A 228549-nucleotide genomic window follows, 5' to 3' on the forward strand; every position below is an offset into this window, starting at 1 on the left:
GATCTCCGGCTCCTGACCGGGGCGGATGCCGCGGGGCGCCGCCGCACGGACGGCGGCCCCGCGGCATCCGAGACACGACCGGCGCCGGCGTCAGGGCACGCGTCCGTTCTCCGCTCACGAGGGAGGTGCCGAGCATGACCCCCGACGAGGCGGCGCGCGTGCTCGGCGTCGAGCCCGACGCCGGGCAGGCGGAGCTCGACCGGGCGTACCGCCGCCTGGCTCGCGAGTTGCACCCCGACCGCTACGTCGGAGCGCCCGAGTCCGACCTGCGCGATGCGAGCGCACGCTTCATCGAGGTGGCGCGCGCGTACCGGTTGCTCTCGGAGGCGCGGACCGGCACGGGCGCGGGCGCGGGCGCGGATCGCACCGGGCGCATCGTCGTGGAGCATCCGGCGGGCGGGTTACGCCGCCCCGTCCCGTTCCGTCCGTTCAGCCGGCGCCTGTTCGCGACCTGGGCCCTCCTGCTCGTGGTCGGCGCGCTCCTGTCGACGTCCACGTCGCCGGTCCTCACCCCGCTCGACCTCTGGGGGCGGCTCGCCCTGCTCGTCGCGGCAGCCCTCGCGACCGGGCTCACCCGCAAGCGGTGGGTGTGGTGGGCGACGCTCGCGCTGCTCGGCCTCAGCGCCATCGCGGTCGTCGCCTCGACCACCGTCGCCTCGCTCCTCGGGCTCGGCTTCATGGCCGTGGCCTCCGTCGGCATCGCCGTCCAGGCCGGCCTCGTGCGGTTTCCCGACCAGGACTGACGGCGTCCGCCACGTGACGAGGCGCCGGCGGCTGTTCGTCGACTGGCAGGGCGCTCGCGCGGGGATGCCGCGAGGCACATACTGGGAACCATGCCGGCCGCCTTCGTCGTCGTCCCCGAATGGCAGGGCTCCGTCTCCGCGCGCGCGATGAGCCACGCCGACGGTGCGCACGCCATCAGCGGAGACCTGCCCTCAGCCGCGACCGTCGTGGTCGACGTGCCCGTCGAGGCCGGAGACGCGCTCGGCACGGGGGTGCACCGCTACAGCGCCCTGCGCCGGGTCGGCGACCGCATGCGCGAGGCGATGCAGGGGCTCGGGCGCACGCCGATCGCGATCGGGGGCGACTGCGGCATCGCACTGGCGTCCGTCGCGACCGCGACCGCCGGTGACCCCGGATCGCTCTCGGTCCTCTGGCTGGACGCCCACCCCGACCTCAACTCCCCGGAGACGAGCCCCTCGGGCGCGTTCAACGGCATGGTGCTGCGGGCCATCACGGGCGAGGGCGCCGACGGGCTCGCGCTCGCGGAGGACGAGCGGATCGCGCCGACACGGCTCGTACTCGGCGGCGTGCGGGCGCTCGACCCCGGTGAGCAGGAGTTCATCGACGAGCACGGGATCGCGATCGTCGGCGTCGACCGGTTCGGCGAGCCCGAGGCGGTCGTCGACGCGATCGTCGCCACCGGCGCCTCGCGGGTGTACGTCCACGTCGACCTCGACGTGCTTGATCCGTCTGCGCTCGCCGGGCTGTCGTATCCTCTGCCGTTCGGCGCCGACCCTGACGAGCTGGTCGCGCTGGTGCGGACCGTCGTCGCCCGGATCCCGCTCGCGGGAGCGTCGATCGCGGGCTTCGCGCCGTCCTCCGCCGAGACGGCCCTCGACGACCTGCCCACGATCCTCCGACTGATCGGGGCCCTCTCGTCCGGCGCATCCTGAACGGTCGCCCCTGATCCTCGCCTCCACGGCGTCCGCTCCCTAGGCTGGCGTGGTGGCCGGTCGGCGCGTCCTCCGGCCCGAGGAGGGAGCGCGCATGGCCAGGGAGTTCGACCTCGTCGTCCTCGGTGCGGGGCCGGTCGGAGAGAACGTCGTGGATCGGGCCCGCGCCGCGGGCCTCGAGGTGGCCGTCGTCGAGCACGAGCTCGTCGGCGGCGAATGCTCGTACTGGGCGTGCGTGCCGTCGAAGACGCTGCTCCGCAGCGGTGCGGCGCTCCGGGCGGCGCGTCGGGTCCGCGGTGCGTCCGGCGCGGTCACGGGCGACGTCGACGTCGCCGAGGCGCTCGCTCGCCGCGACTACTGGGTGTCGGACTGGGACGACCGCAACGCGGTCTCATGGCTGGAGAGCGTCGGAGCCGTCCTCGTCCGCGGGCACGGACGACTCGACGGCGAGCGCCGGGTCGTCGTCACGCCGCCCGACGGCGGCGCCGACGAGGTGCTCTTCGCACGCCATGCGGTCGCCGTGTGCACCGGGTCGGAGCCGGTGGTCCCCGACGTGCCCGGTCTCGCGGACGCGCGGCCGTGGATCAGCCGGGACGCGACCGGGGCGAGGAGCGTGCCCGACCGCCTCGCGATCATCGGCGGCGGCGTCGTCGCGGTGGAGATGGCGACCCTCTACGCGGGATTCGGCTCGCGGACCACGATGATCGTGCGCCACGGACTCCTCGGCGGCATGGAGCCCTTCGCCGGCGAGGCCGTCGCCGACGGCCTGCGTGCGCTCGGCGTCGAGATCCGACCGGGCGCGAGCCCGACGCGGGTGAGCCGGGACGGGTCGGGTGCCGTCGTGATCGAACTCGACGACGGCGGGACGGTCACGGCCGACGAGGTCCTCGTCGCGACCGGCCGCCGCCCGCGGTCGACGGGGATCGGCGTCGAGACGGTCGGCCTCGAGCCCGGGTCGCCGATCCGGGTCGACGACACGCTCGCCGTGGTCCGCCCAGATGAGGCATCCGCCCCCGACCGCGGCGTCGGCGACGGCGACGATCCCGCCGATGGCGCACGCGCGCCGTGGCTGTACGCCGTCGGCGACGTGACGGGGCGCGCCTCGTTCACGCACCAGGGCAAGTACCAGGGCCGCGCGGCCGGCGACGTGATCGCGGCTCGCGCCCTCGACCGACCCGTGGATGCGGGCCGATACGGAGTGCACACCGCGACCGCCGACTCCGTCGCCGTGCCGAGCGTCGTCTTCGCCGACCCCGAGGTCGGCTCGGTGGGCCTCACCGCGGCCCGGGCCGCCGCACGCGGGATCACGGTGCGCACGCCCGAGGTCGCGTTCTCCAGCGTGAGCGGCGCGGGCATCCTCGCCGACGACTACGAGGGCCGCGCGCGACTGGTGATCGACGACGAGCGAGATGTCGTGATCGGCGCGACGTTCGTGGGGCAGGATGTCGCGGAGCTCGTGCACCAGGCGACGATCGCGATCGTCGGCGAGGTGCCCGTCCGGCGGCTGTGGCACGCCGTCCCGGCGTTCCCGACCCTGAGCGAGGTCTGGCTGCGGCTGCTCGAGGCCGACGGCCGCCCGGAGGTGTCGGCGTGAGTCGGATGGTGCGCGTGCGCCTCACCGACTCCCCCATCAGCCTCGCAGGCTACTGGTGGGCGACCACGGTCGGCGTCGTGTGGGGCTTCCTGTGGAGCCGGGGGCGCATCGAGGTGCGCCGCGGGCTCATCGTCTTCAGCGGGATGCCGCGCTGGACGTTCGGGCGCGGCGGCTCCTGCGTCGGCGGCTGCTACCTGACCGACCGGAACCACTCCGACACCGTGCTCGGCCACGAGGTCGTCCACCGGGAGCAGTGGCGGAAGTACGGACTGCTCTTCCCGATCCTGTACTGGATGTCGGGGCGGAACCCGCTGACCAACCGGTTCGAGATCGAGGCCGGGCTCGAGGCGGGCGGGTACCTGCCCCGCCGGCGAACCCGGTCGCGAGCGGACTGAGACGGCGTCGCCCCTCGGTCGCTCGGTCCCGGCGGACCCTCGACCGTCCGGCACGGCTCCGGTCGACACGGCTCCGAACGGCGGCTCGTCGACGACGACGGAGGGCCGAGCCCCCTGCGGGAACCCGGCCCTCTCGAGACGATCAGCGCTCGATCACGGCTCGACGACGTCCGGTGAATCGCGCGGATGGGGCATCCGTCACCACACCGGCGGGCGACGCCGACCGCGCCGCGCCGCCCGCTCGAGCTGCGCCGCCAGCGCGAAGAGCGTCGCCTCGCCGCCGGGCCGGCCGATGAGCTGCACGCCGACGGGCAGTCCGGCGTCGGTGTCGTGCACCGGCAGCGTGAGCGCGGGAAGCCCCGCGACGTTCACGAACGAGGTGTACGGCGTGAACCGCACCTGCTGGGCGAAGTTCTCCTCCGCGTCGTCGGCGTCGTACCAGCCGACCGGGCGCGGGGTCATGGCGAGCGCCGGCGTGAGCACCGCGTCGTAGGCCGCGAAGCGGGCGATGGTCCTGCGTTCGAAGCCCGTGAGCCAGCCCAGCGCCTCGGCGAGCTCGCCCGCGGTCCGCTCCCGACCGCGTCCGACGAGCCACCGGGTGAGCGGCTCGAGCAGCTCCTCCGCCTCGGACGGCACCGCGATCCCCGCTGCGCCCGCCTGCCAGATCGTGCGGAACGCCCCCGGATACCCGGGCTCGGGCGACGGCGGCAGCTCCTCGACGCCGTGGCCCATCCCGTCCAGGAGCGCGATCGCACGCTCGAGCGCCGCGCGCGACTCGGCGTCGACGCCGATGTCGGTGAAGTCGTCCCACGGCGTGTCGGGCAGCACGCCCACCTGGAACCGGCCCTCGCCGCGGATCGCGGCACCGAGGTACGGACCGTCGGAACCCGGGGCCCGCAGCGCGAACGGATGCCGCGCCGGGTAGCCCCGCGGCGCGATGAGGCCGTCGAGCAGCAGGGCCGCGTCGGCGACCGTGCGCGCCAACGGGCCCACCACGCCGAGGCCGGCGAGCCGGTCGATGCCCGACCCCGACGGGACTCGCCCGCGCGACGGCTTCACGCCGACGAGCCCGCACGACGCGGCGGGGATGCGCACCGATCCCCCGCCGTCGCTTCCGGGTGCGAACGGCAGCAGCCCGGCGGCGACCGCCGCCGCGGCGCCGCCGCTCGAGCCGCCCGCCCCGAGCGAGAGGTCCCACGGGTTGCGAGCGGCCCGGCCCGCGAGCGGCTCGGTGTACGACGGCAGGCCGAACTCCGGCGTCGCGGTCTTGCCGAGGCTCACGGCCCCGGCATCGTCGACGTCCCTGACGAGGTCGTCGGACTCGTCGGGCACGTCGCCCGCGAACGCACGCGAGCCGAACGCCGTGACCACGCCCGCGCGCGGATGCAGGTCCTTGTCGGCGAGCGGCATGCCCCAGAGCGGCGCAGCGCGGGCGATGTCGCGCTGCACGAGCCCGGCCCGCTCGCGCGCCGCATCGGGCGTCACCAGCGCGAACGCGCCGACCTCGGGATCGAGGCGCTCGATCCGGGCGAGGTAGTGCTCGGTCGCCTCGAGCGGCGTCACCTCGCCGCGCTGCAGGAGCTGGTGGAGCTCCAGCGCGGTGTACTCGTGCAGGTCCTCGTGCAGGTCGGCCACCACCCGAGCCTACGCACCGCGGCCGCGGGGCGGCAGCCGGGTAGAGTGGCGCCCGTGGCGGGGGTGGCGGACGCGCGCATCGTCGGTGCCGTGGCGCGGCATCCGCTCGCATGGGGCGCCGCCTGGAGCACCGCGCTCGGCATCGCGACGGTGGCCGGAATCGCCGCCGGCTGGCCGGGCTGGCTGCTCGGAGCCCTGCTCACGCTCCTCGTCGCGCCGTCGCTCGCCGCGACCGTGACCGTGCTGCATGCCACGCCCCGTCGCCGCTTCGACGAGATGTCGTCGGTGTTCGGCCACTTCCTCGTCAGGTACCTCGCGCTCGTCGTCGGGGTCGTCGCCTGGGGACTCTCCGTGGTCGTCGGCGCCGCGATCTCGGCGGTCATCCAGCTCGCCGCCGAGGGCCGCGAGGACGACATCGTCGGCGTGGGCCTCGACATCATGCTCGTCATCGTCCCGGCCGTGGTCGGGCTGCTCTGGGCGGCGTTCGTGATCCGCTGCGCGTGGTTCGTGGCACGCGTGCGCGGCTGGCGCGCGGCACCGCCCGCCGGCGCCCCCGAGGGCATGCTCGCCGGTCGCCCCGCGCTGCGCAGGCTGGTGGTCGGACTCTCGCACCCGGCGCTGTTCGGCGCGGCCGGGCTGTTCGTCGCGTGTGCGCTGCCGGCCCTGTACGGCGGGGTCGAGCTGCTGCTGCAGTGACGCCGCCCGAGGCATCCGCTACTTGAGGGTCTTCTGCAGGAGCACGGTGCCGAGCCAGCGGTCGAACTTGAAGCCGACCCGGCCCATGCGCCCGATCTCGTGGAACCCGAACTTCTCGTGCAGCCGGATCGACGCATCGGCGCCCTGGTCGGCGATGACGGCGATCATCTCCTTCAGCCCGGCCTCCTTCGACGCGTCGATGAGTGCGCCGAGCAGCGCCCTCCCGAGCCCCTTCCCGGATGCCGCAGGACCGAGGTAGATCGAGTTCTCCACCGTGTACCGGTAGGCGCGCTTCTGCTTCCACGGCGACACGAGCGCGTAGCCCAGCAGTTGCCCGGTGGGCGACTCGGCGACGAGGAAGGGCATGCCGAGGCGGTGCAGGTAGGCGTACTTCTGCTTCCACTCGCGCAGCGACATCGCGTCCTCGTCGAAGGTCACCGTCGAGTTCGCGACGTAGTAGTTGTAGATCTCGCGCACCGCCGGCAGGTCGGCCGGACGTGCCGGACGGATCTCGAAGGAGAACGGTGCTTCGGCCTCCTCGGGCGTGCGCAGGTGCCGCGGCAGGATTCGGCGCGCCTGGTATTCCTCCTCGAGCATCCCGCAATGCTACGCGTGCGAGATTGCGAACGGATGACGCGGCGGCGCGTCAGGCCGGGATCGCCCAGTCGACCGGCTCGCCGCCCTGCGCGACGAGCAGCTCGTTCGCACGGCTGAACGGCCGCGAGCCGAAGAACCCGCGGCTCGCCGACAGCGGACTCGGGTGCGCCGACTCGATTCGCGGGACCTCGCCCAGCCGCGGCGCGAGCGACTGCGCGTCACGACCCCAGAGGATCGCCACCAGCGGGCCCCCGCGTGCGACGAGCGTCCGGATCGCGTGGTCGGTGACCCGTTCCCAGCCCATGCCGCGATGGGACGCCGGCTCGCCGGGCCGGACGGTGAGGACGCGGTTCAGCAACATGACGCCGTGCGTGCTCCACGCACCGAGGTCGCCGTGCGCGGCGGGCGGGATGCCGAGGTCGTCGGCGAGCTCCCGGTAGATGTTCCCGAGGCTGCGCGGGAGCGGCCGGACGTGCCGCTCGACCGCGAACGACAGCCCGATCGGGTGCCCCGGGGTCGGGTACGGGTCCTGGCCGACGATCAGCACGCGCACGTCCGGCACCGGCTGGCGGAAGGCGCGGAGCACCGCGTCGCCCGCCGGGAGGTACCCGCGCCCGGCGGCGACCTCTGCGCGCAGGAGGTCGCCGAGGTGCGCGATGTCGCCCGCGACCGGCGCGAGTGCCTCGGCCCACGTCGCGTCGATGAGACCCGCCTCGGCGAGCTCGGGGAGCGATCGCCCCATCAGGCGCCGATCGTGGAGACGAGGACTCCCTGGTCGCCCGGGAGGACGCGCCAGACGCTGCCCTCGCCCTCCACGCGCAGGCCGCCGTCGCCCACGATCAGCGCCGTGCGCTCGTCGATGCCGAGCCCGCCCGCGACGAGGCCGGATTCGACGGCGGCGACCAGGCGGGAGAGCATGCCGCGCTGGGCGACGTGCACCTCGATCGCCACGTCGACGAGGCCGAGGCCGGCCTCGATCTCCAGCTCGACGCCCGGCTCGTCCGGGTCCTCGGGCGCGACGGTCACGCCGCCGATGCGCGAGCCGCTGCCCAACGAGCCCTCTGCTGCGATCATCGCGCCGGCCGAGACGCCCAGGTAGGGCACGCCGTCGGCGACCAGTCGGCGCAGCTCGCCGAACACGGGCTCGAGTCCGGCTCGGACCTCCTCGACGACGCCACCGCCCACGGCGACGCCGTCGACCTCGGCGACCGCCGTGAGCCCGATCGGCTCACCGCGCGCCGCGGTCACCCGCGCCTCGATCTCGGTGCCGCTCGCGGCGAGGACCAGGAGTTCCGCGAGCGCCGCGGCCTTCTCCTCCGCATCGGGGTGCAGTGAGATCACGGCGATGCGCGGTCGTTCACGGCCGGCTGCGGCCGCGCGCCGGAACGTCTCGGCGACGAACGGCGCGTACAGCGGGGCATCCGAGCCCAGGGTCGCGCCGCCGCCGACGAGGTGCACGCTCATCGGCCCGCCTCGACGGCCTCGACGGGCGGCAGCGCCGACCAGGGGAAGACGATCCAGTCATCCGTGCGGCGGTAGTCGTAGTCGGGTGCGAGCACGGTGTGCGACTTCGTGTACAGCGTCGCCGTGCGGACCTCGGCTCCCGCGTCGGAGAGCAGGTCGACGACCTTCCGCAGCGTGCGGCCGGAGTCGGACACGTCGTCGACCAGCAGGACCCGCCGGCCCTCGAGCGCGGGCGCGTCGAGCATCGGCGGATGCAGCACGGGCTCCGGCAGCCGCTCGTCGACGCCCGTGTAGAACTCCACGTTGATCGAGCCGCACGACTTCGTCCCGAGCGCGTAGGCGATCGCGCCGGCGAGCAGGAGCCCGCCGCGGGCGATCGCGATCACGACGTCCGGCCGGAACCCGGAGCCGAGCACGTCGCCGGCGAGGGCGCGCGACGCATCGGCGAATTCGTCCCAGGTGAGGATCTCGCGCCGGACGCCCCCGGTGCCGTCGCCGGCGTCATTCGCATCGAAGGTCATCCCGTCAGGCTACCGGCCGTCCGCCGTCCCGCGCGGACCCGGTCCGTCGACGGCCGCGTCCTCCGGGTCGGGGTCGCCGGCCGCGGCATCCTCCGCCGCGTCGTCGGCGACCTCGTCGTCCGCGACCTGCTGCAGCAGGCCCTCGTGCTCGGCGAGGACGGGCCCCTCCCCGGCCTGCGCGCTCCGAAGGACGCTCAGCCGTTCGTTGAGCACGGAGATCAGGGTCGCCGACGCCACGCCGACGATCGCGATGCCGCCGATCATGAGGAACACGGCCCAGATGCGTCCGACCATCGTCACCGGATACGTGTCGCCGTAGCCGACGGTCGTCAGGGTGACGATCGCCCACCAGAGCGCGTCGCCGAAGTTCGTGATGGTGGCCCCGGGCGCGTTCCGCTCGGCCTGCAGCGTCGCGAGCGCGAGGAAGAAGACGTACATGGCCGCGTAGACCACCGCCGTGATCACGAAGTTCGCGCGGACGGCGTCGGCGGTGCGCCGCTGCAGCGCCGGCAGGTGGCGGATGAGGGTCACCGCGCGCAGCGCGCGGAACACCGGGACGATCACCGACAGGAACTCGATCGGGTGCTGCCAGACGTACCTCCAGCGCGCGCCGCGCGGCGTGAGCACGAGCCGGGTGACGAAGTCCGCCAGGAACGCGAGCCAGGTGATGACGAAGATCGTCGTGAACGCCTGCCTCCAGTCCTGGGCGAAGGCGGGTGCGAGCACCGAGACGGTGTAGGCCAGGACGAACAGGAATCCGAGCACGCCGAGTCCCCCGGCGGTCCGCTCGACCCAGCGGTCGCGTCGCTCGATGCGGCCAAGCGTCATTCGCCCGACTCCGCCCTGACCGCGAGTGCGCCCTTCGCCAGCCGGTAGGGGGCCGCCTGGGCGACGGGCTTGACGACGATCAGGTCGAGGTCGACGTGCCGCGGCTTGGTGATCGCGTCGACGATGACCGCCGCGATGTCCTCGGCCACGAGCGGCTCGGGCACGTCGTCGTACACGGCGTCGGCGCGCGCACGGTCGCCGCCGAAGCGGACGAGGGCGAACTCGTCGGTCCGCACCATCCCCGGCGCCACCTCGACGACGCGGATCGGCTCGCCGTTCAACTCGAGCCGGAGCACCTCCGTGATCGCGTGCGCGGCGAACTTCGCGGCGTTGTACCCGCCCCCGCCGACGTACGCGGTGTGCCCGGCGATCGAGGTGACGTTGACGATGTCGGCGACACCGCGCCCGGTCGCCCCGCGCCGGAGCAGCGGCAGCAGTGCGCTCGTTACGCGCTTGAGTCCGAGCACGTTGACCTCGAACATCCACGACCAGTCCCCGAGGTCCGAATCCTCGACGGACGCCAGCCCCTTCGCGCCCCCGGCGTTGTTCACCAGCGCGTGCACGCCGCCCGTCGCGGCGAGGTGGTCGGCGAGCCCGGCGACGTCCGCGTCGCTCGTCACGTCGGCGACGTACGGCTCCGCGCCGGTCTCCGCGGCGAGGTCGGCCAGCCGATCGGCCCGGCGCGCGACCGCGACGACCGCCCAACCGGCTGCGACCAGTCCGCGGACGGTCGCCGCCCCGATCCCCGAACTCGCTCCCGTGACGACTGCCCGCAACTGGTCCATGCCGACATTCTGCCCTGCCGTCGGCGGTCGCTCCGAGCGGGATGCGGACTCTGCGGGAGAATGGGCGGATGGAGCCGACCGCCTCGCCCCGCGCCCACCGGCCGCCGCATCGCAAGCGCCGCGTGCCCCTGTGGGACAACGCCAGATGGATCGCGATCACGCTCGTCGTCATCGGCCACGGCATCCTGCCCCTCATCGCCGAGGACGACGCGGCGTACAGCGTCTACCTCTTCATCTACTCGTTCCACGTCGCGGTCTTCGTGACCGTCTCCGGCTACTTCGCCAAGTCCGGACCGCCGAACGCACGAGCGATGCGGCAGGTCCTCACCGACATCGTCTTCCCGTACTTCATCTTCGAGACGATCTGGACCGTGATCCGGTTCGCGCTCGGCGGCGATTTCGTGCTCGACTACACCACGGCGTCGTGGACGCTGTGGTTCCTCATCGCCCTCGCGATCTGGCGCATCGCCCTGCCATACCTCGTGCTGCTCCGATTCCCCCTCCTCATTGCGATCGCGATCTCGATCGGCGCCGGCTACGCCGTCGAGATCGACTCCACGCTCGCGCTCACGCGCACGTTCGGCATGTTCCCGTTCTTCGTCTTCGGGTGGAAGCTCCGGCAGTGGCGCATCACCGACCGCTGGCTCGACCTGTCGACCGCCGCGACCTGGCGCTGGCGCGCGGGCGCGATCGCGCTCTTCTCGGTCCTGCTCGTCGTGCTGCCGATGGCGATCGAGACCTGGCGCGACCTGCGGCTCCGACGCTTCATGCTGTACGACGAGTCGTACGAGGCCATCGGCTACGACGAGCCGTGGTCGGGCGCCATCCGACTCTTCCTGCTCCTGCTCGCGATGCTCCTGGCGGTGGCGTTCCTCGTGCTGATGCCGCGCCGGACGACGGCGTTCACGGCGTTCGGCAGCGCCACGATGTACATCTACCTCCTGCACTCGTTCGTGCTGTTCCCACTCAGGGAGACGCCGATCCTCGAGGGCGAGCAGCCGTGGTGGGTGCTGCCGGCGATGATCGTGTTCTGCATCGGCGTCTCGGTCGTGCTCTCGCTGAAGCCCGTGCGGCGCATCTTCCGCCCGCTCGTCGAGCCTCGCGCGCGATGGCTGTTCCGCCCCGAGCCGTCGACCGCCACGGGGACGATCGTGCTCCCGCCCGACGCGCTCCCGCCGCTGCCCGACGCCGGACCGCCCACGCCGCCCCGCCCGGAGCCGGGGTCGGGCGCACGCGAATGACGCCGTGTTGCGGCGACCGTTGAGCCCCCGACGGGCCGGACGTACCGTGGGCGACGGATGCGGCGGAGACCGCACCTCCATCTCGTGAAGGAGTCCCACATGGCCGACCACGCCGCCGACTGGCGATTCGAGACCAAGCAGGTCCACTCGGGCGCTGCGCCCGACCCGGTGACCAAGGCCCGCGCGACGCCGATCTACCAGACCACGTCCTACGTCTTCGACTCCGCCGAGCACGCGCAGAACCTCTTCGCGCTGGCCGAGTTCGGCAACATCTACACGCGCATCATGAACCCCACGCAGGCGGTCGTCGAGGAGCGCCTCGCCGCGCTCGAGGGCGGCAGCGGCGCCCTGCTCGTGGCCTCGGGCCAGGCGGCCGAGACCTTCGCGGTGCTGAACATCGCACAGGCCGGCGACCACATCGTCTCGTCGAGCTCGATCTACGGCGGAACGTACAACCTGTTCAAGTACACGCTCGCCAAGCTCGGCATCGAGACGACCTTCGTAGAGAACCAGGACGACGCCGACGAGTGGCGCCGCGCGGTCCGCCCGAACACCAAGCTCTTCTTCGCCGAGACGATCGGCAACCCGAAGATCAACATCCTCGACATCGGGCTCGTCTCGGAGATCGCGCACGAGGCCGGCATCCCGCTGATCGTCGACAACACGATCGCGACGCCCTACCTCATCCGCCCGTTCGAGCACGGCGCCGACATCGTCATCCACTCGGCGACGAAGTTCCTCGGCGGCCACGGCACGGTCATCGGCGGCGTCATCGTCGACGGCGGCCGCTTCGAGTGGTCGAAGAACGTCGAGAAGTTCCCCGGCCTGACCGAGCCCGACCCGTCGTACCACGGCGCCAGCTACACGGCGGCGGTGGGCGACGCGCTCGCGTTCATCATCAAGGCGCGCGTGCAGCTGCTCCGCGATCTCGGCGCATCGATCGCTCCGGCGAGCGCCTGGCAGCTCATCCAGGGCATCGAGACGCTCTCGCTCCGCGTCGAGCGGCACACGCAGAACGCGCAGGAGATCGCCGAGTGGCTCGACCGCCACCCCGACGTCGCGCACGTGAACTACTCGGGCCTGCCCTCGAGCCCGTGGTACGCCGCCGCGAACCGCTACGCCCCGAAGGGCGTGGGCGCAGTGCTCTCGTTCGAGCTCAAGGGCGGCGTCGACGCCGGCCGCGCGCTCGTCGACAACCTGTCGCTGTTCAGCCACCTCGCGAACATCGGCGACGTGCGCTCGCTCGTCATCCACCCGGCGTCGACGACCCACTCGCAGCTGACGCCGGAGCAGCAGTTGACGACCGGCGTGACGCCGGGCCTCGTGCGCCTCTCGGTGGGCATCGAGAACGTCGACGACCTGAAGGCCGACCTCGAGGCGGGGCTGGCAGCCGCGCGCCGGGCGAGCGAGGCCGCCCGGGTCTAGCGCCCCGAGCTCACGACACGGATGCCGCGTCCCGCGAGGGCGCGGCATCCGTCGTCGTCGGGGACGGCGTAACAGTGCCGCGACGGCCGACCGGGTCGGGGAGAATCGGAGCATGGACTGGCAGACGACCTCGGAGACGGTGCCCGCGAGCGTCGTGCCCGAGGCTCGCGCCGCCCACCAGCTCGCCGGGCGTGCGCCCGCGACGGGGGCCTGGCGCGAGGGCGACCCGGTCGGCGACCGCCGGTTCGCCAGGATCGGGGCGCTCGAGCTCGAGTCGGGCCAGACGCTTCCCGACGTCCGCATCGCGTACGAGACGTGGGGCTCCCTCACTCCGGGGCGCGACAACGCGGTCCTGGTCCTGCACGCGCTCACGGGCGACAGTCACGTGATCGGTCCCGCCGGCCCCGCCCATGCGAGCGCGGGATGGTGGCCCGGCGTCGTCGGTCCCGGCCGGGCGATCGACACCGACCGGTGGTTCGTGGTCGCGCCGAACGTGCTGGGCGGATGCCAGGGCTCCACGGGTCCCGCCTCGCTCGCGCCCGACGGCGTGGAGTGGGGTGCGCGATTCCCGTTCGTCACGATCCGCGACCAGGTCGCCGCGCAGGCGGCGTTCGCCCGCAGCCTCGGCATCGAGCGGTTCGCGGCCGTCGTCGGCGGCTCGATGGGCGCGATGCATGTCCTCGAGTGGGCGCTCATGGCCCCGGGGTCGGTCGACCGCATCGCCGTGCTCGCCGCGCCCGCCGCGACGACCGCCGACCAGATCGCGCTGAACTCGGTGCAGCTCGAGGCCGTCCGCAGCGACCCGGCGTTCCGGGGCGGGGCGTACTACGACGCCCCCGACGGCGAGGGCCCAACGCGCGGTCTCGCGCTCGCCCGCCGCATGGCGATGCTGAACTACCGCACCCCGGTCGAGCTCAACCATCGCTTCGAACGCGGCTGGCAGTCCGATCTCGATCCGCTCGGCGGCGGCGGTCGCTTCGCGGTCGAGTCGTACCTCGACTTCCACGGCAACAAGTTCACCCGTCGGTTCGACGCGAACAGCTACCTCGCGCTCACCGAGGCCATGAACTCGCACGACATCGGACGCGGTCGCGGAGGCGTCGCTGCGGCCCTCGACCGCATCGAGGCGACCGCGCTGGTCCTCGGCATCGACAGCGACCGCTACTTCTCGGTCGAGGGGCAGCACGAGATCGCCGCGGGCATCCGCAACACGATCCACGGCGACGAACCGGTGGTCCTCCGATCCGACTACGGCCACGACGCGTTCCTCATCGAGGACGACGCGGTCGCCGCAGAGCTCCGTCGACTCCTCGCCGCCTGACCGATCCGGACTCCGAAGCCCGCTTCGTGCCGTCTGTCCCGCATACGGGGGGCGTTCTGAGCTATCTTCGAGAAGAGCGCTGCCGCGCGGAACGAGCGACGGCCCGGCCAGGCGAGGGGGTGGCATGCGGCGGATCGACAAGGAGCGCGACCGGTTGCTGCGTCGGCTCGCGCGTGTCGGCGGGCTCACCGGTGCCGCGGTCGCGCTGGGGTGCATCGTGGTTCCCGGTGCGATCGGGCCGTCGAGGTTCGCGCTCGCGGCGGCGCTCGTCGTCGGGATGGCGATCCTCATCGGCCTCGCGACCGCACGTGGGGCGCTGGCGGCGACCATCGGAGCGATGGCCGCCGCGACGGTGCTCCTGCTCGTCATCGGCCTCGATCCCACGCTCGATCCGGCGGGTGCGACGGCGATGGCGGCCGTCGGAGCGCTCTCGACCGCAGCCCTCGCGATCCCGCTCGTCGTGCGTCCGGCCGGGCCGGCGGTGATCGTGGCGAGCGCCGCGTCGGTCCTCGTCGCGCTGGGCGCGTCCGCGGCGTCGGGCGCCGACGTCAGGCTCGTCGTCATCGCGACGGTCGCCGGCTGGATCGCGTGCGGAATCGTCGGGATATGGCTCGCCCGGGCGATCGACCGCGCCGCCGAGCGGATCGACGAAGTGGGTCGCGCGCACGAGGCGGAGCGCCTCGCGAGCGAGTCCGAGGCCCAGCAGCGTCAGGACGCCCGTGTGCTCCACGACACCGTCCTCGCCACGCTCAGCCTCCTCGCCCATTCCGGAGTCGGCGTCGAGATCGGTCCGCTGCGGCAGCAGGCCGGCGACGACGCGCGGCTGCTCAAGCAGCTGCGGCTCGGAGCGCCGCTCGACAACGGCTCGAGCGCAATCTTCTCCCCCGAGTCATCCGACGACGGCCTCGGCGCCACGTTCGAGTCCGTCCGCCAGCGCTTCTCGCGACTCGGGCTCGATGTGAACTGGCACGGCGCCAACCATCTCGTGCTCCCGAAGGACGCCCTCGACGCCCTCCTCGGCGCGTTGGGCGAATGCCTCGAGAACGTGCGCCGGCACGCCGGCGTGAACGTCGCGGACGTCACCGTGACCGACGACGAGCACACGGTACGCGCGATGGTGACCGACCAGGGCGCGGGATTCGAGCCCGCCGCGGTCGACCCGGCTCGCCTCGGCTTCGCCGAATCCGTCGTCGGCCGGCTCCATGCCGTCGGGGGTCGCGCGAGGGTCTTCAGCTCGCCCGGGTCGGGGACGACGGTCATGCTGGAGGTGCCGAAGCCGTGAATCCCTTCCGCCGGACCCACGAGGACGAGGCATCGCCCGACACGACCCACGAGATCCAGTTCGACCGCCCGAGCCGCTCGGCCCGCGCCGCCGAGGACATCCGCAGCGCCCACGGCGGGCGCCGTCTCGCGATCGGCATCACCGCGGCCGCCGGGGTCGTCGTGCTCGCCCACTTCGCCCATGCGGTCGGGCTCATCGGCGTCTTCCCGCCCGGAACCGGCTCCGGCCCCGCGTGGATCGCGTTCGCCATCGTCGCCGTCGCGACCGTCGTCGCGACCCGGGGCCTCACCCGCGTGGCCGACTGGACCCACGTGCTCCTCCTCGCCGCGCTCGCCGTGCCCGTCGCGTTGGACCTCTCGGCGACCGCCGGCCTCCTGCACCTCGGCATCACGCCAACCGCCGCGCCGGCCGCCGCGGCATTGCTCCTGCCGGTCGCGGCGCTCCGCGAGACGCGGACCCCGGTGGCGGCGTCGGCCGTCATCGCCGGGGTGCTCGCAGTCGCCGCGCTCGTCCAGGTCGAGGCGGCCCGATCATGGACCGTCGCCGGACTGGCGGTCGCGGCGACCGCGGTCGTCCCGACGGTGCTCGTCGCGATCGGCGTCCGCGGGTTCCGTCGGCTCGTCGGCCGGGAACTCGACCTTTCACTGGTGCAGTCGACCGTCGCGACGCCGCGCTCCGCCGTCGGGATGCGCGCGTCGGAGGAGCTCGCGGAGCTCGACTACGACGCCGAGTCGTTGCTGGAGGACGTCGGATCCGGTCGCATCTCGATCCCCCTCCCGGCGGATGCCGCCGATCGGGCGGGCACGCTCGCCGCCCGACTCCGCATCCGCCTCATCGAGGGGCGCACCGACACGTGGCTGCGGCACGCCGTCACGGAATCCGCCTACCTGAGTCGACGCGTCAGCGTGGACGATGCGCAGGGCCTCGCGGGCCTCCTGTCGCCCACGCAGCGCGAGGGGCTGCTCCTGGCACTCTGGCTCGTCGCCGGACAACGACGACGGAAGGCGAACGAACCGCCGCTGGAGGTCCGCGTCAGGTGCCGCGAGAGCGAGATCGGCTCGCCCGACGTCGACGATCCGCCCGAGGGACAGGGCTCCGGCGAGCTGGCCGCCGTCGCCATCGGACTGGATGTCTCCGGGCTCACGGCGCGTCGCGTCGATGCGGCGGCATGGGACGCACTCGATAATGTCGGAGTACACGAGATCGTTCAGGGTCCGGAAGGGTTCCGGATCGAGCTCGAGTGCCGGATCGACCCCACGGTCCGGAATCCGGCGCCGCCCAGCGCCGTCAACCCGAGGGGAGCCTGACGTGCCCGAACCCGTGCTGCCGCCCATCCGACTCGCGGTGGTCGACGACCACCGCATGCTGCTCGGCGCCCTGACCGAATGGCTGCGGGGCGCGACCGACGACGTCGACCTCGTCGCCGCCGTTCCGTCGTGGTCCGAGCTGCTCGCGAATCCGGAGTTCCCGGTCGACGTGGTGCTGCTCGACCTCGACCTGCGCGACAACATCCCGATCTCGATCAAGCTCTCGACGCTGAAGTCGGCGGGCGTGCGCACGATGCTGATGAGCACGTACTCCGAGCCTGCGGTCGTCCGCGAGGCGCTCGGCGCCGGCGCCCTCGGCTACCTCGTGAAGTCCGAGCCCGTCGAGACGATCGTCGGGGCGATCCGCGCAGCCCGGAACGGCGAGCAGTACCTCTCGCGGGAACTCGAGGACGCGCTGCAGACCGATGGGGCGGCGCCGCGTCTCAGCGCCCAGGAGCGGCGGGTGATGGCGCTCTACGGCGCGGGCCAGCCGGTCAAGGCGGTCGCCTTCCAGCTCGGCATCTCCGAGGAGACCGCGAAGAGCTACCTCAAGCGCATCAGAGAGAAGTACCGCCTCGCCGGCTACGACGTCGGCACGAAGGTCGCGCTCCGGAAGCGCGCGATCGCCGACGGCATCCTGCTCCAGTCCGAGTAGGCTCCCGGGGTCAGTCGCCGATCGCGCCGAAGGCGCCGGTCACCGACGGCAGCGGGATGCCGCGGCGCCGTCGCGCCCGGTCGAGCGCGAAGGTGCCGATCGCGAGCACGCCGCCCGCGATGGTGAGCAGGAGGCCGACCCAGACGGGGGCGACGTAGCCGAGCCCTGCGGCGATGACCATGCCGCCGAGGATCGCTCCCAGGCTGTTGCCGACGTTCAGCGCCGAGTGGTTCAGGGCGGCGGCGATCGACTGGCTGTCGCGCGCGACGTCCATGAGGCGGGCCTGGATCGTCGGCGACAGCGCCGCGGCGGACGCGCCGACGAGGAACACGCCGACCCCGAGGCCGAGCGGATGCGCCGCCGTGAGGGCGAGCAGGACGAGCGCGCCGGCAAGGACGGCGAAGAACAGGTGCATCGAGCGTCGCACGCTCCAGTCGGCGAGCCGCCCGCCGACGAGGTTGCCGATCGTCATGCCGAGGCCGAAGACGACGAGCACGAACGGCACGGCGCCGGTCGGCAGGCCGGTCACCTCGGTCGCGAGGGGCGCGACGTAGCTGTAGACGGAGAACAGCCCGCCGAAGCCGATGGCTCCGATCGCGAGCGCGAACCAGGCCTGGACGCGCGTGAAGATGCGGAGCTCCCGCTTCATCGTCGCGGCGGCGTCGCCGGGCTGCCACGGCACCGCCACGGCGACGGCGAGGAACGTGGCGACGAAGATGGCGGCGACGGCCAGGTAGGCGATGCGCCACCCGGCCTGCTGGCCGAGCCAGGTGATGAGGGGAACACCGACGACGTTCGCGATGGTGAGCCCGGAGAGCACGAGCGCGACGCCGCGGGCTCGCTTGCCGGGACCCATGAGGCTCGCGGCGACGAGTGACGCGATGCCGAAGTAGGCGCCGTGCGGAAGGGCCGCGAGGAAGCGGGCGGCGACGACGAGTTCGAACGTGGGCAGCAGGGCCGACGCCACCGTGCCGAGGCTGAACGCGGCGAGGAGCGCGAGGAGGAGCCGCTTGCGCGGCCAGCGGGCGGCAGCGGCCGCGATCGTCGGGGCGCCGACGACGACGCCGAGCGCGTACGCGGAGATGATCCAGCCGGCGGCCGCGTTCGCGGCATCCGTCGACTCGGCGGACAGCCCGGGCAGCAGGTCGGCGGCCATGTCGGGCAGGAGGCCCATCGCGACGAACTCGGTCGCGCCGATGCCGAAGCCGCCCATCGCGAGGGCGACGAGCGCGAAGCGGATGCGGGCCGGCGACGGCGTCGTCGGCCCGTGGTTCTCGGGGGTCACCGTTCGATCATCGCATGAATCGAATCGATTCGACAATCGACTGATGCGGCGGGCGACGATGCAGGGGGCGACGCCGCCTGCGCAGAGCGCGGCTCCGCCGGTGCGGTGGCCGCCGGCTCAGCCGTCGTTCTCGATCGCGGCCTCGAGCCGATCGACCTTCGCGTCGAGCTCACCCGTGAAACCGGGACGGATGTCGGCCTTCAGCACCAGCGAGACCCGCGACCCGTATCCCGCGACCGCGTCGCACGCGTCCTTCACGACCCGCATCACCTCGTCCCACTCCCCCTCGATCTCGGTGAACATCGACGTCGTGCGGTTCGGAAGCCCCGACTCGCGCACGATCCGGACCGCGGCGGCGACGGCGTCGTGCACCGACCCGTCGTTGCGTCCGGTTCCACTCGGTGCGACCGAGAACGCCACCAGCATGCGAGTCCCTCCCCGGGGTCGACGGCGCCGAAGCGCCGGAGGTCACGACGCCGTTCGGTGGCGCCGATCGCGTCCAGCCTGCCACACCGCGCGCATCGACCACCCGAGCAGGACGCACAGGAGCACGACCTTCACCGTCAGCAGCAGCACGAACCCGGGATTGGCGATGAGCAGCCAGCCGTACCAGTACGGGTAGATCACCTGCGTGAGCACCGCGATCGCCGCCGCGAGCGCCGCGGGCGTGGTGAAGCGCGCGCCGCCGAGCACGAGGCCCAGCACGACCGGGGCCGCCAGCCACGTGACGAACTGGGGAGAGCCCACCTTGTTGGCGATCATGAGCACCACGGTGAAGGCGAGCGCGAGCGGCGGCAGCAGTGCGGCGACGTGCGCGCCGCGCCGCGCGGCGAGCACGCCGACCCCGAGCACGGCGGCGAGTCCGATCAGCATGAGCGGCGTGGTCAGCGCGGCCGCGACATCCGCCCCCGGACCTTCGATCTGGAAGGTCAGGATGTCGCGATCGTAGACGATGGTGGCCGCATCGGTCCCCGCCACGATCCACCAGAGCCAGATCACGGCGAGCGGGGCCTCGATCTGCAGGCCGCGCCCGGCCTGCTCGGCGACGAAGCCGAAGGCGTTCGCGCCCGAGCCGGCGAGCAGGCTCACGCCGACGATCGCGATCGACAGCGCGGCGGCGACCGTGAAGACCTCGAACCGGCGCCGCAGCGCGACGAGCATCGCCGCGACGAGCGCGGCCGGCCACACCTTGATCCACGTCGCGATCGTGACGAGCACGGCGGCCACGCGCGGCCGCCCCGCCGCCCAGAGGAGGCCGACGAGGGCGAACGGCACCGTGACGGCGTCGATGCGCCCGAGCGCGATCGGGCCGAGCAGCGCGAGGAAGGCGAGCCACCACCAGGCCGCGGCCCGACGACGGCGGGAGACCGTTCCGCGGCCCAGGAGCACCGAGAAGGCGATCGCGTCGAGGAGCGTCACCATGCCGAGCCAGGTCACGCCGTACGAGGCGGATCCGAACGCGAGCGCCGCCGTCATGGGGGCGAAGGCGAGGATCGGGTACACCCAGGGGGTGTCGATGCCCATGCGGATGAATCCGAGCTGCGCGGTCTCGGCCCAGACCCGGTACACGGCGGTGACGTCGCCGAGCGGCCAGCCCGGCGCGTACAGGTTCAGCAGGGCGATCCCGAGGTGCACCGCGGCGAACGCGATCCAGAGCGCGGCCCGCGCACCGAGACGCGGACGTCGGCGACGCGGGGCTGCGGGCCGGTGCCCCGCGACCTCGGTGCCGGACTCCGCCATGGCATCCGAGCCTAGCCGCGCGCCTCGCGGACCCGGCTCAGCGCTGGAGCAGTCGGCCGACGACGCCGGGAACCGCGTGGGCCACGTCGAGTGCCGTCACCGGCCCGCCGTCCCACGCGTCGCTCGCGCGCCGCGCGGCTTCCGAATGGATGACCGCGGCCGTCGCGGCCAGGTGCGTGATCGCGGCGGCGTCGTGCGACAGGCGCTCGTGGTGGGTGGCCGCGAGTGCACCGATGATGCCGCCGAGCACGTCGCCCGTTCCCGCGCTCGCGAGCCAGTGCGTCGACTCCGTCACCGTGAACCGGCTTCCGTCGGGGTCGCACACGTGCGTGACCGCGCCCTTCAGCAGGACGGCGACCCTGAGCTGCCGGGCGGTGCGCTCGGCCCAGGCCGCGGGGTCGTCGTCGATCTCCTCGACGGTGCACGGGATGTCGCGATCGTGCAGCAGGCGTGCGAGTTCGCGGTGGTGCGGCGTGATCACGGTCGGCCCGGTGTGCGAACCCACGAGATCGAGTCCGCCCGCATCGAGCACGGACGGCAGGCCGGACGCCAGGGCGTGCTGCAGGTCGCCGGCGAGGCGGAACGTGCGGTTCGACGAGTCCATGCCCGAGCCGAGCAGCCAGGCCTGCACGCGCCCGGGAACGGCGACGGTCTCCGGGCGAGCGGCCAGCACTGCCTGCCGGACCGGCCGCGGGCCGGTGAAGCGCACCATGCCGACGCCCGTGCGGTGCGCGGCCTCGACGCCGAGCACCGCGGCGCCGGGATAGTCGGGCGAACCGGTGATCACGCCGAGGACGCCGCGCCGGTACTTGTCGTCGTCCGCGTCGGGCTCGCTCAGCCAGTCGGATGCGTCGTCGAGGGTCCATTCGCGCCACGTCCCGGTTGCCATGCCCCCAACGATAGGTTGAGTGGCATGCCCTCGACCATTCCCGCGCCGATCGCCCTGTCGCCCCGAGTGGTCGTGTTCGACTACGGCGAGGTCATCTCCCGCTCCCCCTCCGACGCCGACCGCGCCGCGCTCGTCGAGCGGGCCGGAATCGCGCACGAGGGCGCGGAGGCGTTCTGGCGCGCCTACTGGGCGCACCGAGACGAGCTCGACCGCGGCACCCTCGCGATCTCCGACTACTGGGCCCGCGTCGCCGACGACCTCGGCATCGAGTGGTCCGAGGTCGACCGACACGAGCTCTGGGCGATCGACCATCGCGGATGGCTGAGCGTGGACCCGGCCACGCTCGCCGTCCTGCACGCGCTCCGCGACGGCGGCACCCGCCTCGCCCTGCTCTCGAACGCCGGCGCCGACTTCGGCGGCTGGCTGCGGCACGGCTCGTTCGCGCCACTGTTCGAGGCGGTGTTCGTCAGCGGCGAACTCCGGATGGTCAAGCCCGAGGCCGAGATCTTCGCGCACGTCATGCGCGAGCTCGGCATCACCCCCGACCAGTTGCTGTTCGTCGACAACAAGCCCGTGAACGTCGACGGCGCGATCGCGGTCGGCGGCGCCGGGCACGTGTTCACGGATGCCTCCGCCCTGGAGTCGTGGCTGCGGGAGCTCGCCGAGTGAGCCACGCCGAGCGCGACGCAGCGGTGCCCGGATCCCCCGCCCTCTTCCGTCCGATCACGATCCGCGACCTCGAGATCCGCAACCGCATCTGGGTGCCGCCGCTCTGCCAGTATTCGGTGACCGAGCGCGATGGCGTGCCGCACGACTGGCACCTGGTGCACCTCGGGTCGATGGCCGCCGGCGGCGCCGGACTCGTCATCGCCGAGGCGACCGCGGTGAACCCCGAGGGGCGGATCTCGGACTACGACACCGGTCTGTGGAACGACGAGCAGGCCGCGGCGTGGGCTCGCATCACGCGGTTCATCCGGTCGCAGGGCGCCGCCTCCGGCATCCAGCTCGCGCACGCCGGCCGGAAGGCCTCGGTCTGGCCGGAAACCGTCGACCGCCGCGGTTCGCAGCCGATCGACGAGGGCGGCTGGACGACGGTGGCGCCGTCGGCGCTCGCCTTCGACGGGCTCCGCGCGCCCGAGGCGCTCGACGAGGCGGGCATCCTCGCCGTGATCGACGACTTCCGCGCCGCCGCGCGCCGGGCCGTCGCTGCGGGCTTCGACGTGGTCGAGGTCCACGCCGCGCACGGCTACCTCGTGCACCAGTTCCTCTCACCGCTCTCGAACCTGCGCGAGGACCGCTGGGGCGGCGACCTCGAGGGCCGCGCACGCCTGCTCCTGGAGCTGGTGCGCGCCGTCCGCGACGAGATCGGCGAGCGGATGCCGCTGTTCGTGCGGTTCTCGGCGACGGACTGGGCACCCGGCGGGTGGGATGAGGAGCAGACCTCGACCGTGGCCGGCTGGGCGGCGGAAGCCGGCGCCGACTTCTTCGACATCTCGACCGGCGGCCTCGTGCGCGACGTCCGCATCCCCGTCGGGCCGGCCTACCAGGCGGCGCACGCGGAGTTCGTCCGAGGCCGCGCCGGGGTGTCGGTATCGGCGGTGGGCCGGATCACGACGCCGGAGCAGGCCGAGCAGCTCGTGGCGTCGGGCGCGGCCGACGCCGTGATGTTCGGCAAGGCGATGATGCGCGACCCGCACCTGGCGCTGCGTGCCGCCAACGCGCTCGGCGCCGACACGTCGATCTGGCCGCCGCAGTACCTCAGGGCGCGGCCCGAGGCCAACGACGGCGAGTTCTGACGCGATCGCTCAGGCGGAGGCCCGGGAGAACATGGCCCGGACCTCGTCGAACGACATGCCGACCGGCTCGGCGAGCGCGATGATGTTGCCCTCGCTGTCGTCGAACCACGCTCCGCGCTCACCCCCCGCCTCGTCGCCCATCACCATGACACCGTCGACCGTCTTGATCTCGGGGAGGTCGTACTCGTGGAAGACGACGCCCTTCTCACGCAGGGCGGCCATGTCACGGTCGAGGTCGTCGGTCATGATGGAGAAGGCGGTCGCCTTGTTGGTGCCCGCATAGTCCGACGGGTAGACGAGGACCGCGCCGGAGCCGATGGCGTAGAGCAGTCCGCCGCCCGTGTCGGTCTGCACCGGATCGAGGCCGAACACGTCGTGCCAGAAGCGCTGCGCCCGTTCGATATCGGAAGCCGCGAGCACCGCCATCGTCACGGAGTTCTCGAACATTGAGATCACCTCATCTTTCGAGTGGTGCCCGGAGTCTACGCTCCGTCCGACGCCGCCGCGTCACCCCCTCCGGGTGGCATCCTGCACCTCGCCGACGAGCTCCTCGATGATGTCCTCGAGGAACACCACGCCCGTCGTCCGCCCCTGGTCGTCGAACGCCCGGGCCAGGTGCGTGCCGAGCCGGCGCATCGAGGCGAGCGCGTCCTCGAGGTCGGTCCCGTCGAAGATCGAGACGACCCTGCGGACGCGCTTCGCGGGGATCGGCTCGTCGAACTCGTCGTCGTCGAGGTCGATCACGTCCTTCAGGTGGACGTAGCCGACGGGCTCGCCGTCACCACCCGCGAGCACGTACCGCGAGAACCCGCGGCGCGCCACCGCGCGCTCGACGTCGCTCGGCGTGGCCGCCGCAGGCAGGCAGACCAGTTCGGCCATCGGCACGGCGACGTCGCGCACCTTCTTGGTCGTGAACTCGAACGCGGCGGTGAGGGTCCCGCTCGCATCCTCGAGCACGCCCTCGCGACGCGACTGCACGACGATGGTCTGCACCTCCTCGAGCGTGAAGGTCGAGGTGGCCTCGTTCTTGGGCTGCACGCCGAAGAGCCGGAGCACGCCGTTCGCCGTGGCGTTCAGCGCGACGATCACCGGCCGGAAGACCCGCGCGGTGAACACGAGCGGCGGCGCGAGGAGCAGGACCGCACGATCGGGCAGTGAGAAGGAGAGGTTCTTCGGCACCATCTCGCCGAGCACCACGTGGAGGTAGGAGACCACCAGCAGCGCGATCACGAACGCGATCGTCGAGACCACCTCGGGCGACCACCCGGTGAGCTCGAGCGGGACCTCGAGCAGGTGGTGGATCGCTGGCTCCGACACCGTCAGGATCAGCAGCGAGCAGATCGTGATGCCGAGCTGGCTCATCGCCAGCATGAGCGTCGCGTGCTCCATCGCCCAGAGGGCGGTCTTCGCGCTGCGGCTGCCCTGCTCGGCGAGCGGCTCGATCTGCGAGCGCCGCGCGGAGATCACCGCGAACTCGGCACCGACGAAGAAGGCGTTGCCGACGAGCAGCACGAACAGCCAGGCGAGTCCGGCCCAGTCGCTCATCGTCCGACCTCCCTCGGCTCGGCGGCGGCAACGGCGGGCGCCGCGTCCTCATCCGCCTGGGTCGGCACTGTCGCCGGTGAGAACTGGATCCGGTCGATGCGACGACCGTCGAGTCGCTGCACCCGGAACGTGCCGCCCTCGACGTCGACCTCGTCGCCGATGACGGGGAGCCGGCCGAGCGTCGCCATCACGTATCCGGCGACCGTCTCGTAGGCGCCGTCCTCGGGCACGCGGATGCCGGTGCGGTCGAGCAGCTCGTCGGGCCGCAGGATGCCGGGGAAGCTCACGAACTCGCCGCGTCGAACGACGCCGGCGCGCGTGCGGTCGTGCTCGTCGGAGACCTCGCCGACGAGTTCCTCGACGAGGTCCTCGAGCGTCGCGACGCCGGCCGTGCCGCCGTACTCGTCGACGACGACGGCCATCTGGTAGCCGCGGCCGCGGAGCTCGCCGAGGAGCGCGTCGAGCTTGATGGTCTCGGGAACGCGGAGTGCGTCGGACTGCAGCGCCGATGCGGGGACGAGCTCGCGCTTCTCGCGAGGGACGGCGACGGCCTGCTTGACGTGCACGATGCCCACGACGTCGTCGAGGTCCTCGTCGTAGACGGGGAAGCGGCTGAAGCCCGTCTGGCGAGCGAGCTCGAGCACCGCCTCGGCGGGTTCGGTGCGCTTGATCGCCGCGACCCGCGGGCGCGGGGTCATGACGTCGGAGGCGTCGTGCTCCGAGAAGCGGAGCGTGCGCCCGAGCAGCGTCGCGGTGTCCTGCTCGAGGAGTCCCGCACTCGCCGAACGCCGCACGAGGCTCGAGAGCTCCTCGGCGGAGCGCGCCCCCGAGAGCTCCTCCTTCGGCTCGATGCCGACGAGGTGCAGCAGGCGGTTCGCACTGCCGTTCAGGACGGCGATGGCCGGGCGGAACACCCAGGTGAACGCCGTCTGGAACGGCATGACGACCTTCGCCGTCTGTCGCGGCAGCGCCAGCGCGAAGTTCTTCGGGACGAGCTCGCCGATGATCATCGACAGCAGGGTCGCGACGACGACCGCGGTGATCGCGCCGACGGGGCGCACGAGCGCGCCGGGCACGCCGATCGCCGCGAGCGGACCCGCGAGCAGGGACGAGATCGCGGGCTCCATCGTGTAGCCCGTGAGCAGCGTCGTCAGCGTGATGCCGAGCTGCGCGCTGGAGAGGTGCGTCGAGGTGATCTTGAGGCCCTCGATGGTGAGCCCGAGCCGGGTCTCGCCCTTGGCGCGCCGGGACTCGAGGTCGGCGCGATCGAGGTTCACGAGCGCGAACTCGCTCGCGACGAACAGGCCCGTGCCGATCGTGAGGAGGATTCCGATGCCGAGGAGTACCCACTCAGACATCCGCACCTCCGCGCGCGGTCACGGGCGAGGGTCTATGGCAGGGCGAGGTCGCAGAGGGAGGGTCGTCCATGGTCGACCCAGTATATCGGCGGATGCCGCGAGCTCCCCGAGCCGTAACGCCGCCGTCACACGCCCTACCAGCTGACCGGCAGCGCCTTGCCCTCCTCGTAGCCCGCGGCCGACTGGATGCCGACGAGCGCGCGCTCGCGGAACTCGGGCACGGAACGCGCGCCGGCGTACGTGAACGAGCTGCGCACGCCCGAGGTGATCATGTCGAGCAGGTCCTCGAGCGAGGGCCGCAGCGGGTCGAGGTAGATCGCCGACGACGAGATTCCCTCGGCGAACAGCTCCTTGCGGGCGAGCTCGTATGCGGAGAGCCGGCCGAACCGCTCCTTCACCGCCTTCGTCGAGGCCATGCCCCAGCTCTCCTTGTAGACGCGTCCCTCGGCGTCGCGCCGCAGCGTTCCCGGCGCCTCGATCGTGCCGGCGAACCAGGAGCCGATCATGACGGATGCCGCGCCGGCGGCGAGCGCGAGCGCCACGTCGCGCGGGTACCGCACGCCCCCGTCGGCCCAGACGGCCGCGCCGTGCTCGCGTGCGGCCTCGGAGGTCTCGAGCACCGCGGAGAACTGCGGGCGCCCCACGGCCGTCATCATGCGCGTCGTGCACATCGCGCCCGGCCCGACGCCGACCTTCAGGACGTCGGCGCCCGCCTCGACGAGGTCGGCGACCGCGTCGGCCGTGACGATGTTGCCCGCGACGATCGGGATGCCGAGGCCGGCGGCCTTCACCGCCCGCACGGCGCGGATCATGCCCTCCTGGTGCCCGTGCGCCGTGTCGACCACGAGCATGTCGACGCCGGCGGCCGCGAGCGCCCGCGCCTTGGCCTCGACGTCCCCGTTGATGCCGATCGCCGCCGCGACGCGCAGGCGGCCGGAGGCATCCGTGTTGGGCTCGGAGACCGTGCCCCGGAGCGCGCTGCGTCGGCTCAGCGTGCCGACCACCCGCCCGTGCTCGAGGATCGGCGCGAAGTCGATGCCCGCGTCGACCATGAGGTCGAAGGCCCGCCGGGGCGTGTCGACGTCGTCGGCGTCGAGCGACGGGATGGCGCCGTGGACGAGGTCGCCGAGGCGGGCGTCGGGCAGTGCCGTCGCGAGGCGCGTGGCCGGGATCGTGCCCGAGTACGCGCCGTCGTCGTCGTGGAGCACGATGCCGTGGCCCTCGACGGGAGGCAGCACCTCGAGCGCGTCGGCGACCGTCCGGTCGGCCGAGAACGCGTGCGGCACGTCGAACCGGGCGGGTCGGGACTTCACCCACCGGATCGCCTCGTCGAGTTCCTGCAGCGGCAGGTCCTGCGGGAGCACGCCGATCCCGCCGCGGCGCGCGAGCGTCGCCGCGAGACGCGGCCCGGTCACCGAGTTCATGTTCGCCGAGACGATGGGGATGCTCGCCCCGGAGCCGTCGTCGGGAGCGAGCGAGACGTCGAGCCGGCTCGTCACGGCCGACCGGCTCGGCACCAGGAAGACATCGGAGTAGGTGAGGTCGTGCCGCGGCGTCGTGCGATAGAACTCCATGCCCTCAGGCTATGCCCCGCTCCTCCACGCGGGGTGGGCGCCGGCGGCCGGGCCCGTGCTGGGAGGATGCTGCGATCCGCGCGCTCATCCGTTGCCCGGTGCCGGGCGTCGACGGATGGGGTTTAGGCTTGTCTGGGCGTTCCGCGTCGTGCTGCGCGCGCCACGCCGCAGGTGAGCATTCCATCAACGGAGAGAGTGGGCGAAAGGCTGTGTCGAGCCAATTGACCGGGTCGGGATCCGACGAGACCACGTCGGCGATGTTCGGAGCCAACGAATGGCTCGTGGACGAGATGTACGAGCGGTTCCTCGCCGACCCCAGTTCGGTGGACGAGACCTGGCGCGAGGTGCTCGAGCACTACCGCCAGGTGCGCACCGGCGAGACCGTCGCGGCGCCCGCGGCCCCCCCGGCGATGCCCGACGAGAACGCGCTCCACAGTGCGGCGAGCGAGCAGGCGCCCGACGCTGCGGCGCCGGTCGCCGAGCAGTCCGCGACGCCCGCTTCCGCGCCCGCGGCGGACCAGCCCGCGACGCCCGCTTCCGCGCCCGCGGCGGACCAGCCCGCGGCATCCGCCCAGGCCCCGGCGACCGCGCCGAACGCCGTCATCGGCCAGGCGCCCGCCGCCCGCACCACCTCGGTCGCTCCGCGCACCGCCCCGGTGCCGGCCGACGTGCCCGTGACGAGCCCGCAGCAGCGGGCCGACGCCGGCGAGCGCGAGGACGAGGTCGTCCCGCTCAAGGGCCTGCCGAAGACGCTCGCGGCGAACATGGACGCCTCGCTCGCCGTGCCGACCGCGACGAGCGTGCGCAGCGTGCCGGCGAAGCTCATGATCGACAACCGCATCGTGATCAACAACCACCTCCGCCGCACGCGCGGCGGCAAGGTCTCCTTCACCCACCTCATCGGCTGGGCGCTCATCCGGGCGTTGAAGGAGTTCCCGAGCCAGAACGTGTACTACTCCGAGGCCGACGGCAAGCCGGCGCTCGTGAAGCCGGCGCACATCGGCCTCGGCATCGCGATCGACATCCCCAAGCCCGACGGCACCCGTGCGCTCCTCGTGCCCGCCATCAAGCGCGCCGAGACGATGACGTTCAACGAGTACCTCGCCGCCTACGAGGACCTGGTGTCGCGTGCGCGCAAGAACAAGCTCACCGCAGACGACTTCAAGGGCGCGACGATCTCGCTCACGAACCCCGGCGGCATCGGCACGGTGCACTCGGTGCCGCGCCTGATGAAGGGCCAGGGCTGCATCATCGGCGCGGGCGCCCTCGAGTACCCGGCCGAGTTCCAGGGCGCGAGCGAGAAGACCCTCGCGAACCTCGCGATCGGCAAGACGATCACGCTCACCTCGACCTACGACCACCGGGTCATCCAGGGCGCCGGCTCCGGCGAGTTCCTGAAGAAGGTGCACGAGCTGCTCATCGGCGAGCGCAACTTCTACCAGGACATCTTCGCGGCCCTCCGCCTGCCGTACGAGCCGATCAAGTGGAACGCCGACATCTCGGTCGACATCGCCAGCGCGATCGACAAGACCGCGCGGGTGCAGGAGCTCATCAACTCCTTCCGCGTCCGCGGTCACATGATGGCCGACATCGACCCGCTCGAGTACGTCCAGCGCTCGCACCCCGACCTCGACATCGAGAGTCACGGCCTGACCTTCTGGGACCTCGACCGCGAGTTCGTCACGGGCGGGTTCGGCGACAAGCGCACCGCGCTCCTCCGCGACATCCTCGGCGTGCTCCGCGACTCGTACTGCCGCACGATCGGCATCGAGTACATGCACATCCAGGACCCGGTGCAGCGCAAGTGGATCCAGCAGCAGGTCGAGCGCAAGTACGAGAAGCCCACGCACGACGAGCAGATGCGCATCCTCGGCAAGCTCAACGAGGCCGAGGCGTTCGAGACCTTCCTCCAGACCAAGTACGTCGGCCAGAAGCGCTTCAGCCTCGAGGGCGGCGAGTCGATGATCGCGCTCCTCGACGAGGTGCTGCAGGGGGCCGCCAAGGAGGGCCTCGACGAGGTCGCCATCGGCATGGCGCACCGCGGCCGGCTGAACGTGCTCACGAACATCGCCGGCAAGACGTACGGGCAGGTGTTCCGCGAGTTCGAGGGCACCCAGGACTCGAAGGCCTTCTCGGGCTCGGGCGACGTGAAGTACCACCTCGGCACCGAGGGCACCTTCACGGCCGACGACGGCCAGCAGGTGCCGGTCTCCCTCGCCGCGAACCCGTCGCACCTCGAGGCCGTCGACGGCGTGCTCGAGGGCATCGTGCGTGCCAAGCAGGACCGCAAGCCCGTCGGCACGTACTCGGTACTGCCGATCCTGGTCCACGGCGATGCCGCGATGGCCGGACAGGGCGTCGTGGTCGAGACCATGCAGATGTCGCAGCTGCGCGCCTACCGGACCGGCGGCACCATCCACCTCGTGGTGAACAACCAGGTCGGCTTCACCACGGTCCCCGGCGACGCGCGCTCGTCGATCTACTCGACGGATGTCGCGAAGGCCATCCAGGCGCCGATCTTCCATGTCAACGGCGACGACCCCGAGGCCGTCGTCCGCGTCGCGGAGCTCGCGTTCCGCTACCGCCAGGAATTCAAGCGCGACGTCGTCATCGACCTCGTGTGCTACCGGCGCCGAGGCCACAACGAGGGCGACGACCCCTCGATGACCCAGCCGCTCATGTACAACCTCATCGAGGCCAAGCGCTCGGTCCGCAAGCTCTACACCGAGGCGCTCGTCGGCCGCGGCGACATCACGGAAGAGGAGTACGAGGAAGCCCACCGCGACTTCCAGGACCGCCTCGAGCGGGCCTTCGCCGAGACGCACGCCGCGCAGACCGGATCGATCCCGATCGTGGGCGGCCAGGCGCAGGACGCCGAGCGGGTCTCGGGCGAGCTCGAGACGACCGGCGTTTCGACCGAGGTCGTGCACGCGATCGGCGACGCCTTCATCAACAAGCCCGAGGGCTTCACGGTCCACCCGAAGATCCAGCAGCTGCTCGCCAAGCGCCAGGACATGAGCCGCAACGGCAAGGTCGACTGGGGCTTCGGCGAACTCCTCGCGCTGGGTTCGCTGCTGCTCGAGGGCACCCCCGTCCGCCTCGTCGGCCAGGATGCACGCCGCGGCACGTTCGTACAGCGGCACGCGGTGCTCCACGACCGCGTGAACGGCCAGGAGTGGCTGCCGCTGCAGTACCTCGGCGACCAGCAGGCCCGGTTCTGGATCTACGACTCGCTGCTCAGCGAGTACGCGGCGATGGGCTTCGAGTACGGCTACTCCGTCGAGCGGGCCGACGCGCTCGTGATGTGGGAGGCCCAGTTCGGCGACTTCGCCAACGGCGCCCAGACGATCATCGACGAGTTCATCTCCTCGGCCGAGCAGAAGTGGGGCCAGCGCTCGAGCGTCGTGCTGCTGCTCCCCCACGGCTACGAGGGACAGGGGCCCGACCACTCGAGCGCGCGGATCGAGCGGTACCTCCAGATGTGCGCCGAGGACAACATGACCGTCGCCCGGCCCTCGACGCCGGCGTCGTACTTCCACCTGCTCCGCCGGCAGGCGTACCAGCGCCCGCGCCGGCCGCTCGTCGTGTTCACGCCGAAGGCGATGCTGCGCCTCCGCGGCGCCACGAGCGAGGTCGAGGACTTCACCCAGGGACGCTTCGAGCCGGTGCTCGACGACGCTCGGATCACCGACAAGGGCGCGGTCAAGCGAGTCGTGTTCATGGCCGGCAAGCTCTACTACGACCTGCTCGCGGAGCTCGAGAAGAACCCGAACCCCGAGGTCGCGCTCGTGCGCCTCGAGCAGTACTACCCGTTGCCCGCGGCAGAGCTGAAGGCCGTGGCCGACGGCTACCCGAACGCCGAGCTGGTGTGGGCGCAGGACGAGCCCGAGAACCAGGGCGCGTGGCCGTTCTTCATCATCGAGACGAACAAGCTCGGCCCCCGCGAGGTGCGCCTCGTGGCGCGCACCGCGGCCGCGTCGCCGGCCACCGGGTCCGCGAAGCGTCACGCCGCCGAGCAAGCCGACCTCGTCAAGCGCGCCCTGTACTAGGCCGCTCGCCCGCCGAACGACGACACGAGCGGATGCCTCCTCCCGGAGGCATCCGCTCGTTCGCGTCCGTCCCGGCCGTCCGGCCCGGCCCGATCAGCGCGTCTCGACGGCGACCCGGTCGGCGGACTCGGACTCGCCGTCGACGGCTCGGTCGTCCGCCGACGGCTCGGGCTCGGAGGCATCCGCCGGGGCTGCGTGCGCCCCGTGGTGCCGGTCCTCCCGCGACAGGCGGCTCGGCCACCAGATCGCGCGCCCGATGTCGTACGAGACCGCGGGCACGAGCAGCGTCCGCACGAGGAAGGTGTCGAGCAGCACGCCGAAGGCGACGATGAACGAGATCTGCGCCAGGAAGAGGATCGGCAGCACTCCGAGCGCGGCGAAGGTGGCGGCGAGCACCAGGCCGGCGGAGGTGATGACGCCCCCCGTGAGCCGGAGCCCCCTGAGGATGCCCTCGCGCGTCCCGTGCCGCGATGCCTCCTCGCGCACGCGCGTCATGAGGAAGATGTTGTAGTCGACGCCGAGCGCGACGAGGAACACGAACCCGAAGAGCGGCACCGACGGATCCGCGCCGGGGAAGCCGAACACGAACTCGAACACGAGCGCCGAGACGCCGAGCGCGGCCGCGAACGAGAGCACGACGCTCGCGATGAGGATGAGCGGTGCGACGACGGCCCGCAGCAGCAGCATCAGGATCACCAGGATCGCGAGCAGGACCAGGGGGATGATGAGCCGCTGGTCGGCGACCGCGGCCTCGTTCGTGTCGAGCGCGACGGCGGTCGGACCACCGACGAGCACGTCATCGCCGACCTCGTCGAGGCGCTCCCGGAGGTCGACGACCGTGGCCTCCGCCTCGGAGGAGTCCGCCGGGTCGTCCAGGGTCGCCTGCAGCAGCACCGTGCCGTCGACCACGGTGGGGTCGGGCGCGGGGGTCCCGGGCGGGCCGAAGGCCTCGATGCCGTCCCCGGTCACGGGCGCGCTCCCGGCCGGCGAGTCCGCGGAGAGCACGGCGACGGATGCCACGCCCGGCGTGTCGAGCGCCGTCTCGGCCATCTCCTGCAGCGAGTCCTCGGGGCCGATGATCACCGCCGGGGTGCCGGACCCGCCGGGGAAGTGCTCGCTCACGAGCTCCTGGCCGTCGCGCGCCTGCGACTCGCCGAGCACGAACTCGCTGGAGGGCACGCCGTCGGCGTCGAGGCGGACGAGTCCCAGCGCCATCACGGCGAGGAGCAGTGTCGACAGGATCCACACGATCCTGGGGCGGCGCGAGACGAGGCGCCCGACGGCGCCCCAGAGCCCGCGCTCGGACGCCTCCTCGGCGTCGACCGGCGCCGCGTGCCGGCCGTGCTCGGCATCCGGCGCAGCCGGCTCGACGCGCGCGATGCGCCGCGGCCAGAATGCGACGCGCCCGGCCCACAGGAGCAGGGCCGGCAGGAGCGTGAGCGCCGCGAGCAGGGCGAACGCGATGCCGATGGCCGCGACCGGTCCCAGGATCTTGTTCGAGTTCAGCTCTGAGGCGAGCAGGATGAGCAGGCCCACGATGACGGTTCCCGCCGAGGCGGCGATCGGCTCCCAGGCGCCCTTCAGGGCCGCCCACGTGGCATCCCATTTCGTCTCGTGCTGCGCGAGCGCCTCGCGATACCGGGCGATGTACAGCAGTGCGTAGTCGGTGGCCGCGCCGATCACGAGGATGAACAGGATCCCCTGGGTCTGGCCGGACAGCAGCAGCAGGTCGGCCTTCGCGAGCTGGACCACCGTGAACACCGAGGCGGTGAGGGCGGTCACGCTCGTGAAGAGCACGATGATCGGCAGGAGCGGCGAGCGGTAGACGATGACGAGGATCACGAGGACCGCGAGCAGGGCCACGGCCAGGAGCAGTCCGTCGATGCCGGCGAACGCCGCGGCGAGGTCGGCCGTGAACCCCGCGGGGCCGGTGATCGCGGCCGTCGTCCCCTCGACGCCGTCGTCGTCGAGCAGGCTCCGCATCTCGTCCACGGTGTCCCGCGGCCCGCCCTCGCCCTCGTCGGACGGCGCGATCGAGAGCACGAACTGCGCGGCCTCGCCGTCGTCCGACGGAATGACCGGCGAGCTCTCGTCCTCGACGACGCCGTCGACCGCGACGAGGTCCTCGCGGAGTGATTCGATCCCCTCGAGCTGGTCGTCGGAGAGCTCCGTGCCGTCGTCGGAGGCGACGATGACGATGGCCGGGACGTTCTCGGAGTCGCGGAACCCGTCCTGCAGGGCGTTCACCTCCGTCGCTTCGGCGGAGGCGGGCAGGAACGACGCCTGGTCGTTCTGCTGCACGTCGGAGAGCCCTCCGAAGGCGGCCCCGCCGGCGCCGAACAGGGCGAACCAGACCAGGATCAGGACGGCCGGGATCAGGACCCGAAGCCAGGCGGGGACGCGACCCCCGGGACGTTTCGCGACGACATTCTCGTTCATCGTGCTCGACGCTACGGAACGAGGCGCACATCGTGCGTCCATCGAAAGTTCGGAAACGGACGGCCCTCGCCGCACGATCCGACCGGCGACGGCGGGCATACGCCCGCTCGGCGGGTCAGTCGGCCAGCACGTCGTGCCCGGACTGGAACGCCCGGATACGACCCAGGACCACCGTGCGGAGCTCTTCGGGGGCGCTCTCGCGGCACGCCCGCTGGACGACCTCGGTGATCGCCACGCCGACGCGCAGCTCGCTCCGGCAGTCCTCGCAGTTCGCCACATGCTCTCGGATGTCGGCAGCATCCTCGCTGCACAGCTCGTTGTGCAGGTACTCCTCGAGTTCGGCCTTCGCCTTCTCGCAGCCGCAGTCGGTCATTTCGCGCTCCTGGTGGATCGGGTCGCCGGCTGCGTCGTGGCGAAGCCCCGCTCGCTGGCGTAGTCGGCGAGGGACTCGCGTAGCATCCGCCGGCCACGGTGCAGGCGACTCATCACGGTCCCGATCGGGGTGTTCATCATGTCGGCGATCTCCTGGTAGGAGAACCCCTCGACGTCGGCGAAGTAGACGGCCAGCCGGAAGTCCTCGGGCAGGGCCTGCAGCGCGTCCTTGACCGCCGAGTCGGGCAGGTGGTCGATGGCCTCGGCCTCGGCCGACCGGCTGGAGGCCGCCGTGGTCGACTCGGCGCCCCCGAGCTGCCAGTCCTCCAGGTCGTCGATCGTGCCCTGGTAGGGCTCGCGCTGCTTCTTGCGGTAGCTGTTGATGAAGGTGTTCGTGAGGATCCGGTAGAGCCACGCCTTGAGGTTCGTGCCCTGCCGGAACGAGGCGAACGCCGCATAGGCCTTCACGAACGTCTCCTGCACGAGGTCCTGCGCGTCGGCGGGGTTCTTCGTCATGCGCAGCGCCGCCGCGTAGAGCTGGTCGATGAACGGCAGCGCCTGCTCCTCGAACAGCGCACCGAGGTCGCGCGTGTCATCGCCGGGCCGCTCGTCGTTCAGCGTCTCGTCGGCAGGGGTCGCAGTGTCGTCGCCGCTCATCAGGGGCCATCCTAGATCGTCGGTCTCCGAGACGACCGGGCGATCGAGTACTGCGAGGGACACGCACCGTCTCCTTCCTGCTCACGGACGCTACTGTTGGTAACCGATGCAGATCTCGAGGTATTCCGCTCCGGAGTTCGATCCGTACGGCGACAATCGCCAGACCGAGACGGATGACGGATGGCGCGCGCCCGTGGCATCCGGTCCGCTCTCGGCCACGCTGTCCCTGCCCGGCTCGAAGTCCCTCACGAACCGCGAGCTGGTGCTGGCCGCCCTGGCCGACGGCCCGTCCACGCTCCGAGCGCCGCTCTGGTCGCGCGACAGCGAGCTCATGGTCGAGGGCCTGCGCGCCCTCGGCGTCGGCTTCGAGCGGATGCCGGGCGCCGGCGGGTTCGGCGACGACCTCCGCGTGACCCCGGCCGACGAGCTGTTCGGCTCGACGACGATCGACTGCGGCCTCGCGGGCACGGTCATGCGCTTCCTGCCGGCCGTGGCGGCGCTCGCCCTCGGGCCGACGACATTCGACGGCGACGCCTCGGCGTACCGCCGCCCGATGCGGGGGGTCATCGAGGGCCTGCGCGGCATCGGCGTCGACCTCGACGACGACGGCCGCTGGGCGCTGCCGTTCACGGTGCACGGCACCGGGCGCGTCGAGGGCGGCGAGCTCACGATCGACGCATCGGCGTCGAGCCAGTTCGTCTCCGGGCTGCTGCTGTCGGCGCCGCGGTTCGAGCGCGGGCTCGACCTGACGCACTCGGGTGAGCGGCTGCCGAGCCTGCCGCACATCGAGATGACGATCGACGCGCTCGCCCGTCGGGGCGTCGAGGTCGAGCAGCCGTCGGTCGGCCGCTGGTCCGTGGCACCCGGCCCGATCGCCGCACGCGACGTCGACATCGAACCCGACCTCTCCAATGCCGCGCCGTTCCTCGTCGCCGCGCTCGTCGCGGGCGGGTCGGTGACGATCTCGGGCTGGCCCGACGAGACGACCCAGGTGGGCGCGCAGCTGGTCGACCTGCTCCCCCGCTTCGGCGCCCGGGTCGAGCGATCCGGCGACCGCGTCACCGTGGGCGCGCCCGAACCGACCGCCGGCGGCCGCGGCATCCGCGGGGTGGACCTCGACCTCTCCGAGGCGGGCGAGCTCGTCCCGAACCTCGTCGCCCTCGCGGCGTTCGCCGACGAGCCCAGCACCATCACCGGCATCGGGCACATCCGCCACCACGAGACCGACCGCCTCGCCGCGCTCGCCGCCGAGCTGAACGGGCTCGGCGGGAACGTCACCGAACTCGAGGACGGGCTGCGCATCGAACCGGCGCAGCTCCACGGCGGCGAGTGGAAGGCGTACGAGGACCACCGCATGGCGACGACCGGCGCGATCGTCGGGCTCGCCGTCGACGGCGTCGTCGTCGACGACGTCGGCTCGACGTCGAAAACGCTCCCGCAGTTCACCGAGCTCTGGGAGCGGATGCTCGGATGAGCTGGTGGGACACGGACGACGAGGACGAGGAGTACGAGGAGTACGACGAAGCCGACGTCCGGATCCGCCCCAACCGGCGCGGCAGTCGTCCGCGGACGAAGGTGCGGCCCGAGCACGCCGACGCCGAGACGGGCTTCGTGCTCGGCGTCGACCGCGGGCGTTACACCCTGCTCGTCGACGAGGGCACCGACGACGAGCGGGAGATCACCGCGGCCAGGGCGAGCGAGCTCCGCCGCAAGTCGGTGGTGACCGGCGACCGCGTCGACCTCGTCGGCGACACGACCGGCGACGAGGGCACGCTCGCCCGGATCGTCCGCATCCAGGAGCGCACGACGCTCCTGCGGCGCAGTGCCGACGACACCGACGCCGTCGAGCGGGTCATCGTCGCGAACGCCGACCAGATGCTCATCGTCATCGCCGCGGCGAACCCCGAGCCCCGGGTCCGGCTCGTCGACCGATACCTCGTCGCCGCGTACGACGCGGGCATCGCCCCGCTCGTGTGCGTGACGAAGACCGATCTCGCCGATCCGGCGCCGTTCCTCGCGAACTTCGCGGGGCTCGACCTGCCCGTCTTCCTCAGCCGCACCGACGACATGCCGCTCGAGGCGATCTCCGACCGACTCGTCGGCCATCGCACGGTGTTCGTCGGCCACTCCGGTGTCGGCAAGTCGACGCTCGTCAATGCGCTCGTGCCCGACGCCAACCGCGCCACCGGCCACGTCAACGTCGTCACCGGTCGCGGCCGGCACACGTCCTCCTCGACCGTGTCGTTGCGACTCGAGCACGACGGCCGCACGGGGTGGGTCATCGACACGCCCGGCGTGCGCTCGTTCGGGCTCGGCCACGTCGACCCGGCCAACATCCTCGGCGCGTTCGCCGACCTCGCACGTGTCGCCGAGGACTGCCCGCGCGGATGCACGCACCTGCCCGACTCACCCGACTGCGCCATCATCGAGGCGGTCGAGGCCGGTGGACTCGGCGAGTCCGGGCGCGTGCGGCTCGACTCGCTGCAGCGGCTCCTCGCGACGTTCGCCTGAGGGCCACAGGCGGATGCCGCGCCAGGCGCGACACGCGGCATCCGTCGGCCTGCCTACGATTGAGGCATGACCGACGTACGACTCGCCGCCGGCGACCTCGCGCCAGACTTCACCCTCCCCGACCAGGACGGCTCGCCCGTCACGCTCTCCTCGCTCCGCGGACAGCGGGTCGTGCTCTACTTCTACCCGGCCGCGATGACGCCCGGCTGCACGACCGAGGCGTGCGACTTCCGCGACAACCTCAACTCGTTCGCGGGCGCCGGCGTGCGCGTCGTCGGCGTCTCGAAGGACGAGGTTCCGAAGCTCAAGGAGTTCGCCGACCGCGACGGCCTGAACTTCCCGCTCCTCTCCGACACCGACCTCGCGGTGCAGCAGGCATACGGGGCCTGGGGTGAGAAGCAGCTCTACGGCAAGACCGTCACGGGCTCGATCCGCTCGACCTTCCTCATCGACGAGGAGGGCCGGATCGCCAAGCCCATGTACAACGTCAAGGCGACCGGACACGTCGCGCGGATCCGGAAGGAGCTCGGCCTCGACGGCTGAACCGGACGGACGCGCTCACCGACGGGCGGTCGTCGCGCTGCGACGGCCGCCCGTCGCGGCCGCTCGCTGGAGACGCCGCGTCCGTCAGCTCGTCGCCGCGTCCTCGGGCCGGGCGTAGAGCGCCCGCACGGGCGGCCAGAGCAGGAGGCCGGTCACCGTGATCGCGGGAACGAGCAGCAGCCATCCGACGTCCGGACGGGCGAACAGCCCCTGGAACGCGCCGACGGCGATCGAGAGCTGCAGTACCTGCCAGACGATGGCGGCGGCACGCGACCAGGGCGCGCGACGAGCGGATGCCACGGCGATCGCACTCACCCAGGCGGCGGCGATCGCCACGAGCACCACGAGCGCGATGGCGGTCGCGAACGACGACGGCTGCAGCACGAGCAGGTCGACGACGAGCCAGACGAGGACCGCGATCAGCGCTCCGGCCTCGGCGAACAGCAGGGCGACGACGGTCACGAACGCGGCGCGCACGCCGCCCGGATTCACAGACATCTCCCGAAGAGCACTCTTGATTCGCTTCCCTCGCTATGCGACCATTTATGAGGCCGAATTGATGCTCACAGGGACGTGAGCCGATCGCTTCCCACGATCCTACTTCCCGAGATTCGGCTTTCCCCCTGCAGCACCGCCGGTTCCCGGCTGCGCACGCGTGCGCCCGCTGCGAACCGATGAAACAAGGAGCATCTACATGGATTGGCGCGATAAAGCCGCCTGCCTCACCGCTGACCCGGAACTCTTCTTCCCCGTCGGCAACACCGGTCCGGCCGTCGACCAGATCGAGAAGGCCAAGGCGGTCTGCGCCCGATGCACCGTCACCGAGATCTGCCTGCAGTACGCCCTCGAGACCGGTCAGGACTCGGGCGTCTGGGGCGGTCTCAGCGAGGATGAGCGCCGCGCCCTGAAGCGCCGCGCCGCCCGCGCACGTCGCGCCGGCTGACGCCGGCGCGCTCCGCGCGCCCGGGCTCCGACGGAGCCGACCCCGCAGGTCGCGCGACCTCCCCGCAGCACCCGGACCGGACGGCACCCGCGATCGCGCGGGTGCCGTCCGCACGTTCGGGTCAGGCCTTCGTGATCCAGCGCAGCGGCACCTCGATGGTCACCTCGGTGCCGCTGCCGACCACGGTATGCCAGTCGATCGTGCCGCCGAGCTCGCCCTGGATGAGCGTGCGGACGATCTGGGTGCCGAGCCCCTCGCCCACCTTGCCCTCGGGCAGGCCGGAGCCGCTGTCGCGCACCTGCACGGTCAGGACGGTCTCGGAGCGGTTCGCGATCACCTCGACATCGCCCTCCTGCCCCGCGAGGCCGTGTTCGACCGCGTTCGTGACCAACTCGGTGAGTGCGAGTGCGAGCGGCGTGGCGTACTCGCTCGGCAGCACGCCGAAGTTCCCGGACTTCTTCGGGTGCGCGGTCGTGTTGTGCGCGGCGGCCACCTCCGCGACGAGGAGCAGTGCGCGGTCGAACACCTCGTCGAAGTCGACGTTCTGCGTGAGCCCCTCCGAGAGCGTGTCGTGCACGACCGCGATCGCGCCGACCCGGCGCATCGCCTGCGTCAGCGCATCGCGCGCCTCGTCGGAGTGGGTTCGGCGCGCCTGGATCCGCAGGAGCGATGCGACGGTCTGCAGGTTGTTCTTGACGCGGTGGTGGATCTCGCGGATCGTCGCATCCTTCGTGATGAGCTCCTGCTCCTGGTGGCGGAGCTCGGTCACGTCCCGGGTGAGCACGATCGCGCCCGTGCGCTCGCCGCGACGCCGGATCGGGATGGCGCGCAGCGATACCGTGACCCCCCGCGACTCGACGTCGGTGCGCCACGGCGCCCGCCCGGTCACCACCAGCGGAAGGGACTCGTCGACGTCGAGCTTGCCGCTCAGCAGGCGCGTCGCCACGTCGGCGAGCGACTGCCCCTCGAGCTCGTCATCGAAGCCCATGCGGTTGAAGGCCGACAGCGCGTTCGGGCTCGCGAACGTCGTGACGCCGTCGACGTCGAGCCGGATCAGGCCGTCGGAGGCCCGGGGCGCCCCGCGACGCGGCCCCGTCGGCGCACCGAGGTCGGGGAAGTCCCCCGAGCCGATCATCTGGAACAGCTCGTCGGCGCAGTCGTTGAACGTCAGCTCCTGCCGGCTCGGGGTGCGCGTGGAGCCGAGGTTGGTGTGCCGCGTGATCACGGCCACCGGGTCGGGTGCGAGCGCGGTACCGGTCACGGACAGGCGGCGCATCACGGGCACCGCGCGCACGCGCGTGGGCATCTCCTCGTACCAGTCGGGGGCCGACGACTCCTGGATCGTGCGCGTGCCGAAGGCCTCCGAGACGAGCTCGCGCCACTCGGTCCGAATGCCCTGACCGACGAAGTCGCGGTAGAACAACGTCGCTGCGCTGGAGGGTCGGGAATGGGCGACTGCGACGAAGCCGTCGTCGCCCGATGGCACCCAGAGCACGATGTCGGCGAAGGCGAGATCGGCGAGGAGCTGGAGGTCGCCGACGAGCATGTGCAGCCATTCGACATCGGCCTGGCTGCTGCGCCCCTGGGCGAGGACGAGGTCACTGAGGGTCGACACGCGTCAAGCGTACCCACCCGAGCGGATGCCTCAGACCGGGACCGCACGACGCCGCAGCGCGCCGAACCGACCTCCGGCACGCCTCGGGGCGGCGGGCGGCGGGAGCAGTCGCTCGTCGACGTACGATCGCAAGGCCCCCCGGAGCGGAGAGCGCGGGGCGGCGTCTCGCAGCGTGCGCGCCGTGAGGATGGCCGCGTCCGTCGCCCGACCGTCGTGCGGAAGCAGGACGGCGTCGCCGAGCCCCGCGAACCGACGCAGCGTCTGCCGGACCTGCGCGTGGGCGTCGATCCCGAGCGCGCTGGTGCGCACGCGGTTCACCACGACGTCGATGCGCTCGGGATCGACGTGCTCGACGAGTTCGGCGTGCCCGCGGAGCAGCCTCGACAGGCCGACGGGGTCGGCGAGCCCGATGGCCACGACCCGATCGGCGGCGGCGAGCGCCGAGAACGTCGCGGCGTTGCGCCGCGGAGCGAACGGGTCGCTCGTGAGCTCCTCGTCGCGTTCGAGGCTGAACCCGACGTCGACCACGACGAACTCGAAGCGGGCGCGCATGACCCTGAGCGCCTCGTCGACGCGCTCCTGGGACAGCTCGGGCCAGCGGCTCGGCCCGACCAGCCCCGTGAAGACGTCGAACGACGCCCGCGGCGACGAGTAGCGCTGGGCGATGCGCTCGAGCTCGACGCGGTCGAGCGCGCCGGACCCGGCGAGCCGGCAGGCCGATGCGAAGCCCGGCGCCTCGTCGAGCAGCCCCAGCGCGGGCGCGATGGCGCCGCCGTACGGGTCGGCGTCGACGAGCGCCACCAGGTGCCCGGCACCGGCGAGCTCGGCGGCCACGCCGACCGCGGTCGTGGTCCGCCCCGGCGCACCGGACGGACCCCACACCGCGATCACGCCGGGGAACTCGGCGCGGACCGGCGATTCCGGAGCGCCCGACGCATCGCCGAGCCGGGACGGGAGCGCCGGTCCGCCCGCGAGGAGCGCTTCGAGTTCGGCCGGTTCGACGTCGGAATCGAGCACCTCGTGCAGCCCGATGCGATGCGCCTCGGCGCGATCGCGCTCGGTCGAGGCCAGGGCGATGAGGCGGATGCCCCTCCGGTCGCAGGCGGCGAGGAGTTCGGCGTCGAGCGTCGCCGCTCCCGCGCCGACGACGACCACGTCGGGTCCGAGCGCGTCGAGGCAGTCGAGCACGTCGCGCCGACCGACCACGCGCGCCACGATCACGTGGCCGGCCTCGACCAGTTCGGCCAGGACGCGGTCCTCGACCGAGGGATCGAGGGCGAGGGCGAGCCGCGCCATCAGTCGCCGCTCGATGCGAGTGCCGATGCCGGAACGAGGTCGATGGCATCGCCGGACGCGAGTGCCTCGAGCAGCGCGGCCGTCTTCGCTCGCGGGATCGACAACTCGACGCTCGGACCGTCGCCCGCGACCATGGCGTCGCCCTCGAGCACCGCCGCGACCTCGGCGCCCGAGACGAGGACGACGGGCGGCTCGAACACGCCTCGCTCGACCTCGCCGGCGGCCCAGACGTCGACCACCGCCCCGGGTGCGATCTCGCGTGCGAGCGGGCCTCGGCTCGGCACGACGACGGTCGCGGTCCCGGCGGCGTCGACCTCGGTCACGGATGCCGCGGGCACCAGTTCACCCGCTCGGACCGTGCGCGTCACGATGAGCCCGTCGCCGGGCACGTCGCCCGGCGCCAGGTAGCCGTCGGCCAGGCCGCCGAGCCGTACGGACTGGACCCGGAGGTCGTCGAGCGTGACCCGCGAGCCGGCGGTGACCGTCGTCGGAGCGACCAGCACCTCGGTCGTGTCGTCGAGCGACTCGACGAGCGCCCACACCCCGATCGTCGACCCCGCCACCAGCACGAGCCCGAGGAGCAGTCGCGGGTCCATCCGCCGCCGCTCCCCGGCCGGACGTGTCGGACGTTCCGCCATCGCTGCTCCTCTCGCGGCCGCGACCCGGCCTGCGACCACGACCCATCGTCGCCGGAGTCCGAGAGGACGCCGTGAAGTTATCCACACGACACGTGGTCGGAGCGGCACGCGCCGATACTTGAGGGATGGTCCACCACGCTGCCGGAGAGCCGCTCGGCCGCTTCCTCACCATCGCCGACACGGCGGAGGTGCTCGCGGTCGACGTCGAGGCCGTGCACGAGCTCGTGATGTCGGGCGAGCTCCCCGCGATTCGCGTCGGCGACCGCGGGCCGTGGCGCATCGAGCGATCCCAGCTCGAGGCCTTCATCGAACTGCGCTACGAGTCGACCCGGCGCGAGGTGGCGTGGAACGAGGGCGAGTACGCCAACGTGATCGAGTTCTCCGGGGTCCGTCCGGCCGGGCTGCGCCCGGTGGACTGACGCCCGGTCACCGGGCGGACCGACGTCCGATCAGGCGCCGCCGCTCGAGACAACGGCGGTGATCCGCGCGAACGGGACGAGGCGGTAGCCGCGGACCTCGCGCTCGCGCCGAGGCGCGCCGGGGTCGTGCACCGCGAGGTCGAGGTGGTCGGCGGCGACGCGGTCGATCGTGCCGTGCACCCGACCGTCGATGGTGCGGACCTCGACGCCCATACGACGGCGCCCGAGGTCGCGAAGTGCGAACGCGAGGCCGATGCGTTCGACGAGCCCGCTCGGCGCGGAGCGGGCAGCGAGGCTCTCCTCGACCTGCCGCCGGCTCGCGGACACCGCCGCGATCGCGGAGACCGGCACCACGCACTGGGCGCCGGGCGGTCCGCCGTCGACGCCGCCGATCCAGTCGCGCCCGAACGCGGTCGGGCGCAGCTGCACGGAAGTCGCGTCGACGAGTTCGAGTCGGACGGCTCCCCCGTCGGCCGCGGCCATCGCCGCGATCCGCTCGCGCAGTCCGAGGCGACCGATGCGCGCCCGCTCGGATTCGATGGCGAGCGCCCGCTCCTCTTCACGACGGTCATGGTCGAGCTGCGTCTCGAGGTCGTCGAACAGCCGATCCCACCGCATGGGTCCGACGCTAGCCCCGGGATCCGGCGAATCGACGCGGTTCTCCACAGCCGACGTTTTCCCTTGACACCCGCACTCCGACGCCCCTACCGTTCGATCTAGACCACCCGAACACCCCCGAAAAGGGGACACTCGCGTCGGACCCCCGCCGATCGCCCAGCCCTACTGGAGCCGTCATGACCGCACGCCAGACCGGCGCGCCTCGCAGCGCCGCGATCCACGGGACGAGCGCCCGTCGCCTCGACCTCGACGACTACTTCGCCCGGCAGCGCGCGGGTCGCGCCGAGCTCCCCGACCCTGAGCCGCTGCTGCGGAACCTCACCCACTGCGTCATCGAGGTGCTCGCCGGCGCCCGCGACCTCGAGCAGCTCGCGCGCTGGGTCACCGACGACGTCTACCGGAACCTGTCGAAGCGCGTCGTCCTCGCGGCGCGGGCACGGCGCGTCAAGGGGCTCGTGCCGCAGCGGCCGGCCTTCACGGTGGGCCGCGTCCACCTCGCCGAGCCGGCCGACGGCATCGTCGAGGCGGTCGTCATGGTGCACCAGCGCGCCAGGTCCCGCGCCGTCGCCATCCGCCTCGAGGGGCTCGACCAGCGCTGGCGGGCGAGCGTCATCAGCGTGCTCTGAGCCGACGTGTGCGGCCGACCACCGCGTTCCGCCCCGCGCGGCGCGGTGTCGTCCAATAGGCTCGTGCGATGGAGCGCACGTCGGCGCCGACCGGTCGTATGTCCCGGCTGATCGACGCCGTGGCATCCGTCGGCTTCGCCATCGAGGACGACGACGACCGCCGCATGGAGAAGTCGGTCCTCACCTTCACCGCCCTGTTCACGGCCCTCGTCGTGACGCCCTGGGCGGTGTTCTACTACACGATCGGCCGGCCGGTGGCCGCGGCCGTCCCGACGTTCTACGTGCTCATGACGATCGTCGGCCTCCTCGTCCTGCGTCGCCGGCATGAGGACCGGTTCCTGCGCGCCTCGCAGTTGGCCATGTTCCTCGCACTGCCGCCCCTCGTGCACGTCGCTCTCGGCGGGTTCGTGCAGAGCAGCGCGGTCATCCTCTTCTCGCTCGCCGCGCCGATCGGCGCGCTCTCGTTCACGCGCGTACCGCGCCCCTGGATCGTGTTCGCCGTCTTCACGGGGATCGTGCTGGCGCTCGTCCCCCTCGAACCCGCGCTGCAGTCGATGGTGCCGCCCCTCGACACGACGGTCGTGACCGTCTTCTTCGCGGTCAACATCGTCTCGATCTCGACCATCATGTTCGTCGCCATGGCCTCGTACGTGCGCTCCCGCGACCGGCTCGCCGCCGCGCTCGCGGCGGAGCGCGATCGCACCGACCGACTCCTCCGCAACGTCCTGCCCGACGAGATCGCGGACCGCCTCGTGGCGGGCGAGCGACCGATCGCCGATCGCTACGATCGCGTCGGCGTCCTGATCGCCGACATCGTCGACTTCACGAGCCTGTCCGAGTCCGTGTCGGCCGACGACCTCGTGCACGACCTGAACGAGCTGCTCCGCGACTTCGACGCCCTCGCCGCCGCGCTCGGGGTGACCAAGGTGAAGACGATCGGCGATGCCTACCTGGCCATCTGCGGCGGTCCGTCGAGCGCCGCGGACTTGGCCGCGCTCGCCGACCTCGGACTGGGGTTCCGGCAGATCGCGGCCACCCATGCGATCGGCGGTCGCAGCGGCATCCGCCTGCGCATCGGCATCGACGTCGGACCGGCGGTCGCCGGCGTGATCGGCGAGTCGCGCTTCCTCTGGGACGTGTACGGGGCGACCGTGAACAGCGCCAGTCGGATGCAGTCGACCGCACCGCCCGGCGCGATCCAGGTGACCGACCGAGTCGCTGCGGCGCTGGGGACCGCGTTCGCCCTGACCGAGCGCGGCGTGATCGAGGTCAAGGGGCTCGGACCCGTGCACACGTCGTACGTCGAAGGGCGACGCCGTCCCGACTGATCGGGCGTCCTCGCCGTGCGGCCCGGTGACCTCCAGCCGGTGCTCGAGATGCCCCGAACGCGACGGACGGCCCGGGTCGCCCCGGGCCGTCCGCCTGCGTCAGGGGGTCAGCGACCCCGCCGCTCCTGCGCGCGACGCTCCTGGCGGTTCATCGGGCCGGCCTCGCCGTCCTGTCGCTGGCCGAACGCGCCGCGCGCGGCGGGCGCCTGCGGCTGCTGCGGCTCGCCGGGCTGTTGCTGCTGGGCCACCGCGCGACGGGCGCGTTGGGTCGCCGCCTGCTGCAGCTGGCCACGCTGGTTGCGCACCTCGACGCCGCCCGAGTCGCTCGGCGCGGTGTAGCTGAGCTTCTCCTCGGGTGCGGTCGGGCGCTGGAGGCCCTTGGCCTCGATGCGCGGGCCGGCGACGCCGGCCTGCGGTGCGACCTCGACCTCGAGGTTGAACAGGAAGCCGATGGTCTCCTCGCGGATCGAGCCCATCATCTGCTGGAACATCGCGTAGCCCTCGCGCTGGTACTCCACGAGCGGATCGCGCTGCGCCATCGCGCGGAGGCCGATGCCGTCCTTCAGGTAGTCCATCTCGTAGAGGTGGTCGCGCCAGCGACGGTCGATGACCGAGAGCACGACCCGGCGCTCGAGTTCGCGCATCGCGGGGCTGCCGAGCTGCTGTTCGCGACGCTCGTAGGCGAGCTTCGCATCGGAGAGGATCTCGCGACGGACGAAGTCGCGATTCACGCGCCCCTTCTCGCCCGCCTCGGCGACGACCTCGTCGATCGTGATGCCGATCGGGTAGAGCGTCTTGAGCTCGGCCCAGAGCGCGTCGAAGTCCCACTCGTCCGGGGATCCGGCCGCCGTGTGCTCATCGAGCACCTCGTCGACGACCTGCTCGAGGAAGCTCTGCACGCGGTCGTGCAGGTCGTCGCCCTCGAGGATGTGCCGCCGGTCGGAGTAGATCGCCTCGCGCTGGCGGTTCAGGACGTCGTCGTACTTCAGGACGTTCTTGCGGATCTCGGCGTTGCGCGCCTCGACCTGCGACTGCGCCGAGCGGATGGCACGGGTGACGACCTTCGACTCGATCGCGACGTCGTCGGGGACACCGCGCGACATGAGGCTCTCGGCCGCGCCCGCGTTGAACAGGCGCATGAGGTCGTCGGTGAGCGAGAGGTAGAAGCGGCTCTCTCCGGGATCGCCCTGGCGACCCGAGCGACCACGCAGCTGGTTGTCGATACGACGCGACTCGTGGCGCTCGGTGCCGAGCACGTACAGTCCGCCGGCGTCGAGGACCTTCTGCGCCTCACCCGAGGTCTCGTCCCGGATCTGCTCGAAGACCTCGTCCCAGGCCGCCTCGTACTCCTCCGGCGTGTCGACGGGGCTGAGTCCGCGCTCGTGCATCTTCTGCACCGCGATGAACTCGGCGTTCCCGCCGAGCATGATGTCGGTGCCGCGGCCGGCCATGTTCGTGGCGACGGTGACGGCGCCGTAGCGACCCGCCTGGGCCACGATCGCGGCCTCCCGTGCGTGGTTCTTCGCGTTCAGCACCTCGTGCCGCACGCCCTTCTTGGCCAGCAGGCGCGAGAGGTACTCGCTCTTCTCGACGCTGGTCGTGCCGACGAGCACCGGCTGGCCCTTCTTGTGCCGCTCGACGATGTCCTCGACGACCTGGGCGAACTTCGCCTCCTCGTTCTTGTACACGAGGTCGGGCTGGTCGAGGCGGACCATCGGCTTGTTCGTCGGGATCGGGACGACGCCGAGCTTGTACGTGGACATGAACTCGGCGGCCTCGGTCTCGGCCGTGCCGGTCATGCCGGAGAGCTTGTCGTACAGGCGGAAGTAGTTCTGCAGGGTCACGGTCGCGAGGGTCTGGTTCTCGGCCTTGACCTGGACGCCCTCCTTGGCCTCGATCGCCTGGTGGATGCCCTCGTTGTAGCGACGGCCGACGAGGATGCGGCCGGTGTGCTCGTCGACGATGAGCACCTCGCCGTTCATCACGACGTAGTCCTTGTCCTTCTTGAACAGGGCCTTCGCCTTGATCGAGTTGTTCAGGAAGGAGATCAGCGGCGTGTTGGCGGACTCGTAGAGGTTGTCGATGCCGAGGTAGTCCTCGACCTTCTCGATCCCGGGCTCGAGCACGCCGACGGTGCGCTTCTTCTCGTCGACCTCGTAGTCCTCGCCCGAGACGAGGCGCTTGGCGAGGTTCGCGAACTCGGTGAACCACCGGTTCGCCTCACCCGAGGCCGGGCCGGAGATGATGAGCGGCGTGCGGGCCTCGTCGATGAGGATCGAGTCGACCTCGTCGACGATGGCGAAGTAGTGCCCGCGCTGCACCATGTCGGCGGCCTGCCACGCCATGTTGTCGCGGAGGTAGTCGAAGCCGAACTCGTTGTTCGTGCCGTAGGTGATGTCGGCGGCGTACTGCTCGCGTCGCACGGCAGGAGTCTGGCCGGCGACGATGCAGCCGGTCGTCATTCCGAGCGCGCGGAACACGCGGCCCATGAGCTCCGACTGGTAGCTCGCGAGGAAGTCGTTGACCGTGACGACGTGCACGCCGCGACTGGTGAGCGCGTTGAGGTAGGCCGCGGTCGTCGCCACGAGCGTCTTGCCCTCGCCGGTCTTCATCTCGGCGATGTTGCCGAGGTGGAGGGCCGCGCCGCCCATGAGCTGCACGTCGAAGTGCCGGAGGCCGAGGGTGCGGCGGCTCGCCTCGCGGACGGCCGCGAAGGCCTCGGGCAGGAGGTCGTCGAGCGACTCCCCGTTGCCGTAGCGCTCCCGGAGCTCCACCGTCTCGTGCTTGAGCTCCTCGTCGCTCAGCGCCCGGAAGTCGTCTTCGAGGGCGTTGATCGCGGCGGCGTAGTTCTCGAGCCGCTTGAGTGTGCGACCCTCGCCGACGCGGAGGACCTTTTCCAGAATCGAAGCCACGAACTGCTCTCCCGTTGTCGTTCAGGCGTGCGACGTCGGGGTGGGGCACCCGCGCACGCCGGAGGATCCGCCTTGCCGACGGTCATCATAGCCATGCTACTGGGCAGTGGACTGGGCGACGGCCCCGGGCCGACGCGCAACGCGTCGGTGTCCGGGGCCGTCGACGGGTCGGCGGACGCTCGTCAGGCGCTCGTGCGCGCGAGCCCGAGCGCTTCGGCCGCTTCGGCCTGGTCGGCCTGGGCGTGCTCGTCGAGGCCGATCACGCCGTAGTCCCAGCCCTTGCGGCGGTACACGACGCTCGGCCGGTGGTTCTCCGAGTCGATGAAGAGGTAGAAGTCGTGGCCGACGAGCTCCATGTGGTACAGCGCGTCGTCGACGGTCATCGGTGTCGCCGCGAAGACCTTGCGGCGGATCACCACGGGCGAGTAGTCCTCGTCCTCCTCGGCCGCGGGCTCCTCGCCCACGATCGGGATGTTGCCGGTGCGGACCTTCTCGAGGATCTCGACGTCCGCGGCCTGCACGCCCATGTCGGCGAAGCCGGCATCGGTGGCTTCGCGGAGCGAGGTCGGGCGGCGGTTGCCGCCGCGGTGCACCTTGCGTCGGTCCTTCGCGCGGCGGATGCGCTCGAGGAGCCGCCCGAGCGCGACGTCCAGCGCCGCGTACTTGTCGGCCCCGTCGGCCTCGGCGCGGACCACCGGGCCCTTGCCGACGAGGGTGAGCTCGACCCGGTCCAGGCCGGAGGTGTTCCCGTTCTTCTCGTTGTGACGGCTGACCTTGATGTCGAGCGAGATGGCTCGTTCGGACAAGCTGGAGACCTTCTCGGCCTTCTCGGCCGCGTAGGCGCGGAATCGATCGGTGACTTCCAGGTTTCGTCCGACGATGTTCAGTTCCATGTCAACCTCCATCCACCGGCGTGTCACCCGGTTCTGAAGGGGTGGTACGACCACGCCTGTCCTGACACCGTAGCCCCCGAGGTGGCGGATGTCACGGGCCGATGCTCACGCGTCCGCATCTGCTCGGGCGATTCGCAGGCGCGTCCGGGCGAGCACCGAGATCGCGTCCACCGAACCCCCTGCCTCGCGGATCGCGCGCGTCGCGTCGGCGAGGGTCGAGCCGGTCGTCACGATGTCGTCGACGAGCACGAAGCGGCGTCCGGCGAGCGGCCGCCGGGCCACGAAGGACCCTTCCGAGTTCGCCCTGCGCGCCTCGCGACCGAGCACCGCCTGGTCGACGCGCGCGCCGGCGCGCAGCACGTCGACCGGCGCGAACCCCGCGTGACGGACGAGCATCCGGACCGGCTCGTAGCCGCGAACCCGCCTCGCGCCAGCGGTCGACGGCACGACCGCGATCTCCCGCGGCCTCGCGTCGAGGGCGCCGACGGCGGCCGCGAGGCACTGGCGCAGCGAGCTTCCGAGCACTCGCGCGGCATCGGTCCTCCCCTCGTCCTTGAAGGCGCGGATGACGCGTGCCGCCGTTCCCCCGTAGTCGAGCGCGGCCCACGTCTCGGGGCCTGCGCCCTGCGACTCGGTGCGGAACGGCTGCGCGACGAGTGCGCCGCGGCATCCGTCGCAGAGCCCGCGGTCGGGCTCGCCGCACCCGGCGCACGCGATGGGGAGGAGGAGCGCGAATGCGTCGAGGAGGGCTTCCGGAGCGCGCCCCCTCGACGCTCGCGCGGCGGGGATCGTCATCCCGGCAGCGTGCCGCGGACCACGCGCGACCGACCGGCCTCCGCGATGGTCGGGGGCGACGCGTCACCTTCCGGCGGACGTGGAGGACCGGTCCCGCGGGCGATCAGCCCGTCTGCTGGGTGGCGAGGAAGCGCAGGTCGCGCGCCTGCACCTGCCAGCCGACGCCCGCGCCGGTGGCGAGGTCGCCGTCGGCGGTGAGGATCCGGAGGTCGCGCAGGCTGTTCGCGCCGTCGACTTGGATGCCCTGCGGCGGACCGTCGCGGGATTCGGCCGGCGTGCCGAGCTCCTGCACCGTCAGCCGCGTCTCCGAATCGGACGTCCGCGTCAGGGTGCCGACCGTGCGGGAATCCAGCCAGGCGACGTCGAGCGGCGTGCCCCCCGAGGCGGCGAGCTCGAGGGTCACCGGCCCGAGCTCCGTCGGGACGCCGTCCTCGCCGCGTACGACCGATGCGGCGACCAGGCGCGTGCGCGACCCGTCCACGAGGAGCGCGGCCATGCGCGTGCCGTCCCGGGCGAGCTGCAGCGAGATGATGCGGTCGGCCGTCCACGGAACGGCGATCTGGCCGCTCGATCCGTCGGCCGCGTACCAGGCGAGTTCGTCCGGCGCGTCGCCCGGCACGGACCAGACGATCCCGTCGACGTCCAGGGCCGGGGAGATGAGTCCTGCGCGCGGGTCCAGCAGCACGGTGTCGGCGTCGGCCTCGACGAGGTGCACCCCGTCCTCCGCCAGGACCGCTGCGGCCGTCGCCCCCGGTCCGAGCGCGGCGGCCGTGGGGCCGAGCTCCACGACGCGGTCGGAGATGCCCTCGATCGAGCTCACCTGGTCGCCGGCGGAGGACAGGTACCCGAAGGCCTCCCCGTCGAAGACGGCCGGACGCGGGTCCACTCGGAGCGTCCGCTCGGGAAGGTCGGACGTGTCCGGCGCGCTGAGCGGCACGCCGTTCAGGGTGAGGGACACGTCGTCGACGTTCCGCACGCCGAGGAGGCTCTGCTCCAGCTGGTACTGCATGAGCTGGATCGTCCGGATGTTGTCGAAGGCGGCGCCGCGCAGGTCGACCGCGGCCGTGCCCCCGGTGACCGGCACGGTCGACTGGCCCAGTTCGACGTCCTCGGGGAATGCGGACGCCACGCCGGGGCCGAGCCATTCGACGGGACCCTCGAGCAGGGCCCGGACGATGCTCGTCTGGAGCGAGTCGCGACCGGCGAACCACCGCACGTCGGGCACGATGTAGCGGAACTGCGGATCGAAGAACGCGAGGCTGTAGTCGCGGTAGACCAGCCCGAAGCTCGTCTCGTCGATGAGCACGCCGGGCGGCGCGAGCGAGATCCGCCACTGCCCCTCGTCGTCCTGCTCGAACCGGTACTCCAGCTGCACGGGCTCCGTCGAACCGGCCGCGATGTACTGCCCGTTCTCGGCCAGGCTCGCCCGCGGGACGACTCGCATCCGGATGAGGTCGTCGCCGAGCTGCGTGAACGACCGGTCCGCGAGGACGTCGACCGACACTGCGGCATCCGACTCCCATTCCTCGGCGAACGCCGGCGTCAGGAACTGGCGGGCGATCTCGTAATTGCCGCTCGGGCTCGCGGCGGCGTCGATGAAGCCCTCCAGGATCTGCTGCTGGGTGGCGTCCGCGCGCGGTCCGCGGGGAAGGATGTCGATGTCGACCGGCTGCTCGGTGCCCTCGAGGTCGCCCTGGTTCACCGGACCGCTCGTCGGGATCGACACGCACGCGGTGAGGGCGAGGACGACCGTCGTCGCGGCGATCGCCAGACGCGCGAGACGCCTCCCGGTTGCGCGATCAGACATCGCCGCCCTCCCGGAACGCGGCGTCGCCGGAGACGAGGGGCGCGCCGCCGTCCGGTCCGGTCGCGTCGGGATCCGCCGGCTCGAGCGGGAGCGGAGCGACGACCGGCCCGCCCCGGTCGTGGACGCGCGGCAGCACGAGGCGGAAGACGGTCCCGCGACCCTCGCGCGACCAGACGTCGAGCGTGCCGCCATGGGCGACCGCGTCCTCGAGCGAGATCGCGAGCCCGAGGCCCGTGCCGCCGATCGTGCGGCGACGACTCGGATCGGCCCGCCAGAAGCGGTCGAAGACGCGCTGCGACGCCTCCTCGGACATGCCGAGTCCGTAATCGCGCACCGAGAGCGCGACCGCGCTGGCGTTGGAGTCGACGGCGACCACGATGGGGCGGCCCTCGCCGTGCTCGATCGCGTTGCCGACCAGGTTGCGGACGATGCGACGGATGCGGCGCGGGTCGACCTCCGCGTCCAGGTGCCCTCCCGGCGCCTCGAGCCGGAGCTCGCTGCCGCGCTCGAGCGCGAGCGAGTGCATCGACTCGATGGACTCGGCGGCGAGGTTGACGAGATTCGTCGGTTCCGTCTCCAGCTCGACCGAGCCGGCGTCGTATCGGCTGATCTCGAGCAGGTCGGCGAGGAGGGTCTCGAACCGTTCCGTCTGGGTCTTCAGGAGTTCTGCCGTCCGAGCGGTCGCGGGTGGGAAGTCCTCGCGCTGGCCGTACAGCACCTCGCCCGCGAGCCGGATGGTCGTGAGGGGCGTTCGCAGCTCGTGCGAGACGTCGCTGACGAAGCGCTGCTGCATGACCGACAGCTCGGCGAGATCGCGGATGCGGGCCTGGAGCGTGTCCGCCATGCCGTTGAACGACTCGGCGAGCGCCGCGAGCTCGTCCTCGCCCTTCGCGGGCAACCGGACGCCGAGATCGCCGGCGGCGAGGCGCCGGCTCGTGGCCGAGACCGCCCGGATCGGCTCGATCACCCAGCGGACCACGATGAGCGTGATCGCGCTGAGGAGCGCGATCAGCGCCACCGCGCCGATGGCGCCGGTGAGCTGCATGAACGCCAGGGTCTGCGCGGCGGCCGCGAGGTCGTAGCCGATGTAGAGCTCGTAGCGGCCAGCTCCGCCGGGGATGACCAGGTCGGTGCCGACGACGACGCCGGGAACCGGCTCCCCGTCACGGCCGTCGAGCTCGACGGACTGCCAGTACTGGGTCTCAGGGTTCTCCTGCACGCGCTCGCGCAGCTCGGGCGAGATCTTCCCGCCGAGGTCCGGGCTCAGGAAGTCGGGCGGCGCGAGCCCGATCGGCGCAGTGCCGGGGGCGCGGAAGAGCGCGATGTCCGGGCTCCCGGAGACGCCGATGACGGTCTCGATCGCGGCGTTCGTGACGGCCTGCACGCTCGCCCGGTCGGTGGCGTCCGATGCGTCGAGGCGGCCCTGTGCGGCGGCGGCGGCGGTCGTCGACGCCCCCAATGCGTCCTCGACCTGTTGCTGGAAGAGGTTCGACGCGACCGTGAACGAGATCGTGAAGCCGATCACGAGGATGGCGAGGCTCGAGAGCCCGAGCGTGATGAGCACGGTGCGGAACTGCAGCGACCGGCGCCACAGCGTCGTGAGGCGGCGCGTTCGTTCGCGGAGCCATCCGGCGGCGCGCTGCGCCGGACCCGCCGCGGTGGACATGGCGCGCCCCGACCTCAGACGGTGGCGCCGGCGCGATAGCCCACGCCGCGCACGGTCATCACGATCCGCGGGTTGTCGGGGTCGTGCTCGACCTTGGCGCGGAGGCGTTGCACGTGCACGTTCACGAGGCGGGTGTCGGCCTTGTAGTGGTAGCCCCACACCTGCTCGAGCAGCATCTCGCGCGTGAAGACCTGCTGCGGCTTCGAGGCGAGCGTGAGGAGCAGGTCGAACTCGAGCGGCGTCAGGTTGATGCGCTCGTCGCCGCGCCGGACCTCGTGCCCGGCGGCATCGATCTCGAGGTCGCCGACCGAGATCGTGTCGACGGCGGACTCCGGAGCCGGCCGCAGGCGGGTCCGGATACGTGCGACGAGCTCCTTCGGGTTGAAGGGCTTGACCATGTAGTCGTCCGCGCCGGACTCGAGGCCCTTGACGACGTCGGCCGTGTCGCTCTTCGCCGTCAGCATGATGATCGGCGTGCCGCTCTCGGCCCGGATGCGACCGCACACCTCGATGCCGTCCATCCCGGGAAGCATGAGGTCGAGGAGCACGAGATCGGGCCTCGCGTCGCGGAACGCCGCGAGCGCTCCCCCGCCGTCGGCGCAGAACACCGGATCGAATCCCTCCGTGCGAAGCACGATCCCGATCATCTCGGCGAGGGCCGTGTCGTCGTCGACGACGAGTACGCGAGGCGTCATGCGTTCGTTCTCCGTGGGTTCCCGTGCGCGGGCCGGGCGGCGGTCCGGTGGCACCAGCGTAGCCGTTCGCGGGCGCCGGGCCGCCGTGGGCGGGCTGTGGCAGCATTGTGGCATCCGCCGGAAGGAGCGCGACGCACGTGTCGGATCAGCAGTGGCATCCCCCAGCTCCCCCGGCGAGCCCCGGGTACGGGCCGCCTCCGCCACCGCACGGCGCGCCCGCGCCGCCGCCTGCCCCGGGCGCGGCGACGTCGCCCGGGCACGGCCACCCGGCCGGCGGGTGGACGCCGCCGCCGAAGCCCGGCCTCCTGCCGCTGCGCCCGATGGGCTTCGGCACCCTCCTGTGGGCGCCCTTCCGAACCCTGCGGCGCAACCCCGCACCCGTCTTCGGCACCGGCCTCGTGGTGCAGCTCGCCTCGGCCATCGCGACGGCGGCCGTGTTCGTGCCCTTCCTGGTGCTCGCGATCGGCCGCATCGAATCCGCGAGCACCGAGGACCTCGACGCGATCATGACCGGGACGATCGGATGGCTCATCCTGCTGACGCTCGTGCCGGTCGCCGTCGGCGTGGTGGCCGGGGCGTTCCTGCAGGGTGTCATGGTCGTCGAGGTCGCCAGCGGCACGCTCGGCGAGCGACTCGGCTTCGGTGCACTGTGGCGCCGGGCGTCGATGCGGATCGGTCCGCTCGTCGGCTGGACGCTGCTCGTGAGCGTCGTCGTGCTCGGCGTCTTCGTCCTGCTCGCGGCGATCGTCGTGATGACGGCCCTGATCGCACCCGATCCCGTGGCGATCATCGGGGTCGTGCTGCTCGTCATGGTGCTGCTGCTCGGCCTCGCCGTGCTCGGCGCGTGGCTGGGAACCAAGCTCGCGCTGGTGCCGAGCGTCATCGTCCTCGAGCGGGCGGGCATCGCGCAGTCGGTACGACGCTCCTGGCAGCTCACGACCGGGTACTTCTGGCGCACGTTCGGGCTCATCCTCCTCGTCGGCCTCATCGTCTCCACGGTCGCGCAGACCGTCGTGCAGGTGCCGATGCTCGGAGGCACGGTCCTCGCGGTCATCCTTGACCCCACGGGCGGAGCGACGTACGAGGCGGTGACGATCGGCTCCACGATCGTCGGCACCGTCCTCTCGATCCTCATCGGCGCCATCACGGCGGTCGTGCAGGCCGCACTCATCGCCGTCATCTACATCGACCTCAGGATGCGCTCGGAGGGCCTCGACCTCGAACTCGAGCGGCACGTGGAGGCCCGTGAGGCGGGCCTGCCCGTGACGGATCCGTTCGCGGCGACCCCGGCCGCCGGCGACCCGACGCCGACGTGGGCCTGACCGCGCTCGCGCGGATCGCGCCGCCACTCGATCCCGACGCGCCGGAGGCGCGTCGCTGGCTCGTCGAGGAGCTCGCGAAGCCGGAATACCGAGCGGCCGAGCCCACGCTGTTCGACCTCGCCGCGCAGGCGGTGCGCGACTGGATCGCCAGCCTCTTCAGCGGAGCGTCGGGCCTCCCGATGCCGACGCTCGCGCTCATCGCCGTCCTCGTCGTCGTCGGCCTCGTGGGGCTCGGGCTCCTCGTGTTCGGACTCCCGCGCCTGCGCCGACGGGCACCCGGCCCGGTCCCGCTCTTCGACGACGACGACCTGCGCGACGCCGCCACCCTCCGACGTGCGGCCGACCGGGCCGCCGCATCCGGCGACTGGACGCTCGCGATCGAGGAGCGCTTCCGCGCACTCGTTCGGGGCCTCGTCGAGCGCGAACTCGTCCGCGTGCATCCGGGAACCACGGCGCACGGCATGGCGCGTGCGGCCTCCGAGCCGTTCCCCGACCACGGTCCGGCGCTCGAGCGGGCGGCCGATGCATTCGACGGCGTGCGCTACCTCGGCCGGGCGGGCGACGCACGGACCCACGGCGAGGTGGCCGCGCTCGAGGCCGAGCTCGAGCGCACGCGGCCGGCCGCCACGGCGGCCCGCGCCGGCGGAGCAGTCGGATGAGCGCCGTGCGCGAGGACCACGCGCGTCCTCCGGCGGCCGGGTCCGGTACCGCTCCGGCCCGAGCGGCCCGTGCCGTGACGCCCGGGGTCCGGGCGTCGCTCCGCCGCGGACGGACGTGGATCGTCGCGGCGGTGGTGCTCCTGGCCGGCGCACTCGTCCTCGTGGTGCTGCAGGGCGCGATCCGCGCTCCCGGGCCGCCGCTCGCGGCCGACGATCCGGCGCCCGACGGCGCGCAGGCGCTCGTCCGCGTACTCGCCGACCGCGGGGTCGAGATCCGGCCGGTCCGCAGCCTCGACTCGGCACTCGACGCGGCGCGGGGCGGCGCGACGGTCTTCGTCCACGACGGGCTCGGCGTGCTGGATCGGGCGCGCATCGGCGAGCTCGCGTCGGTCGCCGATTCGATCGTGATCGCTCGACCCGACTTCACCGCCCTCGAGGCGCTCGCGCCCGGGGTCCGGCTCGCCGGCGCCGCCGACGGCGCCCCCGATGCGGCATCCTGCGCCCTGCCCGCCGCGGAGCGGGCCGGGGCGCTCTCGGACGGACAGCGGCTGCTCACGATCGACGACGAGGCCGCGGCCTCGGGCTTCACCGGGTGCTTCCCGTCGGGTGCCGGCTTCGCCGTGGTGGCGGGCACCGCGCCGGGCGGCACCGAGGTGGTGCTCGTCGGCGCCACCACGCCGTTCGCCAACGGGACGATCGACCAGGCGGGCAACGCCGCGCTCGCGATCGGCCTGCTCGGCGCGCGGGACGAGGTCGTCTGGTACCTCCCCGGTCCGGGCGATGCGGACGCCGCGGACGCGCCGACGCTCGCCGAGCTCACGCCGGGATGGGTGAGCCCCGTGCTCGTGCTGCTCGTCGTCGTCACGATCGCCGCCGGCATCTGGCGCGGACGGCGGTTCGGCCCGCTCGTGGTCGAGGATCTCCCCGTGCACGTGCCGGCGTCCGAGACGGGCGAGGGCCGGGCACGGCTCTACGCGCGGAGCTCCGCGCGCCTCCGATCGATCGACCAGCTCCGGATCGGCGCCATCCGGCGGCTGGCCGCCGTGCTGCGACTGCCCCGGTCGGTCGAGGTCGACGTCGTCGCCGCGGCCGCCGCGGAGGCGACCGGGCGGACCGCGGCATCCGTTCGCGCGCTGCTCGTCGACGCCGTGCCCGAGGACGACCGCGAGCTCGTCCGCCTCGCGCGCGAGCTCGACGTGCTCGAACGCGCCGTGCACGGTGCCGTGGCACCCGATGCGTCACCCGACGCCACCGACCCGACAGGAAGGCGACCATGACCGACCCGATCCCCGACGACGTGCAGCTGCGCGTCGCGCTCGACCGCGTCCGAACCGAGGTGGGCAAGGCGGTCGTCGGCCAGGACGGCGCCGTGACCGGGCTCATCATCGCGCTCCTCGCCGACGGACACGTGCTGCTGGAGGGCGTGCCCGGCGTCGCCAAGACGCTGCTCGTGCGGACCCTCAGCCGCACCCTCCGCCTGGAGACGCGGCGCGTGCAGTTCACGCCCGACCTCATGCCGGGCGACGTGACGGGCTCGCTCGCGTACGACCCGAGGTCCGGCGAGTTCGCCTTCCGCGAGGGGCCCGTGTTCACGAACCTGCTGCTCGCCGACGAGATCAACCGGACGCCGCCGAAGACGCAGTCCGCGCTCCTCGAGGCGATGGAGGAACGCCAGGTGTCGGTCGACGGGGTCACGAGGCCGCTGCCCGTGCCGTTCCTGGTCGCCGCGACGCAGAACCCGATCGAGTACGAGGGCACGTACGCACTGCCCGAGGCCCAGCTCGACCGGTTCCTGCTGAAACTGGTGCTGGACGTGCCCGAGCGCGACGCCGAGGTCGCGATGCTCCGCCGCCACGCCGACGGCTTCGACCCGCACGACCTCGCCGCCGCGGGCGTCGAACCCGTGCTCGGCGCCGCCGACCTGGTCGCCGCGCGCAGCGCCGCCCGCCGCGTCGGCGTCGCCGACGACGTCCTCGCCTACGTCGTCGACCTCGCCCGCGCCACGCGCCGGAGTCCGTCGATGCGGCTCGGGGTGAGCCCTCGCGCCGTCGCGGGGCTCCTCGCCGCGGCCAAGGCCTGGGCGTGGCTGAACGGCGTCGAGCGGGTCACGCCCGATCACGTCCAGGCGATGCTGCTGCCGGCCTGGCGCCATCGCGTTCAGCTGCGTCCCGAGGCGGAACTCGAGGGCGTCTCGGTCGACCAGGTGCTGCGATCGATCGTGCAGCAGGTGCAGGTCCCGCTCTGACCATGGCCCTCAGCGGACGCTTCTGCCTGCTCGTCGCCCTCGGCGTCGTGCCCGTGGTGCTGCTCGGCGCCGACGCGGCCGCCGCGTGGGCGACGCTCGCGGGTTGGCTGCTCCTGGCATCGATGCTCGGCGCGGTCGACCTCGCGCTCGCGGCGTCCCCTCGTCGAGTCGCCGTCGAGCGCGACCTGCCGCCGCGGCTCCGCCTCGGCGAGACGGCGCGATCGGAGCTGGTGCTGCGCAACCTCGGGCGGCGCAGGCTCCGTGCCGAGGTGCGCGACGGATGGCCGCCGTCGGCCGGAGTCCACGGTCGGAACCGGTCGCGGGTCGAGGTCCCGCCGGGCGAGGGACGACGCGTGACGCTCGCCGTGACGCCGACGCGTCGCGGTGATCGCGTCACCGAGACCGTGACGGTGCGCTCGACCGGTCCGCTCGGCCTCTGGGCCCGGCAGGCGACGCTCGCCGCACCGGGCCGGCTCCGCGTGCTCCCGCCGTTCCACGCGCGCGTGCACCTGCCGTCGCGTCTCACCCGCCTCCGCGAGCTCGACGGGCGCACGCCGATCCTCGTCCGCGGACAGGGCACCGAATTCGACTCGCTCCGCGAGTACGTGCGCGGCGACGACGTGCGTTCGATCGACTGGCGAGCGACAGCCCGCCGCTCCGACCCGGAGTCGCCCGGGGCGGCGAAGCTCATGGTCCGCACCTGGCGGCCCGAGCGGGATCGGCGCATCGTGATCGTGGTGGACACCTCGCGCACCGCGGCGGCGCGCATCGGCGACGAGCCGCGCCTCGACACGGCGTACGAGGCGGCACTCCTCCTCGCAGCGCTCGCCACGCACGCGGGCGACCGGGTGGACCTGCTGCTCTGGGACCGCCGCCGCCGCGGACGCGTGCACGGAGCGAGCGGCGCCGACCTGCTCGCGCGCATGGTCGACACGATGGCCGACGTCGATGCCGAGCTCATCGAGGCCGATTGGGCCGGCGTCCCCGCGCAGGTCCGCAGCGTCACGAGCCGGCGAGCCCTCGTCGTGCTGCTCACGGCCGCCGACTCCCCCGGCAGCGCGAGAGGCCTCCTGTCGGTCCTGCCGCAGCTCACCGCGCGACATCGGGTGGTCGTCGCCTCCGTCGCCGATCCGGCCCTCGAGGCCGCGGTGTCGCGGCGCAACGAGCTGGCCGACGTCTACGCGGCGGCCGCCGCCGAGCGCACGCGCCTCGACGGCGACCGCGTGGCTGCGGCCGTGCGTCGGCTCGGCGCGACGACCGTGGTCGCCGGACCGGCCGAGCTGCCCCCGGCGCTCGCCGATCGATACCTCGAGCTGAAGGCCGCCGGGCAGCTCTGAGCCGCCGCGGCGCGGCGCCCGCCTGCCGCCCGGATGCCGACCGAACCGCTCGAGCGGCGCCGCGCGATCCTCGCCGTCGCTCAGCCGGCGGCCGCGCGGCGCGCGCCCGCGTCGAACACGGCGAGGTCGCCGGTCTCGCCCGACCTCGCCGCGCGCCGACCGAGGACGAGCATCGTGAAGAGGAGCAGCCCGAGCCCGAGCGCGCCGATGCCGATCTTGACCGGCCATGGCCAGGGCGCCGGCGTCACGAACCCCTCGATGACGCCGGCGACGAAGAGGAAGAAGACGAGCCCGATCGCGACCGAGAACAGCGCCCGTGCGTCCTCCGCGATCGCTGCACCGCGCGTGCGAGCGCCCGGCGCGACCCACGCCCAGAAGATCCGGAGTCCGGCGGCGGCCGCGACGAACACGCACGTCAGTTCGAGCAGGCCGTGCGGGGCGATGTAGAGGAAGAACGTGTCGGCCTCGTCGTAGGCGAACATGATCGCCGCGGTCAGGCCGAGGTTCTGCGCGTTCTGCAGGATCACCCACGGCACCCAGACCCCGGTGATGCCGAATGCCACGCACTGGGCGGCGATCCAGGCGTTGTTGGTCCACACCGAGCCCGCGAACGACGCCGCCGGGTTCTCGGAGTAGTAGGCGACGAATCCCTCCTCGGCGATCCGGCGCAGCTCCTCCTCGCTGCCGAGGGTCGCCAGCACACGCGCATCGGCGAGCACCCACGACGCGTAGAGGCCCGCGACGACGAACGTCGCGATCGCGACGGCGAGCGTCAGCCAGCGCACGCGGTACAGCGCGGCGGGCAGCCCGACGAGCGCGAAGTGCGAGAGCTGGCGCAACGGGTTCTCCGCGACGCCGGTGAACCGAAGCCGAGCGCGCGCCAACGAGAGCGAGAGCCGTTCCCCCAGCGCCGTCGATCCCGCCGTCGCCTGCACGAGCGACAGGTCGGCCGCGGCGGACTGGTATCGATCGATCAGTTCGTCGGCCTCGGCGCTGCTCGGGCGCGACCGGCGCGAGAGCGCGTCGAGACGCTCCCAGTCGTCGTGTCGGGCGGTCGCGAGGGCGTCGAGGTCCATCTGCTTGAATACTAGCCATGCCCGCCGACGCCGCCCCCGCGCGGACCGCGATCGTCCTCGACGACGAGGCCGTGCTCACGGGCGAGGCGGTCGCGCTCGACCTGCGTCCGGCGAGCGCCGTGATGCGCGCCGGCGGCGCCGCGATCGACGTCGCCCTGACGATCCTGATCGGCCTGCTCGCGCTCCTCGCGATCTCGGGGCTCGAGCTCGACGAGGCCGCGTTCCGTGCGGTCGGCATCGCGCTCCTCGTGTCGTGCATCGTCGTGCTCCCCACCGCCGTCGAGACGGCCTCGCGGGGCCGGTCGCTCGGCAAGCTGACGATGGGCATCCGCGTGGTCCGCGACGACGGCGGGTCGATCGGGTTCCGCCACTCGCTCATCCGCGCACTCACGGGCGTGCTCGAGATCTGGTTGACGTTCGGCGGTCTCGCGGTCCTCGTCGGCTTCCTGAACCCCGAATCGAAGCGCCTCGGCGACATCCTCGCCGGCACGCACGGGCAGGTCGAGCGAGTGAAGGCCTACGTGCCCGCGTCGTTCGGCGTGCCCGAACCGCTCGCGGGTTGGGCCGCGATCGCCGACGTCGGCCGGATGCCGGACCCGCTCGCCCGGCGCATCGCCGCGTTCCTCCGCAACGCGCCCCATCTTGCGCCCGCCAGCCGCGTGCGCGTGGCGTCCTCGCTCGCGGCCGAGGTGACGCCGTTCGTCTCCCCGGTCCCGCAGGTCGAGCCCGAGCTGTTCCTGGCGGGCGTCGCCGCGCTCCGACGCGAGCGCGACCTCGCGGCGCTCGCGCTCGTCGATGCGCGCATGCGGGCGCTCGCGCCCGTGCTGGAGTCGCGGCCGAACGGGTTCCCCGAGCGCTGAGCCCTGAGCGCCGACGGCAGCCGATCGACCGGCGCGGGCACCAGGGCGCAGATGACGGATGCCGCGGCGCGCGTCGCCGGCCGCGGCATCCGTCTCGCGATCAGTACCGGTAGTGGTCGACCTTGTACGGTCCGTCGACCGGCACGCCGATGTACGCGGCCTGCTGAGGCGTCAGGACGGTGAGCTCGACGCCGAGCGCGTCGAGGTGGAGGCGCGCGACCTTCTCGTCGAGGTGCTTCGGCAGCACGTACACCCCGACGGGGTAGGCGTCGGGCCGGGTCCAGAGCTCGATCTGCGCCAGCACCTGGTTGGCGAACGAGTTCGACATGACGAAGGACGGGTGGCCGGTCGCGTTGCCGAGGTTCATCAGCCGGCCCTCGGACAGCACGAGGACGCTGCGGCCGGTCGGCAGTCGCCACTCGTGCACCTGCGGCTTGATCTCGACCTTCTCGGCGCCCTCGAGCGACTCGAGCGCGGCCATGTCGATCTCGTTGTCGAAGTGGCCGACGTTCGCCACGACCGCGAGGTGCTTCAGCGCGAGGAGGTGCTCGAGGCGGACGACGTCCTTGTTGCCGGTGCCCGTGACGAGGATGTCGACCTCGCCGATCACGGACTCGAGGCGCGAGACCTGGTAGCCGTCCATCGCCGCCTGCAGCGCGTTGATCGGGTCGATCTCGGAGACGATCACGCGCGCACCCTGGCCGCGGAGCGCCTCGGCGGCACCCTTGCCGACGTCGCCATAGCCCGCGACGAACGCGACCTTGCCCCCCATGAGCACGTCGGTGGCGCGGTTCAGGCCATCGGGCAGGGAGTGCCGGATGCCGTACTTGTTGTCGAACTTCGACTTCGTGACCGAGTCGTTGACGTTGATCGCCGGGAAGAGCAGCTCGCCGTCGGCGTGCAGCTCGTAGAGGCGGTGCACGCCCGTCGTGGTCTCCTCGGTGACGCCCTTCAGCTCGGCGGCGATGCGGGTCCACCGGTCGGGGGCCTGCTCGATCGAGCGTCGCAGCGTGTCGAGCACGACGCGGTACTCGGCGCTCGCGTCCTCCGCCGCAGCCGGGACGGTTCCCGCCGCCTCGAACTCGCGCCCTCGGTGCACGAGCAGCGTGGCGTCGCCGCCGTCGTCGAGGATCATGTTCGGACCGATCCAGTCGCCGCCGGCCGCCTCGGCCTCGGCCGACCAGTCGAAGATGCGGTCGGTGCACCACCAGTACTCCTCGAGCGTCTCGCCCTTCCAGGCGAACACCGGGACGCCGGCGGGCTCGTCGACCGTGCCCTCGGGGCCGACGACGACCGCGGCGGCCGCTTCGTCCTGCGTGGAGAAGATGTTGCAGCTCGCCCACCGCACCTCGGCGCCGAGCGCGACGAGGGTCTCGATGAGCACGGCGGTCTGCACCGTCATGTGGAGGCTCCCCGCGATGCGGGCGCCGGCCAGCGGCTTCGATTCGCCGTACTCGGCGCGGAGCGCCATGAGGCCCGGCATCTCGTTCTCCGCGAGGCGGAGCTGGTGCCGGCCCGCCTCGGCGAGCGAGAGGTCGGCGACCTTGAAGGGCAGGGCGGATGTCGCGGACGGCGTGACGAGGGTCATGGGCTCCATTCTCGCAGCCGCGCGGGCCCGTGGCATCCGAGCGTGTCGTCTGCGCCGATGCCGGCGCGCTCGGAGGCGGAACCGGCCCCGACCGGACGACCCGGCACTCAGGCGCGGATGAGCGCGAGCACCTCGTCGCGGACCGCGACCATGGTCGCCACGTCCTCGCCCTCGACGTTCAGTCGCAGGAGCGGTTCGGTGTTGGAGGGGCGCACGTTGAACCACCAGAACGACTCGTCCTCGGCGGTGATGCCCGTCGCCGTGAGGCCGTCGAGCTCGTCGAACTCGACGCGACCGGTGAAGGCCTCGACGATGCGCGTGTACGCCGCCGGCACGTCGTCGACGGTCGAGTTGATCTCGCCCGACAGCGAGTACGGCGTGAACCGCGCGGACATCTCGGACAGCGGCGCCTGTTGCGCACCGAACTCGGCGAGCAGGTGCATCGCGGCGAGCATGCCGTTGTCGGCGCCCCAGAAGTCGCGGAAGTAGTAGTGCGCGGAGTGCTCGCCGCCGAACACCGCCCGGGTGGCGTTCATGCGGTCCTTGATGAGCGAGTGGCCGACGCGCGTGCGGACCGCGACGGCGCCGACGGCCTCGATGGTCTCGGGCACGAAGCGCGACGTGATCAGGTTGTGGATCACGGTCGGCTCGGCCTCGCCGAGCGCGCGGACGCGGGCGATCTCGCGCAGCGCGACGATCGCGGCGACGGCGGAGGGGTCGACCGCCTCGCCGCGCTCGTCGACCACGAAGCACCGGTCGGCGTCGCCGTCGAACGCGAGTCCGAGGTCGGCGCCGTGCTCGCGCACCGCGCGCTGCAGGTCGACGAGGTTGGCCGGGTCGAGCGGGTTCGCCTCGTGGTTGGGGAAGGTGCCGTCGAGCTCGAAGTACAGCGGCACGATCTCGAGCGGGAGCGCCGGCAGGCCCGCCGCCTCGCCGAGGACCGCCGGGACCGTCAGCCCGCCCATTCCGTTCCCGGCATCGACGACGACCTTCAGGGGCCGGATGCCGCCGAGGTCGACGAGCGAGCGGAGGTGCCGCGCGTAGTCGGCGAGCACGTCCACGTGCTCGACCCGCCCCGGCTCCGGCACGACGGCGATGCCGCCGTCGAGGTAGTCGGCGGCCCGGTCGCGGATGGCCGCGAGGCCGGTGTCGAGCGAGATGCCCTGGGCGCCGGCGCGGGAGAACTTGATGCCGTTGTACGCGGCCGGGTTGTGGCTCGCGGTGAACATCGCCGCCGGAGCGTGCAGCGAGCCCGACGCGAAGTAGCTCTCGTCGGTCGAGCAGAGCCCGATCGCGACGACGTCGGCGCCGCGTGCGACCGCGCCTCGGGCGAACGCCTCGGCGAACCCCGGCGAGGAGTCGCGCATGTCGTGCCCGACGACGACGCGACCGCCCTCGGCTCCGACCTCGTCGACGAACCCGGCGCCGAGCGCCTCGACGACCTCGGAGGTGAGCGCGTCGCCGACGATGCCGCGGACGTCGTAGGCCTTCACGATCGTTTCGAGGCGCGCGCGAGCGCCCGGGTTCGCGGGGGGATTCATGCGGTGAACCCTACCTCACCGAGCGTGACGTGCCGGATGATCTGCCATCCGCGCGGAGCGGACGTGCGTTCGGCGTGTCGTGCGCAGAGGTCGTACGAGTGCGGCTCGCGCGAGAACGACAGGGGTCCGAGCACGGCGAGCGAATCGGCGTAGTCGTACGTCAGGGTCGCGACCGCCTCTGCGGTGCATGCGGTGCGCGAACAACGTCTCATGGCGACCCCCAGCGTAGCGATCCGACCGGCCGCTACGATGGAGGTCATGCCCCGTTCCCGTCGTGTCGCCGCGACTCCGGCCTCGCGGAGACGGCTCGCACGCGACCGTCACGGCCGCGGCATGCGCTCTCCCGTGACCGGTCCCCACCTTCCTCCGCTCCGGACGCGGATCGACGAGTTCGATGTCACGCTCGCGTCCACCGCGGCGTACCTGCGTGGGCTCTGGCCCGAGCTCGAGGGCGTCTCGTTCCAGGTCGCCGACGCGCCCGCGGAGGCGATCCACGACGACCACGTGGATCGGTGGCGCGTGCACCACGACGAGCGCCGCATCGTCTTCTTCCGACTGCCGATCGTGCGGTTCCTCCGCACCCAGGAGGGCGAGGAGAAGGACGAGAAGCTCCTCGTCGAGAGCTGCGTGTTCCGCGCCGTCGCCGAGTTCCTCGGCCGCGACCCGTGGGAGCTCGCACCGGGTCGGTACCGCCACCTCTGACCCGCCCGCCGGGCGGCGGACGAGGTGTCGGGGCGGGGCGCCAGTCGAGCTCGCGGGCTACTGCGGGAAGACGCGCACCGGGCTGTCGAGCGGGCCGGGCGGAGCGACCGGAATCGCGGCGATCGCGGCGTCCCCCTCGAAGGTGACCGCCGCGTGCAGGCCCTCGACGCCGTCGAGGATGACCCGGTCGCCGCCCTGCACGACGACCGACGCGGCGCCGCCCGCCGGAATGGGCACCGTGCGCTCGCCCCCGCCGATCGTGACCGTCGCGGTCACCGCCTCGCCGTCGGGGTTCGCCAGGCGGAGGGTCGGGCCGGGGCCGTCGGGGATGGCGACGGCGGCGCGCTCGAGCAGCGCGCCGGTCGCGACCGACCAGGCCAGGTCGGCGAGGATCGGGTCCTCCCCGTCCCCGAGGAGGGTCGAGCGGGCGGCCGCCACGACGGGGGCGTCCGCGTCGACGACGACGGTGTACGTGCCGGGATCGAGCGTTCCGAGCGGGAGGTCGGTCGCCTGACCGGGGGCGAGCGCGACCTCGATCTCGGAGACCGCCTCGCCCTCCTCGTCGCGGACCACGACGACCGCAGCGGCCTCGGCGTCGTCGGGCGCGAAGAGGCGCAGGACGGGGAAGTCGTCGCCCTCGGCGTGGTCCTCGTCGGGGGCCACACCCCGATCGTCGGTCACGACGACGCCGGGCACGACCTGCCGGTTCGCGGGCGGGGCGACCGGCGTGGACAGCTCGACGCCCGCGGGCTCGAGGCCGAGCACGACCGAGTGCTGCAGGGCCGCGGCGATCGGCGCGCCCGTGCTGGTGACGTGGACGACCGGCGTGCGGACGCTCGGCGCCAACCCGGCGAGCGAGACGACGCGTTGGGTACCCGGCGGGACGACGATGCCGAGGCCCGAGGGCGCGTCGACCGCGCCGGTCTCCCCGATCACGCGAACGCTCACCGTCGAGGCGACCTCACCGGGGTTGGCGAGCAGTACCAGGCCCGACCGACCGACCTCGGTGGCACCGGCGAGCAGCCAGGAGTCGGACGCCGGCTCGACGCACGACGCCGCGGCGAACCCGCCGAGCGACTCCGTGGCGGCGGTCTGCGACTGCGCGCCGGCGAGCATCCCGGCGAGCACCGCTCCGGGCTCGGCCGCGACGGCGACGGGGCCGCCGTCGGCGGCGGCATCCGCGTTGTCGGGCGCGTCGAGCGCCACCTGCTCGATCGTGGCGCTCTCGGGGTCCGCCGCGACGACGAGGTCGGGTGCACCGAGCGAACGCGCGGTCGCCGCCGACGCGGCGTCGTCCGCCAGCGACAGCAGCGGTCCGGGGCACACCCGGAGCTGCCGGCTCTCGGCGGGCTGGACGACCGTCGACGGCGGGTCCGCCGCCACCTCGGGGAGCGGGGCGACGGATGCCGCGAGCAGCGCGCCGGCGGCGAGGCCGCCCACGAGCACCACCCCGACGCCTCGGGCGATCCATCGCATCACGTCACGCCTCGTCGTCACGTCGATCCCCTCCTGCATCGTCGTGCCGGTCGGGACCGCCCGCATCGACGGTCGCCGGCGGCGCGGACGACCGCTCCTCCTCGCCGACGGGTCCGTCGACGTCCTCGGACCGGTCCGGTGCGTCCACCGCAGCGTCGCCGGCCGGAGCTGCGGTATCCACCGGTACCCCGTCGGCCTCGGCCGTCCCGTCGGCGTCGGCCGTCCGATCGGCCTCGGTCGTCCGCTCGGCCGCGGTCGCACCGCCCGCCTCGGTGGTCCCGTCGGCAGCGGTCGTCGCGTCGCCCTCGGTCGCAGCGTCCGGCCGCCGGCGGCGGCGGCGCCGCACCGACGGCGGCCTCCGGTCCGGCTCCCGGCCGCCGCCCGTGGGGATCGATAGCAGGAGCGCAGCGCCGACCACGAGGAGCTGCCCCGCGACGACCCACCCGGCGACGGGGCCCGCGTCCGGGATGCGGGCGCCGGGCGCGTCGGGTTCGGCGTCGACGAAACGCCAGATCGGGCCGAAGTCGGTCTCGCCGATGGCCACGACCTGCGGATTGCCCTCGAGCGCCGCACGGGCGCGCTCGTGGACCGCGGTCGCGGCGGGGTCGGCGGGGTCGGCATCTCCGAGCAGGACGAACGAGAGTCCGAACTCCTCGACCGCCCCGGTCGCGTCGTAGCCGCTGCGCGAGGCCAGGTTCCCGGCGAGCGTCGCGATCGATTCGGTGGTCCCGGTGAGCTCGCGCCGGGTGGACGCGAGCGTCGACTGCTCGTCGAGGGTGGCTCCGCTGCCGCGTTCGATCGTCGCGCGGATCCCGCCGTCGGCGGTCGGCTGCATCCGCAACGTACCGACCCGGGGATCGGACGCCGCCTCGGCTTCGACGAACGCCGGCAGCGTCCGTTCCGGCGCGGGTCCGACGGCCGTGCGCCCGAGGGCGATGGCCACGATGGTCGGCGCCGTCGCGACGACCCCGAACACCACGACGAGCGCCGCCGCGGCCGCGGCTCCGCGACGCAGGGTGCTGAGCGCCAGGATCGCGGCGGCGAGCAGCCCGAGCCACATCACGCTGATGCCGGCGCCGGCCCAGACCGGAACGGTCCGCTCGCCCGAGAACGCCACGTGCACGACCGTGGCGCCGACCGCGGTGGCGAAGCCGGCCGCCGCGAGGGCGAGCGCGAGCAGGCCTCCGCGCAGGCGGCGCGAGGCGACGACGGCGATCGCGGCGATCGCCAGCGGAGCGAGGAGCACCGCGAGGAGGATCGGCGGCGGGACGATCCCTGCGACCAGCCCGCCGAAGGCGTCCTCCCAGCGTCCCCACGTGCCGTTCGCCTGCCCGAGCGCGATCTGCGCGATCGTCGGCTCCCCCGCACCGTGCGGGAGGCCCGGGTCCGCCAGGAGCGACATCGGGGCGCCGCGCGCCGACTGCTGCACGATCAGCGGGAGTGCCAGCGCGAGCGCTGGCAGCGGGATGCCGGCGAGCCGCACGGCGGCCCGGCCGCTGAGCGGCAGCGCGACGAGCCAGGCGACCACGAGTGCGGGAGCGAGGATCGGGGCGCATGCGACGATCGCGGCGAAGACCAGCGACGCGGCCGCCGCGGCCGCCCACGACGTCGCCGCGGTGAACATCAGGACGGCCAGCCACGGCAGCAGGACGTGCACGAGCACCGCAGCCGGACGTCCCGCGGCGAGCGCGTCGAGCAGCGGCGGCGCGACCGCCCACGCGACGCCGCCGAGCACGCGCAGCGACGCGCGATCGGTGAGGCGGGAAGCGGCCAGGAATCCGCCGACGCCGGACGCCGGGATGGCGACGAGCCAGAGCCCGAGCAGCGCGGCCGACGGGTTCCAGAACGCCGCGCTCCCCACGACGGCGAGCACGCCCGCGAACGGGTCGGCCGCGCCGGCGAATCCTCCGCCGACGTCCCGCCACCCGGCCGCCGCGTTCCGCCACAGTTCGGCCACCTCGTCCGAGAGCGGGAGGAGACCGCCGCCCGACACCCCGCCCGACGCGAGCAGCGGGGCGAAGAGCACGATCGACAGGGCGAGGGAGGCGAGCAGGACCCATCCGCCCCCGGTCTGCAGGAACTGGAGGTCGTCGACGCGTCCGCGTGCGCGCTGGCGCCGCGCCTCGGCGGCCTGCTGCCGACGGGCGCGCACCTCGTCGGGCCGGATCCGGAGCGGGGCGAGCGCCGACCACTTCGCGGTCCTGACGCGGGCGATGGCGCGCCGCGACCGGAGGATGCGCTGCGGCGTGACCATGACCTCGACCGCGGCGGCGAACTCGCCCGGGATCGACCCGGGCGTCTTGACGAGCAGGTGGCGGAGCGACCTCAGCACCGCGAGCGGCAGCAGTGCGAGCCAGTGCAGCGGCACGAGCACCGCGGGCGAGGCGACGAGCCGCCGGTGCAGCCGGGCCGTGCGGGCGATCCGCGCGCGCTGTCGCGCCGCCCGGCCGCCGGGTTCCGAGCCGGGGCCGGCGACGCCCGTGTCGGCGAACCGGACCACCGCCGCGGGCACGGCGACCACGCGGTGCCCGGCGAGCCGGGCGCGCATGCCCAGGTCGAGGCCGTCGTCGACGACGGGAAGCGCCGGGTCGAATCCGTCGAGCTCGCGCCACACCGCGTGGTGCACGAGCATCCCGACCGGATCGGCGCCGAGGACGTCGGAGAGGTCGTCGTGCTGCCCCTGGTCGAGTTCGCCGTCGACGATCGCCATGCTCCGGCCGCTGCGGGTGACCGACCGGCCGAACCGCACGATTCGTCGTGGATCGTCCCACTCCACGAGCTTCGGCGCGGCGATCGCGGCCGTGCGGGAGTTCTCGAGCGCGGCCACGAGCGACGCGAGCGCGGTGGGCTCCGGTGCGGCGTCCTCGGTCAGGAGCCAGAGCGCGGACCGGTCATCGCCCGGTTCGGGGAGCGTCCGCTCGACGGCACCGACCGCGGCGCCGAACGGCTGCGGCGCGCCGAGCGAGACGACGTGCGAGGGGCGCTGCGCCTCGACCAGGCGGCGGGCGGACTCGTCGGCGTCCATGAGGACGACGGCGAGGTCGTCCGGCGGGCGCGTCTGCGATCGCAGCGCGTCGAGCGTGGCGCGGAGCCGGTCGCCGCCGTGCTGCACGACGAGGACGGCGGTGACTCTGGGGAACATCGGGGACAGCCTAGGCGGCCGCCCCCGCGGCATCCGTCAGCGCTGCGGGCGTGCCGTGAGCACGCTCGGGCGCCCTCGCAGCCCGTTCAGCCGGCCTGACGGCGGAGCTTGCGGCGCTCGCGCTCCGAGAGCCCGCCCCAGATCCCGAACCGCTCGTCGTTGGCGAGGGCGTACTCGAGGCACTCCGATCGGACCTCGCAGCCCGTGCAGATGCGCTTCGCATCCCGGGTGGAGCCGCCCTTCTCGGGGAAGAACGCCTCCGGATCCGTCTGCGCGCACAGCGCATCGGTCTGCCACGCCAGTTGGTTGTCGTCGTCTGCGACCCCGCGAACCCCCGGTACGCCGAGCCGCACGGGGTCGACGAACCAATCCTCAGGTACCCCAGAACGATATTCAGGCTTGCCCATATCGTCTCCCACCCAGTTGTACCGACATCCCCGAGGGGTGTGTCTCACCAATTACATCGGTGTAATTCGACGGAGTCAAGTCGCCGGCGGAGAACTCTCAATACCTCCTCGAGGCTTGACAACCGCCGCGACACGCTGGTCGCGTTCCCGAGTCGTGACCGGGCTCAGTCGGCGGATGCCGCGCGGCGGGCCGACCACGCGCTCGAGACCATCTCGCGCAGCGAGTGGCGCATCCGCCAGTCGAGGTCGCGGGCGGCGAGTTCACCCGAGGCGACGATGCGCGCGGGATCGCCCGCACGACGGGGTGCGATCTCGGGCGCGAACGCGATGCCCGTGACCGCGGCGACCTCGCGCATGATCTCGCCGACCGACACGCCGTCCCCGGATCCGAGGTTGTAGACGGGCTCGATCGGCTCGCCGGCGTCGAGGCGGCGCGCGGCCGCCACGTGCGCGTCGGCGAGGTCCGCGACGTGGATGTAGTCGCGCACGCACGTGCCGTCGGGCGTCGGGTAGTCGTCGCCGTTGATGCGCGGGGTGCGCCCGTCGAGGAGGGCGTCGAAGACGAGCGGGAAGAGGTTGTGCGGACTGGGATCGAACACCTCGTCGGTGCCGGAACCCACCACGTTGAAGTACCGGAGCGAGGTGTGGCGCAGCGTGGTCGCCCTCGCCTGGTCGGCGAGCAGCCATTCGCCGATGAGCTTCGACTCGCCGTAGGGCGACTCCGGGCGCTTGGCCGTCTCCTCGGTCACGAGGTCGACGTCGGGCGTGCCGTAGACCGCGGCGCTCGAGGAGAAGACGATGCGCTCGACCCCGCTCGCGGCCATGGCGCCGAGCAGCCGCGCGGTGCCGGTGACGTTCTGCTCGTAGGTGTGCAGCGGACGCTGCACCGAGACCCCCGCGTACTTGAAGCCGGCGAGGTGGACCACGCCCTCGACGTCGTGCGCCTGCATGGTGTCCTCGAGGAGCGCGCCGTCGAGGATCGATCCGTGGACGAACGGCGAGCCGTCGGGGACGAACGTCCTCCGTCCGGAGGAGAGGTCGTCCACGACGACCGTGTCGATGCCCTGGGCCCGGAACGCCCGCACCACGTGCGCCCCGATGTAACCCGCTCCTCCGGTGACCAGCCAGCTCATGTCCCGCCTTCCGCCGCCGGCTCGTCCGGCGTCGTGACGATGCTAGCGGCCGGAGTCAGGCGCGGCGGAGGGGGGCCCGGTCCACGTGGCGGACGCGGTCGCGGATCTCGGGGCGACCGTAGCCGTCCGAGTCGAGGCGGAGCAGCGTCGCGACGACGCCCCACACGGCGAGGCCGGCGAAGATCAGCAGCACGATGATGTCCATGGCAGAAATTCTCCGCCTTGCAAGATCCTGCCGAAAGTGGCAGACTCGCCACAGATCGACACATTCCTGCCACCTCTCTGGCGGCCTCGAGGAGGACCCGTGCTCCAGACCATCGCGTGCATCGCCGTCCCCCAGATGGCGCCGTTCGAGTTCGGCGTGATCTGCGAGGTGTTCGGCATCGATCGGTCGGAGCAGGGCGGCCCGAGCTTCGACTTCCACGTCGTCGCCGCCGAGCCCGGCCCCATCTCCACGAAGCTCGGCTTCGACGTGGTCGTGCACGAGGGCCTCGCGGCGGCCGAGACCGCCGACCTCGTCGCCGTCCCCGCCTCGCTCATCGACGAGCCGGCCCATCCCGAGGTGCTCCGTGTCATCCGCGAGGCCGTCGACCGCGGCGCGTGGGTCCTGAGCGTCTGCTCGGGCGCCTTCACGCTCGGCCGGGCCGGAGTCCTCGACGGTCGCCGCGCGACCACGCACTGGATGTACACCGACCAGCTCGCCGAGATGTTCCCCGACACCGAGGTCGACCCCGACGTGCTCTTCGTGCAGGACGGGAAGGTCGTCACCGGCGCGGGCACCGCCGCCGGCATCGACGCGGCGCTGCACATCGTCCGCACCGAGCTCGGCGCGAGCGCGGCGAACATCGTCGCGCGTCGCATGGTCGTGCCGCCCCAGCGCGACGGCGGGCAGTCGCAGTTCATCCAGACGCCCGTGGTCGAGGCCAGGAGCGACTCGCTCTCGCTCGTCACGGACTGGATGCTCGAGCACCTCGACGAGGACCTCACGGTCGACCGCCTCGCCCGGAAGGCGCTGATGTCGCCCCGGACCTTCGCGCGCAAGTTCCGCGCCGAGACCGGCACGACGCCGAACGCCTGGCTCAACCGCCAGCGGCTCCTCCGCGCGCAGCAGCTGCTCGAGGAGACCGACTACACGCTCGAGGAGATCGCCCGCGAGACGGGCTTCGGGGCGGCGGCCGTCATGCGACACCACTTCGTCAAGACGCTGCAGACCACGCCCACCCAGTACCGCCGGGTGTTCGGCCCGCGACAGGCCGGCTGACCGCGAGCGGGATGCCGCGGCATCCGCGATCGGAGACCGGGTGCGGTCAGCGGCCGCCCGTCGGAACGGTCGCCACCCATGCCACGCCCGCTCCACCGAACCCGAGCGATCCCTCGTCGGGCGAGACGAACGCGGCCTCGCCGCGCGCGATCGAGGCCGCCCCGTTCGCTCCGGCCACCTCGATCCCGGCACCCTCGGCGAGCACGATCGCCGGGCCGGCCAGCGCGACGCGGGACGCGGCATCCGCCCCCTCGACCCGGAAGAGCGTGAAGTCCGGCGCGGCCGGACGGTACTCGCGGATGCCCGGAGCCACGTCGATCGGCGTCAGCAGCGGCGGCTCGATGGACGTGAAGTCGAGCACCTCGAGCAGCTCGGGGACGTCGATGTGCTTCGGCGTGAGCCCGCCGCGGAGCACGTTGTCGCTCGCCGCCATGAGCTCGATGCCGAGGCCCGAGAGGTAGGCGTGGATGTTGCCGGCGTCGAGGAACAGCGCCTCGCCGGGGCCGAGCGTCACCCGGTTGAGCAGCAGGGAGATCACGATGCCGGGGTCGCCGGGATACTCCGCCGCGAGATCGAGCACGGTTCGGAACGACGCCTCGAACGGCGAGGAGAGCGCCTCGTCGCTCGCCGCGAGCGCGGTCACCCGCTCGATGAGCCAGGCGGCCTCGCCGCTGTCTCCGCCGCGGCCGTCCAGCAGCAGCCAGGCGACGCTCTCGCGCAGGGCGTCGGGTGCGTCCAGGCGGGCCGCGAGCAGGTCGAGCGCTCCGGGCTGCGGCTCGGCCGAAGCGGCATCCGCGGCCCGCAGCGCGTCGACCACGCCGCGGACCTCCTCGAGCGGACGGAAGCCGGAGAGCGCCTCGAAGCGCTCGCTCACCGCGACGATGAGCTCGGGCTTGGCGAAGGGGTCCTTGTAGTTGCGGTCGAACGCGTCGATCGGCACGCCCTCGGCCTCCTCGCGCCCGAAGCCGATCCGCGCCTGGTCGGGCGTCGGGTGGGCCTGCAGCGAGAGCGGGCGGGCCGCGGCGAGCACCTTGAGCAGGAAGGGCAGCCGAGCGCCCTCGCGTGCCTGCTCGGGTCCGAGGGCTGCGGCGGGATTCGCGGCGATGAGCTCGGCGAGGTCCCCCGCACCGGCGGCATCCGCCTGGACCACCTCGGCCGGCGAGCCGGCGTGCGCGCCGAGCCAGAGTTCGGCCTCGGGCGATCCGCTCGGCTCCGTGCCCCGGAAATCGGCGATCGCGGTGTGGGAACCCCACGCGTAGTCCCTGGGCGCGTTGCGGATCGCGACAAACATGCGGAGCGGGGTCCTTTCACGGTTTGGCCCCAAACTACCAAGCACTGCGTGCATGTCCGGACCCTGCCTAGGCTCTGGCCGTCCCCCACGATGAACGAGGAGCCGTCATGTCCTTCGAGCCGCTCGCGAGCGACTTCTACTCGTACGCCTCGCTGCTGACCGAACGCGAGCAGGAGGCGCTCGCGTCCCTCCGCGCGTGGCTCGAACGCGACGTCCGTCCGATCGTCAACGACCACTGGGAGCGTGCCGAGTTCCCGATGGAGGTCGTGCGGCCGCTCGCCGAGCACGGCGTGCTCGCCTACGCCTGGGATGAGACGAAGCCGTTCGAGAACTCCGCCGTCTTCCGCGGGTTCGTGGCGCTCGAGCTCGCTCGCGTCGACGCCTCGGTGGGGACGTTCGTCGGCGTCCAGAACGGACTCGCGACCGGATCGATCTCGATCGCGGGGTCCGACGAGCAGCGACGGGAGTGGATCCCACGCCTCGCCTCGGGCGAGGTCGTCGGCGCCTTCGGCCTGACCGAGCCGCTCTCGGGCTCCGACTCCGCGCGCGGCCTGCGAACCACCGCCCGCCGCGACGGCGACGAGTGGGTGCTGAACGGCGAGAAGCGCTGGATCGGCAACGCGACCTTCTCGGACATCACCGTCATCTGGGCGAAGGACGAGGCCGACGGCCAGGTCAAGGGCTTCATCGTCCCCACGTCGACACCCGGCTACGTGGCGACGAAGATCGAGGGCAAGATCAGCCTGCGGATCGTGCAGAACGCCGACATCACCCTGACCGACGTCCGCGTGCCCGAGTCGCTGCGACTGCAGAACGCGAACTCCTTCCGCGACACCGCGGCCGTCCTGCGCCAGACCCGCGCCGAGGTCGCCTGGGCAGCGGTCGGCACCGCGATCGGCGCCTACGAGGCCGCCGTCCGCTACGCGACGGAGCGCGTCCAGTTCGGCAAGCCGATCGCCGCCCACCAGCTCATCCAGGACCTCCTCGTGAAGTGCCTCGGCAACATCACCGCCTCGCTCGCCATGGTCGTGCGCGTCTCCGAGATGCAGGACGCGGGCGAGCAGCGCGACGAGCACTCCTCGCTCGCGAAGACGTACGCCACCGAGCGAATGCGCGAGACGGTCGGCTGGGCGCGCGAGGTGTGCGGCGGCAACGGCATCGTCCTCGACTACGACGTCGCGCGCTTCTTCGCCGACGCCGAGGCGCTCTACTCGTACGAGGGCACACGCGAGATGAACACGCTCATCGTCGGGCGCGCGATCACCGGCGAAGCCGCCTTCGTCTGAGCGGGCCCCCGGCGAGCGACCCCCGATGACGGATGCCGCGGGGCGCACCGCCCCGCGGCATCCGCGTCATGACCGGCCGAGCCCGCGGTAGACGAAGCCGGCCTCGCGCCATGCGCCGGGATCGAGCACGTTGCGCGCGTCGATCACGCGGGCCGTCTCCATGAGGTTCGCGACGTGCTCCGGGTCGAGCCCGCGGTACTCGGACCATTCGGTCACGAGGACGACGAGTTCGGCATCCTCCAATGCGTCCTCCGCGGTCTCGACGTACTCCAGCTGCGGGTGTCGCAGTCGCGCGTTCTCGATGCCCTCGGGATCGGTGGCGCGCACGCGCGCCCCGAGTCCGTGCAGTCGCGCCGCCACGTCGAGCGCCGGCGAGTCGCGCGTGTCGTCCGAATCCGGCTTGAAGGTCAGCCCGAGCACGGCGATCCGACGTTCGAACACGGATCCGCCGAGCAGTTCGACGGCGAGGTCGACGGCGCGCTCGCGTCGGCGGAGGTTGATCGCATCGACCTGGCGGAGGAACGCCACGGACTCCGCGCGACCGAGTTCCTCGGCGCGGGCGGTGAACGCGCGGATGTCCTTCGGCAGGCAGCCGCCCCCGAATCCGATGCCCGCGTTCAGGAACCGGCGCCCGATGCGGGCGTCGTGGCCGATCGCGTCCGCCAGCGTCGTCACGTCGGCCCCGGTCGCCTCCGCGATCTCGGCCATCGCGTTGATGAAGCTGATCTTCGTCGCGAGGAATGCGTTCGCGGCCGTCTTGACGAGTTCGGCCGTCGCGAGGTCGGTGACGATCCTGGGCGTCCCCGTCTCGAGGATCGGGGCGTAGACCGCATCGAGCAGCTCGGTCGCGCGTTCGTCGACCACGCCGTAGACCAGGCGGTCCGGGGTGAGGGTGTCCGCGACGGCGAACCCCTCGCGGAGGAACTCGGGGTTCCACGCGAGGAGCGCCCCCGAGCCGGCGCGCTCCAGCCGGCCGAGGAGCTCGGCCGCCGTTCCCACCGGCACCGTGCTCTTGCCGACGACGAGCGAACCGGGCGCCGCGACCTCGGCCAGCGCGTCGACGGCTCCGCGCACGAATCGCAGGTCCGCTCCGTCGGAGTTCGGCAGCTGCGGGGTGCCCACCGCGACGAAGTGCACCTCGGCGTCCGCCGCTTCGCGGAGGTCGGTCGAGAAGCGGAGCCGCCCGGACCCGATGGACTCGACGAGCAGCTCCGGAAGGCCCGGTTCGAAGAACGGCGCGACACCGGATGCGAGCTTCGCGACCTTGGCGGCATCCGTGTCGACGCCCACCACGTCATGGCCGAGCTTCGCCATCGCGGCGGCGTGCACCGCGCCCAGGTATCCGCACCCGATCACCGAGATCCTCATGTCGCTCCTGTCGTCGATCCCGGCCATTCTCCCCGACATCGGTGGAGCGGAATCGACTTCGGCGTGAACAGGGGCGAGTCCGGACGGTTAGCCTAGTTCGCATGAGCATCGGACGACGCCGCGCGCTCGAGTCCGCGTACGCGACGTTCGCACTGTTCACGCTGATCGCCGGCCAGTTCTGGCGCAACCTCCTCGGCTGGTGGGGGTTCGGCGCCATCGCGCTGCTCGTGCTCGTCGGTGCGATCCTCCTGTGGGTCTCCCGACGTCCCGACGTCCCCTGGCGCCGCGTGCCGAAGTCGACGATCGCGTTCCTGCTCGTGGCGGCGCTGTCGATCACCTGGTCGAACTACCCCGCCTCGAGCGCGCTGGGCCTGGCCATCCTCGTCGCCACGACCTTCACGGGGATCTCCCTCGCGCTCAGCCTCGAATGGCACGGATTCCTCCGCGCCCTCTCGTCGGCGCTCAAGTGGGTGCTGGCGCTCTCGCTGCTCTTCGAGCTCTGGGTCGCGGTGTTCGTGCGCGAACCGCTGCTGCCGAACTTCGTCGACTACGGCGACGAGAAGGTCCCGATGGCGTTCTACTGGTCGCGGGCGCTGCTGTTCGACGGCGGTCCGATCGAGGGCATCGTCGCCAGCCGCAACCTCCTCGGGATGGCCGCCCTCCTCGCACTGATCCTCTGGGGGTGCCTGCTCGCCAGCGGCGGCATGCGCCGGGCGCAGGGCATCGGATGGCTGGTGGTCGGCGGGGCGACGTTCGCCCTGACCCGCTCCGCGACCGTCATCCTCGTCTCGGTCCTCGTGCTCGCCGCGCTCGGATTCGCACTGTGGGCCAGGCGCAGCGGGCCGGAGCACCGTCGACGCGTGTACACGACCGCGACGCTCGCGCTCGTGGCATCCGCCGGCCTGCTCGCGGTGTCCTGGAACGCACTGCTCGACGTGTTCGGCAAGGGCGAGGACCTCACCGGCCGGATCGACATCTGGACCTCGGTGACCGGGCTCGCGAGCGAGCGCCCCGTGCTCGGCTGGGGCTGGATCGGGTACTGGATGCCCTGGGCGGACCCCTACGGCGGGCTCGCCGTCCGGAACGGCGTCGAGTACCTGCAGGCGCACAACGCCTGGCTCGACGTCTGGATGCAGCTCGGGGTCGTCGGCCTGATCGCGTTCGCCTCCATCGTCGCGGGCGCCCTCTGGCGATCCTGGTTCCTCGCGGTCGACCGGCCCCGCGACGCGCGCGGTCGGCCCGTCGCCTTCTCCGCCCTCGCATTCGTCCCGTTGCTCGCGCTGGTCGCCCTCATCGGGCAGTCGCTCGCCGAGAGCCGACTGCTCGTCGAGAGCGGATGGCTGCTGCTCATCGCCATCGCCTGGGGCACGAAGCGGCGCCAGTGGTCCCCCGAGCCGCTCCCCCCGATGGCGCCCGCCCGCCCGCCGCGGCGACACGCCCGGCCGGAGCCGCGTCCGTGAGGGACGCGATCCGCGAATTCGCCGGATCGGCGCGGTTCGCCCACGCCGTCACCGTCATGGCGATCGGCCTCGCGTTCACCACGCACGCCGCGCGGGCCATGGTCGGGTGGCCCGGCCTGATCGCCGCGATCGCCATGCTGATCGTGCTCGCCGGCATGTCGCTCGTGGCCAGGTGGCGCGCCGTCGAGTGGTACGGGATCCTGCCGCTGACCATCCTCGTGTTCGTCGGCTGGTGCGGCGCCTCCGTCATCTGGTCGAGCAACCCCGGCGCGACGGTGCTGGGGGTCGGGTACCTCGTCGCCTTCGGCATCATGGGCGTCTACGTCGCGCTGATGCGCGACACCATCCAGATCGTCCGCGCGTTCGGCGACGTCATGCGGGTGCTGCTCGCCGTCTCGCTCGCGCTCGAGGTGCTCTCCGGAATCCTGCTCGACCTCCCGATCGCGTTCCTCGGCATCCGCGGCGACCTCGCCTCGCTCGGCCCGATCCAGGGCGTGTTCGGCTCCCGCAACATGCTCGGATTCGTGGCGCTCATCGCGCTGCTGACGTTCATCATCGAATGGCGGACCCGCAGCGTCCTGCGCGGACGCGCGATCGCGTCGATGGTCCTCGCCGGCGGCTCGATCGTGCTCTCGGGATCGCCCACCACCTTCGTCGCCCTCGGCATCTGCCTGCTCGCGCTCGGCGCGCTCTACGGGCTCCGCCGGGTGCCCGCCGAGCACCGCTGGCGCGTGCAGGTCGCATTGCTCGTCGGCGTCGTGGCCTCGCTCGTCGCGGGGTGGATCCTGCGCCTCCGGATCATCGAGCTGCTGGACGCCCGCGCCGAGTTCGACGTCCGCCTGGACGTCTGGCGCGAGGTGTCGAGGTACCTGGCCGTGAACCCGCTGCAGGGGTGGGGCTGGACCGGGCGCTGGACGGACGGCGCACCCTACGTCTGGGTCGAGCGGGCCGTGGGCCGCGACCTGGCGTCGGCGCTCAGCGCCTTCATCGACGCCTACTTCCAGGTCGGCGTGATCGGGGTGCTGCTGTTCGCGGCGCTGCTCGGCGTGGCACTGGTCAGGTCGTGGCTGCTCGCCTCGAACCGGCGGAGCGTCGTCTACCTGTGGCCCGCGCTGATCCTCGTCGCCCTCGCCGTCACGAGCGTCGCCGAGAGCTTCGTGCTCCTCGAGGGAGGCTGGCTGCTGCTCGTCGTGTGCGCGGTGAAGGCCGCGCGCGACATGAGCTGGCGCGACGCGCTCGCCGTGGCCCGCTGAACGCCGCCGACCACCGCCCTTCGGAGGCCGGGTGCCCGCGCAGGCGTCGCCGCTCGGCCGCGCGTGCTGCACAATAGACCAGCCCCGACTCCCCACCGGGGCGATGCCCGAGCGAACAGGAGCCGCATGCGTCGGTCCGTCCTCGCCCGCGCCGCCGGCGGCTACGGCCTGTCCGTCGTGCTCAGCGGGCTCGTCAGCCTCCTCGTCATCCCGTCGGTGATCATCGCCGCCGGGACCGAGTCGTGGGCCACCATCGCGGTCGCGCAGGCGGTCTCCGGGTTCGCGTTCGTGCTCGCGGTCTACGGATGGGGGGTCGTCGGGCCGACCGAGGTGGCCTCACGCGAGCCCGAGGAGCGCGGGGGCTACTTCGCAGATTCGCTGCTCAGCCGTGCCTGGCTGTGCGTGGTGATCGTCCCGATCGCCGTGGTCGTCGCGATCGCCTTCACACCCGACGAGCCGTTGCTCGCCGCCCTGACCACGGCGAGCGGCATCCTCGTCGCGCTCGGCGCGGGCTGGTTCTACGTCGGCGAGCGGAGCCCGCTGAGGTTCCTGCTCATCGACACGGTGCCTCGCCTCGTCGGCACCCTCGCCGGCGCGATCGCGGTCATCGTCACCGGCGACGCCGTGTGGTTCGCCGGCCTGCAACTGGCCGGGGTGGTCACGGCCGCCGCGATCGCCTCGATCGACATCCTCAACCGCTATCGCGGGTGGGCCTGGACCGCGTCCCCGATCCGAGCGGCGCGGAACCTGCGCGGCCAGGGACACACCGTGGCGATGTCGGCGACGTCCGCCGTCTACGTCAACGTGCCGATCCTGCTCGTCCAGGTGTTCGTCCCGAGTGCGACGGCCGTCTACGCCCTGGCGGAGCGGATGGTCCGGCTCGCCCTCTACGCCACGCGTCCCATCGTCCAGGTCGCCCAGGGCTGGGTGCCGAACCCCGACCCCCGGGTGCTCGTGTCCCGCGCGCGTCGCGTCACGGTGCTCGGGATGGGGCTCGGCGCGGTCGGCGGCCTCGCCTTCGCGCTGCTGGCCCCGTGGGCCGGCGGCATCCTCTCGGGCGGCGAGCTGACGATCGCATGGGACCTCGCGATCCCGATGGGCGTGAACCTCGCCGCCATCCTCGCATCGCAGCTCACCGGCTTCGCCTGCCTGACGGCGCTCGGCATGTCGCGCGTCCTGTCGACGAGCACGATCGCGGGCGCCGTCGTCGGCACCGCCCTCATGATCCCGCTGCTGCTCTGGATCGGTGTCCCCGGCGTCGCCTGGGGGCTGGCCGCGGCCGAGCTCGCGGTGCTCGGCGTGCAACTCTGGAAGCTCGCTCCGAGGCTCGCCCGCGAGGTGACGGTAGGCTCGTAGCGGCCGACCGGTCGTCGTCGGCGCATCGAATCCCTCCGGAGTGCAACCAGTGACCTCGACCTGGACCGAGCTGCAGCGCGTCGTCTTCCCACAGGACGGCGATCCCGACGTCCTCCCCCTCTACGTCGACGCGGACGTGTGGGCCCGCTTCGGCACCCGCGAGGTCCGCGTCAGCGATCGCGCGCACATCGACGACGTGCTCGGGCGCGACCGGTTCCGCGTGGGATCGGGCGAGCGGATGTCGTTCGCGGGCTACTTCAACGCCTTCCCCGCGTCGTACTGGCAGCACTGGACGGTCGTCGACCGGATCCGCCTGCGAGTGACGACGAGCGGGTCCGGCACGCTGCTCGTCTACCGCTCGACGGCGCAGGGCGTGCCGCAGCGCGTGGCATCCGAATCGTTCCGAGGCGACGACCAGGTCACGATCGTCGACCTGCCGGTCACCACCTTCGGCGACGGCGGCTGGTACTGGTTCGACGTCGTGGCCGGGCACGGCGAGGTCGTCCTCGGCGCGTCGGCGTGGGAGACGGATGTCGCGCCCGCCCGCGACGGCCGCGCGTCGATCGGCATCACGACGATGAACAAGGCCGACTACTGCGTCCGAACGCTCGACGCGCTGGCCTCCGACGCGTCGGTCGCCGAGGTGCTCGACCGCGTCTACGTGGTCGACCAGGGATCGCAGCTGGTCCGCGACCGCGAGGAGTTCCCCGAGATCGCCGAACGCATGGGCGACCGGCTGCACGTGATCGAGCAGGCGAACCTCGGCGGCTCGGGCGGCTTCGCGCGCTCGATGCTCGAGACGCTCGAGGCGGGCACCAGCGAGTTCGTGATCCTGCTCGACGACGACGTGACGATCGAGCCCGAGAGCATCGCCCGTTCGGTTCGCTTCGCACGGTACGCCACGCAGCCCGTCCTGGTCGGCGGGCACATGTTCGACCTGCTCGATCGCCCGGTCATGCACGCGTTCGCCGAGACGATGGACCTCTCGCCGTTCATGTGGCACGCCCAGCCCCACGACGAGGTGCCGCACGACTTCCGCTTCAGCAACCTGCGGCAGACCAGGTGGATGCACGCGCGGATGGACGCCGACTACAACGGCTGGTGGTTCTGCCTGATCCCGGTCGCTGCACTGAAGGCCGCCGGCCTCGCGCTGCCCGCCTTCATCAAGTGGGACGACGCGGAGTACTGCCTCCGCGCGGGTGCGAACGGCTTCCCGACGGTCACCCTGCCCGGCGCGGCCCTCTGGCACGTGTCGTGGCTCGACAAGGACGACTCGATCGACTGGCAGGCCTACTTCCACGCCCGGAATCGCTTCGTCGCGGCGCTGCTGCACTCCCCCTACGGCGACGGCGGGCGCCTGACGGAGGACAGCTGGCGCTGGGACCTCCGCCACCTGCTGTCCATGCAGTACTACCCCGTCACCCTGCGGCACCGTGCGCTCCGCGACATCCTGCGCGGTCCGGCCCACATGCAGGCCGAGCTCGGCACGATCCTCGGCGACCTGCGCGCCGAAGCGGCCAAGTTCCCCGAGAAGACCGTGCTGAAGACCGACGACGAGATGCCGGCGACGGTCGAGGGCAAGAAGGTCTTCCCGCTCGGGCCCGACGGCAAGCCGGCGAAGGGTCCGCGCGGCATCCCGCTCGTGCTCTTCACGGCGCGGATGACCGTGCGCCAGTGGTTCACGAAGCCGCAGCCGAGGAACGTGGCCGCACCCCAGGTCGAACTCGCCAAGCGCGACGGCACCTGGTTCCGCCTGCCGATGTACGACAGCGCACTCGTCTCGACGGCCGACGGCACCGGCAAGGTGCGCTACACGCGCGATCCCCGCACCTTCCGCCGCCTCGTACGGCAGAGCCGCAGGCTGCACCGCGAGCTGCGCAAGCGCTGGCCCGAACTCTCGAAGCAGTACCGCGAGGCGCTGCCCGAGATCACGTCGCCGGAGGCCTGGCGGCAGACGTTCGAGCGCTGAGTCGCCGGCGCGGGCGCCGCGGCCCGCGGCGACGTCCGCGCCGAGCGGTTCAGCTGAACAGGAACCGCTCGGCGAGGACCGCCGCCGAGCGCCGGCCGTCATGGACCTCTCGCACGAAGGCCGGGCCGCGCGCGGCGATCTCGCGGAAACGCTCCCGGTCGGCGACGATGGTGCGGATGACGTCGGCCAGTTCGGCCGCGCGGGCCTCGACGACGGGCAGTTCGAGACCGGTCTCGTCGCGCACGTGCCCTCGGACCTGGTCGCTGACGTGGCTGACGACGACGCGGCCCGCTGCGAGCGCCTCGCACGTGGCGACGCCGTAGATGCCGAGTGAGAACTGATCGAGCACGATGTCGGCTCGGGCGTACAGTTCGGGCATGCGCTCGGGCGGGACGCCCTCGTGGCGCTCGTACCGCACGGTGCCGTCCGCGTCGAGTGCACGCATCGTGTCCTCGATGAGGTCGGATCCCTTCAAGCCGGCCCGGCTCGGGATGTGGACCACGAGCGGCCGCTCCGCGGTGAGTGGCGGCGCCGAGTCGAGGGTGCGCCAGCGCTCTCCGACGATGACCGGGAGCCACACGCCCTCGGGGACGTCGAGGAGCAGGTCGGGTGTCGACACGAAGACGGTCGCGCCGATGCGATCGAGGAGCGTGCGGTGGCGCACCGCCTGGCGTTCGAGGACGTCCGTCTCCGCGTATCCTCCCTCGACGAACGGCGAGTCCGGCTCGCGGCGGCGATGGCGGCTCGGAAGGCGGATGTCGGACCCGTGGCACAGCATCGCGACGCGGAGCCCGTCGGCACGGAACGCCTCGACCTCGCGCACGAGGTCGGATTGGTACCGAGCCCCGAGGATGGGACGTTCGGCCTCGATGATCACGTGGCTGTAGCGAGCGATGGCACGGGCCTGGCCGGCCTGCCACGTCTTCGACCGCAGGAAGACGGCCGTGGGGACCTCGTAGTCGGTCGGGAACGCGAACTCGCCGGGAGCCCGGTAGGACATGTTCCGCGACCCGACGTCCGGAAGCGAGTCCGCGGCGTGCGCCCACTCGTAGCCCTGTCCGGCGAAGTTCGCCGGAGCGATCAGCAACCGCGCCGTCCCCTCGGGGACGGCGATCGGCTGTGGCACGTCCTCCGCGGAGTACGCGAACCACTGCGGCCTGAGCCGCATCAGCACCGCGTCGGGGATCAGTGCGACCAGGCGGTGTCGGAGCGAGGACGAAGCAGTCACGCGCCCATCATCCCCGACCCGACGACGCGGACGCATCCTCGACGGCCTCCGGCACCGCCGGGCCGGCGGGAGCGGAGGCCACCCGCGCAGCCGGAGATCGCGTGGCGCGGCTCCGGAAGTCGGGTCACGCCAGCCCCGCGAGCGAGGCCTGCACCCGGAACTCGGGCACGCGCTCGACGAGTTCGGCGAACGTCCCGCTGGCGAGGATGCGGCCGTCGCTCATGTAGCACAGCTGATCGTTGTCCCGCACCGTGGACAGCCGGTGCGCCACCGAGACGACCGTGACCTTGCCCTGGAGCTCGCGGATCGCTCGCGAGACATCCGCTTCGGTCTTGGTGTCCAACGCGCTCGTCGCCTCGTCGAGCACGAGGACGAGCGGTTCGCTGTACAGGGCCCTGGCGATGCCGAGTCGCTGGCGCTGGCCACCGGAGAGCGAGATGCCGGCGTCGCCGATCCTCGAGTCCATCCCGCCCGGACGCGCTTCGATCGCCGGCCACAGCTGCGCCCGTTCGAGTGCGCGGCGGACCCGATCGCGGTCGATCTCGCCCTCCCAGGCGAGCGCGACGTTCTGCGCGACGGTTCCGTTGAAGAGGGCGACCTGCTGCGGCACGTAGCCGACCCGGTCGCGCCACGCCGCCAGCACCTGCTCCAGTTCGACGCCGTCGACCTCGATGGTGCCTTCCGACGGCGAGATGAGCCCGAGGAGGATGTCGACGATCGTCGACTTCCCCGCACCCGAAGGTCCCACCAGGCCGAGGGTCGACCCGATCGGGATGTCGAGGTCGATGCCCTCGATCGCGGCCCGGTCGGACTCCGGGTAGGAGAACGAGACCCCGCGGAGCACGAGTCGGCGAGGCTCCTGTCGAAGCGGTTCGTGGCCGATCTCCTCCGCGCGACGCAGGTGCGCCTGGGCGTCTTCGACATCGGACACGACCATCTCGACATGGGGCGCGTTCGCCTGGGCGTTGGTGAGCAGGCCCTGGAACGAGATGATCGACGGCACGATCCGGAACCCCGCCACTCCGAACAGCGCGACCGCGGCGATCGCGCCGGACAGCCCCTCGGCGAGGTATGCGGCGCCGCCGACGATGACGAAGCCGCCGACGAGCGCCCCGTCGAGCACGAACTTCGGCACGCCGCCCAGGAAGTACAGGTTCGCGCGCGCGCGCGTGGAGGCGATGCGATTGCGGTGGACGTTCGCTGCGACCTCGGCGGCCTTGTTCCGCAGCGTGATCTCCTTCAGCGCGTTCACCATGTCGGTCATGATCGTCGCCGCCCGGATCGAGTAGTCGCGGTTCACCCGGCCCGCCTGGACCGCGCGCCGCGAGACCCACCGGTACAGCAGGAGTCCGACGAGGCCCAGGTAGACGACCGTGATCAGGGCCGTGAGCGGCGCGGCGATGAGGACGACGACGAGGACGGCGAGGAAGGTCGTGATGAGCGAGGGCAGCGTGATGACCGGCAGGAGGAATCCCGCCGTCGTCGTCGCGACGCCGACATCGACGAGTCGGACCAGCTGGGACGTGCTGCGCGTGATGCGCTCGACCCAGGGCGCCCGGATGTACGCGTCGAAGAGCCGATCCCCCACCGCGAGCTCGTACGCGGCGAACTTGCGCGTCGCGACCCACTGGAGCAGGACGTTGAGCCCGGACTTCAGGATGATCAGCAGGGAGACCGCGAGCAGCACCCACACGTACCCGTCGAGGCCGACCTCGCCGATGAAGGGGAGGACGATCGGCGCCGACTGCACCATCGAGCCCAGGGAGATCGCGAGGATTCCGAGGGCGAGGATGTCGAGCAGTGCCAGCGCACTGGAGAGGGCGATGAACCACCAGAGGAAGGCGCGCTCCTCGGGCGGGAGGATGGGCAGCAGGCGTCGGAGCGTCTGCCAGATGAGCTTCACGGAACCAGGATCTCCTCTCGGGCGTAGCGAGGGTCATCCTCCCACACGCTGATCCGAGCCGGCTGGAACGGCCGGTCGCCGAGCGGGCTTCGGACTCGCCGCACTCGCGCTGATACCATCCCTTACATGCTTCCGAGGCCCCTGGGCACGCTCATCGTGCTGCCCGCATTCAACGAGGAGGCCTCGGTCGGAGCCGTACTGGCGGAGATCCGCCGCGTGCTGCCCGGCACACCGTGCCTCGTGGTCGACGACGGCTCGACGGATGCCACGGCCGAGCGCGCCGCGGCGGGCGGCGCCACGGTGCTCCGCCTCCCGTTCAACCTCGGCGTCGGTGGTGCGATGCGTGCCGGGTTCCGGTACGCCCTGGCCGAGGGGTTCCACACCGTGGTGCAGCTCGACGCCGACGGCCAGCACGACCCGGCGGAGGTCCCGGAGCTCCTCGCCGCACTCGACGACGGCACCGACATCGCCATCGGAGCCCGCTTCGCCGGCAAGGGCGCGTACGAGGCCCGTGGGCCGCGTCGCTGGGCGATGCTCGTGCTCTCGGGCGTGATCAGCCGGATCAGCCGCACGAAGCTCACCGACACGACGAGCGGGTTCAAGGCCAACGGCCCGCGGGCGATCGCCCTGTTCGCCGAGCACTTCCCCGCCGAGTACCTCGGCGACACGGTCGAGGCACTCGTCATCGCCGCCCGGGCCGGGCTGCGGATCCGTCAGGTGCCCGTCGCCATGCGCCCCCGTCAGGGAGGCGCGCCGTCGCATCGGCCGCTCAAGGCGGCGGTCTACCTGATCCGGGCGTTCGTCGCCCTCGGATTCGCGCTCGTGCGTCCGCGGGTCGTCCTGGAGACGGGAGGGGCTCGATGAGCACGGGCACCTACCTGCTCGGCGTCGTCGCCGCGATCATCGCGTTCGCCGCCGTGGTCGAGCTGCTGCGCCGCCGCCGTCTCCGCGAGCGCCACGCCGTGTGGTGGTTCATCGCCGCCGTCGGCGCGCTGGTCGTCGGCATCTTCCCCTCGACCCTCACGTGGGCCGCCGACGTCCTCAACGTCGAGGTGCCGACCAACCTCGTGTTCTTCGTGAGCATCGTGATCCTGTTCCTCGTGAGCCTCCAGCACGCCGGCGAACTCACCGACCTCGAGGACCGCACTCGCACGCTGGCCGAGGAGGTCGCGTTGCAGCAGGTAAAGTTGGACCGCCTCGAACGATCGTCCCACTCGGACGATGCCGAGACCGACTCCCCCGACTGATCGCCGCCGTCGCCCGCCACCCGGGAACCGGCCGGAAAGGACATGCCTCGTGACTACCATCGCTGCGAGTGCGGACGTCGCCGACGACGCCGTCATCGGTGAGGGCAGCAAGGTCTGGCACCTCGCCCAGGTTCGCGAAGGCGCCCGACTCGGTGCGAACTGCATCGTCGGACGCGGCGCGTACGTCGGCAGCGGCGTGCGCATGGGCGACAACTGCAAGCTGCAGAACTACGCGCTGGTCTACGAGCCGGCCGAGCTCGGCCACGGCGTGTTCATCGGCCCGGCGGTCGTGCTCACCAACGACACCTATCCGCGCGCGGTGAGCCCGGACGGCTCGCTCAAGAGCGCCCACGACTGGACGCCGGTGGGCGTCACCATCCGCGACGGCGCGTCGATCGGCGCGCGCGCGGTCTGCGTCGCGCCGGTCACCATCGGACGGTGGGCGACGGTGGCCGCCGGAGCGGTCGTCACGAAGGACGTCCCGGACTTCGCGCTGGTCGCGGGCGTCCCGGCCCGTCGCATCCGCTGGGTCGGGAAGGCCGGCGTCCCCCTCGAACAGCGGGGCGACGCGTGGGTGTGCCCCGAGACCGGCGAGCGCTACATCGAAGACGCAGGGATCCTGCGGGAGGAGCAGTCATGACCGAGTTCATCCCGGCCGCGAAGCCGATCATCGGGGACGAGGAGCGCGCTGCGGTCGACGCCGTGCTCGCCTCGGGCATGCTGGCGCAAGGCACCGAGGTCGCGACGTTCGAGCAGGAGTTCTCCGACGTCCTGCTCGACGGTCGCGCGGTCGTCGCCGTGAACTCCGGCACCGCAGGCCAGCACCTCGGCCTCCTCGCATCGGGCGTCGGCCCCGGCGATGAGGTCATCGTGCCGTCCTTCACGTTCGCGGCGACCGCCAACTCCGTGGCGCTCACGGGGGCGACGCCCGTCTTCGCCGACATCGAGCCGAACCACTTCTGCCTCGACCCCGCCGACGTCGCGTCGAAGGTCACCGAGCGGACCGTCGGCATCATGCCCGTCCACCTCTACGGCCACCCGGCAGACATGACCGCGTTCGAGTCGCTCGCGGCCGAGCGCGGCCTCGCCCTGTTCGAGGACGCCGCGCAGGCGCACGGCGCGAGCCTCGGCGGTCGCAAGGTCGGCACGTTCGGCCGCTTCGCGATGTTCAGCCTCTACCCGACGAAGAACATGACGAGCGGCGAGGGCGGCATGGTCTCGACCGGTGACGCCGGCGTCGAGCGCCTGCTCCGGCTCCTGCGCAACCAGGGCATGGAGAAGCAGTACGAGAACGAGGTCGTCGGGTTCAACGCCCGGATGACGAACATCCACGCCGCGATCGGCCGCGTGCAGCTGACGAAGGTGCTCGGCTGGACCGAGTCCCGTCGTCGCAATGCCGCGTTCCTCGACGAGAACCTCGAGGGCGTCGTGACGCCGCCGGTCGCCGAGGGCGCCGAGCACGTCTACCACCAGTACACGATCCGGGTTCCGGAGGACCGCGACGGCTTCGCGACGGCGCTGCGCGAGCAGTACCAGATCGGATCGGGCGTCTACTACCCGATCCCGAACCATCGCCTGCCGTCGTTCGGCCTCGAGCTCGACCTGCCCGAGACCGAGCGAGCCGCCCGCGAGGTGCTCTCCCTGCCCGTGCATCCGTCCTTGTCCGACGGCGACCTCGAGCGCATCGTCTCCGCGGTGAACACGCTCGCGAAGGCGGGTGCGTGATGGCGGAGCTGCGCATCGGGGTCATCGGCCTCGGCATGATGGGGCGCCACCACGTCCGGGTCACGCGTGAGATCGAGGGCGTGCGCCTGGTCGCCGTCGCCGACGCGCAGGGCGATCCCCACGGCGTCGCCGGTGGGCTCCCCGTGCTCGAATCGGTCGCGGCACTGATCGAGCAGGGCATCGACGCGGCCGTCGTCGCGGTGCCGACCGGATACCACGAGGCGGTGGCGCTCGAGCTGGCCGACGCCGGGGTCCACACCCTCGTCGAGAAGCCCATCGCGAGCGACAGCGCGGCCGGCGAGCGCGTGGCATCCGCGTTCGAGGCCGCCGGGCTCGTCGGCGCGGTCGGGCACATCGAACGCTACAACCCCGCGCTCCAGGACTTGCGCCGACGCCTCGAGGACGGCGAGCTCGGCGAGCTCTACCAGATCGCCACGCGCCGGCAGGGACCCTTCCCGGCGCGGATCGCCGACGTCGGCGTGGTCAAGGACCTCGGCACGCACGACATCGACCTGACGTCATGGCTGGCGCAGTCGCCCTACACGAGCGTCGCCGCCCGCACGACGACCCGCAGCGGACGCCCGCACGAGGACATGGTCTCGGCCACCGGCCAGCTGGCGAGCGGCGCGATCACCAACCACCTCGTCAACTGGCTCTCGCCGATGAAGGAGCGGATCACCGTGGTCACGGGTGAGCGCGGCGCGTTCGTCGCGGACACCATCAGTGCCGACCTGGCGTTCTTCGAGAACGGCACCCAGACCACCGAGTGGGAGTCCGTCGCGGCCTTCCGCGGTGTGTCGGAAGGCTCGATGACCCGGTTCGCGCTGGCCAAGCGCGAACCGCTCCGGTCCGAGCACGAGGCGTTCCGAGACGCGATCCTGGGCCGTTCCGCGAACACCGTCACGATGCGCGAGGGACTCGCGACGCTGCGTGTGGCCGAAGCCGTCGTCGAGTCGGCGCGCACCGGGCACTCGCAGTCGCTGCCCACCGCCTGATCGATGGCGGACGCTCCTCGGATCCTCATCGCCTCGCGCCTGTTCGCGCCCGAGGTGAGTGCAGGCGCGTTCCGGCTCCGCGCGCTCGCCCGCGGCTTCGCGCGCCGCGGCTGCCGCGTCCGCGTGCTCACGACGACGCCTCCGTCGACCGCGCCCGCGGGCTCCGTCGACGAGCCCGGAGTCGAGGTGTCTCGCTTCCCCGTGCTCCGGGACCGCGGCGGCAACGTGCGCGGGTACGTGCAGTACCTGAGCTTCGACATCCCCCTGTTCTTCCGGCTCCTGTTCGCGCGGTTCGACCTGGCCGTCGCCGAGGCGCCGCCGACGACTGGCCTCGTCGTCTCGGTCGTCAGCGCGCTGCGTCGCAAGCCGTACGCGTACTACGCCGCCGACGTCTGGACCGACGGCGTGATCTCGATGGGCGCCCCGGGCATCGTCGTCCGGATCATGCGTGCGGTCGAGGGCGCGGTGCTCCGACGCGCCGCGAGCGTGCTGTCCATCTCCGACGAGGTGACCGACCGGCTCATCGAACTCGGCGCCCGCCGCGAGCGGATCGCGACGGTCGGCAACGGGGTCGACACGGGGCTCTTCTCGCCCGACGGTCCGGCGAAGGCCGACGACGGCCCCTACCTCGTCTACACGGGGACGATGTCCGAGTGGCAGGGTGCCGAGCTGTTCGCGAAGGCGATGCCGTCGGTGCTCGAGCGGCACCCGGACGCCCGGTTGCGATTCTTCGGACAGGGTGCGTCCGAGCCCGTGATCCGCGCGGAGGCGGCGCGGGTCGGCGGCGACCGGATCCTGTTGGGAGGCGTCGTGCCCCCGGCCGAGGCCGCCGGCTGGATCCGCGGTGCGGCCGCTGCGCTCGTCAGCATCGTGCCCGGCATCGGCTACGACTTCGCTCGGCCGACGAAGACGTACGCGGCCGCGGCCTGCGGCGCGCCCGTGATCTTCGCGGGAACGGGCAGCGGCGCCGCCCTCGTGCGCGAGCACGGCCTCGGTGAGGCGGTCGACTTCGCGCCCGAGGCCGCTGCGGAGGCCATGGTCCGGGCGATCGAGGCGTGGCGCTCCGGCGCGACGGATGCCGGCCGCACTGCGCGGGCGAGCTGGGTCCAGGAGAATGCGTCGCTCGACGCGGTCGGCGAGGCCGCGGCCGCGGCCGTCCTGGGCGCGGTCGAGTGAATCGCGGCATCGGCGCGGGCTCACGGGATTCGCGGATGCGCCGTCGAGTACCCTTGATCGTCGTCCCGAGAGGAACCCCCACCCTGTGAACACTGACCTGCTCGTCGTCGGATCCGGCTTCTTCGGCCTCACCATCGCCGATCGCGCCGCGCGCGAACTCGGCCTCCGCGTCACCGTCATCGACCGTCGCCCGCACATCGGCGGCAACGCCTACAGCGAGGACGAGGCGGAGACCGGGATCGAGGTGCACCGCTACGGCGCTCACCTCTTCCACACCTCGAACGAGCGCGTGTGGGAGTACGTCAACCGGTTCACGACGTTCACCGACTACGTGCACCGCGTGTACACGCAGCACCGCGGCGAGGTCTTCCCGATGCCGATCAACCTCGGGACGATCAACCAGTTCTTCCGCTCCGCGCACGGACCCGATGCCGCCCGGGCACTGATCCGGGAGCAGGCCGGTGAGCTCGCGGGCACCGATCCGCAGAACCTCAACGACAAGGGCATCCAGTTGATCGGGCGCCCCCTGTACGAGGCGTTCATCAAGCACTACACCGCGAAGCAGTGGCAGACCGACCCGAGCGACCTTCCGGCGGAGGTGATCTCGCGCCTCCCCGTCCGCTACACCTACGACAACCGCTACTTCAACGACACCTACGAGGGCCTCCCCACCGACGGCTACACGGCGTGGCTCGAGCGCATGGCCGATCACCCGAACATCGAGGTGCGACTCGACACGGACTTCTTCGACGAGTCGCAGCCCTTCTCGAAGGGCCGCACGGTCGGGCAGGTCCCAATCGTCTACACCGGCCCCATCGACCGGTACTTCGACTACGTCGAAGGCGCGCTGCAGTGGCGCACCCTCGACTTCGAGCAGGAAGTGCTGCACACCGGCGACTTCCAGGGCACGAGCGTCATGAACTACCCGGACGAGGACGTCCCGTTCACGCGCATCCACGAGTTCCGGCACTTCCACCCGGAGCGCGACTACCCGGCCGATCGCACCGTCATCATGCGCGAGTACTCGCGCTTCGCGGAGCACGGCGACGAGCCGTACTACCCGGTGAACACGGCAGCCGACCGCGAACGACTCCTGAAGTACCGCACGCTCGCCAAGCAGGAGAGGGACGTGCTCTTCGGCGGTCGCCTCGGCACCTACAAGTACCTCGACATGCACATGGCGATCGGATCGGCGCTGACGATGTTCGACAACCGGCTCGGTCCCTTCCTCGAGGGTGCCGGCCCGCTCGAGTCCGGCGACGGCGAGGCGTGACCGAGGCGGATCCGCACCCATGAGCTGGCTCGAGGCGCTGCCCGCGGTCGCCCTGGCGATCGCGCTGTTCGTCGTACCCGGGGCGCCGTTCGCGCTGCTGCTGGGGTTGCGCGGCGTGGCGTTCGCCGGAACGACCGTCGCCGCCTCCGTCGGGATCGTCGGGGCGGCCTCGATCGCCGCACCGCTCCTCGGTCTGGATTGGAGCCTGCTCCCCGTCGGCATCGTCACCGTGGCCGCCGCACTGGCGGCGCTCGCAGTTCGCCGATGGTCCCGCCTCACGGATGCCGCCGACGCCGGCCGCTGGCCCGAACTGGCGCCGGCCATCGCGGGCGTGGCCGCAGGCGGCGCACTCATCCTCGCGACCCTCGTGCCCGGCATCGGGTCGCCTCGCAACCCCTCTCAGACCTACGACGCCCTCTTCCACCTCAACGCGATCCGGTGGATCACGGACACCGGAGACGCGTCGCCACTGCACATGACGATGACGACGCCGGCCGCGACGTCGAACTTCTACCCGACGACGTGGCACGGCTTCGCGGCGCTGGTCATGGAGGCGACCGGCAGCGATCCCGTCATGGTCGCGAACTCGCTGACCCTCGTCGTCGCCGCGTTCGTCTGGCCGGTCGCATGCGTGTTCCTCGTTCGTGCGCTCTTCGGCGGACGACCGGTGCTCCTGGTCCTGGCTGGTGCGCTCAGCGCCGGTTTCGCCGCATTCCCCTACCTGCTCTCCTGGTACGGGGTGCTCTACCCCAATTCACTGGCGATCGCGCTCGTCCCGGTCGCGCTGGGGGCCCTCGTCGCGGCGCTCCGGGGGAACGCGCCGCGGATCACCGGCGTCTCCCGAGCGTCCGCGCGATCGGGCTCCGAGCGCGCCGTCATCGATTCCGGGATCTCCCGGCTCGGCTGGGCGGTCGTGTCGAGCGTCGCGATCGGCGCCGCGACGCTCGCGCACCCGAACGCGCTGTTCTCGATCTTCGTGCTCGCCGCTCCGCTCGTGATCGCCGCCTCCGTCCGGTCGTTCCGCGCCGAGACGCGAGCATCACGTCGCGTCGCGATCGTCGTCGCGGTCGTGGCGGTCTTCGCCGTCGAGGCGTTCATCTGGACCCGATTCCAGACCGGCGACAACGGCTGGCCGTCGGTTCGGCCGTTCTACGTCTCGGTCGGCGAGGCGCTGCGCAACGGTCCGCTCGACATCACCGTCGGCTGGGTGGTGACCATCCTCGTCGCGGTCGGCGTGATCGGCGGCCTCGTGCTGCGTCGCACGCCCGTCTGGCTGGTGGCGTCCTGGCTGCTCGCGGCCGTGATGTTCGGTGTCGCGAACGGCTGGCCCGAGGGCGCGCTCCGGACCGCGATCACGGGGCTCTGGTACAACGACGCGTTCCGTCTCGCCGCCCTCGGGCCGATCGTCGCGGTCCCGCTCGCGGTGATCGGACTCGCGCTCGTCCTCGAGCTGGCGTCCGAGGCGATCGACCGCGCCGCCCGTCGTCGCGGATCCGAACCGTCGACGGGCCTCCGTGCCTCCGTCCTCGCGGGGATCGCCGCCCTCGCGGTCATCGGCACCCAGTTCGGGGCGATTCCCAGCATCGACGGCGATCTCGCCGGCTCGTACCGCCTCGACGCCTCGAGCCCGTCGGTGAACCCCGACGAGCTGGCGCTCTTCCGGGACGTCGCCGACCTGGTCCCGGAGGACGCGGTCATCGCCGGGAATCCGTGGAACGGGAGCGCACTCGTCTACGCCTACACCGGCCGGCGAGCACTGTTCCCCCATGTCGGAGGGGCGTACACCGATGCCCATCGCGCCGTGGCGGAGGGCTTGGCCGACGGCACCCCGGAAGCCTGCGCAGCCGCCGCCAGCCTCGGCGTGACCCATGTCATCGACTCGGACGATCGGATGCTGTTCATCGGCGATCCGCGTGCCGAGCAGTATCCCGGACTGACCGACCTCCCGCGCGACCCCGACGGCCTCACGTTGCTGGCCGAACGAGGCGACGCGAGACTGTACGAGGTGACCGGCTGCTGAGGCCCGTCGCGCACACGAGGAAGAGAGCATCACTGTGAAGATCGCCGTCATCGCCCTGGGCAAGATCGGACTGCCGCTGGCCGTCCAGTTCGCGTCGAAGGGGCACGATGTCGTGGGCGTCGACGTCAACCCCAGGACCGTCGAACTGGTCAATGCGGGCATCGAGCCGTTCCCCGGCGAGGCGCACCTGCAGGAGAAGCTGTCGGACCTGGTTCCCGCGGGCCGACTGCGCGCGACGACCGACTACGCCGACGCGATCCCCGGCGCGGACGCGGTGGTGCTCGTGGTGCCGCTGTTCGTCGATGCCGACGCCCGCCCCGACTTCGGCTGGATGGATGCCGCGACGCGATCGCTCGGCGAGCACCTCACCCCCGGCACGCTCGTGGCGTACGAGACCACGCTCCCGGTCGGCACGACTCGCGGGCGATGGAAGCCCATGCTCGAGGAGACCTCCGGACTCGTCGAGGGGCAGGACTTCCACCTCGTGTTCTCCCCCGAGCGCGTGCTCACCGGGCGCGTCTTCGAGGACCTGCGGAAGTATCCCAAGCTCGTCGGGGGGCTCTCGGCCGAGGGTTCGCGATCGGCCGTCGCGTTCTACGAGGCGGTGCTCGATTTCGACGAGCGCACCGACCTGCCCCGGCCGAACGGCGTCTGGGACCTCGGCTCCGCGGAAGCGTCCGAGCTCGCCAAGCTCGCCGAGACGACCTACCGCGACGTCAACATCGGCCTCGCGAACCAGTTCGCGCGATTCGCCCAGAAGTCGGGCATCGACGTCTACAAGGTCATCGAGGCGTCGAACTCGCAACCGTACAGCCACATCCACCAGCCCGGCATCGCGGTCGGCGGGCACTGCATCCCCGTCTACCCGCGGCTCTACCTCTGGAACGACCCCGACGCGACCGTCGTCCGCGCCGCACGCGAGGCCAACCTCGACATGCCCGACTACGCGGTGGGGATGCTCGAGGGCGCCTTCGGCGACCTCTCCGGCGCCCGCGTCGTCGTACTGGGTGCGGCGTACCGCGGCGGAGTCAAGGAGACCGCCTTCTCGGGCGTCTTCGACACGGTGGCGTCGCTGAAGCGTCGCGGCGCCGAGGTGCTCGTGCACGACCCGCTCTACACCGACGAGGAGCTCTCCGGCTACGGCTTCACGCCGTTCCACCTCGGAGAGGAGGTCGACGCCGCGATCGTCCAGGCCGATCACGCCGAGTACCGCAGCCTGGCCGCGGCCGATCTCCCCGGGCTGCGCGCGTTCATCGACGGGCGTCGGGTGAGCTCACCCGAGGCGTGGGGCGACGACGTCGTCTACCGGGTCATCGGCCGCGCCTGACCGATCGGACGCCGCTCCCGGCACGCCGGACATCGCCTACCGGCGTGCCAGGAGCGTCGCGATCATGTAGCGCAGCGGAGCGTCGCGTGCCGCGACGAATCGCAGGTTCCTCGGCAGCACCGCCCCCGCACGTCGGAATCGGCGCCGGGCGAGGGCGCGGCGGTTGAGTTCGTCGTCGACCACCCCGACGTCCAGCGCCGCGTCGACGAGGGCGCGGTCCAGTCGCGAGAGCCGGTCGAGCGCGCCGGGCGCGAACGCCGAGAGGGCGCCGGCGAGCTCGGCGAGGACGCGGCGATCCTCCGCCGTCCACTCGAGCTCGCTGCGATAGAAGAGCGCCCCGAACACGTTGATCCGCCACATCTTCGTCGCCCAGGCGATCCGATGATCGAGCGCGGCTCCGGTCAGCCACGGCGCAGCCAGGAGCGTGGGCAGGTACGCGAGCTCGTCGCCGATCGGACGGGGCGTGAACGTCACGCGCGACGTGGCGTCATCGTGGACGAGGTAGGCGGGTGCGCGACGGGCCAGGCTGATGGACGCGCCAGAGGTCCAGAGCCGTCCGGAGTAGTCCAGGTCCTCCCCCACCCGTGGTCCGACGGCCATGCGCAGGTCGCCGAACCGAGCCCTCGAGACCAGCCCGAGCGGCGCGCTGCGGTAGTGGAGGCGGTCGGCGACCGCGTCGAGCCGCCGGCGACGCAGGGGCCGCGCCGGCGGCGTCGGGATCGGTGCCCCGCCCGCGTGCCGCAGGGGCGGGATCACGGCGTCGGCTCGATCACCGACGGCGACACGCAGCCACGCGTCGATCGCGCCGGGTTCGAGCTCGTCGTCCGAGCCCATGATCGACGTGAAGCGGCCGGTCGCGGCATCCAACCCGGCGTTGAACGGACCGGCCGGACTGGGGATGCCGTCGTGGAGCTCGATCAGCCGGACGCGGCGATCGTCGGCGACCTCGCCGAGCCGCTCCGCGATCAGCGTCCGGTCGAGTCCGTGGCAGACGACCGTCACGCGCACGTCGGCGCGCGAATCGAGCGCCGAACGGACCGCGCGGTCGATCGCCCGCGACGCGTCGTGCACGGCGATGACGACGTCGACGTCGGGTGCCCGCTCAGCCATGCGCGCGCGCCGCCGCTCGATACGCGGATTCGTACGCGGCCGCCCGCGCCTCGGGGCCGAACCGCATCCGCAGCGGCGCCGCGATGTCCTCGGCGGTACGCCCCCTGGCGATTTCGAGCGATCGCTCGACCGCATCGGCGTACGCCGTGCCGGTGCGTTCGCGGACGAGGATCCCGTCCGGCTCGCGCACGAAGTCGCGTTGCCCTCCGTTCGCCCCCACCACGACCGGGCGACCGCTGAGGAGGGCCTCGGCGATCGACACGCCGAAGGTCTCGACCGCGGTCGGCAGCAGGAAGAGGTCGGATGCCTCGAGGGCGCCGAGCACCCCCTCCGGCGCCATCCCGCCCGGGAGCCGGATCGCCTCAGCCACGCCCAGCCGCTCGGCGAGCGCCTCGACCCCCGCGCGCGACGGCCCGTCGCCGACCCACGTCAGTCGAGCGTCGCGACCACGGCGGCGGAGCTCGGCGACCGCCTCGACGGCGATCTCAGGCCCCTTCCTCGGAATGAGACCGCCGACCGCGACGAGCCGGAGCGGGTCCGTGTGATCGGCTCGTGGCGTCGGTCGCTCGGGCGCGTCGACGGCGTTCGGGATGACGTCGACCGCCCGTGAGAGCCGGGACGAGAGGTGCTCGGCGAGCGCACTGCTCACCGCGACGAGGACGTCGGGACGTCGCATGAGCCGCATGGCCGCGGCGAGGCCCAGTCGCGTCGGCAGCCCGACCGTCGACGTGTCCAGGAGCGCGGACCAGTGCTCGGTATGGACCCAGGGAATGCGGACGCGCACTGGCGCGAACGGCAGCAGCGCGGACGGCGACATCGTGTGGACGAGATCGTATCGCCCGAGTCCGGCACGCAGTGCACGGGAGGCCCCGAGGATGTCGAGGGGATTCGAGGTCGACATCGGCAGGCGACGCACACCGGGCGTGGCATCCGCCGCCCCCACCGCGCCATGCGGGTGCAGGTGGAGCACGTCGACCTCGTGCGCGCGACGGAGCAGCTCGACGTCCCGGCGCACGAAGACCCCGGAAGCCGGTGCGACCGCGGACGGGAACCACGTGGTGACGACCAGGACCTTCACCCGAGTACGCTAGCACCGGCCCGGGCACGTAGAATCGAGGCCCGTGAAGGTCATCAGCGTCGTGGGCGCCCGCCCCCAGTTCGTCAAGCTCGCCCCGATCGCCCACGCGGCCTCCGCCGCGGGCGTCGACCACGAGATCGTGCACACCGGACAGCACTACGACCCGATGCTCTCGGACGTCTTCTTCGAAGACCTCGGCATCCCCGCACCCGACGTCCACCTCGGCGTCGGATCGGGCAGCCACGGCGTGCAGACCGGCGCGATCCTCGGCGCGCTCGACGCGGTGTTCGAGGAGCATTCCCCCGATTGGGTGCTCGTCTACGGCGACACCAACTCGACGCTCGCCGCGGCGCTGAGCGCCGTGAAGCTGCACCTCCCCGTCGCACACCTCGAGGCGGGCCTTCGCTCGTTCAATCGGCGCATGCCCGAGGAGCACAACCGGGTGCTCACCGACCACGCCGCAGACCTGCTCCTCGCGCCCACGGACGTCGCCGCCGCGCATCTCCGGGACGAGGGCCTCGGCGAACGGACGGTCGTCGTCGGCGACGTGATGACCGACGTGCTCATGCAGGTCCGCGACGCGCAGTCGGGCCGGCCGGTGGCGCTGATGGAGGAACTGGGCCTCGCGCCCGGCGGGTACACCGTGGCGACCATCCACCGCGCCGAGAACACCGACGATCCGGCGCGGCTGCGCATGATCACGAGCGCGCTCTCGGCGATGGACCACCCGGTCGTGCTCCTCGCGCACCCGCGCGTGGTCGCTCGCGCCCAACAGCACGGGATCGACCTCGACGCGGGTTCGCTCGTCTCGCACGCGCCGCTGGCCTACCCCGACCTGATCAACGCGGTACTGTCCTCACGCGCCGTCGTCACGGATTCGGGCGGACTCCAGAAGGAGGCGTTCCTGCTCCGCGTGCCCTGCACGACCGTCCGGACGGAGACCGAGTGGGTCGAGACGATCGAGCTCGGGTGGAACGTCCTGGCCAACAGCGCCGAGGCGATCTTCGATTCGGCCGCACGGGCCCGACCGAGCGCCACGGATGCCACGCCCTACGGGGACGGCCACGCTGCCGAGCGGGTCATCGAGGAGCTCGTCCGGCACTCACGCTGAGCGGTCGCGTCCGGCGAGCGCGTCGATCGCGCGACGCCAACCCGCGACCTGGCTCGCGCTCGAGAGTTCACGGGCGGCGGCATCCGATGCCGCCTTCCACCGACCGACGCTGCTCGCGTCCATCCGATCGATCGCCGCGGCCAGCTCCTCCACGCCGAAGCCGGACGCGACCGTGCCGATGGCGTACCGCTCGACGACGTTCGCCATCTCCGGCGACGGGCCGATCAGCACCCCGAGTCGCGCTTGGACGTAGTCGAAGAGCTTGTTCGGAAGCGCCCATCGGTTGTTGAAGCTGGTCGGCGGCAGCGCGTGGATGCCGACGTCGTATGCATTGAGGGTGGAGGAGAGCTGCGCATACGGCACCGGCGGATGCAACGTGACCCGGTCGGACTGCCTCCGACGCAGTTCCTCGATCAGGCTCGGGTCGTTCTCCGTGAGGTACAGGTCGAGCGTCACCGGCGTCTTCGCCGCCTCGACCGCATCGACGAGCGTCATGATGTTGCGGTCGCGCAGCCCGGCCCCGCTGTGTACCAGGCGGATCCGGTCTCCCACCGGCCCCGGCCGTGCGTCGACGAACGGAGCGGCGTTCGTCACCACCCCCGCGTCGATGCCGAAGACCCGGCGGTACTCGTCCGCGATCCCCTGGCCGACGGTCGTCACGGAGTCGGCGCGCGTCGCGAACCGGCGGACGAGCCAGGTCATCAGCGGGCCGAGGAACAGCCGCCAGACGAGGACGTCCTCCTTCTGCTTCGGTGCGTACTCGTGGAGGTCGGCGTGCACACCGCGCGCCGGCGCGAGGCGGAGCGCGATCGGGACCGTGTCGACGTCGTCGGCGAGGACGATGTCGAACCGGGAACCCTCGAGCATCGACCACGCGGCCGCGACCGCGGGGTTGGTCCAGTACGCCCGCCGGAACCGTCGCAGCACGACGGCGGCCTTGTCGTATCGCCAGGCACGCGCGTCGTCGGGCAGCTGCAGGTGGCGGACCACGCCCTCCGGCGCGGGTCCGTATCCGCAGGTCGTGACCTCGTAGTCCCCCGTGAACTCGGTGATTTGCTTGAGGACTCTCGCATCGGAGACGAGGTTCGAGAACGAGAGGATCAGGAGGCGATCGCCGCTCATGCGCGTGCTCCGTCGGCGATCGCCTCGAGGCATTCGCGCCAGACGTGCACCTGCTCCTCGGCCGACATCGACCTCGCGGCGGCGTGCGAGGCGGCCTTGTAGCTGCGGACCGCCTCGGCGTCGAGTCCGTCGAGGACGCCGACGAGGCCGTCGACGTCGAAGTCGTCGGCGACGACGCCGAGTCCGCGCTCGCGGACGTACCCCGCCATCTCGGCGGACGGGCCGACGATGACGCCGAGTCGAGCCTGCACGTAGTCGAACAGCTTGTTCGGAAGCGCCCACTCGTTGTTGAAGTTCACCGGCGGGAGCACGTGGACGCCCATGTCGTAGGCGTTGAGCGTGCGGATCAGGTCGCGGTACGGGACCGGGTCGTGGAGGGTGACGCGGTCGCTCTTCTCGGCCCGCGTCCGGATCTCCTCCAGGTGCCCCGGATCGTTGGGCGTCAGGAAGAGGTCGAGCGTGATCGGCGTCGCCGCACGCTCGACGCCCTCCACCAGGGTGAGGAGGTTCCGGTTCCGGAGGCACGCCCCGCTGTGGGCGATGCGGATGGTGCCATCCGCCACGGCTCCCGGTTCGAGGTCGGCGTAGGGCGCCGCATTCGTAACGATGCGCGGTTCGAAGCCGAACTGACGGGAGTACTCGCGGGCGAGCCCACCGCTCACCGTCGTCCAGGACCTCGCGCGGGCGACGTACCTCCGGCACACCCACTCGTGGAACGGACGGATCCGGCGGTTCCAGGCCCGGTTCTCCTCATGGAGGCGAGGAGTGTACTCGTGCAGGTCCGCGTGGACGCGGTCGGCGCCGACCGCCGCGATGGCGAGGGGGACCGCTTCGATGTCGTTGGCCAGCGCGAGGTCGAAGTCCCCCTCCTGCAGGGCGTCGGCGACCCACTTCACGCCGGGCTGGCTCCAGTAGGCGCGGCGGTACTGGCGGAGCGTGATGAGGCGACCGTTCAGGGCGTCGGCCGGCCGATCGTCCGGGATGCGGACATGCCGCTCGACGCCGTCCGGTGCCTCGCCGTATCCCACGGTCGTGACTCGATGGCTCTCCGAGAACAGGCGCACCTGCTTGAGCACGCGCGCGTCGCCGGCGATCGGCGAGAAGGACAGGATCAGGAGTCGCGGCGTCATCTCGCCTCGCTCACCTCCGTTGTTCTGGTTCATCGCGGCCACCCGATGTACCGCAGGGTCCGGCGCAGATCCGCCTCTCGATGCATGGCGTACGAGAGGTTCCGGGGAAGGAGTCGCTGCACCCTGCCTGCCGTCGGCCGGGCGAGACCCGCGGCGGTGAGCTGATCGGGATCGACCGCGCGTTCGAGGAGCGGATCCACGATCGCGCGATCGCGACGGGACAACGGTGCGAGCGCGCCGGGAGCCAGGCGCAGGCCGCTTCCGACCAGACGGCGGTACGCGTCCGCCTCAGGAGTCCCGATGGCTCCCGCGGCCGCGTTGCGCACGACGGAGCCGACCAGGTGGATCCGGAGCGTCTTCACGACGATCGACAGGCGCTGCGCCGGACCCAACGCGGCGACCCACGGTGCGTCGAGGAGTTCCTGGAAGGGACCGAGCTCGTCTCGGACCTCCTGGCGTGTGCTCGTCACCCGGTCCTCGGCATCGGCGCCGATCACGTAGCACGGGTCCGAGGGGTGGAAGTCGATGCGATCGGCGAGGTTCCACAGCCTCGTCGAGAACTCGACGTCTTCGCCGCTCCGATGACCGACGGAGAAGCCGAGGCCGAGCCGATCGATCGTGTCGCGCCTGATGAGCGCGAGGGGTGCCGTCCGGTACGCGAGCCGGTCGCGGACCGGGTCGAGTCGTCGGGACCGGCCGCGCCGGACCAGGGGGTTCGGCATCACGCGCCCGTCCTGGTGCCGGATCGGATAGAGCACGGCATCGGGGGCGTCGGCAGCCGCATGTCCGACCAGGGAGTCGATCGCCCCGCGATCAAACCGGTCGTCGCTGCCCATCACTCCGACGTACGTCGCCTCGGCGATGGCGACGCCGTGGTTGAAGGGTCCGGCCGGGCTGGGGATGCCGTCGGCGAGCTCGACCCAGCGGACGGGTGCGTCCGCGAACCGTCCGATCGTCTCATCGAACGCCGAACGCGGGATGTTGTGGCAGACGACCGTGACCCGGACTGCGCCCGCGGCGGCGGCCTCGGACCCGACCACCGACCCGATCGCACGCGCGACGGGACGACGCGCGTCGTGCACGGCGATCACGATCTCCGCGAGCGGTACGTCGACCGTCACGAGTCAGACCTGGCGCAGAACACCCGCCAATCCTAGCCCGGCCCGGGACGGCGGTTCGCGCCGCCGGTTCGCTCTGCCGCGAAGCGCGGGACTCAGCCGATGAGACGCATCCCGGACCATCCGAAGCCGATCGTCCGAACGGTCAGCCATCCGCCGTCCCCGTCCCCCGGGTAGAGGCGGAGGTCGCCCTCCGACGTGCGCGCGAGCACGTCGGATCGCTGGTCGCCGTCGAAGTCACCCGGACTCGACACCCACGTCATCCCGAGCCAGCCGTTGCCGATCTGCGCGGGCGCCCGGTACCCGCCGGTGCCGTTGCCCGGGTAGAGCCGCATCTCGCCGGTCGAGGTCACGGCGATGAGGTCGGACCGGCCGTCGCCGTCGAAGTCGCCGGGACTGAAGAACTCCCGGATGTCCTGCCACCCGGTTCCGACCTGCCCGCGCGCTCCGAAGCCGCCCGAGCCGTCGCCGGGATAGAGCCAGAGCACGCCGTCCGCATCACGGGCGAGGAGGTCCCACCTGCGATCGCCGTTGGCGTCGCCGGCGGCCCGGACCGCGGTGAAGTCGCCCCACTCGGTGCCGATGAGCCGGCGCTCGGCGAAGGACCCCCCGCCGCGGCCCGAATACAGCCACAGGGCGCCGGATGCGTCGAGGCCGATCAGGTCGCGCTGCCCGTCGCCGTCGAAGTCGCCCGCACCGAACAGCGATTCGAGGTCGCCGAACTCGCCGGTCACCGCCCGTCGGGCGAGCCATCCGCCCGAACCGTCGCCCGGGTAGATCCAGGTCGCGCCGTCGCTGCTCTGGGCCACGACATCGCTCGCACCGTCGCCGGTCACGTCGCCGACGCCGGTGGTGAGCGCGGACGCCCGCCCGGCGACCGCGCCGGGACCCGCGATCACCGTCATCCCGGACCAGCCGCTCCCGACCCTGGCCCGCGGGAGCCAACCGCCTCGGCCGTCGCCCCGATAGAGCCAGAGCGAGCCCGCACCGTCTCGCGCGAGCACGTCCTGCGCCCGATCGCCGTCGAAGTCGCCCGGGCTCGTGATGGCGGTCATGCCGGACCAGCCCGTTCCGATCCGCTTGGCCCCGTTCCATCCGCCACGGCCGTCCCCGCGATAGAGCAGGAGCCCGCCGTCCTTCGCTCGCGCGATCACGTCGGCTGCGCCGTCGCCGTCGAAGTCGATCCCACCGAAGAGCACGTCGAATCCCTGCCATCCGACGCCGACCAGGCGCGGCGGGGCGAGCGTGCCCGTTCCGTTGTTGGCGTGAAGCCAGAGTCGTCCGTCCGTGCTGCGGCTCAGGACGTCCTGTGCGCCGTCGGAATCGAAGTCGCCCGCGGCCAGGATCGCGTCTCGTCCGGAGAAGTCCCCGGCGACGGCGACGCGGGGCCGGAACCGGCCGTATCCGTCGGTGGGATAGATCCAGAGGCGGTCCGAGCCGTCCAGGGCGAGGACATCCCGGTGCCCGTCGCCCGTGAGGTCGCCCGCTCCGATGACGACGCGCATGCCGCCCCAGCCGATGCCCGTCCGCACCGGCGGGTGCCACGATCCGCGCCCGGTGCCGGCGTACAGCCGCAGGTCGCCCTCTGAGTTGATCGCGTACACGAGGGGGATGGTGTCGATGGGGACGTAGGTCACCGCCGCGGGCGCGCTCGTCGAGCCGAACCAGTCAGTGAAGATCCGCCAGAAGTTCCGGTTGCCGTAGCTCGAGCAGGAATCCCCCGTACCGTACAGGTTCGCGAGCGACGCGGCGTTCGGCCGGTAGGGGGTGTAGATGTAGAGGCCCGCGGTCGCCTGGTTCTGGATGTACACCTGCGACGACCCGCAGGCGGTGTTCGGGTGCCAGAGGATGGTGTTGTAGCGCCCGGCCTGATAGGCCCGGATCGTCGGGTTCGCGCGGTACTTCCGGAACTGCCACGCGGCGTTGTACACCTGGTTGAAGAATCCGTAGTAGACCGCGTCGCAGTCGGCGGTGTCAGGGCAGCCGTACCCGGTCGCCGACCGGTACTGCCGCGAGGACGGCGTCGAGTCGCTGATCAGGCCCTGTTCCTTCTCGATCAGCACGATGAGCGATCGCGGATTGATGCCGCAGGCCCGTGCGACCTTGTAGATGATGAGCGCGGCCGTCTCGCTCCCCTGCCCGGTGTAGGCCGCGCAGCCCTCGCTGCGCGCCGGCTGGCTCGTCGTCGACTGGCTGTAGTCCTTGAGGCACACGTACCCGCTCGCGCAGTTCGGCACCCTCGCGTTCAGGAAGCTCTGGATCGCCGAGACGCTCATCGCCGAGCTGTCGTAGAAGACCGCGTCGCTGATGATCATGCCCGCATTGAAGTCCTTGGGATCGGCCTGCGCGCTCGCCGCCTGGGGCTGCGCGACCTGGACCGTGATCGCGCCGGCGACCAGCGCGAGTGCGACCGCTCCCGCGGTCAGGATCGCCCGGATCGACGCCATGCCCTCCCCCGCATCTTCCCGAATGGCGGGACACGGGGCCCATGGTACGGGCGGACCCGGGTCCGCCCCGGCGAACCCGGCTCGGCGCGTCGGATCACGATCCGATCGCGGTATCGCCTCCGCCGGGCCGACCGCTCAGCCGCGGTCGGTGCCGTGGCCCCGGGCGATGAGCCGGCGATAGGCGCGTCGACGCACCGGTTCCGGGACGAATCGGTAGGTGCCTCGGATGAGCACGTTGCGGACGTACTGGACACGGGTCGTGAACCCGATCCGACGGAGGGCCCTCTGCAGCGCGATCTCGCTCCGCCACTGGGCACGACCGCCGCGCCGCGCGTAGGCCCCTTCGCCGACGCGGTACATCACGAGCGCCTCGGCGATGTTGCCGACACGCGCGCCGGCATGGATCATCCGGGCGAACAGCCAGTAGTCCTCCATCAGCCCGAGGGGCTGGTATCCGCCCGCGCGCTCGACGGCGGATCGCCGGTAGACGACGGTCGGGTGGCTGAACGGATCGTGGAATCGCGCGTAGCGCTCGATCTCGGCCTGCCCGGTGCGCGGCACGCGGCGGCCGACGATCGAGCCGTCGTCGTCGAGGAACTCGAGCATTCCCGTCCCGACGAGGTCGAGGCCGTCGCGTTCGATGAGTGGGAGCTGGGCGGCGAAGCGCTCGGGGAGCGAGATGTCGTCGGCGTCCATTCGAGCGACGATGTCGTGCTCGCTCAGCGCGAGGCCGGTGTCGAGGGCCGCGGCGAGGCCGGCGTTCTGCTCGATGCGATGGTGCACGACCGGGACGGGCGATTCCGCGATGGCGGATTCGATCGCGCCCTCGAGACCCGGCGACACCGGGCCGTCCTGGACCAGGACGACCTGCGCCGGCCGACGCGACTGCCCACCGACGCTCGACGAGAACGCCTTGGCGAAGTGGACGGGATGGTCGCCGCGGTAGACCGCCATGAGCAGCGTGAAGGGTTCGGTCACGAGCGCTCCACCGCCGCGACCGCCGCGCTGGCTCGTCCGAGCCCGGCGAGCGCGACGGAGTTGGGGCGCGGTCGGAACCTCGTGCCGTCGCGCCATCCCCTCCGCCATCCGTCGGCGAGCGTCGCGCGGTCCTTCGAGCGGATGACCGTCCGCAGCCATCGCACGACGCTCGACCCGCCGTACAGCACCTTCTCCCACGGCGCGAGGCTCCGCGAGCGGCGGAACATCCACAGCTTGTTCCGCACCTCGTAGTAGAAGCGGTGACCCGGATCGGCATCCGTCGCGCCGAGCACGCGCGTCTTGTGAACGACGACCGAGGACGGCACGTGCACGCCGTGCCGGCCGCGAAGGGCCCGCGTGGAGTACTCGAAGTCGTCGTTCCAGATGAAGTAGTCGGCGATCGGCAGCCCGATCTCGCGCACCACGTCGGCACGGACGAGCATCGAGACGAACGACGTGCTCCGGATCGGGATGCTCCCGCGCGCACCCGCGGCGCGCCGCTCGCGCGCGCTCGCGAACGGCTTCGGCCGAGGAGTGTTCATGGGGTGCTCGGTCCCGTCGAACCACTCGACCCGCGACCCGGCCACGACGAGGTCGGTCCCGTCGACCGCTGCGAGCAGTTCGGCGAGCGCCGTCTCGGACGGGACGGTGTCGTCGTCCATCAGCCACAACCAGTCGGGCGTGCCGTCGACGAGCGCGGTCGCCATGCCCGCGGCGAATCCGCCGGCGCCACCGGTGTTGCGATCGAGTCGGACGAGGTCGACGAACGGGCCCGCTGCGCGTGCCACGTCCGCCGAGTCGTCGGTGGAGGCGTTGTCGACGACGACCGCCGAGGCGAGCGGGCTCGTCTGCGCCGCGAGGGCCGCGAGCACCTCTGAGAGCAGGTCGCGTCGGTTGTAGGCGACGACGACGGCGACGACGCGCGGGTCAGGACGTGAAGGCATCGACTCTCGGATTCGCTCGGAGGGGGACCCATCCATCTTGCCCTGTCCGCACGGCATCGGCTGTCCACACCGATCGCCGAGCCGGCGGGCTGCGAGGCGGCCGACGGTACAGTTGACGCCGACCGACTTCGAAGGAGGGGCATGCCCACCACGCTCCGGATGATCGTCGACCAGCTCATGGCGCCGGTGCCCGGCCCCGTCGGGCGGTACACCGAGGCGCTCGGCCGAGCCCTCATCGAGACCGCGCCGACCGGTTGCGACGTGGAGGGCATCGTGTCGAGCTCGTTGCCGCGCGACTACGACCGCGTCATGGAGGCGCTGCCCGGACTGGCCGGACTCTACAAGTCGAGCCTCGCACGACGCGACCTCGCTGCCGCGTGGCAGTTCGGTGTCACGACCTCGCCCGGCGGCGGCATGATCCACGCACCGAGCCTGTTCGCCCCGCTCCGACGGCACGATCGCACGGCCGGTACCGAGCAGGTCGTGGTGACGGTCCGCGACCTGCTGCCGTGGACGCACCCCGAGTCCCTGACATCGACCTCGGTCGCCTGGCAGAAGGCGATGCTGAAGCGCGCACGGAAGCACGCCGACGCCATCGTGGTGCCGACCCACGCGCTCGCCGAACGACTGGCCGACATCGCCGACTTCGGCGACCGGATCCGGGTCATCGGCACCGGGCCTCGTCTCGGGCTCCGCATCCCGCCCGCTGCGTCGGATATCGCCCGCGAGCTCGACCTGCCCTCGGCCTACCTCGTCGCGGAGGGCACGCTCGAGCCGCGGAAGGGACTCGTCGACCTGCTCCAGGCGCTCGGACGGCCGGGTGCACCCGACATCCCCCTCGTGGTCATCGGGCCGGAATCGTACGGCGACCAGCACCTCGCGACCGTCGCCGAGGAGTCGGGCGTGGCTCCGGGCCGCGTCCGTTCGATCGACACCGCCGATGCGGGCACGCTCGCCGTCCTGATCGCCGGGGCGACCGCCTTCGTGGCGCCCAGCCACGACGAGGGCGACGGCACCGCGATCATCGAGGCGTTCACGCTCGGCACGCCGGTGATCCACTCCGATGCGCCCGCGTACGCGGAGGTCGCGGCCGATGCCGGCCTCTCCGTGCCGGTGGGCGTGGGCGGCGGATACGTCGATGGGCTGGCTGCGGCGGTGACGGCGATCGTGGAACGCCCCGACCTGGCCGACCGCCTCTCGATCGCCGGCGGCGACCGCTCGAACGCCTTCGACTGGCGCGACTCCGCGGAACGGGTCTGGCAACTCCACGCCGACCTCTGACCGCGAGCCCGGCCGCGGTCAGAGCCGGTCCAGCCACGCGGGTCCAGCCCCGGCGGGTTCAGCCCTCGGCGGGTTCGGCGGTGGGCTCGGCGGTCACCGGCAGGAGGGCCTCCTGCACCATCGCGTGGATCACGTCCCAGTCGGGGTCCGCCGGGTCGATCCCGCTGGTGGGCGTGAGTTCCAGCGTCTGGACGGGGAGTTCCCGCGTCTTGCCCGCGAGGTCGACGAAGTAGCCGAGCATCGACTGCGGGATGTCGGTCCTCACCGTCTCGGCGCCGGCTTCGGCGACGGCCTGGAACTTGGTCAGCACGTTCGTGGGCGTGAACTGCAGGAGGATCGCCTCCTGCAGCACCCGCTGACGTTCCATGCGGTCGTAGTCGCTCGTCCCGTGCCTCGCCCTCGCGTACCAGAGCGCGGTGTACCCGTTCATGTGCTGCGGCCCGGCCTCGACCCACCCGTCGACGTTCTGGAGGTTCTCGTCGCCTCCGATCGGCAGCCGCTCCTCGACGGTGATGTCGACGCCGCCGAGCGCGTCGATCAGCGCCTCGAAGCCCTGCATGTCGATCAGGACGTAGTACTGGATCGTGAGGCCGGTGACGCCCTCCGCGGCGTCGCGCATCCCCTCGATGCCGGGTTGGCTGCCCTGGGCGGCCGCGTCGGGGTACATCTCGGGGCTCTTCAGCTCGACCTCGGTGTAGATCGAGTTCAGGAGGCAGACGTCCACCTCGCACCCGTCGATCGAGCCGTACCCCTCCGGGTAGACGGCGGCGAGCGGGGAATCGGACGGGAAGGGGATGTCCTCGAGGTCGCGAGGCAGTCCGATGAGCACGGCCTGTCCGGTCGTGGCGTCGATCGAGGCGACGGTCATCGAGTCGGGGCGCATCCCCTCCCGGTCGGGTCCGGAGTCTCCGCCGAGCAGGAGGATGTTGTAGCGGCCGTCGACCGGGGGTTCGCTCGGACCCGCGACGAAGACCGACGACAGGAACCCGCTCGCCGTGGTCGCCACGTAGGCGCCGTAGGCCGCGCCCCCGGACACGAGGACCATGACGGCCGCCGCGAACAGGGCGATCCATGCCCGCGCGGACGGTTCGGTCTTCACGAGGCGAACGAGCCGCAGGGTGTCGAGGGTCAGGACCGCCCAGAGCACGCCGTAGAACACGAGGGCGAGCGCGATGACCCAGAGGAACACGCTGTTGGAGACGAGCGTGAAGAGCACCGTCGGTGCGACGAACCGGAGCACGATCGCCACGATCGCGAGCGCCCACAGTGCGAGCGTGGCCCCGAGGCCGATGCGACCGAGCCGGTGGTTGCCGGCGAGCGACTGCGCCGACCCCGGGATCAGGATGTTGAGGCCGACGAGCCACCACCCGCGCCGCGTCATGAGCGGGCGCGAGCCGGTGTCCGGATAGCGGATCGGGCTCTCGGCGAGGCTCATCGGCTCGACTTCAACCGTTCGTTCTTCTCCTCGACGAGCGCCGCGAGCGAGGCTGCGTACTCGGCGAGCGAGGCGGTCAACGCCTCGTCGGACGTCGCGAGGATCTTGACCGCGATGAGCCCGGCGTTCTTCGCGCCGCCGATCGACACGGTGGCGACCGGGACGCCGGCGGGCATCTGCACGATCGACAGCAGCGAGTCGAGCCCGTCGAGGCGCGCGAGGGGCACCGGCACGCCGACGACGGGCAGCGTCGTGACGGATGCCAGCATGCCCGGCAGGTGGGCGGCGCCGCCGGCGCCGGCGATGATGACGCGGATGCCCCGGGCCGCTGCCTCCTTGCCGTAGGCGATCATCTTCTCCGGCGTGCGGTGCGCAGAGACCACCTCGACCTCGTGCGGGACGCCGAACTCGTCGAGCAACTCGGACGCGTCCTTCATCACGGACCAGTCGGAGTCGGAGCCCATGACGACGCCGACGAGGGGGGCGGTGGGGTTGCCTGCGATCACCCGATCGATACTAGGGCCGCCGACTGCGAGTTCCCCGCAGCGGCGCTCCGCCCGACGGGGAGCGGACGCGCCTCAGTCCTGCAGCGCCGCGGCCGCCGCGCGCGCCTCGTAGACCGCGTCGTCGAGGTCGTCCCCGATCGCCGTCACGTGGCCGACCTTGCGGCCGGGCCGCGGCTCCTTGCCGTAGTTGTGGATCTTGACGGTCGGGTGCGACGCGAGCGCCTCGGCGTAGCGGTCGGCCAGCTTTCCCTCGGCCGGCCCGCCCAGGAGGTTCACCATGACGGCCCATTCGGCGTGGCATCCGGTGCCGCCGAGCGGGAGGTCGAGCACGGCGCGCAGGTGCTGCTCGAACTGGCCGGTCGTCGCACCGTCCATGCTCCAGTGCCCCGAGTTGTGCGGCCGCATGGCGAGCTCGTTGACGAGGACGCGGTCGTCGGTGGTCTCGAACATCTCGACGGCGAGGACGCCGGTCACGCCGAGGCCCTCCGCGATCGCGACCGCGACGTCGGCCGCCACGTCCGCCAGCCGCCCCGCCGAATGCGGCGCGGGCGCGATGACCTCGCTGCACACCCCGCCGACCTGGACCGTCTCGACGAGCGGCCAGGCGACGACCTCGCCCGACGGCCGCCGGGCGACGAGTTGCGCCAGTTCGCGGCGGAAGTCGACGAGCTCCTCGACGAGCAGCGCGCCGTCGCGGCCGTCCTCCGCGATCGCGGCGAACCACTCGGCGACCTCGGCCGCGCTGCCCACGACGCGCACGCCCTTGCCGTCGTAGCCGCCGCGCGGCGTCTTCACGACGGCCGAGCCGCCGTGTTCGGCGATGAACGCGTCGAGCTCCTCGGCCGTCGACACGCGCGCCCAGTCCGGCACGGGGAGGCCGAGCTCGGACAGGCGATCGCGCATCAGCAGCTTGTCCTGCGCGAAGCGCAGGGCATCCGGCCCGGGGTGCACCGGGATCCCGGCGTCGACGAGGGCGCGCAGCACGTCCTGCGGCACGTGCTCGTGGTCGAACGTGACGACGTCGACCTCGCGAGCGAACGCCAGCACCACGTCGACGTCGGTGTAGTCGCCGACGCGGTCGGCCGCGAGGCCGGCGGCCATGCCGTCGGCCTCCGCGAGCACCCGCAGCTCGACGCCGAGCTCGATCGCCGCGGGGATCATCATGCGGGCCAGCTGCCCGGCGCCGATCACTCCGACTCGCACGTGACGCACCATCCGTTCCCGCGACGCCGGTCGCCGCGACATCCCAGTCTAGGGCGAGGCGCTCGGTAGGATCGTGGGGTGCCCGAGACCCTCCGCGCCCTCGCGTCCCGGGCGTGGCACGGGTTCCTGGCCTACGTCGTCAAGTTCGGCGTCGTCGGGCTCATCGGGCTGGTGATCGACGTCGCCCTCTTCAACGCGTTGCGCGTCGGGCTCCTCGGCACCGACACGTGGGCGCAGACGGCGATCGGTGCGAAGACGATCTCGACGAGCGTCGCCATCATGTTCAACTGGCTCGGCAACCGCTACTGGACCTTCCGGCGGCACCGGCGTCGGCACGTGCTGCGCGAGTTCGCCGAGTACCTCGTCGTCTCGCTCGGCGGCATGGCGATCTCGCTCGCCTGCCTCTGGGTCAGCCACCACGTGCTCGGCTTCACGAGCCTGCTCGCCGACAACATCTCGTCGAACGTGATCGGACTCGGGCTCGGAACGGCCTTCCGGTTCGTGCTGTACCGGTACTGGGTGTACGGGCACCATCGCAGCGACGGGCTGTCGAACCTCGCCCGCGTCGAGGAGGCGCAGCGGTCGCTCTTCGAGCAGCCGCCGCTCGAGGCGGCACCGCTCGCGCACGCGGTGCCGCCCGCGGCGATGCGCGGCCCGGGGTCGACCGCGGCCGCGACGGACGGCTCCCGCCCGAGTTCCGCCGACCCGGTTCAGTCGGTCGAGCCGAGGAACCACGGCGGATAGACCGCGACCCTCGTCTTCGCGCCGACCGCGTTCAACGCGGCGCGCACGCGATCGCGCACGCGGTCGTTGGACACCGCGATGAGCGCGATCCGCTCGAGCGGCACCCGTCCGCGCACGAGCAGTTCGCCCGTACGCAGACCCTCGCCGTCGTCGGCGAGCGTGAGCCGCACGATCGCCCGGGAGACCGCCGCCCAGTCGGCTGCGAGGTCGGCGCCGCTTACGGCGGCATCCGTCCCGCTCACCACGACCTCGCCGTCGGTCTCACGCCGGGCGCCGACCGCCGCGGAGACGGAGGAGACCAGGATGACGTGGTCGGCCGCGGCCCGATCGACCGCTTCGGCCGCGAGGCGCGGATCGGGGGTGCCGGTGCGGATCGCGTCCCACACGTGCGCATCCGTGCTGAACAGGAAGGGCACGTACTCGGCCACGGCGGCCTCGACTCCGGGCACGCTCGCGCTGCGACGGTACTGGCGCGCGGCGGGAGCGGCGATGTCGACCGCGGGCGCTGCCGGCGGATCGCCCGCGTCGGCGAGGAGGGCGCCGGCGCCGAGGATCCGCCCGAGGTTCTCCACGTGGGTCACGTGGTAGATGCGCGTGGCCCCCACGTCGACCGGCGCCGCCGATGCGGCCCCGGCCGTCCGCGACGGGCGAGCGGATGCCCCCGGCGCGGCGCCGCCCGCGACGGTGCGCTCACGCGCGGTGGTGCGACCGGTCGTCGTGCGCGCCGCACGCGACGGCTTGGGCTTCGCAACGGGCTCGGGCGGGGGCGAGCAGATCGCGCAGAGTCCCTCGTCGAATCCGTGGATGCATTCCTCGCCCAAGTGGTCTCGCCCTTCCGTGCCCGACGGCCCGCTCGACGTGCGCGGGCCGCGGACCAGAGTACGCGCTCCACCCTCGCGCCGTATCCACGGACGCCGTTCGCACGGGGTCGCCGGATCTCAGCGACCGCCCCACGGAAGCGAGTCGGACGTCGCGAACGCCGCCGGCCTGGCCGCGGGGCCGACCGCCGGACCGCCGAGCGCGTGCGCCTCGGCCATGAGCTCGTGCAATGCGGCCTGCACGGTGAGGGGCGCCGGGACGTCGCGGACGACCACGGCCACCTCATGGCCGGTCTCGAGCCGCACGTCCCCCGAGCCCGAGACCCGCTGCAGCCACGACCGGGTGACCCGGACGTCGTAGCCGGTGCGGTGCCAGAGCTCGCGTCGGACCCGCACGAAGAGCCCCCGTCGGACGATGACCCGACGCGTGGTGATGGTCGTGCGCGAACTCAGCCACCCGAGGTACGGCAGCAGCGCGCCGAGGACCACGATGAGCGCGCCGCCGACGATCGCCGCGAGGCGGGGCCATCCGTCGTCGAGCCAGGGCACCGCGTAGGCCGTCGCCCCGGCCACGGCGATCAGCAGCAGCGCGGGGAGCACGAGGATGCGACCGTGGCGGCGCACCCGCGCCACGACGCGCTCCGCGCCATCGGGCGCGGGGACCTCGGCCGTCTGCCCCATAGGCCCATTAATACCTCAGGTGCGTGACGTCCCCCGCGGCGACAGCCTGCGCATCGCCGTTCTCGTCGTCGCGCACCACGAGACGGCCGTCGGGGTCGATGCGCTCGGCGAGACCCACGAGGTCGCCCCCGCCCGGGAGCTCGACCCGCACCCGCTGCCCGAGCGTGCCGCACAGCCCGGTCACGCGATCGGCGACGCCGCTCGCGTTCGGGTCGCCGGCGGCGCCGGCGAAGTCGGCCGTGAGCCCGAGCAGCCGCTCCAGGTAGTCGGCGAGCACGGCGTCGGCATCGGGCCGCACCCCCGTCGCCAGCTGGAGGGATGTCGACGTCAGGGTGGGGAGGTCGTGCTCGTCGAGCGTGAGGTTGAGGCCCGCCCCGATGACCACGGCGTCGTCGTCGACGAGCTCCGAGAGGATGCCGCAGACCTTGAACCCCGACACGAGCACGTCGTTCGGCCACTTCAGCCAAGCCTCGACGCCGCCGGTGCCGTCCTCCTCTCCGCCTCGGTCGACGGATGCCGCGGCCAGCGCACCGCGGACCGCCTCGGTCATGGCCGCACCCGCGATGAGCGGGAGCCAGCCGAGTGCGTCTGGCGGGAGCGGCGACCCGCCGAGCTCGCGCGGGCGGATCAGGACGGAGATCGCGAGGGTCTTCCCCGTCGGCGCGAGCCAGGTCCGGCCGAGCCGACCGCGACCGTGCGTCTGGTCGTCGGTCACGACGGTCGATCCGTGCCGCCAGTTCGCGGCATCCGCACCGGTGACCCCGTCGCGGACGACGTCGTTCGTCGACCCGGTCGAATCGAGCCACTCGAACCGCGGCACCGCTCGTCTCGAACGCTCCCAGTCCATGCGACCTCCCGTTCCCTCGAGGTTCAGGGTAGTGTCCGACGAGGTCGGGTCGGTGGCGATCACCACCACGCACGGACGGCTTTTTGTGGGAAACCCTCAACGAACCGGGCCGGATGGGCGCCGGTAGAGTGAACGGCGTGACCGAATCGACGAACGACGGCCCCGACCTCTCCACCACCGCGGGCAAGCTCGCCGACCTCAAGCAGCGCTACCACGAGGCCGTGACGGCCTCGGGCGAGGCGGCCATCGAGAAGCAGCACGCCAAGGGCAAGATGACCGCGCGCGAGCGCATCGACGAGCTCCTCGACCCGGGCTCGTTCGTCGAGCTCGACGAGTTCGTACGGCATCGCACGCACGCGTTCGGCATGGAGGCCAAGCGCCCCTACGGCGACGCCGTCGTCACCGGGCTCGGCACGATCCACGGTCGCCCGGTCGCGGTCTACTCGCAGGACTTCACCATCTTCGGGGGCTCGCTCGGCGAGGTCGCGGGCGAGAAGATCATCAAGGTCATGGAGCACGCGCTGAAGACGGGCGTGCCGATCATCGGCATCCTCGACTCCGGCGGCGCCCGCATCCAGGAGGGCGTCGTCGCACTCGGCAAGTACGGCGAGATCTTCCGCCGCAACACCGCCGCCTCGGGCGTCATCCCGCAGATCTCGATCGTCTGCGGCCCGGCCGCCGGCGGCGCCGTCTACTCCCCCGCACTCACCGACTTCGTGATCATGGTCGACAAGACCAGCCAGATGTTCGTCACGGGCCCCGACGTCATCAAGACCGTCACCGGCGAGGACGTGGGGATGGAGGAGCTCGGCGGCGCGCTCACGCACAACACGATCTCGGGCGTCGCGCACTACCTCGCGAGCGACGAGTCCGATGCGCTCGACTACGCCCGCACGCTGGTGTCGTTCCTTCCCGACAACAACATGTCGGAGGCGCCGGTCTACGAAGCCGAGGTCGAACTCGAGATCACCGACGACGACCGCAGGCTGAACGCGATCATCCCGGACTCGCCGAACCAGCCGTACGACATGCACTCGATCATCGAGGGCATCGTCGACCACGGCGACTTCCTCGAGGTGCAGCCCCTGTTCGCGCCGAACATCGTGGTCGGCTTCGCGCGCGTCGAGGGTCGCTCGGTCGGCATCATCGCGAACCAGCCCAGCCAGATGGCCGGCACGCTCAACATCGCCGCCGGCGAGAAGGCGTCGCGGTTCGTCCGCTTCTGCGACGCGTTCTCGATCCCGATCCTCACCCTGGTCGACGTGCCCGGCTACCTGCCCGGCACCGATCAGGAGTGGACGGGCGTCATCCGCCGCGGCGCCAAGCTGCTCTACGCGTACGCCGAGGCGACGGTCCCGCTGGTCACCGTGATCACGCGCAAGGCCTACGGCGGCGCCTACATCGTCATGGGCTCCAAGCAGCTCGGGGCCGACATCAACCTCGCATGGCCGACCGCCGAGATCGCGGTCATGGGAGGCCAGGGCGCCGTGAACATCCTCTACCGCGGCGAGATCAAGCGGGCCGAGGAGGCCGGCGAGGACGTCGCGGCGGTCCGCACGAAGCTCGCGAACGAATACACGTACAACGTCGCCTCGCCGTTCCTCGCCGCCGAGCGCGGCGAGCTCGACGGGGTCATCGAGCCCGCGGCGACGCGCGTGTCGGTCACGAAGGCGCTGCGCGCCCTCCGGACCAAGCGTGCGAGCCTGCCGGCCAAGAAGCACGGCAACATCCCCCTCTAGGAGGCACGATGACCAGCGCATCCACTGACGGCGACGCGGAGTCGCTCGACCTCCGGTTCCTCACGCGAGACGTGAAGGCCGAGGAGGCCGCCGCCGTGACCGCGGTGCTCGCCGCCACGGTCCGCGAGTCGCAGGGCGAGCACGAGCCGGCCCCGCGCAACGACTGGTCGCATCCGCGCAACGCGCTCCGACCGCGCATCGAGGTCGGCCGGGGTCGCTGGGCGGCATCGGCACGCTGACCTCCCCCGAACGCCGACGTCCCCCGGATACGGGGACGGATGCCTCCGGCACCCACGACTCCCGCGACGTCGTGTCCCCCATGTCCCCCGAAATGCTGACTTCGCTCGGCGCGGCGGATCCGTACGATTGGTGGTACGCACTCCATCGGAGTCGTATCCGTCACCGGCTGGGTAACCGGTGGCGCTCTGGGGGCGAGTCAGGGCGATATTCGGGTTGTCGCCGTGACTCGGGCTTGCTGGGGGGTCGGTAGGGGCCGACCCCCCGCTTCCATGTCCGGGCCGAGGCGGAACGTGCGTGAACCGGCCGTGTCGCAGACGTCATCGCCGGGCTGTTTCAGCCCGCGCGCGGGATCTCCAGCCAGAGCTCGACCTCCGCGTCCTCCGACTCGACCGACTCGCCGTTCCCGCCGCTCAACCCGACGACGGTGACCGCCACCGGCGATCCCTCGGCGGCCGTTCGCGCGATGATCCGTTCGGCCCCGGTCGTCTCGACCACGTCCGCCAACTGGGACAGGATCCGGTCGCGTTCGGCCTCGTCGAGCTCGTCGATCCCGCCCTCGTCGAGGAGCGTGACGGTGGCGCCCCGATCGCGCGCGTGCCGGACCGCCGCGCGCACGGCATCGGTCAGCAGCATCCGCCCGCGGATCTCGTCGCGGATCGCCGCCTCGAGCGTGCGGCACTCGGCGCGTTCGGCGTCGCTCAGCGCGTGGCCGCCGTCGGCGATGCGGCGGAGCATGCGCGATGCGAGGCGCTGCGTCTGCGCGAGCCGCATCCGACCCTCGAAGAGGTGGGCGTCCTGTGCGGCCTGCCAGGCGGCGGCCTCTCGTTCGGCCTGCGCATAGCGCCTCGTCGCCCGGGCCGCGCTCGCGAGCGCGGCGGAGAGCATGTGGGCGATGCCGACCCAGACGAGGCTGCCGATCACGCCGAGCTGCCCGAGTGCGAGCGGCCCGGCCCACAGGACCGTCTGCACCGCGAGCACGATGACGCCGGCCCACGCGACCACCAACTGCCGACGTGCGGCGGCGATCGTCATGAGGGTGCCGACCGCGGCGACGTACCAGGTCGCGTAGCCGTTGTCGCTCGACGGATCGAGCTGGCTCGTGACGAGCACCGGGAGCACGATGCCGACGGCGAGGTCGAGCGCGGCGAGCCAGTCCGGCATCCGAGCCCGCCGTGCGGGCCACAGGCTGAGCACCGTCGCGAGCGCGTAGAGCACGAGGGCCACGATGATCGGCCACGGCGATGCGGCCACGTCGGTGGAGAGCGACGAGACGCCGAGCACCACGTGGTAGCCCGAGAACATCGCCGCGAGCGCCATGAGCAGCCAGCGCGGCACGGAGATCATCCGCTGCCCCCATCCACGCCCGCGGGCCAGGCGAGCGTCACGGTCGTCCCGTTCCCCGGTTCCGACGTGATCGTCGCCGACCCGCCCTCGTTGGCCATCCGCTCCTCGATCGAGACCCTGAGCCCCAGTCGGCTCGGCGGCACCGTCGCCGGGTCGAAGCCCGACCCGTTGTCGATGACGCGGATGACGCATCCGCCCGCCCCCACCCCGCGGACCTCGAGTTCCCGGCGGACCCGGCCGATCGGGCCGTCCGCGTGCTGCACGCTGTTCACCATGGCCTGCATCGCGGCCGACGAGAGCGCGTCGATCGCCTCGACGGGCAGCTCGACGCCGTCGGCGCCGTCGACGCGCACGATGAACGGTGCCGAGAAGCCGGCGACGCCGGCCCGGAGCCGGCGGGTGAGCACGGTGAGGCCGACGCGATCGTCGACGCCCGGCACCTCCACGGCGGCCTCGTCGAGTCGCCGAACGGCGTCGCCGGCCATGCGCGCCGCGAGGGCGCGCTCGGCCGGGGTCCGGGCGGCCGCCGCGGAGAGCAGCGTCGTCAGCACGCTGTCGTGCACGAGGGCGTCGATCTTCACGCGCTCGATCTCCGTCGCGTGCCGCCGTGCCACGGCGTCGTAGCGTTCGAGCGCGGCCTCCTGCGCGGCATCCACTGCGATCGCCGCCTGCCGGAGCATGGTGATGATCACGAGCACGACGATGCCCAGGATCACGGCGTACATGGTGTCGAGCACTGCGAGCAGCGCGCCGGCGCCGCCACCGGACGGGCTCAGCCGGACGACCCCGTAGATCGCGGGAACCGCACTCGTGTACGCCGCGGCGGGCGCGACCGGGAGTGCGATCACGGCCGCCGTCGTCGCGACCGTGCAGAGGTAGTAGAGCCACGGGGTCCGGCCGGCCATGGCGGCGGTATCGACGACGAGGAAGGGCCATGCCAGCAGGGCGATGACGTAGATGGTCGCGAACGCGAGCGCGGCAACGCGCACCGCGACCCTGGTGAACGTCGCCGCCGCGAGCGCGGCGATCGCTCCGTATACGACCGCCATCATCGCGACACCCGCGCCGTCGGCCATGAGCGGCGCCTGGTCGATCGCCGTCGGCACGGTCTGCGCGCCGAACACGAGCCCGAACGCACCGAGCGCGCGACCGGCGACCGTCTCGACCTGCGCGCGGCTCACCGCCGCACGGCGCGGGACGAGCCGGCTCGCCCGCCAGTCAGCGGCGGGCATCCCCGGCCTCGGCATCGAGCCCGGGGAGGATGCCGTCCTCGACCGCGCGCCGCAGCAGGTCGACCTTCGTCGGGGCGGGCCGGCCGACCTCGACGTACTTCGCGCGGATGCGATCGAGGTACTCGCGGGCCGTCGAGTGCGCGATGCCGAGCTGCTGCGCGACGAGCTTCAGCGGCAGCCCCGACGCGTACAGGTTCAGCACGTCGCGCTCGCGGCGTCCGAGCTGCGCCTTCGCGAAGTCGCGGTCGGCCTCGATGGCGCTGGCCCACTCGACGTTGTTGAGGGCGTCGCCCCGGGCGACCGTCGCGATCGCCGCGATGACCGAGGCCGTCGGCGACGACTTCGGGATGACGCCGGCAGCGCCGGCAGCGAGCGCCTCGCGCACGGCGGCCACCCGGTCGGCGATGCTGTGCACGAGCACCTGGCTCCCCGTCGCGAGCACGGCCCGGACGTTGTCGGTCACGTTCGAGCCGTCGCCGAGCGAGAGGTCGAGCAGCACGACCCGCGGCGGGTCCACGGCGGGATCCCCGAACTCGGCGAGGAGCGTGGGGACATCGGCGGTGTCGGCGACGACGTCGTAGCCCGCCTCCCGGCACGCCGCGCGGAGCCCGAGCCGGACCGCCTCGTGGTCGTCGACGATCGCCACCGTCGTCGTGGCCGTCACCGCCGCCTCGTCCGTCTCCGCCGTCACGCGCACTCCCCCGTCACGCCGTCCTCCCGTCGTGCCGGCCCCGCGCGGAGTCCGGCCGCGCGATTCCCGCCGTCCTCACACGATAGCGGCGAACCGCGCGACCGCCTCGACGTGATGGGTGTTCGGGAACAGGTCGAAGGCCTCGAGGGCCTCGAGCTCGAACCCGTGCGACCGGAACGTCGCGACGTCGCGTGCGAGCGCGACGGGGTCGCACGCGACGTACACGACCTGCGCCGGTCGCAGCTCGGCGAGCCGGTCGACGACCGCGCGACCGGCGCCGGCGCGCGGCGGGTCGAGCACGACGGTGGCGCCGCGGAGTCCCCGCACCCGGGCGTCCGGCGCGCCCGCCAGTCGGTCGAGGTAGCGGTCGACCCGTTCCGACACGGCGCGTGCGCCGACCCAGTCGGCGAGGTTCGCGCCCGCATGCTCGGTCGCGCGTGGGTCCGCCTCGACGCTCGTGATGCGCGTCGACGGGCCGAACCGGTCGCCGACCGCGGCGGCGAGCAGGCCCACGCCGCCGTAGAGGTCCTGGTTCTCCGCGTCGGGGTCGAATCGATCGCCGTCGATCGCCGCCTGCACGGCGAGCGTGAGCGTCGACGCCGCGCCCCGATGCACCTGCCAGAAGCCACCGCGATCGAGCGCGAATCGCCGGTCGCCGACCCGCTCCACGACGGTCGGCGCCGATTCCGGGCCGCGGTCGCCGGAGGCGCGCACCACCAGCTCGGCACGACCCTCGGACGGGGCCACGAGGTCGACCGCCGATCCCCCGGCCACCGATCCCCCGCGGCGTCCGGCCGCCGTCAGCGGTGCGATCTCCTCGATCGCCGCGACCGCGAGCGGCAGCGACGCGACCGGGACCACCCGATGGCTCCGTGCCGCGTACGGCCCGACGGCGCCCTCGGCGTCGACGTGGAGGCGCACGCGCGTGCGCCATCCGGTCCCTGCCTCGACATCGACGCCGGGCGCCAGCGCAGGATCGACCGCGCGCACCTCCACGTCGCGCTCGACGCCGCCCATGCGCGCGAGGGCGTCGCGCAGCACCTCGGCCTTCAGGTCGCGCTGCCGCCGCATGTCGATGTGTCCGAACTCGGCTCCGCCTGCGCGGTCCTCCGGTGCCCGGTCGACCGATGCCTCCGCCCAGACGTGCGCGCGGCGGTCGGGCGAGGCGTCGAGCACCTCGAGCGTCTCAGCCCGCCAGAAGCGGTCTCGAGCGGCATCCGTCACCTGCGCCCGCACGCGCTCGCCGGGGATGGCGTCGGCGACGAACACCACTCGGCCGTCGTGGCGGGCCACCGCGACGCCGCCGTGGGCGATGCGGTCGACATCGAGCTCGAGCACGGGTCCCGGTTCGGCCGGGCGGTGCGGCGCGGGGCGTCGCCGAGCCTCGGGCGCCGGGCGGCGTGACGGACGTCGACGGGAGGTGGCCATCATCCGAGCATCCCACACCGAGCCGAATGCGGGCCGGGAGCTGCACCGGCAGGATGGACGCATGCGCCTCTACCTCGCGTCGACCTCCCCCGCCCGCCGCCAGCTGCTGCGCCAGGCGGGGATCGAACCCGTCCTGGTCGCGCCGGGCGTCGACGAGGAGGCAGCGGTCGCCGAGCACGAGGCCGTGCACGGCGCGCTTGCCCCGGAGCAGCTGGTGCAGTTGCTCGCGCAGCGCAAGGCGGAGGCGATCATCGGACGCGACGTCGACGGTGCGCCGATCGACGGCCTGATCCTCGGCGGCGACTCGGCGTTCCTCGTCGACGGCGTGCTGCACGGCAAGCCGCACCGCCCCGAGGTCGCCCGCGAGCGGTGGACGGGCCAGAACGGCCGCTCCGGCGTGCTCTGGTCGGGCCACTGGGTCATCGACCACCGCGGCGGGTCGGCGCAGTCGGCCGTCGGGCGGGCCGCCTCGGCCGTCGTCGAGTTCGCCGCGCTCGACGACGACGAGATCGACGCGTACATCGCGACGGGCGAACCGCTGGCCGTCGCCGGCGCGTTCACCGTCGACAGCCTCGGCGGACCGTTCATCCGCTCCGTCTCGGGCGACCCGTCGACCGTCGTCGGACTCTCGCTGTCGACGATGCGCGACCTGGTGCGCGAGCTCGGGGTCGCCTGGATCGACCTCTGGGACCTCGGCGCATGACTCCCCTCGAGACGGCCGGACCGGGATCGGAGCCGTCCGGGCCATCCGTTCGTTGTCGGTCACCGAAACAGCTGCAGGGCTTTTTTGTGGGCACCGCCCAAAGGCGGCTGGGAATCCGCCAATAGGCTTGGTCATCATGCGTCGCATCACCAAGGTCCTCATCGCCAACCGCGGCGAGATCGCCGTCCGCGTCATCCGAGCCGCCCGCGACTCCGGGCTCGCCTCCGTCGCCGTCTACGCCGACCAGGACCGCGACGCGCGCCACGTCAAGCTGGCCGACGAGGCGTACGCGCTCGACGGCTCGACGAGCGCCGAGACCTACCTGGTGATCGACAAGCTGCTCTCGGTCGCCCGCCGATCCGGCGCCGACGCCGTGCACCCCGGGTACGGCTTCCTCGCCGAGAACCCCGACTTCGCCCGCGCCGTCATCGATGCCGGCCTGATCTGGATCGGTCCGTCGCCCGAGGCGATCGAGCGCCTCGGCGACAAGGTCTCCGCGCGCCACGTCGCCGAGAAGGTCGGAGCGCCCCTCGCACCCGGCACGCTGAACCCCGTCGCGGATGCCGCCGAGGTGCTCGAGTTCGTCGACGTGCACGGGCTTCCCGTCGCGATCAAGGCCGCGTTCGGCGGCGGCGGGCGCGGGCTCAAGGTCGCGCGCGAGCGCGACGAGGTGGCGGAACTCTTCGAGTCGGCCACCCGCGAGGCCGTCGCCGCGTTCGGTCGCGGCGAGTGCTTCGTCGAGAAGTACCTCGACAAGCCGCGACACGTCGAGACGCAGTGCCTCGCCGACGAGCACGGCAACGTCGTCGTCGTCTCGACGCGCGACTGCTCGCTGCAGCGCCGCCACCAGAAGCTCGTGGAGGAGGCGCCGGCGCCGTTCCTCACCGAGGAGCAGAACCGACTGCTCTACGAGTCGTCCAAGGCGATCCTCAAGGAGGTCGGGTACGTCGGCGCGGGCACCTGCGAGTTCCTCATCGGACAGGACGGCACCGTCTCCTTCCTCGAGGTGAACACGCGCCTCCAGGTCGAGCACCCCGTCTCCGAGGAGGTCACGGGCCTCGACCTCGTGCGCGAGCAGTTCCGCCTCGCCGAGGGCGGCGTCCTCGACTACCCGGACCCCGTGACGACCGGCCATTCGTTCGAGTTCCGCATCAACGGCGAGGACCCGGGCCGCAACTTCCTCCCGGCGCCCGGACCGATCCACCAGCTCCGCTTCCCCGGCGGCCCCGGAGTCCGCGTCGACTCCGGTGTCACGAGCGGCGACGAGATCTCGGGCGCGTTCGACTCGCTGCTCGCCAAGCTCATCGTCACGGGCGCGACCCGCAAGGACGCGCTCGAGCGCGCGCGCCGCGCCCTCGACGAGTTCGACGTGGCCGGCCTTCCGACCGTGCTGCCATTCCACCGCGACATCGTCCGCAACGCGGCCTTCGCCCCCGACGGCGACGAGCCGTTCACCGTGTACACCCGCTGGATCGAGACCGAATACGACAACCGCCTCGAGCCATGGACCGGCGAGCTCGCCGAGACCAAGGGCCCGGGCGCGCGCACCGCGCTCGTGGTCGAGGTCGACGGTCGACGCATCGAGGTCTCCCTTCCGAAGCGCCTCGCGGGCGCACCGTCGACGAACGGCACGCGCGGCCCGGCACCGCGCCGCCGCGCCGCCCACCACGCCGTCGACACCTCGACCGGCGACGCCGTGACCGCGCCCATGCAGGCCACGGTGGTCAAGGTCGCGGTCGCCGAGGGAGACAAGGTCGTCAAGGGCGACCTGGTGCTCGTGCTCGAGGCGATGAAGATGGAGCAGCCCATCGTGGCCCACAAGGACGGCGTCGTTGGCCTCGTGAACGCCGAGCCGGGCACGACCGTCTCGAGCGGCCACCTCCTGCTCTCGATCGCCGACGCGTAAGCCGCCGACGCGCAACCCGCCGGGGCGCAACCCGCCGGGGCGCAACCCGCCGGGGCGTCGCGCGCCGTCGCCCCTCGCGCGGCCTTCCGCACGCGGCCGAGGGCGTCGAATCGCCGAGGACCCCTGAGGGCCGGATCGGCTCGCGCTACCGCACGACGTGCATCGCGCGCGCGGCGTCGGTGAGCGACCCGGTGAGCGACGGGTAGACCGGGAACGCCTCGGCGAACTGGTCGACCGTGAGTCGGTGCTCGACCGCGAGCGCGAGCGGGAAGATCAGCTCGGAGGCCTTCGGCGCCACGATCACGCCGCCGATGATGGCGCCCGACCCGGCCGACGCGAACAGCTTGACGAATCCGTCGCGGATGCCCATCATCTTCGCGCGCGGGTTCGACGCGAGCGGCAGCTTGTAGATGGTTCCGGGCACGACGCCCTCGTCGATCTCCTTCTCGGTCCAGCCGACCGTGGCGATCTCGGGTTGCGTGAAGATGTTGGAGGTGATGTTGCGGTTCTCGGGCGGGTTCACGATGTCGCCCATGGCGTGGAACACGGCGGTGCGACCCTGCATCGAAGCGACGGAAGCCAGCGGCAGGAACGTCGTGCAGTCGCCGGCGGCGTAGATGTTCGGCATCGACGTCCGCGCGACCCGGTTGACGCGGATGTGCCCCGACTCGGCGAGCTGCACGCCCGCCTCCTCGAGCCCGAGGTCGGCCGTGTTCGGCACCGAGCCGACGGCCATGAGGCAGTGCGACCCGCGCACCTCGCGGCCGTCCGAGAGCGTGGCGAGCACCCCGTCGCCGTCGACGACGACCGAGTCGGCGCGCGACTTCGAGAGCACCTTCATGCCGTTGCGCTTGAACACCTTCTCGATGACCGCGGCGGCATCGGCGTCCTCTCCGGGCAGCACGTGCTCGCGGCTGGAGATGAGGGTGACCTTCGCGCCGAGCGCCCGGTAGGCCGACGCGAACTCGGCCCCGGTGACACCGGAGCCGACGACGATGAGGTGCTCGGGCACCTGCTTCAGCGCGTAGAGCTCCGTCCACGTCAGGATGCGCTCGCCGTCGGGCACCGCGGACGGCAGCACGCGCGGGGTCGCGCCGGTCGAGATCACGAGCGTGTCGGCCTCGATGCGATCGAAGTCGGTGCCGCCCTTCGCCGTCGCCACGATGATCGCGTTCGGGCCGTCGAGCCGGCCCTCGCCCTGCACGAGCCGCACTCCGGCGTCGAGCAGGTTCGTCCGCATGTCCTCCGACTGCTGGGCCGCGAGGCCGAGCAGTCGCTTGTTCACGGCCTGCAGGTTGATCGCGACATCCGGCTTCACCGCCTTGGCGTCGCCGCCGCGCGCGAAGAACTGCACGCCGAGGTCGGCGGCCTCCTTCACCGCGTTCGAGGCCTCGGCCGTCGCGATGAGCGACTTCGACGGCACGACGTCGGTGAGCACCGCCGATCCGCCGACGCCCGCGCGCTCGACGAGCGTGACCTCGGCGCCGAGCTGCGCGGCGGCGAGGGCGGCCTCGTACCCGCCGGGCCCACCTCCGAGTACGGCGATCCTCTGGGTGCGCTCGAAGGTGGTGTGCATGCCACCCATTCTCCCGTACGCGCGGGCGGGCGCGCGAACGCGAGCGGGCGGGCGGATGGCTCGCGCAGACGAGCACCGTGCCGCGCACGCCGTGCCGCGGCATCCGCCCCTTGCGTACGATGAGGGGATGCAGCAGCAGAATCCGCTCGACGACCCCGCCGCCGATCCGTTCGCCGTCGCACGCGACGCGGCCGCACGCATCGCGGAGCTCACCGGGGTCCCGCGCCACGACGTCGCACTCACGCTCGGCTCCGGCTGGGGCGCCGCCGCCGAGCTCATCGGTGAGACGACGCACACGATCCCCGCGAGCGAGGTCCCGGGCTTCTCGAAGCCCGCGCTCGAGGGCCACGTCGGCACGCTGCGCTCCGTCGCCCTGCCCGACGGCAGGCGCGCCCTCGTGATCGGCGCACGCACGCACTACTACGAGGGTCACGGCGTGCGACGGGTCGTCCACTCGGTCCGCACGGCCGCGGCGACCGGCGCGACGACGATGATCCTCACCAACGGCGCGGGGGGCATCAAGGAGCACTGGACACCCGGCAGCCCGGTGCTGATCAGCGACCACATCAACCTCACCGCCGACTCGCCGCTCGAGGGCGCGACGTTCGTCGACCTCACCGACCTGTACTCGTCGCGGCTGCGCGCCGTCGCGAAGGGCATCGACCCGTCACTCGACGAGGGCGTGTACGTGCAGTTCCGCGGCCCGCACTACGAGACGCCGGCCGAGGTGCAGATGGCGAAGGCCATGGGCGGGCACATCGTCGGCATGTCGACCGCGCTCGAGGCCATCGCTGCTCGTCAGGCCGGCATGGAGATCCTCGGCATGTCGCTCATCACGAACCTCGCGGCCGGCATCCAGACCACGCCGCTCAGCCACGAGGAGGTCATCGAGGCCGGCCGCAACGCCGAGGCCAGGATCTCCGACCTGCTGGCGAAGGTCGTCGCGGCGATCTAGCCCGGCACCGCGCGACGCAGGACCGAACACCCGGAACGTTCCGCGCGGCGGGCCGTCGCCCGCCGCAATCGAGAGAGAAGGCAACGGATGCCAGAACTCACCGACCCCGACCGCATCGCCCGCGCCGAGGCCTGGATCGCACAGGATCCCGACCCCGAGACGCGCGAGGAGCTCGCCGCGATCGTCGCGCGCGTCCGCGAAGGTGATGCCGCGGCATCCGCCGACCTCGCCGACCGCTTCGACGCCCGACTCGCCTTCGGCACGGCGGGCCTGCGCGGCGAGATCGCCGCGGGCCCGAACCGCATGAACCGCGTGCTCGTGTCGCAGGGCGCGGCGGGCCTGGCCGCACACCTGCTGGAGCGGGCGACGGACGGCGGGGCCCCGAGCGTCGTCGTCGGCTACGACGGTCGGCGGAACTCCGAGGCGTTCGCGCGCGACGTCGCCGAGGTCATGGCGGGTGCGGGGGTGCGCGCCGTCCTGCTGCCCCGACTCCTGCCGACACCGGTTCTGGCGTTCGCCGTCCGGCACCTCGACACGAGCGCCGGCGTGATGATCACCGCGTCGCACAACCCGCCGAACGACAACGGCATGAAGGTCTACCTCGGCGGAGCCGACCAGGGCTCGCAGATCGTCGCTCCGGCCGACGCCGAGATCGCCGCGCAGATCGACCGCGTCGCCGCGTCGACGACCGTTCCCGAGCTCCCGCGCGGAGCGTTCGAGATGGCCGACGAGTCCGTCGTCGACGCGTACGTCGCCGCCACGGCGGCCGTGGCATCCGCTCCGGCCGCCCAGCCGCGCGTCGTCTACACGGCGATGCACGGCGTCGGGTGGGAGACGATGCGCCGCGTCCTCGAGGTCGCCGGCTTCGACGCCCCGTCGCTGGTGGCGGAGCAGATCGAGCCCGACGGCCGATTCCCGACCGTCTCGTTCCCGAACCCCGAGGAGCCGGGCGCGATGGACCTGTCGTTCGCGGCGGCCCGCGCCGCCGGCGCCGACCTCGTCATCGCGAACGACCCCGACGCCGACCGGCTCGCGGTCGCGATCCCCGACTCGGCATCTCCCGAGGGGTACCGCCGCCTGACCGGCAACGAGGTCGGGCTGCTCCTCGGCTGGCAGGTGGCCGAGCAGGTCGCGAGCGAGGGCGAGGGGCGAACGGCGACGGATGCCGCGGGCCCGCGAGGCACGCTCGCCTGCTCGATCGTCTCCTCCCCCGGCCTCGAGGCGGTCGCGCGCGCCCATGGCCTCGACTTCCGCGCGACCCTCACGGGCTTCAAGTGGATCTCGCGTGCGCCGGAGCTCCGCTTCGGCTTCGAGGAGGCCCTCGGGTACCTGGTGAACCCCGAGACCGTCCGCGACAAGGACGGCATCTCGGCGGCGATCGCCTTCCTCTCGCTCGCTGCGGGGCTCGCGGCCGAGGGTCGCACGATCGCCGACCACCTGGGCGACTTCGCCATGCGGTTCGGGTGCTTCGACTCGACGCAGGTGTCGATCCGGGTGACCGATCTCTCGCGCATCGCCGAGGTCATGGCGCGACTGCGCGCCGAACCGCCCACCGAGGTCGGCGGCATCCGCGTCGAACGCATCGACGACCTCTCGGCCGGGATCGACGGCTATCCGCCGTCCGACGTGCTCCGGCTCGTGCTCGAGGGTGGTGCGCGCGTGATGGTGCGCCCGAGCGGCACCGAGCCGAAGCTGAAGGTCTACATCGACGCGGTCGCGACCGACGGCTCGCTCGAGGAGCGCCGGGCGGCCGCATCCGACGCCGTGGGCCGACTCGAGACGGGCATGCGAGCGCTCGTCGCGTGATTCGCCGCGGACCGGGCCGGCCCGACGTGATGGGTCTCCCGGCCGTGCCGCAGCGTGCGTCACGCCGGCCCGACCTCGCGGGGGGTCAGCCGAGCGAGGCGTCGAGCTTGCGCCCGATCTCCTCGACGTCGAAGTAGTTCTCGACCTCGATGACCTCCGCCCACGTGCGGCCGAGCGCCTCCCGGACGCGGTCGGCGAGTTCCGTCGAGGTGAGGACCACCTGCGCGTCGGCGGCGGCTTCGCGGACGCCCGCGAGGTCGCTCGCCGTGACGTCGGCCGTCAGCCCGAGCCGGTCGAGGGCGCGCTCGGCGTTGCCCTTGAGGATGGCCGAGCTGCCGACGCCGACGCCGCAGACCGCGACGATCCTCATGAGGGCGCCCCTGCGGCATCCGTCGTCGGACGCCCCTCGCCGGCGGCGTCCAGGACGCCCCGGACCTCGTCCGGCGTCGCCGCGTCGGCGATCCGGTCGATGGCGTCGCGCTCGTTGAACACGTTGGCCAGGTCGGCGACGCTGGCGACGTGCTCCTCGGCATTCGTGACCGCCAGGCCGAGCACGACCCTGACGGGGTCGTTGTGCGGATGGCCGAACGGGACCGGGTCGGCGAGCGTCACGACGGAGAGTCCGCTCCTGCGCACGTCGGGACCGGGCCGCGCGTGCGCGAGCGCGAGTCCGGGCGCGATCACGATGTACGCGCCGAACTCCTCCAGCACCTCGATCATCCGGTCGGCGTACCCCGGCATCGTGGCTCCGGACCGGGTGAGCGCGCGCCCGGCTGCGCCGACGGCGTCGCGCCAGTCGGCGACCTGGGCGCGCAGCACGATCGCGTCGTCGGGGAGCGGAGGGAGGGTCATCGATGTCCGTTCGGCGGGTGGTTCTGGTGGAGCCGGGTTCGGTGGGAACCTCGGGGAGGTCGGCGGGCCGGATCGACCTCGCGGGCTAAGCGGCCCGGGCCGGGGACCGGCCCGGGATCAGGCCTCGTCGAAGCCGTCCTGGATCTGCTCGACCAGGTCTTCCCGGTCGTCGAGCGGGAGGAAGGCCGCCGCGGCGGCGTTGAGCTGGAACACCTCGAAGTCGTCGAGGTCGTACCCGAACGCGTCCGACAGCAGCGAGAGCTCGCGGCTGAGCGACGTGCCCGACTGCAGCCGGTTGTCGGTGTTGACGGTGACTCGGAATCCGAGCTGGTAGAGGAGGTCGAAGGGGTGGTCGACCAGTTCGTCGCCCCACGCCGCGATGGCGCCCGTCTGCAGGTTCGAGGTCGGGCTCGTCTCGAGGGCGATCTCGCGGTCGCGGACCCACTGCGCCACCGGACCGAGGGAGACGTAGGTGTTCTCGTCGTCCTGGCGCTCGATCGTGAGGTCCTCGGCGAGTCGCACGCCGTGGCCGAGGCGGAGCGCGCGACCGTCGAACAGGGCGCTCCGGATCGAATCGAGGCCGTCGGCCTCGCCCGCATGCACGGTCACGGGCATGAAGCGGGTCGCGAGGAAGTCGAACGCCGTGCGGTGGCGGCTCGGCGGGAAACCCGCCTCGGCCCCCGCGATGTCGAAGCCGACCACGCCGCGATCGCGATGGCGCACGGCGAGCTCGGCGATCTCGAGGCCCCGGTCGGCATGCCGCATCGCGGTGACGAGCTGGCCGACCCGGATGCGGGCGCCTTGGCGCCGCACGTCGTCGGTGCCCTCCTCGAGGCCGGCCTGCACGGCCTCGACGGCCTCGTCGAGCGAGAGCCCGCGGCCGAGGTGCTGCTCGGGGGCCCATCGGACCTCGCCGTAGATGACGCCGTCCTCGGCGAGGTCGTTGACGAACTCGCGTGCGACCCTGGCGAGCCCGTCGCGGGTCTGCATGACCGCGGTGGTCACGTCGAACGTCTTGAGGTACTCCACGAGCGAGCCCGAATCGGACTGGTCGGCGAACCACCGGCCCAGATCGTCGGCCTCGGTCGCAGGAAGTTCGAGCCCGATCTCGTCGGCGAGCTCGATGACGGTCTGCGGCCGCAGTCCGCCGTCGAGATGATCGTGCAGCGAGATCTTCGGCAGCGACCGGATGTCGGTGCCGTCTCCCTCGATCCGGTATTCGGTCGCGTGCGTGTCCACCCCACCACGATAGCGGCGTGCGCGCGGATCGACGCAGGGAAATCCCTGCGTACGGCGGCACGCGACGGGCAGCCGCGCACGGCGGACCGGCCCGCCGTCAGCGCCCGATGCGCTCCGCGATGAGCGGGCCGCCGTCCTGGACCTCCGCGCCGGCGTCGCCGATCTCCCACGCCCCCTCGACGGATTCGAGGGCGCGCGCGAAGCGAGCGGGCTGGTCGGCGTGCAGCGTGAACAGCGGCTGGCCGGCGCGGACCTCGTCGCCGGGCTTGGCGTGCAGGTCGATGCCGGCCGCGTGCTGCACCGGGTCCTCCTTGCGCGCGCGACCCGCACCCAGGCGCCAGGCGGCGATGCCGAACGACAGCGCGTCCTGCCGGAGGAGGACGCCGTCGCGATCGGCCGTCACGACGTGCTGCTCCTTCGCGACGGGCATGGGGGCGTCGGGGTCACCGCCCTGGGCGCGGATCGAGGCGCGCCACGTGTCCATGGCGCGGCCGTCGTCCAGCGCCCGCTCCACGTCGGCATCCGCGACCCCGGCGAGCTCGAGCATCTCGCGCGCGAGCGCGATGGTGAGCTCGCGCACATCGGCCGGCCCGCCGCCGGCGAGCACCTCGACGGACTCGCGGACCTCGTTCGCGTTGCCGATCGTGAGCCCGAGCGGCACGTTCATGTTCGTCAGGAGCGCCGAGGTCGCGACCCCGGCGTCCTCGCCGAGTTCGACCATCGTGCGCGCCAGCTCGCGCGAGCGCTCGATGTCCTTCAGGAACGCGCCCGACCCGAACTTCACGTCCAGCACGAGCGCGCCCGTGCCCTCGGCGATCTTCTTCGACATGATCGACGACGCGATGAGCGGGATGGCCTCGACCGTGCCCGTGATGTCGCGCAGGGCGTAGAGCTTCTTGTCGGCCGGGGCGAGCCCCGCGCCGGCGGCGCAGATGACTCCGCCCACGTCGCGCAGCTGGGCGAACACCTCCTCGTTGGAGAGCTCGGCGCGCCAGCCGGGGAAGGACTCCAGCTTGTCGAGCGTGCCGCCGGTGTGCCCGAGTCCCCGCCCCGAGAGCTGCGGGACGGCCACGCCGAACGAGGCGACCAGCGGCATCAGCGGCAGCGTGATCTTGTCGCCGACGCCGCCCGTCGAGTGCTTGTCGGTCGTCGGCTTGCCGAGCGCCGAGAAGTCCAGGCGCTCGCCCGAGGCGAGCATCGCCATCGTCATGTCGCGGATCTCGCGGCGGCTCATCCCGTTGAGGAAGATCGCCATGGCCATCGCCGACATCTGCTCGTCGGCGACGTAGCCGCGCGTGTACGCGTCGACGAGCCATCCGATCTGGTCGGTGGTCAGCTCGCCGTGGTCGCGCTTCGTGCGGATGAGGTCGACGGCGTCGAAGGCCTCGACGGCGCTCATGCGGACTCCCCTCGGAACTCGGCGAGCTGCCGCGGGCCGAACGCGTCGGGCAGCACCTCGTCGATCGTCTTCAGGCCCGAGACGGTCTCGAGCACCATCCCCTCGGCCGAGTGCTCGTAGAGCAGCTGCCGGCAGCGGCCGCACGGCATGAGCACGTTGCCGTGCCCGTCGACGCACGTGAACGCGACGAGCCTGCCGCCGCCGGACATCACCAGCGCCGACACGAGCGAGCACTCCGCACAGAGGGTGACGCCGTACGAGGCGTTCTCCACGTTGCATCCACTCACCACGCGACCGTCGTCGGCGATGGCCGCCGCGCCCACGGGAAACTGCGAATAGGGGGCATAGGCCTTCGCCATCGCCTCACGGGCGATCTCGCGAAGGTGGTCCCAGTCGATCGACTGCTGGTCGGTCATCGGGCCTCCTCGATCAGGACTTGATGTACGGCTTGCCGGCTGCGGCGGGGCCGCGGACCTTGCCGACGAACCCTGCGACGGCGAGGATCGTGACGACGTAGGGCAGCATGAGCATGAATTCGCTCGGGACCGGGGCGCCGATCACGGACAGCGTGTTCTGCAGGTTGGATGCGAAGCCGAACAGCAGGGCGGCGAGCGTGGCCTTGATCGGGTCCCACTGGCCGAAGATGACGGCGGCGAGGGCGATGAAGCCGGCTCCTGCGGTCATCTCCTTGTTGAACGCGCCGACCGCGCCGAGGGTGAAGAACGCGCCGCCGAACCCGGCGATCGCGCCGGCGAGGGAGACGTTCCAGAACCGGGTGCGAGCCACGTTGATGCCGACGGTGTCGGCCGCGGTGGGGTGCTCGCCGACCGAGCGGAGCCGGAGGCCCCAGCGGGTGTGGAACAGGCCGATGTAGACGGCCGCGATGATGACGTACATGGCGTACACGATCAGCGTCTGGCGGAAGAACATCGGCCCGATCAGCGGGATCTCGGACAGCAGCGGGATCGGGATGCGCTGCAGGCGGGGCGGGGAGTTCAGCAGGGCGGCGTTCGGGGCGAGGACCTGGGAGAACAGGAAGCTGGTCAGGCCGATCACGAGGACGTTGAGCACGACGCCGACGATGACCTGGTCGACGAAGTACTTGATCGCGAACGCGGCGAGCACGAACGCGACCAGCACGCCCGAGATCGCTGCGGCGAACAGGCCGACGATCGGACCGAGCCACTGCTGGCCGATCACGGAGGCGACCACCGCGGAGGTGAACGCGCCGGCCAGCAGCTGACCCTCGATGGCGATGTTGATCACGCCGACCCGCTCGCTGATGACGCCGCACAGGGCGCCGAAGATCAGCGGGACGGACAGGCTGAGCGCGCCGGCGAGCAGGCCGGGCAGCGGGATCACCGGGGTGCGGGCGCCCGCGGCCGCCCAGGTCAGGAACGCGACCAGGCCGATCACGGCGAAGATCACGACCAGCCACAGCGGTACGGGCCGCTTGGCGCGGACCATCGCGGCGGACACGACGGTGATCGCCGTCAGCAGGACGATGCAGGTCCACGTGGTGACCGGGCCGCTGATGGTGATCTCGGGGATCTGGATGAGGTCGTTGCCCGACGAGAGCCGGAACGTCGCGTCGCCGCCGTGCCGGGTCGCGAGGAAGAGCACCGCGAGCAGCGCGGTGATCACGGCGAACGAGATCGGCGCCTTCCAGCTGACGACGACGGTCGTGTCGAGCGTCGCGGTCGGGGCTGCGGCGGCGTGGTGCTGGCTGGGAGCGGTCACTTCGCCGCCACCTCCTCCTTGCGTGCGGTACGGGTTCGCTTCTTGGGCTTCGAGCCCGGCTGCGGGAGCCGGAAGATCGCCCGCACCAGCGGCGGCGCCGCGATGAAGAGCACGATCAACGACTGCACGACGAGGACGATGTCGATCGGCACGCCCTCGGCGGCCTGCATCGCGAACCCGCCGGCCTTGAACGCGCCGAACAACACGCCGGCCGCGAGGATGCCCCACGGGTTGGACCCGCCGAGCAGGGCGACCGTGATCGCGTCGAAGCCGATGCCGGCGTCGATGCCGGAGGAGAAGCCGGTCGTGACGGTGCCGAGCACCTGGTCCACGCCGGCCAGGCCGACGAGCGCGCCGGAGATCAGCATCGCGTAGACGTACATCGAGTTGACGTTGATGCCGGCCACCCGGGCGGCCTTCGGGTTCAGCCCCACGGCGCGGAAGCGGAAGCCGAGGCTGGACCGGTCGAGGATCCACCACACGAGCACGACGCAGCCGAGGGAGAGCAGGAAGCCCAGGTGCAGGTTGAACCCGGACCCGAGGAGGTCGGGGAAGATCGCGGTGTCCTTCATCGGCGGCGTCTTCGGGTTGTTCGTGCCCGGCGCCTGCAGCAGGCCCTGGGTGCGGAGCATCCACGAGACCAGGTACAGGGCGACGTAGTTGAGCATGATCGTCACGATCACCTCGTGGGCGCCGGTGCGGGCCTTCAGCAGGCCCGCGATACCGGCCCACAGGGCGCCGGCGATGATGCCGGCGATCACGGCGATGATCATGTGCAGCGGGAACGGCAGGTCGAACGAGAACGCCACCCACCCGGCGGCGGATGCCGCGAGCAGCATCTGTCCGCGACCACCGATGTTGAACATGCCCACCTTGAACGCCAGGCCCACCCCGAGGCCGGCCGCGATCAGCGGGGTCGCGAAGTTCAGCGTCTCGGTCAGCGGTCGGATCCCGGACGCGAAGTCGGGTCGGCGGAAGTTGTAGACCGCGCCCTGGAACAGTGCCGAGTACGCGCCGGCGACCGAGTCCCAGATCGCGGCGAACGTGTCGCCCGGGCGGGCGAAGAAGTACCCGGATGCCGCCTGCACGCGCTCGTCGGTGAACGCGATCATGACGGCGCCGACGACGAGGGCCAGCAGCACGGCCAGCACCGAGATGATCGCATTGCCGGTGGCGATCTGACGCAGCGCCTGCTGCCACCGCGAGCCCTCGGGCTCCGGCTCGGGCTCGATGACGGGTTCGTCGGGCTGGACCTCGTCGTTCGTCTCGAGCGCGACGTCGGGGTCGTTGCGGTCGCTCATGCGGCGGCTCCTTCGGGGGTCGGGGCGTCACCGGACGCTCCGGGGCTCTCACCGGCCATCATCAGGCCGAGGACCTCGCGGGGGGTGTCGCCGGGAACGATGCCCACGACCTTGCCCCGGTACATCACCATGATCCGGTCGGCGAGGGCGGTGACCTCGTCGAGCTCGGTCGAGACCACCACGACGGGCACGCCCGCGTCGCGGGTCTCGATGATGCGCTTGTGGATGAACTCGATCGACCCCACGTCCACGCCGCGCGTGGGCTGGGCCGCGACGAGCAGCCGCAGGTCGCGGCTGAGCTCACGGGCGAGCACCACCTTCTGCTGGTTGCCGCCCGAGAGACGCCCCGCCTTCGTCTCGATGCCGGGAGTGCGGACGTCGAACTCCGCGACCTTCTCCGCAGCGAACTCCGCGAGGAACCCGCGCTGCACGTTGCCCGCCCGCACGAACGGCATGCCGCCGGATCGATCCAGCATCAGGTTCTCCGCAACCGAGAACTCGCCGACCAGGCCGTCCTCCGTGCGGTCCTCGGGCACGAACCCGACGCCCGCTTCGAGGATCCGCCGCACCGAGTGCCGGGTGATCTCCTCGCCGTCGAGCCGGACGCTGCCCTCGACCCGCGGCTGCAGGCCCATCAGCGCCTCGGTCAGCTCGGTCTGCCCGTTGCCCTGCACGCCCGCCACGGCGAGCACCTCGCCCCGGCGCACCGCGAAGCTCACGTCGTTGACGACGAGCTGGCCGATCGGGTCGACGACCTTGAGGTGGTCGACCTGGAGCGCCTCCTCGCCGAGCGTCGGCTCCTCCTTCTGGACCGTGAGCTCGACCGCGCGACCGACCATCAGCGAGGCCAGCTCGGCGTTGGACGCCGAGGGGTCGGCCTCGCCGACGACCTTGCCCAGCCGCACGACCGTGATCCGGTCGGCGACCTCGCGCACCTCGCGGAGCTTGTGCGTGATGAACACGATCGACGCACCCGACTCCTTCAACTGGCGCATGATCGACATCAGCTCGTCGGTCTCCTGCGGCGTGAGGACCGCGGTCGGCTCGTCGAAGACCAGCACGCGCGCGTCGCGGGAGAGCGCCTTGATGATCTCCACCCGCTGCTGCACGCCGACCGGCAGGTCGTCGACCAGCGCGTCGGGGTCGACGTCGAACCCGAACCGGTCGCTGATCTCCCGGACCCGCTGCCGGGCCGCGGCGATGTCGAGCAGCCCTGCCGTCTTGGTCTGCTCGTGGCCGAGCATGACGTTCTCGGCCACCGTGAACACCGGGATCAGCATGAAGTGCTGGTGCACCATGCCGATGCCGGCCCGCATCGCGTCGCCCGGCCCGGAGAAGTGCTGGACCTCGTCGTCGAGGAGGATCTCGCCCTCATCCGCTTGGTACAGGCCGTACAGGACGTTCATCAGCGTCGACTTGCCGGCCCCGTTCTCTCCGAGGAGGCAGTGGATCTCCCCCGCCTCGACAGTGAGGTCGATGTGGTCGTTCGCCACCAGGGAACCGAACTTCTTCGTGATTCCTCGGAGTTCGAGTTTCATGCCACCGATCCTAATGATCGCGCCGGGTTTCGCAGCGGTCGTGCGCCGAAGTGCGCCGATGAGCGTCCCGAACTGCTCAGATGTTGGCGGGCGTGCGCAGCAGCGCCCGGAAATGCCGGAAGGGAGGCCGGTGCAGCACCGGCCTCCCTCCGCGAACGGGCTCGGCTCAGCCGGCCAGGTAGGACTCGACGGTGATGTCGCCGTCGATGATCATCTGCTGGAGCTCGTCGAGCTTCGAGGCCAGGTCGGCCGGAACCGCGTCCTCGAAGTCGTGGAACGGCGCGAGGCCGACGCCCTCGTTCTCGAGCGTGCCGATGAACGGCGCCGGGTCGAACTCGCCGTTGCCGGCCGAGACGATGGCGTCCTCGACGCCGACGTCGATGCCCTTGCGGATCGAGGTCAGGAGCAGGTCGCCGACCGACGGGTCGGTCTCGTACACGTCGGCGTCGACACCGAGCAGCATGATGTCGCGGCCGGAGTCGCGGATCGCCGCGGCACCCGACTGGTAGATCGGGCCGCCGACGGGCAGCAGCACGTCGATGTTCTGGTCGATGAGGCCCTGGGCGACCTGGCGGGCGGTGTCGTTCGCCTCGAAGCCGCCGGTGAACGAGCCGTCCTGGGCCTCGCGGTCCCAGCCGAGCACCTTGACGTCGGTGCCGTTCTCGTCGTTGTAGTACTCGACGCCCTGGGCGAAGCCGTCCATGAAGATCGACACCGTCGGGATGTTGATGCCGCCGTACGTGCCGACCGCACCGGTCTCGCTCATGCCGGCCGACAGGTAGCCCGCGAGGAACGCGGCCTGCGCCGTGTCGAAGATGATCGGCTTGATGTTCGGCGCGTCGGTCTCGCCGTTGAAGTCCTGGTCGACGGTGTCGTCGATCGAGACGTACTCGAGGTCGGGGTTCGCGGTCGCCGACTCGAGGGCCGCCGGCGCGAGCAGGAAGCCGACCGTCACGATCGTGTTGCAGCCCTGGTCGACGAGGCTCTGGAGGTTCGAGGCGTAGTCGGTCTCGGCCGCGGACTCGACCTTCTTGGCCTCGACGCCGAGCTCCTCGGCCGCGCGGTCCAGGCCCTCGGCTCCAAGCTGGTTGAACGACTTGTCGTCGAAGCCGCCGGCGTCGGAGACCATGCAGGGCAGGTAGTCGAGCGCCTCGCCGCCGCCGCCGTCGGTCTCCTCGGGAGCCGACGCGCAACCTGCGAGCAGTGCGACCGCGCCGATGGTCGCGAGGCCGCCGACGGCGGCCTTCTTGAACGTGAACGTCACAGTGTCCTCCAAAAGACAGTGCACCCCGAACGATCGCGGGGACCGTGAGGTCACGTTACCCAATGTTTCGATCGGCGCCATCGGCCCTCCGACCCGGATCGGGCAAAGGTTATGAACCCGCGACATTCTGCTCATATGAGCACCGGCGAAGCGCCCCCGAGCAGCGGGCGCTCACGGCGCCGACGGCGAGTCCACCACCAGCTCCCCCGCGATGATCGCCTGGCGCAGCCCCTCGACCTCGCCCTGCAGTTCGGGCGTGACGAGCGACTCGAGATCGTGGTACGGCGCGATCTCGACGCCGCCGTTCTCGAGCGTGCCGACGTACGGCTCATTGGCGAAGTCGCCGTCCTGGACGGCGCCGACGATCTCGACCATCGCCTGCTGCGTGTTCTTCAGCACGCTCGTCAGGACGACGGGCCGGAACTCCGCGGGCAGCGTCTCGTAGCCGTCGCTGTCGACCCAGATGACCGACGTCGAGCCGTGCTCGACCGCGGCGGCCGCCGCGCCCTCGCCCACCTGTCCCGCGACGGGGAGGATGACGTCGGCGCCCTGGTCGATGAACCCCTCGGCGAGCACCTTCCCCTTGTTGATGTCCTCGAAGTCCCCCGTGAACGAGCCGTCCTGCTCGTCCTTGTTCCAGCCCAGCGCCCGCACGCCCGTGCCGTGCACCTCGTTGTACTTGGCGACGCCGTCGACGAACCCGTCCATGAAGAGCGTCACCGGCGGCTGGTTCCCGCCCCCGAAGGTGGCGACGACCCCGGTCTTCGACACCCCCGCCGCGAGGTAGCCGGCGAGGAAGGACGCCTGGGCGGTGTCGAAGACCACGGGCTTGACGTTCTCCGCGTCCACCGTCTCGTCGACGATCGCGAACGAGACCTCGGGGTTCGCCTCGGCCTCCGCGAGCGTCGCCTCGGCGAGTTCCCACCCCACGGTGACGACGAGCGCGCACCCGGAATCGACCGCCTGCCGCACGTTGGGGGCGAGATCGGTCTCGCTCGTCGACACCAGCGCCTCGGCCTCGACGCCGAGTTCGTCCTCCGCCAACTGCAGGCCCTCCCAGCTCGACTGGTTGAAGGACCGGTCCTCGAGGCCCCCGGAGTTCGTGACCATGCGCACGCACCCCGCGGCGTCGTCGCCGCCGCCGCCCTCGGGCGCCGGCGCGCAGCCGGCGAGGAGGAGGGATGCCGCGATCAGCGCGGCTCCGAACGTGACGACCCGTCGCAGCGACATCCGCCCGACCACCTTCCCGTGCCTAGAGCACGTCGCTCGATCCGCCGAGGCGGAGCGCGTCGACGACGGCCTTCACCCGCTGCGCGTGCTCGCTCGTGGTCACGAGCAGTGCGTCGGGCGTGTCCACGACGACGATATCCTTCACCCCGATCAGGCTGATGACCCGGTCGGCGCGGCTGACGACGATCCCGCTCGACGCGTCGGAGAGGACCCGCGCGTGCTCGCCGAGGATCGCGAGCTCTCCGGAGCGCCCGGCGGTGTTGAGCTTGGCGAGCGACGCGAAGTCGCCGACGTCGTCCCACTGGAAGTGCGCGCGGACGACCGCGAGCCGCCCCCGGGCGGCGGCGGGCTCGGCGATGGAGTAGTCGATCGCGATCTTCGCGAGCGTCGGCCAGATGCGGTCGACCGCGGGGCCCCTCGTCTCGGGGTCGTCCCAGGCCTCGGCCAGCTCGACGAGGCCGGCGTGGAGTTCGGGCTCGGTGCGTGCGAGCTCCTCCAGCAGGCGGTCGGCGCGGGCGATGAACATGCCGGCGTTCCAGAGGTGTCGCCCGCCCTCGAGGTACGTGCGCGCGGTCTCGAGGTCGGGCTTCTCGACGAAGCTCGACACCGCCGTGACCCCACGTGTCCCGGGGATGTCCAGCGGGGCCCCGCACTCGATGTACCCGAAGCCGACGGCCGGCTCGGTCGGCGTGATGCCGATCGTCGCGATGTACCCCGCATCGGCGGCGGCGACCGCGGCCGTCACGGCGTCGCGGAAGAGCGCGGACCCGGAGATGACGTGGTCGGCCGCGAAGGAGCCGATGATCACGCCGGGCTCTCGACGCTCGAGGATCGCGGCGGCCAGCCCGATCGCCGCGGTCGAGTCGCGGGGCTCGCTCTCGAGCACGATGTTCGCATCGGCGAGCTCGGGAAGCTGCGCCTCGACCGCCGCACGATGCGCCCGGCCGGTGACGATCATAATGCGCTGCTCCCCCGAGAGCGGCACCAGCCGGTCCCACGTGTCGCGGAGCAGGGTCTGCCCCGACCCGGTGAGGTCGTGCAGGAACTTCGGTGCGTCGGCGCGCGAGAGCGGCCAGAGCCGGGAGCCCACGCCGCCGGCGGGGATGACGCTGTAGAAGCGGTCGAGCGGAGCCTGTCGCATCCGATCAGGATAGCCGCGGCCGCCTCGGACAACCGTCGGCGCTTCCCTCGCCACCGCGGCGAACCGGAGCACCCGCGAGAGCGCACTAGACTCGGATCCGGGCCATCGGTCCCGTCATGCCCGCAGTCGGGCGACGCACACCGCCAGGAGGGACGTCCATGTCAGCTACGACGACACGGACCCCGATCGCACCCGAGAAGCCGGCGAAGCAGAAGCCGGGCGGCACGCTCTATCGCGGCCGCGAGGGCATGTGGTCGTGGGTGCTGCACCGCATCACCGGGGTGGCGATCTTCTTCTTCCTGCTCGTGCACATCCTCGACACCGCGCTCGTGCGCGTGAGCCCCGAGGCGTACAACGCCGTCATCGGCACGTACCAGACGCCGATCATGGGCCTCGGCGAGGTCGCGCTGGTCGGCGCGATCGTGTTCCACGCGTTCAACGGGCTCCGGGTCATCCTCGTCGACTTCTGGTCGTGGGCGACGCGGAACCAGAAGGTCCTGTTCTACATCGTGATCGCACTCTGGGTCGTCACGATGCTCGGGTTCGTGCCTCGGCACCTCATGAACGTCTTCAGCCACTAGGAGCGCCGAGATGACCGTCATCGAATCCCCGCGCACCCCCGCTCGCCCCGCACCGAAGCGCGGCGTGAACCTCGAGAAGTGGGGCTGGATCTACATGCGCGCGTCGGGCGTCGTGCTCGTCGTGCTCGTCTTCGGCCACCTCTTCGTCAACCTGATGGTCGGCGAGGGCGTGAAGGCCATCGACTTCGGCTTCGTCGGCGGCAAGTGGGCCGACCCGTTCTGGCAGTGGTGGGACGTGCTGATGCTCTGGCTCGCGCTCATCCACGGCGCGAACGGCATGCGGACCATCGTCAGCGACTACACGAACCCCGGCACGGTGCAGCGGATCCTGAAGGGCGCGCTGCTCCTCTCCACCATCGTGCTGCTCGTCCTCGGCACGCTCGTGGTCTTCACCTTCGACCCGTGCCCCGCAGGCTCGCCCGCCGAGCTGCTGCCCTCGTTCTGCTGATAGGAGACACGTGACCAGCGAGAACCACGTCGAGACGACGGTCGTCGACGGCGTCCACTACCACCAGTACGACATCGTCATCGTCGGCGCCGGCGGCGCGGGCATGCGGGCGGCGATCGAGGCCGGCCCCGGCGCGAAGACGGCCGTCATCTCGAAGCTCTACCCGACGCGGTCCCACACGGGCGCTGCGCAGGGCGGCATGGCCGCCGCGCTCGCGAACGTCGAGGAGGACAGCTGGGAGTGGCACACCTTCGACACGATCAAGGGCGGCGACTACCTGGTCGACCAGGACGCCGCCGAGATCCTCGCGAAGGAGGCCATCGACGCGGTCATCGACCTCGAGAACATGGGACTCCCCTTCAACCGGACGCCCGACGGGAAGATCGACCAGCGCCGATTCGGCGGGCACACTCGCGACCACGGCAAGGCTCCGGTCCGTCGCGCGTGCTACGCCGCCGACCGCACCGGCCACATGATCCTCCAGACGCTGTTCCAGAACTGCGTCAAGCTCGGCATCGAGTTCTACAACGAGTACTACGCGCTCGACCTCGTGATGACCGAGGTCGACGGCGTGCAGAAGCCCTCGGGCGTCGTCGCCTACGAGCTCGCCACCGGTGAGCTCCACGTCTTCCAGGCGAAGGCCGTGATCTTCGCGACGGGCGGCTTCGGCAAGATCTACAAGACGACCTCGAACGCGCACACGCTGACCGGCGACGGCGTCGGCATCATCTGGCGCAAGGGCCTTCCGCTGGAGGACATGGAGTTCTTCCAGTTCCACCCGACCGGCCTCGCGGGCCTCGGCATCCTCCTCACCGAGGGTGCGCGCGGCGAGGGCGCCATCCTCCGCAACGCCTCGGGCGAGCGGTTCATGGAGCGGTACGCTCCGACCATCAAGGACCTCGCGCCCCGCGACATCGTCGCGCGGTGCATGGTCCAGGAGGTCGCGGAGGGCCGCGGTGCCGGACCCGACAAGGACTACGTCCTGCTCGACTGCACGCACCTCGGCGCGGAGGTGCTCGAGACGAAGCTCCCCGACATCACGGAGTTCGCCCGCACCTACCTCGGCGTCGACCCGGTCTACGAGCCCGTGCCCGTGATGCCGACCGCGCACTACGCGATGGGCGGCATCCCCACCAACGTCAAGGCCGAGGTGCTGAGCGACAACACCACCGTCGTGCCCGGCCTCTACGCCGCAGGCGAGTGCGCGTGCGTCTCGGTGCACGGCTCGAACCGACTCGGCACGAACTCGCTGCTCGACATCAACGTCTTCGGCAAGCGCGCCGGCCGCAACGCCGTCGAGTACGTCAACTCCGGCGTCGACTTCACGCCGCTCCCGGAGGACCCGGCCGCCGGTGTGCGCGGCATGCTCGAGGTGCTGCGCGACTCGAACGGCACCGAGCGGATCGCCGCCATCCGCAAGGAGCTCCAGGACGAGATGGACAAGGGCGCGCAGGTGTTCCGCACGAGCGAGTCCCTCGACCACGTCGCCGAGGTCATCGCGGGCCTGCGCGACCGCTACCGCAACATCGCCGTGCAGGACAAGGGCAAGCGGTTCAACACCGATCTGCTCGAGGCCGTCGAACTCGGCTTCCTCCTCGACCTCGCAGAGGTCGTCGTGGCGTCCGCCCGCAACCGCGAGGAGAGCCGCGGCGGCCACATGCGCGACGACTTCCCGAACCGCGACGACGAGAAGTTCATGCAGCACACCATGGCCTACCTGTCGGGCGACGCCCACTCGTCGGTCGCCTCCGATCACATCCGGCTCGACTGGAAGCCGGTGACGATCACCCGATACCAGCCGATGGAGAGGAAGTACTGACGTGACGACCGCCACGCTCGAGACGACGTCGACGGATGCCGCGACGAAGTCCTTCACCGTCACCTTCCTGATCCGTCGCTTCGACCCCGAGGTCGACGCCGAGCCGCGATGGCAGGACTTCGACGTCGAGATGTACGCGACCGACCGCGTGCTCGACGCGCTGCACAAGATCAAGTGGGAACAGGACGGCTCGCTGACGTTCCGCCGGTCGTGCGCCCACGGCATCTGCGGCTCCGACGCGATGCGCATCAACGGCCGCAACCGCCTGGCGTGCAAGACGCTCATCAAGGACCTCGACATCACGAAGCCCATCTACGTCGAGGCGATCAAGGGCCTTCCCCTCGAGAAGGACCTCGTGGTCGACATGGAGCCGTTCTTCGCCAGCTACCGCGAGGTCCAGCCGTTCCTCCAGGCGGGCGCCGCCCCCGCGGCGGGCAAGGAGCGCGTCCAGTCGGTCGCCGAGCGCGCACGCTTCGACGACACCACGAAGTGCATCCTCTGCGCGGCGTGCACCTCGTCGTGCCCCGTGTTCTGGACCGACGGCCAGTACTTCGGCCCGGCCGCGATCGTGAACGCGCATCGCTTCATCTTCGATTCGCGTGACGAGGAGGCCAAGGTCCGCCTCGACATCCTCAACGACAAGGAGGGCGTGTGGCGCTGCCGCACGACCTTCAACTGCACCGACGCGTGCCCCCGCGGCATCGAGGTCACCAAGGCGATCGCCGAGGTCAAGCAGGCGATCCTGCGCGGCACGCCCTGACCGAGGGCGACCGCGGAGCGGAGGGGCCGGTGCGTCGCGCACCGGCCCCTCCGCCGTTCCCGGCAGGGATCCGGCGCGTCGCCCCGGTCCCGACCCAGGGGGTCGCCCGGCGATGCGGGCTCCCCTCGCTAGGGTGATCGTGTGAGCGATCGCGATCGGGGGCGCGGCAGGGCGGTGTCGCCCGCGAACGGTGCGCCTCCGAACGGTGCGCCCGCGAACGGCCCGCCGGTCAACGGTGGGCGCGCCGCCCGTGCGCCGGTGAACGGTGGGCGCGCCGCCCGTGCGCCGGTGGACGGTGCGCGCGCGAACGGCGCGCCCGCTGCGGGCACGCCGACCGCCGCCGCGCCGCCGCAGAACGGGACGTCGGCGAACGCCCATCGGGTGCGCGATCGGTTCGAGGCTGCGAGCGCGCCGCTGCGCGAGCGGCTCGACGAGCCGATCACCCGGATGGAACGGCTCACCCAGCGCACGATGGCGCTCTTCCCCGTGCGCGTGTGGCGGCACTTCCTCGCCCGCAACGGCTTCCTGTTGACCGCCGGGATGAGCTACCAGTCGCTGTTCGCCGTGTTCGCCGCGGTCTACATCGTGTTCGCCGTCGCCGGGATCTGGCTCCTCGGCGACACCGACACGTTGAATGCGCTCCTGCTGCTCATCAACACCTACGCTCCGGGGCTCGTCGGCCCGGACGGCGTGATCAGCACGGAGGACCTGCAGGCCGCGGCGACGGCCAGCACGAGCCTCTTCGGCTGGACCGGCGCCGTCGCCCTCGGCGGACTGATCTGGACGGCCATCGGCTGGGTGACGTACGCCCGCATGGCCGTGCGCAGCATCTTCCTGCTCCCCAAGGACGATCGGGCGTACCTGTACCTCAAGGCGCGGGACTTCGCCGCGGCGTTCATGTTCGGCGTCGCCATCCTCGTCGCCGCGGTCCTCTCCATCGTCGCGACGGGGTTCCTCGACTGGATGTTCAGCCTGCTCGGCATCGACCTCACGACGGAGTCCACCGTCGTGCGGGTCGGGCTCCAGTTCGGCGCGATCATCGTGGTGTTCGTCATCGACACGCTGGCGCTCGCGGTGATGTTCCGCTTCCTGTCGGGCGCGGAGATGCCGTGGCGCCGGATGTGGACCGGCTCGCTCCTCGGCTCCGCCGCGCTCAGCGTGCTGCAGATGCTCGGCGGGTGGGTGCTGTCGTGGGCCGGCAGCAATCCCCTGCTCGCGACGTTCACGGTGATCGTGGCGCTGCTGCTGTGGTTCCGCATCGCCAGCATCATCATCCTCGTCGCGGCGGCGTGGATCGCGGTCGAGGCCGCCGACCGGAACGAGTCGCTGCGACGCGTCACCGCGGCGCAGCTCGAGGCGGAGCGGCGCCAGCGAGAGTACGAGGCGCTTCGGACCGCGGCGACGATCCGCGTCCGCGAGGCCCGGGCGGCGGCCGCCGCGGCGCGATGGTACGAACGGGTGCCGGCGGGCCGCCGACTGGCGAAGGCCCGACGCGACCTCGACGAGCTCGAGGCATCCGCCCCGCCGCCCCCGCCGACGAAGCCGCACCCCTGGCTGAGCGGGAACGGCCGTGGGGGTGGCAGCACCTAGGATCGTAGGCATGCCTTCCCCCTCCCCGCTCCGGATCGCCAGCGCCAACGTGAACGGGGTCAGGGCGGCGTTCCGCCGCGGCATGGGCGACTGGCTCGCGGCCCGCGACGTCGACATCCTCGCGATGCAGGAGGTGCGTGCGTCGACCGACGACCTCGCGGCACTGCTCGGCGACGAGTGGAGCATCCTCCACGACCCGGCGACCGCCAAGGGCCGCGCGGGCGTCGCGATCGCGAGCCGTGCGGGCGCGCGCATCCACCGCGTCGAACTCGGCGCCGAGGACCACGACACCGCAGGCCGTTGGCTCGAGGCCGACTACGAGGTGAACGACCGCATCGTCACCGTGGTGAGCTGCTACGTGCCGTCGGGCGAGGCCGAGACGCCGAAGCAGGTGGACAAGTACCGGTTCCTCGACGCGATGAGCGAGCGGATGTCGGAGCTCGCGTCCCACGAACTGGCCGTGGTCGTCGGCGACCTCAACGTGGGCCACCGCACGCTCGACATCAAGAACTGGAAGGGCAACGTCAAGCGCGCGGGGTTCCTTCCCGAGGAGCGCGCGTACTTCGACCGCTTCATGGGCGCCGAGGGCGAAGAGGGCTACAACGCCGGCGCCGGCTTCGGCTGGATCGACCTCGGTCGCCGATCCGCGGGCGACGTGCCCGGGCCGTACACGTGGTGGTCGTGGCGGGGCAAGGCCTTCGACAACGACACGGGCTGGCGCATCGACTACCAGCTCGCGACTCCCGCGCTGGCCGATGCGATGACGACCTATGCCGTGGACCGCGCAGACGCCTACGACGAGCGATGGTCCGACCACGCTCCCGTCGTCGTCGACTACGCCATCTGAGACCGAAGGACCTCCACACCACGATGAACACCGCACGCCCCGTCGTCTTCTCCGGCATGCAGCCGTCGGGCGACTCGCTCCACCTCGGCAACTACCTCGGCGCCCTGGTGAACTGGGTCGCGCTTCAGGACGACCACGACCCGATCTACTGCGTCGTCGACCTGCACGCGATCACCGTCATGCAGGACCCGGCGACGCTCCGCGAGGCGACGCGCCGCACGGCCGCGCAGTACCTCGCCGCGGGCGTCGACCCCGCCCGCTCGACCCTCTTCGTGCAGTCGCACGTGCCCGCGCACGCTGAGCTCGCCTGGGTGCTCGGCACCCTCACGGGCTTCGGCGAGGCGAGCCGCATGACGCAGTTCAAGGACAAGTCGGCGCGCTACGGCGCCGAGTCGACCACGGTGGGCCTGTTCACCTACCCGGTGCTCATGGCCGCCGACATCCTGCTCTACGGTACGCACCTCGTGCCGGTCGGCGACGACCAGCGGCAGCACCTCGAGCTCACACGCGACCTCGCCGGGCGCTTCAACTCTCGCTACGGCGAGACGTTCGTCGTGCCCGAGGCGATGATCCCGAAGGAGTCGGCCCGCATCTACGACCTGCAGGAGCCCACCTCCAAGATGTCGAAGTCGGCCGCGAGCCCGAACGGCCTGATCAACCTCATGGACGACCCGAAGGTGATCGCGAAGCGCATCCGCAGCGCCGTGACCGACACCGAACGCGAGATCCGCTACGACCCGAAGGCGAAGCCGGGCATCGCGAACCTGCTCGACATCTACGCCACGGTGACGGGCCGATCGATCCCCGACCTCGAGGCGGAGTACGACGGCAAGGGCTACGGCGACCTGAAGAAGGACCTCGCCGACGTCGTCGTCGAGCGCGTCGCCCCGATCCGGGAGCGCACCCTCGAGCTCATGCAGGACCCGGCCGAACTCGACCGGCTGCTCGCGATCGGCGCCGACAAGGCGTCCGAGCGCGCCGAGCGGACGCTCGCGACGGCGTACGACCGGGTCGGATTCCTTCGCCGGGCGTGACGGCGGCGGAACGCGGTCGGCCGGCCTCGGCGGCGGACATCGGGGCGGCGGACGCCGAGGTGGCCGGCGCCCCGGCACCGGATGCCGGTCGGATCGCCCATGGTCGTCCCGTCGTGCTGTTCGACCTCGACGACACGCTCATGGCGCACCGCGAGGCGGTCGCGGCGGGCATCGTGCTGCACCTGCGCGAACGCGGGTACGCGGCCGACGATCGGGCCGCACAGGCGCTCTGGCACGAACTCGAGGAACGGCACTACCATGCGTACCTCGCCGGCGAATTGACGTTCGAGGAGCAGCGGCGAGCCCGAGCGGCCGAGTTCGCGCTCGCCCATGGCGACGTGCTCGACGACGAGTCGGCCGGTGACTGGTTCGCGACCTACTTCGAGCGCTACCGCGAGTCGTGGGCGCTCCACGACGACGTGCTCGCCGCGTTCGCGGCACTCGAATCAGCCCTGCCTGGGGTCCGCTTCGGCATCATCACGAACGGCGAGGCCGACTTCCAGCTCGCCAAGCTCGTGCGGCTCGGGCTGGAGGTCGGACACCCCGGCCGGATCGAGCACCTCGTGGCATCCGGCGCAGAGGGCGTGACGAAGCCCGACCCGCGCATCTTCGAGGTCGCGCTCGAGCGCTTCGCCGCCGGCGGGCCGGTCTCCGCAGCGGCATACGTCGGCGACCGCCTGCGGACCGACGCCATCGGGGCCGCCGGGGCCGGGCTCGTCGGCGTGTGGCTGAACCGTTCGGGCGAGCGCCCGTCCGAGTCCGAGGCGACGGATGCCGCGTCCGCGGGCGTGGTCGAGATCCGCACGCTCGACGAGCTCGCGCCCCTCCTCGCCGGCCGGATGGCCTGAGGGGCGTGCCCGCACCGGGCGCGCAGGCACGGAAACGGGCCGGGGTGCCTTCCCGTGCACCCCGACCCGTGTCATCCGCTCACCGTCGACGAACGACGGCTCGCGTCAGCGGACGTCCTCGTCGACCCAGTCGAGGGTCTTCGTGACGGCCTTCTTCCAGTTGCGCACGAGGCGCCCCTGCTCGGCCTCGTCCATCGACGGCTCCCAGCGACGGTCCTCCTGCCAGTTCTTGGCGAGGTCGTCGAGGTCGGCCCAGAACCCGACCGCGAGTCCGGCGGCGTAGGCGGCGCCGAGCGCGGTCGTCTCGGCGACGACCGGGCGCACGACGGGCACGCCGAGGATGTCGGCCTGGAACTGCAGCAGCGTGTCGTTGGCCGTCGCACCGCCGTCGACGCGGAGTTCCGTGAGGTCGATCCCCGCATCGGCGTTCACGGCTTCCACCACGTCGCGCGTCTGGAACGCGATCGCCTCGAGTGCCGCCCGCGCGATGTGCCCCTTGTTCACGTAGCGGGTCAGGCCCACGAGCGCACCGCGCGCGTCCGGACGCCAGTACGGGGCGAAGAGCCCCGAGAAGGCGGGCACGAAGTACGCGCCGCCGTTGTCCTCGACCGACTTCGCCAGCTCCTCGACCTCGGCGGCCGACGAGATGAGGCCGAGGTTGTCGCGCAGCCACTGCACGAGCGACCCGGTCACCGCGATCGAGCCCTCGAGGGCGTAGTGAACGGGCTCGTCGCCGAGCTTGTAGCCGACGGTCGTGAGCAGCCCGTTCTTCGAGTGGACGATCTCCTCGCCCGTGTTGAAGATCAGGAAGTTGCCCGTGCCGTAGGTGTTCTTCGCCTCGCCGGCCGCGAAGGCCGCCTGGCCGAAGGTGGCGGCCTGCTGGTCGCCGAGGATGCCCGCGATGGGCGTCTCGCGGAGCAGGCTCGACGACTCGACCGTGCCGTAGACCTCGGAGGAGGACTTGATCTCGGGGAGCATGGAGCGGGGCACGCCGAAGATCCCGAGGATCTCGTCGTCCCACTGCAGGGTCTCGAGGTCCATGAAGAGGGTTCGGCTCGCGTTGGTGACATCCGTCGCGTGCACGCCGCCGTCGACGCCGCCGGTGAGGTTCCACAGCACCCACGTGTCGGTCGTGCCGAAGATCAGGTCGCCGGCCTCGGCCTTCTCGCGCGCACCGGGCACGTTCTCCAGGATCCACACGATCTTGGTGCCCGAGAAGTAGGTCGCGAGCGGCAGGCCGACCTTGGCCTTGAAGCGCTCGACCCCGCCGTCGGCCGCGAGGCGGTCGACGATGTCCTGCGTGCGGGTGTCCTGCCAGACGATCGCGTTGTAGACGGGCTCACCGGTCGTGCGGTCCCAGACCACGGCGGTCTCGCGCTGGTTGGTGATGCCGACCGCGGCGATGTCGTGGCGGGTGAGGTCGGCCTTGCCGAGCGCCTGGCCGATCACCTCGCGGGTGTTCTTCCAGATCTCCCTCGGGTCGTGCTCGACCCAGCCGGCCTTCGGGAAGATCTGCTCGTGCTCGAGCTGCCCGGTCGAGACGATCGAGCCGTGCTTGTCGAAGATGATCGCGCGCGACGAGGTCGTGCCCTGGTCGATCGAGAGGACGTAGTCAGCCATCTGAGAACTCCGTTGCGGTCAGTGGGGATGGGGATGTGGTGGGATGCCGGGGCTCAGCCGAGCAGCGGCAGGAGCGGGATCGCGGCGAGGCCGGCGAGCACGCCGCCGATGATCGGGCCCACGACCGGGACCCACGAGTAGGACCAGTCGCTGCCGCCCTTGCCCGAGATGGGGAGCACGGCGTGCGCGATGCGCGGCCCGAGGTCGCGGGCCGGGTTGATCGCGTAGCCGGTGGGGCCACCGAGGGAGGCGCCGATGCCGATGACCAGCAGCGCGACGGGCAGTGCACCGAGCGCGGCCAGGCCGGATCCGTCGCCGTTGCGACCGAAGCCGATCACGACGAACACGAGCACGAAGGTGCCGATGATCTCGGTCACGAGGTTCCAGCCGTACGAGCGGATGGCGGGGCCGGTCGAGAACACGGCCAGCTTGGTCGCGCCCTCCGGCTCGGCGTCGAAGTGCTGCTTGTAGCCGAGCCACACGACGACCGCGCCGAGGAAGGCGCCGATGAGCTGCGCACCGATGTAGGTGAGCACCGAGAGGGCGTCGACGGGGACGGTGGTGCCCGCGGCCGCGTTGCCGAACTCGGTCGCGCCGTTGGCGACGAGGCCGAGCGTGACGGCGGGGTTCAGGTGCGCCCCCGAGGCGTACGCCACGATGACGCCGGCGAAGACCGCGAGGCCCCAGCCGATGTTGACCATGAGGAATCCGCCGTTGTAGCCCTTGTTCTTCGCCAGGGCGACGTTCGCGACCACGCCGCAGCCGAGCAGCACGAGCATGGCGGTGCCGACGAGTTCCGAGAGGAACAGCACTCCGAGATTGTCCACGTTGACCTTTCTGGGTAGGACCGGACGACCCGGGGGCGGGTCGCCTGGGTGGGCCGCATCGGAGCGGCCCGGATGAAACGTACCCGCGGAATCCGCCGATCACCGGCGGATCCGCGTGCACATCCGTGCAGATTTCAGCGGGCGGCGAGCTCCTCGAGCACGACGCCGTGACGCTCGGCGAGCACGGTCCGCGCGTCGCCGACCTCCGCGGCGCGGGTCGCGGCATCCCAGCCGAGGACGTCGCCGACGACGTCGGCGAGCTCCTCGAGGAGAGGCCGGGTCACGGCGCCGGTGAAGGCCAGGCTCGTGCGCCGCAGCACCACGTCGATGAGGTGCACGACGCGCTCGTTCGCGGCGAGCCAGGCGATCTCCTCGCGGGAGTACCCCGGCGCGTCGGCGAGGGGCGTCTCCGCGGCATCCTCTACGCCCTGGATGATCGCCTCGGCACGCGTGCCGTAGCGCTCGAGCAGCTGCTCGGCCCGCTCTCGGCCGACCCCGTCGCCGTGGCCGACGACCCACACGAGTCGTGCGGCATCCGTCGCCGGGTAGCCGGCGCCGCCGCCGATCGGGAGGCCCTTGGTCGACCGGACGCGGTCGCGCCCGATGAGCTCGAGCACGTCACCCGCGAGGTGCTCGGCGAGCGCGCGGAAGGTGGTCCACTTGCCGCCGACGAGGCTCAGCAGGATCGTGCCCGGTCGCTCGGCGACCTCCGCTCGCTCGATGCGGTAGTCGCGGCTCACGAAGCCGGGCTGGGTGTCGTCGTGGCGCGGAAGCGGCCGCACCCCCGAGAACCGGAACACGATCTGCGAGCGGTCGACGCGGATGCCTGGGAAAACGTGCGCGACGAGGTCGAAGAAGTAGTCGACCTCCTCCTCGGTGCACACCGCCGGCGTCCGCATGTCGTGCTCGAGGTCGGTCGTGCCGACCATCACCCGGCCCTTCAGCGGGTAGATGAGCACGATGCGGCCGTCCTCGTGCTCGAAGAAGATCTCTCGGCCGCCGGTGGCGGCGAGGAGCTCGTCGTTGTCGAGCACGATGTGCGAGCCCTTGGTGCCGCCCATGAAGCGTGTCTCGCGGCCGAGCTGCGCGTTGGTGAGGTCGGTCCACGGGCCCGACGTGTTGACGACGACGTCGGCAGCGAGGTCGAACTCCTCGCCCGTCACGCCGTCCCGCACCCGGACGCCGCTCGCGCCGAGGCCGACGGCCTCGAGGTAGTTCGCGGCACGAGCGTGGTCGCCGGCGGCGAGGCCGTCGTGCAGCACGTCGAGCGCCAGGCGCTCGGGGTCGTGCATGCTCGCGTCGTAGTAGGTCGCGGTGTACTTCAGGCCGGGATTCAGCGCGGGCAGTTCGGCCAGCGACTTCCTCGCACCGAGGAAGCGGTGCCTCGGAACCGATCCGCCGTCGCGCGAGAAGGCGTCGTAGATGGTGAGCCCGGCCTTGATGAGCGCGGCGCCGCGCTCGGTCGGCGTGCCCTGCTTGTGCGTGAGGAAGCGCAGGGGCGCCGACAGGATGCCGGCGAACGTGGAGAAGATCGGCACGGTCGTCTGCAGCGGCTTGACGTAGTGCGGCGCGATGCGGATCAGGCCGTTGCGTTCCTGCACCGACTCCTGCACGAGACGGAACTCGCCGTTCTCGAGGTAGCGGATGCCGCCGTGGATCATGTGGCTCGAGGCGGCGGAGGCGCCCGAGACGAAGTCGTCGCGCTCGACGAGCACGACGTCGACCCCCTGCAGGGCGAGGTCGCGGAAGGCGGCGATGCCGTTGATGCCGCCGCCGATGATCACGACCTCGGCGGTGGGTCGGGCGCGCAGTGCGGAGATCTCCGCACGGATGCCGGGAGCGGGGCGGTTCGTCGTCGGCGACGTGGTGGGCGACATCGCTGTCCTTTCGAGCTGGTCACGCCGGGCTTGCGTGGAGTTCCCGGCTGTGGATGAATACATCGTGGGCATGGATGAACATGCTTGCAAGCCGGATGAACAAACGTGCAGGGAGAGATCGATGGTCGTGACGGATGTCGCGGGGCCGGGTGCGGGAGGCGATCTGCCCACCGGGAAGACGCGGGACGCATTGCGCGCCGCCCACCTGTACTACCTGCAGGACCTCACCATGGACGCCATCGCCAAAGAGCTGCACACCTCGCGTTCCTCGGTGTCGCGCCTGTTGAGCCACGCGCGAGCGACCGGGCTCGTCGAGATCTCGATCCACTCGCCGCTCGACCTGCCGAGCCGGCTGGAGCAGGAGATCCTCGAACGCCACGAGGTCTCCGCGCACGTCGTGCCCGTACCCGACCATGCGAGCGACGTCGACCGACTCGAGCGGGTCGCGCTCTCCGCTGCACGGATTCTCACCCGGTTCATCGACTCGAACCAGACGATCGGGGTCGCGTGGGGCTCCACGATGAGCGCCATGAGCCGCCACCTCGCACCCAAGGCCACGCACAACTCCGAGATCGTGCAGTTGAACGGAGCGGGCAACCTCCGCACCACCGGCATCCTCTACGCCTCCGAGCTGCTCCGTCGCTTCGGCGACGCGTTCGGCGCGCGCGTGCAGCAGTTCCCCGTTCCGGCATTCTTCGACGACCCCGCGACGAAGGAGGCGTTCTGGCGGGAGCGGAGCACGCGGCGCCTCCTCGACCTGCAGGCGTCGATGGACGTCGCGATCTTCGGCATCGGCTCCCCCTTCGCCGAGGTGCCGAGCCACGTCTACCAGGGCGGCTACCTCGAGCGCACCGACTACGAGGCGCTCTCGCGAGACGGCGTCGTCGGCGACGTCGCCACCGTGTTCTACAGGGCGGACGGCTCGACCGACGGCATCGCGCTGAACTCGCGCGCCACGGGCCCCGACTTCGGCATCCTCCGCCGGGCCGCCCGACGGATCTGCGTGGTCTCGGGGCAGGCGAAGCTGCCCGGCCTCACGGGTGCGCTCGCGGCGGGGCTCGTCACCGACCTCATCGTCGACGAGGGCACCGCGCGCCGACTCGTCGAGGGATCGACGACCGGCGGCGGGAGCGACCCGGTCGACTGACTCGCACTGCGATGCGATCGTGATCCCGATCCGGCGAGCGGCAGGGTAGGTTTGCCCTCGCGAGTGCCCTGCCGCGGGCGCGCGAGAGGACCCGATGCACCAGCGCGACACCGTGGACGACACGGCGGCGAACCCGGGCGAGCCGGCCGTGCCCGCACCGGCCGTCGACCGGTCGGCACCCGAGGGCACCGTCGAGTTCGTCACGGTCCCGCCTGCTCCCACCGCGCCTCGCCTGCCCCGACGTGTCGGCGGCCTCGCGGGCGCGGCGATCATCGCGGCATCCGTGGCGGGGTGGGCGATCGGGCACCAGCTCGTCGCGAGCGCCGTCCACGCCGAGGCCTGGCCCGCGTGGGCGGCCGCCGACGCCGCATTCGACGCGGCGGCCGGCGACTACCGCGACACCGCGGAGCGCGCCGAGAGCGCGATCGACCGGGGCGATGCGCTGGTGGGGATCGCGGTCGGCGACCTGGTCGCCGAGGAGGGCCGGGCGACCCTCGAGGCGAGCATCGGCGAGGCGCGGGAGATCCTCGCCGACCGTCCTGCGAGCCCGGGCATCGCCGCACTGGGCGATCCGGGAGCGTTCGCTCCCGCCTGGGAGCGCTACGCCGATCTCGTGAGCATGCTCGACCTCGTCCCGTCGCGCGAGGCGGCCGCGGTGCGGTACGCCGAGGCGCGCGACCGCGTCGCCGAGGGAAGCCTCGCGATCGCCGACGCGGGCGAGGCGCTCATCGCCGGCACCGAGGCGCGCGCCGCGGCAGTGATCGAGGAGTACCCGTCGGCGACCGTCGCCTCGCGCGCGGCAGTCGACGAGGCGATCGCCGCGCTCCGGCAGTCCCCCACGATCTCGTCGGGCGATTCGAGCCGGTTCGCCGACCTCGCCACCGCGGTCGACCGGTTGCGCGCGTCGCACGCGGCCGAGCTCGCGCGACTCGCCGAGCACCCGCTCCGCGGCGAGATCGAGGCGTTCGCGAGGTCCATCTCGTTCGGCGTGCCGTTCGACGTCGAATGGGCGGAGGAGGTCGGCGGCTTCTCCAGCGACGGGTACTACTCCGGGACGGCCGAGTTCTTCGAGGACGTCGACGGCGACGGCTGGGGGCTCATCTCGCTGACCCACAGCATCGAGGACGCCTGGTCGCTCGACGAGAACGCCGAGGCCGTCGTCGTCCACGAGGTGGGCCACCTGCAGGTCCTCCGCGAGGCGTGCGCCACGATCTTCAACGGGCCCGAGTTCTCGGGCGACCACGAGGTCTGGGCGACGGCGTGGGCCATCGGCATGGGCTACGACCTGCCGGGCGCCGGCATCGAGGCGTACGGCCGGCCCAACGACGCGCAGGTCCAGGCCTCGACCGCCTGCCGCTGAACCCCGGGGTCGATCGTCGCGGTCGGGCCGCGGGCGGGGAATATCCGCCGCACTCCCGCGTTGACCTAGAATCGAACACGTAACGTGCTCCGGGGTCGGTGCAAGTCCGAACCGGCGGTGAAAGTCCGCGAGCCGCGAGCGCGTGACCATCCGGTCGCGCGCAGACGGTTGATCCGGTGGGATTCCGGAACCGACGGTGAAAGTCCGGATGGGAGGCAGCACGTGTCGGCGACGCCATGCGCGTGGTCGACCGGTCCGGCGATGCCCGGGCGCCCCGGAGCCTGGAAGGCAGGCGACAGGCGATGACCACGGTCGCGCGTGCGGCGACGGATGCCGCGACGATGCGTCGGGCGCTGGAGCTCGCGGAACGCGGTCCGGCGACGGGCGTGAACCCGCGCGTCGGGTGCGTCATCCTCACCCCCGACGGCGACGTGCTGGCCGAGGGGTGGCATCGCGGCGCGGGCACCGCGCACGCCGAGGTCGACGCGCTGTCGAAGCTCGCCCCCGGCGCCGCACGCGGCGCGACCGCCGTCGTCACGCTCGAACCGTGCAACCACGTCGGCCGCACGGGCCCGTGCGCGCAGGCGCTCGTCGAGGCCGGCGTCGGCCGCGTCGTGTACGCCGTCGACGACCCGGGCCGGCACTCAGCGGGCGGCGCCCGAACGCTCGAGCGGGCGGGCATCGACGTCTCCCGCGGCGTGCTCGCCGACGAGGTCGAGGCGTTCCTCGAGGACTGGCTCTTCGCGACCCGCGAACGCCGCCCGCGCGTCACGCTGAAGTGGGCGTCGAGCCTCGACGGCCGCGTCGCCGCCGCCGACGGCACGAGCCGCTGGATCACCGGCCCCGAGGCGCGGGCCGACGTGCACCGGCGCCGTGCCGCCGCCGACGCGATCGCGGTCGGCACGGGGACCGTGCTCGCCGACGATCCCGCGCTCACGGCACGCGACGACGACGGTGCGCTGCTCGACGACCAGCCGATCCCGGTCGTGTTCGGGCGCCGCCCGATCCCCGCCGACGCGGCCGTGCTGCGGCATCCGCTCGAGCCGATCACGCTGTCGGGCGCCGATCTCGCCGACGACCTCGAGCAGCTGCAGCGACGCGGCATCCGCTCGCTCTTCGTCGAGGGCGGGCCCACGCTCGCGAGCGCCTTCCTCGAAGCCGGCCTCGCCGACGAGCTCCTCGTCTACGTCGCGCCCGCCGTCATCGGCGGTCCGCTCACCGCCATCGGCGACATCGGCGTCGGCACGATCGGCGATGCGCCGCGCTTCCACTTCACCGACCTCGTGCGACTCGGCGACGACCTCCTGGTCGTCGTCCGGCCGGGCACGGCACCCCCAGAGACCACCACCCGAGAGAGGGTCTGACATGTTCACCGGAATCATCGAGGAGCTCGGCGAGATCACGCGCGTCGAGCCGGCGGCCGACGTCATGCGCGTGACGGTCCGCGGCCCGAAGGTCGTCGAGGGCGTCCGCCACGGCGACTCGATCGCGGTCTCGGGCGTCTGCCTCACGGTCGTCGAGGCCGACGCCGAGACCTTCACGGCCGACGTCATGGCCCAGACGCTCGCGATGTCGACGCTCGACGGCGTCGAGGTCGGCCGTCCGGTCAACCTCGAGCGCGCAGCGCTCGTCGGCGACCGACTCGGCGGGCACATCGTGCAGGGGCACGTCGACGGCACCGCGGAGGTGCTCCAGGTCACGCCCGGCGAGGCGTGGAGCGTCGTCCGGTTCTCGCTGCCCGCGGCGCTCGCCGCCCTCGTGGTCGACAAGGGATCGATCGCCGTCGACGGCGTCTCGCTCACGGTGAGCGGTCTCGGCGACGAGCCGGAGGGCTCGTGGTTCGAGGTCTCGCTCATCCCTGAGACCCTCGCCGCCACGACGCTCGGCGCCCTCGGGCCCGGCGACCGGGTGAACCTCGAGACCGACGTGCTCGCTCGTCACGTGCAGCGGATGCTGCGCCTGGACGCGCACCGCGCCCTGCCGTCCTCGCTCGCCGAGCCCGGCGAGTCCGGTTGGGGATTCCGCGCGGACGACCCCGCCTCCTCGACGATCGGGGGCGACCGATGAGCCTCGCCACGATCCCCGAGGTGCTCGACGCACTCCGCGCCGGCAAGCCCGTCATCGTGGCCGACGACGAGGCACGCGAGAACGAGGGCGACGCGATCATGGCCGCCGAGTTCGCGACGCGCGAGTGGATCGCGTGGATGGTGCGCAACACCAGCGGCTACCTCTGCGCGCCCATGCCGAACTCGATCGCCGACCGCCTCGGACTGCCGCTGATGGTCGAGCGCAACGAGGACGCGCGGGGAACCGCGTACACCGTCTCGGTCGACGCGGCCGACCGCACCTCGACCGGCATCTCGGCGTCCGACCGGGCGCACACGCTGCGTGTGCTCGCCGACCCCGACTCGACCCCCGACACGCTGATCCGCCCGGGTCACATCCTGCCGCTCCGCGCGGTGGACGGCGGCGTGCGCGAACGCGCGGGCCACACCGAGGCCGCCGTCGACCTCATGCGCCTCGCCGGACTCTCCCCGGTCGGCGTGATCGGCGAGCTCGTCGCCGACGACGGCGAGATGATGCGCCTGCCCGGCCTCATCGAACTCGGCGAGCGGGAGGGGCTGCCGGTGACCACCGTGGCGGCGCTCGTCGACTGGCTCCGCGACCGCCACAGCGGCCAGGACCTCGCGGCGGGCGAGACGCCCGTGGCCATCGACGAGTCGCCCCGGGTGCAGTTCGAGGTCGAGACGAACCTCCCGACGATGCACGGCACGTTCCGCGTCCGCGCCTACCGCGACCGGAACACGGGGGCCGACCACCTCGCGATCATCGCGGGCGATCCCTCGGCCGATCCGGCGGGGGCGATCACCCGGGTGCACTCGGAGTGCCTGACGGGCGAGGCGATCGGCTCGCTGAAGTGCGAGTGCGGGCCGCAGCTCGACGCGGCGCTCTCCACGATCGCGGACCGCGGCGGCGTCGTCGTCTACCTCCGAGGCCACGAGGGCCGCGGGATCGGGCTCATCAACAAGCTTCGGGCCTACCGACTGCAGGAGGGGGGCCTCGACACGCTCGACGCCAACGTGGCGCTCGGCCTGCCGATCGACGCACGCGACTACACCGCGGCGAGCGCGATCCTCGCCGACCTCGGCGTCGAGCAGGTTCGACTGCTCACCAACAACCCCGAGAAGGTGCACCAGCTCGAGGCCCACGGCATCCGGATCGCCGACCGGCTCCCCCTCGTGGTGGGCGTCGGCGCCGTGAACGCCGGCTACCTCGAGACCAAGCGCACCCGCATGGGACACGCCATCGACGACCGTCAGCTGACCGAGGCTGCGGCGGACGAACTGCTGAAGGGACACGCATCATGAGTGGAGCCGGATCACCTGAACTCGACGTCGACGGCGAGGGCCTCAACGTCGTGATCGTCGCCGGGAGCTGGCACGACGAGATCTCCGACGGCCTCATCGCCGGCGCGACGCGCGCGCTGGAGGCGGCGGGCGCGTCGTTCGAGCTGGTGCGGGTGCCGGGCAGCTTCGAGCTCCCCGTCGTCTCGAAGGCCGCCCTCGAGGCGGGCGCCGACGCGGTCGTCGCACTCGGCGTCATCATCCGCGGCGGCACGCCGCACTTCGAGTACGTCTCGTCGGCCGCGACCGACGGGCTGACCCGCGTCGCGCTCGACACGGGCAAGCCCGTCGGCTTCGGCGTGCTCACCCTCGACGACGAGCAGCAGGGCCTCGACCGGGCCGGGTTGCCGGGCTCGAAGGAGGACAAGGGCCGCGAGGCGGCCGAGGCCGCGATCGCGACGGCGAACACGCTGCGCGCGATCCGCGGCTGAGCGGGGCGCCTTCGTCGAGTGCGCCGTCCGCGTCGGACGGTGTCAGCCCGGGCGGAGGCTCACGCCCGCATACGCGGCCGTCGGCGCCGCCTCGCACCGATCCATCCGGTCACCCGCCCCCACGTCCACCAGGCGGCGAGCCCGAGGGCGAACGAGGCGACGATCGCGAGCGGCGGCGACCACTCCTCGATGGGCGGGTACACCTGCCAATGGGTCAGGTAGACGAACATCGAGGCGGATGCCACGGTCCCGACGGCGCCGGCGAGCACGGCGGGCACGGGCAGGCTCGTCACCCAGATGAGCAGGCCGAGCCCGACGACGACGATCCCCTCGCGCACGGGGTCGCCGAAGAAGCCGGGCACCGTCGCCAGGACGATCGCGCTCGCGGCCGCCTTGCGCGGCATCGTGGTCGACCGGGCGACGACCCAGCCGAGCGCGATCAGCCAGGCGATGGCGGGCAGTGCGTAGCGGAGCGGCGACGACGGGGTGATCCCCCCGGAGACGACGTAGCGCACGACCAGCGCGACGCCGAGGACGGCCAGCGCGAAGGCGAACGGGTGTCGCCGTTCGAGCCTCGTGACACCGGGGATCGCGAAGAGCGCGGCCAGGCCGACGATCGACCACACGAGCGTCTCGAGGAACCAGAACTGCCACTGCTCGCTCCAGGCGGTCGCGCCCGGCACGAGCCAGTTCGACAGCAGCACGGTCGCGGGGTCGTACGTGCGGGCGATCAGTGCGACGCCCCCGATCCAGAGCACCGCGGGCACGGCGATGAGCGTCGCGCTGCGGAGCAGGCCGCGCACGCGTCGGCGGCGCTCGGGGCGTTCGTCGTCGAGCCCCGCGGCGGAGCCGCTGAACCGGAATCGTGCGAGGTTGAAACCGGCCACGGCGAGCAGCAGGTGCGCGCCGCCCTTCAGCTGCACGACGTCCGCGTGCGTCGCGACGATGAGGGTGATCGCGACCGCGCGCAGGACGACGGAGGTCTCGAGCCGCGCGATGCGGCGCCGCCGGGCGCCCGCCGCGACGCCCGACGCGTCGGGCGCCCGCGTCACGGGGTCGTCCAGCGGCGCCGGGGTGTCGACGTCGGGCTCGGACTCCACCGGCGGCACCGGTGCGGCGAACGAGCGGATGCTTCGGCTCGGCCAGTCCGCGGGCAGCGCGCCGATCCGCTCCTCGAGGCGCAGTGCGAGTTCGACGTAGTTCAGGGAGTCGCCGTCGAGCGAGGCGAAGGTGTCGTCCTCCGTGGCATCGGGCCGGCCGAGGAGCTCGGCGTACAGGTTGCGGAGCTCTGCGGCCGTGGGGGCCGGTGGCGCGATACGGGCGTCGGCCGGTGGCGACGGCGGGGCGGCCGGGGCATCCGTCGCCCGGAGCAGGGCCGCGTGCGCGCGGAGCGCCGCGTGGTCGGGCTTGCCGTTCGCGGTGCGCGGGAACTCGGCGAGCGCGTGCACGTCGAATGCGTGCGCGGGCAGGCCCGTGTGCCGGATCACCGCGTCGCGCGCGGCGTCGACGAAGCGGTCGTGGCGCACGAACGCGACCAGCCGCTCGTCCACGGCGACGCTGCGCGCCTCGAGGCCGTCGGCGGCGAGCAGCCGCTCGACCCGGTCGAGGTCGAGGCGCAGGCCGAAGCTCTTCACGAACCGGCTGAGGCGTCCGGTGATCTCGAGGAGGCCGTCCGACCGGCGGCGGGCCAGGTCGCCCGTCCGGAGCTCGGAGACCTCGGGGCCGCGGGCGAGGTCGGCCGGCGACTCGGCGTAGCCCATCATCACGTTGGGTCCGGAGTAGACGAGTTCCCCCTCGCCGGCGGCTGCCCCGGGCACGGAGTCGTCGATGCGGAACGAGCCGCCCGGGATCGGCACGCCGATCGCGCCCGCGGCGGACTCGGCGAGCGCGGGCGGCAGGTACGCCATGCGGGCGGTCGCTTCGGTCTGGCCGTACATGACGTAGAGGTCGAAGCCGCGCTCGCGTCCGAGGCGGGCGAGGGCGCGGACGCGGTCGGGCGCGAGGCGCCCACCGGCCTGGGTGACGTACCTGAGGTCGGGCAGGTCGCGCCGCGCGAAGTCGGTGGTCTCGAGCAGGTCGTACGTGTACGGGACGCCCGCGAACGAGCTCGCGCCGAGGTTCGCGAACTCGTCCCAGAACGCCGGCTCGACGATCGAGCGGTCGGTGAGGAGCAGGCTTCCACCCGCGACGAGGTGGCTGTTCACGACGGACAGGCCGTAGCAGTAGCCGAGCGGCAGCGTGGTCGCGGCACGGTCGTCGGGCGTCAAGGAGAGGTAGTCGGCGATGCTCCGCGCGTTCGCGGTCACGTTGGTGCGCGAGAGTCGCACGAGTTTCGGCGAGCCCGTCGAGCCCGACGTGCTGGCGAGCAGGGCGAGCTCGGGATGGAGCGCGCGCGGCGGCCGGCCGGAGGCATCCGCCAGCTCGAACCCGCGCTCGTCGGCGCGGACGACGACATCCGGCGCGTACCGGCCGACGAGTGCGTCGAGGGCCGCACCGTCGATGCCGGCGGGCAGGAGCAGTACGGGGTGACCGCCCGCGAGCGCGGCCAGGTAGGTGACGACGGCCTCCACCGTGTTGCCGCCCGACAGGAAGACGAGCCGACGACCGTCGCCGAGCGCACTTCGGCGGTCGTCGACCCGGTCGCGCAGCTCGCCGTAGTCGACCCGGGCCGCGGGCGCCACGAGCGCCGGGTCGCCGGGGTCGCCGCCGAGCAGGTCGAGCGCGGGCTCGGTCCTGGTCAGCAGCATGGGCATGTCACCTGTCCGGTCGGGAGGGGAGGCATCCGCCGGCTCGGCGGAAAGGTAAGGCTTACCTTACGCGACACGCACGAGCCCTCGAAATCCGCGACGGACCATGACGACCGAGTGCGCGGCATGCATGCCGACCGCCGGCCGGCACCGCTGCCTCCGCACGACCCCCTTCTCGGCGCCGGGAGCGCGGCGTAGCATTCGGCTCGAGAGGGTCGCCGGGCCGCAACGCCGGCAGCACCGACACCCGGCGCCTCGGAGACGGCGGGGTGCGGGATGAACATGACGATGGACATGATGAAGGGCGCCATGTCGGCGTCGGACATGCCCATGAAGGACATGGACATGTCGATGATGGAGGAGTGCATGGAGGCCCTCTCCGCGTGCATGCAGGCGTGCATCATGTGCGCCGACGCCGATGCGGGCGAGGGCATGGGGCGGTGCGCCGCGATGTGCGCGAACTGCGCCGACGTGTGCGACACCATGATGCGGATGATGCTCCGGACGAGCGGCTACGACACGCAGGTCATGATGTCGATGATGGAGTCCTGCATCGCCATGTGCCGTGCGTGCTCCGCCGAGTGCATGATGCACGCCGAGATGAGCGAGCACTGCCGCATGTGCGCCATGGCCTGCGACCAGGCGGTCATGGCCATGGAGAAGATGATGGGCGCGATGAGGGGGATGATGCCGGCGAGCTGACGCGCTCGGTCACGTCGACGCGGCCCGCGGGGTCGCGTCGAGCGCGCCGGGCGGCGGAGCCGCGCGCGTCAGACGGCGGCGACGCTGTAGCGGTCGTCGCCGCGCGCGAGCACCCCGTAGACCGGGTGGAGCGCGACCGGGTCGCCCGCCGCGAGACGCCCGGCGAGCGCGCCGTGGTTCCACACCCGGTGGGCGCCGCCGTCGAGGTCGATGAGCTCGACGAACCCGTCGGGCGCCGTCGCGACGACGACCGCGTCGGTCCATCGGCTCGCGACGATCCGCGAGAGCCGATCCTGCATCGGGTGCAGCCCGTGGCCCGGTCGGTCGCTCGAGCAGGCCTCGCCCTCGACGCAGCCGCGCATGCCCATCGCGAGGCCCGTGCGGGACTCGGCGGCGGCGTGCGGATTCTGCGGCGACATGGGGTGCTCCTGTGTTGGTCGGTCGGTCCGTCGGTCGGTTTCGTGGAGGCGACGATACGCCGGGGCGTGACGGATGTCGCGGGGTGCCGTCACACGTCGACACACGCGACCCGACGCCCGGCGGCGGACCCCTGCCGCGCACCTCACGCCGCCCCCGACGGCCGCATACGATGAGGCCCATGCAGCCCGACCGCTCCCCCGCCCTGCGCGTCGCCGACCGCGTCCGCGATGCCGTCGACGCCGGGCGGCCGGTGCTCGCCCTGGAGTCGACGATCCTGACGCACGGGCTGCCGAGCCCGCGGAACCTCGAGGTCGGACTCGCGACCGAGGCGCTCGTGCGCGATGCCGGAGTCGAACCCGCGACGATCGGCGTCGTCGGCGGCACGGCGGTGGTCGGTCTCGACGCACACGAGATCGAGCGCCTCTGCACGGCGGAGGACGTGGTCAAGGCGAGCACGCGCGACCTTCCGGTCGCGCGGGCTGCGGGCCTCGACGCGGGCACGACGGTCGCGGCCACGGCGTGGCTGGCCCACCGCGCCGGCATCCGGGTGTTCTCGACGGGCGGTCTCGGCGGCGTGCACCGCGGCGCGAGCGACACGTTCGACGAGTCGACCGACCTGCCCGCGCTCGCCGGGACGCCCCTCCTGGTCGTGAGCGCCGGAGTGAAGTCGATCCTCGACGTGGGTGCGACGCTCGAACGCCTCGAGACGCTCGGCATCACGGTGGTCGGCTACCGCACGGACCGCTTCCCCGGCTTCTACGTCGCCGACTCGGGGTTCCCCGTGCCGGCACGGGTCGAATCCGCGGCGGAGGCGGCGGCGGTCGCGCGCGGCCGCGACGAGCTCGGCCTGACCTCGGCGGTGCTCGTCGCCAACCCGGTCGCCGAGGCCGACCAGCTGGACCCCGACGTGCACACGCGCGTGCTCGCCGAGGCGCTGGCGGCAGCGGATGCCGCCGGCGTCACCGGTCACGACACGACGCCGTTCCTGCTCGACCACGTGCAACGCGCGACGGGCGGCGCCAGCCTCGAGGCGAACCTCGCGGTGTACCGCGGCAACGCCCGGCTCGGTGCGGAGATCGCGCGTGAGCTCGCGGGCTGAGCCTGGGCGACGCGAGGCGTCGTCCCGCGCCTCGGCGACCGGCGCCCCCGCGCCCGGCATCCTCGTCGTCGTCGGCGACCTGCTCGAGGACATCGTGGTCTGGGCGACCGAGCCCATCCGCGCCGCGACGGACTCCGCGGCGCAGGTGTTCCGCTCGCGCGGCGGCAGCGCCGCGAACGTCGCCGCGCACGCGGCGGGCCACACGCCGACGCGATTCGTCGGCCGGGTCGGCGACGACGGCGCGGGTGCCGCGCTCGTGTCCGCCCTCGCCGCGAGCGGCGTGGACGTGCGCGTCCAGCGCGCGGGCCGCACGGGGGCCGTCGTCCTCGTCGTCGCACCCGACGGCGAGCGCACGATGTTCCCCGATCGCGCGGCGGCGGCCGAGCTCTCTGACGTCGACGCCGCGTGGCTCGACGACGTCGCCTGGCTCCACGTTCCGAGCTACGGCTTCGAGCACGAGCCCATGCGCACCGAGGTGCGCCGGCTGATCGCGCTCGCCCGCGGGCGCGGCGCGGGCATCTCGATCGACGCGTCGTCGACCGGGCTCCTCGAGGGCCTCGGCGTCGAACGCGCGCTCGGCTGGTTCGCCGGGCTGCGGCCCGACGTGCTGTTCGCGAACGCGACCGAGGCCGAACTGCTGGGCATCGCCGGTGGTGGCGAGGTCGCGGCATCCGTCGCCCGCCGGCTCGTGGTGAAGCACGGGCCGCGCCCGACGGAGGTGTTCGACGGGGGTGAGCGGACCGCGCGGGTGCCGGTGCCGCCGGTCGGCGCGGTCCGCGACCTCACCGGTGCGGGCGACGCGTTCGCCGCCGGGTACCTCGCGGCCGCGATCGGCGGGGCGGATGCCACGGCCTCGTGCGTCGCCGGGCACGCGGTCGCGGCATCCGTCATCGCCTCGCCCGGCGGTGATGTCAACTGAAGTTGACGTATCGTCCGACTGTCAACTATGGTTGACGGCATGGACGACGGCACCCTGAGGACCGCGATCGCCGCAGCGGACGGCGACGACCCCTACCGGGCGCTCCGACGCATCCGCGCGGCGCGCATCGAGCTCAACCGCGACCTCGATCGCGCCGAGGCCGCGGCCGTCCGTCGTGCCCGCGCGGCCGGATCGAGCTGGCAGCTCATCGCGCTCGCGCTCGAGGTGAGCCGGCAGGCTGTCCACAAGAAGTACGGCCGGGCCTGAGGCTCCCAGCCTCGCGACGTATGCTGCAATGCGGCCCGCGATCCCCTGACGACGGATGCCGCCGCCGCGCGCCCCGAAGGAAGACCTCATGAGCGACACCGAGACCACACCGGGCACCCGAGCGGCCGCCCGCGCCGCCGAACGCGCCGCAGAGCGCGCCGCCCGCACCGGCAGCATCCCGCTCGTCGGCCGCCGCGACACCGCCGGCCGACGGCCCACCCGCGATGCCGGGTCGGGCTCGACGAGCGGCGGTGCGACCGTCGCCGATTCAGAGCGACCGCCGCGCCGCAGTCCCTTCGGGCGCCGCGGCGAGACCCCGCCCGGCCCGAGGGCGACGTTCCGTCAACTGCTGCCGTTCATCTTCGAGCACCGACCCGTGCTCGTCCTCGTCGCGGTGCTCTCGATCATCGGCGCGATCGCGAGCCTCGCGCAGCCGCTGCTCGTCGGCCGCGTGATCACGATCGTCGAGGCCGGCGATCCGCTCGACGGCATCGTCTGGCTGCTCGTCGCGCTCGTCGTCGTCAGCGCGATCATCACGGGCTACCAGCACTACCTGCTGCAGCGCACCGGCGAGGGCGTCGTGCTCTCGAGCCGGCGCCGCCTGATCGCGAAGATCCTGCACCTGCCGATCGCCGAGTTCGACACGCGTCGCACCGGCGACCTCGTCTCCCGGGTCGGCAGCGACACCACCATGCTCCGCGCCGTGCTCACGCAGGGCCTCGTCGAGGCGGTCGGCGGGGCGGTCACGTTCATCGGCGCGCTCATCGCCATGCTCGTCATCGACGCCGCGCTCCTCGGCCTGACCGTGCTCGTCATCGCGATCGCGATCACGACCGTCACCCTCCTCTCCGCGCGCGTGCGCGAGGCGTCGCACGCCGCCCAGGCGAAGGTCGGCGACGTCGCGGCATCCGTCGAGCGGGCCATCACCTCGGTGCGCACGATCCGCGCCGCGGGTGCGACCGAGCGCGAGGTGCGCGACGTCGAGGTCGAGGCCGAGGGTGCATGGGAGATGGGCGTCAAGGTGGCGCGGGTCTCGGCCCTCATCGTCCCGATCGCCGGCATCGCGATGCAGGTCTCGTTCCTGGTGGTGCTCGGCGTCGGCGGCTTCCGCGTCGCGTCGGGCGCGATCACGATCGCCGACCTCGTCGCCTTCATCCTCTTCCTCTTCATGATGATCCTGCCGCTCGGCCAAGCGTTCGGCGCGATCACGTCGGTCAACCAGGCGCTCGGCGCCCTAGGGCGCATCCAGGAGATCCTCGACCTGCCCGACGAGGACGCGCACGATCGGCAGCTCGCCGCCCGCGCCGTCATGGTCGGACCGGCGAACGAGGGCCTGCTGCCCGGTGCCGCGGCCGTCGAGTTCGACGACGTCCACTTCGCCTACGCGCTCACGCGTCCGTCCGATCCGGCCGATCCCGGCAACGACTCGCCCGACGAGCACCTGCCCGAGCCCGACGTGACCGATCGGCAGCCGGTGCTGCGCGGCGTCTCGTTCCAGGTGCCGCGCGGGCAGCGGATCGCCCTCGTCGGTCCCTCGGGAGCCGGCAAGTCCACCATCCTCGCGCTCATCGAGCGCTTCTACGACCCGAGCGTCGGCACCGTCCGCCTCGGCGGCCTCGACCTCAGGTCGCTCGATCGCACCGAGCTCCGCGCACAGATCGGCTACGTCGAACAGGACGCGCCCGTGCTCGCCGGCACGATCCGCGACAACCTCAAGCTCGGCAGCCCGGATGCGACCGATGCCGAGTGCGTCCACGTGCTGCAGGCCGTCAACCTCCGCTCGGTGCTCGACCGCGACCCGGCCGGGCTCGACGCGCAGGTCGGCGAGAACGGCATCATGCTCTCCGGCGGTGAGCGCCAGCGCCTCGCGATCGCGCGGGCACTGCTCGCCGCACCGCCGATCCTGCTGCTCGACGAGTCGACATCCTCGCTCGACGGCGTCAACGAGCGCATGATGCGCGAGGCGATCGACGCGGTCGCGGCGGGGCGCACGCTCATCGTCATCGCGCACCGGCTCTCCACCGTCGTCGACTCCGACCGGATCGTCGTCGTGGAAGAGGGCCGGGTCATCGGCGAGGGCACCCACCAGGAGCTCGTCGAGACGGTGCCCCTCTACCGCGAGCTCGCCGAGCACCAGCTGCTCGTCTGAGCCGCGTCGCCGCGGCGCAGGGTCGCCTCGCCGGCCCGGCCGCGGGGTTCGCACCACCCCGGATTCAGGGTTCTCCCCCACCCCGACCCGGGGCCTGCGCGGATGCCGCGCGCCTCGGAGCCTTCGTACCGTGTCCTCATCGCGTTTCCGGCGCGCCCGCGCCATCCACCCCGGAGGACCATCATGACCTTGCTCGACGCTCCCAGGACCGCGGCCCGCGGCGCGACCACCGTGCGCGACCTCGCCGCGGTGCTCTCCGCTCCCGCGACGGCCGACGACGAGGCGCCCGCCTCGCCCGGGCCCACCTTCGACGCCCTCCGCGCCCGACTGCAGACGTGGCTCCGCGAGTGGGACACCCAGCGCCTGCCCGCGTTCGAGCAGGCCCGCTCGGTCGCCCCCGCCGGCAATCGCCCGACCTCGCTCCGCGCCGCGCCAACGCGCACGGACGGTGCCGTGCGCATCACCGCGAGCCTCTACGACCCGCCGAGCCGTGGCGGCGAGCCGCTCGCCTGGACCCGCAACTGGGTCACCGCGGTCGTGCTGCCGACCGCGCCCGTCGACGGCCGGGTGTTCTACCGCTTCCGCGTCGGCAGCCGGCTCGTGCTCGACGGCCGTGCCGAGACTGCGCTGGTCTCGACCAGCGTGCACGTCGGCGTCGTTCCGGACGCAGCGGCCGGCAGCCCCTTCGACGTGCCGGGCTTCGCCACGCCGACGCTGCGCCCGCTCGTCGGCGTCGGTGCGCGCGAGGACGTCGATGCACAGGCCGAGCAGGACATCGAGGGCTCGATCGCGGTGCGCGCCGGCGATTCGCCCGTGATCGGCATCGTCGTCGGCGCCGACATCGTGTTCCGCGACGGTTGGATGCGGGTGCACGAGGGTTCGGGCCTCTGGGTCGGAGCCGCCGACCGCGGCCCGACCGGCTCGGTCGAGGTGCGCTTCGCACCGGACGCCCTACTCGACCTCTTCGGCGACGCCGGCATCTGAAGCCCGCCACGCGTCCCATGCGGCGTAGCCTCGCCGCATGGGACGCTTCGCCGTGGTGCTGCCGATCGAACCGCTCGCGGCGGGCGACTCGTTCCCGGTCTCGTCGTGGCCGCTGCACGTCACGGTCGTGGAGCCGTTCGAGACCCGGCACGACGCCGCTTGGGTCGCCGAGCTCATGGCACCGGTGCTGCACGGCCGGCGATCGATCGAGGTCACGGCGTTCGACCGCGCGATGTTCGGCCGGCGCCACGACGTGCCCGTGTCGCTCGTCCGCGACGACGGGCCCCTCGGCGCGATGCGCACGCGCCTGCTCGATGCGCTCCGCGACGCCGACGTCGACGTGGCGCGAGCGCGCTTCGACTACCGGCCCCACGTGACGGACACGGCGCGGGGCTCGATGCCGGCCGGTCGCACCGCGCGGCTCGTCCAGGCGGTGCTCGTCGACCTGCGTCCGCCGGAAGGTCGCGCGATGCGCACCGTCGCCGCGGCCTGGCCGCTCGGCACCTGACGTCAGCGAGCCGACTGCCTCAGTGAGGCCCGCCGTGTTCCCACTCGCGGATCTCGGGGTCGTCGCGTCGCCGCTGCGCGTCCGCGTCGTCCCAGAGGTCCGGTCCCTCGGTGCCGGCCGAGCGGTCGCGACGGATGCGCGACGCGAGCACGAATCCGAGGGCGACCAGGACCACGACGATCCCGATCACGATCCACACCCACTCCATGACCGCACGCTACTCCGGCCGTCGGTGCCCGACAACGTCGGAGCGGACACCCGGACCGGGCGACGATCAGTCGCGTGCGGTGACGCTCGGCAGACGCGACGGATCGTCCTCCACGGTGCCGGTCTGCGCCTTCTGCCAGGGCCAGCGGCCGGAGATCTCGACCTCCAGCGACCAGCTGAGGAAGGTCCGGATGAGCACGATGAGCGCGAGGACCGTGACCGACTCGATCGTGGGCGTGACGGCGACCGTGCGGATGATGTCCGCCGCCACGAGCAGCTCCAGTCCGATGAGGATGCCGCGGCCGAGGACGCGACGGAACCGCGTGTAGACCGGCCCGAGGTTCCGGATGCGCCGGATCGCGGCATCCGCCATGGCGACGAGCACGCCGACGACGATCGCGACGACGCCGAGGACGTCGATGACCTCGCCCACCTGCGTGATGACCGGCCCGAGCTCCATGGTCCCTCCGCGGCCACGGTAGCCCGACGCGCCGCCACTGCCGCGGAGGCACGGGGCGTGGCGCGCGCTGTCATCCGAGCCGGCCCGACCGGAACGGCGACCACCGACCACCGCGGCGGACCCCGTCGACCTCGGCTGGACCCCGGTCGGTCGGCCCTGGGGCGGCCGAGGATGCGGCGACGGATGCCGCGGGGGCGGCCGCCCGAGCCAGTCCACTCCCCCCCGCGGGCTACGTCGCCTACCCGCCGGATGCCGCGGGCGTGACGCGCCTTCCCGTGCACGTCGCGCCCGCGGCATCCGTCGCCTCCGCGCGCCCCCACGCGCGTGTGCGCCGGTCGTCGCCCACCCCTGAGCGACGACCGGCGGCTCGCCCGCTACGACGCCTGCTGCTGCAGGTGGTAGCGGAGGCTGGAGAGCTCGGCGCGAAGTGCAGCGGGCACCCGGTCGCCGAACTGGCTGAAGTACTCCTCGGTCAGGTCGCACTCGGCGAGCCAGGTCGTCGGGTCGACCTCGAAGAGCTGCTCGAGCGCGTCGTCGGAGATCTCGATGCCGTCGAGGTCGAGCGACCCCTCGGCCGGCAGGTTGCCGATCGGCGTCTCCTCGGCCTCGGCGGTGCCCTCGATGCGGCCGACGACCCACTCGATCACGCGCGAGTTCTCGCCGAAGCCAGGCCAGAGGAACTTCCCGTCATGCCCCTTGCGGAACCAGTTGACCTGGAAGATCTTCGGCGCGTTCGTGCCGAGCACGCGGCCCATCTTGACCCAGTGGCCCCAGTAGTCGGCCATGTTGTAGCCGCAGAACGGGAGCATGGCGAACGGGTCGCGGCGGAGTTCCCCGACGGTGCCCTCGGCCGCCGCGGTCTGCTCCGACGAGATCGTGGCGCCCATGAACACGCCGTGCTTCCATGAACGGGCCTCGGCCACGAGCGGGACGTTCGTCGCGCGGCGACCGCCGAACAGGATCGCGTCGATCGGCACGCCGTCGTGGGCGTCCCAGTCGTCGGAGATCTGCGGGCACTGCGCGGCCGCGACCGTGAAGCGCGAGTTCGGGTGCGCCGCCGGTCGGCCGGACGCCGGCGTCCAGTCGTTGCCCTGCCAGTCGGTGAGCTCCTCCGGCACGGTGTCGGTCAGCCCCTCCCACCAGACGTCGCCGTCGGGGCGGAGCGCGACGTTGGTGAAGATCGTGTTGCCCCAGAGCGTCTGCACGGCGGTCGGGTTCGTCGTCTCACCGGTGCCGGGGGCGACGCCGAAGAAGCCGGCCTCCGGGTTGATCGCGTACAGGCGTCCGTCCTCGCCTGGGCGCATCCAGGCGATGTCGTCGCCGATCGTCTCGACCTTCCAGCCGGGGATCGTCGGGCGCAGCATGGCGAGGTTCGTCTTGCCGCACGCCGACGGGAACGCGGCGGCGATGTGGTACGCCTTGCCCTCGGGCGAGGTGACCTTGATGAGCAGCATGTGCTCGGCGAGCCATCCCTCGTCGCGCGCCATGACGCTCGCGATGCGCAGCGCGAACGCCTTCTTCGCCAGCAGGGCGTTGCCGCCGTAGCCCGAGCCGTACGACCAGATCTCGCGCGAGTCCGGGAACTGCACGATGTACTTCGTCTCGTTGCACGGCCACTCGACGTCGTCGCGACGGTGGCCGACACCGTCGATGAGCGGGTAGCCGAGCGAGTGGATGGTGTGCACCCACGGCTCGCCGGCCTCGATCAGCCGGTACACCTGCTCGCCCATGCGCGTCATGATGCCCATCGAGAGCACGACGTAGGGCGAGTCGGTGATCTCGACGCCGAGCTGGCTGATCTCACCGCCGAGCGGGCCCATCGAGAACGGCACGACGTACATCGTGCGGCCCTTCATCGAGCCCGTGAAGACGCCGATGAGCTCCTCGCGCATGGCGTGCGGGTCGCGCCAGTTGTTGGTGGGCCCGGCGTCCTCCTCGTAGGTGGAGCAGATGAACGTGCGGTCCTCGACGCGCGCGACGTCCGACGGGTCGGTGCGTGCGAGGTAGCTGTTGGGGCGCCACTCGGGATTGAGCTTGATGAGCTTGCCCTCGGAGATGAGCTGGCGCGTGAGCTGGTCGGCCTCCTGCTTGGAGCCGTCGCACCACACGATGTCGTCGGGCTGGGTGATCGCGGCGATCTCCGCGACCCAGGCGCGAAGCGCCGGGTCGGTCGTGCCGCGGGGGCGGTCCTCCGCGTCCGAGGCGGGTCCGGAGGCGCTGACCGAGAAGTCGGAGATGGTCATCGTCGTCCTTTCGAGGAGTCTGGAGAGCCGCCGTGATCGGTGGCGTGTTTCCAGTGTGAGCGAGGATGAGACATCCATTCGGCCATTTCGGGTGTTAAGAATCCGCGATCTTTCGATAATCTGAAGGGCATGAAGCTCGGCAGCCCAGACCTGGCCACGCTCGGCCACCGCATCCGGCACTTCCGCACCGACCTCGGGCTCACGCTCGACCAACTCGGCGACCGCGTCGGGCTCGCGGGCAGCCAGCTCTCGCTCATCGAGAACGGCAAGCGCGAGCCGAAGCTGTCGACGCTCGATGCGCTCGCGTCGGCCCTCGAGGTCGACCTCGCCGACCTGCTCAGTCGCGAGGCGCCGAGCCGGCGCGCCGAGCTCGAGCTCGAGCTCGGGCGCGCGCAGTCGAGCCCGCTCTATGCCGCGCTCGGGCTGCCGCACGTGAAGCCGACGCGCGGCATGTCCGATGAATCGCTCGAGGCGATCGTGGGCCTGCACCACGAGCTGCAGCGACGGGCGAGCGAGGCGATCGCGACACCCGAGGAGGCGCGTCGGGCGAACACCGAGCTGCGCGAGCGGATGCGGGCTCGCAGCAACTACCTGCCGGAGATCGAGCAACTGGCCGAGGAGCAGGTGCGCGCCTCCGGCCACCGCCAGGGCGCGCTGACCCACCGCGAGGTGAGCGTCATGGCCGAGCGGCTCGGATTCCAGCTCATCTACGTCAACGACCTGCCCGACTCGACCCGCTCGATCACCGACCTCGCCAACGGACGGATCTACCTGCCTCCGGCGTCCATTCCCGGCGGACACGGCCTGCGTTCGATGGCACTGCAGGCCATGGCGCACCGGCTCCTCGGGCACGAGCCCCCCGCGAGCTACGTCGAGTTCCTCTGGCAGCGACTCGAGATCAACTACTTCGCGGCCGCGTGCCTCATGCCGCAGGAGGCATCCGTCGCCTTCCTGCAGGAGGCGAAGAAGGACAAGCGACTCGCGATCGAGGACTTCCGCGATGCGTTCGGCGTCACGCACGAGGCCGCGGCGTTGCGGTTCACGAACCTCGCGACGAGCCAGCTCGACATGACCGTGCACTTCCTGCGGGTGAACGGCGACGGCGCGCTGCTCAAGGGCTACGAGAACGACGGCCTGCCGCTGCCGACCGATGTCACGGGCTCGATCGAGGGCCAGTGGGTGTGCAAGAAGTGGAGTGCGCGCACGGCCTTCGAGCACACCAATCGCACCACGGAGAACTACCAGTACACCGACACGCCGGCGGGCACGTTCTGGTGCGCGACGCAGACCGGCCGCACGGATGCGACGGAGTTCTCGATCACGGTCGGCGTGCCGTTCAACCAGGCGAAGTGGTTCCGAGGGCGCGAGACGACGCTGCGATCGGAGTCGCGCTGCCCCGACGAGTCGTGCTGCCGGCGCGCGCCCGACGGCCTGGCCGAGCGGTGGGCCGGCCAGGCGTGGCCGAGCGCGCGGCTGCACGCGCACGTGCTCTCACCGCTGCCGTCGGGCACGTTCCCGGGCGTCGACGACGTGGAGGTGTACGCGTTCCTCGAGGCCCACGCAGGCGAGTGACCCGAACGCCGATCGGCCCTTCACAGTGGTGCGACCGTTCCAATAGTGTGTGAAGCACGGTACAGTGCAGGGCATGAGCATGGATGACACGACGGCCGGCCACCTGCAGGAACTGCGGCGCGGCACGGTCGTGCTCGGCTGCCTCGTCCGGCTGCGCGAGCCCGACTACGGGTACGCCCTGCTCGAGTCGCTCAACCGCATCGGCATCACGGTCGACGCGAACACCCTCTACCCGCTGCTCAGGCGACTCGAGAAGCAGGGCCTCCTCACGAGCGAGTGGAACACCGATGAGGCGCGGCCTCGCAAGTTCTACCGCACGAGCCCGACGGGCGAGCAGCTCGCCGGCGTCCTCACCGCCGATTGGAAGAACATCGACCGGGCGCTCGCCCGGCTCACCTCGGGAGACGAACGATGACGACGACGCCCACCCTCACCGACCGGTACGTCTGGGCGGCCACGCGCGCGCTCCCCGACGCCCAGCGCGAGGAGTTCGCGCGGGAGCTGCGCGAGCGCATCGGCGATGACATCGACGCTCGGCGCGGGTCCGGCTCGGCGACGACCGACGCCGAACGGGCCGCACTCGTCGAGCTCGGCGATCCGGCCGCGCTCGCGGCGACGTACCTCGACCGCCCGCTGCAGCTCATCGGTCCGCGCTACTACCTCACCTGGAAGCGGCTCGTCACGACGTTGCTCGCGATCGTGCTGCCCATCGCGCTGGGAGCGATCGCGCTCGCCCAGGTGATCGCAGGCTCCGACGCCGCCGAGGTCCTCGCGAGCGTGCTCGGCACCGGCATCCCGCTGGCCATCCAACTCGCCTTCTGGCCGACGCTGGTCTTCGCGCTGATCGAGCGCTCGCCGCGCCCCGGGCCGGCGCCGACGTGGACGCCCGATCACCTCCCCCAGGTCCGCGACCAGGCCCGCGCCGGTCGCCTCGGCGACCTCATCGCGTCGCTCGTCTTCCTGGGGCTGTTCGCGGCCCTCATCATCTGGCAGGGGTACGGCGCGCCGGTCGTCAACCCGCTCGGAGAGACGGTGCCGGTGCTCTCGCCCGACCTGTGGTCCTTCTGGATCCCCTGGTTCCTGGCGCTCATCGGCCTCGAGATGGTCTTCGCCGCCGCGATCTGGGCGTGGGGCTGGAACTGGTGGCTGGCCATCGTCAACCTGCTGCTCAACGTCGCCTTCATCGTGCCGGCCCTCTGGCTCTTCACGACGGGGCAGCTGGTGAACCCCGAGTTCCTCGAGGTGATCGGTTGGCCGTGGGGCGAGGCCGGTGCGATCGTGACGACGATCATCGTCTTCGGCGCGATCGCCGTGACCGTGTGGGACGTGATCGACGGCGTCATCAAGACCGTCCGCGGGCGCGGCGGTTCGGCACTGTCGCTCGGGCGGATCTGAGCACCTCGCGCGGGCGCGATCCCACCTGACGACACGAGGGGCGGATGCCGCAGGCTCGCGCCGCGGCATCCGCCCCCTGGTTCTCGGACCGGGTCGGGCCTACTTCGGCTGCATCCGGATCGCGCCGTCGAGCCGGATCGTCTCGCCGTTCAACATCGGGTTCGCGATGATCGAGCGCACGAGCGCCGCGTACTCGCTCGGGTGCCCGAGCCGCGACGGATGGGGCACCTGCTGCTCGAGCGACGCGCGCACGTCGTCGGGCATGCCCGCCATCATGGGCGTCTCGAAGATGCCGGGCGCGATCGTGACGACGCGGATGAGCAGCTTCGACAGGTCGCGGGCGATCGGCAGGGTCATGCCGGCGACGCCCGCCTTCGACGCCGAGTAGGCGGCCTGGCCGATCTGCCCGTCGAACGCGGCGACCGACGCGGTGTTCACGATGACGCCGCGCTCGAGCGTCGCGGGGCCGCCGGCCACGCCCGCGGAGACGGGCTCGGTCTCGGCCATCGCCGCGGCGGCGAGTCGGATCACGTTGAACGTGCCGATGAGGTTCACCCGGATGGTGCGCTCGAACGCGTCGAGCGGCGCGGGCCCCTCGCGACCGACGGTGCGGTTGGCGGTCACGATGCCCGCGCAGTTCACCGCGACGCGGAGCGGCGCGTAGGCGGATGCCGCGGCGACCGCCTCGGTCACCTGCGCCTCGTCGCCGACGTCGGCCGGCACGAACCGGGCGCGCTCGCCGAGCTCGGCCGCGGCCTGCTCGCCGCGCGGCCCCGGCAGGTCGACGAGGACGACGTGCGCACCTCCGTCGACCAGGGCCTGGGCGGTCGCCCGGCCGAGGCCGGATGCGCCTCCGGTGACGATCGCGGATGCTCCGCTGAGTTCCATGCTGCTCCTTCGTTCCAGGTGGATGGATGTGGCCGGATGATGCCGGTGGCCTCGCAAGGCCCGTCGAGGCGTGCATCACCCGGCGAGGGGGGTTGTCGAGGTCAGAGACGCTCGATCACGTAGGCGTTGGCCATGCCGCCGCCCTCGCACATCGCCTGGAGGCCGTAGCGGCCGTCGGTGGCCTCGAGGTGGTTGAGGAGCGTGGTGAGCAGGCGGGTGCCGCTCGACCCGAGCGCGTGGCCGAGCGCGATGGCGCCGCCGCGCGGGTTCAGCTTCCCGGCATCCGCACCGGTCTCGGCGAGCCAGGCGAGCGGGACGGACGCGAACGCCTCGTTCACCTCGTACGCGTCGATGTCGTCGTGCCCGAGGCCGGCCCGCTCGAGCACCTTCGCCGTTGCGGGGATCACTCCCGTGAGCATGTACAGCGGATCGCTGCCCACGACCGAGAACGCACGGAAGCGCGCTCGCGGCGTCAGGCCGAGCTTCTCGGCGGCGTCGGCGCTCATGATGAGCGCCGCGGACGCGCCGTCGGTGAGCGGCGAGGAGTTGCCGGGCGTGATGCGCCACTCGAGGTCGGGGAAGCGCTCGGCCAGCCGGTCGGTGCGGAACGCCGGGTTCAGGCCCGCGAGCGACTCGACCGAGGTGCCCGGGCGGACGGTCTCGTCGACGAGTCGGTCGACGCCCGCGACGGGCACGAGCTCGGTCGCGAACGCGCCGGTCTCCCCTGCAGCGGCGGCGAGGTCGTGCGAGCGCGCTGCGAACGCGTCGAGCTCTTCACGCGAGAAGCCCCACTTCTGCGCGATCAGCTCAGCGGAGACGCCCTGGCTCACGAGGCCCTCGGGGTACCGGGCGTGCACGCGGGTGCCGAACGGGTCGGCATCCGCCGCGCTCGAGCCGAGCGGCACCCGGCTCATCGACTCGACACCGCACGCGATCACGATGTCGGCCTGTCCGGCGAGGATCGCCTGCGCGGCGAAGGTCGCCGCCTGCTGGCTCGACCCGCACTGCCGGTCGATCGTCGTGCCCGGCACGTGCTCGGGGAACCCGGCGGCGAGCACCGCGTTGCGGGTGACGTTGTACGACTGCTCCCCGATCTGGCTCACGCACCCGCCGATCACGTCGTCGATCAGCGCCGGGTCGAGGTCGTTGCGGTCGACGATCGCGGTGAGGACGCCCGCGAGGAGGTCCACGGGGTGGACCCCGCTCAGCATCCCCCCGGGCTTGCCGCGCCCCACGGGCGTGCGGACGACGTCGACGATGACGGCTTCGCTGCTCATGCCCCCAGCCTACGGCCGGGCGCGGGGCGGGCCGCCGTGCGGCGCCCGCCCCGCGGCATCCGCTCAGCCGACCTCGGCGACCTCGGGGACGGCGGCCGCAGCGACCTGCTCGATGCGCACGGGCTCGCGCTCGGGCAGCACGACGGGGTGCGTGCCCGCCATCGCCTCGATGACCCGGACGACCTGGCACGAGTAGCCGTACTCGTTGTCGTACCAGACGTAGAGCACGACGTCGGTGCCGTCGGCGATCGTGGCCAGCCCGTCGACGATGCCGGCGCGGTGGCTTCCGACGAAGTCGGTCGAGACGACCTCGGCCGACTCGATGTAGTCGACCTGCTGGCGCAGCGGCGAGGTGAGCGACACCTTGCGGAGGTACGCGTTCAGCGTCGCCTTGTCGGTCGGGCGCTCGAGCTGCAGGTTCAGGATCGCGAGGCTCACGTCGGGCGTCGGCACGCGGATGGCGCTGCCGGTGAGCTTGCCCTCGAGCGCGGGCAGCGCCTTCGACACGGCCTTCGCGGCGCCGGTCTCGGCGATGACCATGTTGAGCACGGCCGAGCGGCCGCGGCGGTCGCCCTTGTGGAAGTTGTCGATGAGGTTCTGGTCGTTGGTGAACGAGTGCACGGTCTCGACGTGGCCGCGCACGATGCCGTAGGCGTCCTCGATCGCGGCGAGCACCGGGGTGATCGCGTTCGTCGTGCACGAGGCGGCCGACAGGATGCGGTCGCCCGACTCGATGTCGCCGTGGTTGATGCCGTGCACGATGTTCTTGATCGCGCCCTTGCCGGGGGCGGTCAGCAGCACGCGCGAGACGCCCGTGGACTCGAGGTGGCGGCTGAGGCCGGCCTCGTCGCGCCAGCGGCCGGTGTTGTCGACGACGATCGCGTCGGAGATGCCGTAGGACGTGTAGTCGATCGTGCCGGGGTCGTCGGAGTAGATGACCTGGATGAGCGTCCCGTTCGCGAGGATCGTGTTCGCCTCCTCGTCGACCGTGATCGTGCCCTGGAAGGGCCCGTGCACCGAGTCGCGGCGCAGCAGGCTCGCCCGCTTCTGCAGGTCGTTCTCGGCGCCCTTGCGCACGACGATCGCGCGGAGGCGCAGGCCCTGGCCGCCGCCGGCGTGCGCGATCAGGATGCGGGCGAGCAGGCGCCCGATGCGGCCGAATCCGTAGAGCACGACGTCGGTGCCGGACGCCGCCGCGCCCTCCGCGTCGGCGTCGGCTGAGGCGTCGACGAGCACCGGTGCGAGCTCGGAGCGGAGGAAGTCGGCGAGGTCGGTGCCCTCGGGAGCGGCGTGGAACCGCGAGACGAGGCGAGCGACGTCGATCGAGGCGGGGCCGGGCGCGATCTCGGTGAGCGCCTCGAGCACGCGCATGGTGTCCGCGAGGTCGAGCTCGACGTCGCCGGCCTGGCGGGCGAAGCGGTGGGCCTTCAGCAGTTCGACGGCCGAGCGGTTGATGAGCCGCCGGCCGTGGATCGAGGTCACGACCCCGTGCCGGCGGTACAACCCGCCGATGAGCGGGATCATGCGCTCGGCGAGTTCCTCTCGGGCGATCCAATCCTCACGGCGGGCGTCGAACTCGTGGCTCACGACTCTTCCTTCCAGCCGCGGGTCGGACCTCGTCGGCCTGTTCGGGTCGCGCTGACGGGTGGGCAGCGTCGACCACGGGGGTTGTCCAAGGGGATGCTCAGATCATAGCGAGCGACGCGCTGCGAGAGCGATGTACACGACGTCCTGTGACGGGGGCGGCGGATGCCGCTGCGGCGAGCCGTGCGCCGGTCAGGCGGCGACGTCGTCCGCGAGCACGATGTCGTACGCCGCGACGCGCTGGGGCACGCCGTCGAACGCGGCGGCCCGTTCCTCGGAGGCGAGGTACTCGGCCTCGAGCGTGCGGAACGCATCGGCGTCGCCCGGGGCGCTGACGGCCCAAACGAACTCGTTCGTCTCGCGGATGCCGTACGCGAACTCGATCGCGAACCCGGCCTCGGGCCGCACGCGCGGCATCCACTCGTTCCACCACGCGACGAAGGCGTCGTACTCCCCGTCGACGAGCGTGTACCGGCGCAGCTGGATCGTCTTCACGCGTGCCATCCTGCCCCATGGCCGAGGAGGATGACGCCGCGGCCGTCGCGACCGCGGCGGGGCTGGCTATACTCGCTGTCGTCCAGGCGCCCCGCGGAACGCACGCTCCGCCGCAGCGCCGGCGCTCGAAAAAAGGGCGCGAAGCGTCAGGCCGGTTCGGCCGGCCCCGCGAGACACATACGGAACTCCACGCATCCGTCCACCGTCTCGAAAGGCTCCGCCATGCCCACCGTCTCCGCGCACGTCGCCCGCACCCTCGCCGCCCACGTCGACCACGTCTTCGGCGTCATGGGCAACGGCAACGCCTGGTTCCTCGACGCGCTCGAGCGCGAGACAGATGCCTCGTTCACCGCGGTCCGCCACGAGGTCGGCGGCGTCGTCGCGGCCGACGCGCACTTCCGCGCCTCGAACCGGCTCGCCGCGGCCACCGCGACGTACGGCGCCGGATTCACGAACACGCTGACCGCACTCGCCGAGGCGGTGCAGGCGCACGTGCCGCTCGTCCTCGTCGTGGGCGACGAGCCGACCTCGGGTCCGCGCCCGTGGGGCGTCGACCAGATCGCGCTCGCGTCGGGCGTCGGCGCGCGCACGTACACCGTCGGGCGGGCGGATGCCGCGGCGACGACCGTGATCGCGATCGAGCACGCCCTGGCGTACCGGGTGCCGACCGTGCTCGCGATCCCCTACGACGTCGCCGCACTCGAGGCGGGGCCCGTGCCCGCGACCGCCGCGCCGACGCTTCCCGTTCCCATCGCTCCCCGCGGCGACTTCGCCGCCGGCGCGATCCGCTCGCTCGCCCGGGACCTCGCCGACGCGAGCCGCCCGGTGCTCATCGCCGGCCGCGGCGCGTGGCTCGCCGGCGCCGGCGAGGCACTCGGCGAACTCGCGGCGGCGACCGGGGCCCTCACCGCGACCACGGCGCTCGGACGCGGACTGTTCCCCGACGACCGTTACGACCTCGGCGTGACGGGCGGCTTCGGCGCCGAAGGCGCGATGCGGCTCATCCGCGAGGCCGATGTCGCGGTGGTCTTCGGCGCATCCCTCAACCAGTTCACGATGCGCTTCGGCGACCTGTTCGCGCCGGGAACCCGCGTCGCGCAGGTCGACGTCGCACCGGCCGCGACGCACGCGCACGTGGGCGCCTACGTGAGGGGCGACGCGGCACTCGTCGCGCGCGCGCTCGTCGACGAGCTCGCCGCCCTCGACGCCGAGCCGTCCGGATGGCGCGAGTCGCTCGAGATCGCCCCGCTCCGCGCGCACGACCCGGGCGTCGGAACCGTGCCGGAGGACGGCCGGCTCGACCCGCGCTCGGTGGCCGCGCGACTCGCGGAGCTCCTCCCCGAGGACCGGGTCGTCGTCTCCGACGGCGGTCACTTCATCGGGTGGGCCAACATGTACTGGCCCGTGGCCTCCCCCGACCGGATGATGATGATCGGCACCGCGTTCCAGTCGATCGGGCTCGGCTTCCCGAGCGTGCCGGGGGCGGCAGCGGCGAAGCCCGACGCGACGATCGTCCTCACGACCGGCGACGGCGGCGGGCTCATGGCGATCGCCGACCTCGAGACCGCCGTGCGCACGGCGGGCGGTCGCGGCATCGCGGTCGTCTGGAACGACGCGGCCTACGGCGCCGAGGTGCACCTCTACGGCCGGAAGGGCCTCGCCGAGTCGCCCATGCGGATCCCCGAGGTCGACTTCGCGGGCCTCGCATCTGCGGTCGGCGCCGAGGGCGTGGTCGTCCGCGAGCTCGCCGACCTCGACCGCCTCGCCGCCTGGGCGACCGAGCCCGTCGCGGAGCGGCGCTTCCTGCTCCTCGACTGCCGTGTGTCGGACGCGGTCGTGGCGCCGTACCAGCACGAGATCATCCGCGTGAACTCGTAGGCACTGCCCGTCGGACCCGTGAGGCGGAGGCCCGCCGGAGCGTCCGTGCGCTGCATCCCGCTCGCCCCTCTCGTACCGCCTCGAATCGTATATGATCTGAGATATCAGGCTGCCGTGGCGATCGATACGATCGATGCGACGGAACGCTCACGACGAAGTGGAGATCACGTGCCAGACCCGACACGCATCCGGGAGATCGCCGACGAGCTCTTCGCCGCCGACCGCGACCGCACGACCGTCCCGCTCCTCACCGCGCGCAACCCCGGCATGACCGTCGAGGATGCGTACGCGGTGCAACGCGAGTGGGCCGAACGGCGGATGTCTGCGGGAGCCAGGCTCGTCGGGCGCAAGATCGGGCTCACCTCGAAGGTGATGCAGGTCGCCACGGGGATCACGGAGCCCGACTACGGCGTGATCTTCGACGACATGGTCTACGAGTCCGGCTCGGTCATCGAGTTCGACCGCTTCTCGAACGTCCGGATCGAGGTCGAGCTCGCGTTCGTGCTCGCCGCGCCGCTCGAGGGCCCCGGCACCACGATCTTCGACGTGCTCCGCGCGACCGAGTACGTCGTCCCGGCGCTCGAGGTCCTGAACTCGCACATCGCGCTCGAGGGCCGCACGATCGTCGACACGATCAGCGACAACGCCGCCATGGGCGCGATGGTGGTCGGCGGGCGGCCGGTGAAGGTCGACGACGTCGACCTCCGCTGGGTGGGCGCGCTGCTCTCGCGCAACGAGACGATCGAGGAGTCGGGCGTGGCGGGCGCGGTGCTCGGCCACCCCGCGATGGGCGTGGCGTGGCTCGCGAACAAGCTCGCGCAGCACGGCCAGTCGCTCGGCGCGGGCGAGATCGTGCTCGCCGGCAGCTTCACGCGGCCCATGTGGGTGCAGCGCGGCGATACCGTCCACGCCGACTACCACGACCTCGGGAGCATCTCGTGCCGATTCGCCTGACCCTGCCGCCGACCTTCGCCGCTCGCATCGACGAGGCCGACCGCCCGCAGGTCGGCATGTGGGTCTGCTCCGGCAGCCCGCTCGTCGCCGAGATCGCCGCGGGCAGCGGCCTGGACTGGGTGCTCATCGACGGCGAGCACTCGCCCAACGGCCTCGAGTCGATCCTCGCGCAACTGCAGGCCGTCGCCGCCTACCCGGTCTCGCCCGTCGTGCGCGTGCCGTACGGCGACACGGTGGTCATCAAGCAGTTCCTCGACCTCGGCGTGCAGAACCTGCTCGTGCCGATGGTCGATTCGGCCGAGCAGGCCGCCGAGCTCGTCCGCGCGGTGCGGTACCCGACGGGCGGCGTCCGCGGTGTCGGCTCGTCGCTCGCACGCGCATCTCGCTGGAACCGCGTCGACGACTACCTCGCGACGGCGTCGACGACGGTCAGCCTGTTCGTGCAGATCGAGTCCGCCGCCGCGGTCGCCGCCGTCGGCGCGATCGCCGCGACGCCGGGCGTCGACGGCCTCTTCGTCGGGCCGGCCGACCTCGCGGCGTCGATGGGCCGTCTCGGAGCGCAGTCGCACCCGGAGGTCGTCGATGCGGTGCTCACGGCCGTCCGCGCAGGCGTCGCCGCCGGCGTGCCGGTCGGCGTGAACGCCTTCGTGCCCGCCGACGCCGAGCGCTACCTCGACGCGGGCGCGTCGTTCGTCGCGGTCGGTGCGGATGTCGCCCTGCTCGCCCGAGCGTCGGAGGCCCTCGCCGATCGATTCATCGGTGCGGCCGGACCGGCGGATGCGCCGGGCGGCACCGCGGCCGGCGCGGGCGACTCGACCGAGGCGCGTCCGAGCTACTGAGCGACCGCGACATCCGGCGCCTTGCCAGGCCGTCCACAAATCGTATATGATTTCGGATATCAGAAGACGAGGGAGTCCATGACCGCCATCGCGAAGCCCGGCAAGATCATCGCCGTGCACCTCAACTACCCGTCGCGCGCGGCGCAGCGGGGTCGCACGCCCGCTCAGCCGAGCTACTTCCTGAAGCCGCAGAGCTCGATCGGCGCGACCGGCGGCACCGTGGAGCGACCCGCCGGGACCGAGCTGCTCGCGTTCGAGGGCGAGATCGCGCTGATCGTCGGCGCGCCGGCGCGGCACGTCTCCCCCGCCGACGGCTGGTCCCACGTCGCGGCGGTCACGGCGGCGAACGACTTCGGCGTGTACGACCTCCGCGCGGCCGACAAGGGCTCCAACGTCCGCTCGAAGGGCGGCGACGGCTTCACGCCGCTCGGCCCGGTCGCGATCCCGACCGACGGCATCGGCCAGGGCGACTGGCGCGTGCGCACGTGGGTCAACGGCGAACTCGTCCAGCACGACACCTCCGACACGCTCCTCTTCGACTTCGGTCGGCTCGTCGCCGACCTCTCGCAGCACTTCACGCTCGAGACCGGCGACGTGATCCTCACCGGCACGCCTGCGGGCTCGTCGGTCGTGGTGCCCGGCGACCTCGTCGAGGTCGAGGTCGACGCGCCGGGTGCGCCCGGCGCGCCCGCGACGGGGCGACTGGCCACGACCGTCACCCAGGGCTCGGTGCGGTTCGGCGACTTCGGATCGAAGCCGGCCGTCGACGACCTCCAGCGCGTGGAGGCGTGGGGCTCCGAGGCGGAGCACGCCACCGCGGTCGCTGCCGGCCGGGCCACGCCCCTCGATGCCGCCGCCGATGGCGCGACGGATGCCGCCGGGCCCGAGTTCGAACTCACCGACGCGCTGCGCGCGCGGCTCTCGTCCGTGGCCGTCGCGACCCTCTCGGTCGCGCTCCGCAAGCGCGGATACCACGACGTGTTCATCGAGGGCGTGTTCGCGAACCACCCGGGCGACCGCATCGTCGGCCGCGCCCGCACGCTCCGCTTCATCCCCGCCCGCCCCGACCTCTTCGCCGAGCACGGCGGCGGCTACAACGCCCAGAAGCGTGCATTCGACTCGGTCGGCGCGGGCGAGGTGCTCGTGGTCGACGCTCGCGGCGAGCGCGGCACCGGCACGGTCGGCGACGTGCTCGCACTCCGGGCGAAGGTGCGCGGCGCGGCCGGAATCGTCACCGACGGGGGCGTGCGCGACTTCGACGCGGTCGCCGAGATCGGCATCCCGGTCTTCTCGCAGGGGCCGCACCCGAGCGTGCTCGGCCGCCGGCACGTGCCGTGGGAGACCGACGTGACGATCGCCTGCGGCGGCGCCGCGGTGCAGCCCGGCGACGTGATCGTCGGCGACGGCGACGGCGTCATCGTGATCCCGCCGCACCTCGTGGCCGAGGTCGCCGCCGAGGCCGCCGAACAGGACGCCGCCGACGCGTGGGTCGCCGAGCGCGTGGCCGAGGGCGAGCCGGTCGACGGGCTGTTCCCGATGGACCGTACGTGGCGCGAGCGCTACGAGCGCGAGCGCGATGGCGCGGCATCCGACGCACCGACCGCCGGGCAGCCGAGCGGCACCGGACTCCCGCCGAGCGCCGAGGCGCCGCGATGAGCGTCGAGAGCAAGTCGCAGCAGGCGTACCGATTCATCCGGGAACGCATCGACGACGGACGCTACGTGCCGGGCTACCGGCTCGTACTCGCCCAGATCGCCGGGGAACTCGCCGTGTCCGTGGTGCCCGTGCGCGAGGCCATCCGCCGGCTCGAGGCCGAGGGGCTGGTGACCTTCGAGAAGAACGTGGGCGCCCAGGTCGCGCTGATCAAGGAGACCGAGTACCTCCACACCATGCAGACGCTGGCCCTCGTCGAGGGATTCGCGACCTCGCTCACGGCGCCCTACCTCACGCCCGAGCAGCTCGGCCGGGCCCGCGCGATCAACGCCGAGATGCGGCGGACGCTCGAGGACTTCGAACCGCACCGCTTCACGGAACTCAACCTCGAATTCCATGCGGTGCTCTTCGAGGGCTGCCCGAACCCGCACGTGCTCGACCTCGTGCATCGCGGTTGGAACCGCATGCGGGTGCTCCGCGACTCGTCGTTCAGCTTCGTGCCGGGGCGAGCGCGCGCCTCGGTCGACGAGCACGAGCACATCGTCGACCTCATCGAGCAGGGCGCCGACGCGCTCGAGATCGAGCTCGCCGCCCGGCAGCACCGCACCGCGACGCTCGACGCCGTGCTCGCCTACCAGGCCACGCAGAAGCCCTCCACCGCACCGGAGGCCGTCACCACCTGACTCGGCCGGACCACCGGCCACCAGCATGCCGACGCGCGACGACGCGCGCCGCCCGCCCAGCACCATCCGGAAGGAACCGACATGACCCAGCACATCCCCGAGGGCCTGCCCGACCGCATCCGCCACTACATCGACGGCGAATTCGTCGACTCGATCGGCGGCGAGACCTTCGACGTGCTCGACCCGGTGTCGAACGAGACGTACGTGCAGGCCGCCGCCGGCCAGAAGGCCGACATCGACCGGGCGGTCGCTTCCGCGCGGCGCGCGTTCACCGAGGGCCCGTGGCCGCGGATGCTGCCGCGCGAGCGCTCGCGTGTGCTCCACCGGATCGCCGACCTCGTAGAGTCGCGCGACGCGCGCCTGGCCGAACTCGAGACCTTCGACACCGGTCTGCCGATCACGCAGGCGCTCGGCCAGGCGCGACGCGCGGCCGAGAACTTCCGGTTCTTCGCCGACCTGATCGTCGCGCAGGCCGACGACACCTACAAGGTGCCCGGCCGCCAGGTGAACTACGTCAACCGCAAGCCGATCGGCGTCGCCGGCCTCATCACGCCGTGGAACACGCCGTTCATGCTCGAGTCGTGGAAGCTCGCGCCGGCGATCGCGACCGGCAACACCGTGGTGCTGAAGCCCGCCGAGTTCACGCCGCTCTCCGCGTCGCTGTGGGCCGAGATCTTCGAGGAGGCGGGCCTGCCGCAGGGGGTCTTCAACCTCGTGAACGGCCTCGGCGAGGAGGCCGGCGATGCGCTCGTCAAGCACCCCGACGTGCCGCTCATCTCGTTCACCGGCGAGAGCCGCACGGGGCAGATCATCTTCGGCAACGCCGCGCCGTTCCTGAAGGGACTCTCGATGGAGCTGGGCGGCAAGAGCCCCGCCGTGGTCTTCGCCGACGCCGACCTCGACGCGGCGGTCGACGCGACGATCTTCGGCGTGTTCTCGCTGAACGGCGAGCGCTGCACGGCCGGCAGCCGCATCCTCGTCGAGCGCGCGGTCTACGACGAGTTCGTCGAGAAGTACGCGGCGCAGGCGAAGCGCGTCATCGTCGGCGACCCGCACGACCCGAAGACCGAGGTCGGCGCACTCGTCCACCCCGAGCACTACGACAAGGTGATGTCCTACGTCGAGATCGGCAAGGGCGAGGGCCGGCTCGTCGCCGGCGGCGGCCGGCCGGAGGGCTTCCCGACCGGCAACTACGTCGCACCGACGGTGTTCGCGGACGTCGCGAAGGACGCCCGGATCTTCCAGGAGGAGATCTTCGGACCGGTCGTCGCGATCACCCCGTTCGACACCGACCAGGAGGCGCTCGAACTCGCCAACGGCGTGCGGTACGGCCTCGCCGCCTACATCTGGACGAACGACCTCAAGCGGGCGCACAACTTCTCGCAGGCCGTCGAAGCCGGCATGGTCTGGCTCAACTCGAACAACGTACGCGACCTCCGCACGCCGTTCGGCGGTGTGAAGGCCTCCGGCCTCGGCCACGAGGGCGGCTACCGCTCGATCGACTTTTACACCGACCAGCAGGCGGTGCACATCACGCTCGGCGCCGTGCACAACCCCACGTTCGGCAAGCAGGAGCACCACGAGACCGACCTCGACGATCCCGACCCGCGCTGACCGCGCCATCCCACCGATCCATCTCATGCAAGGACGCTGAAATGACCAACCGCGACGACATGACCCTCACCTCTTCGGGCTTCTACGTCTCCCAGGAGGCGCCGATCCGTTCCGAGAACCCGATCCCGACCCCGTCGGCGCCCGCGCCCGACATCCTGCGCTGCGCCTACATGGAGCTCGTGGTGACCGACCTCGAGGCCAGCCGGAACTTCTACGTCGAGGTGCTCGGGCTCACGGTGACCGAGGAAGACGAGGAGACCGTCTACCTGCGCTCGCTCGAGGAGTTCATCCACCACAACCTGGTGCTCCGGAAGGGCCCGGTCGCCGCGGTCGCGGCGTTCAGCTACCGCGTGCGGACGCCGGAGGACCTCGACCGGGCGGTCGCCTTCTACACCGAGCTCGGATGCCGCGTCGAGCGCCGCACCGAGGGCTGGACGAAGGGCATCGGCGAGTCGGTCCGCGTCGAGGACCCGCTCGGCTTCCCGTACGAGTTCTTCCACGACGTCGAGCACGTCGAGCGCCTCGCCTGGCGCTACGACCTCTACACGCCTGGCGCGCTCGTGCGCCTCGACCACTTCAACCAGGTCACGCCCGACGTGCCGCGCGCCGTCGGCTTCATGCAGGACCTGGGCTTCCGCGTGACCGAGGACATCCAGGACGAGGCCGGGACCGTGTATGCGGCGTGGATGCGACGCAAGCCCACCGTGCACGACACCGCCATGACCGGCGGCGACGGTCCGCGCATGCACCACGTCGCGTTCTCGACGCACGAGAAGCACAACATCCTCGCCATCTGCGACAAGCTCGGCGCGCTCCGGATGTCGGACGCGATCGAGCGCGGCCCCGGCCGCCATGGCGTCTCGAACGCGTTCTACCTCTACCTCCGCGACCCCGACGGCCACCGCGTCGAGATCTACACGCAGGACTACTACACGGGCGACCCCGACAACCCCGTCGTGACGTGGGACGTGCACGACAACCAGCGCCGCGACTGGTGGGGCAACCCCGTCGTGCCGTCCTGGTACACCGAGGCGTCGCTCGTCCTCGACCTCGACGGCACCCCGCAGCCGGTCGTCGCGCGCACCGACGACTCCGAGATGGCCGTGACCATCGGCGCGGACGGCTTCTCGTACACGCGGATGGGCGACGAGGAGAAGGGCTTCAAGCTCGGCAACACCCTCTGACGGTGGGGCGGGATGCGTCGGTTCGACGCATCCCGTCATTCGTCGACGGCGCGGCGGAGTGTCGTTGTCCCCGGCCGGGCGGACCGGATATCGTCGGTCCCCTGAGACCGGTCCGGCACGGCCGCGGACCGGGACGTCCCGCCCGTGGAGGAGCGCATGGCACCTGTTCCGGAGTCGATCGACGCCGCGAGGCGCGTGGCCGGGAGGGAGTCCGGCGAGCCGCTGCTCGGCGGCGCCGTCCGGCCCCTGGCGCTCGACCGGTACGTCGACGAGCGCGGATCGCTGACGCCGCTCATGCTCGCCGAGCTCGGGTTCGCGGTCGCCCGCGCGTTCGTCGTGACCGCACCGGCCCGCGCCGTCCGCGGCGGGCACGCGCACCGCAGCGTACGGCAGGTGCTCTTCCGCGCGAGCGGACGCATCGAGGTCGAATTCCGCAGCGGCGGCGCGACGGCGCGGCTCACGCTCGACGAGGCGAATCCGGCCGTGCTCGTCGACGTCGGCGTGTGGGCCGAGCAGACGTACGCCGTGGACGGTTCGACGCTCATCGTGTTCGCCGACGGCGCGTACGACCGGAGCGAGTACCTCGACGACGACCGAGGCCTCGACAGGTCCGCCCCGTGACCCGGCGGCGCGTGGCAGTGCTCGGTGCGGGCATCATGGGAAGCGCCACCGCGATCGAACTCGCCCGACGCGGGCTCGACGTGACCCTCATCGACCGCGAGCCGGCACCGATGTCGGCGACGAGTCGCTGGAACGAGGGCAAGATCCACCTCGGGTTCCTGTACGGCGCCGACCCGACGACGGCGACCGCCGAGCACATCCTCCCGGGCAGCCTGGCCTTCGGCGACCGGGCGCGCGAGCTGATCGGCACCGAGCTCGACGGTCACGTGACGCGCGACGACGACCTCTACCTGCTCCACCGCGACTCGGTCGTGGATGCCGACACGATGCGGGCGAAGTTCCGCGCGATCGGCGAGCTCGTGAGGCGGCATCCCGATGCGATGCGGTACCTCGTCGACGTGTCGGACGCGCGCGTCACCGAGGTCGCGCCCGACGAACTCGCGCAGATCGCCGGCGACGACATCGTCGCGGGCTTCCGCGTGCCCGAGCGATCCGTCGATACGCGCTGGTTCGCCGATCGGCTCGCCGCGGCCGTCGCGGCCGAGCCCGGCGTTACCGTTCGAGCGGGCACCACGGTCGTCGGTGCCGAGCCGATGCGCTCCGACGATGGCGCATGGCGCGTCCGCATCGCGGACGGCGACGACGAGGTCGCGGACGTCGTCGTCAACGCACTCTGGAACGGTCGCCTGCCCGTCGACGTCAGCGCCGGCGTGGACCCGGAGCCGCCGTGGACGCACCGGTTCCGGCTCTGCGTCTTCGTCCGCACGCGCACCGGGCACCGGATTCCGAGCGCCCTCGTCGCCGTCGGCCCGTTCGGCGACGTGAAGAGCTACACCGACCGCGACTTCTACCTCTCGTGGTACCCCGAGGGCCTCGTGGCGGAGGGCGGCGACCTCGAACTCGCGGCACCCCCGATTCCGGTCGGAGCCGAGGCCGGCGCGTTCGTCCAGCGGGTCCGGTCGGCCCTCGGGAGGCTCGTGTCGGGAATCGACGAGGTGCTCGAGGATGCCGAGGACGTCGTCGTCCACGGCGGCTTCGTCTTCGCCCAGGGCCGGGGGGCGCTCGACGACCCGGGATCCGACCTGCACCGACGCGACCGATTCGGGATCCGGCGACGCGGCTCGTACCACTCCGTCGACACCGGGAAGTACTCGACCGCGCCCTGGAGCGCCCGCATGCTCGCCGAGGAGATCGCCGGATGACCGGCCCGTCGCCCACGTCGGGTGCCGCGCCGGCTCGGGACGCCGCGACCGCGTGGAACCCGCTCGTGACCGCACTCGTGCCCACCTACAACGGCGCGGAGTTCATCCAGCGCACGCTCGACAGCCTCGCAGCGCAGACCTGGCCGAACCTCGAGATCCTCATCGGCGACGATCGCTCGACGGATGACACGCTGGAGGTCGTCCGTCGCTTCGCCGATCGGCACCCGCGCACACGGATCGTCGAGCGCGAGCGCAACCTCGGATGGCTGGGGAACTCGAACGACCTGATGGGGCGCGCGGCCGGAGAGCTGCAGTTCTTCGCGTTCCACGACGACATCGTCGCGCCGACGTACGTCGAACGACTGGTCGCCGCCCTCGCGGCGAACGAGGGCGCCGTGCTCGCGTTCACCGACATGGAGGTGCACGAGCTCGACGGTCGCCTCGAGCTCCACGTGTTCGACGAACTCGAGGGCCTGCACTCCCCGGTCGAACGGGGTCGCGTGATGGTGCGCCGTCCCGGGTTCTGGTGGGTGCCGAACCGCGGGCTCTTCCGGACGACGGCGTTCCGTCAGGTCGGCGGCATCCACCCGAACGAGCAGGGCGAGTACTCGGCCGATTGGACGTGGCTGCTCGGCCTCTCGCTGATCGGCGAGTTCGTCCGCGTGCCCGAGGTGCTGTGCACGAAGTTCTACAGGTCCGGCAGCCTCTCGAAGACCTGGCCGCACGACGTCGATCAGGTCGCCGCGCTCCGGAGGTCGGGCGTCGCGGAGATCCGGCGGAGTTCGCTCCCGGCCCGGCAGAAGACGATGCTGACCGGGTACCTGATGCGGAGGATCTACGGCCGTCGCCTTCCCGGACCCGTCAAGGGCGCCTTCCGCCGACTGGGCCTCTGAGTCGCGGCGCGGACGCGCCTTGGCGCATGCGACGGCCGGAACGGCCGCTCCGGCGCGCGAACAATAGCGGAAACCGCCCTGCACCGGAATGGCTGGACGTCCCATCGATCCGCGCGGAATGCTGGTCACGTGATCGAGAACCAGGGAACGACCGCTTCGCGGGCGATCACGACCGGGGGGACGACCCCGGGGGACGACCGTCCCCCGGGGCCCGACGGTTCTCGATCCGCCGTGCGCCGCACGGCGTCATCGCCCATCAGAAAGGCACTTCCGTGAACACCCTGCTCATCATCGTCGGCATCATCGCCATCATCCTGCTGTTCACCGGCGGCTTCGTGCAGTCGCTGAACTTCCTGCTCTGGGTGGGCATCGTCCTGCTCGTCCTCGCCGTGATCGTCTGGCTCGTCCGGACCCTCACCGGCAACCGGAGCGTCTGATCGGCATCGCCGGGTCGCGTGCGCGCGACCCGGCGATCAGGCCTCGGTCGAGGTCGCGTCGCCGCCCGCACCATCACGGTGCCGGGCGGCGTCCTCGTTCCCGGAGGACGGATCGCGCGGCTCGGTGATCGATACGTCGGGGACGTCGCCGAGCGACGCGTCATCCGGCGCAGCATGCGGTTCGACGAGTTCCATCGCCTCGATCATCCCGGCGAGGAACCGCGCCACGACCCCGAGTTCCCGCTGGTCCAGTCCGTCGGCGACCTCGATCATCGCCTGGTGCATCCGCCCGAGCGTCGCCCGCACCTCCGCATCGCTGTCCGTCGTGCTCGCTACCACGAGCGAGCGCCGGTCGGACGGATGCGGACGACGCACGAGGTGTCCGCTGCGCTCGAGTCGGTCGATGAGCACCGTCGTCGACGCGGTCGAGATCCCCAGGAGCTTCGCGAGCATCCCGGGCGTCAGCATCTCGCCGTCGCGCTCGGCGCGCAGCACGTACCGCAGCGCCAGGAGGTCGGTCTCGCCCATGCCCATCGAGTCCCGCGTCCGACGTCGCATCTCCTGGTCGGCCGTCCGGTATCGGCGCAACAGGTTGAGCACGTCGACACTGCCGAGGCGGGAGTCGTCGGCCTCGTACCAGTAGCCGCTCGACTCGAATCCGCTGGGACGACTGGACACCCTGACACCCTAGTCCCGGCCCCGAGTGCTTTCGTGCGCGCACGTCCAAGCGAGTCGCGCGCGCGGGCAACGCGCGCTGCCGCGAGGCTGCCTACCGTGGAACCCCGACTCAACGTGGAGGTGCCATGAACAGCCCGATCCCAGTCCTCGAGGACACGCGCTCCGATCTGCTCGCCGAGATCACGCCCCAGCACGGCGAACGCCGCGAGATCCTCGACCCGGCGACGGGCGGTCTCGTCGGACACGCCCCCGTGCACACCGTCGAGGACCTCGAAGCGGCGATCGCCCGCGCGAAGGCCGCGCAGCCCGCGTGGGCCGCGCTCGGGCACGAGCGGCGGAGCGAGTTGCTCATGCTCGCCGCCGACGCGATCGACGCCGAGGCGGAGGCCCTCGCGCACGTGCTCTCGCGGGAGCAGGGCAAGCCGCTGAACGGTCCGAACGCGCGATTCGAGGTCGGCGCGGCATCCGGGTGGATGCGGGCTGCCGCGGCGACGCCGCTCGAGGCCGAGGTCGTCGTGGACGACGGCGAGACCCGCGCCGAGCTCCACTACCGGCCGATCGGCGTCGTCGGCGCGATCGGACCGTGGAACTGGCCCCAGATGATCACCGTCTGGCAGGTCGCGCCGGCGCTCCGCATGGGCAACACGGTCGTCGTGAAGCCGTCGGAGTACACCCCGCTCAGCGTGCTCGCGCTCATCGAGGTCATCAACCGCGTCCTGCCCGCGGGTGTCGTCGAGGTCGTCTCGGGCGGCCGCGACGTCGGCGCGGCGCTCGCGTCGCACCCGTCGGTCGGCAAGGTGATGTTCACCGGCTCCACCGCGACCGGCAAGGCGATCATCCGTAGCTCGGCCGAGACGGTCAAGCGACTCACGCTCGAGCTCGGCGGCAACGACGCCGGCATCGTGCTGCCCGACGTCGACCCGAAGTCGATCGCCGAGGGCGTCTTCTGGGGCGCGTTCATCAACACGGGGCAGACCTGCGCCGCGCTGAAGCGCCTGTACGTGCACGACGACGTCTACGACGCGGTGTGCGAGGCCCTGGTCGACGTCGCACGGGCGATGCCCATGGGCGTCGGCCTCGACGAGGCGAACGTGCTCGGGCCGCTGCAGAACCGGCAGCAGTTCGACATCGTCGATCGCCTGGTGGAGTCGGCGAAGGCCGACGGCGCGCGAGTCCTGCTCGGCGGCGACCCGGATCGCACGCGCCCCGGCAACTTCTACCCGACGACGCTCGTGGCCGACATCGACGACCGCGCCGCACTCGTGCAGGAGGAGCAGTTCGGTCCGGCGCTGCCGATCATCCGCTACCACGACCTCGACGAGGCGATCGCGATGGCCAACGGGGTCGAGGTCGGGCTCGGCGCCTCCGTGTGGTCGACCGACCGCGACGCGGCGCGCCGCATCGCCGCGCGCCTCGAGGCCGGCACCGTGTGGATCAACGCGCACGGCGCGGTCCACCCGATGGCGCCGTTCGGCGGCGCGAAGCAGTCGGGCTACGGGCTCGAGTTCGGCGTCGAGGGCCTCAAGGCGCTCGGCGTGCCGCAGGTCGTCAACGGCTGACCCGCGCAGTGCCCACGGGGGTGGGCGGGGAACGGGCCGGGGGCGCGATCGCGCTCCCGGCCCTCGTCGCGCAGTGGCCGCGCCGCGCCGCGGGTCGGAGTGGCGCGCCGCGTATCGTTGACCCCGACGCTCCGGCGTCGCGAGAGGGGACCATGCCGAAGATCGTCGACCACGACGCGCGCCGCCTCGAGATCGTGCACGCGACCTGGCGCCTCATCGCCGAGAAGGGCTTCCGCGCCACCACGATGCGCGAGATCGCGAAGGCGTCTGGTGTGGCGAACGGCGGGCTCTTCCCCTACTTCCGCAACAAGGAGGAGCTGATCGGGGCGACATTCGAGCACGTGTTCGCGGCGACGAACGAGCGCTTCGCGGCCGTGCGAGCCGACCTCGAGGGCATGGCGGCGCTCCGCGAGCTGATGCTGCAGATCTTCCCCCTCGACGACGAGCGGATCCTCGAGGCGCGCATCGTCATCCCCTTCTGGGAGTACGCCGCCAACGAACCCGACCTGCTCGCCCTGCACGAGCGCACCATGGACCAATGGCGGGTCGAGATCGGCAGCCATCTCGCCGATGCGAAGCGCCTCGGCGAGATCCGCGACGACGTCGACATCCCCGTCGTCGTCGACCACTTCATGGCCATGCTCGACGGTGTGCAGGTCATCGCCGTCGTCGCGCCGGCGAGCGCCGCGGCCGACCGGCTGACCCGGTTGCTCGACGGGTACCTCGACCTGCTGCGCTGACCGCCGACGGCGACGGATGCCGCTGTGTCGACGCCTCGGGTCAGTTGATGATCTCGCCCCGTTCGTCGGCCGCGAGCTCCGCCAGCCGGTCGCGCCACTGCTGCAGCGCCTCCGGCGTGAGCCGGCTCCAGTCGTCGACCTCGCCGACGACCCGCAGCGGTTCGGAACTCCGATACGACCGTGTCGGGTTGCCGGGGAACTTCTTGTCGGTGACGTTCGGGTCGTCCTCGAACGGACCGGTCGGCTCGACGGCGTAGACCCGCGGCGGGCCGTCGCCGGGGGCGAGCTCGGCAGCGAGGCCGGCGCCATCCGGAAGCGCCGTGAAGTAGACGTGGTTCATCACCACGTCGGGGCGGTAGTTCGATCGGAACCCCGCCTTCAGCAGGTCTCCGACCTGCAGGTCGGCCTTCGTGCCGTGGTAGAACGGCCCCTCGTCGATCACGTCGCCCACCGGGACAGCGTAGACCGCCGCCGCCGAGCTCCGAGCTCGCAGTCGCAGCCGGGGTTGACGCCGAACGCTCGTCCGAGCGCAGTTGGGACCGGACCGTGTTGTCCGCGGCAGTTCCGAGGACTATCGTCCGGTCCTACCGGATGCAGTCGTGCGAAGGGAGTGATGTGGGCGACCGTGCACGGGATCATGGCACCGAACGGAGCTCGCCGGCCGTGCGCCGAGTTCGGCTCGCGCCAACGTGGGACCGACCCGCCGCGGTGACGATCCTCGCGATCATGGTCCCCTTCATCCTGATCCTTCTGGCCCTGTCCGGCCTCAACGTCCGAGCGCCCGCCTGCCCCCAGGATCCGGCATGCAACCAGCTGATGATGGGTACCGGTGCCGCGATGCTCGCGTGGCTCCCGCCTCTCGTGTTCCTGGCCGCCCTCGTCATCACGACCGCACGGTGGAGGCGACACCTGCCGGTCTTCTGGATCGCGTTGCTCGCGATGATTCTGGTGGTCGTGGTTCTCGTGGTCTCGGCCCTGCTCATGAGCTGGGCCTGGTGACCGGTCCCGGCTCTTCCGCACTGCACGCCTTCAGGCTGCTCGGCGCCGCCCTGACCTCGTCCTTCCCTGAGTCCACGAGACGCAGAAGGGGCGGATGCCGCTCGTGCGACATCCGCCCGTGCGAATTCGATCGGATCCTCTCCCCGGGTCGTCAGGCCCCGTGCCCGTGCCCCGAGCACGAGCACGCGCCCGCCTCGCAGTGGCATCCGCCGAGCGCGGCATCCGTGTGGCAGGCCATGCCGAGTGACTCGGAGGACGGGACGTTCAGCGTGGGGTTCCGCCCGAAGAAGCCATAGGGCTTCAGGGTGAACTTCGCGTAGTCGACGGGCATGACCGGCCAGTCCTCGACGCGCGGGAAGTGCGTTGGGCCGAAGGTGTGCCAGAGCACGATGTCCTCGCCGTCGATCGAGCGGTCGGCCTCGGTGTAGCGCGGGAGGCCGTCGCCGCCGGGGTTCTGGTTCACGAGGTCGCCCGCCGGGTAGCGCTCGCCCTGGTCGTAGCGCGTGACCCAGAGGTGCTTGCGCGTGAAGCCGGCGCGCTTGGCGATGACCGACTCGGGGTCGGCGAGCAGGGTCGGCGTCCCCTCCGCCCTGAGCTCGTAGCCGACGGGCCGGCCGAGACGGTTCTGCCGCTCGGTGTTGACGATGTGCCACACGCGACCGGCGACGGGGTCCGCGTCGCGCGCGCCCTCCGCCTCGGTGCGCAGGCGCGTGGTGCGCTTCGTGAACGCGTTGCCGTAGGCGTTGCCCTCCCCCATCGGCACGCGCACCGCGTCGACCTCCTCGACCGCGTTCGCGACGCCGTCGACCATCATGTCGAGGCGCGCGCTGAACAGGTGCTGGTGGTAGGGCGCCCCGAGCCCGGGAGCGACCTCGCTCGCGTGGTCGCCCGCCTCCGGGTCGTAGGCCGACGAGAAGAGCACGCCCGTGAGCTTCGCCTCGCACTCGATCGTGCCGTCGAGGTAGAGGTACCAGTAGAAGCCGTAGTCGTAGTTGCCGACCGTGGTGAAGAAGCTGATCACGAGGCGCCGCTGGCGGCGCACCTCGTTCGAGCCCGTGTAGATGTCGGTGTGCTTCCAGAGGGTGCCGTAGTCCTCCTCGTGCATGCAGATCGCGTTCGGGATGACGCGGGGGTGTCCGAACTCGTCGGCGATGGTCGCGTCGAAGTAGCGGATCTCCCCGAGGCAGTCGCACCCGAGCTGGAGGGAGTTCGCGTAGCGGCCGAAGACGTACTCCCCCGTGTCGAAGTAGTTCTGCCAGAAGCGCGCGGGCGACGGGTCGCCGTAGGGCACGACCATCTCGGCGATGGAGGCGCGGTAGACGATATCGCGCTCGATGCCGCCCTGGTCGGCGTCGACGTAGCGGATACGGCGGAGGACGAGCCCCTCGCGCGCATCGAACCCGAGCGAGAAGCGCCAATTCGCCCAGCTGACCCGATCCTCCTCGACGGTGAAGCTCGGCCCCTCGGGCTGGGTGATGCTGATCGGCTTCAGCGTGTCGAGCGGCGCGCCCTGCACCTCGGGGTCGTCGAAGTTGCCCGACTCGGCGGGGATCTCGTAGACCTTGTGGTCGACGAGCTCGAACATCCGGCCCTCGATCATGTCGACGTACGCGCAGAGGCCGTCGACGGGGTGCGCCCAGCAGTGGTCCTGCTCGTCGTGCCGCATGAAGGCGAGCACGCGGATGACGCGACGCCCGCGCTCGGCCTCGAACCCGTATTCACCCGCGGAGAGCGGGGCGAGGGCGACCTGCTCGTGGGTGATGCCGCGCTTGGCGAGGGCCTCGTGCCACTCGGGCTCGGCGCCGAGGAGGTCGTAGATCGCCTCGAACTCGACGTCGAGGATCGGGACCTGCCCGTTCGCGCCGTCGATCTCGGTTCGGCCGACGATCGCGCGGTCGGTGACCGACACGCGGACGTCGGCGGATGCGCCGGTCGCACGGTCGAGAAGCAGCACCCGGACGATCCGCGGCAGTTCGACTCCTGCGAGGACGTCGGGCTTCGCCGGCTCGTCGAGTCCGACGTAGACGAAGCGGGTCTGCTCGGCGAGGAGACCGGCTTCAGCCAGGATCTCGCGCGTGGCGTCGATCTCGTCGGCCGAGAGGCCGCGCATCGGATCGATCGCGGGCGCGCTCGGATCGGGCGTGTGGTGCCGCTCAGCGGCTCGGGTGGTCGACATCGTCGTCATGGTGCACCTCGTTTTTCTCTACGTTTGTCGAGTAATATAACCGGACTCGCCGGAACAGGGAAGATTCGGGGAACGAATGGCCGAGATCGCACACGGAGTCATGCTCGCGGGCGCGCTCGCCGGGACCGGGGCGACGCTCGCCCGGGGTCGACGGCTCCGGACCCTCGACGCGCTGGCCGCGATGGCCATGCTCGCTGCGATGCTCGATACCGCCGTCACTGGAATCCTTCCCGGAGTGGCATGGGCGGGCATCCTCGTCATCGCAGGCCTCGCGATCGGCATCCGATCACGACTCGACCGGTCGCGCCGATCCGCCTCGGCTGCGCCCGGGCGAGCTCGGCCGGCCGGCGACGACGGCCGCCCGCTCGACGACCTGCACCACGCACTCGCCCTCATCGCGACCGGATGGCTCGTGGCCGCCGCCGATGGCGGCGACGGCGGGGCGATCGCCGGCACGCACACGCACGCCGCCCCACTGCTCGCCGCCGTGTCCATCGGGGTGCTCGCGGTGGTGGTGCTCGGCGTCTGGGTCGCGCTTCGCGCGCTGCGCTCGGGCCGCGGCGGGATCGGACACGGCGTCGTGGCGGCGAGCATGACCGTCATGCTCGCCGCCATGGTCGCTCCCGGCCTCGCGACGTCGCTCGGTGTTTAGACCCCTCGGTGCGCCGGCACCTCGACCGCGGCCGCCTCGGCCTCCTCGATGCCGTGGCCGACCCTGGCGTACAGCGCCGGGTTCCGCCGACGGATGACGAGCCCCCACACGACCCCGGCGATGCCCGGGACGATCAGCAGTGCGGGCAGCACGAACGTGACCGCGGTGGTCTCGGCCTGCCCGAGCAGCACGTTGAAGTTCGCGAGGATGAGCACGAACACGGCGAACAGCACGATCGCCGAGATCGCCGGCGCGATGAGCGTCTGCCAGGCCCCGAGTCCGCGCCGGTCGCGGCGGAAGAAACCGATGACCGCGATAGCGATGACCCCCATCAGCAGCACCAGCCCCATGGCACCCGTGTTGGTGAGCCACGTGAACATGGTGAGGACCGGGTAGAGGAACTCGACCGGCGCGAAGTCGGCCTTCAGCCCCACGACCTCGCCGGCGACGACGAAGCCGAGCGTGACGACGATCGCGATCACGCTCTGGGCGACCGAACCCGCCCACGGCGCACGCGAGGCAGCACGCACCGCGCCCAGGCCGCGGTGCAGCACGCCCTCGCGTCCGAGCGAGAAGAGGTAGCGCGCGACCGCGTTGTGGAAGGACTGCAGCGCTGCGAAGAGGCTCGTGAGGAACAGCACCTGCATGAGGTCGCTCACGATGACCGGTGCGTGCTCGCCCATGAAGACGAACATCAGGTCGGGACCATAGGTCGCCGAGGCCTCGACGATCTGCGACGGCCCGATGCCGACCGTGAAGGCCCAGGCGCTGAACGCGTAGAACACGCCGATGATGGCGACCGCGGCGTACGTCGCCCGCGCGACCGTGCGCTTCGGGTCCTTCGACTCCTCGCCGTAGATCGCGGCCGATTCGAAGCCCATGAACGCGGCGACGCCGAACGAGAGCACGGCGCCGACGCCCGGGACGAACAGGTTGGCCGGCTCGATGCCGGCCGTACTCACGCCCTCCGGCGCCACGGCGAACGACACGAGGTCGAACACGAGGACGGCCGCGAACTCGAGGGCGACCAGGATCCCGAGCACCTTCGCCGAGAGGTCGACCCGATTCACGCCGAGCGCGCCGACGACGGCGATGCAGGCGAAGATCCAGATCCACCACGGCGTGACGATGCCGAGCTTCGCCTCGAGGAACATCGACATCTGGAAGCCGAACAGGCCGTAGATGCCGACCTGCATGGCGTTGTAGGCGACGAGCGCGACGAGCGAGGCGCCCACTCCGAACGGCCGGCCGATGCCCTGGGCGATGTAGGCGTAGAACGCGCCGGCGTTCGTGACGTACCGGCTCATCGCGGCGTAGCCGACGGCGAAGACCGCGAGGGCTGCGGCGAGCACGATGAAGCCGACGGGCACGCCGATCACGCCAGTGACGGCGAAGGTGGTGGTCACGCCGCCGGCGACCACGGTGAGCGGCGCCGACGCCGCGATGATCATGAGGGTGACGGATGGCACGCCGAGGCGCCGGTGGCCGAGTGCGCCGGTCGCCGCCGGCGTCGACGTCGTCGTCATTGAGGAGGTCATGGCTGGGGATCCCTTGGTCGACGGACGGGCGAGCCACGGCGGCATCGCCCGGTTCCGGCCCATGGTTCCGTGCGCCGACGTCCGGGACTTGTCGCAGAGCGTACGCCGGTTGACCTCGACCGCAGACCCGCTCTGTCGAATTTCGCTCAACGAGCGTAGAGTTTCCTCTCGACCCGGACATCGACGTCCCGCCCAGAGATGAGGTGCATGCCGTGCCCCACGGATCCTCCCCCGCGCTCGCCTCGGATGCGCCCGCCATCGACGCCTCCGCACTGCCCCTCGACTTCGCCGAGTTCAGTGCGCTCGCCTCGCAGTCCTTCGTGCCGCTCCGCGTCCGCTCCGACGATCCGGACGCATTCCGCGGCGACATCCGTGCCTCGGTCGGGGATGACATCCACCTCTCCGTGGTCACGGCCACGGGCCACGAGATCCACCGGACGCCCGAACTCGTCGCGCGGTCCGAGCATCGCTCGTTCAAGCTCGGACTCCAGCTCTCCGGCACCGGCCTGCTCATCCAGGACTCCCGGGAGGCGGTGCTCCGACCCGGAGACCTCACGATCTACGACACCGACTCGCCCTACACGCTCGTCTTCGAGGAGGCCTTCAGCACGCTCGTGCTCATGGTGCCGCACCGGATGCTCGAACTGCCCACCGGAGCCGTCCAGGGCATGACCGCCGCGCGCATCGCCGGCGACCACGGCCTCGGGCGGGTCGTCGCGCGATTCCTCGCCGAACTCGCCGGCGACCTCGACCAGTTGGGGGGTCCCGTCGGCGGCCGGCTGGCCCGCAATGCCGTCGACCTCGTGACGACGCTCTACGCGCGCGAGCTCGACGTCGCGCGCGACGCCGAGCGACCTCACCGGGCGATGCTCCGCGGCATCCAGGCGTGGCTGGACGACCGCCTCGGCGACCCCGACCTCACGCCCGCGACGATCGCCGCGGCGCACTTCATCTCCACGCGCCACCTGCACGCGCTCTTCCACGAGGAGGGCCTCACGGTCTCCAGCTGGATCCGCTCGCGGCGACTCGACCGCTGCCGGCGTGAACTCCTGGACCCGCTCGCGGCCCACCGGCCGGTCTGCCAGGTCGCCGGTCGTTGGGGGTTCGCGGATGCCGCGCACTTCAGCCGCGCCTTCCGCGCCGAGTTCGGAGAACCGCCGAGCGCCGTCCGGGCGCGCGCGACGGCCGCGTGAACCGTCTCGTGGTCAGGCGAGGAAGTCGATCGCCGCGTCCTTGAAGGTGCGGGACGTGAGCGTCGACACGTGGTCGCGCCCACGGATCGTGATGAGGTCGCTCCCCCAGTCGAGCGCGAGCTGCTGGACACCCACCGGCACCGGGTCCTCCTCGCCCGCGACGAACAGCACGGGGATGCCCCCCGGTATCGCGAGCGGGGCGCCAGAGACGCCCTGCACGCACGCGAGGAGCGCGTCGCGATCGGCGCCGGCGCGGATCGCCGGGCCGAGGACCTGGGCGATCACGGGATTCCGCGGCGGCGTGCCCTCGACGAGGTACCCGCGCGCGTCGGCGATGTCCCACGATGCGAAGAGCTCGGTGGGACCGGCACCGCCCACGACGACGCGACGCACGCGATCGGGGGCGAGTTCGCAGAGCGCGGAGATGACGCGGTTGCCCATCGAGTAGCCCACGGCGTCGCAGCGCGCCGCGCCGGCCGAGTCGAGCACGGCGACGAGGTCGGCGCCGAGCCGGTCGGGCGCGTACGCGTCGGCGGTCACCGGCTTGTCGCTCGCGCCGTGACCACGGAGGTCGGTCGTGATCACGCGACGCCCCGACTCCACGAGCGCGCGGACCCAGCCGGTGCCGTCCCACGTGATCGTCGAGTCCGATGCGAACCCGTGCACGAGGAGCACGGGCGGGCGGCCCGTCTCGGCGTCGTCGCCGTGCACGCGATACGCGATGAGCACCCCGTCGGGCGACTCGGCGTGCAGGATCGGGGCCGGGGACGGCTGCCCGATCACGCGCGACCCGCCTCGTCGTCGGCCGTCGAGCCGGCGCCATCCGCTCCCCCGGCGTCGCCGGACCCGGCGTCGTCCGCCTCGGGAGGCTCGACCACCTCGCCCGGCGGCAGCTCCGACGAGTCGACGATCGCCGCACCGGCGTGCCCGAGCTCGGCGATCGCGGCCTCGGACGACTCCGGCGCGACGCCCGCCACCAGGTCGCGGAGCACGCGCACGTGCCGCCCGTGCTCGATCGCATCGAGCGCGCTCGCGCGCACGCAGTAGTCGGTCGCGATCCCGGCCACGTCGACGTCGGTGATGCCATGGCGTTCGAGCACCTCGGAGATCGACGCGCCCGAGTCATCCGTGCCCTCGAAGATCGAGTACGCCGGCACGCCCTGGCCCTTGCGGATGTGCACGTCGACGGCGCTCGTGTCGAGCGCGGGATGGTACTCGGCGCCGGGCGTCCCAGCCATGCAGTGCTGCGGCCACGTGGTCGCGAAGTCGGGCTCGGCCTCGGTCGCGAAGTGGCCGCCGTTGTCGTCATCGGGGTTGTGCCAGTCGCGGGATGCCACGACGAGGTCGTACCGGTCGCCGTGCTCGGCGAGGTACGCCGTGATGCCGGCGGCCACGGCCGCACCGCCGTCGACGCCGAGCGCGCCGCCCTCGGTGAAGTCGTTCTGCACGTCGATGATGAACAGGGCCCGACTCATGATCGGCTCCTTCGCTCCTCGGGTCTCGGGCGGGGATCCTCCGGCCGCCGCTCCCATTCTGTCGCGATTCGCGGATGCCGCGGCAGGCCCTCGGTCACTCGTTCGAGAGTTCGTCGCCGCAGCGGTAGAAGCCGGTCGTGAGGGTGTCGATCGCGACCTTCGCATCGGGCGTGATCTGCGAGACGTCGCCGAGCGCGTAGATCGCGAACGTGAGGGTCGTGCCGTCCTGCGCGTGGATGATGCCACCGAGCGTGTAGCCCGTGTCGATCCACCCGGTCTTGGCGAACACGGCGCCGTGCGCGACGGCGTTGTCGCCCGCGAACCGGTCGGCGTACGACAGCGACCCGCGCTGTCCGGCGATCGGGAGCCCGTCGCGGATGACGCCGAGGTTGCCCTCACGGGCCTCGACCTTCGCGAACAGTCGCGTGAAGTAGGCGGGCGGCACCGCGTTGTCGGGCGAGAGTCCCGAGCCGTCGACGACGTGGATGCCGCCGCGTGCGATGCCGTAGGTCTCGAGCACTTGTCGCACCGCCGGGTCGATCGCCTCGAACGTGTTGCCGGTGCCCGTCGCGATCGCGACCTGCCGGGCGAGCATCTCGGCGACGGTGTTGTCGGAGACGACGAGCGACTTGTCGATGAGCTGCGCGACCGTCGGCGACCAGACCCGCCCGAGCTCGGTCGCCCCGGAGGGCGCCGTGCCACGCTCGATCACCGAGACGCCGCCGAGCTCGGCGGCGAAGGCGTCGCCCGCGCGGCCCACGGCGTCGGCGCCGCGGCGCGAGGTGTTGGCGTACGGGTCGTCGCGGTCGCCGTCCACCATGAGCGCCGTGATCTCGGGCATGTACCCGAGATCGCGCTCGGTCGGCGCCCAGCTCGCATGCCAGGTCTCCCCGCCGAAGTACGAGGAATCGAGGACGAGCTTCGTGAGCGGCGGGTTGGACGGATCGGCATCCCACGCGGCGCGCACCTGACGCGCGAGGTCGTCGAGGTGGGCAGCGCCGGGATAGACGGTCTCGTTCCCGGTCGCGGTCCGCGAGAGCGTCAGGTCGCCGCCGCCGACGAGCACGACCGACCCGGGCTCCGAGCCCTTCACGACGGTGGTCGCGAAGCGGTCGTCGGGCGAGAACACGGCGAGCGCGGCCGCCGCCGTGACGACCTTCATGACGCTCGCGGTGCGCGACGCCGTGCGCCCGCCACGGTCGAAGAGCACCTCGCCGGTCGTGGCGTTCATGACCTGGGCCTGGAGGTTCGCCAGTCGCGGATCGGCCGCGAGCCCGGCGACCGAGCAGGTGCGGACGCGTGCCGCAGGTTCCGGGGTCGGCGTCGGCGTGGTCGTCGGCGTCGGGGTCGGCGTCTCGATCGCGGTCGGCGTGGGGGTCGCCGACGGCACCGGTGATGCACCGCCCGTCATCGTCGCGGCGAACGCGACGGCGCCTCCGAGCAGTCCGAGCGCGGCGACCGCGGCGACGGCGGCGAGCACCCGGTGCTCGGCGATCAACGAGCGGATGCCGCGTGGCCGCGCAGTCGTCGACGGGACGGGCTCGCCGGACGATCCGGGCTCGCCCCGCCCGGGCGTCGCGCCCGTGGCATCCGTCTCGTCGCTCACCCGGGCATTGTACGGACGCCACCCGGACGACTCCCGAGTGCGGGACGCCGTCGATCGCCGCTCCCCCGACGTCAGGGGGCGGATTCCGCGAGCGCGGGCTCGCCGCAGAAGTCCCTGATCACCCGTCCGATCACGGCGGTGAGGGCGTCGAGCGACGCCACCGACACCCACTCCTCGTCGGCGTGTGCGCCCCCGCCGGACGGCCCGACGAGCACGACGTGGATGCCCGCGGCCCGGATGAGCCCCGCGTCGGTCCACCAGGGGTCGCCACGGCGGATCGCGGGAGCCCCGGTGACGGCCTCGACCGCGCCGATCACGGCACGCGCGATGCGACTCGCGGCCTCGGCTTCCATCGCGGGTCGCGCGACGAGGGCGGCGATCCGAGCGGGTCGTGAGGCCACGAGCACGCGCTCGAGCTCGGCGGTCGGATCGACATCGCCGGGCAGGGTGCGCCGCTCGACGACGAGCACGCAGCGATCGGCGACGGTCGCGGCATCGGAGCCGCCCTCGATGGTGGCCACGCGCACGCTGCCCGACCCGAGCAGCGGATGCCGCGGCCGCGCGCCGAGCTCGGCCGCGAACCTGCGCAGGGCGATGAGCCCGTCGAGCGCGCGATCGATCGCGTCGACCCCGAGACCCGGCTGCGAGCCGTGCGCCGCGACGCCGTCGTACTCGACCCGATACCAGGCGAACCCCCGGTGCGCGAGCGTGACGGCGAGGTCGGTCGGTTCGAGCACGACGGCGCCATCGGGGCGGGGCTGCGCCGACTCGGGATGCGTCGCCTCGGCGTCGATCGCGAGCAGGAGCTCGCTCATGCCGGTGGAACCGAACTCCTCGTCGGCGGCGAAGGCGAGGACGACGTCGCCTGCGAGGTCGCGGGGTGCCTGCGTCGCCGCGACCATCGCCGCGGCGAGTCCTCCGGCCATGTCGTACGCGCCGCGGCCGACGATGCGCTCGGACTCGGCGTCGGAATCGCCATCCGTGCCGGTGCCGGTGCCGGTGCCGGTGCCTCCGACGGTGTCGAGATGACCGACGAGCAGCAGCGTCCGGCCGCCGCCGGGGCCCCGGCGTCGAGCGAGGACGCTGGGGCGTCGAGGGTCGGCGCCCACGAGTCGCACCTCGAAGCCACGCTCGGCGAGCCACTCCGCGACGACCGCGGCGATCTCGCGCTCACCCGCCCCACCGACGACGAGCGACGGATTCGTCGCGTCGATGGCGACGAGCCGGCGCGTCAGTGCGACGACCTCGCCGTCGGACGTCCCCGACACGCCAGCGCTCCTCCGGTCGTGCGCGCCCGATCAGCCCTCGCCCGGGTAGCGCAGGCCGATCTCCGCGCGGATGCGGTCGAGCGTGCCCATGATCGCGACCGACTCCTCCGTCGGCAGGATGTCGCCGCCGTCGAGCCGACCGTCGGCGACGAGCTGCTCGAGCGCCGCGGCCTGGTAGTGCATGCCGCGGCCGTTCACGTCCGAGGCGAACTCCTCGATCACGGTGTCGTCGTGTCCGATGACGCGGAAGCTCGTCGGCGTGTACCAGACGCCGTCGATCTCGATGCGCGCCTCCGAGCCGAGCACGAGCGCACGGTTCGGCCCGCGCGCGTCGCTCGCGGAGAACGTCGAGGCGATCCGCCCGTCGGCGTAGCCGAACTGCACGGCGACCTGCGCGTCGGCGCCGGTCTGCTTGAAGATGGCGGTCGACTGGATCACGGCGGGCTCGCCGAAGAGGTCCCATGCGAACGAGACCGGGTAGATGCCGAGGTCGAGCAGCGCGCCGCCGCCGAGTTCCAGGCTGTTCAGCCGGTGACCCGGATCGTCGGAGAGCTTCTGCGTGTGGTCCGCGATCATCGAGCGCACCTCGCCGATGACGCCCGACGCGATGATCTCGCGGATGCGCACCATGTGCGGGAGGTACCGGGTCCACATCGCCTCGAGCACGAGCACGCCCCGCGCGCGGGCCGCGTCGGCCACGATGCGGGCTTCCGCCTCGTTCAGCGTGAACGGCTTCTCGACGAGGACGTGCTTGCCCGCTTCGATCGCCGCGAGGGCCGACGCCGCGTGCCACGGATGCGGCGTGGCGACGTAGATCGCGTCGACGTCGGGATCGGCCAGCAGCGCGTCGTAGCTGTCGTGGGCCGTGGGGATGCCGTGTTCATCGGCGAACGCCTGAGCCGACTCGGCGGACCTCGAACCGACGGCCCGCACGTCGAAGCCGTTGGCCAGCAGGTCGGAGGTGAAGAGGCGGGCGATGCCGCCGGTCGCCAGGATGCCCCATCGCAGTCGTGCCGTCATGCGCGCCAGCCTATCGGCGACCCTCCGTCCCGGGGGATCCGGAGATGGTCATCCTGATGACACCTGTTCTGGGATGTGCGGCGGTCCCATGTTTGCCGCTAGATTTCGGCCATGTCGGCACATTCGAACCGAAGGAGCCGCATCGTCGGCTCGATCGCCGGGGCCACCGTCGCCCTCGTCGCCGTATTCTTCGGCGCCGCTCCATCCGCCCTCGCCGCCAAGCCCGACCCCGTCAACCGGTACGTCGCGCTCGGCGATTCCTACGCCGCGGGGCAGGGTGCCGGCATCCCGCTCGACGAATGCCTCAGGTCGGATGCCGCGTATCCGGTCCTGCTCGATGCGGTGCCGAGGACGAACCTGCTCCGCCAGGCCGCGTGCAGAGGTGCGACGATCGCGGATGTCGCGTCGACGCAGCTCTCGCAGGTGAACCGCGGCACGACCCTCGTGACGCTCACCGTCGGCGGCAACGACCTCGGCGTCGGCGAGATCTTCGAGATCTGCGCGCCCGCCCCGGAATCGCTGGAATGCGCCATCGCCGTCCGCGAGGCCGAGCAGCTCCTCGCCTCCGGAGTCATCGGACAGCAGCTGGCCGGACTGCTGGTCGACATCGCGAAGCGCGCACCGAACGCGCGCATCGTCGTGACCGATTACCCGGTCCCCTTCGTGAGCGGATGGAGCGTTCTGACCGACACGGTGAACGCCGCGACCCTCGCACTCGACGACCAGATCGGCACCGCGGTGGACACCGTCGGCGCGATGAGCATCGAGGTGGAGTACACGAGCCTCGCGTTCGCGTATGTCGGCCATCAGGTCGGCGACCTCGACCCGTGGCTCGGCGCCGACCAGTTCGACCCGCTGACCTTCCTGCACCCGACCGCGGTCGGCCAGGGCGTCTACCGCGACGCGATCCTGCTGGTGCTGGCGAGCTAGGGGCCAGCTCATGTCGAAGGTCGAAGCCGACTCGATTCCGTCCTCGAAGGTCGAACGCCGGCGCATCGCGCTGCTCGTCGCCGCCCTCCTGACCGCTCTGGGGCTCGTGCTCGGCGCCGCCGTCGCGGGGCCCGCGGATGCGGCATCCGCCGCCGTCGCGACCGGCAAGCCCGACAAGCCGGGCGGCGGCGGCACGACCGAGCAGAAGTACTCCGCACTCGGCGATTCCTTCGCGTCCGGCACCGGCTCGGGAAGCTACATCGACTCCACCAGCTGCGACCGCAGCAGCCTGAGCTACCCCAAGGTGCTCGACGCCGACGCGACGGCGAACGTGCAACTCGTGGCGTTCCCCGCCTGTTCGGGCGCCTCGACCGCGGAGGTCATCAGCTCCCAGGTGAAGTCGATCGCGAGGGGCACGACCCGGGTGACGCTCACGGTCGGCGGGAACGACCTCGGCTTCACGAACGTCATGACGTGGTGCTTCGTGATCACGTGGTTCCCCGGTCGGTGCGACTCATACCTCGACACGGCCGAGTCGCTGATCTCGAACGGGACCATCGGGGCTCGGATCACCTCGACCGTGAACGCGATCGCGACGAAGGTCCCGAAGGCCAAGATCATCGTCACCGGCTATCCGCTGCTCTTCGACCCGGCATCCGGGTATGCGAACGCCGCCAGGGTGAACGCCGACACCGTCGCCCTCAACACGGCGATCAAGGCAGCCGCCGAGGGCGCCGGGGCGGTCTTCGTCGACGTGGCCGGGCCGTTCACGGGCCACGGGATCGGAAGCGGCGAGCCATGGATCAACGGCTTCAGCAACACGGACATCGCCGCACACCCCAACCAGGCCGGGAACGCCGCCTACGCTGCCGCGATCCGACCCGCTCTCGGCTGAGGGCTGCGCGGGAGATTCCCGAGCTCCGGTCGGCACGCTCGGTCCGGGATTCGAAGCCCGAAGGCCCCTCCGACGGAGGGGCCTTCGGTCTGACGACGCGTGCGCCCGGGTCGGCTTCGCCCGTTCGGACCACGATCAGGCCGACGCCGCGGCCGCGACCGATGCGGATGCATCCCGCTGCGCCTCCGCCTCGAGCACCGTCGTCCAGGCACGCGACCCCCCGCGCAGCACCGCCACGGCGGCGCCCGTGAACGCGATCACGCCGAGCACGAGCGACGTGTACGTGATCCACGCGCCTGCAAGGAAGTTCGGCAGCACGAACTCGACGACGGTCCACGCGAGCATCGCGATCGCGACCCATCGGGGGGCGACCGCGGAGCGGAGCAGGGCGACGGCGACGAGGATCACGCCGAGTACGGTGCCGCCGAGCCCGACGAGCAGGACGGGCACGAAGTCGCCGCCCTGCGTGGCGCCGAACGCCGCCTGCGCCGCGTCGAGATCGCCGGACTCGGCGGCGTAGCGCGCCACGCCCAGGGTGACGAGGCTCGCGCCGCCGTATGCGGCGTGACCGAACGCGCCGAGACCGCTGACCACGGCACCCATGGTGGCGATCACGGGTGCCCGGTGGCTCGCGGCATGGGCCAGCCCGATCAAGCCGATCGCCCAGAACACCTGCGACCACAGGAAGAGCTGCAGCCCGGCGCCGGCGGATGCCGAGCCGGCCAGCATCTCGACGTACGCGGTCGGGTCATCCGGGAACTCGGGCTGCAGCAGGATCCCGACGACGGAGAGCACGATGGCGGCGGCGAGCGAGACGGCGACGAGCATCCGGCGAACGGACGGAAGTGCGCGGGACGTGGACATGGACGGTTCCCTTCGATTCGGCTGCGGCTCCTCCGCGGCGTGGCACGACGCTACGATCGCTGCGGCATCCAGGTCATCGCTCGCACGGGCCGCCTCGATCACCCGAAGTCGACTCGCCGATCACCGGCCGGAGATTCCCGCGCGGGGCACTGACCGCTAGCCTGCGGTCGTGGACCGCCGCACCCGCTGGCATCTCGCCCAGGACATCGCCGTCGCCGCGCTCGTCGCGGCGCTCGGGCTCGCCGAGGTGTGGGTGCCGTTCGAATCGGTCCAGGGCACGGGCTCGCCCGTGCTCAGCACGGTCGCGATCATGGTGTGCGCGGTCCTGCTCGCCATGCGACGGATCTTCCCGCTGGTCCTGGTCGGCATTCCGCTGACATGGGTCACCTGCTTCGTCGCGACCGCCGGCGACACCCAGGTGCTCTTCTTCGGCGGATTCCTTCCGATCGCGCTGACCCTGTACACCGGCGCCCGCCACGGCGGCATGCGGACGTCGGCGATCGTCTGCGGGTCGGTGTTCGCGACCGTGGTCCTCGCCGACCTCTTCGTCCCCGAGCTGCAGGGACCGAGCGAGCAGTTCTTCCACTGGGGCGTGCTCCTGACGATCTTCCTCGTCGGCATCGGCATGCGGGCCTCCGAGCGGCGGGCGGTGGATGCCGCGGTACGGGCCGCTGCGGCGGAGGCGGACGCCCGGCAGTCCGCGCTCCGCGCGGCCGCCGAGGAGCGCGCCCGGATCGCGCGTGAACTGCACGACATCCTCGGGCACTCGGTCAGCGTGATGGTCGTGCAAGCCGGGGCCGCGGCCGAGGTCGTCGACACCGACCCGATCGCCGCACGCCGCGCATTGGACGCCATCCGGTCGACCGGCACCGACGCACTCGCGGACGTCCGTCGCGTGGTCGCACTGCTCCGCGAGGCCGATCACGAATCGCTCGCACCGCAGCCCGGGATCTCGCGCATCCCCGAGCTCATCGAACGGGCGCGGGCCGAAGGGCTGGTCGTCGACTACCGATCGGATGACACGAGCGACCTGTCCGCCGGCCGTCAGCTCGCCGTATACCGCGTGGTGCAGGAGGCCCTCACCAACATCCGACGGCACGCGCGGGCGGCGTCCGCGTCGGTCGCGATCGATCGCGCGGCCGGCCGAATCGAGATCACGGTCACCGATGACGGCCACGAGACCGCGGCGAGCTCCGATCGTCCGGGAGGGCACGGGCTCCTCGGCATGCGCGAGCGGGTCGCACTCTACGGCGGCACGCTCGAGGCAGGACCGGAACCGGGCGGATGGCGCGTCCACGCGTCGCTCCCGATCGGGGCCGGCTCATGACCGCGACCGCGCCGACGCGCGTGCTCCTCGTCGACGACCAGGAGCTCGTGCGCGTCGGCTTCCGGCTCATCCTCGAGCGGGCGGGACTCGAGGTCGTCGGCGAGGCGGGCGACGGGGCGGAGGGCGTGGCCGCAGCCGCCGACCTCTCCCCCGACGTCGTGCTCATGGACATCCGCATGCCCGTCATGGATGGAATCGAGGCCACACGGCGCATCCTCGCCGCCGACGCGACGCGTCGCGTGCTCGCGCTCACGACGTTCGACCTCGACGACGTCGTCTTCGCCGCGGTCCGGGCCGGGGCGTCCGGGTTCCTGCTGAAGGACGTACCGCCGGCCGACCTCGTCCACGCGGTCGGCGTCGTCGCCCGCGGGGAGGCGATGCTGGCGCCCGCCGTGACCGCTCGGCTGCTCGAGCGGTTCACGTCGGCGCCCTCCCCCGATGCCGCGCTCCCCACGGACCTCGGCCTCACCGACCGCGAGATCGAGATCGTCCGCCTCGTCGCGCGCGGCCGGTCGAATGCCGAGATCGGAGCGGCCCTGTTCCTCAGCGAGTCGACCGTGAAGACCTACGTCTCGCGCCTGCTCGCCAAGCTCGGCGCGCACGACCGCGTGCAGATCGCGATCCTCGCCTACGAGTCGGGGCTCGTTCGCCCCGGCGAGCGCACCGCCTGAGCGCACGCTCGCCGGCCGAGGACGCCGACCGTCGCCGGTTCCCGAAATCGATCGCGAGGCGTAGGATGGTGCTACTCGCGCTAGCGCCATAACCGTCGAGGAGGCGCGCACATGTCCATCTCCGCCCCGCCCCGCCCGCCGGACGTCTCACCCCATCGCGACGACGCCGATCCACCGCCGATCCAGCGCGAACCCGATTCCCGCCCGAACGCGGTCGGATCCTCGGCGCGGAGCAGCGTGCGAGCACTGATCGAGGAGGCGTGGCGCCGCGCGGGCCGCCGTCGGACCCTCATCGTGGCGGCGCTGATCGCCGCCTCCGCCGGCGTCATAGGGCTCGTGCTCGGACTCGCCCGTCCGACCGACCTGTCCACCGGCGTCGCCGACCGCCCCATCGACCTGAGCGGTCCGCCGGCCGCGGCGCCGTCGACGACCCGGGAGAACGGAACCCTGGCCACCGTGGGCACGTCGGCAGCGGGGGCGCCCAGCGACATCTACCTCCTCGCATCCGGCAGCACCGTGCCGACTCGACTGACCTCGACGTCGACGCTGGACGAGTACGCGCCGTCGTGGTCGCCCGACGGCGCCCTGCTCGCGTTCATCCGCTCGGACCCGCCGGACAGCGAGCAGGCGGAGAGCGCGATCAGGTCGCTCGGGTTCGCACAGGCCGCGGCGTGCGTCGACGTCTGCGAACTGGTCGTCGTGGACGGCGCGACCGGAGAATCGATCCTCACGTTGGGCATCGGGCACGCGTTCTCACGCGATCAGGGCGGCTTCGACCGTTCGATGGTGCCCTCGTCGATCGAATGGGCGCCGAACGGGACCGCGCTCATCGTCGACCGGAGTTCCTGCGGGATCGGCGGATGCGGCGGCCACGACGGCGTCGGATCGGTGCTCGTCGACCTGACGACCGCTCGCGCCTCGGAGATCTCGCCCGAGGTCTCGGTTCTGGGCTGGTCGCCCGACGGACGCTGGCTCGCAGTCGCCGAAGAGCACGGCGTGTACGGCCACTCGGTAGTGGCGGTGCCGACCGGCGGATTGGATGAGTCGGCCCTCGCCGATCCGCCCGAGCGTGACGGATGGATCGTGCTCTCCGACACTCTCTCGTGGGCCGACGACGTCGGCTGGGCGGCGGACTCGTCGGCCGTCTTGGTCAACGAGGGCCGGATCTTCGGGCCCGGTTCCGGCGAGCAGTGGCGGCCCGCAACGATCGACGCGGTCACGGTTCCGGATGGGATCCGGCACACGGTCATCGCCGACGGATCCGGTCCACTGGTCTCACCCGACGGTCGGCACCTCGCGTACCACACCGACTACGAACTCGAGGGGGACGACGGGATCCTGACCGACATCTGGGTGGCCGACATCGACGGCGTCGGCGCCCTCAGAATCGCCGAGAACGCCACCGCGGACGCCTGGTCACCGGACGGCCGACTGCTCGTCGCCCACGACGACCGAACCTGGTTCACCATCACCTCGGACGGCACCGGCCGGACCGATCTGACGGTCAGGGCCACCGGAGACGGGGTGCCGTGGGGGCCGACCGCATCGTGGCAGGCCCTCCCGGCCACCGACTGATGGAACGCCGACTCGACGGGGAACGAGGCGCACGAGTCCGACGAAGACGGGGAAGGCCCCCTCCGTCGGAGGGGGCCTTCCGATTGGAGCCGCCTGAGGGAATCGAACCCTCGACCTATTCATTACGAGTGAATCGCTCTGCCGACTGAGCTAAGGCGGCGTGGCATCCGATGCGAATCGCACCGAGCGGCACGAGAGACCATGTTAGCGGGTTTTCGGAGCCCTCATGACCACTCGGCCCCGGCGCACCGGACGGTCAGCACTGCGGGTCGGCTGCGGGCACCGTGCCGTCGACGAAGTAGTCCTCGACCGTGTCGTCGATGCAGGCGTTCGACTTGCGGTAGGCCGTGTGCCCCTCGCCGTCGTAGGTGACGAGGAAGCCGGAGTCGAGCTGTTCGGCCAGCGCGGCGGCCCACTGGTACGGAGTGGCCGGGTCTCCGGTCGTGCCGATCACCATGATGGGCGCGGCGCCCTCGGCCGTGATCGGGCCCCGATCCGCCTCGCTCACGACGGGCCACTGCGCGCACCCGATGTCTCCGTAGCCGAAGTACGGGCCGATGATCGGCGCGGCCTCGGCGAGTTCGGCCGCGTCGGCACGCATCTTCGCCGGGTCGTCGTCGTACGTGTAGTCGAGGCAGTTGATCGCGCGGAAGGCCTCGGTGGAGTTGTCCGCGTAGGTGCCGTCCTGTTCCCGTCCGTTGTAGAGATCGGCGAACAGGAGCGCGGTGTCGGCCTCGCCGAACATGACGGACTCGAACATGTCGCTGAGGTACGGCCAGCTCTCCGCGCTGTACAGCGGGTAGATGATCGCGGTGACGAGCGCATCGGCCCCGAGCATGCGACCGTCGGTCCCTCGCAGGGGACTCGCCGCGACCGAGGCGAGGAGCCGCGACACGTCGTCGGCGGCCGCGTCGACCGAACCCGAGAACGGGCAGTCCTCGCCCCCGAGGCAGTCCGCGAGGTAGGCCTTGAGTGCGTCCTCGAATCCGACGGACTGGGCGACGTTGACCTGTTGGTTGCTCGCGGTCGGGTCGATCGCGCCGTCGAGCACGAGGCGCCCGACCTTCTGCGGGTAGAGCCCGGCGTAGGTCGCGCCGAGGAACGTGCCGTAGGAGTAGCCGAGGTAGTTCAGCTGCTCGTCGCCGAGGATCGCGCGCAGGAGGTCGAGGTCGCGCGCGGCGCTCACCGTGTCGACGTTCGCGAGGAGGTCGCCCGTCTCATCGGCGCACGCCTGCCCGAACTGACGGTTCGCCTCGGTCACCTCGGCGATCCACTCGTCGCTGCCGCGCTCCGCGGGCACGATGCCGTAGAGGAAGTCGTCCATCTGCGCCGCGTCGAAGCACTGCACCGCAGACGATCGCCCGACGCCCCTCGGGTCGAATCCGACGACGTCGAACCGCTGCTGCAGCCGCGGTCCGGCGGCGTAGTCGATCGAATCGGCGATGAAGTCGTACCCGGAACCGCCCGGCCCGCCCGGATTCACCAGCAGCGACCCGATCTTTTGCCCGCTCGCGGGCCGCCGAATGAGCGCCAGCTCGATCTCGCCGGCAGAGGGGTCGCTCCAATCGAGTGGGGCCGTCGCCGTCGCGCAGAGCTTGTCGTCGCAGCGCTCCCATTCGAGCACCTGGGAGTAGAAGGGCTCGAGCTCGGGCGCGACGGTCTCCCCGGTCGGCTCCGACCGATCGGTGCCGCCGCCGAGGAACGACGGCACGGTGCATCCTGCGAGCAGCAGCACTGAGGCGACCACGGCGGATGCCGCGGCGACCAGCGGCCGCCGAGCCCTCACGAGCGCACCCCGCGGGCCGGTTCGGGCCGACGGATCGCGGAGACGAGCATCGCCTCGAGGGCGAGCGCCGGCTGGACGTTGGCGTCGATGCGGATGCGGGCCTCCTGGATGGCGTCGAGCGTCGCGAGGGTCTGCGCCGGGGTGGCGGATGACGCGGCGCGGGCGATGTCGGCGGCGATCTCGAGGTTCACGAGGTCGACCTGCGCCCCGAGCTGCGTGACGAGGATGTCGCGGAACAGCGACGCGAGGTCGACCAGGATCCGGTCGATCCCGTCGCGCAGGCTCCGCGTCGCGCGGCGCTTCTGGTCCTCCTCGAGGGCGCGCAACTGCGACCGGAGCGCGGCCGGAACCGCCTGGCCGGGCGCGACGCCGAGCGACCGGAGCGCGTGCTCGCGCTCCTCCGCGTCGCGGAGCTCGGTGATCGCCTTCGCGTCGTCGGCCGCGATCTCGAGCAGTCGCGCCGCCGTGAGCACGGCGCCCGGCGTGGACCGCACCTGCAGCGCCAGCCGCAGGGTCTCGTCGCGGCGATCGCGCGCCTCCGAGCTCGTGGCGAGGCGGTGCGCCATGCCGATGTGGCTCTGCGCCTCGCGCGCCGCGCGCTCGGCGACGTCGGGCGCTACGCCGTCGCGACGCACGATGAGGTCGGCGACGGCCGCGATGTCGGGCACCTGCAGCCGCACGGACCGAACACGCGAGCGGATCGTGGGGATCAGGTCGGCCTCGCTCGGCGCGCACAGGATCCAGACGGTTCGCGCCGGCGGCTCCTCGAGTTCCTTCAGCAGGAAGTTCGACGTCTGCTCGGTCATGCGGTCCGCATCCTCGACGACGATGACGCGGTAATGGGCGACCGACGGCGCGTAATGGGAGCGCTTGACGATGTCGCGCACGTCGTCGCGCTTGATGATCACGCCCTCGGTGGCGAGCACGTGGAGGTCGGGATGGCTGCGACCCGTCACCTGGGCACGGAGTCGCTCGTCTCCGTCGGGTTCGCCCGAGAGCAGCGCCTCGGCGAACGCGTAGGCGAGGTTCGAGCGACCCGATCCGGGCGGGCCGGTGATCAGCCACGAGTGGGTCATGTCGGCCGAGGCGCGCCCGTCCGCCGCCGCCTCTGCGGCGGAGCGCAGCACGGCGATCGCGGCATCCTGACCCGTCAGGTCGCTCCACACGCTCACGGTTCCACGCTACCTTCGGCCGCGGACAGCGCCGCTGTGAGGCCCCCGAACATGTGCCGAGCGGATGCTCCGGGGCGGGCGATCGTCGCGCTCACGCGAGCGTCTCGACGCGCGCCCGGATCGTGGCGTGGATGTCGTCGACCGGCCGCGTCGCATCCACGACGAGGAAGCGGTCGGGCTCGGCCTCGGCGAGCGCGAGGTACGCCTCGCGGACCCGGCCGTGGAACTCCGCCGCCTCGGCCTCGAGGCGGTCGTAGCGCGTGCGCGCGCCGTCGAGGCGCCGCCGGGCGAGGTCGGAGGGCAGGTCGAGGAGGATCGTCAGGTCGGGCACGAGCCCCTCGGTCGCCCACTCGGAGATCGAGCGGACCTCGTCGGCGTCGAGCACGCGCCCGGCGCCCTGGTAGGCGACCGACGAGTCGATGTAGCGGTCTTGGACGACGACCTCGCCGCGGGCGAGCGCCGGTCGCACGACCGTCGCCACGTGGTGGGCGCGGTCGGCCGCGTAGAGCAGCGCCTCGGCGCGCGGTGCGATGTCGCCGCGATGGTGCAGGACGATCTCGCGCACCTCGACCCCGACGCCGGTGCCGCCGGGCTCGCGCGTGCGCACGACCGTGCGGCCCTCGTCGGTGAACCACTGCTCGAGCAGTTCCGCCTGGGTGGTCTTGCCCGATCCGTCGCCGCCCTCGAGGGTGAGGAACAGCCCGCGGCTCACGACGACTTCTTCGCCGTACGCGTGGTCGTGCGCTTCGCGGGCGCCTTCGCACCCGACTTCGCCGCAGTGGTGCGCTTGCCGCGGGCGGGAGCCGGCCCCTTGTCGCGCTTGATCTGCAGGAGCTCGACGGCGCGCTCGAAGGTGATGTCCTCGACGGACTCGGCCCGCGGGATCGTGGCGTTCGTGGTGCCGTCGGTCACGTACGGACCGAAGCGGCCGTCCTTGACCTTGATCGGCTTGCCGCTCACGGGGTCCTCCGCGAACTCCTTGAGCGCGCTGGAGGCTTGCCGTGCGCCGTACTTCGGCTGCGCGAAGAGCTCCTGCGCCCCAGCGAGGTCGATGTCGAAGATCGCATCCTCGCTCGGGAGCGTGCGGGTGTCGGCGCCCTTCTTCAGGTACGGGCCGTAGCGACCGTTCTGTGCGGTGATCTCGTCGCCCGACTCGGGGTCGAGCCCGACGACGCGCGGCAGGTCGAGCAGCTGGAGCGCCGTCGCGAGGTCGACCTCCTCGATCTGCATCGACTTGAACAGCGAGGCGGTGCGCGGCTTCGGCGCCGCGGCCTTCTTCGTGCCGCGCTTCGCCGCCTTCGCCGGCTGCGCGTCGACGACCTCGCCGGTCGCCGGGTCGACGGATGCCTCGGCCGCTTCGGGCTCGGGCTCGAGCTCGGTCACGTACGGGCCGAACCGGCCGTCCTTGACGACGACCTGCTTGCCGTTGTCGGGGTTCACGCCGAGCACGCGGTCGGTCTGCACGGGCGCCTCGATGAGCTCGCGCGCCTTCTCGGCCGTCAGCTCGTCGGGAGCGAGCCCCTCCGGCAGGTTCACCCGGCGCGGGGGCGCGTCGGGGCCGGCCTCGGGGTCGACCGTCTCGAGGTACGGTCCGTACCGGCCGATCCGGAGGGTCACGCCGGGGCCGATGACGATCGAGTTGATCTCGCGCGCGTCGATGTCGCCGAGGTTGTCGACGACCTGACGCAGGCCCGTGTGGCGGTCGCTGCCGAAGTAGAACTCGTTCAGCCAGTCGACGCGGTCGGCCTCGCCCGACGCGATGCGGTCGAGGTCGTCCTCCATCTCGGCGGTGAAGTCGTACTCGACCAGGTCGCCGAAGTGCTCCTCCAGGAGCCGCACGACGGAGAACGCGACCCAGCTCGGCACGAGCGCCTGGCCGCGCTGCGTGACGTAGCCGCGGTCGAGGATCGTGGAGATGATCGACGCGAAGGTCGAGGGACGGCCGATCCCGAGTTCCTCGAGTCGCTTGACGAGGCTCGCCTCGGTGTAGCGCGGGGGCGGGCTCGTCTCGTGGCCCTTGGCCTCGAGTTCGGCGAGCCCGACGGCCTCGCCTTCGGCGAGCTGCGGCAGCTTCGCCTCACCGGGCGACTCCTCGGCGTTGCGCTCCTCGTCGCGGCTCTCCTCGTATGCGGCGAGGAAGCCGCGGAAGGTGATCACGGTGCCGCTCGCGGTGAACTCGGCGGTGGTGCCGGCGACCGCGGCCGTCGGCGACTCGGGCGCGGGAGCATCCGTCGCCGTCGGACCGACCTCGATGGTGACGGTCGCGGTCTGCCCCTTGGCGTCGGCCATCTGGGAGGCGACCGTGCGCTTCCAGATGAGGTCGTACAACTTGAACTCGCTGCCCCGGAGCACGCTCTGCAGTTCGGAGGGCGTGCGGAAGACCTCGCCCGACGGGCGGATGGCCTCGTGCGCCTCCTGCGCGTTCTTCGACTTGCCGGCGTAGGCACGGGGCTTGTCGGGCACGCTGTCGGCGCCGTACAGCTTCACGGCCTGGGTGCGCGCGGCCTGGATCGCCTGCTGGGAGAGCGACACCGAGTCGGTGCGCATATAGGTGATGTACCCGTTTTCGTACAGCGACTGCGCGACGCGCATGGTGTCGCGGGCCGAGAGCCGCAGCTTGCGCGCCGACTCCTGCTGGAGCGTCGAGGTCGTGAACGGTGCGGCGGGTCGGCGCGAGTACGGCTTCGACTCGACGCGGCTCACACGACGGGCGACCGTGTCGTCGCGGAGGGCGGCGCGCAGCGACTGCGCGGTGGCCTCGTCGAGCACGACGGCCTTGCCCGTGAGCCGACCCGAGTCGTCGAAGTCGCGGCCGGTCGCGATGCGCTCGCCGCCGACGCGCACCAGGCGGGCCTCGAACGACGAGGATTCCTTGGTGAAGCGACCGGTCAGGTCCCAGTAGGAGGCGGCCACGAACGCGAGGCGCTCGCGCTCGCGGTCGACCACGAGGCGCGTCGCGGCGGACTGCACGCGGCCGGCGGAGAGGCCCGGCCCGACCTTCCGCCAGAGCACGGGCGAGACCTCGTAGCCGTAGAGCCGGTCGAGGATGCGGCGGGTCTCCTGCGCGTCGACGAGCGCCGTGTCGAGTTCCCGGGTCTGGTCCTTCGCCTTGAGGATCGCGTCCTTCGTGATCTCGTGGAAGACCATGCGGCGCACGGGGACCTTCGGCTTGAGCTCCTGCAGCAGGTGCCACGCGATGGCCTCGCCCTCGCGGTCCTCATCGGTGGCGAGCAGGAGTTCGTCGGCGCCCTTCAGCGCACGCTTGAGCTCGGCGACCGTCTTCTTCTTGGCATCGGAGACCACGTAGTAGGGCTCGAACCCGTTCTCGACGTCGACGGAGAACTTGCCGAGCGAGCCCTTCTTCAGCTCGGCCGGGAGGTTCTTGGGCTCGATGAGGTCGCGGATGTGCCCGACCGACGAGAGCACCTCGTAGCCGTCGCCGAGGTACTGGGCGATCGACTTCATCTTGGTCGGCGACTCCACGATCACGAGCTTCTTCGCGCCAGACACCGGACTCCTCTTGCTAATGGACGGGAACGAGGGACGCACATCATCGCCGCGCCCCCGAGCGGTGTGCCATCGGTCGGCGGGTGACGCCGACATGGCACACCATACACACAACGACCGTGAGGAAACCCCTCATGGCACGAAGCGACGCGGGGAGGAAAGTCCCTTGCGGCCGTGCAGGACGAGTGGAGAATGGCCGCATGGACACGTCATCCGGCACCTACACCGCCAAGCTGATCGACGGACCACTCGAGGGGAAGACGGTCTCGACCGGCTTCCTCGACACCGGCGATCCGCAGCCCCGGATCAGCTTCCCCGGCGACGGCGGCAAGCACTACGTCTACTCCCGCGGTGCGGGACTCGAGTTCGATGCACCGGGCGACGATCGCCCGTCGGCGGTCGAGTACCGCTTCATCGAGACCGTCTTCGACTGAGGCGGAGAACCGAGGCGTGACGCACGGCGACCGGGCGCCACGCCTCGGGTACGCGTGCGGCCGCGGCTACACGTGTCGCTCGTCGACCCCGTCGTAGTACGACAGCGGACGGATGAGCGCGTTCGACGCGAGCTGCTCGATGATGTGCGCCGTCCAACCCGTGACCCGGGACGCGACGAACAGCGGCGTGAAGGTCTCGGTGTCGTACCCCATCAGGTGGTAGGCCGGGCCGGACGGGTAGTCGAGGTTCGGGTGGATGCCCTTCCGCTCGACGAACTCGCCGGACAGCGCGTCGTACAGTTCGGCGAGGTCGGGCCGGTCGTAATGGGTGATGAGCGTGTCGAGCGACGCCTTCATGGTCGGTACCCGCGAGTCGCCGTTCTTGTAGACGCGATGGCCGAACCCCATGATCTTGCGCTTCTCGGCGAGTGCCGCGTCGAGCCAGGGCACGACGTTCTCCGCCTCGCCGATCTCGTCGAAGATCCGCATGACCGCCTCGTTGGCCCCGCCGTGCAGTGGGCCCTTGAGCGCGCCGATCGCGCCGGTGACCGCCGAGTAGAGGTCGGAGAGCGTCGAGGTGATGACGCGGGCCGTGAAGGTCGACGCGTTGAAGGAGTGCTCGGCGTACAGGATCATCGACACGTCGAACGCGTCGACGACGACCCGGTCCGGGACCTCGCCGAACGACATGTACAGGAAGTTCGCGGAGTAGTCGAGGTCGTCGCGCGGCGGGACGAGGTCCTCACCGCGCCGGCGCCGCTGGTCGTACGCCACGATCGCGGGCAGCGCCGCGAACAGCGACATCGACTTCGCGAGGTTCGCCTCGCCACTCGCGTCGTCGGTCGTCGGGTCGGAGGCGCCGATGACGCTCACGGCCGTGCGGACGACGTCCATCGGGTGCGCGGTCGTCGGCAGCAGGTCGATCGCGGCCTTCACGTTCGGCTGCAGGGCCCGGCCGGCGCGCTCGGCGGCGCGGAACTCCGCAAGTTGCGCGGCATCCGGAAGCTCGCCGTGCCAGAGCAGGTAGGCGACCTCCTCGAAGCGCTTCGTCACGGCGAGCTGCTGCACCGGGTACCCGCGGTAGAGCAGCGAGTTCGTCTCGGGGTTCACCTTCGAGATCGCGGTCGTGTCGACCACGACGCCCGCGAGGCCCTTGCGGATCTCGGGGACCGGCGCCGGGGCGGTCATCGTGTCGGTCATGTCGTGCTCCTCTCCGGACCGCGCCTCAGCGCGCGACCGTGAAGTTGAAGATGGACGTGTCGAAGTGGTTGTAGCCCTCGTAGTCGATGAGCTCGTACAGGTCGGCCCGGTGCTGCATCTGCGGCAGGAGGCCGGTGAGGGCGCCGGCATCCGTCAGCTCGTCGAGGCCGCGCTCGGCCGCGCCCATCGCGAGACGCAGGAGCGAGACGGGCCAGATGACGAGGTTCATGCCGACGTCGGCGAGCTGCTGCACGGTGAACAGCTCGCTCTTGCCGAACTCGGTCATGTTCGCCAGCAGCGGCACGTCGACCGCCGCGCGCATGGCCGCGAACTCCTCGAGCGAGCGCATCGCCTCGGGGAAGATCGCGTCGGCGCCGGCGTCGACGAGCGCCTTCGCGCGGTCGATCGCGGCGTCGAGGCCGTCGACCGCGGCGATGTCGGTGCGCGCCATGACGAGGAAGTTCGGGTCGCGTCGGGCGTCGACCGCAGCGCGGATGCGCTGGAGCGCCGTGTGCTCGTCGACGACCTGCTTGCCGTCGAGGTGGCCGCACCGCTTCGGGTTGACCTGGTCCTCGATGTGGAGTCCCGCGAGGCCCGCGTCCTCCATCTCCTGCACGGTCCGCGCGACGTTCATCGGCTCGCCGAAGCCGGTGTCGGCGTCGACGATCGCCGGCAGCTCCGTCATGCGCGCGATCTGCTTCGCGCGCCCGGCGACCTCGGTGAGGGTCGTCAGCCCGATGTCGGGCAGGCCCAGGTCGGCGGAGAGCACGGCGCCCGAGATGTAGACGCCGTCGAAGCCCTTGCGCTCGATGAGCCGGGCGGAGAGGGGGTTGAACGCGCCCGGGAACCGGAGCAGCTCGCCGCTCGCGAGGCGCTCGCGGAAGCCGGCGCGCTTGTCCGCCGGGGTGGTCTGTGCGTACAGCATGGGTCCTCCTAGAAGATGCCGCGGGGCGTGTCGAACTGGGCGAGCACGCCGGGTGCGGCGACGATCGTGAGCTGGCCGAGCTCGTCGGGGCCGAGCTGCGGGAGCCGCTGGGCGACGTCGAGGAAGCGCTCGATCTCGGCCGCCTCGAGCACGCCGTCGGCGAGCGTGCGGAACTTCTCGACGTACTGCTCCCGGCCGAACGGCCGGGCGCCGAGCGGGTGCGCGTCGGCCACGGCGATCTCGTCCACGATGGTCGTGCCATCCGTCAGCGTGATCACGACGCGGCCGCCGAAGGCCTTCTCGGCGATGTCGAGCGAGTGGTAGCGGCGCGTCCACTCCGGGTCCTCGACCGTGGAGACCCGGCGCCACAGCTCCACGGTGTCGGGTCGGCCCGCGCGCTCGGGCGCGTACGAGTCGACGTGGTGCCAGGTGCCGTCCTGCAGGGCGACGGTGAAGATGTACGGGATCGAGTGGTCGAGCGTCTCACGCGAGGCCGTCGGGTCGTACTTCTGGGGGTCGTTCGCACCCGATCCGATCACGTAGTGCGTGTGGTGCGACGTGTGGATGACGACGCTCGCGATGCGCGACGGGTCGGCGACGAGCTCGGGGTGCTCGCGGTTGAGCTTGCGGGCGAGGTCGATCCAGGCCTGCGCCTGGTACTCGGCCGAGTGCTCCTTCGTGTAGGTGTCGAGGATGGCGCGCTTGGCCTCGCCCGCCTCGGGGAGCGGCACCTCGTAGGAGGCGTCCGGCCCGTCGAGGAGCCACGCGATGACGCCGTCCTCGCCCTCGTAGATCGGGACCGGGCTCGTCTGCCCGCGCATGGCACGGTCCACGGCCTCGACCGCCATCTTCCCGGCGAAGGCGGGAGCGTGCGCCTTCCAGGTCGAGATCTCGCCCTTGCGCGACTGCCGGGTCGCGGTCGTGGTGTGCAGCGCCTGGCCGACGGCCTGGAAGATCGTCTCGGGGTCGAGGCCGAGGAGCGTGCCGATGCCGGCGGCGGCCGACGGGCCGAGGTGGGCGACGTGGTCGATCTTGTGCTCGTGCAGCGAGATGGCCTTCACGAGGTCGACCTGGATCTCGTAGCCCGTCGCGATGCCGCGCACGACCTCGCGGCCCGTGAGGCCGCGCTGCGATGCGAGGTGCTGCGCGACCGCGACGATCGCGGGGATATTGTCGCCCGGGTGCGAGTACTCGGCGGCGAGGAAGGTGTCGTGGAAGTCGAGTTCGCGCACGGCGACCCCGTTCGCCCACGCCGCCCACTCCGGGCTCGTGCGGCGTGCCGGCTCGAGTCCGAACACGGTCGCGCCCTCGCCGCCGACCGACACCGGGTGCGCGGTGGCCTGCGAGCGGGCCGCGATGATCGGAGCGCGCGTGAGGGATGCCGCGGCGACCGAGGCGTTGTCGATGACGCGGTTGACGACCATCTCGGCGACCTCGTCGGTGACCTCGACGGGGTCGACGGCGACCTCGGCGATCTTCCAGGCGAGCTGGTCGGTGCGGGCGAGGTTCTCCTCGCTGCGGTGGACGCGCACGTGGTGGAGCTGCACGGTTCGGCCTTTCGGTTCGGTGTTCGCGGTGATCGGTTCAGGTCGCCTGCGGTCCCGGCGCGCGCCGAGGGCCGAGGACGGGAGCGGATGCCTCGCTCACGCGACGCTCGACCCGTCGTCGGTGCCGGGCGATGCCGCGACGTCGTCGTCGGGGGCGGTCGCGAGCGCGTTGGTGAGGCTGCGGTGCAGGTGCACGTGGGTGGCGTGCGAGGCCAGCTCGGCGTCGCCGGCGAGGATCGCGTCGACGATGAGCTCGTGCTCGCCGGCCGCGGCTCGGAGCCGCTCGGGGTTGTGCCGGGAGAGCCGGCGGATGCGCGCGGAGTGCAGCTGGACGCTGCGGAGCGCGGTGCCGAGGAACGGGTTCGCGGCCGCCTCGTCGATGGCCCGGTCGAGGTCGTCGACGATCTCGAAGTAGCGCGTGAGGCCGGCCTCGCCCTCGGCGAGGAGACGAGGCGCGTCGTGGAGCCGCTCGCGGATCGCGAGGAACGGGGCATCCGCTCGCCGTCTCGCCGCGAGCCCGGCCGCGCGCCCCTCGAGCGCCTCGCGGAGTTCGTAGAGCGCGACGATGTCGGCCCGCGAGATCGCGGTCACGATGGTGCCGCGCGCCGTCGGCTCGACGAGGCTGTCGGCCGCGAGCCGACGCAGCGCCTCGCGCACCGGCGTGCGGCTGACGCCGAGGCGCACCGACTGCTCGACCTCCTGGAGGACGGTGCCCGGGCCCAGCACGCCGTCGAGGATCTCGCCGCGGAGAGTGTCGTACGCCCGCTCACCTGCTCGCATGCGTTCCTCCCGTCTTCGTCGGCGACGACTCATGTATACACGGATGTCACTATTGCCGCAATCTTGGGCGATATTCCTCCGAATCAGCTGCGCGCTCTCGACGAGCAGACGTTTCGTGTATACATTGGTCGCAAGCCCGTGCCAGAGCCGGTACGGGCAGGACCGCACGTCCCGGGGGCCCGCACCGGTGCCGCCCGAAGATCGAGGACCCGACCGTGCAGACCGCCCTCGAGACGGCGCTCGGGCGGTAGCCGCATCATCCGCGGGACGTAGGACCCCACCCGCGGGGCATCCGGGCTGCCTATCCTCCTCGCATGGAGGCGACGACGCCGTCATCGATCCGCTGGGCTCCCATTCCGAAGGACGTCGCGGCGCTCCCGGTGCGCCCGAACCTCGTCGACTACGACGAAGCTCGCGCGTCGTTCACGTGGGACGAGGCGCGGCGCGGCCTGTCCGGCCTGCCGGGCGGCGGCGTCAACATCGCGCACGAGGCCGTCGGCCGGCACGCCACCGGGCCGCTCGCCGACCACGAGGCGCTGCGGTTCGTCCGCGCCGACGGCACGGTCCGATCGCTCACGTACGCGCAACTGGCACGCGAGGCGGCCAGGTTCGCCGGCGTGCTCGAGGGCCTCGGCGTCGACCGCGGCGAGCGCGTGTACTCGTTGCTCGGGCGCCGGCCCGAGCTGTACGCCGCCGTGCTCGGCACCCTGCAGCACGGCGCGGTCTTCTGCCCGCTGTTCTCGGCGTTCGGTCCCGAACCGGTGCGCCAACGCCTCCAGATCGGCTCCGGCGCGGTGCTCGTGACGACCCGGGCGCTCTACCGCAAGAAGGTCGCGCCGATCCGCGACGAGCTCCCCGCGCTCCGGCACGTGCTGCTGGTCGACGCGGACGGCGCTCCCGAGCCCGACACGCTGGACCTCGTCGCGCTCCTCACCGCGGCCCCCGACGACGCCCCGACGGCCGCGACAGGTCCGGAGGACTGGGCGCTGCTGCACTTCACGAGCGGCACCACCGGGAAGCCGAAGGGCGCGATGCACGTGCACGACGCCGTGACCGCGCACGTCGCCACGGGGCGCTTCGCGCTCGACCTGCACCCCGACGACGTGTACTGGTGCACCGCCGACCCCGGCTGGGTGACGGGCACCTCGTACGGCATCATCGCCCCGCTCGTGCACGGCGTGACCGCGATCGTCGACGAGGAGGAGATGGACGCCGACCGCTGGTACCGCATCCTCGCCGAGCAGGGCGTGACCGTCTGGTACACCGCGCCGACCGCGCTCCGCATGCTCATGAAGGCCGGTGCCGGGCGCGCGGCCGGCCACGACCTCTCGGCGCTCCGGTTCGTCGCGAGCGTTGGCGAGCCCCTCAACCCCGAGGTCGTCGTGTGGGGGCAGGAGGCGTTCGGCCTCCCGGTGCACGACAACTGGTGGCAGACCGAGACCGGCGGCATCATGATCTCGAACTACCCGGCCATGGAGATCCGGCCGGGCTCGATGGGCCGGCCGCTCCCGGGCATCGAGGCGGCGGTGCTCGTGCGCGATGAGACGGGTGCCCCCGTCATCCGCGACGGCGAGGCCGTCCGATGCGAGCCGGATGCCACGGGGGAACTCGCCCTGCGGCCGGGCTGGCCGTCGATGTTCCGCGGCTACCTCGACGAGGAGGCGCGCTACCGGAAGTGCTTCGCCGGCGGCTGGTACCTCACGGGCGACCTGGCCCGCCGCGACGCGGACGGGTACTTCTGGTTCGTGGGGCGCGGTGACGACGTCATAAAGTCCTCGGGGCACCTGATCGGCCCGTTCGAGGTCGAGAGCTGCCTCATGGAGCACGAGTCGGTCGCCGAGGTCGCCGCGATCGGCGTACCCGATCCGGTCGCCGGCGAGGTCGTGAAGGCGTTCGTCGAGCTGAAGCCGGGCCACGAGGCATCCGATGCCCTGCGCCTCGAGCTCATCGGCTTCGCCCGCAAGCGGCTCGGGCCCGCCGTCGCGCCCCGACTGCTCGACTTCGCGCCCGCGCTGCCGAAGACGCGGAGCGGCAAGATCCTGCGCCGCCTGCTCAAGGCCCGCGAGCTCGGCCTGCCCGAGGGCGACACCTCGACCCTGGAGGCCGGACGGTGACCCCGCCGATGACCGCAGAGGAGCGCGCCGCCCGGATCACGTCGCAGCCCGAGCGCGCGGTCGACCTGCTGCGCCAGATGGTGCGCGTGCGACGCCTCGAGGAGCGCTGCGTGGAGCTGTACTCGGCCTCGAAGATCCGCGGGTTCCTGCACGTCTACATCGGCGAGGAGGCGGTCGCCGCGGGCGTGATGTCGGTGCTGCGACCGGATGACGCGGTCGTCGCCACGTATCGCGAACACGGTCACGCGCTGCTGCGGGGCGTGCCGGCGACCGCGATCATGGCCGAGATGTACGGCCACGCCGAGGGCTGCTGCCGCGGACGCGGCGGGTCGATGCACCTGTTCGATGCCGGCACGCGCTTCTACGGCGGGAACGCCATCGTCGCCGGCGGGCTGCCCCTCGCGGTCGGCCTGGCGCTCGCCGACCGGATGCTCGGCCGCGACCGCGTGACCGTGTGCTTCTTCGGCGAGGGCGCGATGGCCGAGGGAGAGTTCCACGAGAGCCTCAACCTCGCCGCCCTCTGGGACCTGCCCGTGCTGTTCTGCTGCGAGAACAACCTCTACGCGATGGGCACCGCGCTCGAGCGGTCGGAGTCGCAGACCGACCTCGCGCTCAAGGCCGCCTCGTACGAGGTCGCCTCGTGGGCCGTCGACGGCATGGACGTGCTCGCCGTCGAGGAGTCGGCCCGTCGCGCGGTCGACGCGGTCCGGTCGGGCGGCGGCCCGCACTTCCTCGAGTTCCGGACCTACCGCTTCCGCGCGCACTCCATGTTCGATCCCGAACGGTACCGCGAGAAGGCGGAGGTCGAGCACTGGATGGAGCGCGACCCGATCGCGTCGCTGAAGGGCGAGATGGAGGCATCCGGCCATCTCGACCAGGCCGCGTGGGCCGAGCTCTCGCGCGATGTGGACGCCGAGGTCGACGCAGCCGTCGAGTTCGCCGAGGCCGGGACCCTCGAACCCGTTGCCGACCTGGCACGGTTCGTGCACAGCGAGCGGGGCGCGCCGTGAAGACCACGTACCGCGAGGCGATGCGCGCGGCCATGCGCGACGCGATGCAGCGCGACGAGCGCGTGTTCCTCATGGGCGAGGACGTGGGACGCTACGGCGGCGGCTTCGCCGTCAGCCTCGGCCTGCTCGAGGAGTTCGGTCCGCAGCGCATCCGCGACACTCCCCTGTCCGAAGCCGGGTTCGTGGGCGCGGGCATCGGCGCGGCGCTCGGCGGGATGCGACCGATCGTCGAGGTCATGACCGTCAACTTCAGCCTGCTCGCGCTCGACCAGATCGTGAACAACGCCGCCACCCTGCTGCACATGTCGGGAGGGCAGTTCAACGTGCCGCTCGTGATCCGCATGACGACGGGTGGGGGGCGCCAGCTCGCGGCGCAGCACTCGCACAGCCTCGAGGGCTGGCTGGCGCACATCCCGGGCCTGCGGGTCCTCGCCCCCGCCACGCTCGAGGACGCGCGCGGCATGCTCTGGACGGCGCTCGAGGACCCCGACCCCGTGCTGATCTTCGAGCACGGCTCGCTCTACAACATCTCCGGGGAGCTGGCGGATGATGCGGGTCCGCTCGACATCGACCACGCCGCCGTGCGCCGTGACGGTGCGGACATCTCGCTCATCACGTACGGCGGCACCCTGCCGACGGTGCTCGCGGCCGCGGACACGCTCGCCGCGTCCGGGATCGATGCAGAGGTGCTCGACCTGCGCTCGCTGCGCCCGCTCGACGACGCCGCGATCCTCGCGACCGTTGCGAAGACCCACCGGGCGGTCGTCGTCGACGAGGGATGGCGCAGTGGGAGCCTCTCGGCCGAGGTCAGCGCGCGCATCACGGAGTCGGCGTTCTACGACCTCGACGCGCCGGTCGGGCGGGTGTGCAGTGAGGAGGTGCCCGTCCCCTACGCGAAGCACCTCGAGGAGGCTGCGCTGCCGTCGGCGGAGCGCGTGGTCGCGGCCGCGCGGGCGGCCGTCGGCGCGGACGAGGCGGTGGCCGGACGTGCCTGAGCTGCGGATGCCGTCGCTCGGCGCCGACATGGAGCACGGCAAGGTCGTCGAGTGGCTCGTGAAGCCGGGCGAGTACGTGCATCGTGGCGACCTCGTCGCCGAAGTGGACACCGAGAAGACCGTGATGGAGATCGAGTCGTTCGAGGAGGGCGTCGTCGCCGAGTACCTCGTCGAACTCGGCGAGACCGTCCCGGTCGGAACGCCGATCGCACGGGTGACGGGGACGCCGGCGGATCTCCCGGTCGGGGTCGACGCACCCGGGGATGCGCTGGCGGCGGCCGCCGCCGAGGCCGAGCCGGCAGTCGAAGCCGGGCGGGTCGCCGAAGGCGCGCCGGCGCCCGATGCCCGGTTCCCGGCCGAGGCCGGGTCGGCGGCGACGCGCGCGATCCCGGACGCGGACGTCCCGGTCGGACATCCGCCCGTCGCCCCGCCGATCCGGCACCTGGCCCACCAGCTCGGTGTCGAGGTCGACGACCTGCACGGGAGCGGGCGGCACGGCGCCGTGACCCGGGCCGACGTGGAGGCTGCCGCCCAACGGCTGCGCGGGGCTTCCGGTCCGACTCCCGCGACGATCGCGACCGCCCTCCCGACGCCCGGGATCGGGGCGCCACGCGTGCGCTCGTCGCCCCGCGCCCGTCGACTCGCCGGGGAACTCGGCGTCGACCTCGCCGAGGTCGAGGGCACCGGTCCGGGTGGAGCCGTCACCGAGGCCGACCTTCGGCGCGACGCTGCGGCGCGCCCAGCCCCGGCGGATGGGGCCGAGCCCGCGGCGCGCGCGAAGGACGACTCGACGCGCGCGGAGCGAGGCGGGCCTCGGCGACGCCCGCCGGAATCGGACGGCGCGAGCGAGACGCGAGCGGCGTCCGTCACGTCGAGCGCCGGCGAGCGCGTCGCCGGCCTCCGACGGGCGATCGGCGCGCTGATGTCGCGTTCGAAGCGCGAGATCCCGCACTACTACCTCAGCACGAGCATCGACCTCGGCGCGGCCCTCGACTGGATGCGCGAGGCGAACGCCGGACGTCCGATCGCCGAGCGCCTCGTCCCGGCAGCGCTGCTCCTGGCGGCGAGCGCACGTGCCGCGCGCGACGTACCCGAGATGAACGGGTTCTTCGTCGACGGCGAGTTCCGGAGGAGCGAGGCCGTGCACCTGGGCGTCGCCGTCGCGCTGCGCGGCGGCGGGCTCGTGGCTCCCGCGATCCACGATGCCGACCGCCTCGCCCCGAACGAGGTGATGGCCGCGCTGCGCGACCTGGTCGGACGAGCGCGGGCCGGTCGACTGCGACGAGACGAGATGGCCGACCCGACGATCACGGTCACGAACCTCGGCGAACTCGGCGTCGAGTCGGTCTTCGGCGTGATCTACGCACCGCAGGTGGCGCTGGTCGGGTTCGGGCGCGTGGTCGAGCGGCCGTGGGCGCAGAACGGGCTGCTCGGGGTCCGCCCCATCGTCACGGCGACGCTCTCTGCCGACCATCGCGTGAGCGACGGCCTCCGGGGCGGTCG

At 72.1% G+C, this 228549-nt stretch carries 204 protein-coding genes, 1 tRNA gene, 1 pseudogene and 1 riboswitch (2 of these 207 running past the window's edge); of the genes and pseudogenes, 103 read left to right on the forward strand and 103 right to left on the reverse strand.

Translation table 11 applies throughout. The features are described 5' to 3' along the window. The 5 genes from ACSJD1_RS10535 to ACSJD1_RS10555 all read left to right on the forward strand — a co-directional run. On the forward strand, positions 1–16 hold the 3' portion of the coding sequence (locus ACSJD1_RS10535; protein WP_438855261.1) for a PspA/IM30 family protein. 722 nt of this gene lie to the left of the window's left edge; the window shows 16 of its 738 coding nt (coding positions 723–738); the start codon falls outside the window, past its left edge; it ends in the stop codon at positions 14–16. 118 nt (positions 17–134) lie between these two features. Continuing rightward, a complete protein-coding gene (locus ACSJD1_RS10540; RefSeq protein WP_438855262.1) occupies positions 135–743 on the forward strand; it encodes a J domain-containing protein in 609 nt (202 codons plus the stop codon). 90 nt (positions 744–833) lie between these two features. Next, on the forward strand, positions 834–1676 hold the full coding sequence (locus tag ACSJD1_RS10545) for an arginase family protein (RefSeq protein ID WP_438855263.1): 843 nt from the start codon (positions 834–836) through the stop codon (positions 1674–1676). Between the two features lie 94 nt (positions 1677–1770). Continuing rightward, a complete protein-coding gene (locus ACSJD1_RS10550; RefSeq protein ID WP_438855264.1) occupies positions 1771–3270 on the forward strand; it encodes a dihydrolipoyl dehydrogenase family protein in 1500 nt (499 codons plus the stop codon). Between the two features lie 5 nt (positions 3271–3275). Then, a complete protein-coding gene (locus ACSJD1_RS10555; RefSeq protein WP_438855488.1) occupies positions 3276–3665 on the forward strand; it encodes a Fe-S oxidoreductase in 390 nt (129 codons plus the stop codon). A gap of 198 nt (positions 3666–3863) precedes the next feature. Here ACSJD1_RS10555 and ACSJD1_RS10560 read toward each other — a convergent pair whose 3' ends face one another. Next, a complete protein-coding gene (locus ACSJD1_RS10560; RefSeq protein WP_438855265.1) occupies positions 3864–5300 on the reverse strand; it encodes an amidase in 1437 nt (478 codons plus the stop codon). 54 nt (positions 5301–5354) lie between these two features. Here ACSJD1_RS10560 and ACSJD1_RS10565 point away from each other — a divergent pair, with 54 nt between their 5' ends. Further along, positions 5355–5996, forward strand: coding sequence for a hypothetical protein (locus tag ACSJD1_RS10565; protein ID WP_438855266.1), 642 nt, complete (start codon positions 5355–5357; stop codon positions 5994–5996). A gap of 18 nt (positions 5997–6014) precedes the next feature. On the opposite strand, the gene ACSJD1_RS10570 is transcribed toward ACSJD1_RS10565, so the two are convergent. Genes ACSJD1_RS10570 through ACSJD1_RS10595 form a run of 6 tightly spaced genes read right to left on the reverse strand, consistent with a single transcriptional unit; the run spans position 6015 to position 10191 of the window. After that, positions 6015–6593, reverse strand: coding sequence for a GNAT family N-acetyltransferase (locus ACSJD1_RS10570; RefSeq protein WP_438855267.1), 579 nt, complete (start codon positions 6591–6593; stop codon positions 6015–6017). A gap of 49 nt (positions 6594–6642) precedes the next feature. Then, positions 6643–7335, reverse strand: a complete 693-nt coding sequence (locus tag ACSJD1_RS10575) for a uracil-DNA glycosylase (RefSeq protein ID WP_438855268.1) — start codon at positions 7333–7335, stop codon at positions 6643–6645. Further along, complete coding sequence (locus tag ACSJD1_RS10580; protein ID WP_438855269.1) at positions 7335–8057, reverse strand: Type 1 glutamine amidotransferase-like domain-containing protein; 723 nt, start codon at positions 8055–8057, stop codon at positions 7335–7337. Before ACSJD1_RS10580 ends, ACSJD1_RS10575 begins: the two co-directional genes overlap by 1 nt. Next, positions 8054–8578 (reverse strand): phosphoribosyltransferase, encoded by a 525-nt coding sequence (locus ACSJD1_RS10585; RefSeq protein ID WP_438855270.1) that lies wholly within the window; start codon positions 8576–8578, stop codon positions 8054–8056. The genes ACSJD1_RS10580 and ACSJD1_RS10585 overlap by 4 nt, the downstream gene beginning before the upstream one ends. A 9-nt stretch (positions 8579–8587) precedes the next feature. After that, the gene (locus tag ACSJD1_RS10590) at positions 8588–9406 is read right to left on the reverse strand and encodes a potassium channel family protein (protein ID WP_438855271.1); all 819 of its coding nucleotides are present in this window, start codon (positions 9404–9406) and stop codon (positions 8588–8590) included. Continuing rightward, the gene (locus ACSJD1_RS10595; protein ID WP_438855272.1) at positions 9403–10191 is read right to left on the reverse strand and encodes an SDR family NAD(P)-dependent oxidoreductase; all 789 of its coding nucleotides are present in this window, start codon (positions 10189–10191) and stop codon (positions 9403–9405) included. The genes ACSJD1_RS10590 and ACSJD1_RS10595 overlap by 4 nt, the downstream gene beginning before the upstream one ends. A 68-nt stretch (positions 10192–10259) precedes the next feature. Here ACSJD1_RS10595 and ACSJD1_RS10600 point away from each other — a divergent pair, with 68 nt between their 5' ends. From ACSJD1_RS10600 to ACSJD1_RS10625, 6 genes are all read left to right on the forward strand, one after another. Continuing rightward, positions 10260–11432: an acyltransferase family protein gene (locus tag ACSJD1_RS10600; protein WP_438855273.1), complete on the forward strand. Its 1173-nt coding sequence runs from the start codon at positions 10260–10262 to the stop codon at positions 11430–11432. Between the two features lie 99 nt (positions 11433–11531). After that, on the forward strand, positions 11532–12857 hold the full coding sequence (locus tag ACSJD1_RS10605; protein ID WP_438855274.1) for a bifunctional o-acetylhomoserine/o-acetylserine sulfhydrylase: 1326 nt from the start codon (positions 11532–11534) through the stop codon (positions 12855–12857). 112 nt (positions 12858–12969) lie between these two features. After that, positions 12970–14178, forward strand: a complete 1209-nt coding sequence (gene metX, locus ACSJD1_RS10610) for a homoserine O-acetyltransferase MetX (RefSeq protein ID WP_438855275.1) — start codon at positions 12970–12972, stop codon at positions 14176–14178. A gap of 124 nt (positions 14179–14302) precedes the next feature. Beyond that, positions 14303–15460, forward strand: a complete 1158-nt coding sequence (locus tag ACSJD1_RS10615) for a sensor histidine kinase (RefSeq protein ID WP_438855276.1) — start codon at positions 14303–14305, stop codon at positions 15458–15460. Then, a complete protein-coding gene (locus tag ACSJD1_RS10620) occupies positions 15457–16767 on the forward strand; it encodes a hypothetical protein (protein WP_438855277.1) in 1311 nt (436 codons plus the stop codon). The genes ACSJD1_RS10615 and ACSJD1_RS10620 overlap by 4 nt, the downstream gene beginning before the upstream one ends. A gap of 1 nt (position 16768) precedes the next feature. Then, a complete protein-coding gene (locus ACSJD1_RS10625) occupies positions 16769–17422 on the forward strand; it encodes a response regulator (protein WP_438855278.1) in 654 nt (217 codons plus the stop codon). Between the two features lie 10 nt (positions 17423–17432). On the opposite strand, the gene ACSJD1_RS10630 is transcribed toward ACSJD1_RS10625, so the two are convergent. From ACSJD1_RS10630 to ACSJD1_RS10645, 4 genes are all read right to left on the reverse strand, one after another. Further along, positions 17433–18707, reverse strand: a complete 1275-nt coding sequence (locus ACSJD1_RS10630) for an MFS transporter (protein ID WP_438855279.1) — start codon at positions 18705–18707, stop codon at positions 17433–17435. Between the two features lie 117 nt (positions 18708–18824). Then, a complete protein-coding gene (locus ACSJD1_RS10635; protein WP_438855280.1) occupies positions 18825–19133 on the reverse strand; it encodes a thiamine-binding protein in 309 nt (102 codons plus the stop codon). A gap of 42 nt (positions 19134–19175) precedes the next feature. After that, positions 19176–20447: a glycosyltransferase 87 family protein gene (locus ACSJD1_RS10640; RefSeq protein ID WP_438855281.1), complete on the reverse strand. Its 1272-nt coding sequence runs from the start codon at positions 20445–20447 to the stop codon at positions 19176–19178. 37 nt (positions 20448–20484) lie between these two features. Further along, on the reverse strand, positions 20485–21336 hold the full coding sequence (locus ACSJD1_RS10645) for an ADP-dependent NAD(P)H-hydrate dehydratase (RefSeq protein WP_438855282.1): 852 nt from the start codon (positions 21334–21336) through the stop codon (positions 20485–20487). A gap of 24 nt (positions 21337–21360) precedes the next feature. Here ACSJD1_RS10645 and ACSJD1_RS10650 point away from each other — a divergent pair, with 24 nt between their 5' ends. Together ACSJD1_RS10650 and ACSJD1_RS10655 are read left to right on the forward strand one after the other, a co-directional pair. Further along, on the forward strand, positions 21361–22005 hold the full coding sequence (locus tag ACSJD1_RS10650) for an HAD family hydrolase (RefSeq protein WP_438855283.1): 645 nt from the start codon (positions 21361–21363) through the stop codon (positions 22003–22005). A gap of 23 nt (positions 22006–22028) precedes the next feature. Continuing rightward, positions 22029–23132 carry an NADH:flavin oxidoreductase/NADH oxidase gene (locus ACSJD1_RS10655; RefSeq protein ID WP_438855489.1) on the forward strand — a complete coding sequence of 368 codons (1104 nt, stop codon included), beginning with the start codon at positions 22029–22031 and terminating at the stop codon, positions 23130–23132. A gap of 9 nt (positions 23133–23141) precedes the next feature. Here the strand turns inward: ACSJD1_RS10655 and ACSJD1_RS10660 are convergent, their stop codons facing one another. The 4 genes from ACSJD1_RS10660 to guaB1 form a co-directional block, all read right to left on the reverse strand. Further along, complete coding sequence (locus ACSJD1_RS10660; RefSeq protein ID WP_438855284.1) at positions 23142–23579, reverse strand: VOC family protein; 438 nt, start codon at positions 23577–23579, stop codon at positions 23142–23144. Between the two features lie 60 nt (positions 23580–23639). Continuing rightward, positions 23640–24677, reverse strand: coding sequence for a hemolysin family protein (locus ACSJD1_RS10665; protein ID WP_438855285.1), 1038 nt, complete (start codon positions 24675–24677; stop codon positions 23640–23642). Beyond that, positions 24674–26035, reverse strand: a complete 1362-nt coding sequence (locus ACSJD1_RS10670; protein WP_438855286.1) for a hemolysin family protein — start codon at positions 26033–26035, stop codon at positions 24674–24676. Before ACSJD1_RS10670 ends, ACSJD1_RS10665 begins: the two co-directional genes overlap by 4 nt. Positions 26036–26169: 134 nt before the next feature. Further along, entirely contained in the window at positions 26170–27609 is a 1440-nt protein-coding gene (guaB1, locus tag ACSJD1_RS10675; protein WP_438855287.1) for a GMP reductase, read from the reverse strand. A 257-nt stretch (positions 27610–27866) separates the two neighbouring features. Between guaB1 and ACSJD1_RS10680 the strand changes: the two genes are divergently transcribed. Continuing rightward, positions 27867–31658, forward strand: a complete 3792-nt coding sequence (locus ACSJD1_RS10680; RefSeq protein WP_438855288.1) for a multifunctional oxoglutarate decarboxylase/oxoglutarate dehydrogenase thiamine pyrophosphate-binding subunit/dihydrolipoyllysine-residue succinyltransferase subunit — start codon at positions 27867–27869, stop codon at positions 31656–31658. A gap of 93 nt (positions 31659–31751) precedes the next feature. Here ACSJD1_RS10680 and ACSJD1_RS10685 read toward each other — a convergent pair whose 3' ends face one another. From ACSJD1_RS10685 to ACSJD1_RS10695, 3 genes are all read right to left on the reverse strand, one after another. Further along, entirely contained in the window at positions 31752–34097 is a 2346-nt protein-coding gene (locus ACSJD1_RS10685) for an MMPL family transporter (RefSeq protein WP_438855289.1), read from the reverse strand. A 115-nt stretch (positions 34098–34212) separates the two neighbouring features. Then, entirely contained in the window at positions 34213–34470 is a 258-nt protein-coding gene (locus ACSJD1_RS10690) for a zf-HC2 domain-containing protein (RefSeq protein ID WP_155841807.1), read from the reverse strand. After that, positions 34467–35126 carry a sigma-70 family RNA polymerase sigma factor gene (locus ACSJD1_RS10695; protein ID WP_438855290.1) on the reverse strand — a complete coding sequence of 220 codons (660 nt, stop codon included), beginning with the start codon at positions 35124–35126 and terminating at the stop codon, positions 34467–34469. Before ACSJD1_RS10695 ends, ACSJD1_RS10690 begins: the two co-directional genes overlap by 4 nt. 106 nt (positions 35127–35232) lie before the next feature. Here ACSJD1_RS10695 and aroA point away from each other — a divergent pair, with 106 nt between their 5' ends. The 3 genes from aroA to bcp all read left to right on the forward strand — a co-directional run bounded on the left by aroA (position 35233) and on the right by bcp (position 38180). Continuing rightward, complete coding sequence (aroA, locus tag ACSJD1_RS10700; RefSeq protein ID WP_438855291.1) at positions 35233–36600, forward strand: 3-phosphoshikimate 1-carboxyvinyltransferase; 1368 nt, start codon at positions 35233–35235, stop codon at positions 36598–36600. Then, positions 36597–37637 (forward strand): ribosome small subunit-dependent GTPase A, encoded by a 1041-nt coding sequence (gene rsgA, locus ACSJD1_RS10705; protein WP_438855292.1) that lies wholly within the window; start codon positions 36597–36599, stop codon positions 37635–37637. Before aroA ends, rsgA begins: the two co-directional genes overlap by 4 nt. A gap of 66 nt (positions 37638–37703) precedes the next feature. Then, positions 37704–38180 carry a thioredoxin-dependent thiol peroxidase gene (gene bcp / locus ACSJD1_RS10710; RefSeq protein ID WP_438855293.1) on the forward strand — a complete coding sequence of 159 codons (477 nt, stop codon included), beginning with the start codon at positions 37704–37706 and terminating at the stop codon, positions 38178–38180. A gap of 84 nt (positions 38181–38264) precedes the next feature. Here bcp and ACSJD1_RS10715 read toward each other — a convergent pair whose 3' ends face one another. Further along, a complete protein-coding gene (locus ACSJD1_RS10715; protein ID WP_438855294.1) occupies positions 38265–38678 on the reverse strand; it encodes a hypothetical protein in 414 nt (137 codons plus the stop codon). Positions 38679–38874: 196 nt separating this feature from the next. Here ACSJD1_RS10715 and ACSJD1_RS10720 point away from each other — a divergent pair, with 196 nt between their 5' ends. Then, complete coding sequence (locus ACSJD1_RS10720) at positions 38875–39123, forward strand: WhiB family transcriptional regulator (RefSeq protein ID WP_055859573.1); 249 nt, start codon at positions 38875–38877, stop codon at positions 39121–39123. Between the two features lie 121 nt (positions 39124–39244). Here ACSJD1_RS10720 and ACSJD1_RS10725 read toward each other — a convergent pair whose 3' ends face one another. The 3 genes from ACSJD1_RS10725 to ACSJD1_RS10735 are packed head-to-tail and all read right to left on the reverse strand — an operon-like array spanning position 39245 to position 42672. Beyond that, positions 39245–40738, reverse strand: a complete 1494-nt coding sequence (locus ACSJD1_RS10725; RefSeq protein ID WP_438855295.1) for a sensor histidine kinase — start codon at positions 40736–40738, stop codon at positions 39245–39247. A 30-nt stretch (positions 40739–40768) separates the two neighbouring features. Beyond that, the gene (locus ACSJD1_RS10730) at positions 40769–42034 is read right to left on the reverse strand and encodes an AAA family ATPase (protein WP_438855296.1); all 1266 of its coding nucleotides are present in this window, start codon (positions 42032–42034) and stop codon (positions 40769–40771) included. Further along, positions 42034–42672: an SAF domain-containing protein gene (locus ACSJD1_RS10735; protein WP_438855297.1), complete on the reverse strand. Its 639-nt coding sequence runs from the start codon at positions 42670–42672 to the stop codon at positions 42034–42036. Before ACSJD1_RS10735 ends, ACSJD1_RS10730 begins: the two co-directional genes overlap by 1 nt. Before the next feature lie 125 nt (positions 42673–42797). On the opposite strand from ACSJD1_RS10735, the gene ACSJD1_RS10740 reads away from it, so the two are divergent. Next, positions 42798–43091 carry a helix-turn-helix domain-containing protein gene (locus ACSJD1_RS10740; protein ID WP_438855298.1) on the forward strand — a complete coding sequence of 98 codons (294 nt, stop codon included), beginning with the start codon at positions 42798–42800 and terminating at the stop codon, positions 43089–43091. Positions 43092–43121: 30 nt separating this feature from the next. On the opposite strand, the gene ACSJD1_RS10745 is transcribed toward ACSJD1_RS10740, so the two are convergent. Next, a complete protein-coding gene (locus tag ACSJD1_RS10745) occupies positions 43122–43709 on the reverse strand; it encodes a hypothetical protein (protein ID WP_438855299.1) in 588 nt (195 codons plus the stop codon). A gap of 176 nt (positions 43710–43885) precedes the next feature. Between ACSJD1_RS10745 and ACSJD1_RS10750 the strand changes: the two genes are divergently transcribed. Together ACSJD1_RS10750 and ACSJD1_RS10755 are read left to right on the forward strand one after the other, a co-directional pair. After that, positions 43886–44335, forward strand: coding sequence for an Rv3235 family protein (locus tag ACSJD1_RS10750; protein WP_438855300.1), 450 nt, complete (start codon positions 43886–43888; stop codon positions 44333–44335). A 68-nt stretch (positions 44336–44403) separates the two neighbouring features. Beyond that, positions 44404–45663, forward strand: coding sequence for an adenylate/guanylate cyclase domain-containing protein (locus tag ACSJD1_RS10755; protein WP_438855301.1), 1260 nt, complete (start codon positions 44404–44406; stop codon positions 45661–45663). 107 nt (positions 45664–45770) lie between these two features. Here ACSJD1_RS10755 and secA read toward each other — a convergent pair whose 3' ends face one another. The 6 genes from secA to mtrA form a co-directional block, all read right to left on the reverse strand. Beyond that, complete coding sequence (secA, locus tag ACSJD1_RS10760) at positions 45771–48575, reverse strand: preprotein translocase subunit SecA (protein WP_438855302.1); 2805 nt, start codon at positions 48573–48575, stop codon at positions 45771–45773. 182 nt (positions 48576–48757) lie between these two features. Then, on the reverse strand, positions 48758–49468 hold the full coding sequence (hpf, locus tag ACSJD1_RS10765; protein WP_155051917.1) for a ribosome hibernation-promoting factor, HPF/YfiA family: 711 nt from the start codon (positions 49466–49468) through the stop codon (positions 48758–48760). A 105-nt stretch (positions 49469–49573) separates the two neighbouring features. Beyond that, positions 49574–50263, reverse strand: coding sequence for a ComF family protein (locus ACSJD1_RS10770; protein ID WP_438855303.1), 690 nt, complete (start codon positions 50261–50263; stop codon positions 49574–49576). Between the two features lie 103 nt (positions 50264–50366). After that, entirely contained in the window at positions 50367–52070 is a 1704-nt protein-coding gene (locus ACSJD1_RS10775) for a GerMN domain-containing protein (protein ID WP_438855304.1), read from the reverse strand. Continuing rightward, on the reverse strand, positions 52063–53736 hold the full coding sequence (gene mtrB, locus ACSJD1_RS10780; RefSeq protein WP_438855305.1) for an MtrAB system histidine kinase MtrB: 1674 nt from the start codon (positions 53734–53736) through the stop codon (positions 52063–52065). The genes ACSJD1_RS10775 and mtrB overlap by 8 nt, the downstream gene beginning before the upstream one ends. 14 nt (positions 53737–53750) lie before the next feature. Next, positions 53751–54431 (reverse strand): MtrAB system response regulator MtrA, encoded by a 681-nt coding sequence (gene mtrA / locus ACSJD1_RS10785; protein ID WP_438855306.1) that lies wholly within the window; start codon positions 54429–54431, stop codon positions 53751–53753. Positions 54432–54568: 137 nt separating this feature from the next. On the opposite strand from mtrA, the gene ACSJD1_RS10790 reads away from it, so the two are divergent. Genes ACSJD1_RS10790 through ACSJD1_RS10810 form a run of 5 tightly spaced genes read left to right on the forward strand, consistent with a single transcriptional unit; the run spans position 54569 to position 59994 of the window. Next, entirely contained in the window at positions 54569–55753 is a 1185-nt protein-coding gene (locus ACSJD1_RS10790) for a hypothetical protein (RefSeq protein WP_438855307.1), read from the forward strand. Next, positions 55744–56412: a DUF4129 domain-containing protein gene (locus ACSJD1_RS10795; RefSeq protein WP_438855308.1), complete on the forward strand. Its 669-nt coding sequence runs from the start codon at positions 55744–55746 to the stop codon at positions 56410–56412. Before ACSJD1_RS10790 ends, ACSJD1_RS10795 begins: the two co-directional genes overlap by 10 nt. Next, a complete protein-coding gene (locus ACSJD1_RS10800; RefSeq protein ID WP_438855309.1) occupies positions 56409–57689 on the forward strand; it encodes a DUF4350 domain-containing protein in 1281 nt (426 codons plus the stop codon). The genes ACSJD1_RS10795 and ACSJD1_RS10800 overlap by 4 nt, the downstream gene beginning before the upstream one ends. After that, a complete protein-coding gene (locus tag ACSJD1_RS10805; RefSeq protein WP_438855310.1) occupies positions 57686–58657 on the forward strand; it encodes an AAA family ATPase in 972 nt (323 codons plus the stop codon). The genes ACSJD1_RS10800 and ACSJD1_RS10805 overlap by 4 nt, the downstream gene beginning before the upstream one ends. Positions 58658–58659: 2 nt before the next feature. Continuing rightward, positions 58660–59994 carry a DUF58 domain-containing protein gene (locus ACSJD1_RS10810; protein ID WP_438855311.1) on the forward strand — a complete coding sequence of 445 codons (1335 nt, stop codon included), beginning with the start codon at positions 58660–58662 and terminating at the stop codon, positions 59992–59994. Between the two features lie 80 nt (positions 59995–60074). Here the strand turns inward: ACSJD1_RS10810 and ACSJD1_RS10815 are convergent, their stop codons facing one another. Further along, on the reverse strand, positions 60075–61070 hold the full coding sequence (locus ACSJD1_RS10815) for a stage II sporulation protein M (protein WP_438855312.1): 996 nt from the start codon (positions 61068–61070) through the stop codon (positions 60075–60077). A 17-nt stretch (positions 61071–61087) separates the two neighbouring features. Between ACSJD1_RS10815 and ACSJD1_RS10820 the strand changes: the two genes are divergently transcribed. Further along, positions 61088–61930, forward strand: coding sequence for an RDD family protein (locus tag ACSJD1_RS10820; RefSeq protein ID WP_438855313.1), 843 nt, complete (start codon positions 61088–61090; stop codon positions 61928–61930). A 100-nt stretch (positions 61931–62030) separates the two neighbouring features. Here the strand turns inward: ACSJD1_RS10820 and ahcY are convergent, their stop codons facing one another. The 3 genes from ahcY to ACSJD1_RS10835 all read right to left on the reverse strand — a co-directional run bounded on the left by ahcY (position 62031) and on the right by ACSJD1_RS10835 (position 65271). Next, the gene (ahcY, locus tag ACSJD1_RS10825; protein ID WP_438855314.1) at positions 62031–63518 is read right to left on the reverse strand and encodes an adenosylhomocysteinase; all 1488 of its coding nucleotides are present in this window, start codon (positions 63516–63518) and stop codon (positions 62031–62033) included. A gap of 107 nt (positions 63519–63625) precedes the next feature. Then, the gene (locus tag ACSJD1_RS10830) at positions 63626–65059 is read right to left on the reverse strand and encodes a phosphomannomutase/phosphoglucomutase (protein WP_438855315.1); all 1434 of its coding nucleotides are present in this window, start codon (positions 65057–65059) and stop codon (positions 63626–63628) included. Then, complete coding sequence (locus tag ACSJD1_RS10835; RefSeq protein WP_438855316.1) at positions 65056–65271, reverse strand: DUF3499 family protein; 216 nt, start codon at positions 65269–65271, stop codon at positions 65056–65058. Before ACSJD1_RS10835 ends, ACSJD1_RS10830 begins: the two co-directional genes overlap by 4 nt. A gap of 133 nt (positions 65272–65404) precedes the next feature. Between ACSJD1_RS10835 and ACSJD1_RS10840 the strand changes: the two genes are divergently transcribed. Further along, on the forward strand, positions 65405–65761 hold the full coding sequence (locus ACSJD1_RS10840) for a hypothetical protein (RefSeq protein ID WP_438855317.1): 357 nt from the start codon (positions 65405–65407) through the stop codon (positions 65759–65761). Positions 65762–65818: 57 nt separating this feature from the next. On the opposite strand, the gene ACSJD1_RS10845 is transcribed toward ACSJD1_RS10840, so the two are convergent. The 5 genes from ACSJD1_RS10845 to ACSJD1_RS10865 form a co-directional block, all read right to left on the reverse strand. Further along, positions 65819–67258, reverse strand: coding sequence for a DUF5719 family protein (locus tag ACSJD1_RS10845; protein ID WP_438855318.1), 1440 nt, complete (start codon positions 67256–67258; stop codon positions 65819–65821). After that, positions 67242–70379, reverse strand: a complete 3138-nt coding sequence (locus ACSJD1_RS10850; RefSeq protein ID WP_438855319.1) for a glycosyltransferase family 2 protein — start codon at positions 70377–70379, stop codon at positions 67242–67244. Before ACSJD1_RS10850 ends, ACSJD1_RS10845 begins: the two co-directional genes overlap by 17 nt. Positions 70380–70465: 86 nt before the next feature. Beyond that, positions 70466–70786: a WhiB family transcriptional regulator gene (locus ACSJD1_RS10855; protein WP_129234301.1), complete on the reverse strand. Its 321-nt coding sequence runs from the start codon at positions 70784–70786 to the stop codon at positions 70466–70468. A gap of 164 nt (positions 70787–70950) precedes the next feature. Beyond that, the gene (galE, locus tag ACSJD1_RS10860) at positions 70951–71919 is read right to left on the reverse strand and encodes a UDP-glucose 4-epimerase GalE (RefSeq protein ID WP_438855320.1); all 969 of its coding nucleotides are present in this window, start codon (positions 71917–71919) and stop codon (positions 70951–70953) included. Between the two features lie 55 nt (positions 71920–71974). Continuing rightward, the gene (locus tag ACSJD1_RS10865; protein WP_155051933.1) at positions 71975–72124 is read right to left on the reverse strand and encodes a hypothetical protein; all 150 of its coding nucleotides are present in this window, start codon (positions 72122–72124) and stop codon (positions 71975–71977) included. Between the two features lie 99 nt (positions 72125–72223). On the opposite strand from ACSJD1_RS10865, the gene ACSJD1_RS10870 reads away from it, so the two are divergent. Continuing rightward, positions 72224–73180 (forward strand): GlxA family transcriptional regulator, encoded by a 957-nt coding sequence (locus tag ACSJD1_RS10870; RefSeq protein WP_438855321.1) that lies wholly within the window; start codon positions 72224–72226, stop codon positions 73178–73180. 46 nt (positions 73181–73226) lie between these two features. On the opposite strand, the gene manA is transcribed toward ACSJD1_RS10870, so the two are convergent. Further along, on the reverse strand, positions 73227–74471 hold the full coding sequence (gene manA, locus ACSJD1_RS10875) for a mannose-6-phosphate isomerase, class I (RefSeq protein ID WP_438855322.1): 1245 nt from the start codon (positions 74469–74471) through the stop codon (positions 73227–73229). 107 nt (positions 74472–74578) lie between these two features. On the opposite strand from manA, the gene ACSJD1_RS10880 reads away from it, so the two are divergent. Then, a complete protein-coding gene (locus tag ACSJD1_RS10880) occupies positions 74579–75757 on the forward strand; it encodes an acyl-CoA dehydrogenase family protein (RefSeq protein WP_438855323.1) in 1179 nt (392 codons plus the stop codon). Positions 75758–75823: 66 nt separating this feature from the next. Here the strand turns inward: ACSJD1_RS10880 and ACSJD1_RS10885 are convergent, their stop codons facing one another. After that, positions 75824–77125, reverse strand: coding sequence for a UDP-glucose dehydrogenase family protein (locus tag ACSJD1_RS10885; protein WP_438855324.1), 1302 nt, complete (start codon positions 77123–77125; stop codon positions 75824–75826). A gap of 101 nt (positions 77126–77226) precedes the next feature. Here ACSJD1_RS10885 and ACSJD1_RS10890 point away from each other — a divergent pair, with 101 nt between their 5' ends. From ACSJD1_RS10890 to ACSJD1_RS10905, 4 genes are all read left to right on the forward strand, one after another. After that, positions 77227–78585 (forward strand): O-antigen ligase family protein, encoded by a 1359-nt coding sequence (locus tag ACSJD1_RS10890; RefSeq protein WP_438855325.1) that lies wholly within the window; start codon positions 77227–77229, stop codon positions 78583–78585. Beyond that, positions 78582–79838, forward strand: a complete 1257-nt coding sequence (locus tag ACSJD1_RS10895; RefSeq protein WP_438855326.1) for an O-antigen ligase family protein — start codon at positions 78582–78584, stop codon at positions 79836–79838. Before ACSJD1_RS10890 ends, ACSJD1_RS10895 begins: the two co-directional genes overlap by 4 nt. Positions 79839–79964: 126 nt before the next feature. Then, entirely contained in the window at positions 79965–81194 is a 1230-nt protein-coding gene (locus ACSJD1_RS10900; protein ID WP_438855327.1) for a lipopolysaccharide biosynthesis protein, read from the forward strand. A 49-nt stretch (positions 81195–81243) separates the two neighbouring features. Beyond that, positions 81244–83163: a glycosyltransferase gene (locus ACSJD1_RS10905; protein WP_438855328.1), complete on the forward strand. Its 1920-nt coding sequence runs from the start codon at positions 81244–81246 to the stop codon at positions 83161–83163. A 49-nt stretch (positions 83164–83212) separates the two neighbouring features. Here ACSJD1_RS10905 and ACSJD1_RS10910 read toward each other — a convergent pair whose 3' ends face one another. Together ACSJD1_RS10910 and ACSJD1_RS10915 are read right to left on the reverse strand one after the other, a co-directional pair. After that, the gene (locus tag ACSJD1_RS10910) at positions 83213–84391 is read right to left on the reverse strand and encodes a glycosyltransferase family protein (RefSeq protein WP_438855329.1); all 1179 of its coding nucleotides are present in this window, start codon (positions 84389–84391) and stop codon (positions 83213–83215) included. Positions 84392–84515: 124 nt separating this feature from the next. After that, positions 84516–86294, reverse strand: coding sequence for an ABC transporter ATP-binding protein (locus ACSJD1_RS10915; protein WP_438855330.1), 1779 nt, complete (start codon positions 86292–86294; stop codon positions 84516–84518). A 126-nt stretch (positions 86295–86420) separates the two neighbouring features. On the opposite strand from ACSJD1_RS10915, the gene ACSJD1_RS10920 reads away from it, so the two are divergent. The 9 genes from ACSJD1_RS10920 to ACSJD1_RS10960 all read left to right on the forward strand — a co-directional run bounded on the left by ACSJD1_RS10920 (position 86421) and on the right by ACSJD1_RS10960 (position 96057). Continuing rightward, positions 86421–87158, forward strand: a complete 738-nt coding sequence (locus tag ACSJD1_RS10920; RefSeq protein ID WP_438855331.1) for a glycosyltransferase family 2 protein — start codon at positions 86421–86423, stop codon at positions 87156–87158. Beyond that, positions 87155–87541, forward strand: a complete 387-nt coding sequence (locus ACSJD1_RS10925) for a DUF2304 domain-containing protein (protein WP_438855332.1) — start codon at positions 87155–87157, stop codon at positions 87539–87541. Before ACSJD1_RS10920 ends, ACSJD1_RS10925 begins: the two co-directional genes overlap by 4 nt. A gap of 49 nt (positions 87542–87590) precedes the next feature. Beyond that, on the forward strand, positions 87591–88181 hold the full coding sequence (locus ACSJD1_RS10930) for an acyltransferase (protein WP_438855333.1): 591 nt from the start codon (positions 87591–87593) through the stop codon (positions 88179–88181). Continuing rightward, positions 88178–89266, forward strand: a complete 1089-nt coding sequence (locus ACSJD1_RS10935) for a DegT/DnrJ/EryC1/StrS family aminotransferase (protein WP_438855334.1) — start codon at positions 88178–88180, stop codon at positions 89264–89266. Before ACSJD1_RS10930 ends, ACSJD1_RS10935 begins: the two co-directional genes overlap by 4 nt. Then, complete coding sequence (locus tag ACSJD1_RS10940) at positions 89266–90261, forward strand: Gfo/Idh/MocA family protein (RefSeq protein ID WP_438855335.1); 996 nt, start codon at positions 89266–89268, stop codon at positions 90259–90261. The genes ACSJD1_RS10935 and ACSJD1_RS10940 overlap by 1 nt, the downstream gene beginning before the upstream one ends. Before the next feature lie 3 nt (positions 90262–90264). Continuing rightward, a complete protein-coding gene (locus ACSJD1_RS10945) occupies positions 90265–91437 on the forward strand; it encodes a glycosyltransferase family 4 protein (protein ID WP_438855336.1) in 1173 nt (390 codons plus the stop codon). 85 nt (positions 91438–91522) lie between these two features. Next, positions 91523–92710, forward strand: coding sequence for a UDP-galactopyranose mutase (gene glf / locus ACSJD1_RS10950; RefSeq protein WP_438855337.1), 1188 nt, complete (start codon positions 91523–91525; stop codon positions 92708–92710). 19 nt (positions 92711–92729) lie between these two features. Further along, positions 92730–94730: a DUF6541 family protein gene (locus tag ACSJD1_RS10955; protein WP_438855338.1), complete on the forward strand. Its 2001-nt coding sequence runs from the start codon at positions 92730–92732 to the stop codon at positions 94728–94730. A 34-nt stretch (positions 94731–94764) separates the two neighbouring features. After that, positions 94765–96057: a nucleotide sugar dehydrogenase gene (locus tag ACSJD1_RS10960; RefSeq protein WP_438855339.1), complete on the forward strand. Its 1293-nt coding sequence runs from the start codon at positions 94765–94767 to the stop codon at positions 96055–96057. 36 nt (positions 96058–96093) lie between these two features. Here ACSJD1_RS10960 and ACSJD1_RS10965 read toward each other — a convergent pair whose 3' ends face one another. Next, on the reverse strand, positions 96094–97167 hold the full coding sequence (locus tag ACSJD1_RS10965) for a glycosyltransferase (protein ID WP_438855340.1): 1074 nt from the start codon (positions 97165–97167) through the stop codon (positions 96094–96096). Continuing rightward, positions 97160–98245, reverse strand: a complete 1086-nt coding sequence (locus tag ACSJD1_RS10970; RefSeq protein WP_438855341.1) for a glycosyltransferase — start codon at positions 98243–98245, stop codon at positions 97160–97162. The genes ACSJD1_RS10965 and ACSJD1_RS10970 overlap by 8 nt, the downstream gene beginning before the upstream one ends. A gap of 43 nt (positions 98246–98288) precedes the next feature. Here ACSJD1_RS10970 and wecB point away from each other — a divergent pair, with 43 nt between their 5' ends. Further along, positions 98289–99356: a non-hydrolyzing UDP-N-acetylglucosamine 2-epimerase gene (gene wecB, locus ACSJD1_RS10975; RefSeq protein WP_438855342.1), complete on the forward strand. Its 1068-nt coding sequence runs from the start codon at positions 98289–98291 to the stop codon at positions 99354–99356. Here wecB and ACSJD1_RS10980 read toward each other — a convergent pair. The 6 genes from ACSJD1_RS10980 to ACSJD1_RS11005 all read right to left on the reverse strand — a co-directional run bounded on the left by ACSJD1_RS10980 (position 99348) and on the right by ACSJD1_RS11005 (position 107095). Continuing rightward, positions 99348–100478, reverse strand: a complete 1131-nt coding sequence (locus ACSJD1_RS10980) for a glycosyltransferase (protein ID WP_438855343.1) — start codon at positions 100476–100478, stop codon at positions 99348–99350. The two genes, wecB and ACSJD1_RS10980, sit on opposite strands and share 9 nt — an antisense overlap. Continuing rightward, complete coding sequence (locus ACSJD1_RS10985; protein ID WP_438855344.1) at positions 100475–101641, reverse strand: glycosyltransferase family protein; 1167 nt, start codon at positions 101639–101641, stop codon at positions 100475–100477. Before ACSJD1_RS10985 ends, ACSJD1_RS10980 begins: the two co-directional genes overlap by 4 nt. After that, a complete protein-coding gene (locus tag ACSJD1_RS10990) occupies positions 101638–102729 on the reverse strand; it encodes a glycosyltransferase (protein ID WP_438855345.1) in 1092 nt (363 codons plus the stop codon). Before ACSJD1_RS10990 ends, ACSJD1_RS10985 begins: the two co-directional genes overlap by 4 nt. 92 nt (positions 102730–102821) lie before the next feature. Then, positions 102822–105173 (reverse strand): FG-GAP-like repeat-containing protein, encoded by a 2352-nt coding sequence (locus ACSJD1_RS10995; RefSeq protein ID WP_438855346.1) that lies wholly within the window; start codon positions 105171–105173, stop codon positions 102822–102824. A 135-nt stretch (positions 105174–105308) separates the two neighbouring features. Beyond that, positions 105309–106151 carry a glycosyltransferase gene (locus tag ACSJD1_RS11000; protein ID WP_438855347.1) on the reverse strand — a complete coding sequence of 281 codons (843 nt, stop codon included), beginning with the start codon at positions 106149–106151 and terminating at the stop codon, positions 105309–105311. Next, entirely contained in the window at positions 106148–107095 is a 948-nt protein-coding gene (locus ACSJD1_RS11005; RefSeq protein WP_438855348.1) for a glycosyltransferase, read from the reverse strand. The genes ACSJD1_RS11000 and ACSJD1_RS11005 overlap by 4 nt, the downstream gene beginning before the upstream one ends. Before the next feature lie 141 nt (positions 107096–107236). Here ACSJD1_RS11005 and ACSJD1_RS11010 point away from each other — a divergent pair, with 141 nt between their 5' ends. Further along, positions 107237–108376, forward strand: a complete 1140-nt coding sequence (locus ACSJD1_RS11010; protein ID WP_438855349.1) for a glycosyltransferase — start codon at positions 107237–107239, stop codon at positions 108374–108376. A 58-nt stretch (positions 108377–108434) separates the two neighbouring features. On the opposite strand, the gene ACSJD1_RS11015 is transcribed toward ACSJD1_RS11010, so the two are convergent. The 3 genes from ACSJD1_RS11015 to ACSJD1_RS11025 form a co-directional block, all read right to left on the reverse strand. Further along, positions 108435–109811 carry an LCP family protein gene (locus ACSJD1_RS11015; RefSeq protein WP_438855350.1) on the reverse strand — a complete coding sequence of 459 codons (1377 nt, stop codon included), beginning with the start codon at positions 109809–109811 and terminating at the stop codon, positions 108435–108437. After that, positions 109808–110275 (reverse strand): 5-(carboxyamino)imidazole ribonucleotide mutase, encoded by a 468-nt coding sequence (purE, locus tag ACSJD1_RS11020; RefSeq protein ID WP_438855490.1) that lies wholly within the window; start codon positions 110273–110275, stop codon positions 109808–109810. The genes ACSJD1_RS11015 and purE overlap by 4 nt, the downstream gene beginning before the upstream one ends. A gap of 114 nt (positions 110276–110389) precedes the next feature. Then, complete coding sequence (locus ACSJD1_RS11025) at positions 110390–111532, reverse strand: 5-(carboxyamino)imidazole ribonucleotide synthase (RefSeq protein WP_438855491.1); 1143 nt, start codon at positions 111530–111532, stop codon at positions 110390–110392. A gap of 66 nt (positions 111533–111598) precedes the next feature. Between ACSJD1_RS11025 and ACSJD1_RS11030 the strand changes: the two genes are divergently transcribed. Continuing rightward, positions 111599–112264 carry a GtrA family protein gene (locus ACSJD1_RS11030; protein WP_438855351.1) on the forward strand — a complete coding sequence of 222 codons (666 nt, stop codon included), beginning with the start codon at positions 111599–111601 and terminating at the stop codon, positions 112262–112264. Here the strand turns inward: ACSJD1_RS11030 and ACSJD1_RS11035 are convergent. The 3 genes from ACSJD1_RS11035 to ACSJD1_RS11045 all read right to left on the reverse strand — a co-directional run bounded on the left by ACSJD1_RS11035 (position 112231) and on the right by ACSJD1_RS11045 (position 114610). Continuing rightward, positions 112231–113085 carry a DarT ssDNA thymidine ADP-ribosyltransferase family protein gene (locus tag ACSJD1_RS11035; RefSeq protein WP_438855352.1) on the reverse strand — a complete coding sequence of 285 codons (855 nt, stop codon included), beginning with the start codon at positions 113083–113085 and terminating at the stop codon, positions 112231–112233. The two genes, ACSJD1_RS11030 and ACSJD1_RS11035, sit on opposite strands and share 34 nt — an antisense overlap. Before the next feature lie 117 nt (positions 113086–113202). Next, entirely contained in the window at positions 113203–113763 is a 561-nt protein-coding gene (locus ACSJD1_RS11040; protein WP_438855353.1) for a PH domain-containing protein, read from the reverse strand. 7 nt (positions 113764–113770) lie between these two features. After that, positions 113771–114610: a biotin--[acetyl-CoA-carboxylase] ligase gene (locus ACSJD1_RS11045; protein ID WP_438855354.1), complete on the reverse strand. Its 840-nt coding sequence runs from the start codon at positions 114608–114610 to the stop codon at positions 113771–113773. A gap of 113 nt (positions 114611–114723) precedes the next feature. On the opposite strand from ACSJD1_RS11045, the gene ACSJD1_RS11050 reads away from it, so the two are divergent. Both ACSJD1_RS11050 and ACSJD1_RS11055 read left to right on the forward strand, forming a co-directional pair. Then, on the forward strand, positions 114724–116349 hold the full coding sequence (locus tag ACSJD1_RS11050; protein WP_438855355.1) for an acyl-CoA carboxylase subunit beta: 1626 nt from the start codon (positions 114724–114726) through the stop codon (positions 116347–116349). Between the two features lie 8 nt (positions 116350–116357). Further along, positions 116358–116588, forward strand: a complete 231-nt coding sequence (locus tag ACSJD1_RS11055) for an acyl-CoA carboxylase epsilon subunit (RefSeq protein WP_438855356.1) — start codon at positions 116358–116360, stop codon at positions 116586–116588. A 334-nt stretch (positions 116589–116922) separates the two neighbouring features. Here ACSJD1_RS11055 and ACSJD1_RS11060 read toward each other — a convergent pair whose 3' ends face one another. From ACSJD1_RS11060 to ACSJD1_RS11075, 4 genes are all read right to left on the reverse strand, one after another. Then, positions 116923–117933, reverse strand: a complete 1011-nt coding sequence (locus ACSJD1_RS11060; protein WP_438855357.1) for a hypothetical protein — start codon at positions 117931–117933, stop codon at positions 116923–116925. Then, a complete protein-coding gene (locus tag ACSJD1_RS11065; protein WP_438855358.1) occupies positions 117930–119165 on the reverse strand; it encodes a sensor histidine kinase in 1236 nt (411 codons plus the stop codon). Before ACSJD1_RS11065 ends, ACSJD1_RS11060 begins: the two co-directional genes overlap by 4 nt. Continuing rightward, positions 119152–119856, reverse strand: a complete 705-nt coding sequence (locus ACSJD1_RS11070; RefSeq protein WP_438855359.1) for a response regulator — start codon at positions 119854–119856, stop codon at positions 119152–119154. The genes ACSJD1_RS11065 and ACSJD1_RS11070 overlap by 14 nt, the downstream gene beginning before the upstream one ends. A 75-nt stretch (positions 119857–119931) precedes the next feature. Beyond that, on the reverse strand, positions 119932–121287 hold the full coding sequence (locus tag ACSJD1_RS11075) for a class I SAM-dependent RNA methyltransferase (protein WP_438855360.1): 1356 nt from the start codon (positions 121285–121287) through the stop codon (positions 119932–119934). Between the two features lie 58 nt (positions 121288–121345). Between ACSJD1_RS11075 and ACSJD1_RS11080 the strand changes: the two genes are divergently transcribed. Together ACSJD1_RS11080 and ACSJD1_RS11085 are read left to right on the forward strand one after the other, a co-directional pair. Further along, positions 121346–121987 (forward strand): Maf family protein, encoded by a 642-nt coding sequence (locus tag ACSJD1_RS11080; RefSeq protein ID WP_438855361.1) that lies wholly within the window; start codon positions 121346–121348, stop codon positions 121985–121987. A gap of 136 nt (positions 121988–122123) precedes the next feature. Continuing rightward, positions 122124–123893 carry an acetyl/propionyl/methylcrotonyl-CoA carboxylase subunit alpha gene (locus ACSJD1_RS11085; protein WP_438855362.1) on the forward strand — a complete coding sequence of 590 codons (1770 nt, stop codon included), beginning with the start codon at positions 122124–122126 and terminating at the stop codon, positions 123891–123893. A gap of 145 nt (positions 123894–124038) precedes the next feature. On the opposite strand, the gene ACSJD1_RS11090 is transcribed toward ACSJD1_RS11085, so the two are convergent. Then, positions 124039–125469 carry an NAD(P)H-quinone dehydrogenase gene (locus ACSJD1_RS11090; protein WP_438855363.1) on the reverse strand — a complete coding sequence of 477 codons (1431 nt, stop codon included), beginning with the start codon at positions 125467–125469 and terminating at the stop codon, positions 124039–124041. A 127-nt stretch (positions 125470–125596) separates the two neighbouring features. Between ACSJD1_RS11090 and ACSJD1_RS11095 the strand changes: the two genes are divergently transcribed. Together ACSJD1_RS11095 and ACSJD1_RS11100 are read left to right on the forward strand one after the other, a co-directional pair. Then, positions 125597–126424, forward strand: coding sequence for a purine-nucleoside phosphorylase (locus ACSJD1_RS11095; protein WP_438855364.1), 828 nt, complete (start codon positions 125597–125599; stop codon positions 126422–126424). Positions 126425–126511: 87 nt separating this feature from the next. Further along, positions 126512–128230: a phospho-sugar mutase gene (locus tag ACSJD1_RS11100; protein WP_438855365.1), complete on the forward strand. Its 1719-nt coding sequence runs from the start codon at positions 126512–126514 to the stop codon at positions 128228–128230. An 85-nt stretch (positions 128231–128315) separates the two neighbouring features. On the opposite strand, the gene ACSJD1_RS11105 is transcribed toward ACSJD1_RS11100, so the two are convergent. The 11 genes from ACSJD1_RS11105 to ACSJD1_RS11155 form a co-directional block, all read right to left on the reverse strand. After that, positions 128316–128600: a PTS sugar transporter subunit IIB gene (locus ACSJD1_RS11105; protein WP_438855366.1), complete on the reverse strand. Its 285-nt coding sequence runs from the start codon at positions 128598–128600 to the stop codon at positions 128316–128318. Next, complete coding sequence (locus tag ACSJD1_RS11110; RefSeq protein ID WP_438855367.1) at positions 128597–129082, reverse strand: PTS sugar transporter subunit IIA; 486 nt, start codon at positions 129080–129082, stop codon at positions 128597–128599. The genes ACSJD1_RS11105 and ACSJD1_RS11110 overlap by 4 nt, the downstream gene beginning before the upstream one ends. A 117-nt stretch (positions 129083–129199) precedes the next feature. Beyond that, positions 129200–130321, reverse strand: a complete 1122-nt coding sequence (locus tag ACSJD1_RS11115) for an adenosine deaminase (RefSeq protein WP_438855368.1) — start codon at positions 130319–130321, stop codon at positions 129200–129202. 97 nt (positions 130322–130418) lie between these two features. Continuing rightward, entirely contained in the window at positions 130419–131720 is a 1302-nt protein-coding gene (locus ACSJD1_RS11120) for a thymidine phosphorylase (RefSeq protein WP_438855369.1), read from the reverse strand. Next, positions 131717–132136, reverse strand: a complete 420-nt coding sequence (locus ACSJD1_RS11125) for a cytidine deaminase (RefSeq protein ID WP_438855370.1) — start codon at positions 132134–132136, stop codon at positions 131717–131719. The genes ACSJD1_RS11120 and ACSJD1_RS11125 overlap by 4 nt, the downstream gene beginning before the upstream one ends. Positions 132137–132149: 13 nt before the next feature. Beyond that, on the reverse strand, positions 132150–133460 hold the full coding sequence (locus ACSJD1_RS11130; protein WP_438855371.1) for an ABC transporter permease: 1311 nt from the start codon (positions 133458–133460) through the stop codon (positions 132150–132152). Then, positions 133457–134761, reverse strand: a complete 1305-nt coding sequence (locus ACSJD1_RS11135; RefSeq protein ID WP_438855372.1) for an ABC transporter permease — start codon at positions 134759–134761, stop codon at positions 133457–133459. The genes ACSJD1_RS11130 and ACSJD1_RS11135 overlap by 4 nt, the downstream gene beginning before the upstream one ends. Beyond that, complete coding sequence (locus ACSJD1_RS11140) at positions 134758–136299, reverse strand: ABC transporter ATP-binding protein (RefSeq protein WP_438855373.1); 1542 nt, start codon at positions 136297–136299, stop codon at positions 134758–134760. The genes ACSJD1_RS11135 and ACSJD1_RS11140 overlap by 4 nt, the downstream gene beginning before the upstream one ends. A 166-nt stretch (positions 136300–136465) precedes the next feature. Further along, positions 136466–137563 (reverse strand): BMP family lipoprotein, encoded by a 1098-nt coding sequence (locus tag ACSJD1_RS11145; RefSeq protein WP_400994102.1) that lies wholly within the window; start codon positions 137561–137563, stop codon positions 136466–136468. 171 nt (positions 137564–137734) lie between these two features. Further along, entirely contained in the window at positions 137735–138793 is a 1059-nt protein-coding gene (locus ACSJD1_RS11150; RefSeq protein ID WP_438855374.1) for a BMP family lipoprotein, read from the reverse strand. Between the two features lie 22 nt (positions 138794–138815). Further along, a complete protein-coding gene (locus ACSJD1_RS11155; protein ID WP_438855375.1) occupies positions 138816–139934 on the reverse strand; it encodes a mannose-1-phosphate guanylyltransferase in 1119 nt (372 codons plus the stop codon). Between the two features lie 158 nt (positions 139935–140092). Between ACSJD1_RS11155 and sdhC the strand changes: the two genes are divergently transcribed. The 8 genes from sdhC (at position 140093) to ACSJD1_RS11195 (ending at position 147861) form a co-directional block, all read left to right on the forward strand. Continuing rightward, on the forward strand, positions 140093–140515 hold the full coding sequence (sdhC, locus tag ACSJD1_RS11160; RefSeq protein WP_438855376.1) for a succinate dehydrogenase, cytochrome b556 subunit: 423 nt from the start codon (positions 140093–140095) through the stop codon (positions 140513–140515). Between the two features lie 10 nt (positions 140516–140525). Next, complete coding sequence (locus ACSJD1_RS11165; protein ID WP_438855377.1) at positions 140526–140963, forward strand: succinate dehydrogenase hydrophobic membrane anchor subunit; 438 nt, start codon at positions 140526–140528, stop codon at positions 140961–140963. 10 nt (positions 140964–140973) lie between these two features. Further along, positions 140974–142782 carry a succinate dehydrogenase flavoprotein subunit gene (gene sdhA / locus ACSJD1_RS11170; RefSeq protein ID WP_438855378.1) on the forward strand — a complete coding sequence of 603 codons (1809 nt, stop codon included), beginning with the start codon at positions 140974–140976 and terminating at the stop codon, positions 142780–142782. A 1-nt stretch (position 142783) separates the two neighbouring features. After that, the gene (locus ACSJD1_RS11175; protein WP_438855379.1) at positions 142784–143542 is read left to right on the forward strand and encodes a succinate dehydrogenase iron-sulfur subunit; all 759 of its coding nucleotides are present in this window, start codon (positions 142784–142786) and stop codon (positions 143540–143542) included. Positions 143543–143683: 141 nt separating this feature from the next. Then, positions 143684–145132: a YihY/virulence factor BrkB family protein gene (locus ACSJD1_RS11180; protein WP_438855380.1), complete on the forward strand. Its 1449-nt coding sequence runs from the start codon at positions 143684–143686 to the stop codon at positions 145130–145132. Between the two features lie 10 nt (positions 145133–145142). Then, positions 145143–145979, forward strand: a complete 837-nt coding sequence (locus ACSJD1_RS11185) for an exodeoxyribonuclease III (RefSeq protein ID WP_438855381.1) — start codon at positions 145143–145145, stop codon at positions 145977–145979. Between the two features lie 23 nt (positions 145980–146002). Further along, complete coding sequence (gene trpS / locus ACSJD1_RS11190) at positions 146003–147013, forward strand: tryptophan--tRNA ligase (RefSeq protein WP_438855382.1); 1011 nt, start codon at positions 146003–146005, stop codon at positions 147011–147013. Continuing rightward, complete coding sequence (locus ACSJD1_RS11195) at positions 147010–147861, forward strand: HAD family hydrolase (RefSeq protein ID WP_438855383.1); 852 nt, start codon at positions 147010–147012, stop codon at positions 147859–147861. Before trpS ends, ACSJD1_RS11195 begins: the two co-directional genes overlap by 4 nt. 105 nt (positions 147862–147966) lie before the next feature. On the opposite strand, the gene glpK is transcribed toward ACSJD1_RS11195, so the two are convergent. The 3 genes from glpK to ACSJD1_RS11210 all read right to left on the reverse strand — a co-directional run bounded on the left by glpK (position 147967) and on the right by ACSJD1_RS11210 (position 152185). Next, a complete protein-coding gene (glpK, locus tag ACSJD1_RS11200) occupies positions 147967–149481 on the reverse strand; it encodes a glycerol kinase GlpK (RefSeq protein WP_438855384.1) in 1515 nt (504 codons plus the stop codon). Positions 149482–149534: 53 nt separating this feature from the next. Continuing rightward, the gene (locus ACSJD1_RS11205) at positions 149535–150308 is read right to left on the reverse strand and encodes an MIP/aquaporin family protein (RefSeq protein ID WP_438855385.1); all 774 of its coding nucleotides are present in this window, start codon (positions 150306–150308) and stop codon (positions 149535–149537) included. A 134-nt stretch (positions 150309–150442) separates the two neighbouring features. Continuing rightward, on the reverse strand, positions 150443–152185 hold the full coding sequence (locus ACSJD1_RS11210; RefSeq protein WP_438855386.1) for a glycerol-3-phosphate dehydrogenase/oxidase: 1743 nt from the start codon (positions 152183–152185) through the stop codon (positions 150443–150445). 121 nt (positions 152186–152306) lie between these two features. Between ACSJD1_RS11210 and ACSJD1_RS11215 the strand changes: the two genes are divergently transcribed. The 6 genes from ACSJD1_RS11215 to ribH all read left to right on the forward strand — a co-directional run bounded on the left by ACSJD1_RS11215 (position 152307) and on the right by ribH (position 158527). Then, positions 152307–153332 (forward strand): sugar-binding transcriptional regulator, encoded by a 1026-nt coding sequence (locus tag ACSJD1_RS11215; RefSeq protein ID WP_438855387.1) that lies wholly within the window; start codon positions 152307–152309, stop codon positions 153330–153332. 94 nt (positions 153333–153426) lie between these two features. Beyond that, positions 153427–154692 (forward strand): hypothetical protein, encoded by a 1266-nt coding sequence (locus ACSJD1_RS11220; RefSeq protein WP_438855388.1) that lies wholly within the window; start codon positions 153427–153429, stop codon positions 154690–154692. A gap of 80 nt (positions 154693–154772) precedes the next feature. Then, positions 154773–154918: riboswitch (FMN riboswitch) on the forward strand. A gap of 76 nt (positions 154919–154994) precedes the next feature. Then, on the forward strand, positions 154995–156056 hold the full coding sequence (gene ribD, locus ACSJD1_RS11225; RefSeq protein ID WP_438855389.1) for a bifunctional diaminohydroxyphosphoribosylaminopyrimidine deaminase/5-amino-6-(5-phosphoribosylamino)uracil reductase RibD: 1062 nt from the start codon (positions 154995–154997) through the stop codon (positions 156054–156056). Between the two features lies 1 nt (position 156057). Next, complete coding sequence (locus ACSJD1_RS11230; RefSeq protein ID WP_438855390.1) at positions 156058–156759, forward strand: riboflavin synthase; 702 nt, start codon at positions 156058–156060, stop codon at positions 156757–156759. Next, the gene (ribA, locus tag ACSJD1_RS11235; protein ID WP_438855391.1) at positions 156756–158060 is read left to right on the forward strand and encodes a GTP cyclohydrolase II; all 1305 of its coding nucleotides are present in this window, start codon (positions 156756–156758) and stop codon (positions 158058–158060) included. The genes ACSJD1_RS11230 and ribA overlap by 4 nt, the downstream gene beginning before the upstream one ends. Beyond that, the gene (gene ribH, locus ACSJD1_RS11240) at positions 158057–158527 is read left to right on the forward strand and encodes a 6,7-dimethyl-8-ribityllumazine synthase (RefSeq protein ID WP_400994154.1); all 471 of its coding nucleotides are present in this window, start codon (positions 158057–158059) and stop codon (positions 158525–158527) included. Before ribA ends, ribH begins: the two co-directional genes overlap by 4 nt. Positions 158528–158586: 59 nt before the next feature. Here ribH and ACSJD1_RS11245 read toward each other — a convergent pair whose 3' ends face one another. After that, complete coding sequence (locus tag ACSJD1_RS11245) at positions 158587–161274, reverse strand: AMP-binding protein (protein ID WP_438855392.1); 2688 nt, start codon at positions 161272–161274, stop codon at positions 158587–158589. Positions 161275–161556: 282 nt separating this feature from the next. On the opposite strand from ACSJD1_RS11245, the gene ACSJD1_RS11250 reads away from it, so the two are divergent. Next, positions 161557–161976: a hypothetical protein gene (locus ACSJD1_RS11250; RefSeq protein WP_438855393.1), complete on the forward strand. Its 420-nt coding sequence runs from the start codon at positions 161557–161559 to the stop codon at positions 161974–161976. 68 nt (positions 161977–162044) lie between these two features. Here ACSJD1_RS11250 and ACSJD1_RS11255 read toward each other — a convergent pair whose 3' ends face one another. Continuing rightward, entirely contained in the window at positions 162045–162395 is a 351-nt protein-coding gene (locus tag ACSJD1_RS11255) for a hypothetical protein (protein ID WP_438855394.1), read from the reverse strand. Between the two features lie 179 nt (positions 162396–162574). Between ACSJD1_RS11255 and ACSJD1_RS11260 the strand changes: the two genes are divergently transcribed. The 6 genes from ACSJD1_RS11260 (at position 162575) to ACSJD1_RS11285 (ending at position 168322) form a co-directional block, all read left to right on the forward strand. Further along, positions 162575–163495: a pseudouridine-5'-phosphate glycosidase gene (locus ACSJD1_RS11260; protein ID WP_438855395.1), complete on the forward strand. Its 921-nt coding sequence runs from the start codon at positions 162575–162577 to the stop codon at positions 163493–163495. After that, entirely contained in the window at positions 163479–164414 is a 936-nt protein-coding gene (locus ACSJD1_RS11265; RefSeq protein WP_438855396.1) for a carbohydrate kinase family protein, read from the forward strand. The genes ACSJD1_RS11260 and ACSJD1_RS11265 overlap by 17 nt, the downstream gene beginning before the upstream one ends. Positions 164415–164453: 39 nt before the next feature. Next, a complete protein-coding gene (locus ACSJD1_RS11270; protein ID WP_438855397.1) occupies positions 164454–164681 on the forward strand; it encodes a hypothetical protein in 228 nt (75 codons plus the stop codon). An 88-nt stretch (positions 164682–164769) separates the two neighbouring features. Then, a complete protein-coding gene (locus ACSJD1_RS11275; RefSeq protein WP_438855398.1) occupies positions 164770–166830 on the forward strand; it encodes an ABC transporter ATP-binding protein in 2061 nt (686 codons plus the stop codon). 183 nt (positions 166831–167013) lie between these two features. Next, positions 167014–167814: a hypothetical protein gene (locus ACSJD1_RS11280; protein ID WP_438855399.1), complete on the forward strand. Its 801-nt coding sequence runs from the start codon at positions 167014–167016 to the stop codon at positions 167812–167814. 37 nt (positions 167815–167851) lie between these two features. After that, positions 167852–168322, forward strand: coding sequence for a 2'-5' RNA ligase family protein (locus ACSJD1_RS11285; protein ID WP_438855400.1), 471 nt, complete (start codon positions 167852–167854; stop codon positions 168320–168322). A gap of 19 nt (positions 168323–168341) precedes the next feature. On the opposite strand, the gene ACSJD1_RS11290 is transcribed toward ACSJD1_RS11285, so the two are convergent. From ACSJD1_RS11290 to ACSJD1_RS11300, 3 genes are all read right to left on the reverse strand, one after another. Continuing rightward, on the reverse strand, positions 168342–168530 hold the full coding sequence (locus ACSJD1_RS11290; RefSeq protein WP_438855401.1) for a hypothetical protein: 189 nt from the start codon (positions 168528–168530) through the stop codon (positions 168342–168344). Positions 168531–168596: 66 nt separating this feature from the next. Next, positions 168597–168989, reverse strand: a complete 393-nt coding sequence (locus ACSJD1_RS11295; protein WP_438855402.1) for a DUF1622 domain-containing protein — start codon at positions 168987–168989, stop codon at positions 168597–168599. A 374-nt stretch (positions 168990–169363) separates the two neighbouring features. After that, positions 169364–171232: a phosphoenolpyruvate carboxykinase (GTP) gene (locus ACSJD1_RS11300; RefSeq protein WP_438855403.1), complete on the reverse strand. Its 1869-nt coding sequence runs from the start codon at positions 171230–171232 to the stop codon at positions 169364–169366. Between the two features lie 129 nt (positions 171233–171361). On the opposite strand from ACSJD1_RS11300, the gene ACSJD1_RS11305 reads away from it, so the two are divergent. The 3 genes from ACSJD1_RS11305 to ACSJD1_RS11315 all read left to right on the forward strand — a co-directional run bounded on the left by ACSJD1_RS11305 (position 171362) and on the right by ACSJD1_RS11315 (position 174199). Then, positions 171362–172804 carry a helix-turn-helix domain-containing protein gene (locus ACSJD1_RS11305; RefSeq protein ID WP_438855404.1) on the forward strand — a complete coding sequence of 481 codons (1443 nt, stop codon included), beginning with the start codon at positions 171362–171364 and terminating at the stop codon, positions 172802–172804. A 79-nt stretch (positions 172805–172883) separates the two neighbouring features. Further along, a complete protein-coding gene (locus tag ACSJD1_RS11310) occupies positions 172884–173219 on the forward strand; it encodes a PadR family transcriptional regulator (RefSeq protein WP_438855492.1) in 336 nt (111 codons plus the stop codon). Continuing rightward, entirely contained in the window at positions 173216–174199 is a 984-nt protein-coding gene (locus ACSJD1_RS11315) for an HAAS signaling domain-containing protein (RefSeq protein ID WP_438855405.1), read from the forward strand. Before ACSJD1_RS11310 ends, ACSJD1_RS11315 begins: the two co-directional genes overlap by 4 nt. A 99-nt stretch (positions 174200–174298) precedes the next feature. Here the strand turns inward: ACSJD1_RS11315 and ACSJD1_RS11320 are convergent, their stop codons facing one another. From ACSJD1_RS11320 to ACSJD1_RS11335, 4 genes are all read right to left on the reverse strand, one after another. Further along, a complete protein-coding gene (locus tag ACSJD1_RS11320; RefSeq protein WP_438855406.1) occupies positions 174299–175087 on the reverse strand; it encodes a 3-hydroxyacyl-CoA dehydrogenase in 789 nt (262 codons plus the stop codon). A gap of 101 nt (positions 175088–175188) precedes the next feature. Beyond that, positions 175189–176364, reverse strand: coding sequence for a thiolase family protein (locus ACSJD1_RS11325; RefSeq protein WP_438855407.1), 1176 nt, complete (start codon positions 176362–176364; stop codon positions 175189–175191). Between the two features lie 63 nt (positions 176365–176427). After that, positions 176428–177951 (reverse strand): glyceraldehyde-3-phosphate dehydrogenase, encoded by a 1524-nt coding sequence (locus ACSJD1_RS11330; RefSeq protein ID WP_438855408.1) that lies wholly within the window; start codon positions 177949–177951, stop codon positions 176428–176430. A 189-nt stretch (positions 177952–178140) separates the two neighbouring features. After that, positions 178141–178443, reverse strand: a complete 303-nt coding sequence (locus ACSJD1_RS11335; protein ID WP_438855409.1) for a hypothetical protein — start codon at positions 178441–178443, stop codon at positions 178141–178143. Between the two features lie 222 nt (positions 178444–178665). Between ACSJD1_RS11335 and ACSJD1_RS11340 the strand changes: the two genes are divergently transcribed. The 11 genes from ACSJD1_RS11340 to ACSJD1_RS11390 all read left to right on the forward strand — a co-directional run bounded on the left by ACSJD1_RS11340 (position 178666) and on the right by ACSJD1_RS11390 (position 190401). Then, the gene (locus tag ACSJD1_RS11340; RefSeq protein ID WP_438855410.1) at positions 178666–180321 is read left to right on the forward strand and encodes a thiamine pyrophosphate-binding protein; all 1656 of its coding nucleotides are present in this window, start codon (positions 178666–178668) and stop codon (positions 180319–180321) included. A gap of 168 nt (positions 180322–180489) precedes the next feature. Next, a complete protein-coding gene (gene hpaH / locus ACSJD1_RS11345) occupies positions 180490–181275 on the forward strand; it encodes a 2-oxo-hept-4-ene-1,7-dioate hydratase (RefSeq protein ID WP_438855411.1) in 786 nt (261 codons plus the stop codon). Next, the gene (locus ACSJD1_RS11350) at positions 181260–182114 is read left to right on the forward strand and encodes an aldolase/citrate lyase family protein (protein ID WP_438855412.1); all 855 of its coding nucleotides are present in this window, start codon (positions 181260–181262) and stop codon (positions 182112–182114) included. The genes hpaH and ACSJD1_RS11350 overlap by 16 nt, the downstream gene beginning before the upstream one ends. Before the next feature lie 78 nt (positions 182115–182192). Further along, entirely contained in the window at positions 182193–183770 is a 1578-nt protein-coding gene (locus ACSJD1_RS11355; RefSeq protein WP_438855413.1) for a fumarylacetoacetate hydrolase family protein, read from the forward strand. After that, positions 183767–184450: a GntR family transcriptional regulator gene (locus tag ACSJD1_RS11360; protein WP_438855414.1), complete on the forward strand. Its 684-nt coding sequence runs from the start codon at positions 183767–183769 to the stop codon at positions 184448–184450. Before ACSJD1_RS11355 ends, ACSJD1_RS11360 begins: the two co-directional genes overlap by 4 nt. Positions 184451–184531: 81 nt before the next feature. Next, the gene (gene hpaE, locus ACSJD1_RS11365) at positions 184532–186064 is read left to right on the forward strand and encodes a 5-carboxymethyl-2-hydroxymuconate semialdehyde dehydrogenase (protein WP_438855415.1); all 1533 of its coding nucleotides are present in this window, start codon (positions 184532–184534) and stop codon (positions 186062–186064) included. Positions 186065–186105: 41 nt separating this feature from the next. Continuing rightward, on the forward strand, positions 186106–187248 hold the full coding sequence (gene hpaD / locus ACSJD1_RS11370) for a 3,4-dihydroxyphenylacetate 2,3-dioxygenase (RefSeq protein WP_438855416.1): 1143 nt from the start codon (positions 186106–186108) through the stop codon (positions 187246–187248). Positions 187249–187404: 156 nt separating this feature from the next. Then, the gene (locus ACSJD1_RS11375; protein ID WP_438855417.1) at positions 187405–187869 is read left to right on the forward strand and encodes a sugar 3,4-ketoisomerase; all 465 of its coding nucleotides are present in this window, start codon (positions 187405–187407) and stop codon (positions 187867–187869) included. 17 nt (positions 187870–187886) lie between these two features. Beyond that, positions 187887–189071 carry an NAD(P)/FAD-dependent oxidoreductase gene (locus tag ACSJD1_RS11380; protein ID WP_438855493.1) on the forward strand — a complete coding sequence of 395 codons (1185 nt, stop codon included), beginning with the start codon at positions 187887–187889 and terminating at the stop codon, positions 189069–189071. Then, entirely contained in the window at positions 189068–189964 is an 897-nt protein-coding gene (locus tag ACSJD1_RS11385) for a glycosyltransferase family 2 protein (protein WP_438855418.1), read from the forward strand. Before ACSJD1_RS11380 ends, ACSJD1_RS11385 begins: the two co-directional genes overlap by 4 nt. Positions 189965–190236: 272 nt before the next feature. Next, positions 190237–190401: a hypothetical protein gene (locus ACSJD1_RS11390; RefSeq protein ID WP_400994221.1), complete on the forward strand. Its 165-nt coding sequence runs from the start codon at positions 190237–190239 to the stop codon at positions 190399–190401. A gap of 36 nt (positions 190402–190437) precedes the next feature. Here the strand turns inward: ACSJD1_RS11390 and ACSJD1_RS11395 are convergent, their stop codons facing one another. Further along, entirely contained in the window at positions 190438–191079 is a 642-nt protein-coding gene (locus ACSJD1_RS11395) for a MarR family winged helix-turn-helix transcriptional regulator (RefSeq protein WP_438855419.1), read from the reverse strand. 125 nt (positions 191080–191204) lie between these two features. Here ACSJD1_RS11395 and ACSJD1_RS11400 point away from each other — a divergent pair, with 125 nt between their 5' ends. Both ACSJD1_RS11400 and ACSJD1_RS11405 read left to right on the forward strand, forming a co-directional pair. After that, a complete protein-coding gene (locus ACSJD1_RS11400) occupies positions 191205–192638 on the forward strand; it encodes an aldehyde dehydrogenase family protein (protein WP_438855420.1) in 1434 nt (477 codons plus the stop codon). 152 nt (positions 192639–192790) lie between these two features. Next, on the forward strand, positions 192791–193378 hold the full coding sequence (locus tag ACSJD1_RS11405) for a TetR/AcrR family transcriptional regulator (RefSeq protein WP_438855421.1): 588 nt from the start codon (positions 192791–192793) through the stop codon (positions 193376–193378). Positions 193379–193418: 40 nt separating this feature from the next. Here ACSJD1_RS11405 and arr read toward each other — a convergent pair whose 3' ends face one another. Beyond that, positions 193419–193829, reverse strand: a complete 411-nt coding sequence (arr, locus tag ACSJD1_RS11410) for an NAD(+)--rifampin ADP-ribosyltransferase (protein ID WP_438855422.1) — start codon at positions 193827–193829, stop codon at positions 193419–193421. Between the two features lie 275 nt (positions 193830–194104). Here arr and ACSJD1_RS11415 point away from each other — a divergent pair, with 275 nt between their 5' ends. Continuing rightward, on the forward strand, positions 194105–194377 hold the full coding sequence (locus ACSJD1_RS11415; protein WP_438855423.1) for a hypothetical protein: 273 nt from the start codon (positions 194105–194107) through the stop codon (positions 194375–194377). Between the two features lie 151 nt (positions 194378–194528). Here ACSJD1_RS11415 and ACSJD1_RS11420 read toward each other — a convergent pair whose 3' ends face one another. Further along, positions 194529–196562 (reverse strand): primary-amine oxidase, encoded by a 2034-nt coding sequence (locus tag ACSJD1_RS11420; protein ID WP_438855424.1) that lies wholly within the window; start codon positions 196560–196562, stop codon positions 194529–194531. Positions 196563–196638: 76 nt separating this feature from the next. Between ACSJD1_RS11420 and ACSJD1_RS11425 the strand changes: the two genes are divergently transcribed. Further along, positions 196639–197214: a hypothetical protein gene (locus tag ACSJD1_RS11425; RefSeq protein WP_438855425.1), complete on the forward strand. Its 576-nt coding sequence runs from the start codon at positions 196639–196641 to the stop codon at positions 197212–197214. On the opposite strand, the gene ACSJD1_RS11430 is transcribed toward ACSJD1_RS11425, so the two are convergent. Next, entirely contained in the window at positions 197211–198752 is a 1542-nt protein-coding gene (locus ACSJD1_RS11430) for an APC family permease (RefSeq protein WP_438855426.1), read from the reverse strand. The genes ACSJD1_RS11425 and ACSJD1_RS11430 overlap by 4 nt on opposite strands. A 257-nt stretch (positions 198753–199009) precedes the next feature. Here ACSJD1_RS11430 and ACSJD1_RS11435 point away from each other — a divergent pair, with 257 nt between their 5' ends. Next, positions 199010–199945 (forward strand): AraC-like ligand-binding domain-containing protein, encoded by a 936-nt coding sequence (locus tag ACSJD1_RS11435; protein ID WP_438855494.1) that lies wholly within the window; start codon positions 199010–199012, stop codon positions 199943–199945. 12 nt (positions 199946–199957) lie between these two features. Here ACSJD1_RS11435 and ACSJD1_RS11440 read toward each other — a convergent pair whose 3' ends face one another. The 5 genes and pseudogenes from ACSJD1_RS11440 to ACSJD1_RS11460 form a co-directional block, all read right to left on the reverse strand. Beyond that, entirely contained in the window at positions 199958–200728 is a 771-nt protein-coding gene (locus tag ACSJD1_RS11440; protein WP_438855427.1) for an alpha/beta fold hydrolase, read from the reverse strand. 119 nt (positions 200729–200847) lie between these two features. Continuing rightward, positions 200848–201420: pseudogene (locus ACSJD1_RS11445) on the reverse strand (isochorismatase family protein); the annotation flags it as partial. 94 nt (positions 201421–201514) lie between these two features. Beyond that, entirely contained in the window at positions 201515–203026 is a 1512-nt protein-coding gene (locus ACSJD1_RS11450; RefSeq protein ID WP_438855428.1) for a D-alanyl-D-alanine carboxypeptidase/D-alanyl-D-alanine-endopeptidase, read from the reverse strand. 71 nt (positions 203027–203097) lie between these two features. Then, positions 203098–204294: a M20/M25/M40 family metallo-hydrolase gene (locus ACSJD1_RS11455; RefSeq protein ID WP_438855429.1), complete on the reverse strand. Its 1197-nt coding sequence runs from the start codon at positions 204292–204294 to the stop codon at positions 203098–203100. A gap of 30 nt (positions 204295–204324) precedes the next feature. Beyond that, the gene (locus ACSJD1_RS11460) at positions 204325–205314 is read right to left on the reverse strand and encodes a Gfo/Idh/MocA family protein (RefSeq protein ID WP_438855430.1); all 990 of its coding nucleotides are present in this window, start codon (positions 205312–205314) and stop codon (positions 204325–204327) included. Between the two features lie 111 nt (positions 205315–205425). Here ACSJD1_RS11460 and ACSJD1_RS11465 point away from each other — a divergent pair, with 111 nt between their 5' ends. Together ACSJD1_RS11465 and ACSJD1_RS11470 are read left to right on the forward strand one after the other, a co-directional pair. Further along, the gene (locus ACSJD1_RS11465; RefSeq protein WP_438855431.1) at positions 205426–206244 is read left to right on the forward strand and encodes an SGNH/GDSL hydrolase family protein; all 819 of its coding nucleotides are present in this window, start codon (positions 205426–205428) and stop codon (positions 206242–206244) included. A gap of 10 nt (positions 206245–206254) precedes the next feature. Further along, on the forward strand, positions 206255–207139 hold the full coding sequence (locus ACSJD1_RS11470) for an SGNH/GDSL hydrolase family protein (RefSeq protein WP_438855432.1): 885 nt from the start codon (positions 206255–206257) through the stop codon (positions 207137–207139). A 135-nt stretch (positions 207140–207274) separates the two neighbouring features. On the opposite strand, the gene ACSJD1_RS11475 is transcribed toward ACSJD1_RS11470, so the two are convergent. Continuing rightward, positions 207275–208003 carry a hypothetical protein gene (locus ACSJD1_RS11475; protein ID WP_438855433.1) on the reverse strand — a complete coding sequence of 243 codons (729 nt, stop codon included), beginning with the start codon at positions 208001–208003 and terminating at the stop codon, positions 207275–207277. 169 nt (positions 208004–208172) lie between these two features. Between ACSJD1_RS11475 and ACSJD1_RS11480 the strand changes: the two genes are divergently transcribed. From ACSJD1_RS11480 to ACSJD1_RS11490, 3 genes are all read left to right on the forward strand, one after another. After that, positions 208173–209330: a sensor histidine kinase gene (locus tag ACSJD1_RS11480; RefSeq protein ID WP_438855434.1), complete on the forward strand. Its 1158-nt coding sequence runs from the start codon at positions 208173–208175 to the stop codon at positions 209328–209330. Then, positions 209327–210001 (forward strand): response regulator, encoded by a 675-nt coding sequence (locus tag ACSJD1_RS11485; protein ID WP_438855435.1) that lies wholly within the window; start codon positions 209327–209329, stop codon positions 209999–210001. Before ACSJD1_RS11480 ends, ACSJD1_RS11485 begins: the two co-directional genes overlap by 4 nt. Before the next feature lie 237 nt (positions 210002–210238). Beyond that, positions 210239–211576, forward strand: a complete 1338-nt coding sequence (locus tag ACSJD1_RS11490; protein WP_438855436.1) for a TolB-like translocation protein — start codon at positions 210239–210241, stop codon at positions 211574–211576. Between the two features lie 84 nt (positions 211577–211660). Here the strand turns inward: ACSJD1_RS11490 and ACSJD1_RS11495 are convergent. The 5 genes from ACSJD1_RS11495 to topA all read right to left on the reverse strand — a co-directional run bounded on the left by ACSJD1_RS11495 (position 211661) and on the right by topA (position 218044). Beyond that, a tRNA-Thr gene (locus ACSJD1_RS11495) sits at positions 211661–211736 on the reverse strand. A 96-nt stretch (positions 211737–211832) separates the two neighbouring features. After that, positions 211833–213362 carry an alpha/beta hydrolase gene (locus ACSJD1_RS11500; protein WP_438855437.1) on the reverse strand — a complete coding sequence of 510 codons (1530 nt, stop codon included), beginning with the start codon at positions 213360–213362 and terminating at the stop codon, positions 211833–211835. After that, positions 213359–214534, reverse strand: coding sequence for a DNA polymerase III subunit delta' (locus ACSJD1_RS11505; RefSeq protein ID WP_438855438.1), 1176 nt, complete (start codon positions 214532–214534; stop codon positions 213359–213361). Before ACSJD1_RS11505 ends, ACSJD1_RS11500 begins: the two co-directional genes overlap by 4 nt. 91 nt (positions 214535–214625) lie before the next feature. Then, on the reverse strand, positions 214626–215246 hold the full coding sequence (gene tmk, locus ACSJD1_RS11510) for a dTMP kinase (protein ID WP_438855439.1): 621 nt from the start codon (positions 215244–215246) through the stop codon (positions 214626–214628). Beyond that, positions 215243–218044 (reverse strand): type I DNA topoisomerase, encoded by a 2802-nt coding sequence (gene topA, locus ACSJD1_RS11515; protein ID WP_438855440.1) that lies wholly within the window; start codon positions 218042–218044, stop codon positions 215243–215245. The genes tmk and topA overlap by 4 nt, the downstream gene beginning before the upstream one ends. 197 nt (positions 218045–218241) lie before the next feature. Here topA and ACSJD1_RS11520 point away from each other — a divergent pair, with 197 nt between their 5' ends. Then, on the forward strand, positions 218242–218475 hold the full coding sequence (locus ACSJD1_RS11520) for a hypothetical protein (RefSeq protein WP_154344670.1): 234 nt from the start codon (positions 218242–218244) through the stop codon (positions 218473–218475). Between the two features lie 66 nt (positions 218476–218541). Here the strand turns inward: ACSJD1_RS11520 and ACSJD1_RS11525 are convergent, their stop codons facing one another. From ACSJD1_RS11525 to ACSJD1_RS11540, 4 genes are all read right to left on the reverse strand, one after another. Continuing rightward, positions 218542–219675 (reverse strand): bifunctional 2-methylcitrate synthase/citrate synthase, encoded by a 1134-nt coding sequence (locus ACSJD1_RS11525; RefSeq protein WP_438855441.1) that lies wholly within the window; start codon positions 219673–219675, stop codon positions 218542–218544. A 25-nt stretch (positions 219676–219700) separates the two neighbouring features. Then, entirely contained in the window at positions 219701–220600 is a 900-nt protein-coding gene (gene prpB, locus ACSJD1_RS11530; protein WP_438855442.1) for a methylisocitrate lyase, read from the reverse strand. Between the two features lie 8 nt (positions 220601–220608). Beyond that, a complete protein-coding gene (locus ACSJD1_RS11535; RefSeq protein WP_438855443.1) occupies positions 220609–222147 on the reverse strand; it encodes an MmgE/PrpD family protein in 1539 nt (512 codons plus the stop codon). 96 nt (positions 222148–222243) lie between these two features. Beyond that, a complete protein-coding gene (locus ACSJD1_RS11540; RefSeq protein ID WP_438855444.1) occupies positions 222244–222927 on the reverse strand; it encodes a GntR family transcriptional regulator in 684 nt (227 codons plus the stop codon). Positions 222928–223241: 314 nt separating this feature from the next. On the opposite strand from ACSJD1_RS11540, the gene acsA reads away from it, so the two are divergent. The 4 genes in view from acsA to ACSJD1_RS11560 are tightly spaced (at most 8 nt apart) and all read left to right on the forward strand, a layout consistent with a single transcriptional unit that may run on beyond the window. Beyond that, positions 223242–225041, forward strand: a complete 1800-nt coding sequence (gene acsA / locus ACSJD1_RS11545; RefSeq protein WP_438855445.1) for an acetate--CoA ligase — start codon at positions 223242–223244, stop codon at positions 225039–225041. Positions 225042–225049: 8 nt separating this feature from the next. After that, positions 225050–226051: a pyruvate dehydrogenase (acetyl-transferring) E1 component subunit alpha gene (gene pdhA, locus ACSJD1_RS11550; protein ID WP_438855446.1), complete on the forward strand. Its 1002-nt coding sequence runs from the start codon at positions 225050–225052 to the stop codon at positions 226049–226051. Beyond that, positions 226048–227046 carry an alpha-ketoacid dehydrogenase subunit beta gene (locus ACSJD1_RS11555; protein WP_438855447.1) on the forward strand — a complete coding sequence of 333 codons (999 nt, stop codon included), beginning with the start codon at positions 226048–226050 and terminating at the stop codon, positions 227044–227046. Before pdhA ends, ACSJD1_RS11555 begins: the two co-directional genes overlap by 4 nt. Continuing rightward, on the forward strand, positions 227039–228549 hold the 5' portion of the coding sequence (locus ACSJD1_RS11560) for a 2-oxo acid dehydrogenase subunit E2 (RefSeq protein WP_438855448.1). It continues 49 nt past the right edge of the window; 1511 of the gene's 1560 nt are visible here — the first part of the coding sequence; the start codon lies at positions 227039–227041; its stop codon lies beyond the right edge, outside the window. The genes ACSJD1_RS11555 and ACSJD1_RS11560 overlap by 8 nt, the downstream gene beginning before the upstream one ends.

Source organism: Agromyces excoecariae (assembly GCF_051715505.1).
In the GTDB taxonomy this organism is placed as follows: Bacteria; Actinomycetota; Actinomycetes; order Actinomycetales; family Microbacteriaceae; genus Agromyces.

Excerpts from the sequence above, each read along its gene's own strand:
- ACSJD1_RS10540 (WP_438855262.1), top strand. The coding sequence starts at position 135 with ATGACCCCCGACGAGGCGGCGCGCGTGCTCGGCGTCGAGCCCGACGCC.
- ACSJD1_RS10545 (WP_438855263.1), top strand. The coding sequence starts at position 834 with ATGCCGGCCGCCTTCGTCGTCGTCCCCGAATGGCAGGGCTCCGTCTCC.
- ACSJD1_RS10550 (WP_438855264.1), top strand. The coding sequence starts at position 1,771 with ATGGCCAGGGAGTTCGACCTCGTCGTCCTCGGTGCGGGGCCGGTCGGA.
- ACSJD1_RS10555 (WP_438855488.1), top strand. The coding sequence starts at position 3,276 with ATGGTGCGCGTGCGCCTCACCGACTCCCCCATCAGCCTCGCAGGCTAC.
- ACSJD1_RS10570 (WP_438855267.1), bottom strand. The coding sequence starts at position 6,593 with ATGCTCGAGGAGGAATACCAGGCGCGCCGAATCCTGCCGCGGCACCTG.
- ACSJD1_RS10575 (WP_438855268.1), bottom strand. The coding sequence starts at position 7,335 with ATGGGGCGATCGCTCCCCGAGCTCGCCGAGGCGGGTCTCATCGACGCG.
- ACSJD1_RS10580 (WP_438855269.1), bottom strand. The coding sequence starts at position 8,057 with ATGAGCGTGCACCTCGTCGGCGGCGGCGCGACCCTGGGCTCGGATGCC.
- ACSJD1_RS10585 (WP_438855270.1), bottom strand. The coding sequence starts at position 8,578 with ATGACCTTCGATGCGAATGACGCCGGCGACGGCACCGGGGGCGTCCGG.
- ACSJD1_RS10590 (WP_438855271.1), bottom strand. The coding sequence starts at position 9,406 with ATGACGCTTGGCCGCATCGAGCGACGCGACCGCTGGGTCGAGCGGACC.
- ACSJD1_RS10595 (WP_438855272.1), bottom strand. The coding sequence starts at position 10,191 with ATGGACCAGTTGCGGGCAGTCGTCACGGGAGCGAGTTCGGGGATCGGG.
- ACSJD1_RS10600 (WP_438855273.1), top strand. The coding sequence starts at position 10,260 with ATGGAGCCGACCGCCTCGCCCCGCGCCCACCGGCCGCCGCATCGCAAG.
- ACSJD1_RS10605 (WP_438855274.1), top strand. The coding sequence starts at position 11,532 with ATGGCCGACCACGCCGCCGACTGGCGATTCGAGACCAAGCAGGTCCAC.
- metX (WP_438855275.1), top strand. The coding sequence starts at position 12,970 with ATGGACTGGCAGACGACCTCGGAGACGGTGCCCGCGAGCGTCGTGCCC.
- ACSJD1_RS10615 (WP_438855276.1), top strand. The coding sequence starts at position 14,303 with ATGCGGCGGATCGACAAGGAGCGCGACCGGTTGCTGCGTCGGCTCGCG.
- ACSJD1_RS10635 (WP_438855280.1), bottom strand. The coding sequence starts at position 19,133 with ATGCTGGTGGCGTTCTCGGTCGCACCGAGTGGAACCGGACGCAACGAC.
- ACSJD1_RS10640 (WP_438855281.1), bottom strand. The coding sequence starts at position 20,447 with ATGGCGGAGTCCGGCACCGAGGTCGCGGGGCACCGGCCCGCAGCCCCG.
- ACSJD1_RS10645 (WP_438855282.1), bottom strand. The coding sequence starts at position 21,336 with ATGGCAACCGGGACGTGGCGCGAATGGACCCTCGACGACGCATCCGAC.
- ACSJD1_RS10650 (WP_438855283.1), top strand. The coding sequence starts at position 21,361 with ATGCCCTCGACCATTCCCGCGCCGATCGCCCTGTCGCCCCGAGTGGTC.
- ACSJD1_RS10660 (WP_438855284.1), bottom strand. The coding sequence starts at position 23,579 with ATGTTCGAGAACTCCGTGACGATGGCGGTGCTCGCGGCTTCCGATATC.
- ACSJD1_RS10665 (WP_438855285.1), bottom strand. The coding sequence starts at position 24,677 with ATGAGCGACTGGGCCGGACTCGCCTGGCTGTTCGTGCTGCTCGTCGGC.
- ACSJD1_RS10670 (WP_438855286.1), bottom strand. The coding sequence starts at position 26,035 with ATGTCTGAGTGGGTACTCCTCGGCATCGGAATCCTCCTCACGATCGGC.
- guaB1 (WP_438855287.1), bottom strand. The coding sequence starts at position 27,609 with ATGGAGTTCTATCGCACGACGCCGCGGCACGACCTCACCTACTCCGAT.
- ACSJD1_RS10680 (WP_438855288.1), top strand. The coding sequence starts at position 27,867 with ATGTTCGGAGCCAACGAATGGCTCGTGGACGAGATGTACGAGCGGTTC.
- ACSJD1_RS10685 (WP_438855289.1), bottom strand. The coding sequence starts at position 34,097 with ATGAACGAGAATGTCGTCGCGAAACGTCCCGGGGGTCGCGTCCCCGCC.
- ACSJD1_RS10690 (WP_155841807.1), bottom strand. The coding sequence starts at position 34,470 with ATGACCGACTGCGGCTGCGAGAAGGCGAAGGCCGAACTCGAGGAGTAC.
- ACSJD1_RS10695 (WP_438855290.1), bottom strand. The coding sequence starts at position 35,126 with ATGAGCGGCGACGACACTGCGACCCCTGCCGACGAGACGCTGAACGAC.
- aroA (WP_438855291.1), top strand. The coding sequence starts at position 35,233 with ATGCAGATCTCGAGGTATTCCGCTCCGGAGTTCGATCCGTACGGCGAC.
- rsgA (WP_438855292.1), top strand. The coding sequence starts at position 36,597 with ATGAGCTGGTGGGACACGGACGACGAGGACGAGGAGTACGAGGAGTAC.
- bcp (WP_438855293.1), top strand. The coding sequence starts at position 37,704 with ATGACCGACGTACGACTCGCCGCCGGCGACCTCGCGCCAGACTTCACC.
- ACSJD1_RS10715 (WP_438855294.1), bottom strand. The coding sequence starts at position 38,678 with ATGTCTGTGAATCCGGGCGGCGTGCGCGCCGCGTTCGTGACCGTCGTC.
- ACSJD1_RS10720 (WP_055859573.1), top strand. The coding sequence starts at position 38,875 with ATGGATTGGCGCGATAAAGCCGCCTGCCTCACCGCTGACCCGGAACTC.
- ACSJD1_RS10730 (WP_438855296.1), bottom strand. The coding sequence starts at position 42,034 with ATGGCGCGGCTCGCCCTCGCCCTCGATCCCTCGGTCGAGGACCGCGTC.
- ACSJD1_RS10735 (WP_438855297.1), bottom strand. The coding sequence starts at position 42,672 with ATGGCGGAACGTCCGACACGTCCGGCCGGGGAGCGGCGGCGGATGGAC.
- ACSJD1_RS10740 (WP_438855298.1), top strand. The coding sequence starts at position 42,798 with ATGGTCCACCACGCTGCCGGAGAGCCGCTCGGCCGCTTCCTCACCATC.
- ACSJD1_RS10745 (WP_438855299.1), bottom strand. The coding sequence starts at position 43,709 with ATGCGGTGGGATCGGCTGTTCGACGACCTCGAGACGCAGCTCGACCAT.
- ACSJD1_RS10750 (WP_438855300.1), top strand. The coding sequence starts at position 43,886 with ATGACCGCACGCCAGACCGGCGCGCCTCGCAGCGCCGCGATCCACGGG.
- ACSJD1_RS10755 (WP_438855301.1), top strand. The coding sequence starts at position 44,404 with ATGGAGCGCACGTCGGCGCCGACCGGTCGTATGTCCCGGCTGATCGAC.
- hpf (WP_155051917.1), bottom strand. The coding sequence starts at position 49,468 with ATGGAACTGAACATCGTCGGACGAAACCTGGAAGTCACCGATCGATTC.
- ACSJD1_RS10770 (WP_438855303.1), bottom strand. The coding sequence starts at position 50,263 with ATGACGATCCCCGCCGCGCGAGCGTCGAGGGGGCGCGCTCCGGAAGCC.
- ACSJD1_RS10775 (WP_438855304.1), bottom strand. The coding sequence starts at position 52,070 with ATGTCTGATCGCGCAACCGGGAGGCGTCTCGCGCGTCTGGCGATCGCC.
- mtrB (WP_438855305.1), bottom strand. The coding sequence starts at position 53,736 with ATGTCCACCGCGGCGGGTCCGGCGCAGCGCGCCGCCGGATGGCTCCGC.
- mtrA (WP_438855306.1), bottom strand. The coding sequence starts at position 54,431 with ATGACGCCTCGCGTACTCGTCGTCGACGACGACACGGCCCTCGCCGAG.
- ACSJD1_RS10800 (WP_438855309.1), top strand. The coding sequence starts at position 56,409 with ATGAGCGCCGTGCGCGAGGACCACGCGCGTCCTCCGGCGGCCGGGTCC.
- ACSJD1_RS10805 (WP_438855310.1), top strand. The coding sequence starts at position 57,686 with ATGACCGACCCGATCCCCGACGACGTGCAGCTGCGCGTCGCGCTCGAC.
- ACSJD1_RS10810 (WP_438855311.1), top strand. The coding sequence starts at position 58,660 with ATGGCCCTCAGCGGACGCTTCTGCCTGCTCGTCGCCCTCGGCGTCGTG.
- ACSJD1_RS10815 (WP_438855312.1), bottom strand. The coding sequence starts at position 61,070 with ATGGACCTCGACGCCCTCGCGACCGCCCGACACGACGACTGGGAGCGT.
- ACSJD1_RS10820 (WP_438855313.1), top strand. The coding sequence starts at position 61,088 with ATGCCCGCCGACGCCGCCCCCGCGCGGACCGCGATCGTCCTCGACGAC.
- ahcY (WP_438855314.1), bottom strand. The coding sequence starts at position 63,518 with ATGACCCTCGTCACGCCGTCCGCGACATCCGCCCTGCCCTTCAAGGTC.
- ACSJD1_RS10830 (WP_438855315.1), bottom strand. The coding sequence starts at position 65,059 with ATGAATCCCCCCGCGAACCCGGGCGCTCGCGCGCGCCTCGAAACGATC.
- ACSJD1_RS10835 (WP_438855316.1), bottom strand. The coding sequence starts at position 65,271 with ATGAGACGTTGTTCGCGCACCGCATGCACCGCAGAGGCGGTCGCGACC.
- ACSJD1_RS10850 (WP_438855319.1), bottom strand. The coding sequence starts at position 70,379 with ATGTTCCCCAGAGTCACCGCCGTCCTCGTCGTGCAGCACGGCGGCGAC.
- ACSJD1_RS10855 (WP_129234301.1), bottom strand. The coding sequence starts at position 70,786 with ATGGGCAAGCCTGAATATCGTTCTGGGGTACCTGAGGATTGGTTCGTC.
- galE (WP_438855320.1), bottom strand. The coding sequence starts at position 71,919 with ATGAGCTGGCTGGTCACCGGAGGAGCGGGTTACATCGGGGCGCACGTG.
- ACSJD1_RS10865 (WP_155051933.1), bottom strand. The coding sequence starts at position 72,124 with ATGGACATCATCGTGCTGCTGATCTTCGCCGGCCTCGCCGTGTGGGGC.
- manA (WP_438855322.1), bottom strand. The coding sequence starts at position 74,471 with ATGTTTGTCGCGATCCGCAACGCGCCCAGGGACTACGCGTGGGGTTCC.
- ACSJD1_RS10880 (WP_438855323.1), top strand. The coding sequence starts at position 74,579 with ATGTCCTTCGAGCCGCTCGCGAGCGACTTCTACTCGTACGCCTCGCTG.
- ACSJD1_RS10885 (WP_438855324.1), bottom strand. The coding sequence starts at position 77,125 with ATGAGGATCTCGGTGATCGGGTGCGGATACCTGGGCGCGGTGCACGCC.
- ACSJD1_RS10890 (WP_438855325.1), top strand. The coding sequence starts at position 77,227 with ATGAGCATCGGACGACGCCGCGCGCTCGAGTCCGCGTACGCGACGTTC.
- ACSJD1_RS10900 (WP_438855327.1), top strand. The coding sequence starts at position 79,965 with ATGCGTCGGTCCGTCCTCGCCCGCGCCGCCGGCGGCTACGGCCTGTCC.
- ACSJD1_RS10920 (WP_438855331.1), top strand. The coding sequence starts at position 86,421 with ATGCTTCCGAGGCCCCTGGGCACGCTCATCGTGCTGCCCGCATTCAAC.
- ACSJD1_RS10925 (WP_438855332.1), top strand. The coding sequence starts at position 87,155 with ATGAGCACGGGCACCTACCTGCTCGGCGTCGTCGCCGCGATCATCGCG.
- ACSJD1_RS10935 (WP_438855334.1), top strand. The coding sequence starts at position 88,178 with ATGACCGAGTTCATCCCGGCCGCGAAGCCGATCATCGGGGACGAGGAG.
- ACSJD1_RS10940 (WP_438855335.1), top strand. The coding sequence starts at position 89,266 with ATGGCGGAGCTGCGCATCGGGGTCATCGGCCTCGGCATGATGGGGCGC.
- ACSJD1_RS10945 (WP_438855336.1), top strand. The coding sequence starts at position 90,265 with ATGGCGGACGCTCCTCGGATCCTCATCGCCTCGCGCCTGTTCGCGCCC.
- ACSJD1_RS10955 (WP_438855338.1), top strand. The coding sequence starts at position 92,730 with ATGAGCTGGCTCGAGGCGCTGCCCGCGGTCGCCCTGGCGATCGCGCTG.
- ACSJD1_RS10965 (WP_438855340.1), bottom strand. The coding sequence starts at position 97,167 with ATGGCTGAGCGGGCACCCGACGTCGACGTCGTCATCGCCGTGCACGAC.
- ACSJD1_RS10980 (WP_438855343.1), bottom strand. The coding sequence starts at position 100,478 with ATGAGCGGCGATCGCCTCCTGATCCTCTCGTTCTCGAACCTCGTCTCC.
- ACSJD1_RS10985 (WP_438855344.1), bottom strand. The coding sequence starts at position 101,641 with ATGAACCAGAACAACGGAGGTGAGCGAGGCGAGATGACGCCGCGACTC.
- ACSJD1_RS10995 (WP_438855346.1), bottom strand. The coding sequence starts at position 105,173 with ATGGCGTCGATCCGGGCGATCCTGACCGCGGGAGCGGTCGCACTCGCG.
- ACSJD1_RS11005 (WP_438855348.1), bottom strand. The coding sequence starts at position 107,095 with ATGCCTTCACGTCCTGACCCGCGCGTCGTCGCCGTCGTCGTCGCCTAC.
- ACSJD1_RS11010 (WP_438855349.1), top strand. The coding sequence starts at position 107,237 with ATGCCCACCACGCTCCGGATGATCGTCGACCAGCTCATGGCGCCGGTG.
- ACSJD1_RS11015 (WP_438855350.1), bottom strand. The coding sequence starts at position 109,811 with ATGAGCCTCGCCGAGAGCCCGATCCGCTATCCGGACACCGGCTCGCGC.
- purE (WP_438855490.1), bottom strand. The coding sequence starts at position 110,275 with ATGGGCTCCGACTCCGACTGGTCCGTGATGAAGGACGCGTCCGAGTTG.
- ACSJD1_RS11025 (WP_438855491.1), bottom strand. The coding sequence starts at position 111,532 with ATGGTGCGTCACGTGCGAGTCGGAGTGATCGGCGCCGGGCAGCTGGCC.
- ACSJD1_RS11040 (WP_438855353.1), bottom strand. The coding sequence starts at position 113,763 with ATGGGGCAGACGGCCGAGGTCCCCGCGCCCGATGGCGCGGAGCGCGTC.
- ACSJD1_RS11045 (WP_438855354.1), bottom strand. The coding sequence starts at position 114,610 with ATGGACTGGGAGCGTTCGAGACGAGCGGTGCCGCGGTTCGAGTGGCTC.
- ACSJD1_RS11050 (WP_438855355.1), top strand. The coding sequence starts at position 114,724 with ATGGGCGCCGGTAGAGTGAACGGCGTGACCGAATCGACGAACGACGGC.
- ACSJD1_RS11055 (WP_438855356.1), top strand. The coding sequence starts at position 116,358 with ATGACCAGCGCATCCACTGACGGCGACGCGGAGTCGCTCGACCTCCGG.
- ACSJD1_RS11060 (WP_438855357.1), bottom strand. The coding sequence starts at position 117,933 with ATGATCTCCGTGCCGCGCTGGCTGCTCATGGCGCTCGCGGCGATGTTC.
- ACSJD1_RS11065 (WP_438855358.1), bottom strand. The coding sequence starts at position 119,165 with ATGCCCGCCGCTGACTGGCGGGCGAGCCGGCTCGTCCCGCGCCGTGCG.
- ACSJD1_RS11075 (WP_438855360.1), bottom strand. The coding sequence starts at position 121,287 with ATGATGGCCACCTCCCGTCGACGTCCGTCACGCCGCCCGGCGCCCGAG.
- ACSJD1_RS11080 (WP_438855361.1), top strand. The coding sequence starts at position 121,346 with ATGCGCCTCTACCTCGCGTCGACCTCCCCCGCCCGCCGCCAGCTGCTG.
- ACSJD1_RS11085 (WP_438855362.1), top strand. The coding sequence starts at position 122,124 with ATGCGTCGCATCACCAAGGTCCTCATCGCCAACCGCGGCGAGATCGCC.
- ACSJD1_RS11090 (WP_438855363.1), bottom strand. The coding sequence starts at position 125,469 with ATGCACACCACCTTCGAGCGCACCCAGAGGATCGCCGTACTCGGAGGT.
- ACSJD1_RS11095 (WP_438855364.1), top strand. The coding sequence starts at position 125,597 with ATGCAGCAGCAGAATCCGCTCGACGACCCCGCCGCCGATCCGTTCGCC.
- ACSJD1_RS11100 (WP_438855365.1), top strand. The coding sequence starts at position 126,512 with ATGCCAGAACTCACCGACCCCGACCGCATCGCCCGCGCCGAGGCCTGG.
- ACSJD1_RS11105 (WP_438855366.1), bottom strand. The coding sequence starts at position 128,600 with ATGAGGATCGTCGCGGTCTGCGGCGTCGGCGTCGGCAGCTCGGCCATC.
- ACSJD1_RS11110 (WP_438855367.1), bottom strand. The coding sequence starts at position 129,082 with ATGACCCTCCCTCCGCTCCCCGACGACGCGATCGTGCTGCGCGCCCAG.
- ACSJD1_RS11120 (WP_438855369.1), bottom strand. The coding sequence starts at position 131,720 with ATGAGCGCCGTCGAGGCCTTCGACGCCGTCGACCTCATCCGCACGAAG.
- ACSJD1_RS11125 (WP_438855370.1), bottom strand. The coding sequence starts at position 132,136 with ATGACCGACCAGCAGTCGATCGACTGGGACCACCTTCGCGAGATCGCC.
- ACSJD1_RS11135 (WP_438855372.1), bottom strand. The coding sequence starts at position 134,761 with ATGAGCGACCGCAACGACCCCGACGTCGCGCTCGAGACGAACGACGAG.
- ACSJD1_RS11140 (WP_438855373.1), bottom strand. The coding sequence starts at position 136,299 with ATGAAACTCGAACTCCGAGGAATCACGAAGAAGTTCGGTTCCCTGGTG.
- ACSJD1_RS11150 (WP_438855374.1), bottom strand. The coding sequence starts at position 138,793 with ATGTCGCTGCGACGGGTCGTCACGTTCGGAGCCGCGCTGATCGCGGCA.
- ACSJD1_RS11155 (WP_438855375.1), bottom strand. The coding sequence starts at position 139,934 with ATGCGACAGGCTCCGCTCGACCGCTTCTACAGCGTCATCCCCGCCGGC.
- sdhC (WP_438855376.1), top strand. The coding sequence starts at position 140,093 with ATGTCAGCTACGACGACACGGACCCCGATCGCACCCGAGAAGCCGGCG.
- ACSJD1_RS11165 (WP_438855377.1), top strand. The coding sequence starts at position 140,526 with ATGACCGTCATCGAATCCCCGCGCACCCCCGCTCGCCCCGCACCGAAG.
- ACSJD1_RS11185 (WP_438855381.1), top strand. The coding sequence starts at position 145,143 with ATGCCTTCCCCCTCCCCGCTCCGGATCGCCAGCGCCAACGTGAACGGG.
- trpS (WP_438855382.1), top strand. The coding sequence starts at position 146,003 with ATGAACACCGCACGCCCCGTCGTCTTCTCCGGCATGCAGCCGTCGGGC.
- glpK (WP_438855384.1), bottom strand. The coding sequence starts at position 149,481 with ATGGCTGACTACGTCCTCTCGATCGACCAGGGCACGACCTCGTCGCGC.
- ACSJD1_RS11210 (WP_438855386.1), bottom strand. The coding sequence starts at position 152,185 with ATGTCGCCCACCACGTCGCCGACGACGAACCGCCCCGCTCCCGGCATC.
- ACSJD1_RS11215 (WP_438855387.1), top strand. The coding sequence starts at position 152,307 with ATGGTCGTGACGGATGTCGCGGGGCCGGGTGCGGGAGGCGATCTGCCC.
- ACSJD1_RS11220 (WP_438855388.1), top strand. The coding sequence starts at position 153,427 with ATGCACCAGCGCGACACCGTGGACGACACGGCGGCGAACCCGGGCGAG.
- ribD (WP_438855389.1), top strand. The coding sequence starts at position 154,995 with ATGACCACGGTCGCGCGTGCGGCGACGGATGCCGCGACGATGCGTCGG.
- ACSJD1_RS11230 (WP_438855390.1), top strand. The coding sequence starts at position 156,058 with ATGTTCACCGGAATCATCGAGGAGCTCGGCGAGATCACGCGCGTCGAG.
- ribA (WP_438855391.1), top strand. The coding sequence starts at position 156,756 with ATGAGCCTCGCCACGATCCCCGAGGTGCTCGACGCACTCCGCGCCGGC.
- ribH (WP_400994154.1), top strand. The coding sequence starts at position 158,057 with ATGAGTGGAGCCGGATCACCTGAACTCGACGTCGACGGCGAGGGCCTC.
- ACSJD1_RS11245 (WP_438855392.1), bottom strand. The coding sequence starts at position 161,274 with ATGCTGCTGACCAGGACCGAGCCCGCGCTCGACCTGCTCGGCGGCGAC.
- ACSJD1_RS11250 (WP_438855393.1), top strand. The coding sequence starts at position 161,557 with ATGACGATGGACATGATGAAGGGCGCCATGTCGGCGTCGGACATGCCC.
- ACSJD1_RS11255 (WP_438855394.1), bottom strand. The coding sequence starts at position 162,395 with ATGTCGCCGCAGAATCCGCACGCCGCCGCCGAGTCCCGCACGGGCCTC.
- ACSJD1_RS11260 (WP_438855395.1), top strand. The coding sequence starts at position 162,575 with ATGCAGCCCGACCGCTCCCCCGCCCTGCGCGTCGCCGACCGCGTCCGC.
- ACSJD1_RS11270 (WP_438855397.1), top strand. The coding sequence starts at position 164,454 with ATGGACGACGGCACCCTGAGGACCGCGATCGCCGCAGCGGACGGCGAC.
- ACSJD1_RS11275 (WP_438855398.1), top strand. The coding sequence starts at position 164,770 with ATGAGCGACACCGAGACCACACCGGGCACCCGAGCGGCCGCCCGCGCC.
- ACSJD1_RS11280 (WP_438855399.1), top strand. The coding sequence starts at position 167,014 with ATGACCTTGCTCGACGCTCCCAGGACCGCGGCCCGCGGCGCGACCACC.
- ACSJD1_RS11285 (WP_438855400.1), top strand. The coding sequence starts at position 167,852 with ATGGGACGCTTCGCCGTGGTGCTGCCGATCGAACCGCTCGCGGCGGGC.
- ACSJD1_RS11290 (WP_438855401.1), bottom strand. The coding sequence starts at position 168,530 with ATGGAGTGGGTGTGGATCGTGATCGGGATCGTCGTGGTCCTGGTCGCC.
- ACSJD1_RS11295 (WP_438855402.1), bottom strand. The coding sequence starts at position 168,989 with ATGGAGCTCGGGCCGGTCATCACGCAGGTGGGCGAGGTCATCGACGTC.
- ACSJD1_RS11300 (WP_438855403.1), bottom strand. The coding sequence starts at position 171,232 with ATGACCATCTCCGACTTCTCGGTCAGCGCCTCCGGACCCGCCTCGGAC.
- ACSJD1_RS11305 (WP_438855404.1), top strand. The coding sequence starts at position 171,362 with ATGAAGCTCGGCAGCCCAGACCTGGCCACGCTCGGCCACCGCATCCGG.
- ACSJD1_RS11310 (WP_438855492.1), top strand. The coding sequence starts at position 172,884 with ATGGATGACACGACGGCCGGCCACCTGCAGGAACTGCGGCGCGGCACG.
- ACSJD1_RS11315 (WP_438855405.1), top strand. The coding sequence starts at position 173,216 with ATGACGACGACGCCCACCCTCACCGACCGGTACGTCTGGGCGGCCACG.
- ACSJD1_RS11320 (WP_438855406.1), bottom strand. The coding sequence starts at position 175,087 with ATGGAACTCAGCGGAGCATCCGCGATCGTCACCGGAGGCGCATCCGGC.
- ACSJD1_RS11325 (WP_438855407.1), bottom strand. The coding sequence starts at position 176,364 with ATGAGCAGCGAAGCCGTCATCGTCGACGTCGTCCGCACGCCCGTGGGG.
- ACSJD1_RS11340 (WP_438855410.1), top strand. The coding sequence starts at position 178,666 with ATGCCCACCGTCTCCGCGCACGTCGCCCGCACCCTCGCCGCCCACGTC.
- ACSJD1_RS11355 (WP_438855413.1), top strand. The coding sequence starts at position 182,193 with ATGACCGCCATCGCGAAGCCCGGCAAGATCATCGCCGTGCACCTCAAC.
- ACSJD1_RS11360 (WP_438855414.1), top strand. The coding sequence starts at position 183,767 with ATGAGCGTCGAGAGCAAGTCGCAGCAGGCGTACCGATTCATCCGGGAA.
- hpaE (WP_438855415.1), top strand. The coding sequence starts at position 184,532 with ATGACCCAGCACATCCCCGAGGGCCTGCCCGACCGCATCCGCCACTAC.
- hpaD (WP_438855416.1), top strand. The coding sequence starts at position 186,106 with ATGACCAACCGCGACGACATGACCCTCACCTCTTCGGGCTTCTACGTC.
- ACSJD1_RS11375 (WP_438855417.1), top strand. The coding sequence starts at position 187,405 with ATGGCACCTGTTCCGGAGTCGATCGACGCCGCGAGGCGCGTGGCCGGG.
- ACSJD1_RS11385 (WP_438855418.1), top strand. The coding sequence starts at position 189,068 with ATGACCGGCCCGTCGCCCACGTCGGGTGCCGCGCCGGCTCGGGACGCC.
- ACSJD1_RS11400 (WP_438855420.1), top strand. The coding sequence starts at position 191,205 with ATGAACAGCCCGATCCCAGTCCTCGAGGACACGCGCTCCGATCTGCTC.
- ACSJD1_RS11405 (WP_438855421.1), top strand. The coding sequence starts at position 192,791 with ATGCCGAAGATCGTCGACCACGACGCGCGCCGCCTCGAGATCGTGCAC.
- ACSJD1_RS11415 (WP_438855423.1), top strand. The coding sequence starts at position 194,105 with ATGGTCCCCTTCATCCTGATCCTTCTGGCCCTGTCCGGCCTCAACGTC.
- ACSJD1_RS11420 (WP_438855424.1), bottom strand. The coding sequence starts at position 196,562 with ATGACGACGATGTCGACCACCCGAGCCGCTGAGCGGCACCACACGCCC.
- ACSJD1_RS11425 (WP_438855425.1), top strand. The coding sequence starts at position 196,639 with ATGGCCGAGATCGCACACGGAGTCATGCTCGCGGGCGCGCTCGCCGGG.
- ACSJD1_RS11430 (WP_438855426.1), bottom strand. The coding sequence starts at position 198,752 with ATGACCTCCTCAATGACGACGACGTCGACGCCGGCGGCGACCGGCGCA.
- ACSJD1_RS11460 (WP_438855430.1), bottom strand. The coding sequence starts at position 205,314 with ATGACGGCACGACTGCGATGGGGCATCCTGGCGACCGGCGGCATCGCC.
- ACSJD1_RS11465 (WP_438855431.1), top strand. The coding sequence starts at position 205,426 with ATGTCGGCACATTCGAACCGAAGGAGCCGCATCGTCGGCTCGATCGCC.
- ACSJD1_RS11470 (WP_438855432.1), top strand. The coding sequence starts at position 206,255 with ATGTCGAAGGTCGAAGCCGACTCGATTCCGTCCTCGAAGGTCGAACGC.
- ACSJD1_RS11475 (WP_438855433.1), bottom strand. The coding sequence starts at position 208,003 with ATGTCCACGTCCCGCGCACTTCCGTCCGTTCGCCGGATGCTCGTCGCC.
- ACSJD1_RS11485 (WP_438855435.1), top strand. The coding sequence starts at position 209,327 with ATGACCGCGACCGCGCCGACGCGCGTGCTCCTCGTCGACGACCAGGAG.
- ACSJD1_RS11520 (WP_154344670.1), top strand. The coding sequence starts at position 218,242 with ATGGACACGTCATCCGGCACCTACACCGCCAAGCTGATCGACGGACCA.
- ACSJD1_RS11525 (WP_438855441.1), bottom strand. The coding sequence starts at position 219,675 with ATGACCGACACGATGACCGCCCCGGCGCCGGTCCCCGAGATCCGCAAG.
- prpB (WP_438855442.1), bottom strand. The coding sequence starts at position 220,600 with ATGCTGTACGCACAGACCACCCCGGCGGACAAGCGCGCCGGCTTCCGC.
- ACSJD1_RS11540 (WP_438855444.1), bottom strand. The coding sequence starts at position 222,927 with ATGCGAGCAGGTGAGCGGGCGTACGACACTCTCCGCGGCGAGATCCTC.
- acsA (WP_438855445.1), top strand. The coding sequence starts at position 223,242 with ATGGAGGCGACGACGCCGTCATCGATCCGCTGGGCTCCCATTCCGAAG.
- pdhA (WP_438855446.1), top strand. The coding sequence starts at position 225,050 with ATGACCGCAGAGGAGCGCGCCGCCCGGATCACGTCGCAGCCCGAGCGC.